This is a genomic window from Micromonospora sp. CA-248212 (assembly GCF_050948405.1).
Classification (GTDB): domain Bacteria; phylum Actinomycetota; class Actinomycetes; order Mycobacteriales; family Micromonosporaceae; genus Micromonospora.
Window position 1 is genome coordinate 6,580,116 of record NZ_CP192023.1, and the last position, 227,870, is coordinate 6,807,985.

A 227,870-nucleotide genomic window follows, 5' to 3' on the forward strand; every position below is an offset into this window, starting at 1 on the left:
GCGCCGGTGCCGGTGTTGCCTCGAGGAGCGTCATGCCGTTGCCACCTTTCCGGCGATGCCCTGCGGGCGCAGCAGCAGCACCACGGCCAGCAGCCCGACCACGCAGATGTCGCCCAGCCCGGACGTGCCGTAGTAGTTGACGAACTGCTGTACCAGCCCGACCACGACCGCCGCGTACGCGGAGCCGACCACCGAGCCCATCCCGCCGATCACCACCACGATGAACGCGAAGATCAGCAACGAGCCGCCCTGCCCGGGTGAGACGGTGCCGAAGTAGACCCCGCCCAGTGCTCCGGCGAGCGCGGCAGCCGCCCCACCGATCGCGAAGACCAGCGTGAACGCCTTGCGGACGTCGATGCCGAGCGCGGTCACCATCTCCCGGTTCTCCACCCCGGCCCGGATCACCAGGCCGTACCGGGTCCAGCGCAGGAAGGCCAGGATCGCGCCGAGCACCAGCACCGCCGCGATGATCAGCAGCAGGCCGCCGTTCGGCACCTGCGCGCCGAGGATCCCGGTCACCTGTCGGGTCCAGTCGGGGCGCGGGAACGGCCGGGCGTCGGCACCCCAGGTGGCCTGGAGCAGCGCCACCCCGGCCAGCGACAGTCCGACGGTGACCAGCACCTGCTCGATGGTGCGGGAGTAGAGCGGCCGGATCAGCACCAGCTCGACCAGGACCGCGACGAGCGTGCCGGCGGCCACCCCGAAGGCGACCGCGAGCACGAAGCCGAACCCGTCCGGGCCAGCGCCCGGCAGGTTGCCCGCCGCCCACCAGGTGCCGTACGCGCCGACGCCGAGGAACAGCCCGTGCGCGAAGTTGAGCACGTCAGCGAGGCCGAAGACCAGCGACAGGCCCGACGCGACCAGGAAGTACAGCGCCGCCAGGCCCAGCCCGGTCAGCGCCAGGAGGATTACCGTGCTCATGCCTTGACCTCCGCACCCACACCCAGCAGCGACTTGGTCAGCGCGGTCTCCAGCAGCAGGTCCTGGGCGTCGCCCGTCCAGGCGACCCGGCCGGCGGAGAGCACCACGGCGTCGCGGGCCAGTCGGCGTACGACGGCCAGGTTCTGCTCGACCAGCAGCACCGGCACCGACTCCGCGACCCGCTCCAACACCTCGGCCACCTCGGTCACCACCTTCGGCGCCAACCCCTTGGTCGGCTCGTCGACCAGCAGCAGCCGGTTGTCGTTGAGCAGCACCCGCCCGATCGCGAGCATCTGCTGCTGCCCGCCGGAGAGCGAGCCCGCCCGTTGGCGTCCGCGCCGGTCCAGCTCCGGGAAGAGAGCGAAGACCTTGTCGTACGCCGGGGTGGTGCCGCGCCGTTCGGCGAGCCGCAGGTTCTCGGCGACGGTGAGGCCGGCGAACACGCACCGGTCCTCCGGTACGTAGCCGAGCCCACCGCGGACCAGCCGGTGGGTGGGCCGGGCCAGCAGGCTCTGCGCGCCCATCCGGATGGTGCCGCGCACCTCCCCGGCGGGTGGGGTGAGGCCGACGATCGCGCGCAGCGTGGTGGTCTTGCCGACGCCGTTGCGGCCAAGCAGGACGGTCACGCCGGTCGGGGCGACCGTGAAGGACACGCCCTGAAGGATGTGCAGCCCGGAGATCCGGACCGACAGGTCCTCCACAGTGAGGATCGGTTCCACTAGAGCGACTCCCCCAGGTAGGCCTCTTGCACGGTGGGGTTGGCCATCACCGTCTCCGGGGTGTCGCAGGCCAGCAGAGCGCCGTGGTGCATGACGGCGATCCGGTCGGCCAGCTCCAGGATGACGTCCATGTGGTGCTCGACCATCAGCACCGACCGGCCGCTGTCGCCGGTCAACGACTTGATGACCGTCACCAGCTCGGGCACGTCCTCGGCGCTGACCCCGGCCATCGGCTCGTCGAGCAGCATCACCCGTGGCTCACCGGCGAGCAGCAGGGCGATCTCCAACTTGCGCTTCTCGCCGTGGGCCAGGGTGCCGGCGAGCGCCGTACCCCGGTGGGCGAGGCCGACCCGGTCGAGCGCCGCGTCGGCGGCGGCGGCGACCTCCCGGTCGGCCGCCGCCCGCCGCCACAACGCCATCGAGCCCCCGCGGTGCGCCTGCACGGCGAGCCGGACGTTCTCCCGCACGCTGAGCGAGCCGAAGACCGAGGACGCCTGGAAGGTACGGCCCAGACCGAGGCGGGCCCGCCGGTGCGGCGGGAGCCCTCCGATGTCCTGCCCGTCCAGGGTGATCCGGCCCTCCGTGGCCCGGCGCAGGCCGGTGATCAGGTTGAACAGTGAGGTCTTGCCGGCGCCGTTCGGCCCGATCACGCCCAGGAACTCTCCCGGCGCCAGGTCGAGGTAGACGCTGTCGACGATGGCGACCTCACCGATCCGCCAGGTCAGACCGCGGGTGGCGAGCATTTCTCAGCCCTTCATGGCCACGGCCGGTGGCGCGGTCTCGTCGCCGGTGAGGCTCTTCTGCGCGGTGGCCGTGAAGTCGGTGCCGCTGCCGGTGAGCTTGGCCTGGAACATCGGCTGCAGCAGCGCGTGGTCGGCGGCGCGGATGGTCATCTTGCCCTTGACCCCGTCGAAGCTCCAGTCCTCGAGAGCCTTGACCATCTTTTCGACGTCGTCGCCACCCTCCTGCACGGCCCGCACCACCATCTGGGCGGCGGCGAAGCCGTCCGGGTGGAACAGGTCGATGGTGTTCACCTTGGCCTTGAGCGCCTTGCTGGCCTCGGTGTCGGACGCGCCGTCGAAGTAGTGCGACAGGAAGGAGATCTTCGCGCCGGCCGCCCCGAAGGTGGGCCAGGAGGCGCGGATGTCCAGGCCGGTGACGACCGTGGTGGACGACAGCACGCCCTGCTGGTCGAGGGTCTGCCACATGGCCGGGGCGGTCGTGCCGGCCCAGGCGACGAAGAGCAGGTCCGGCTTGGCGGCCTTGATCTGGCTGGCGAACGGCGTGAACTCGGTGGCGCTGGCCGGTGCCCGCACACTGCTCACGGTGGCGCCCGCGCCGCCGATGACGGTCTTGACGGCCGCCTCGTTGGCGTCGCCGAACGCGCCGTCCTGGGCGAAGACCACGACCTTCTTGCCGGTCGGGTCGCCGATGAAGGACTTGGCCGTCACCACGTCCTGGTAGGACTGCCGACCGGACCGGAACGTGTACTTGTTCGCCCCGGTCACCGCGTCGGTCGCGGCCGGGCCGGAGATGAAGAGAACCTTGTTCTGCGCCGCGATCGGCGCGACCTGCAACGCCACCCCGGACGCGGTCGAGCCGGCAATGATCTTCGTGCCCTTGCCGATCAGGTCCTTCGCGGCGGAGACCGCCTTGGCCGGGTCACCGGCGTCGTCGACCTCGGTCAACTCGATCTTCCGGTCACCGACCTTGCCGGTGCCCTTGGTGGCGAAGTCGAGCCCCGCCTTGAAACCCTCGATGTACTGCTTGCCGTAGCTGGCCAGGGCTCCCGATTGGGAGTACACCAGGCCGACCTTGACCGGGGCGGCACTGTCGCCGCCGCCGGTGGCGGTGTCCTGCGGGCTACCGCAGGCCGTGGCGGCCAGCGCCGCGGCCATCATCGTGGCGGCGGAGAGGAACGCCCGCCGCGTGTGCCGGACCGTCATCGCGACTCCAGGTGAGGACAGGATGCTTGGTTGTCGGCTCACGCTAGAAGTGACGTCACCCACGGGCTATGTGGCGGAAACACACAAGTAACGCCAGGGGGGTGGCCCGGGGTTACAACCGGCCGCACTACCACCCCCGACCCGGATCCCCCGATGGCCCGCAGCGCCACGGACGGATCGACAGGTGTGTCGCCCCGAGCCATCCGCCGTCAACCGCACGGCCCGGCGTGGTCCGCCGGGCGCGGGCACCGCCGCCGGCCGCCGAGCAGGTGGTCACAGAACACCCGATGTCGTACGCACTGAGCATCCTCCTCCGACACCGTCGTCTCCGCCCGGTCCACGTCGGCGAGGAAACCCAGCGCGGCGTGATCGCCCGCGCGAACCGCAACGCCGCCGGTAGGTCAGCGGCGATCGCCGCGAAGATCAAGAGCGGCGACTTGAAGCCGGGCGAGAAGCTGCCCTCCACTCGGGAACTCGCCGAGAGCTACGCCGTGCACATGAACACGGCGTCGCGGGCGCTCTCCCTGCTGCACGACCGCGAGCTGATCACCGGCCAGCCTGGGCGCGGCACCTACGTCGCCGAGCACCCCGACCGCTGACGCTCCACCCTCCGCCTCTCCCGCCCTCCGCACTCCCCCGGCGTCGCCCCGCCCACCCTCCGCACTCCTCCCGCGTCGCCCCTCCCGCCCCGGCCGCCGTCGCCGAGGCCGGCGCTGCGGCTGGCGAGGTCGAGCGGCGAAGATCCGCGCAACTTCCCTGTTGTTGCTGCTTCAGGGCCGGCGGAAGCAGCAACAACAGGGAAGTTGCTGCCCCCATGCCGCCTCACCCCATCAAGATCGTGCTCGATCGTTGAAGTAGTGGCTTCGGGGGCGCGGCGATGCCACTACTTCCTGGATCGAGCACGATCTTGCGCCCGCGCCCGGGACGCCGCTGGCCCGGCGTCCGAGGTGACGGACGACGGGCCAGCGTGTGGGCCGGGCGTGATCGGCCCGGTGGTCGACTCGGAGCGGGTCAGCTCCGGGCCGAGGACCAGCGGCGGGTCAGCGGGCGGGCCGAGGACCAGCGGCGGGCCAGCGGGCGGGCCGAGGACCAGCGGTGGGCCAGCTCCGGGCCGAGGACCAGCGGCGGGCCAACGGGCGGGCCGAGGACCAGCGGCGGGCCAACGGGCGGGCCGAGGACCAGCGGTGGATCAGCGGCCCGGGGCGGTGTCGGCGGGGTCAGCGGCCGGCGCGGGCGGCGACCGCCGTGTCCGGGTGGTCGCTGAAGACGCCGTCCAACCCGAGGCCGAAGAACAGTTCGTACTCGGCCGTGATGTCGCCGCGCGCGTTCGGGTCGGTGCCGATGCGGAAGTCGACGGGGAGGAACTGGTTCTCCGCGCGGAACGTCCACGAGTGCACGAGCAGCCGTTCGCGGTGCGCGTCCCGGACCATGTTCGTCGGGGCGAGCAGGTTGCCGGCGGCGTCGCGGGGCACGATCAGGTTCTTGTTCGCGCCGATGCCGTCGGCGTACCCGGCGATCCACTTCAGGCCGGCGGCTGTGGCGAGGTCCTGGTAGGTGCGGGTGTCACCGGCGGCGGTGAAGTCGTACGGGCGGCCGGTCGCGTCGAGGAGCTGGATCAGCTTCACCTCGGTCAGCCGGCTCAGGCGGCGCAGGTTGGCCGTCTCGAACGACTGGATGAAGACCGGCGAGTTCTTCCGGTCCAGCTTGTTCTGCCGCAGCACCGCCAGCAGCGGCTCCTCCAGCGGCTTGCCGATGGACGTGAAGTAGCTCGGGTGCTTGGTCTCCGGGTAGATGCCGATGGTGCGGCCCCGTGCCCGCCCCTCGGTCCGGGCGAGGTCGATGACCTCCTGGAGGGTGGGCACCTCGAATCGGCCGTCGAAGGCGGTGTTCGCCACGCGTACCTGCGGCAGCCGCTCCTTGGCTCGCAGCGTCTTCAGCTCGGCGAGGGTGAAGTCCTCGGTGAACCAGCCGGTCACGGCGACGCCGTCGATGGTCTTCGTCGCCTTGCGGGCCGCGAACTCCGGGTGGGCCGCGACGTCGGTGGTGCCGGAGATTTCGTTCTCGTGCCGGGCGACCAGCACGCCGTCGGAGGTGGACACCAGGTCCGGCTCGATGTAGTCGGCCCCCATCCGGATCGCCAGCCGGTACGCCTCAAGGGTGTGCTCCGGCCGGTAACCGCTGGCCCCACGGTGACCGATGACGATCGGCCGGTCGGTGGGCCGGGCGCGGTCCGCGTCGGACGAGGGGCCGGCGGCGGCCATGGTGGGCACGGCCACGGCGGCGGCGAGCAGCGCGCCGGCCACACCGAGGGTCGAGAGGGTACGTCGCAACGCCGTCTCCTGTCATCGAGGGTGTCGCAGACAGCAGACCCGGTGCGATTGGCCGGGAGTTGGTCGATGTCTGGCCGGCAGGTGAACCTCCGGAATGGGCGTTCCGACTCCGGCGGTCGTACGGAAAAGGAAGATTGTCTGGTGCGTCGGTTACTCCGCAACCCCGTGCGGCTCGTGCCGTTGGGGTTCCTGGTGCCGATCCTGCTCGGCACCGGGCTGCTGATGACGCGCTGGTCGACCGTCCAGCACCAGCGACCGCCCCTGGTCACCGCGCTGTTCACCGCCACCTCGGCGGTGTCCGTCACCGGCATGGTGGTCACCGACACCCCGAACTACTGGTCCGGCGGCGGCCTGTTGGTGATCACCCTGCTCACGCAGCTCGGCGGTCTCGGCATCCTCACCGTCGCGGCGCTTGTCATCCTGGTGGTCTCCCGTCAGCTCGGCCTGCGCAACCGGCTGCTGGTGCAGGCCGAGACGGCGGAGTTCGGCGTTGGAGACGTGACCCGGCTGCTGAGCCGGATCGCGGCGACCGTCTTCGCCTGCGAGGCGGTGATGACGGCGCTGGTCGCCGGCCGCCTCTGGTGGGCGTACGACTACCCGCCCGGCCGGGCCCTCTGGTCGGGGGTGTTCCACTCCGTCCAGGCGTTCAACAACGGTGGGTTCGCGCTCTACTCGGACGGCCTGCTGGCCTTCGACCGTGATCCGTGGGTGTCGCTGCCGTTGGCGTTCGGCGCCATCGTCGGCGGTCTCGGGTTCCCCGCCCTGTTCGAGGCGGTGCGCGAGTGGCGCAGGCCGGCGGGCTGGGCGGTCGCGACCAAGCTGACGATCTGGGGCAGCGTGGCGCTGCTGCTGCTCGGCTTCGTCGGTCTGCTCGCCGCCGAGTGGACCAACGCCAGCACCATCGGCCCGTACGACGCCGCCGGGAAGACGCTCGCGTCGTTCACGCAGATCGCGTTGAGCCGGACGGGCGGGTTCAGTGTCCTGCACATCGCCGACCTGCAGGAGGAGAGCTACCCGCTGCTCATCGTCCTGATGTTCATCGGTGGCGGGAGCGCCAGCACGGCCGGCGGCATCAAGGTGTCCACGTTCTTCCTGCTGGCGTTCACCATCTGGGCGGAGCTGCGCGGGGAGCCCGATGTGACGGTCGGGCACCGCCGGGTGGCCACCGCCAGCCAACGGCAGGCCGTCACCGTCGCTCTGCTGAGCGTCGCGCTGGTCACCGCCGGGACGATGCTCCTGCTGCTGCTCACCGAGGGCGTGCGGTTCGTCGCGGTGCTGTTCGAGGTCACGTCCGCGTTCAGCACCACCGGGCTGACCATCGGCCTGGCCGGCGAACTGCCGAGCAGTGGTCAGGTGGTGCTGACGGTGTTGATGTTCATCGGTCGGGTCGGGCCGCTCACCCTCGGGTCGGCGATCGCCTTGAACACCCGACGCCGGCTCTACCGCTATCCCCAGGAACAGCCGATTGTCGGCTAGCGACGAGGAGGTCGAGGTGTCGACGAGACGAGCGGACGGCGGTGGCGTCGTCGTGATCGGGCTGGGCCGGTTCGGCTGTCACCTGGCCGGGTCCCTCGCCCGGATGGAACGCGAGGTGTTGGCCGTCGACCGCAATCCGGACCAGGTGCAGCGCTTCTCGGCCCAGCTCGACCGGGTGGTGCAGGCGGACGCGACGGAGGAGGGGGCGTTGCGGCAGCTCGGCGTCGCGAGTTTCGGTCGGGCCGTGGTGGCCATCGGGGCGTCGGTGGAGGCGAGCGTGCTCACCGTGCTGGCGCTTGTCGAGCTGGGTCTGCCGCAGATCTGGGCCCGCGCCACGTCGCAGAAGCACGCCAAGATCCTGTCGTCCGTCGGCGCGCACCATGTGATCTTCCCGGAGGCGGAGACCGGTGACCGGGTGGCGCACCTGATCGTCAGTCGGCTGCTCGATTTCATCGAGTTCGACGACGACTTCGCGATCGCCACCGTCCGGGTTCCGCCGTCCCTGGTCGGTCGGACACTGCACGACCTGCGTCCGCACGAGCGCGACGGGGTCCGGGTGATCGGCGCGAAGGTGCCGGGCGAGCGTTTCCGGTACGCCTCGGACGACACGGCGCTCGTGGACGGCGGAGTACTTGTCGTGGAGGGCGGGATAGACCAGGTGCAGCGGTTCGCGGGGCGGCGCTGACACCTCACTTCGGGTGGCGCGCGTGCCCCTCAGGCGCTGTCACCCTTTTCCCGGACCACCCGGCCCCTTGCCCTTGTTCGCCTTCGGCGCCTTCGGCTGCTCGGGTGCCTTCGGTGGCGCGGGTGCCTTCGGAGCGACCTTGGTGGTGGTCTTCGTCGTCTTCTTCGGTGCGGCCTTGGTCGGGGCGACCTTGACGGCCGGGGCGGTGGACGGGACCGACCCGGCCACCCCGGAGACGCGTACCCCGCAGGTCGCGTCGCCGAGCCGGAACTCCACCGGCAGCGGGTTCGCCCCGGTGTACGTACCGGCCAGGGTCAGCTTCTCGGCCGCGCCGGGCGCCAGCGTCTTGCCCTGCGCCGCGGGGCGAATCTGCACCGCGCCGCCCTGCTGCTGCGCCGGGGCGGGCTCGGCCTTGGTCACCTTCTGCTGGCCGGGGAACGTGAAGCTCATCGTCCAGTCGCTCAGCGCCCGGTCGCCGGTGTTGGTCAGGGTCAGTTCCGCGGTGAAGTCCTTGCCGGAGTCGGTGCGCAGCGCGTACGCCACCTCGCAGGGCGCCTTCTCCGGCAGACCCATCCGCGCCTCGGTGGTGGGCCGGTCCTGGCCGCTGGCCGGGCTGCGGGAGGTGAGCCCCCACATCGCCCCGGTGACCGCGATCAACCCGACGGCTGCTACCCCGGCCTCCACCCGCCGACGCCGGTTCGCCTGCCGGATGCGGCCTCGCCGGGTCCGCGACAGCGGAAGAGCGTCCGTCTCCGCCGACCAGGGCAGGATCGTGGTGCCCGCGTTGGCCAGCGCGGCGGGGTCCAGCGGACCGCCCGCCGGTGAGACCGGTACCGCCGCCAGCATTCCGGCCGCCTCGGCGAGGGTCCGGGCCAGCTCGGCGGTGGCCGGCCGGTCGGCGGGACGCTTGGCGAGGCAGCGCCGGACCAGGTCGGTCACCTCGTCGGGCAGCCCGGGCACCGGCGGCATCGGCTCCGGGTCGTTGTACATGTGTGCCCGCAGCATCTGGGTGGTCGTGGTCGCCTCCCACGGCAACCGACCGGTGAGCATCCGGTAGAGCAGCAGCCCCACGGCGTACACGTCGGTGGCCGGGGACACCTGGCCGTTGTCCAGCCGCTCCGGCGCGAGGTACGCGGGCGTGCCCAGCAACGCGCCGTCCGGCCCCTTCTCGCTCTCGCCCACCAGCGCGGAGATCCCGAAGTCGACCACCTTCACCCCGGTCGGGGTGAGCATGACGTTGCCCGGGGTGACGTCGCGGTGCACGACCCCACGGCTGTGCGCGGTGGCCAGCGCGGAGCTGACCTCCGCGCCGATCGTCACCGCCTCACGCCACGGCAGCCGCAGTTCGCGGCCGAGCCGGGTCGCCAGCGAACCGCCGTCGACCAGTTCCATCACGACGTACGGCACGGTCAGGCCGACCTGGTGGGACTCGCCGTAGTCGTACACGTTGGTGATGTTGGGATGGCAGAGCCGCGCGGCGGCCTGCGCCTCGACGCGGATGCGGTGCCGGAAGGCCCGGTCGGTGGCCAGCCGTGACGCCAACACCTTCACCGCGACCTGGCGACCCAGCACCTCGTCGTAACCGCGCCAGACCACCGACATGCCACCCGCGCCGAGCTGCTCGACGAGCCGATACCGCTCGTCGAGGAGTTGCGCGCCGTTACGGTCCCCACCGCCCATGGTGGCCGTTGTTGCCCACCACGGACCGCTCTACACCTGAAGGATCGGAATCGGTCAGGAATATCACCCGATCAGGCGGTCGCCAGCAGTTGGTCCACCGGCGCGTAGTCGTCGGTCAGCACCATCGCCGTGCCGACGAAATCCGTGAGGTCCGCGCCGGAGAGCAGGCTGACGCTCGCGTCGACCACGTCGAGGCGGGCGCGGACGGCGGCCAGCGGCAGCGGCGCGTCGGAGGCGACGATGAGGAAGTTGCTGCCCCGCTGTTCGGCGAGCGCCTCCGGCGGGGCGATCAGCGCGATGTTCGTGAACTCGGCGGCGACCGTCGCCAGCTCGGCGCGGATGAACCGCAGCGGCGGGTAGTCGATGACGTTCTGCACGTACACCCCGCCGGGGCGGGTCACCCGCCGGATCTCGGCGGCCATCTCCCGGGTCGCCAGGTGCCAGGGCACCACCAGGTGGCCGAACGCGTCGCCGACGACGAGGTCGCGGCTGTCCGCCGGCTCGTCGGCGACCAGCATCCGGGCGTCGCCCACGACCGTCCGCAGCCCTGGGCCCGGGCGTACGCCGAGTTCCCGTTCGCCCAGCTCGACCAGGCCACCGTCGATCTCGAACACCACGTTGTCGGTGCCCGGCCGGGTGGCGGTCAGGTACGTCGGCACGGTGAAGCCGCCGCCGCCCAGGTGCAGGGCGTCCAACCGCTGCCCGGCCGGCGCGGCCACGTCGGCGACCGCGCCGATCCACTTCGTGTACGCGTACTCCAGGTGCCTCGGGTCGGCCAGATCGACGTACGAGTGCTGGGCGGAGTTGAGCAGCAGCATCCGGCCGCTGGGCCGGTTCGGGTCGGTGGTGACACGGGCGCAGTGGTACGCCGTCTCGATGTCGCACGGGTTCGGCGCGATGGTGCTCAGTCCCGCCCCGAGCAGGCCGAGGACGGCCAGCGCTGCGCGGGCCCGGGCCCGACCCGGCAGGTCGGTACGCGTCTGACGGCGCAGGTACCAGCCGAGACCGATACCGACCAGGCCGAGGGAGATCGCCAGCGCCAGCAGGATGACCGTGCTGGGCAGCGCGGCGACCAGCACGAAGCCGGTGAGCAGGGTGGCGGTGATGCCGCCCAGGGTGCCGATGCCGGACAGCCGGCCGACCACCTGGCCGGTCCGGCGCAGGTCGGCGAGCTGGAGCTTCACCACCAGCGGGGTGACCGCCGCCAGCAGCGCCGCCGGCACGAACACGGCGAGTGCCACGAGCAGCAGGATGGCGCTGGCCGCCCCGCCACGGAGCACCTCGCCGGCGTAGCGCACCACGGGCAGGGTGATCGCGGTGGCGATCCCGGCCAGCACCAGGGCGGGTGCCAGCAGGCCGCGCGGGTCGCGCCGGTCGGCCAACCAGCCGCCGGACCACGCGCCGTAGGCGATCGCGGCGAGCGCGATGCCGATGACCGAACTGGTCACCTGGAGGGTCACTCCGACGTACGGGCCGACCAGGCGCAGCGCGACCGTCTCCAGCACCAGCACAGCACCGCTGGCGAAGAAGACCAGGAAGGCGGCCAGGCCGTTGGGCAGCGCCCCGCCGGTGACCGGCACGGGCGGAGCTTCGGGAGCCGCTACGTCGGACGATGGGAAACTCATCGTCGCGATGGTACGCAGCGAAGCTGCCGCTCCGGGTCAGTACATCGAGAGATGAACATGGTTCGTGTGCGATGCGGCGGGACTGCCGCTGCCACTGTAGGCACGCCACCCGGTGCCGGGATGCCAGATCTGCCGGTACCAGATCACGTAGAGCACACCCAGACGCTCGGCGTTGCGGACGTGCCAGGCGGCCAGGCTGTCCCCGTACGCCTTGTCGCCGCCGGTCGCGTTCTTGTCCTCGAAGCCGTTCGTGGCGGCCGAGAAGTCGCAGGCCCGACCCTTCGGATGCTCGCCACCGCCACCGCTGCGCTTGCAGGAGACGTGCCGCTTGTAGCCGGCCGCCTGGGTCTCCTTGAGCGCGTGCAGGGTGCGCGGGGTGATGCATCCCGAGGTCGTCGGGTCCTTCACCGAGCAGGACTCCGACGGCCACGAGCCGTCGGAGTTCCGTGGCGCCGGCTTTGCCGAGGACGAGCTGCCGCCGCTGAACCCGCTGCTGCCGCCCGAGCTGACCTCGGCCAGCGCCGCCTCGGCCTCCTTCTTCTTCTTGGCCATGACGGCGAGTTGCTTCTGCTGCTCACGGACCTCGGTGTCGATGGCGATCTTGGCCTGTTGGGCCTGCTGCCGGGCCTCGGTGAGATCACGCAACCGCTTGCTGTCCCGCTGGGCCATCAGGTCCAGGTCGGCCGCCCGTTGCAGGAACGCCTGCGGAGTCGCCGTGTTGAGCAGCATCGCCGTCGGGGTGAGCCGACCCGCCCGGTACGACTGCGCGGCCACCTCGCCGACCTGGGCGGTCAACCCGACCAGGCGAACCTCGACGGCCTTCAGCTCGCCGTTCAACGCCGTCTGCCGCCGCTTGGAGTTGTCCAGCTTGGCCTTGGCCTCGATGTGGCCCTTGGCGGTCAGTTCCAGCGCGTCCCGCAACTTCTTGGTGCCGCCCTCGTCCGGCTCCGCCGATGCGGGCACACCTGGAGCGAGCACCAGTGCCAGGGCGGCGAGCAGAGGGAGCAGTACGCGGCGAACGCGCGGCTGACTGAGCCTGGTGGTGGGCACGAAAGCGTCCTTCCGTCGACCGCCGGCCCCCGGTGAACTCTGCGCGGCGGCGTCCCCGCCGGCGCCGGGCGGCGGCCTGCTGGCGGAGACCGCCGGTCACGATACCGGAACGCGCGCCGGTGACCAGTCCCGCGACCGCCCACCGGCCCCGGTGTCGACGCAGCGTGCCGGCGTCGTAGCGCGCCGCACGCGAGGGCTCCGGTTCAGGAGCTGAGCAACGCCTCGTGGACCTGGGCCCAGACCTGTTCGTTGGCCGCGACGAGCAACCCGCGACCCTCGTCGGCCGGGTGGTAGTCCACGCCGTCGAACCGGCGCGCCACGCCACCGGCCGCGCGCACCAGCAGGCTGCCCGGGGCATGGTCCCAGGGCAGGGTGCGCCAGAAGAGGGCGAACTGCTGCTCGCCGGTGAGGATGTCCAGGTACTCCCGGCCGGCGCAGTGCTGGCCGGGCAGCAGCTCGCCGAGCCGTCGACCACCGGCACGGACCCGGTCGCGGGCCTCCGGCGGCAGGAAATGCGTCATCGCCACGCCGCGAATGTCGCCCAGGGACGGCACGACGTCGGCGGTGCCGACCGGCTGGCCGTTGAGCAGGGTGCCCTCGTCGGCAAGGCCGGCGGCAAGCGTCCCCGCCATCGGGTCGAGGATCCAGCCCGCCTTCGGCCGCCCGTCGGTCAGCAGGGCGACCATCAGGGCGAACGGTCGGCGGCCGGCGGCGAAGTTGGCCGTGCCGTCGACCGGGTCGACCAGCCACACGTCCCCGGTGTCGCGCAGGTGGCCCAGCAGCTCCGGGTCGTCGGCGACGCCCTCCTCACCCACCACCACCGAGCCCGGCCGAAGCCGACGCAGCCCGGCGGAGATCAGCTCCTCGGCGCGACGGTCGGCGACGGTGACCACCTCGCCGGGCGCCTTCTCCGACACGTCGTCGTCGTCGAGCTTGCGGAACAGCGGCAGCACGACCTGGTCGGCGGCCTCCGAGAGGAGGTCGCCGACGTCGTCGAGCAGGGTGTCAGCCACGCGGCGGCAACTTGACCACGCTGACGAAGAACTCGTCGATCTGCCGGACCACCGAGATGAAGCGCTCGAAGTCGACCGGCTTGGTCACGTAGGCGTTGGCGTGCAGCTGGTAGCTGCGCAGGATGTCCTCGTCGGCCTGGGAGGTGGTGAGGACGACCACCGGGATCCGGCGCAGTTCCTCGTCCTTTTTGATCTCTTCCAGCACCTCCCGCCCGTCCCGGCGCGGCAGGTTGAGGTCGAGCAGGATCAGGTCGGGCGCCACGGCGTCCGCGTACTGACCCTCGCGCCGCAGGTAGGCCAGCGCCTCGGCACCGTCGGAGACGACGGTCAGCCGGTTGCGCAGCTTGTGCTCCTCGAACGCCTCCTGGGTCATCAACACGTCACCCGGGTCGTCCTCGACCAGCAGGACCTCGATCGGGCTCTTGCCGTCCGCCGGCGCGGTCATCCCACCGTCTCCCTCATGTCACCCGTTCTACCGCCTTCCGGCGGCCCGTCGGCCCGGTCCGGCTGGTCCGCCCCGGCGGAGTGCTCCGACAGCGCGGGAGAAGCCCCGTCCGCGGGCGTCACGTCGCCCGCCGAGCCGTCCTGCGGTTCCTCGACCGGTTCGCCGGCGGCAGCCGCCTCCACGTCCTCCGGACGCGCCGGGAGCGTGAACCGGATGGCGGTGCCCTCCGGCACGTCGGTGTCCACCCACACCCGCCCGCCGTGATATTCCACGATCTTCTTGACGATCGCCAACCCGATGCCGGTGCCCGGGTACGCGTCCTTCGAGTGCAGCCGCTGGAAGATCACGAAGATCTTGTCGGCGAACTCGGGCTCGATGCCGATGCCGTTGTCCTGGCAGCTGATCTCCCACTCGGCGTCGACCAACCGAGCCGAGATGTGCACCTTCGGCGGCAGGTCCGGACGGCGGAACTTGATCGAGTTGCTGACCAGGTTGGCCAGCAGGTTCGTGAGCAGCGGCTCCTCGCCACGGATCACCGGCAACCCGGTCCAGGTCAGCTCCGCGTCCGCGTACTGCCGGGCAGCCTCGGTCTGGCCGGCCACGTCGCCCATCACCTTGTTCAGGTCGACGTCCACGAAGCCGGTGGTGAGCCGGCCGATCCGGGAGAACGCGAGCAGGTCGTTGATCAGTCGCTGCATCCGCTGCGCGCCGTCCACCGCGAAGGCGATGTACTGGTCGGCCCGCTCGTCGAGCTGCCCGGCGTAGCGGCGCTGGAGCAACTGGCAGAAGCTGGCCACCTTGCGCAGCGGCTCCTGCAGGTCGTGGGACGCCACGTACGCGAACTGCTCCAGGTCACGGTTGGACCGGGTCAGCTCCTCGGCCTGCTTCTGGAGCTGGCTGTTGACCCACTCGATGCGTTCGCGGGCCTCCCGCACCTCGGCCAGGTCGGAGGCGATCTTCTGGCGCATCGCGTCCACGTCGTCGCCGAGCTGGATGAACTCCGGTGGGCCGACGGTGGCGACGCGGTGCTGGTAGTCGCCCGCGGCGACCTCGCGAACCTGGTCGGCGAGGCCGGTCAGGGGCCGGACCACCATCCGGTCCAGCGAGAGCAGCAGCACCGCGCCGGCCACGACGACCACCAGGGCCGCAATGATCAGCAGTACGACGAGCACGTTGCTGCTGTTGCGGACGTCCGCGGCGGACTGCTCCCGAGCGTCCAGGATCTCCTTCTGCAGGTCGTCGACGGCCGACCTGACCTGGTCGAACCGCTGCCGGGCCTGCTCGGTGACGAGCGCCTGACCGGCCCGGGTGCCCTCGCGCTCCGTCGTGGTGATCACCGGCTCGGCGACGGTCTCCCGCCACTGCGCCGAACGCTCCTCAACGGTCCGCAGCTCCTGACCGATCTGCGGGTAGTCGTGCAGCAGGGCCCGCATCCCGGCGACGGTGACCTTCTCCTGTTCGAGGCCCGCGTCGTACGGACCCAGGTCGGCCGGGTCACCGCTGACCGCGTACCCGCGCACCGCCGTCTCCTGGTCGAGCACCGCGTTGAGCAGTTCCTGCGACTGCACCCGCAGCGGCCCGGTCTGGTTCAGGATCGCGTCGATCTGGGTGCGGTTGCGGGCGGCCATGGCCGCCTCCGCGACGGCCAGACCGATCAGCAGCACACCCACAACGGTGAGCAGCGTGATGACCCGGCGGCGCAGACTCCAGCCGCCGACCATCGGCGTCACCGGCCACCACCGCGGCTGACCAGCAGCATCGCCACGTCGTCGGCGAGCGGACCACCGTTGATCTGCTCGGCCCGGCCCACCAGCCAGGCGGGCAGCTCGGGCAGCGACACCTCCCGGTTGGCGGGCTCGTCGAGCAGCCCACTCAGGCCCGGCACGTCGAGCCGTTCGTTGCCCGTGCCCACCCGTCCCTCGATCAGGCCGTCCGTGTACATCAGCAGGGACCAGTCATCGGTGTCGAACTCCAGGTCGAAGGCGATCGGCCGGCGGGGTCGTACGCCCAGCAGCAGGCCGCCGGGGGCGGGCACCGGGACGACCCGGCCGCCGGAGAGCAGCAGCGGCGGCGGGTGCCCGGCGAGTCGGACGGTGGCCCGGTTGGCGTCCAGGTCGAGTCGGGTGGTGGCCACCGTCGCGAAGATCTCCTGAAGGCGGCGCTCACTCATCAGCACCTGTTCCAGGGCGGGCAGCACCTCGTCGTCCGGCACCCCGGCGAGCACGAGGGCCCGCCAGGCCACCCGCAGTTCCACACCGAGCGCGGCCTCGTCCACCCCGTGCCCGCAGACGTCCCCGACGATCAGGTCGAGCCGGTCCGGACGGGTCTGCACCACGTCGAAGAAGTCCCCGCCGATCAGCGCGGCGTGCCGGCCCGGCCGGTAGAAGGTGTGTACCGCCACCTGGTCGGTCGTCATCAGCGGCTGCGGCAGCAGGCCGCGTTCGAGGCGGGCCGACTCGGCCTGGCGCAGCTCGACCTCGCGCAGCCGGCGGGCGTTCTCGTCGGCGCGCTTACGCTCGACCGCGTAGCGCAGCGCCCGGGTCAGCAGCACCCCGTCCACCTGGCCCTTGACCAGGTAGTCCTGTGCGCCCTCGGCGACCGCCACGACGCCCAGGTGCTCGTCCGAACGGCCGGTCAGGACGCAGACCGCCGCGCCGCTGGACATCTCCAGCACCTGACGCAGCCCGTCCAGCCCCTGGGCGTCCGGCAGGCCCAGGTCGAGCAGGACGCAGTCCACGTCGCCGATCCGCTGCCGTGCCTCCCGGAGGCTGGTGGCGACCAGCAGGTCGATCATCGAGTTCGTCTCGGCGAGCAGCTCACCGACCAGGAAGGCGTCGCCCTCGTCGTCCTCCACCAGCAGCACCCGCAGCCGCTCGCCGGGCGGCAGGTTGCCGTGCCGCGCCAGCCCGCCGTGCGGGTACGGCACGACAGGGGAGCCGGCCAGGCCGCCTCCCCGGTGGGGCCGGGTCACCGCCGCGAGACGCGGGAGTTCGCTGGTGATGTCGGGCTCCTTCCGAGTGCCCTGCTGATCCTGTATTAGACAACGGTCGCACACAACACGATGGCCGCGGCACGGGGCGGGGATGGGCAGGATCACTGCCGTCGGGGGGAATCGGGGACCGAGCGGACGCGACGATCCGGGTACGCCCGGCCATCCCCCTCCCACCCGCCGACCGGCAGGATGGTGCCACCCCCAGGCCCCACCACCTTCGAGGAGTTCGGATGGGCGCACCCCCCACCCCCGTCACGGCGGACGTACCGCTCAAGGCACCTCCGCGCGTACCCCCTGCCGACCGCGCGCTGACCCGACCGCGACGGCGCCTTGCGGCCGCCGCGGCGGCGCTGGTCGCGCTGGCGGCCGTCGGCGCCGGCAGCCTGCTCGACCTGCGGACCCCGGCGCCACGGCCGGCGGACGCGCCGACGGGCGAGTTCAGCGCCGCCCGGGCGTACGCGGACGTCCAGGTGATCGCGGCCCGGTCGCACGTCGCCGGCAGCCCCGCCAACGAGCAGGTTCGCGCGCACGTCGAGCAGAAGCTGCGCGGCCTGGGCCTGGAGACGCAGGTGCAGGACACCGTCGCGCCGGAGGCCGGCCAGCTCAGTGGGGCGGCCGGCGGCGCGACCTTCGCCCGGGTCCGCAACGTGGTGGCCCGGCTGCCCGGGACGGATCCGACGGGCCGGGTGTTCCTGGTCGCCCACTACGACTCGGTGCAGACCGGACCGGGCGGCAACGACGACGCGGCCGGCACCTCGGCCATCCTTGAGGTGGCCCGCGCGCTGTCCACCGGCCCACGGCCCCGCAACGACGTCGTCTTCGTGCTGACGGACGCCGAGGAGGCGTGCCTCTGCGGCGCGGCGGCGTTCGCCGCGAGCAACCCGCTCGCCGCCGACGGCGGCGTGGTGCTCAACCTTGAGGCGCGCGGTTCCACCGGTCCGGTGATCATGTTCGAGACCTCGAAGAACAACGCGAAGCTGGTGGACGTCTTCGGTCGGGCCGCACCCCACCCGGTGGGCACCTCGTTCGCGGTGGAGATCTATCGGGCGCTGCCCAACGACACCGACTTCACCGCCTTCCTCGATCAGAAGTTCGTCGGGTTGAACTCGGCCTACATCGACGGCGGCGCGATCTACCACACGCCGCTGGACACGCCGGCCGCCATGGACCGGGGCAGCCTCCAGCAGCACGGGGACAACGCGCTGGGCCTGGCCCGGGAGTTCGGCGCGGTCGACCTGACCGACCTGCGCTCCGGGCACGACGCCACCTACTTCCCACTGCCGGGCGGGTTGGCCCGCTACCCGGGCTGGCTCGTCCTGCCGCTGGCCCTGCTCGCGGTGCTCGCGGTAGCGGCGCTGGGTTGGTTGACCCGCCGCAGCGGACGGGCCAGCACCGGCCGACTGGTCGCCGGTTTCGGCCTCGCCCTCGTACCGATCGTGGCCGCGCCGGTCGCCGCCCAACTGCTCTGGTTGGCGATCACCACGATCCGGCCGGGCTACGCGGAGCTGCTCGACCCGTACCGCCCGATCTGGTACCGGCTGGCCCTGCTGGCGCTCGCCACCGCGATCGTCTTCACCTGGTACGCGCTGACCCGCCGCCGGATCGGCCCGGCCGCGCTGGCCGTGGGCGGTCTGGCCTGGCTGGCCCTGCTCGGGGTGCTGCTCGCCGTGGCGGTACCCGGCGGGGCGTACCTGACCACCCTGCCGGCCCTGGCCGGCGCCCTCGGCGGCCTGGTCGCGCTGCGCACCCGGCAGACCGGGCCGTGGCCGGTGGTGGCGGTGACGGCCGCCGCCGCGGTCGGCGTCGTGATCCTCCTGCCGACGGTGGTACTGCTCTTCCCCGCGCTGGGGATGGCGATGGGCGGGGTGGCCGCGCTTGTCGCGGTGCTGCTCGGCCTGACCGCGCTACCGGTGGTCGACCTGCTGCATCCGCAGGCCGGCGGGCAGCGCGGCCTACTGGCGCTGCGGGCCCGGCGACGCGCCGCGCTGCCGGCCGGCGCCGCCGCCGTGGCGGCGGTGGTGCTCGCCGGGGTCGGGCTGGTCGTGGACCGCTTCGACGCCGCCCATCCCGCGCCCACCCACCTGATGTACGCCATGGACGCCGGCACCGGGCAGGCCCGCTGGCTGAGCCACGAGACCGACCCGCAGCCGTGGACGGACGGCTACGTCGACGGGGTGGCCAGCGTGGCGGACGACTTCCCCGGCCTCGGCGACGGTGAGCTGCGGGTCGGCCCGGCCCAGGCGGCCAGCCTGCCGGCGCCGAAGCTCGACGTGCTGGCCGACACCAGTGCCGGCGGTGAACGCACGCTGCGGCTGCGCCTCACTCCGCAGCGGGCGGTCCGCCTCGCCACCCTGCACGTCGACACGACGACCGCCACCGTGCTGCGCGCCGAGGTCGCCGGGCGCGCGGCGCCGGTGGAGCCGCGCGCGGGCAGGTGGGGGTTCGGTCTGGTCTTCCACGCCCCGCCACCGGAGGGCGTCGAGGTCACGCTGACGCTGCGACCGATCGCCGCGCAGGTGGCGCTGCGGGCGATGGACGCCAGCGACGGGCTGGACGCGCTGCCCGGCTTCCGGCCCCGGCCGCCGGCCGTCGGTGTCGTGGGGTCGCACAGCTCCGAGATGCTGGCCGTCGCCCGCACATATCCGATCTGAGAAAGACAAACCGGTGGTTCGGCGGCCGATGCGTGTCGCCGAACCACCGGTTTGTGAATCGTGTTTCCGTCAGTTCACCGGTTCGGGTTGACCGGAGCCGATACGCCGCCACCGGTTTCCGTCGTGATCGGTGAAGGTCAGCTCCACCAGAACGCTGTCGGTCGCCGCGTGCAGCCGACGCGCGGCAGCGACCGTGACGAACAGTTCCGCGCTTTTCCGGCCGTGAATGCGTCCGACCTGTTTCGCGCCGGCGAGGTCGACGGGCGGGCCGTCCGGATCCTCGGACGGCACCAGTCGCGGCAGTACCGTCACATCGAGCACCGGCGCGTCACTCTCGTTGGTCACGGTCACCCGCAGCACCGCGTTGCCCCGGATCTCGGTGACCGTGGAGACCAGCCGGGCCTGGGTGGCCCGGACCCGCATCTCGTCGACGCGACGGGCGCGGATCTCCCGACGCAGACCGAGGTACACGAAGAGCACACTCGCGATCGAGCCGAGCGCGCCGAACCAGTCCGGCACCGAACCCCAGTCGGCCACATCGTCGTACGGCAACCAGTTCATGCGTCCATCGTGGATGCCCCGCGCGAACGCCGAGGACGGCGGATCGGTTCGAATGGCCGACGAATTGTAAATGGCGGTGTCGATTCCGGTCGGTCGGGTGACCTAAACGGAGAGTGTGCAACCCAGTACGGCGGTGGATACCCTTGCGGTTGACGTAGGGCGGGTGACGACCCCTCCGAATGTCCATCCAGTGGACATGATCTCTTCTGCCACCCGCCGCGCCGCAATTTCGCCACCGAAGGGGGACCGCATTGACTGCGGACGTTCCACCCGAGGATGCGGGCGTGCGCCGGCCGGCCTACGACCGACCGAGCCGCGTCTCCGTCGACCCGCCACTCGGGCGCCTGGACAGCCCACTGCACGGCCGCGACGACCTGATCGACGAGATCATGCATCCGGCGGACACCGACGGGGAAGAGCCGTCGGTGCACATCCTGTGCGGCATGGGCGGCTCCGGCAAGAGTCACGTGGCCCTGGAGATAGCGCGTCGGGCCCGCGCGGACGGCCGTACCGTCTGGTGGGTGCAGGCCGGCCGGCTGAACTCCGGGATGCGCGAGGTGGTCAGCCAGCTCGGCGCGTCGGAGAGCCAGGTCGACCAGGCCTGGTCCGGCATGATCAGCGCCACCGACCTGGTCTGGCGCTACCTCAACCACGCTCGACAGCCGTGGCTGCTGATCTTCGACAGCGCGGACGAGCCCGCCACGCTCGGCCCCACCGACGGCGTGCTCGCCGACGGCACCGGTTGGCTGCGCAGGCCGGAAGCCGAGGACGGCATGGTCCTGGTGACCACCCGGGACGGCAACCGGGCCACCTGGGGCACCTGGTCGACCCTGCACCAGGTGCGTCCACTCGACGCCGATGCCGGGGCGCAGGTGCTCATCGACCGCGCCGGCGCGCAGGCCGGCGGCCTCGACGACGCCCGTGAACTGGCGCGCGACCTGGGCGGGTTGCCACTGGCCCTGCGGGCCGCCGGCAACTACCTGCGGTCGGTCAACGCCAGCCCGGTCTGGCGCGGCTCCTCCACCATCACCACCTTCGCCGACTACCGCCGGGCGGTGGAACGCCGTTTCCGCGCGCCGCTCGACGCCCCCGACGTCGACCTCGACGAATCACTCGGCCTGGAGATCGTCCGCGAGGTCGACGACATCTCCCTGGACCTGCTGGCCCGCCGCGGGCTCGAGCAGAGCCGGCCGCTGCTCAACGTGCTGGCCTGCCTGAGCATCTCCCCGGTGCCCTACGAGGTGGTCCTCAAGCCGGCCATCCTGGCCGGATCGCCCCTGTTCGAAGGGCTGACCGCCCGGCAGCGGGTGAAGGTGCTGGAGGGCATCGGCGACCTCGCCCTGGTCGACTTCGACGTCCAGGAGGACGTCACCGACCCGGCGTTCGCGCACGTGCTGTCGCTGCACCCGCTGGTGCACGCGATGTTCCGCGACCGCGACGAGGTCCGCGAGCAGATCGCCGAGTACCACGGCGTGGTGATGAAGCTGCTGCTCGCCGCCACCGAGGGCCAGAATCCGGACGATCCGACCGTCTGGTCGAACTGGGACGTACTCGTGCCGCACCTGGTCGAGGCTGTGCGTGAATATCTGGCGCCGAAACACAAGCACGACCCCGAGACGGTACGCCGGGCGCTGGAACTGACCCGGCTCACCGCCCGCTACCTCATCGCCGTCGGCCTGCCCGGTTCGGCCTTCGACATCCTCGACCCGATCGTGCGCGGCTGCGCCGCGTACGACCATGAGCTGGACCGGCCCGAGGTGCTGGCGCTGCGCCACGAGCTGGGCCGCACCTGGCTGGAGCGTAACCAGCCGGAGATGGCCGACCGGGTGCTGCGCGACGTGATCGCCGACCGCACCCGGGTGCTGGGCAGCGGCGACCCCGACACCCTCGCCAGCCGGCACAAACTCGCCAAGGCGATCATGGCGCAGCGTCAGTGGCCGGAGGCCGAGTCGGAACTACGACAGATCGTCGCCGCGGAGCAACAGGTACGCGGCCCCGAGCACTGGGAGACCATGGTCGTGCGGCACAGCCTCGCGCTGGCCGTCCTCGCCCAGCACCGCGCCCCCGAGGCGGAGGAGATGCTGCACGCGGTCCTGGAGGTTCGGTACCGGCGGTGGCCGTCGAACCAGCCGGAAACGTGGCAGGCCCGGCACACGCTGGCCCGATGCCTGCAGGAGCAGGGCCGCCTCGCCGAGGCGGAGGCCGAGCTGCGGGCGACCCTGGCCACCGTGGATCCCCGGCACGCCGACCGCAGCGAGGTGCTCGCCATCCGGGCCACCCTCGCCGTGGTGCTCCTGCTCGACGGGAGGGTCGACGAGGCGATCGACGTGTACGAGCGCCTGTTGGCCGACCGACGGCGGCTGCTCGGGGACTTCCACCTGGACACCCTCCAGGTGGAACATGCGCTGCGCCGCCTGCGCAACGGCGGGTGAGGAGTCAGTGGGGCGCTGACGGGCCCAGGTCGCTCGGGTCGGTGTTGCCACCGCAGACGATCACCGCGACCCGCTCCCCCGCCCGGGGCACGTACGCCCCGCCGACCAGCGCGGCCAACGCGGCGGAGCCGCCCAACTCGGCGGCGACCCGCAGCTCCGACCAGAGCAGACGACGCGCGCGAGTCAGGTCGTCGTCGCGTACCAGCACCGAGACCACACCGGTACGACGGGCCGTGTCGAAGGCGATCTCGCCGATCCGGCGGGCGCCCAGCGAGTCCGTGGCGATACCGCCCACCTCGATGTCGACGGGCCGGCCCGCCTTCAGGGCGGCGTTCAGGGTGGGGATCTGCTCCGGCTCGACGGCGACGACACGCACCGACCCGTCGAACCAGGTGGCGATGCCGGACACCAGCCCACCGCCACCGACCGCGACCAGCACGGTGTCGACCCCGCCGAGCTGGCGTTCCAACTCCCGGCCCACGGTCCCCTGCCCGGCCACCACCTCCGGCTGGTCGTAGGCGTGCACCACGAGCGCGCCGGTCTCGGCGGCCCGCTCGGTGCTGGCCGCCAACGCCTCGGCGTAGTGCTGACCCACCTGCCGTACCTGCGCGCCCAGGCCGGCCAGCCGCTGCACCTTGACCGGCGAGGCGGTGACCGGCACGAAGACCTCCGCCGGCACGCCCAGCGAACGGGCCGCGTACGCGACGGCGAGGCCGTGGTTGCCCCCCGAGGCGGCGATCACCCCGGCCGACGGCAGCGGCCCCTGGAGCATCCGGTTGAACGCTCCCCGCGGCTTGAACGAACCGGTGTGCTGGTGCAGCTCCAGCTTGAGGCTGAGCAACCCGGGGACGCCCAGGTCGGCGCCGTCGACCGTGATGACCGGCGTCTCCCGGACTCGCCCCTCGACCCGCGCCGCAGCCGCCTCGACGTCGCTTCTTTCCACCATGGGGAAACGCCCTTCACTACGACCAGAGAGCCAGTCGACCGTCGTCGGTGAGCCCGACGAAACATCCTATGGAGATTCGCCGGCCATCCGTCGCCGGACGCACCGTGTGATAGTGGCGCGGGTCGAAGAGGAATCCCTCTCCCAACGTCGGCCGCAACGTCAACGACTGCGTACCGTCGGCCACCGACTCCCGGTAGCCGTACCCGCCGGGGATCCGCAGGTCCTCGTCGTCCGGCTGCCACCGGCGACGCCACAGCACCGTCTCCCCGCCCCTGGGCGGCACCTGGACGTAGATGTTGAACGCCAACTGGGCCACCACCTCGCTGTCGAGCAGCCGGCCGGCGTACTCCCGGACCGCGTCATCGAAGTGCACCTGAAGGCCGGCGTTGATCTCACGGACGATGCCGACATGCATCTGCCGGTCCTGCCGCCGCCCCGACGACACGTCCGGCCAGGCCGCCCGGAACGCGGCCAGGCACAGCTCGCGGGGCGAGTCCGGCAGGCCCAACGTGGACCAGCCCTTCTCCGCGGCGTCGGCCGCCGCCCAGTAGTCCTCGCGCAGCTCCCCACCATCGCGGTGGTCGTTGATGGCAGGGCCGAACTTCGCGACGACGGGAAACACGCGACTCTCGTCGTAGCGGTCCATCTCCGCGCCGGCGAGCGCGGTGGTGATGGCGTGGCAGCAGGCCGCCGGCAGCAGCCCCGGCACCCGGACGGCGGCGATCCGCCCGGCGACCAGACCGGCGACGTCCGCGCGGGTGATCGCTTCGGACTCGACGGCCACGAACAACGGGTCGGTTCTGCTCGGTTGTCGCACGGCGGTCCTCTCGTATCGAAGATCCCTCACCGGACACGTCGCGCCCTGCGGATCCGCGCACCGTGCACCGTGCAATGTAGCGAGCACCGGCAAATCCACCCGTCACCATTGATCGCGACGTATCTGGTGGACACTTTTGGCAGTTCGCGGGCGAGGTGGTGGACGCGCCGTTACCATCGGCCCAGCCGGGGGTACGACACCCAGAGCCGTACGGCGGATCGATTCCACCGATCGGAGAATGGTGGCGGCTCGCCGGCACGGTGCATGATGCGACTAGTTCGAATGGGACGAGGAGTTCGATTATGGCTGGCGCCGGCCCGACCGATCTTGACGCGTACGTCGACCGCCTCGAGATGGCGCGTCGAATAGCCCGGGAAATGATCGAGTCCGACCACCTCGCGCTGGAGCTGGCCGTTCGCCAGCGCCCGCAGTGCTGGTCCCGACGACCGGTCGCGCACACCTCCCGCACCGACGCCTGACTCCCACGCCGGCCCGCACCTCGGCCGCTGGTCGCGCCGTCCTCCGCGCGTGGATGATCGACTCCAGATCGGCGAACTGGGGGCGTCTTGCTGCGGGGATAGTCCCAGTTCGCCAAACTGGAGTGGATCACCCGAGCGGGACCACGAAACGCGGCGCGGACGGGCAGGATGTCATCCATGCGCCGGCTCGCAACCGTTCTCTGCCTGCTGACTGTCGTCGTGCCGGGAGTGGCTGCCTGCGCGGCGCCGCAGACCCGGCCCGAAGACGCCGCACCGAGCGCGTCCGCCGCGTGGGACACCTACCAGGCCGAGGTGAGCGGCGTGACGCCCGGTCCGGGTGTCCGGGCGGTGACCGTGCAGGTCAAGGCGCTCGCTGGTGGCGATGGTTGCTCCCGCAACGTCCGGGTCGACAACCAGACCGAGGAGAACGGCGTCATCTTCGCCGACATCGTGGAGGAATCGGCCGGGTCCGCCACCGTGGGCGCCTGCCCGACCTCCGAGCCCGCCCAGGTGACCCTCACGTCGGCGGAGCCCATCGGCGACCGCCCGCTGTCGCTCAACCAGAAGACGTGGGCGCTGAAGAACGGCGCGTACAGCCGGTGTGACGAGCACCTTGGCTGCAAGCCACCGGAGGACCGCTGCGACCCGACCTGGACGCGTGCGGCCGTACGGGGGATGGACGTGTCCCGCCACTCGCAGGGCCACGTCGAGGCCTGCGACGGGAACTGGCTGATCATGACGGTGCCGGACGACCCGACGTCGTGCGGCGTCGAGCCGCGCCCCGGGTGCGAGGTGGACACCGCCGTACGGCGCTACTTCCTGCGTAACGAGCCGGCCGGTTGGTCGACCGTCACCCGCACCACGTCGGGCGGGTGCGGTGCGATCATCAAGGCGGCGCCGGCCTTTCCCCGCAAGCTCTGCGCCAAGCTGAAACCGACGATCCGGTTCGTCACCGCGGGTCCGCCGCTCCCGACCGGTAAGCCCGGCGGCTGACGCGAGTAGTCCGAATGGGACAAGCCCTGGTGGGCAACCTGAGCGCGGTGCTACCGCTGGCGGTGCGCGGCCTCCTCACGGCCAGCCTGTGACCGTGCGCCCAGTCGGAGTAGGACATGACCCCGTCGCCTGGGTGGACGCTGCCCATCAGCGCGTCCAGGCCACGAACCGCTCGTACAACTCGGCCGGCGCCACCTCGGGCAGCTCCACGACGACGACGAAGAGCAGCCCACTGACGTAGATGGAAAGGCCGATGCGGTCGCGCCCGTACGCCTCGGCGAGGCGCACCCGCGCGGGATGGCACGGCCAGGGCGTGTCTGCCACACACGTCTGGCAGTGCCACTGCGGGCGGCGCGGCAGGTGCTCCCCGTCCATCCGGCGATCGAGCGCTGACACCGACCGTTCAGCCCGATTGGCCCGTACAGTCTGCCGTTCTCCAGCCGTCACCGAGCCGCCCGCCCACCGTCGCGGTTGCCGTCCCGCACCGTGATCCCGTACGCGCCGAACCGCTGTGGGTAACAGGTCGCTGCTCCGGTCACGTCCAGTTGGACCTGCCTCCGCCTGCTCCACCAGCGCTTGAACCGCTCCCGAATCGCCACCACGCCTCCCGCCGATCACTGCGTGTGCTCGTCCGATACACCGTGCGGCGGTACGCTCACATCGGTCGACGGGTTGCGCGTTGCCAATGCGCACCGGCAACCTGGCAACTCCGGTGGGAGGCGCGAGACATGCCAACATTCGGCGCCCGAATGCGGACAGCGCGGGAAGCGCGCGGGCTCAGCCTGGCCGCTCTCGCCGAGCTGCTGCCCGCCGACAAGGGTCACCTCTCACGGCTTGAGAACGGCCGTCGTCGACCGGGTGAGGATCTGGCCCGCCGGATCGACGACGTCCTGGCCGCTCGTGGGGAGCTGATCGCCTGCGCCGCCCTGGACATCGCCGCTGCCTCCGACATCCGGCCGTCGGAGACCGTCGAGCTGCTACATCGAATGCACGCCAGCGACACCGCCCCCGCCACCATCGAGACGTTGCAGGCGACCGTGACCGAGCTGTGCTGCCAGTACGGGTGGCGCGACGCCGGGGAACTCCGCGCCGAAGGTCAGGGTTGGCTGCGCGAGGTCGCCCGACTGCTACAGCGACCCACCGGGCTGCGGCAGCACCGCGAACTGCTGGTGTGCGCAGGCTGGCTGGCGCTGCTGATCGGCTGTGTCGAATACGACCTCGGCAAACGCGCCAGTGCCGAGGCCACCCGCACTGCCGCCCGTCAGCTCGGCGAGGAAGCCGGGCACGCCGGCATCACCGGCTGGGCGTGGGAGATGACGGCGTGGTTCGCACTCACCCAGTCCCGGCACGAGGCAGCGTTGACCGCCGCCCGAGCTGGGCAGGAAGCCGCCGGTCGACAGCGGGTGGGGGTGCAACTGATCGCACAGGAAGCCAAATCGCTGGCACGACTAGGCGACCTTGAGGGCGCGCGGACGGCGCTCGATCGAGGTCGGCGGCTCCTCGACGACCTCGGTGCGCCCGACCGACCCGACAACCACTTCGAGGTCGATCCCGGCAAATGGCTGTTCTACGCGATGGACGCCTACCGCCTCGCCGAACACGACACTCTCGCCAAGCACTACGCCAACGAGGTTCTGCGTCTCGGCACCGGATCGGACGGCACCGAGCGGTCACCCATGCGGATGGCCGAAGCCCGACTCACGCTCGCCGCCACAGCCCTGCGCGCTGGCGAGCTGGACCGGGCCGTCGAGGAGGGGGTGACGGCGTTCGCCGCTACTCGGCGGTCCCTGCCCTCGCTGCTGCTCGTCGCCGGTGAAGTTGACGTCGAACTTCACCGTCGCTACCCCCACGAGCAGGCCACCGCCGACTTCCGAGACGCGCTGAACGCCATTCGGTAGCCACATCCGCAAGCGCTGACGTCATCTCCGCCCTATCGCCGGCCTGGGCTCTTCATCCGTACAGGTACTCGTCCACGTCCAGTTCCGCCCGCGTGAGCCGGAGGAATTCCAGCACCTGGGCATTCAGGTGCCAGCCCAGCAACTGGTGTTGCCCCGCGAGTTTCTGCATGCCGTCGACGGGACTGGTCAGGTTTTCCTCCTCGCCGTCCGGGTGCTCGAACACCCGGACGACTTGCAGGACACTCGCACCGGGCACGTCATCGACGCGGTCCAGCTCAGCGGCAAGTTCCCCGATCCGCTCGGCGTGGTCGAACAGGCGATCCACGATCTCCGCAAGCTGTTCGTCCACGGTAAGTCCGGGCTTGCGACAGACGATCTTCCACCGATTAGCGGTGGGCCGAACCGGATCGCCCTGGCGACTGCCACGAACGAGCACCTCGTCGGGCTTGATGCCCAACCTGCTCGTGATCTCGGCCGCTGACACCCGGACGGAGGACAGCGCGAGGTACGCGTACTGGGATACGAGCATGCGGGCACTCTAGAGTCGCGGTAGGTACCAAGCCGATCCGGTCGAACTACCCTCATTGCCATGCCGCACCTGCACGCCGCCGATCCCCTGCCGTGGCGTCCCCGCCGCGTGCTGGTCGCCGGCACCTCGGGCGCCGGAAAGACGACCCTCGCCTCCCGCATCGCCACGTCGTTGCAAGCGCCGCACATTGAGATCGACGGCCTGTTCCACGGACCGTCGTGGACCAGACGGCCGTCCTTCGAAGACGACGTACGCCGCTTCAGCGCAGGTCCCTCCTGGGTGACCGAGTGGCAGTACAGGGCGGTACGCACTCACCTCGCCGATCTCGCGGACCTGCTGGTGTGGCTGGATCTGCCGAAGATCACCGTGATGCGCCAGGTCGTCCGGCGGACCGTCGTACGCCGCCTTCGACGCCAACAGCTCTGGAACGGCAACGTGGAACCGCCGCTCTGGACCCTGTTCACCGACTCCGAGCACATCGTTCGCTGGGCGTGGAACACGCATCCTCAGACGGCCACACGTATCGAGGCCCTGTCGGCCCGGCGTCCGGACCTTCCCGTGGTTCACCTCCGCAGTCACGCCGCCGCCAATCGCTGGTTGCTCGGCCCACTGAGGGAAGCTCAGCCCTGAGAGTCGTGACCGTGGTTAAGGTGTCACGGTTCGACGGCCCGGGGCGTACGGAAGCGTCGGTCAGAGGCCATCACGCTGCTACTTCCAACGGAAGTGGACGAAGAGGCGGCCGAAGTTCTTCGAGTCCTTCTCGACCCGGTGGTAGAGCTGCTTGACGTCCTTCTGGTCGAGGAACCGCAGCACCCGCTTTTTGAGCTGCCCCGACCCCTTACCCGGGATGATCTCGACGAGGGTGGCCTTCTTCGCGACCGCCTCGTCCATGATCCCGCGCAGCGCGCGGTCGATGTCCTGGCCCTTGTTGAAGATGTCGTGCAGGTCCAGCTTGAGCTTCATGCCGCAGCCCCCGGCCGGTCAGGTCCCATGTCCGCCATCCTAGGCACGCCCGTCGGCCCACCCCACGGCCCGACGACGAAGGGGCGGTCCCGTGGGACCGCCCCTTCGTACACCGCCTGCTCCGTGCTCAGCGCGTGCCGCCCACGCGGGTCTCCACCCGCTGGAGCGCGATCCGGTAGTCGTCGTTGGCCGCGTACATCGCGGCGGCGATCCGCAGGTGCCGCAGCGCGTCGGTGTGTCGGTTCAGCCGCTCCAGCGTCCGACCCAGCACGTGGTGCGCGTAGTGGTCGCTCGGGTCCCGGTCGACAAGTTCCCGCAACTGCTCCTCGGCCCGGTTGAGCTGGGCCGACTGGAAGTACGCCCGGGCCAGCAACTGCCGGACGGCCGCGTTGCCGGGCTCGGCGTCCACGATCGGCTCCAGCAGTCGGGCCGCTCCGCTCGGGTCACCGGTCTCGAAGAACATGGTCGCCCGTCGGTAGTCCGCCAGGAGATCCATCTGCCCACCTCCTCGGGTCGCGCCGTCACCTGTTCCGACGCTGGCACAACACTCGGCGTTTGGCGACTGTTCCCCGGGTCGAAATAGGGTCAGGTTCGGGCGTCCCGGCGGCCGGCGGACAGCTCCCAGGCCCGTACGCCGCCGACGATCCCCGCCGTGTTCGGCACCACCACCACGTCGTCGCCCATCCGGGCGAGCTGCTCCGGTCGGATCAGCCGCGAGTTGCCCCCGCCCAGGTAGAGCCGGTCCCACCGGAACACCGGGCGCAGCCCGTCCACGACCTGCCGGATCCGGCGGGACCAGAAGGCGTCCCCGAGTCGCCGCCGCTCCGGCTCGCCCACATACGTGTCGTAGGTGGTGCCCCACCGCACGGGCGCGTGCGACAGCTCCAGGTGCGGCGCGAGGACGCCGCCGTCGAAGAGAGCGCTGCCCAACCCCGTTCCCAACGTCAACACCAGTTCACAGCCGGTACCGGCCACCACACCGGCCCCGTGCACCTCGGCGTCGTTGAGCACCAGCGCCGGCACCCCGAACGCGTCGGCGAGCGCTCCGCGCGCGTCCCAGCCGGACCACTCGGCCAGCAGTTCCGGGTCGACCCGGGACCGGGGTCCGCTGCGGGTGACGTAGTGGGGGGTGGCCACCACGACGCCGTGCCGGATCATCCCGGGGACGCCGACGGTCAGCCGGTCGGCCGTGGGCAGTCGCCCACCGAGGTCCACCAGGGTCCGCACGAACAGATCGGGCGGCAGCGGGTACGGGGTCGGCACCCGCAGCGGTCGGGCGCGCATCGTGCCGGCCTCGTCGAGCACCGACGCCTTGATGCCGCCACCACCGCAGTCGATCGCCAGTGTGGTCACCACGTCATGGAGTCTGCCCGCTCGCGGCCGGTCTCATGCGGGCGGCCCGATAGGCTGCCGTCCTGATGAGCGCCACGATGATCGTCAAGGACCTGGCCGCCGGGCACGGCGACCGCCCCCTCTTCGCCGGGTTGGACCTGGTGGTCGCCCCGGGCGACGTGGTCGGCCTGGTCGGGCCGAACGGGGCCGGGAAGTCGACGCTGCTGCGTACCCTCGCCGGGTTGTTGCCGGTAGAGGCCGGCAGCGTGCGACTCAGCCCGCCCACCGCGAGCGTCGGGCACCTGCCGCAGGAGCCGGAGCGGCGGCCGGGCGAGACGGTACGGGAGTTCCTGGCCCGCCGGACCGGGGTGACCGGCGCGCAGGCGGCGCTGGACGCCGCGACCGAGGCGTTGACGGCCGGGTCGGCGGGCGCCGACGACGCGTACGGCGACGCGCTGGAGCGCTGGCTGGCCCTCGGCGGCGCGGACCTCGACGAACGCGCCGACCAGGTGAGCGCCGATCTGGGGCTCACGGTCGACCTGGACCACCTGATGACCGGGCTGTCCGGCGGTCAGGCGGCCCGGGCGGGGTTGGCGTCGCTGCTGCTCAGCCGGTACGACGTGTTCCTGCTCGACGAGCCGACCAACGACCTGGACCTGGCCGGGTTGGAGCGGCTGGAGGAGTTCGTTACCGGGCTGCGGGCCGGCACGGTGCTGGTCAGCCACGATCGGGAGTTCCTGACCCGCACGGTGACCCGGGTGCTGGAGCTGGACCTGCCGCAGCAGCAGGTCAACCACTACGGCGGCGGCTACGGGGCCTATCTGGAGGAGCGCGAGGTGGCGCGGCGGCACGCCCGCGCCGACTTCGAGGAGTACGCCGACACGAAGGCCGGTCTGGAGGCGCGCGCCCGTACCCAGCGCGGCTGGATGGAGAAGGGCGTGAAGAACGCCCGCCGCAAGGCCACCGACAACGACAAGATCGGCCGCAAGTTCCGGAGCGAGGCCACCGAGAAGCAGGCCGGCAAGGTCAAGCAGACCGAGCGGCTGATCGAACGGCTCGACGTGGTCGAGGAGCCCCGCAAGGAGTGGGAGCTGCGGATGGAGATCGCCGCCGCGCCCCGCGCCGGCGCGGTCGTGGCCACGCTGCGCAACGCGGTGGTACGCCGGGGAGCTTTCACCCTCGGGCCGGTCAACCTCCAGATCGACTGGGCGGACCGGGTCGCGGTTACCGGGGCGAACGGCTCCGGCAAGTCCACCCTGCTGGCCGCGCTGCTGGGGCGGCTGCCGGTGGACGAGGGCACCGCCTCGCTCGGGCCGGGCGTGGTGGTCGGTGAGGTGGACCAGGCCCGGGGGTTGTTCCTCGGCGACGCGCCGCTGATCGACGCGTTCCAGGCGGCCGTACCCCACATGTCGCCCGCGGACGCGCGGACCCTGCTGGCGAAGTTCGGGCTGCGCGCGGCGCACGTCCCCCGACCGGCGGCGACCCTCTCCCCCGGCGAGCGCACCCGGGCGGCGCTGGCTCTGCTCCAGGGCCGTGGGGTCAACCTGCTCGTGTTGGACGAGCCCACCAACCACCTGGACCTGCCCGCCATCGAGCAGTTGGAATCGGCGCTGGCCAGCTACCCCGGAACGCTGCTGCTGGTCACGCACGACCGGCGGATGCTGGCCGCCGTCGAGACCAACCGGCGGCTGCGGGTCGACGCCGGGCGGATCGCCGAGGATTGATCCGTGCCGGCGGGCCGGCGTGGGGTGAGAATGACGCCATGCTCAAGTGGGAGTACGCCCTGCTGGTCCGCCGCCGCCAGGCCGCGACCAACGACCTCGGCTGGGAGGTCGTCTTCGTCTGGTACGGCCCGGACGGCTCGATGGTCGACGTCACGCCGTACGGCGACACGTCGCTGGCCCACCTCAACCGGGCCGGCGACCAGGGCTGGGAGCTGGTCGCGATGAGTGAGGACCCGTCGCTGCCCGGCAACCACGAACTGCACCGCTACCACCTCAAGCGGCCAAAGCCCGCCACTCCCCCACCCCGCCAGCGGATGCGCGGGGGTCGCCGGACGCTGTCGGGCTGACCCTCGACGCTGCCGGGCCGGGGCGGGCCTTGGGCCCGGAGCGCAGGCCCTGGACCCGGAGCGCGGGCCCTGGACCCGGAGCGCGGGCCTTGCGCCCGGAGCGCGGGCCTTGCGCCCGGAGCGCGGGCCTTGCGCCCGGAGCGCGGGCCTTGCGCCCGGAGCGCGGGCACTCCGACGGGCGTGATGACTATGGGGCATCTTGATGCCGCACAGTCATCAGGCTCGACAGGTAGGTGCTCGGGACGCCCCGACACGCCCGTCGGCGGTCGCGCGACGGCGAAACGGGAATACCGGGCGCGTAGGCGGGTAACGCGCGGCGGGAGGTGGCCCGAATGGTCGCTTTGGCACAGACTCCGCCCTCGGCCGACCGGCTGCGGTTGATCGACGAATTCCTCGCGCAGGCGTGGGCGGACCAGGTCCGGAACGACGACCGGCTCCGGGGCCTGGCCGTCGAGGTGCGGTTCGACCGCGGGGTCGCCCACCTCAGCGGAGAGGTGGCCGAGCCGGCCGACCTACGGCTGGTGCGGGACCTGGTGGGACGGTTGGCCGGCGTCTACGGCGTCTGGTGCAGGGTCGGGGTCGGCGGACGCGCGCCGGTGGTGGTGGATCTCGGCTGCGGCCCGACCAAGCAGTGGTCGGGCAACCTCGGGCTGGACATCTATCCCGCGCCGGGGGTGGACGCGGTGGCGGACCTCTCCGGCTCGCTGCCGCTGGCCGACAACTCGGTGGACGTCCTGTTCGCGGTGCACATCCTGGAGCACCTGATCGACTTCCTGCCCCTGGTGGACGAGTGTCACCGGGTGCTGCGCCCGGGTGGCGTCCTGCACGTGATGAGCCCGTGGTGGGGGCACGTCAACGCGGTGGCCGACCCCACCCACGTCCGGCTGATGGACGTGCAGACCTTCAAGGGGATCTGCCAGCTCCGACCGCCGGGCACGCCGCGTTGGTATCCGCTGCACGCCGGGTGCGACGGCGCGTCGATCTTCGCCGACCTGACGCCCCTGCCCGCCGACGCCGAGCCCGCTCCGAACTTCCACCTGGCCCGCTTCTTCGACTAGGACCTGGTGGATTCGCGCAGTTCCAGCCGGTACGGGGCCTTGAGCGCGCGGGCGGGGGCAGCGCGGTCGCCGTCGAGGCGATTGGCGAGGAGTTCGACGGCCAGCCGGGCGATCTGCTCCTTGTCGGGAGCGACGGTGCTCAAGGTGGGGACCGAGAAACGCCCGTCCTCGATGTCGTCGAAGCCGACCACCGCCACGTCCTCGGGCACGCGCAGGCCGGCCTCGTGCAGGGCGCGCAGGGTGCCCAGGGCGAGCGTGTCGTTGAAGCAGAACACGGCGTCGGGGCGTACTCCCGTGGTGAGCAGGCCGCGCATCGCGGCCGCGCCGTCGGCGCGGTGCCAGGCCGCCGCGGACGCCACGAGGGTTTCGTCGTAGGCCAGGCCGGCAGCGCGCAGCGCCTCGGTGTAGCCGGCCAGGCGGAGGCGGGCGCTGGCGCCCTCGTCGGTGCGCTGCGCGCCGATCGCCGCGATCCGGCGGCGGCCGAGCCGGATCAGGTGGTCGGTGATCTCCCGGGCGGCGGTGACGTTGTCGATCACCACGCGATCGGCGGGGCCGTGGTCGACGCGCTCGCCGAGCAGCACCATCGGGGTGCCGTCGAGGCTGGCCAGATCCTCCGCCGTGAGCGCCAGCGGGCTGAAGATGAGCCCGTCGATCAGGTGGTCGGTGATGCCGGCGGCAACGACCCGCTCCTGCTCACGCCGGCCGCCGGCCTGCTGGTCGACGAGCACGGTCCAGCCGTACTCGGCGGCGGCGGTGACGACGTGCCGGGCGAGTTCGGCGAAGTACGGGATGTCCAGTTCCGGCACCGCCAGGGCGATCACCCCGGTCCGCCCCTTGCGCAGGTGACGGGCGGAGAGGTTGGGCCGGTAGTTCAGCTCGGCGATGGCCTCCTCAACCCGGGCCCGGGTGTCCGGACGTACGTGCAGGTAGCCGTTCACCACGTTGGAGACGGTCTTCACCGAGACGCCGGCCCGCTCGGCCACGTCCTTGAGCCTGTGTCGCACCCCGCAACCTCCCCGATGTAGCCCCGCGCACGATACCCGCTCTACAACGTTGTAGAAGGGGTCCGGCACGCACGAAGGACCCCCGCGTGGCGGGGGCCCTTGTGGTGTGCCGGAGGGGTCAGGCGCTCGGCTCGCGCTGCTCCGGCGCGACGGCCGGTTCGTGGCGGGCGAGGCGGTTGCGGCGGTAGCCGTAGCCGAAGTAGATCACCGCGCCGAGCAGCATCCAGGCCAGGAACCGCAGCCAGGTCTCCACGGACAGGTTGAGCATCAGGTAGAGGCAGGCGACCGCCGAGACGATCGGCAGCACCGGCGAGAACGGCACCCGGAACGGCCGGTCCAGGTCCGGACGCTTGCGGCGCAGGATCGGTACGGCGAGCGAGACCAGTACGAACGCGCAGAGCGCGCCGATGCTGACCAGGTCGGCCAGGGCGGAGAGCGGCAGGAAACCGGCCAGCAGCGCGACCGCCACCGTCATGATCGCCGAGATCCGGTACGGGGTGCCCCAGCGCGGGTGCACGGCCGCGATCGAGGGCGGGATGAGCCCGTCCCGGGCGATGGCGAAGCCGATCCGACCCATCGCCACCAGGTCGACCAGGATGACGCTGGTCAGACCGGCGACCGCCGCGATGGAGACGAGCGTCGCCGCCCAGCCGGCGCCCACCGACTCGAACGCCGACGCGATCGGGGCGCCCCGGTCGATCTCGGTGTACGGCACCATGCCGACGACCACCAGCGAGACGCCGATGTAGAGCACGGTGGAGATCAGCAGCGTACCGAGCAGACCCAGGGTGAGGTCCCGCTTGGGCTTGCGGGTCTCCTCGCCCAGGTTCGCGACGGCCTCGAAGCCGGTGTACGCGAAGAAGACCACCGCGGCGGCGCTGAGCACCCCGACGAAGCCGAAGACCGACGGCTCCAACCCGAACAGCGCCTGCGTCACCGGCTGCTTGATGCCGTCGTCGCCACTGCCGGCGGGCTCGGCCGGCGGGATGAACGGGGTGAGGTTGGCGGCCTTGACGAAGAACAGGCCGGCGACCACCACGAAGACGCAGATCGCCACCTTGACCAGCACCAGCAGGTTGGTGATCCGGGCGGATTCCCGGATGCCGACGATCGCGACGATGCCGAGGATCAGCACGATGGCGATGGCGCCCACGTTGACGACGCTGCCCTCCTCGCCGAACCACCGGGTCGGCAGGTCGAGCAGTTCGGCCAGGTAGCCGGACCAGCCGCGGGCCACCACCGCCGCGCCGAGCGCGAACTCCAGGAGCAGGTCCCAGCCGATGATCCAGGCGACGATCTCGCCCATCGTGGCGTACGCGTAGGTGTAGGCGCTGCCGGCGGTCGGCACGCTGGACGCCAGCTCGGCGTAGCAGAGGGCGGCGAGCAGGGCCACCACGCCGGCGATCCCGAAGGAGATCACCACGCCGGGGCCGGCGCTGTCGCGGGCCTCGATGCCGGTGAGCGTGAAGATGCCGGTGCCGATCACGATGCCGATGCCGAAGCCGGTGAGGTCGAGGGCGCCGAGTCGCCGCTTGAGTCCGACTCCGCCGTCGCTGCCGTCGGCCTCGCCCTGGGCTATGACGTCCTTGATCGGTTTGGTTCGCAGCACGGACATGCGCTCACCCCTTCACACCGCGCGACCACCACCGTGGCGGCCGGTGACCGGCGTTGCTACCCAGCGGGGCGAATGGTCAACCACGAACACTTGCGGCGGCGACGCGATTGTGAAAATTTCCTTCTGTACGCAGATAGGCAGCGGCGAATCTTGCCGCATACCGACTGCGCCGGGAGCCCCAACGAAGGGACATACCGCATGAAAGCACTCCGCGTCACCGCCGCCGGCCTGACCGCGATTCTGCTCGGCTCACTCGCGGCCGCGACCCCCGCCAGCGCCACCACCCCCACCACCGCCGCCTGTGTCACCAACCCGGCCACCCCCAAGCGCCAGTTCCGGGCCATGTGGATCTCGTCGGTGGTCAACATCGACTGGCCCAGCAAGGCCTCCCAGACCAGCCCGGACCGGATCGCCGCCCAGCAGGCCGAGTACCGCGGCCTGCTGGACCTCGCCGAACGACTGCACCACAACGCCGTGGTCGTACAGGTCCGGCCCACCGCCGACGCGCTCTGGCCCTCGCCGTACGAGCCGTGGTCGGAGTACCTGACCGGGGTGCGCGGCCAGGACCCCGGCTGGGACCCGCTGGCCTTCCTCGTCGAGGAGTCGCACAAGCGCAACCTCGAATTCCACGCCTGGTTCAACCCGTACCGGGTCTCCATGCCGGCCCCCGGCGGCGCCGGCGCCGACCCCGGCCAGCTCGCGCCCGGCCACCCGGCCCGGCAGCACCCCGACTGGACCTTCGCCTATCCGCCGGCCGGCGTCGCCAGCAGCCGGCTCTACTACAACCCCGGGATCCCCGAGGTCCGCGAGTTCGTCCAGACCGCGATGATGGACGCGGTCCAGCGGTACGACATCGACGGCGTCCACTTCGACGACTACTTCTACCCCTACCCCAGCGGCAGCTACCAGGTGCCCGACGATGCCACCTTCGCGGCGTACAACCGGGGCTTCACCGATCGGGCCGACTGGCGGCGGGACAACATCAACCTGCTGATCCAGGAGATGAACGGCAAGATCAAAGCGGCGAAGCCGTGGGTGAAGTTCGGGGTCAGCCCGTTCGGCATCTGGCGCAACGCCAGCGTCGACCCGCTCGGCTCGGACACCACCGGCAGCCAGTCGTACGACATCATCTCCGCCGACACCCGAAAGTGGATCAAGCAGGAGTGGATCGACTACGTCGTGCCGCAGCTCTACTGGTACATCGGCCAGTACCCGGCGGCCGACTACGCGCGACTCGTGCCGTGGTGGGCCGAGACGGTACGTGGGACCCGGGTGCAGCTCTACATCGGCCAGGCCGACTACAAGAGCGGCGACCCCGCGTACGGGCCGTACTGGCAGAACCCGCGTGAGCTGTCCGACCACCTGACGCTCAACCGGTCGTACCCCGAGGTGCAGGGCAACGTGCACTTCTCCGCCGTCCAGGTACGGGCCAACCGGCTCGACGCCACCGACATCTACGCGGCCGAGCACTACTCGCGCCCGGCCGTCGTACCGGCCATGCCGCACCTGCCGGCGAAGCCGCTGCTCCCGCCGGTGGTCACCCGGGTCGCGCGGGACACCGACGGGGTACGGCTGACCTGGCGTCAGCCGGCCGATGGCAGGGGCCCCCTGGGCACGGCCACCTCGTACGCGATCTACCGGTTCGACGGGACCACGCTGCCCGGACAGTGCGCCACCGCCGACGCCACCGGACTGGTCGACACCGTCCGGGCCACCCCGGGCGGCGTCCAGTCCTGGGTGGACACGTCGGCCGAGCCGGGCCGGCGCTACACCTACCTGGTGACCGCGCTGGACCGGACGGCCAACGAGAGCCACGTCAGCCCACCGGCGTTCCTGCTGCGCTGACCAGGTCCGATGAGTGCCCCGGACGCACCCGCGTCCGGGGCATTCGTCTGTTTCAACGCATGTCACAGATAGTTGGCGAGGCGCATACCGGCAGGCTGATCAGTTGATCGAAACTTGTCGACATCCGGTGACCAGCCGGTAACTTCCGTCCCACCGCACACCCCGCGGAGGTAAACCGTGCCCCGACGTCTCGCCACCCTGTTCGCCTCGGGCGCGCTCGCGCTGCTCGCCACCCTCGCCATCGCCTCCCCCGCCGCCGCCGTCACCCCCGCCGAGAAGCTGTCCGTGCTGTCGAGCTGGACCCAGACCAGCGCGTCCAGCTACAACTCCTGGAACAGCGCCCGCCTCAACCGGGCCCCCTGGGCCGAGTACAACTTCGTCTGGTCCACCGACTACTGCTCGTCCAGCCCGGACAACCCGCTCGGCTTCACCTTCAACCTGGGCTGCTACCGGCACGACTTCGGCTACCGCAACTACAAGGCGGTCGGTCAGTTCTCCGCCAACAAGGCCCGCCTCGACAGCGCCTTCTACGCGGATCTGAAGCGGGTCTGCGCCACGTACAACACAATCGTCCGCCCGGCCTGCTACAGCCTGGCCTGGACCTACTACCAGGCGGTCCACATCTTCGGCTCGGTAGCCGCAGTCCAACAGGCCGACCTCGACCGAGCCGCCCAGCTAAAGGCCCAAGCCGAATCCAACGCCCACACCCGCCCCTAACCCCCACCCCACCCCACCCCCCACCCCCACCCCCACCCCCCTCCCCACCCCCTCCCCTCGCCCCGGTGATCAAGAGGGGTCTGTGCATCTAAGGGTGTTTCCGGCCTGACCCATCGGGCGTTGTGCCTGGTGAGGAGGGTGCCGTGATGACCGCGACACTGAACGACCAGACCGGACGTAAGAAGCGGCCCGAGCCGTCGGCTGAGGCGAAGGCCGCCGCCGAGCTGGTCCGGGCCGCGAAGGAACAAGGGCTGTCGCTGACCGGCCCGGACGGGCTGCTCAAGCAGCTGACCAAAACGGTCCTGGAGACGGCGCTGAAGGAGGAGATGACCGAGCATCTGGGCTATGAGAAACATGAGTCGGCTGGGGTGGAGTCGGGCAACGTCCGCAACGGCACCAGGGCGAAGACGGTGCTGACCGATAGCACGGGGCCGGTCCAGATCGATGTGCCCCGGGACCGGGCCGGCACCTTCGAGCCCCAAATCGTCAAGAAGAGGCAGCGGCGCCTGTCCGGGGTCGACGAAGTCGTGTTGTCGTTGTATGCCAAGGGTTTGACCACCGGGGAGATCTCGGCGCATTTCGCGGAGATCTACGGGGCTTCGGTGTCGAAGGAGACGATCTCGCGGATCACCGACAAGGTGATCGAGGAGATGACCGACTGGTCGCACCGCCCGTTGGATGAGATTTACGCCGCCGTGTTCATCGACGCGATCGTGGTCAAGGTCCGCGACGGGCAGGTCGCGAACCGGCCCTTCTACGCCGCTATCGGGGTCACGCTCGACGGGGAGAAGGACATCCTCGGGTTATGGGCCGGCTCGGGTGGTGAGGGTGCGAAGTTCTGGATGAGCGTGCTGACCGACCTGCGTAACCGGGGCGTGAAGGACGTGTTCTTCCTCGTCTGCGACGGCCTGAAAGGTCTTCCCGAGGTGGTCACGAACGTGTGGCCCCGCACGATCGTGCAGACGTGCATCATCCATCTGATCCGCAACACGTTCCGGCTCACCTCCCGCAAGTACTGGGACGCGCTCAAGCACGACATCAAACCGATCTACACCGCCGTCAACGCGGCGGCGGCCAGGGCCGCGTTCGAGGACCTGGCAGAGAAGTGGGGCGAGCGGTATCCGGCGGTGATCCGGCTGTGGGACAACGCCTGGGCGGAGTTCATCCCGTTCCTCGACTACGACGTCGAGATCCGGCGGGTGATCTGCTCGACCAACGCGATCGAGTCGTTGAACGCCCGCTACCGACGGGCGATCAAAACCCGCGGCCACTTCCCCAACGAGCAGGCCGCGTTGAAGTGTCTGTACCTGGTGACCCGATCCCTGGACCCCACCGGAACAGGCAGAACCCGATGGACGATGCGCTGGAAACCCGCGTTGAACGCCTTCGCCATCACCTTCAGCGACCGCTTCCCAGCCGCTGAAACCTACTAACCAAGATCGCCGGAAACACCGTTAGCGAGACAGCCCCATCAAGAGGTTTGCGTCAGCGGAGGCACGATTTCTGACGCAAACCTCTTGATCAACAAGGTTCAAGAGGGGGTGGAGGGGGGTGGGGTTGGGGTGGGGGGGTTAGGCGTGTTCGGTTTTTGTGGCGGGGTGTTGGGGTGGGGCGGGGTGGGAGAGTTCGGTGCTGAAGCGGGTCGAGTCCGCCGCCAGGTCCGGGTGTTCCACGTCGAGGGCGAGCGCTACCGCCTCGTCGAGGCTCAACTCGACGCCCTCCGAGTACGCGTCGTCGAACGCGACGTCGCCCATCATCGCCCGCAGCTCCGACTGCTGGTCGGCCCAGTAGCCGCCGTAGATGCCCGGTGTCGCCCGCATGCTCGCCCGGGTGGCCTGCGCCGCGCCGAACAGCCGCGCGGCGGTCGTCGGGTCCCCGCCGAGCGCGCACCGAACCGCGATCGCGTGCAGGGTGTCGCAGGCCCGGCCGTGGTAGCCGTGCCCCATCCGTGAGCGCAGTGCCACCAGCAGGTGCTCGTGCGCGGCGATCACGTCGCCCCGGGCCAGCGCGACCATCCCGAGCAGCATGTCCACCGAACGCCGGCCGCGCTCGACCGGGCGGGCGGCCTCGACCGGACGCGCCGCGCCCAGCAGGTCCGCCGCCTCCGCCAGCGCCCCCCGCCGCCAGAGCAGCTCGGCCAGGCTGAACACCGCGAACAGCGCCTCGCCCACCACGTCCTGCCCGTGCGCCCAGTCGATGACCTCCCGGCAGACCCGCTCGGCCTCGAAGAACTGGCCCATGTCCACGAGCGGCGCGGCCCGGCCGGCGAGCACCCGGGCGAGCAGACCGGCGTCACCGGCCTGCCGGGCGGCGGCCTCCGCCCGCTGCGAGTAGCGCAGCTCCTCCGCGAACTCCCCGTCGGCGCCGGCGTGCAGCGAGTGCATGTGGTACGCCGCCGCCAGCTCCGCGTCCGGGATCCGCTCGCCCGTCTCGGCGATCCGTCCGTACAGCCGGAACAGCCAGAGTCGACCCTCCCGCGCCAGCCCGCGCTCGCGCCACCACTGGTCCAGCCCGCCCGTGAGGCGCAGACCGGCGCGGGCGCTGCCACCGGTGGCACACCAGCGCAGCGCGGCCCGCAGCTCGTCAGCCAGCGGGTCGAGGGTGTAGAGGGACAGCGTCACGGGTCGCCCGTCCGGGCCGAGGTGGGCCCGATCCAGAGCGTGCGCCGACCAGGCCACGTGCCGGTCGCGGGCGGCCTGCTCCTCGCCCGCCTCGGCCAGCCGCCGCGCCGCGTACGCCCGGATCGGGTCGAGCATCCGGTAGGAGCTGCCGGCGGCCCGCGGCTCGGCCAACACCATCGACTTGTCCACCAGCACCGACAGCGGATCCAGCGGGTCGTCGCCGAGCAGCCACTCCACCGTCGGCAGGTCCACCGGCCCGGCGAAGACGGCCATCCAGCGCAGCAGCCGCGCGGCCCGCGGCCCCAACGTCCGGTACGACCAGGTCACGGTGGCCTGCATGGTCAGGTGCCGTTCGGTGGCTGACCGCTGCACGGCCCGGCTCGCCGCGGTGGGCGGCGGCGTACCGATCGCCGCGGCCACCAGGTCCACGGTGTCCTGTTGGTTGCCGGACCAGCCCCGCTCCACCGGCGGCGGCTCCGGGTCCTCCCGGCCGGCGTCCAGGGTGCCGAGGACGTCGTCCAGCCGCTCGGCGAGCTGACCGACGGAGAGCACCCGCAGCCGGGCGGCCGCCAGCTCGATGGCGAGCGGCAGCCCGTCCAACCGCTGCACCACCCGGCGAAGATCGGCCGACTCGGCCTGCTCCGGCTGCCGGCCGCCACGGGCCGCAGCGGTACGGTCCAACAGCAGCGCGACCGCGTCGCTCTCCGTGCCGTCGGCACGTGGGTCGACCGAGAGCGGCGGGATCCGCCAGACCACCTCGCCGGGCAGGCTGAACGACTCGCGGCTGGTCGCCAGCACCCGCACGCCGCCCCCGCCGGAGAGCAGCCGTGAGATGACCTCGCCGCAGGCGGCCGGTTGCGTGTCGCAGGTGTCGAGCACGACAAGCATCCGGCGGGCCGCCGCGTACTCGACGAGCGTGTCCAGCATCGGGCGGCCCGGCTCGGGCCGCAGCCCGAGCACCGCGGCGATCGCGAACGCCACCAACCCCGGGTCGGTCACCGCGGCGATGTCGACGAACCAGACCCCGTCGGGGTACGCCTCGACCACGCCACCGGCCAGCTCCACGGCGAGTCGGGTCTTCCCCGCGCCGCCCGCGCCCAGCACCGTGACCAACCGGTGCCGCTCCACCAGCCCGCTCAGCTCGGCGCGCTCGACCTGCCGCCCGACGAACGACGTCACCTGGGTCGGTAGGTTGTGCGCCACCGCCTCGGCGGTACGCGGGCGGGGGAACTGCCGTTCCAGCCCGGGAGCGACCAGTTGGAACAGCCGCTCCCGGTCGTCGAAGCCACGTAGCCGGTGCAGGCCCAGGTCCAGCAGGGTGGCGCCGGGTGGCAGTGGGTCGGCCCGGCGGGCCGTGGACGCCGAGCAGAGCACCTGACCGCCGTGGGCCGCCGCGGCCACCCGGGCTGCCCGGTGCACCTCGGGGCTGGCGTACTCCCCGTCGCGGGGCTCGGCGTAGCCGGTGTGCAGACCCATCCGTACCCGGGGCGCGGCCTCCGCGGTCGGCCAGTCGTGGTTCGCCAGGGCCCGCTGGGCGGTCAGGCAGGCCGTCAACGCCGCCGCCGCGTCGTCGAAGGCCAGGAAGAACGAGTCGCCTTCGGTCAACAGTTCGGCACCACCGGTGGCGGCCAGAGTGCGCCGCAGCAACCGTCGATGCTCGGCGAGCACCGGGCGGTAGTCCGCGCCGAGCAACTGGGCCAGCCGGGTCGAGCCCTCGATGTCGGTGAACACGAAGGTCACCCAACCGCTCGGGAGCTGGATCCGTGGCGACATGCGTGGAACCTCCGCCCGTGACGTCGGGTTCATGCTGCCTGAGTCCGAGCGGTCACGCATCGTGAGAACGGCCGGGCAGGTGCCGCCTCAAGGTGCCACTCGAACCCGGTCCCGGCAAGGGCGGTTCACGAGTCTGCCGCCGAAACCGCCGGGTCAGCAGCCGCAGGCGCCACCGCAGCAGCCGCCACCACCGGCCGCCGGCGCGGCGCCGCGACCGGTGACCGACACCGCCGAGAGCAACTTGACCGTGTCGGCATGGCCCTGCGGGCAGGTGGCCGGCGCTCCGGCCGCCGCCATCGGACGGTTGACCTCGAAGTTGTCGCCGCAGGCGCGGCATCGGAACTCGTACCGGGGCATGCCACCAAGGGTACGTGGACCTGACGCCCGTCGGGACATGAGTGATACTCGACGGGTGGTGGACGGCGAGGACAAGACGCGTGTGCAACCGCTTCGACCGGCCGCGCCGCTGGACGGGCCTCTGGCGGAGTCGGGCGCCGCGCCGGATCCGGCGCCTCCGGCCGTGCCTCGCCCGCGCCGCCCCTGGCTGGGCAGCGGCACGACCGACGCTGCTCCTGCCTCGACAGTCGACGCCCCCGCCGACGACCGGGGCGAGCACGCCGCCGACGATGACACTGCCGCGACGGCGGCCCCCGCCGCCGACGCGGACACCGCCGGTACGGACACTGCCGCCGCGGATCGGGCCGACGGAGGCACCGACATCCCGGCGCGCGACAACACCGACGGCGACGACCCGGCGAAGACCGACCCGGCGACCGCCAACACCACGACCGCCGACCCGGCGAAGACCGGCACCACCGACGCCGACCTGGTGAAGACCGGTGCCACGGCCGCCGACCCGGCGAAGGCGAAGGCGGGCGACGCCAACGCCGATACCGCCACGACCGGCGACGGGACGGTCGCGGCGGGCGCGACCGACCTGACGGCGACCAAGGTGGAGGGCGTCGCCGTCGTACCGGCGGTCACGCCTGGTCGGCGGCGGCGCGTGCCGTTCGCGCACGCCGTCCGGCTGCCACCGCCGCGCCAGGCCGCGGTGACCGCCGCTCGGGCGACCCGGGAGTGGTCGCGCCGGCCCAGCGGTCGACTCACCGTTCCGGGGGTGTTCCTGCTGGCCCTGGTCGCGGCGACCGCCGCAGCGGGAGCGCTGCTCGTCCCGGCGACCATCGGCGGGTCCAAGCCGGTGGCCGTCGACGCCTCGGCCGCACCGACCGTGGCCGTGCCGCCGGCACTGCCACTCGACCCACGGCCGACCGGCCCGCTGCCCACCGGGGCGGTGCCGACCGGGGCGTTCCCCACCGGCGTGGTGCCGACCGGGCCGGCCGTCGCCCCGACGATCGGCGGTCGCCCGTCGGACGCCCTGGCCGCTTGGGCGCAGCAGGTCGGGCCCAAGGTCGGCATCCCGCCGACCGCCATGCGGGCGTACGGGTACGCGGAGCAGATGCTTGCTCAGACCAACCGTAGCTGCGCGTTGAGCTGGACGACGTTGGCCGCGATCGGTCAGGTCGAGTCCGGGCACGGCTCGGCCAACCGCGCGCAGTTGGGTGCCGACGGCAAGGCGCTTCCGGAGATCATCGGATTGCGGCTGGACGGCACGGGCGGCCGGATGCGGATCATCGACACCGACCGCGGCGCGCTCGACAAGGACAAGATCTACGACCGGGCGATCGGGCCGATGCAGTTCATCCCGACGACCTGGCAGGAGATCGGGGCCGACGCCGACGGGGACGGGGTCAAGGACCCGCACGACCTGGACGACGCGGCGCTGGCGGCCGGCAACTACCTCTGCAAGGGTGGCCGCAACCTCAGCATCCCGGGAGACTGGTGGAACGCGATCCTGTCGTACAACGACGTACGGCGGTACGCCCAGGCCGTCTACGACACCGCTGACCGGTACGGACGGGCCAGCCGCCTGTGATGTGATCGTCCACGCACATTGGAGGACCGGACACTTCCCCCGGGCAGCCGTTAGCGGCAAGCTAGACGGGTGATGGTGCGCGAGTGGGACCCCAGGACCGCCTCGTCCGCCGAGATCGCGTCGCTGTTGACCACGTTGAACGCGGTGCTCGCGGCCGATCTGCCGCAGGACCCGCCGTGGCGGGAGACCTCCCTACGGGAGTATCTCGGCGAGGTGATGCCGGGTGAGCGGCGGATCTCCTGGCTCGCCCAGGCCGAACCGAGCGCTCCCGGCGAGGTCGGTGCCGTCCTCGGCCAGGTCCACGTGCTGCTGCTCGGTGACATCGGTGTGCTCGAGGTGCTGGTCCACCCCTCTGTACGACGCGGCGGCCTCGGTCGTGACCTGGTTCTGCGCGCGGCCCGGCGGGTCTACCAGGAGGGCTTCCAGTCGATCGGCGTCGAGGTGGTCGGCGACACGCCGGCCGTGGCCTTCTACGAGTCGCTCGGTTTCACCCGTGAGTACGTGGAGACGCGCAGCGTGCTCGACCTGACGTCGGTGGACTGGGCCGAGTTGACCGAGATGGCCACCGGGATTGGCGCGGGCTACCACCTGGAGTTCTATCCGGGCGGTCCACCGGACGACCTGATCGAGTCGTACGCGCGGGCCAAGGCCGAGGTGCGCGACGTCGAGGACGGCGAGCTACGTCCCAGCTCCTACGACCCGGAGCGCCTGCGGGACAGCCTCGACACCCTGCACCGGCGCGGCATGAAGCCGTACATCGTGCTGGCCCGGCACGAGCAGAGCGATGAGGTGGCCGGGCTGACCGAGGTCGTGGTGCCCGCGCAGCACCCGACCCGCGCCGACCAGTACGACACCATCGTCGGGCAGGACCACCGGGGTTACGGCATCGACCGGGCGATCAAGGCGCGGATGCTGCTGGAGCTGCGCTCCGCCGAGCCGGAGTTGGCCGAGGTGCAGACCTGGAACGCGCAGGCCAACGAGGCGATGCTCAAGGTCAACGCGGAGCTGGGTTACCGGCCCGACCGGGACTGGTGCGAGTACAGCGTCGACGTGGCCGAGCTGGTGCACCGCCTCGATCAGCCACGCTGAGGAATTCACGAAAGTGTCCACTAGGGGATGGACGGTGGACAGTGGGGCACCTTAACGTGCGGTGACCCCGTCCACCCATCGTGGAGGCCCTATGCGCCCGCGCCGCACAACAGCCGCGCTCGCGATCGCCACCGCCGCAGTGACCGTCACGGCCCTCGGCGTCACCCCCGGCGCGGCCAGCGCCGCGCCCACCGACCTGTTCATCTCCGAGTACGTCGAAGGCTCGTCGAACAACAAGGCGATCGAGCTGTTCAACGGCACCGGCGCTCCTGTCGACCTCACCGCTGGCGGCTACCAGCTCCAGCTCTACTTCAACGGCTCCACGACGGCGACCACGATCGCGCTGACCGGGACGGTCGCCGCCGGGGACGCCTTCGTGTTCGCCAGCGCCTCGGCCGGGGCGGCCATCCTCGCCCAGGCGGACCAGAGCACCGGGGCGAGCCTGTTCAACGGCGACGACGCGATCGTGCTGCGCCGGGGCACGACCGTGCTCGACTCGATCGGGCAGGTGGGCGTCGACCCGGGCACCGAGTGGGGCAGCGGCACGACCAGCACGGCGGACAACACGCTGCGCCGGCTGCCGTCGGTGACCGCGGGCGACACCGACCCGTCGGACGCGTTCGATCCCGCCGCCCAGTGGGCTGGCTTCCCGGTCGACACCTTCGACGGGCTCGGCTCGCACAGCGTGGACGGCGGTGGGCCGGTCGACGTCCCGGCGACGGTGACCTGCGGCGGCCCACTGGTCACCGCATCGGGGACGGCGGCGAGCCGGGAGGTCACCGCCACCGACCCGGACGATGAGATCGTCGACCTGGCGGTTACCGCTGTCAGCCCGACGCCGGCCAGCGGCTCGATCACCCGTACCGCGTTCACCCCCGCCGACGCGGTGGGCGGCACGGCCCGCGCCACGGTCGGCGCGAGCGCCGACCTCACGGCCGGGGCGTACACCGTCACCGTGACCGCGACCGATGCGGGCGGTGGCACCGCGAGCTGCGCGCTGGCCGTGCAGGTGACCCGGGAGCTGACCGTCGGGGAGGTGCAGGGTCCGACCACCGACGCCGAGTCCGCCGCCGACCGGTCACCGCTCGCACCGGCGAGCGGCAACGGCACGAGCAGCACGATGTACGACGTCCGTGGCGTGATCACCCAGCGGACGCTGGCCCGTACGGCGGCCGGGGCGGAGCAGAACGGGTTCTTCCTGCAGAGCCGCAGCGGCGACACCGACGGCGACCCGACCAGCTCCGACGGCATCTTCGTCTTCATGGGCACGTTCACCTCGCTGGTCGGCGGCTACGTGCCGACGGTCGGCGACGAGGTGGTGCTGCGGGCGCGGGTGTCGGAGTACTACAACTTCACCCAGCTCTCCGGTGCGTCGCTGGTCCGTCGGATCGCCACCGGCCTGGACGTGGACACGGCGGTCTCGGTGGCCGACGCGGTGCCTCCGGTCGAGTTGACCGAGGCGCAGCGCTGGTGGGAGCGGCACGAGGGTGCCCGGCTGCGGGTCCGCGCGGGCAGCGGCGCGGCGAGCGGCCGCGACGTCTTCTCGTCCACCGCCGACGCGGAGCTGTGGGTCGTCGACCGGGACGATCCGCTGCTGGACCGCGCCGACCCGTACGCCCGGCGGGTCTTCCGGGACTCGCACCCGCTGGACAATGACCCGACCCGGCGCTTCGACGACGGCAACGGGCAGCGGGTGCTGCTCGGCAGCATGGGCGTGAAGGCCACCGCCGGTGACAGCACCGCGCTGCTCCCGCCGGCGCACACCTTCGACACGCTGCGCGCCGACGCGGTGGGCGGCGTCTACTACTCGTTCGAGAAGTACGGCGTGCAGGTCGAGCGGGCCGAGTTCGACGCCGGGGCCGACCCGTCGAAGAGCAACCCGCCGAAGCCCGCCGACCGCTCCCAGGAGGTCGCGGTCGCGACCTACAACGTGGAGAACCTGTACGACTACCGCGACGATCCGTTCGACGGCTGCGACTTCACCGGCAACGCCGGCTGTACCGGTGTCAGCCCGCCGTTCGACTACGTGCCGAGCAGCGAAGCCGACTACCGCCAGCACCTGACGTCGCTCGCCGACCAGATCGTCAAGGATCTGCACGCACCGGATCTGATCCTGGTGCAGGAGGCCGAGGACCAGGACATCTGCACGGTCTCCGGGACGGCGCTGGCCTGCGGCGACACCAACAACGCCGACGGCGCTCCGGACAGCATCCAGGAGTTGGCGCTCGCGGTGGCGGCGGCCGGCGGGCCGGCGTACGCCGCTGCCTACGACCGGACCGGGGCGGACGCCCGCGGGATCACCGCCGCGTTCCTGTACCGCACCGACCGGCTGTCGCTGGCGGCGGCGACGGCGGGCGATCCGCTGTTGGGCGCGACGCCGACCGTCCAGTACCGCGCCGCCGGCCTGCCGGGCAACGCCGACGTGCAGAACCCCAAGGCGCTCAACGCGGTGCTGCCGTCCGACGTGGACACGTCGACGGGCAAGGACGGGAACAACGTCTTCACCAGGGCACCCCAGCTGGGCAGGTTCAACGTGGCCGCGGCGCCGGGCTCGACCGAGCGGTTCACCCTGTGGGCGCTCAGCAACCACTACTCCTCCGGTCCGGACAGCCGGATCGGGCAGCGGCGGGAGCAGGCGGCGTACGGAGCGGCGATCGTCACCGCCATCGAGGCGGCCGACCAGGACGCGCGGGTCGTGTACGGCGGTGACCTGAACGTCTTCCCCCGCCCGGACGATCCCATCGCCACCGCCGCCCAGCCCACTCCGTCGGACCAGCTCGCTCCGCTGTACGAGGCGGGCCTGCACAACCTGTGGGACAACCTGGTGGCGGACGTGCCGGCCTCGGCGTACTCGTACAGCTTCGAGGGGCAGGCGCAGACGCTCGACCACCTGTTCGTCAACGACGCGCTCTACGGCGACCTGGTGCAGGTGCGGGCGGCGCACGTCAACGCCGACTGGCCGGCGGAGTTCACCGGTGACGGCTCACGGGGTTCCAGCGACCACGATCCGCAGGTGGCGAGGTTCCGCTCGCGGGCGGCGTTGACCGTCGCCGACACCACGGTGGTCGAGGGCGACCAGGGCACCCGGCAGCTGGTGTTCACCGCCACCGTCTCACGGCCGCTGTCGCAGCCCGTGCTGCTGTGCGCCGCGACCCTCGGTCTCACGGCGCAGGCGGGCTCGGACTTCGACGCGTACGCCGGCTGCAAGGTGTTGGCCGCCGGGGACACCTCGGTGACCTTCCCGGTCAGCGTGCGGGGTGACCGGCGACGCGAGTCGGACGAGAAGCTGACGCTGCTGGTGGCCGGCGTGCCCGGCCTGCGACTGGCCGACCCGCTGGCGACCGGAACCATCACCAACGACGACTGACGACCCACGCGCCAGCGCGCTCGATCCAGGATGTAGTGGCCTCCGCCGATCAAGGAGGCCACTACATCCTTGTTTTCGCAGGAGTTGCCGCGCGGACGCGGTGGCGACGGGACGAGGGGCGGTCGGATGTAACGCCACGTCGTCGCCGAGCCAATGAAGGGGTGTAAGGACGGCCAACGAGAGGACGGCCTGTGAACAGCCCGAGCCCCGGCGGGGACGACCTGACCATCATCGGTACGGATCCGGCCGCTTTCGAACGCTTCTACCGTCGGCACGTCGAGACGATCGGCCGGTTCGTGGCCCGCCGCGTCGACGACCCACACACCGCCGCAGACCTCACCGCTGAGGTGTTCCTGGCGGTGATCGACTCCGCAGCCGGTTACCGGCCCGAGCGCGGCAACGAACTGGCCTGGCTCTTCGGTGTGGCGCGGAACGTCATCGCCGCCGAGCACCGCCGGGCGACCCGACTTATGCGGGCCGGCGGTCGGCTGGCGGGACGACGGCTGTTGGACGCGGACGACATCGCCCGGATCGAGGAGCGCATCGACGCGGAATCGCTGGCCCGGCGCACCTACCGGGCCCTCGGAGGGCTGCCGGAGCACACCCGCGCCCTGCTGGAACTCGTCGCCGTGGATGGTCTGTCCCTTACCGACGCGGCCGGTGCGCTCGGGATCTCCCCGGTCGCCGCCCGGGTCCGCGTGCACCGGGCCCGCCGGGCGATCCGCCTCGCGCTCGCCACGTCCGAATCCGCGCTGGTCTGACCCGGAGGAATGAGCGCCATGACCCACACCGAGAAGCCACTGGGCACCTTCGAGGAACGACTCCTCACCGAACTGCGGGAGCACATCGCCACCCGGTCCCCCGACACGGCCTCGATCGCGCCTGCGGTCCGTACGCCCCGCCGGAACCTCCGGTGGCGCGCACCGGGCTGGCGGCTGGCGGGCATCGGCGGGCTGGTCGCCCTGCTGACCGCCGGCGGGCTGCTGACCCAGACGCTCGGCGACGCCCCGCCGACGGCGAGCGCGGCGGAGGTCCTGACCGCAGCGGCGGGTTCGGCCCGTCAGCAGCCCGACCTGGTGGCCCGCCCCGGCCAGTACCTCTTCGTCGAACTGCGACTCACCTACCGGGAGCGGCCGACCGCCGGCCCGTACGTCGTCGAGCGGCTCCAACGCTGGGTGCCGGTCGGTGACGGCACGACCTGGCAGCAGCGACGGCGGCTGGAGAGCCGCCCCGACGAGTGGCGTACCGACGACGTCTCGGACATGTCACCGCCGCCCGGCTACTTCCAGGGCCTGCCCACGGAGCCGGAGCAGATGGTCCGCTACCTGCGGGACCATCCGGTCCCCGTGGACCTGCCCGCCGGGGCGGACCTGGAGGCCATCAGGAACAACCCCACGGCGATCTTCGGCGACGGCACCTGGATGCTGGAGGGCTACGTGCCGCCCCAATCACGCGGCGCGCTGTTCGAGGCGATGGCCCAGGTGCCCGGGGCCACCGTGCTGTCCGGCGAGGTTCGGGACGCGGCCGGCCGGCGGGGGGTGGCGTTGCGGACGCCGGGCGTGATCGGCGCGCACCTCGACCTGATCTTCGACCGGGAAACCCACGCCTACCTCGGCAGCCGCCGTCTTCTGGTGCGCGACGGCCGGGAGATGCCCTACACGAGCACCGCCGTCACCCGGATCGCGGTGGTCGAGCGGCCGGGACGCCTGCCCTGATCGTCATGGCGCGCGGGCGACCAGCGGACTGCGGACCGGACGGAGTCAGAGGTCGCAGAGGCGGCGACCGGAGCCGATGTCGTCGAGCGCCGCGTGCAGGTCGCGGATGCGCCGCTCGGCCTCGGCGGTCAGCCGATCGTGCAGGCCCTGCCAGTCGGCCGGCTGGGGGTCGGGGGGCAGGGCCGCGAGCAGTTCGCGGATCTCGTTGACGGTCAGACCGATGCGCTGGGCCACCCGGGCCACCCTGATCCGGCAGGCCGCGTCGACGTCGAAGCGCCGCTGGTTGCCGCCCGTACGGGCAGCCGTGATGAGTCCCTGCCGCTCGTAGAACCGCACGGCGGAGCCGCTGACGCCGCTCTCCCGGGCCACCTCGCCGACCGTCAACGCGCCCATCGTCATTCCCCCGCCGCCATTGACTTCATCATTACTTCAAGTCCTAGCGTCCGAGGCATGACTACGCAAGAGAACACCGCACCGACCGTCGCCGTGCTCGTCGGGAGCGTCCGGCAACCTCGGGTGGGCCGCTCGATCGCCGACTGGTTCGTCGCGCACGGGAGCCGCCGCGCGGACCTGGACCTGGACCTCGTCGACCTCGCCGAGGTGGCGCTACCGTTCGCCGACACCCCTCCCGGCGGCAATTCGACCAGCCCCATCAGTGCCCGCCTGGCCGCCGCCGACGCGTTCGTGGTGGTGACGCCCGAGTACAACCACAGCTTCCCGGCCGCCCTGAAGAACGCCATCGACTGGCACTACCGGGAGTGGGCCCGCAAGCCGGTGGCCTTCGTGTCGTACGGCGCCAGCTCCGGCGGCATCCGCGCGGTGGAGCAGCTCCGGCTGGTCTTCGCCGAGGTGCAGGCCGCCACGACCCGCTCCGGGGTGGTGCTCCGGGCGCCCTGGGAACGACTCGACGCCGACGGGCGGCTGGTCGACGACGAGCCGCTGCGGCAGGCGGCCGACGCCACGCTCAGCGAGCTGGCCTGGTGGGCCGAGGCGCTGCGCACCGCCCGCCGGGTCCGGCCCTGAACAGACGACATGGACACGTCTGCGCGACGGCTCGGCTGGTACCTGACCCTGGGTGGCCTGCTCGCGGTGATCGACACCACGGTCACCGTGGTAGCCCTGCCGAGGCTGGTCGACGACCTCGACACCAACCTCACCACGATCGGCTGGGTCACCAGCGGCTACGCGCTCGCCCTGGTCGCGGTGATGCCCACGGCGGCCTGGGCGATCAGTCGCTTCGGCGCCCGCCGCACCTACCTGACCGCGCTGCTGCTGTTCACCGCCGGTTCCGTGTTGGCCGGGGCCGCCTGGAGCGTCGGGTCGCTGATCGCGTTCCGGGTGCTGCAGGGGCTGGGGGGCGGACTGCTCAACCCGGTCGGGATGGCCGTCGCGCTCGCCGCGGTTCCGCCGGGACGGCGCGGGCGGATGATGAGCCTGCTCGGTCTTCCGGTACTGGTCGGGCCGCTCATCGGGCCGGTGCTGGGTGGGCTGCTGCTCGATCACGCGTCCTGGCGGTGGATCTTCTGGATCAACCTGCCGGTGGGGCTGGTGGCGATGGTGCTCGGCCGGTCGGTGCTGCCGGTCGCCGATGCGGGACGAGCACCGGTCCGGCTGGACGTCGTCGGGCTGCTGCTGCTCTGCCCCGGGCTGGCGCTGGCGGTGTACGGCCTCAGCGTCACCGGCGAGCGGGGTGGGGTCGGCACCGCCTCCGTGCTGCTGCCGTTCGCGTTCGGCGTCCTGCTGGTGGTCGCCTTCGCCGTGCGGGCCGGCCGGGTCCGGCAGCCACTGCTGCGCCTGGCGGTGCTGCGCGCGCCGGGGATGACCCCCGGCGCCGCGACGGTGGCCCTCTTCGCCGCCGGATACTTCGGCTCGTTCCTGATCCTCCCGGCCTACGTGCAGGTGGTACGCGGTGACTCGGCCACCCTGGCCGGGGTGATCGGCATCCCGCAGGCGCTGACCACCGGGCTGACGCTCCAGGTCGCGACCCGGCTCGTCGATCGCGTCTCGGCGCGGCGGGTGGTCGGGCTGGGCATCTGCACCGCCGTGGCCGGCACGGTGGTCCGGGTGCTGGTGCTCGACGCCGACACGTCGTACCCATTGCTGGCCGCGCTGGGCGCGGTCATCGGCCTGGGCATGGGTGCCACGCTGATGCCGACGATGACGGCGGCCAGCCGGTCGCTTCCGCCCGACGACGTGCCGTCCGGCTCCACCCTGCTCACCACGGTGTCACACACCTCGGTCGCGGCCGGCACCGCGCTGATCGCCGCCGTCCTGTCCTTCCTCACCGACCGGGTGGCCCCGAGCCTGGGCGGCGGGGGCATCACGGCGGCCGGCCGGCTCGACCCGGCCGGACGGCTCGACCTCGCGCCGGAACTGGCGCTGGCCACCCGGCTCGCGCTGGCGGTCTCGGCCGTGCTGTTGGCGCTCGCCTGGCTGACCAGCCGGCGACTTCCGACCACCGTCGCGGGCGCCGACGAGGCGGTTGGCCCGGGCGGAGCCGGGGAGCCGCTCAGTAACGCTGGCGGAGCAGACCGGCGGCCTCGACCGCCCAGTAGGTGAGGATGATCTGCGCGCCGGCCCGCTTGATCGAGGTGAGGGTCTCCATCATCACCCGCTCCCGGTCGATCCAGCCGTTCGCGGCGGCGGCCTCGACAGTCGCGTACTCGCCGGAGACCTGGTAGGCGGCGACCGGAACGTCCACCGCGGCCCGGACCGCCGACACCACGTCGAGGTAGGGCAGCGCCGGCTTGACCATCACCATGTCGGCGCCCTCGGCGATGTCGAGAGCCACCTCGCGCAGCGACTCACGCACGTTCGCCGGGTCCTGCTGGTAGCTGCGCCGGTCACCCTCCAGCGCCGACTCCACGGCGTCGCGGAACGGGCCGAAGAACGCCGAGGCGTACTTCACGGCGTACGCCAGCACCGCCACGTCCTGGTGCCCGGCGGCGTCGAGCGCCCGGCGTACCACCCCGACCTGGCCGTCCATCATCCCGGACGGCCCGACCACGTCGACCCCGGCGGCGGCCTGGGCCACCGCCATCTCGGCGTAGGCGGCCAGGGTGGCGTCGTTGTCGACGTCGCCGTCGGGGGCGAGCACCCCGCAGTGCCCGTGCGAGGTGAACTCGTCCAGGCACAGGTCACTCATCACGACGGTGGCGTCACCGACCTCGGCCACCACGTCGCGGATGGCGACGTTCAGGATGCCGTTCGGGTCGATGCCGCCGGACCCGGTGGGGTCCCGCTGCTCGGGGACCCCGAAGAGCATGATCCCGCCGACGCCGGCCTGCACGGCCTCGGCCGCCGCCTTGCGCAGCGAGTCCCGGGAGTGCTGAAGCACCCCCGGGAGCGACGCGATCGCCCGTGGCTCGGTCAACCCTTCCTTGACGAACATCGGCACGACCAACTCGGCCGGGTCGACCCGGGTCTCGGACACCAGCCGGCGGATCGCGGGGGTGCGGCGCAGACGGCGGGGCCGGATCTCGGGGTACGACATGGAAGGGTCCTCCTGAACGACGACTACCGGAAGCGCAGAGCGGTCGGCCCCTGCACCTTCGAGCCGCGGCGCTGCTTGGCCGGCATGGCGGCCAGCTTCTCGCGCAACTCGACGGCGTAGGCGGCGAGCGCCTCCACCAGGTCGGGCACCGAGGCGTGCGGCGGCTGGACGTCCACCCGAAGGCCGAACTCCGTCGCGGTCTCCGCCGTCTTGGGCCCGATCACGGCAACAACCGTGCGCGCGTGCGGCTTCCCGGCGATGCCGACGAGGTTCCGCACGGTCGAAGAAGACGTGAAGAGCACCGCGTCGAACCCGCCCGACTTGATCGCGTCCCGGATCTCGGCCGGCGGCGGCGCAGCCCGCACCGTCCGGTACGCGGTCACGTCGTCGACCTCCCAGCCGCGCTCGGTGAGCCCGGCGGCGAGCGTCTCGGTGGCGATGTCGGCGCGCGGCAGCAGCACCCGACCGACCGGGTCGAGGATCTCGTCGTGCGGCGAGAACTCGGCCAGCAGCCCTTCGGAGGACTGCTCCCCGGCGGGGATCAGCTCCGGCTGGATACCGAACGCGCGCACCGCGTCGGCGGTCGCCTCGCCGATACAGGCGATCTTGACGCCACCGAAGTGCCGGGCGTCCAGGCCGTGCTCGGCGAACTTCTCCCAGACCGCGCGGACCGCGTTCACCGAAGTGAAGATCACCCAGGCGTACCGGCCGTCGACCAGGCCCTTGACCGCCCGCTCCATCTGCGCCGGGGTACGCGGCGGCTCGACCGCGATGGTCGGCACCTCGCACGGGATCGCCCCGTACGCGCGCAGCCGTGCGCTCATCACGCCGGCCTGCTCCTTGGTCCGGGGAACCAGCACCTTCCAGCCGTACAGCGGGCGGTTCTCCCACCAGCTCAGCTTGTCGCGCTGCCCCACCCCGACACCGACGGTGAGCACCACCCGGCCGGTGAAGCCGAGCGCGGCGGCCACGAAGCTGTCCACGGTCGACGTGGTCGTGTACTGGGTCTCGCCGGTGCCGTCACCGGTCACCCCGACACCGGTGGTGCCGTCGACCCCGGCGGCCAGCAGCCCGTCCCGGACGGCCGCGAGGTCACCGGCGTCCACCGCGAGCGCGAGCGAACCCCGGCCGACGGCGGCGGCCAGCGCCTCGAAGTCCAGCGCGCTGACGTCCTCGACGTCGGCGGCAGTACGCACACCCGGCAGCGGAACACCCGCGTAGGTGGCCACACCCTCGGCCTGACCGACGCCGGGCACCACCTCGAAGTGGGCGGCGGTACGGGCGACGGCCTGCACCTCCTTGACCACCGAGTCGTGGCCGAACGGGTCACCGGCGACCAGGTGCACCGCGTTCAGCCCGGACCGGGCGGCGGAGATCAGCACCTTCGCCACGTCCCCCGGGGCGCCTTCGGCCGGGGTGAACTCGGCGTCGTCCCGGGCCTCGGCGCGCACGGCGGCGAGCAGCGACTCCGGGACTCCCCGGTCGTAGATCACCTGGTCGGCGTCGACCAGGGCGTCGTGCGCCCGGCGGGTCAGCAGACCTGGGTCGCCGGGGCCCGCCCCGACGAACGCGATACGGCCGACGGGCTTACGGGTGCGGGTCATTCTGTGCTCCCAAATTGCTGGGTCCCCGGGCCGGTGTGTCCTTCGTGGCCGAGGATCGAGTCGGCGCCGAGGTCGAGGAGTTCGGCGGCGAGTGCCTTACCGATCTCCGCAGCGTCGGCGGGCGTTCCGGTGCGGGACAGCCGGATGTCACGAGTGCCGTCCGGGCTGATCACCGCCCCGCGCAGGTAGATCTCGTCACCGTTCTCGCCTTCGGCGAGTTCGGCGTAGGCGGCGACGGGTGCGCTGCACCCGGCCTCCAGGGTGGCCAGCATCGCGCGTTCCGCGATGACCGCGGCGTGCGACGGTGCGTGGTCGAGCGTTCCGAGCAGCTCGACCAGATCCTGGTCGTCGACCCGGCACTCCACTGCCAGCGCGCCCTGGGCGGGCGCGGGCAGCATCAGCATCGGGTCCAGCGTCTCGGTGATCACGTCGGCCCGACCGATCCGGGCCAGGCCGGCCCGGGCCAGGACGACCGCGTCGAGGTCGGCATCGGGGCCGAGCACCCGCGCCAGGCGGGTGTCGATGTTGCCGCGGATCGGGGTGACCTCCAGTTGCAGGCCGAGCGCGTGCAACTGGGCGATCCGGCGCAGCGCGCCGGTGCCCACCGTGGCGCCGGGCGGCAGTTCGGCGAGCGTCTGGCCACCGCGGGCGATCAGTGCGTCGCGCGGGTCCTGCCGGGGCGGCACCGCCGCGATGTGCAGCCCGCCGGCGGCGGCCGTGGGCAGGTCCTTGTACGAGTGCACCGCGAAGTCGATCGTCCCGGCGGTCAGCGCGTCGCGCAGCGCGGAGACGAACACTCCGACGCCGAGCCGGTGCACCGGCGCGCTGGAGCGGTCGCCCGCGGTGACCACCTCGACCAGCTCGACCGGGCGGCCGGTGGCGGCGGTCACGGCCTCGGCGACCTGGCCGGACTGGGCCATCGCCAGGGTGCTGCCCCGGGTACCGAGGCGCAGGGGGGCGGTCATCGCGCACCTCCGGTGGGCGGGACGGGGTCGGTGGCGTCCGAGCCGGGCGCCGGGTCGTCGTCGGCGGCCGGCCTGCCGATCTCGGGGCTCAGCACGTCGGGGACGGTGTCCACCGGTGAGGTCTGCGGCACCTGCAGGTCGAACAGCTCACGCAGCAGGGCGGCGTACTGGTCGCCACCGGGCTCGGCGGCGAGCTGGCGGACCTTGACGGTGGGCTGGTGCAGCAGCCGCTGCACCACGCGGTGCACCGTACGGGCCACCTCGGCGCGCAGGTCGTCGCCGAGGTCGGGACGGCGCTGGGCCAGCCGACGCAGCTCGGTGGCGACGACGTCGTCGGCGCGACCCCGCAGCGCCGCCACGGTGGGCGCCACGTCGGCGCCGCGCAGCCAGGTGAGGAAGCCCTCCACCTCGCCGGTCACGATTCCTTCGACGGCGGCGGCGTCCGCCGCGGCCGGACCGTCGGCGAGCAGCGCCGCCATCCGGTCGATGTCGATCACCTCGACGCCGGCCAGGTCGGCGACGCCCTCCTCGACGTCGCGCGGAACGGCCAGGTCGAGCAGGACCAGCGGGCCCCGGGCCGGGTCGCGCTCGGCGAGCGCGGCCCCGACGACCGTCCGGGTGAGGACCGGTTCGGTGGACGCGGTGGCGGCCACTACGATGTCCACTGTGGAGAGCGTGGCGGCCAGTTCGGTCATCGGCGCGGCGCCCGCACCGTACGACTCGGCGAGCCGGACGGCCCGGTCGATGCCCCGGTTGGTGACCGTGAGTGGCCCGGCGCCCAGCCGGGACAGCGTGGCCACCCCGAGCGAGCCCATCGCACCGGCCCCGATCACCAGAGCCGGGTGGCCGGCGAGATCACCGTCGAGGTGCCCGGCCGCCAACTCCAGCGCGGCGGTGACGACGCTCTGGCCGGCCCGGTCGATGCCGGTCTCGGCGTGGGCCCGCTTGCCGACGCGCAGCGCCTGCTGCATCAGCTCGTGCAGCAGCCGGCCGGCCGAGTCGGCGCCGGTGGCCCAGTGGTACGCGTCGCGCAACTGGCCGAGGATCTGCGCCTCGCCCACGACCATGGAGTCCAGCCCCGTGGCGACGCGGAAGACGTGGTCCACGGCGGCGGTGTCGTAGTGGACGTACAGGTGGTTGGCGAGCGCCGCCGGGGTGCTGCCGGCCTGCTCGCCCAGGACGGCGCAGATGTCGCCGAGCCCGCCGTGGAAACCGGACACGGCGGCGTACACCTCCACCCGGTTGCAGGTGGAGACGAGCACCGCCTCGCTCACGTACGGCTGAGCGACCAGGCGGTCCAGGGTGCGGGTGAGGTCGGCGGGGGGCACGGCCAGCTGCTCCAGCGTGGCGACCGGGGCGGTCCGGTAGGACGCGCCGACGACGAGCAGTTTCACGTGCCGATCGCCTCCTGGGTGTCGGTGGCCGCGAGACCGCCGGGCAGGGCGGTGAGAGCGGACCCGCCGGTGGCGGGCAGCGCGGTCAGCGACGCCTTACGGTGCTCGTGGAAGGACAGAATCTGCAGCTCGATGGCGAGGTCGACCTTGCGCACGTCGACCCCCTCCGGAACAGAGAGTACGCACGGCGCGAAGTTGAGGATGCTCGTCACGCCGACCGCGACCAGCTGATCGGCGACCCGCTGGGCGGCCGGGGCGGGGGTGGCGATCACGCCGATCGCGATGGACTCCTGGGCGGCGACCGCGGGCAGGTCGTCGACATGCCGGACCACCAGCCCGTTGATCTCCTCGCCGACCCGCGAGGGATCGGCGTCGAACAGTGCGGCGATCCGGAAGCCCCGGCTGGCGAACCCGTCGTAGCCGGCCAGGGCGTGACCGAGATTACCCACGCCGACCAGGGCGACAGCGCGACGCTGTGTGAGCCCGAGCACGTACTCGATCTGCTCGATCAGCAACGCGACGTCGTAGCCGACGCCCCGGGTGCCGTACGAGCCGAGGTGGGAGAGGTCCTTGCGGAGCTTCGCGGAGTTGACTCCGGCGGCCGCCGAGAGACCCTCACTGGAGATCGTTTCGTGGCCGACGTCGGCGAGGTTGTGCAGCGCGCGCAGGTATTCCGGGAGCCGAGCGACGGTCGCCTCGGGAAGGTCCGGAAGCGCCGGTACGGCACCGGCGCGGCCGGGCGCACCTGGCTGACGGTGCTGACTCATGAGACTCCGTGCGGTGCGATCCTCGGCCAACTCTGCTGGTCGGCCGCTTATGGACTCCCGCTGGCGACCGTGGTTTCCGGCTGTGCTAGCAGGGCGCGTCGGAACTACAGAGTAGGCGCTTGTGAAGACGTGCACAAATCGCGATCTTGCCGCTCCAGCCCGCGACCCCACCCGCCCCTCCATTCCACAAGATCGATTGAGCGCTCACCACCCGCGCGATTATTACTCAATCCCGACTTCTCTGACCAATCCCGCGCCCCACCCCCGTCCCCGCCCCCGCCCCCACCCCCGACCTCGCGATCTTGCACTTTCGGTCGTTCCATAACGTCCGCAGCTACGCAAATCATCGACAGCAACTGCAAGATCGGCGCGGGAATGGGCGGGAGCGTGGGTTCGGAGGACCGCGGGGTGGGGGCAGCACTACCGGGGAGAGACCAGGCTTCGGGATGGGGGGCGGGGCCGCGGCTGCCTAGCCTTTGAGCCATGACCGCCCTTGCCGCCACCAGCGACCGGCAGCCGCTGGCACGGAGCATCCCCCGCCAACTCTTCGTCGACTCCGGGTACGTGCTTCTCGGCCTGCCACTGGCAGTGGCCAGCTTCGTCGTCCTCATCGTCGGCCTCTCGGCGGGCCTCGGCCTGATGGTCACCGTGATCGGCCTGCCGATCCTCAGCGGCACGCTGTACGCCGCACGCGGGCTGGCCGACATCGAGCGGCTGCGGCTGCCCGCCGTACTCCGGCAGCCCCGGATCCGACCGCGCTACCGACTGCCGGAGGCGGGCGCGAGCGCCTGGCGGCGGATCTTCCTGCCGATGCGCGACGCGCAATCCTGGCTCGACCTGGCGCACGGAATCCTGCGGTTGATCGTGGCCCTGGCCACCTTCGTGGTCACCGTCTCCTGGTGGGTCGTCGCGATCGCCAACTCCTTCTACTGGGCGTACGACTGGGCCCTGCCCCGGCCGTCCGGAGACGACCAGGATCTGGCGCAACTCCTCGGCCTGGGTGACTCGACCACCGCCCGGATCGGGCTGAACACCGCGGTCGGCGTGTTCTTCCTGATCACCCTGCCGATCGTGGTGCGGGGCTGCGCGCTGCTCCAGGCCAGCTTCGCTCGGGCCCTGTTGACCGGGGTGGCCGAGATGCGGGACCGGATCACCGTGCTGGAGGAGCAGAAGCGGGCGGCGGTGTCCGCCGAGGCGTCCGCGCTGCGCCGGCTGGAACGTGACATCCACGACGGCCCGCAGCAGCGCCTGGTCCGACTCGCGATGGACCTGAGCCGGGCCCGGATGCAGCTCGCCTCCGACCCGGAGGAGGCCGGCCGGACCATCGACGAGGCGGTGACCCAGACCCGGGAAACCCTTGCCGAGTTGCGGGCGCTGTCGCGCGGCATCGCTCCACCGATTTTGGTCGACCGGGGTCTGCCCAGCGCGCTCGCCGCGCTCGCCGGTCGCGGGCTCATCCCCATCGAGCTCCAGGTCGACCAGCAGTTGGGCACGCGGGACGGCCGACTCGACCCGGCGGTGGAGAACACCGCGTACTTCGTGGTGGCCGAGGCGCTGACCAACATCGCCAAGCACAGTCGGGCCACCGAGGCCACGGTCGCCGTGGCCCGCCAGGGCACCCACCTCCAGGTACGGGTGGGCGACGACGGGCAGGGCGGCGCGCACCTGGCGAAGGGGCACGGGCTGGCCGGTATCGCCGACCGGGTGCGGGCGGCCGGCGGTGAGCTGGCCGTGGTCAGCCCGAACGGCGGCCCCACCGAGATCCGCGCCGAACTGCCGCTGTGAACCAACGCGATGGCGGTCCCGACGTGGTAGACACCACACCCATGCGCATTGTGATCGCCGACGACGCCGTCCTGCTCCGGGAGGGGCTGGTACGACTGCTGACCGAGAGCGGGCACCAGGTGGTGGCCGCCGTCGGGGACGGCGACGCGCTCGTCGAGGCGGTGGTCGAGCACCGGCCCGACGTGTCGATCGTCGACGTCCGGATGCCGCCGACCCACACCGACGAGGGGCTGCGGGCGGCGGTGCGGGCACGCCAACTGGTGCCGCGTACGCCGATCCTGGTGCTCTCCCAGTACGTCGAGGTGTCGTACGCCGATGATCTGCTCGCCACCACCGGCGGCGCCGGCGGCGGCGGGATCGGCTACCTGCTCAAGGACCGGGTGGCGGCGATCGACGAGTTCCTGGACGCGCTGCGCCGGGTGGCGGCCGGCGGCACGGTGCTCGACCCGGAGGTGGTCGGCCAGCTCTTCGCCCGACGCCGCCGCGACGACCCGCTGCGCGAGTTGACCCCGCGCGAGCGGGAGGTGCTCGCGCTGATGGCCGAAGGTCGGTCGAACACGGCCATCGCCCGCGCCCTGGTGGTCAGCGACGGCGCGGTGGAGAAGCACGTCCGCAACATCTTCACCAAGCTCACCCTCCCGCCGGACACCGAGCAGCATCGGCGGGTGCTGGCCGTCCTCACCTACCTGCGGAACTGACCACCCGGGCGGCCAGAGCCACCGCGTCGGTGAGGGTGTCGGCCACCGGGTGACCGGAGTCGCGCAGCCGGGCCGGGTCGGTGAACCCGCCGGTGTAGAGCACCGCGCGACCGCCGACCGCGAGGGCCGCGTCCGCGTCGTCGATGGAGTCGCCGATGAGGACGACCGCGCTGCCGTCCACCTCCAGCTCGGCCAGGTGCCGCCGCAGCGACTCGGCCTTGCGGTCGCCGCCGACCGTCGCCCGCAGACCGTCGACCCGGGTGAAGTGGCCGGTCAGCCCGTACGTGTGCACCGTGGGCACCAGCTCCTCGTGGAACCACATGGAGAGCAGGCTCTGGCTGCCGTCCCAGGCGGCCATCGCGGTCCGCGCGTCGGCGGCCAGCTCGCAGGTGGTCAGCCCGTCGCGGTACGCGTCGTGGAAGATCCGGTCCAGCCGACCGAACGCCTCGTCGTCCACGGCCTGCCCGAGCACCTCGGCGTAGTAGTCGGCGATCGGCCGACGGAAGCGCGTCCGGTGCTCGTCGGAGGTGACGGTCGGCCCGCCCACGCTGGCGAACGCGGCGTTGGTGGCGGCCACCACCAGGCTGAGGTCGTTGAGCAGGGTGCCGTTCCAGTCCCAGACCAGGTGGGGGTGCGCAGGGGTCATCCGAGCACCCTAGGCCCTCAGAGCTGCGGCGTGGTCAGGTCCCGCAGCAGCCGATCCTCCTCCACCCGCCAGTAGCCGTGCTCCTTGCCGTCGAGCATCACCACCGGCAGCCGGTCCCCGTACTCCCGTTCCAGCTCCTCGTCGCCGGTGACGTCCCACTCGACCCACTTGTCGCCGGTGACCGCCACCACCCGGTCGAGCGCGGCCTTGGCGTCGTCGCACAGGTGGCAGCCGGGTCGGGTGATCAGGGCGAGCCGGGCGTCAGTGGCCATCGGGTACCTCCGTGCGGGCGTCGTCGGCGGATGCGGGCGATCCGGCCGGGGCCGCCGACCGGAGCTGGGTCTTTCGTACCTTGCCGATCGCCGAGTGGGGCAGTGCGTCGACGAACTCGACGGCGGTCGGGCACTTGAACCGGGCCAGGTTCCGTGCGCAGTGTGCGAGCAACTCCTCGCCGCTGACCGGCCGCCCCGACGCCGGCACCACGTACGCCCGCACAGTCTCGCCGGTTCGCGGGTGCGGCACACCCAGTACCGCCGACTCGGCCACCCCGGGGTGCCCGGCGAGCACCAACTCGACCTCGTGCGGATAGACGTTGAAGCCGTTGACCAGGATCAGGTCGCCGAGTCGGTCCACCAGGTGCAGGTCGCCGTCGGAGTCGGCGTACGCGATGTCGCCGGTGCCCCACCAGCCGTCGGCGTCCGGACCGTCGCGGCCGTCCGGCCAGTAGCCGTCGAAGAGGTTGGGGCCGCGTACGACGATCTGCCCCGGGTCGGTGCCGGGGGCGGCGTCGGAGATGTCCAGCTCGTCCGTGTCGTCGTCCGGGACGGCCTGGCCGTCGCGCCACAGGTCCACCGAGTCCGGCCCGACCAGGCGTAGCTGGACGCCGGGCAGCGGCCGCCCGATCGAGCCGGCCTTCGCCACCTTGCCGACCAGGGTGGAGGTGAGCACCGGCGCGGTCTCGGTGAGGCCGTAGCCGATGTGCACCGGGTGGCCGGTCGCCGCGGTGAAGCGCGCCGCGACCGCGGGTTCCAGGGGCGCCGCGCCGCACACCGCCATCCGTACCGACGCGGTCGCCGCGCGGACCGTGTCGGCGTCGGCCCAGGCCAGGAACATCGACGGTACGCCGACCAGCACGCTGACCCGGTGCCGGGCGATCTCGGCGAGTCCCGCCGTCGGGTCCGGCTCGTCGAGCAGCACGCCGGCGGCACCATGGTGGACGACGGCGCCGAGCCCCGCATTGAGGCCGTACGCGTGGAACAGCGGCAGGGCCAGCAGCACCGTGTCGTCCGGGCCGACCACCGGCGGCTCGATGGCGTCGACCTGGTCGAGGTTGGCCAGCAGCGCGCGGTGGGAGAGCATCGCGCCCTTCGGACGGCCGGCGGTGCCCGACGTATAGAGCAGTACGGCGAGGTCGTCCCCGCCGCGGCGGGCCCGGGGACGCGGCCCGGGCTGCCCGGCGGTCGGCGGGGTGTCGTGCACGGCGGTGAGCGCCGGCAGATCGGCGGCCACCTCGGCGACCAGGCCGCGGACCCGCTCGGTGCCGATCAGCAGCGACGCGCCGGAGTCGGACAGCACGTGTCGCAGCTCCGGGGCGGTGAAGCCGGGGTTGACCGGCACCGCGACCAGTCCGGCCCGCAGCGCGCCGAGCCACCCGAGAACGAAGTCGGGGGTGTTGGTCAGCGCGATCGCCACCCGGGGCGGTGTGTCGCCCGGCTCGGTGGCCGGAACGGCGGAAGCCAGGCCGTACGCGGCGGCGGTCACGGCGGCGTCCAGTTCGGACCAGCTCACCTGCTGATCCCGCCAGTGCAGCGCGGGCCGGTCGCCGTGGTCGAGAGCCGCCCGGCGGACGCGGTCGGCGAGGTTCGGCGGGAAGTCCTGCACGGTCATCGAGTCTGGCACAGCCGCGGTCGACGGGCCACGCCTCGACGGGTCGACGGGCCACGCCTCGACGGCCGCGCGGCGACGGCCGCAGATCGTCCCGTCAACGGGACGCCCACCGTGCCACCGACGCACCGATCGAGTCCGGCTGATGGGACGGGCGACGCACCCGGTCAACGGTTCGGCCCAGCCGGTACGGCGGGTGGCGGGTACCGCTCAGCTGATCGGCCAATGTGCCGTCCGACCTGGGGATCCATGCTGGAACAACCGGTCGGTCGAAAGTCAAACGCACACGACGGACAACCGGTCCGCCGCCGGTGCGACACAGCGGGAAATACTTCCGCCTTGTGTAACGGACTTGCCACGCGCGGGTGACGTTGGCCCTATTATCACTCGGGTCGGCTCACCCCATTTGCCGTGAGTCGACACCCCTCAGCCCGAGGAGGCCCCCGTGCCTGTGAGCGCATTGGACCAGCACCTCAAGGGGAACTGCCGCCCGTCGGCACACCCCGGAACAGTCCTGCCCGACCGGCTACCCGGTCGGTCCGCACCGACGACCCGCAAACCGGCCCGTCCGGCCACCAAGGGGACGGGGGCGGCGCGATGACCACCTTCGGATACGCGGAACGTCCCGTCGGCCTGACCGGCCAGACGCCCCGCTCGCAGGTCAACGAACGGCCGGCAACCCGCGCGCCGCTGGGCGACCCGCACGCCGCGCTGCGGGGCGAGAGCCCCGCGCAGCGGACCCGCAACCGCCCCCACACCAACGAGCCTCCACCGAGACCGGCGGTCCCCGGTGGCAACGCGATGCCGACCGGCGGTCGGGTCGCCGCGCCGACCCGACCGACCATGCCGTCGCAGGGCCGCCGGGCCGGCGACGCCCCGGCGCCGGCCACCGACCCGGCCGCGGGCGAGACGGCGGTGATCCCGGCGGTTCCGGCCGCCGCGCCGACCACGCCGACCGGTTTCCCGAGCCGTCCGGACCCGTCCGACCCGGCCACCGAGGTCTGGACGCTGGTCGAGCGCGCACAGGCCGGCGAGTCAGCGGCGTTCGGTCTCATCTACGACAGGTACGTGGACACCGTCTTCCGGTTCGTCTACTTCCGGGTGGGCAACCGTCAGCTCGCCGAGGACCTGACGTCGGACACGTTCCTGCGTGCCCTCAAGCGGATCGGGAGCTTCACCTGGCAGGGCCGCGATCTCGGCGCCTGGCTGGTGACCATCGCCCGCAACCTGGTCGCGGACCATTTCAAGTCCGGCCGGTACCGGCTGGAGGTCACCACGGGCGACGTGCTCGACGCCGACCGCGAGGATCGCGGCCCCGAGGGCAGCCCGGAAGCGGCGGTGGTCGAACACATCACCAATGTCGCCCTGCTCACCGCCGTCAAACAGCTCAACCCGGAGCAGCAGGAGTGCATCGTGCTCCGGTTCCTACAGGGCTTCTCGGTGGCCGAGACGGCCCGCGCCATGGGCAAGAACGAGGGTGCCATCAAGGCTCTGCAGTACCGGGCCGTCCGTGCGCTGGCCCGACTGCTGCCCGACGGTTTCCAACCGTGATTCGCTAGCCGCACCGACGAGCGTCGATCACTGTCTGCGCAGCTCAGGGCGGGTCTCACTCGGTGACGCCGATCACTTTCTGTGATTTCCGCCCCGCCCGGCCCGTAACCCGTGCCCGGTCCGCCGCGTTTCTCCGGGTGCGACCGGTGGATGTCCCGGCAGGGCCGGGGCACCGAGGTCCGCCCGGCAGGCCGGACGGCGCCTCACCTCCGTGGTGTCACAAACGCCGCCCGGTCGCCGTAAACACGGCGGCCGACCGGCCGTGACCAGCGAGAGGAGGTGCCTGCGGTGGATAACGACCTCTTCTCCCGCCGGCGTGCCGAGCGCTTCGCGCAACTTCTCGACGAGGCCAACGGCGGCCGGCGGCACCACGTGCGGTCCCGGGTGGACAGCCAGCTGGCGCCGCTCGTCGCGGTGGGCCATCGGATCAACGCCGATCCTCCGACCGTCGAGGTGGATCCCGACTTCCGCACCGGCCTGCGGGCGATGCTGCTCGCCACCGCCGAGCGTGAGGGGATCGGCACGACCCCGGCGACCGCCGAGCCGGCCGCCCCGCGTGCCGCTACCACGAGCCGTGGCTCGTTGCTGCCGGCGGTCACCGCCCGGCGGGCCCGTGCCCGGGGAGCGATCCTGGTCGGCATCGCCGCCGGCGCCATCGCCGTCTCCGGCATCTCCGCCGCCAGCGAGAACGCCGTTCCCGGCGACGCGCTCTACGGAATGAAGCGGTCCACCGAGCGAGCGCAACTCGCCCTGGCCAGCTCGGACATCAGCCGTGGCCAGCTCTTCCTGGACTTCGCCCGGACCCGGCTCGGCGAGGCGGCCGAGCTGCGCGGCGACCGCATCGGCTACAGCGCTGTCCTCGACGACATGGACGCCGACACCCGGCAGGGCATCCGCCTGCTCACCGCCGCCGCTGTGCAGCGCGCCGAGCCGGCCAGCCTGGACGCCGTCAACACGTTCGTTGCCAGCCAGCGGCGGGCGGTGAACAACCTGCTCGACGGGGCCGGCCGGGCCGACCGGGAACGGACCCGGCGGTCGCTGGCCCTGCTGGACAGCATCCGGGAGCGGTCGGACGCGGTCCGCGCCGCCATCGCGTGCGGCCTGCCGGCGCCGACCGGCAGCGACACCCTCGGGCCCACCCCGAGCACCTGCCCCGGCACGCGCTGAGCCCACGACGAGACCGGGCCCACTGACCCGTACGGCGGAACCAGGCCCACGGACCCGCTGCGCGAGAGCGCACGACCGACCGGTCGCGGCACGGTTTTCTGTGCCCGGCCGGTCGGTCGTGCGTTCCGGATACCCTCGCTGGAGGCATCGTCGTAGCTGCGGAAGGAGGGGAAGTCGCGTGGCGCGCAGCCGCAGGATGACGGTCAGCACCGACGTTCAGGGACACACCGCCGGTTGGGCGGAGACCGACCTGGCGTCGGTCACCCCGCCCGCACCGGACCCGACCGCCGCCGCCTTCTTCGACGTCGACAACACGATGATGCAGGGCGCGTCGATCTACTGGTTCGCCCGGGGGCTCGCCGCCCGGAACTACTTCACGACCGCCGACCTGGCCCGCTTCGCCTGGCAGCAGCTCCGGTTCCGGTTGCTCGCCCGCGAGCACGCGGGCGACATGTCCCAGGCGAAGGAGGCCGCGCTGGCCTTCGTCGAGGGGTGGCGGGTCGACGACGTGGAACGCCTCTCGGAGGAGATCTTCGACGAGCTGATGGCCCCCCGGATCTGGGCCGGTACCCGCCAGCTCGCCCAACGCCACCTGGACGCCGGCCAGCGCGTGTGGCTGGTCAGCGCCGCCCCGGTCGAGATCGGCCGGGTGATCGCCGCCCGACTCGGCCTGACCGGTGCGATCGGCACGGTGGCCGAGGTGCGGGCCGGGGCGTACACCGGGCGGTTGGTGGGCGATCTCATGCACGGGCCGGCGAAGGCCGAGGCGGTCGCCCAGCTCGCCGCCGTGGAAGGGCTGGACCTGAGCCGCTGCGCGGCGTACAGCGACTCGGCCAACGACCTGCCGATGCTCTCCGCGGTGGGCCGGGCGGTCGCGGTCAACCCGGACGGCGCGCTGCTGCGGCAGGCCCGCCAGCGCGGCTGGGAGGTACGGGACTTCCGTACCGGCCGCCGAGCCGTCAAGATCGCCGTACCGTCGACGGCGGCGGCCGGGCTGGTCGCTGGCGCGGTCACCGCCGGCCTGGCCCTCCAGCGTCGCCGTCGCGCCGGCTGAGCGTCAGGGGCCGAACGGATCGGGTCGCCGTTCCAGCAGCGTGTGCAGGGTCTGCTGGATGGTCTCCCGCACCTGGTCGGCGAGGTTGAAGACGACCAGCGGATCGTCCGCCGAATCGGTCAGGTGGGCGGTGGGGATCGGCGGGCAGAACTCGATCAGCCACTTGCTGGGCAGCGGCACCATCCCCAGCGGCCCGAGCCACGGAAAGGTCGGCGTGACCGGGAAGTACGGGAGCTTGAGCAGTCGCGCGAGGGGTTTGATGTCGGCGAGCATCGGATAGATCTCCTCGCCGCCGACGATGGCGACCGGAACGATCGGGGTGCCGGTGCGCAGCGCGGCCGAGACGAAGCCGCCCCGACCGAACCGTTGCAGCTTGTACCGGTCCGCGTAGAGCTTGCCGATGCCCTTGAACCCCTCGGGGAACACGCCGACCAGGTCGCCACCGCCGAGTAGCCGCTCGGCGTCCGGGTTGCAGGCCACCGTGCCGCCGGTCTTGCGGGCGATCTCCGACACCACCGGCATCCGAAACACCAGGTCGGCGCCGAGCAGGCGCAGGTAGCGGCGGGCCGGATGCTTGTCGTGCAGGGCCGCCGACAGGATCAACGCGTCCAACGCCACGGTGCCGGAGTGGTTGCCGACCACCAGGGCGGGCCCGTCGCCGGGTACGTGCTCCACCCCGCTGACCTCGGTACGGAACCAGTCCCGGTAGAGCAGCCGCAGCAACGGGTGAAAGACCGCGTCCGTCAACTCCGGGTCGAAGCCGAACTCGTCGACCTCGTAGTCCCCGGCCAACCGTCGACGCAGGAACGCCAGGCCGTTGGCGACCCGGCGGTCCCACTGGTCCCCGGGCCGATCCGCCACCGCTGGCGCGGTGCCACCGCCGGAAGCCGGCGCGCTTGTGCCACCGCCGGAAGCCGGCAGGCTTGTGCCGCCGGGCGTCGGCGCGGTGCCACCGGAGGCGGGCGGGCTTCCGCTGGCCGGCTCGTCGGTGGCGCCGGTGTCGACCTCGTCGGCGGACGTACCCGCCGGGCCGTCGGTCGGCGTGTCGACCTCGTCAGCGGGTGTCGCGGTGGGCGCGAGCCGGGCCGCCGGGCGGTGGCCGTTGCGCCGCGCCGGCTCCGCGTCCGGCACGGGCGGAACCAGCGGTACGTCGAACCGCCCGATCCCCTGCGGGTCCTGCCCCTGCCCGGTCAAGATGTGCGCTCCCGAACCGCGGCACGGACCTGCCGGATGCCGTCCAGAACCAACTGTTCGGCGGCGGCCAACTGCCCCCGGCTGAGCACCGCCCTACCGTGGTGGGCGCGGATGAAGTCCTCGAACGCCTCGGCCGTGGAGCGCGGCGTGAAGCCGTACTCCTGCTCAAGGCGCGTGGTGTCGACGACCCGGCCGTGCACGAAGAGATCGACCTGGTCGAGGCCGTAGCGGCCGACCCCCATGGTGCGGGCCAGCGCCGCCGCGCCGGACAGCCCCGGCTCGAGCACCGGCACGGCCACCCGCCCGGCCCGCCGGATCGCCTGGGACAGCGACAGCACCCCCGGACCGGCGACGTTGTAGGTGCCCGGATGGTCTTCCACGATCGACCGGTGCAGCACCTCCAACGCGTCGTCGAAGTGCAGGAACTGCAGCCGGGGATCGCGGCCGAACACGGTCGGCACGAACGGCTGCGCGAAGTAGCGCGTCAGGGTCGTGTCGGCGGTCGAACCGATGAACGGGGCGAAACGCAGCACCGTCGCGGTCACGTCGGCCCGACGGCGACGGAAACCTCGGACGTACCCCTCGACGTCGAGGATGTCGCGGCCGAAACCGCCGCGCGGCACCTCGCGCGGCTCGGTCTCCTCGGTGAACACCGCCGGGTCGCGGAACGACACCCCGTACGCGGCGGTCGACGACCGGACCACGAGCTTGCGGAGGCGGGGCGCCCGCTGGCAGGCGGCGAGGAGCTGCATGGTCCCGATGACGTTCTGGTCCTTCATGGCCGACCGGCCACCGTGCTGCCGGTCGGGAGAGCTGACCAACGCGAGGTGGACCACCGCGTCGACGTCCAGATCGGCGAGGAGCCCACCGAGCGAAGCCGGGTCGACACGGATCCGCTCGACCCGGTCCAGCAGATCGGTGAACTCGGCGGCCGGCTCCGGCGCGTCCACACCGATGACCCGCTCGATACGCGGATCGGCGGCCAGTCGGGCCGCCACGTGGGCGCCCAGGTAACGACCGACCCCGGTCACGACGACGACCCCCGGAGCACCTGGGGTGCTACCGGGGGTCATCTGACGCACCTACCCCGACAGGCGGGATCGAGCCGGGACGACCACGGCCTGATCACCTGAGCCTCCGGAGGTCGACAGTTTGGCAAGCGACGCTGCCGGGCAGAGCCCGGCGCCGGTCACTTGCCGAGACGGCGACGCTGGACGCGGGTCTTACGCAGCAGCTTGCGGTGCTTCTTCTTAGCCATGCGCTTACGGCGCTTCTTGACCACCGAGCCCATACGACAGCCTTTCGATACAACGTGCGGGGCGGACCGGATGACACCACGCAGGTGACGACGGAGACCGCATGCGGACAACGGACCGGACCAGTCTGGGCGGCGGGGCGCACCGGCAGGGTCTCGGTCGCGCTCCAGGGTAGCCGCAGAGCCTCAGCAGGACCAACGCGCCCCCGTCCATGACGCCTAGGGGGCGCTCAATCGGCCGTCCGGTGGCTCAGGCGGTTTCCTGAAAGGCGCCTCGCAGGTATTCGTGCACCGCGTGCTCGGGCACCCGGAACGACCGGCCCACCCGGACCGCGGTCAGCTCACCGCTGTGCACGAGGCGATAGACCGTCATCTTCGACACCCGCATGACCGTCGCCACCTCCGCGACGGTCAGGAACTTGACCTCCGACAGCCGTCCGTCGGACTGCGACCCGGCCATGGCTCACCGACCCATCCCATGCCCGGCGCGGGCCAACCCGACGGATGCTCCGGGCCGGGCGGCGACGCGCGTGTTACCAGTACGGTAGCGGGGCGGCTGTGACCGGCGCGATCCCTTCGTACAACTGATCATGTTTCGGTGGTCGGTTCACCCGATCCGGCCGGCCGTTATCTCCCCGGCTGCGTCCGTCGTCCGGTTGCTCACTCGGCGCGCAGCGCCACCACGGTTGCTCACTCGGCGCGCAGCGCCACCACGGTTGCTCACTCGGCGCGCAGCGCCACCACCGGGTCGAGCCGGCCGGCGCGCTGCGCGGGAACCACGCCGAAGACGATCCCCACCGCCGCCGACACACCGAAGGCCAGCGCCAGCGACCACCACGTGATCGCGGCGGGGATCGGTGACAACGCGTCCACCAGCAGGGCGGTACCCACGCCCAGCGCCATCCCGGTCAGCCCGCCGATGGTGGTGAGCAGCACCGCCTCCAGCAGGAACTGCACGCCGATGTCGCGGGGTCGGGCGCCGACGGCCTTGCGCAGCCCGATCTCCCGGGTCCGCTCGCGGACGCTGACCAGCATGATGTTGGAGACGCCGACGCCGCCGACGAGCAGCGAGATGCCGGCGATGGCGGCGAGCACACCGGTGAGTACGCCGAGGATGTCGCCGAGCACACCGAGGATCTGCTGCTGCGTGACCGCGCTGAACTCGGTGTCCGGGTGCCGGCGGTTCAGCTCCGCGACGATGCGTTCGCCCAGCTCGTCGATCCGTTCCCGGTCGGGCGCCTTGACGGCGATGCCGTCCACCCGCTGGGTGCCCCAGAGGCGCTGCGCGGCGGTCACCGGTACGTGCACCTCGTCGTCCCGGTCGACGCCGAGACTCTGCCCGAGGGGCGCGAACACGCCGATGACCCGGAACCGTACGCCGGCGAGGGTCACCTGCTGGCCCAGCGGATCGCGGTCGGGGAACAACGCGCGGGCCACCGAGTCGCCGAGCACCGCGACCCGCCGGCTGGTGTCCACGTCCGTGCCGGTGAGATAGCGGCCCCGGGCCAACGAGCGGGTGAACACCGTCGGCGTGGTCTCCAGCACGCCCTGGACGGTGGTGAAGTCCGAGCGCGCGCCGGCCCGCGCGGTCGCCCCCGAGGCGACGGTGACCGCGACCCGCTGGGGATCGCCGACGACGCGGGAGACCGCCTCGGCGTCCTTGAGCGTCAACGGCGAGACCACCGGCGCGGTGCCCACCTCGATCTTGCCGGGGACCACCAGCAGCAGGTTGGAGCCGAGCCCCTCGACCTGCTGCTCCACCTTCTGCTTGGTGCCGGTGCCGATGGCGACCAGCAACACCACCGACGCGACACCGATGATCACGCCGAGCATGGTGAGCGAGCTGCGCAGCCGATTGGCGCGCAACGCGTCCAGCGCGACCCGCCACGCCTCGGCGACCCTCACGCCGCACCGTCCTCGGGCTCGTCGCGGTTTGGGCCGGGGTCGAGCGGAAGGCGTCCGGTGGCTCCGGCGGCGCCACCGGAGCCACCGGACGGGTGCCCCGGGCCGTTTCCGGACACGGACCGGGGCTCCGCGCTGGGAGCGGGCACCAGTGTCTCAGGTCGACCGTGATCGACGGACGGCGGTCGATCATGAAGGACGTCGGCGCTGTCCGCCACCACCACACCGTCGCGCATGGTGATCCGGCGGGCGGCCCGCGCCGCCACCTCCTGGTCGTGGGTGACCATCACCAGCGCCACCCCGGACTCCGCGTTCAACCGCTCCAACAGTTCCAGGACGGCCGCGCCGGTCACACTGTCCAGGTTGCCGGTCGGCTCGTCGGCCAGCAGCACCGTCGGCTCGGTGACCAGCGCGCGGGCGATGGCGACCCGCTGCTGCTCGCCACCGGACATCTGGTTGGGCCGGTGGTCCAGCCGGTGCCCGAGACCGACCCGGCCCAGCATCGCCGCCGCCCGCTCCCGGCGCTGCCGGGCCGACACCCCCCGATAGACCAGCGGCAACGCCACGTTCTCCACCGCCGACGTACGCGGCAGCAGGTGGAACGCCTGGAACACGAAGCCGATCGTCTCGTTGCGCAGGGCGGCCATCTCCGGCGGCGAGAGGGTGTTGACGTCCCGCCCGCCGATCACCAACCGTCCACCGGTCGGCCGGTCGAGACCGCCCAGCAGGTGCATGAGCGTGGACTTGCCGGAGCCGGACGGCCCCACCAGCGCCACGTAGTCCCCCGGCTGCACGGTCAGCGAGACCCCGCGCAGCGCCTCGACCGACACCCCGTCGAGCTGGTACGTGCGCGACACGTCCACCGCCTCGATTGCCGGCGGGGTGTCGCTCACCGCACCTCCTGACCGTCGCGCACCTGGTCGGTGCCGCGCACCACGATGCGGTCGCCGGCCTGGACGCCGTTGAGGATCTGCACCAGGTCGGACCCCTGGACGCCCACGGTCACCGGCGCGCGGTCGGCCTTTCCGTCGCGGACCACCCACACGGCGTCCCGACCGTCGGCGGAGAAGACGGCCGAGGCGGGGACGGTCACCGCGTCGGCCGCCTCCCGTACGCGCAGGTGCACGATCGCGTTCATGCCGGGACGGGGCGTGGGGGCGGGCTCGTCCTCGGCCAGCTTTCCCGCGCCCAGCGCGAGGCGTACCCGATAGGTGACCCCGCCCTGCGCGGAGCTGGTGGGGAGCACGTCGACCGAGCGGACCGTGGCGTCGTAGCTGGCTCCGGTCACGGCGTCCAGCTCGACGGTGGCGGTCACGCCGGGCTTGACCAGCAGCACGTCGGTCTCGTCGACGTCGGCGAGCAGTCCGAGCTGCCCGGTGTCCACGATGGTCAGCACGGGCGTGCCGGCGGTGACCTGACCGCCGACCACGACGGCGTCGTCGACGCCGGCCGGCGGGCCGCCCTGCGCCGGTGACAGGGCCGACGGGTCGATCCCGGCCCCACCGGCCTGTTCCAACAGCCCGGCCAGGCCGCCGCTCGGGCCACCGCCGGCCCGGGTGCCGCCCGGCTGCACCACCCCGCCGATGGGGGCGCGCAGGGTCAACGCGTCGACGGTCGCCTTGGCCAGGTCGTACGCCTGCTGGGCCTGTAGCCGTTGCGCCGCGGACAGCGAGCCGACGGCGGAGTTCAACCCGCTGATCCCCCGCTGCACCGCGCGGACGGCCTCGTCGGCGCTCTGCGCGGCGGCGGCGTACTGCCGCTGGGCGGACGTCACCTGGGCCAGCAGCGCGTCCCGCAACTGCTGGTCGGCAATCTTCTCGGCGGCCTTGCGAGCGGCGTCGAACGCCTCGTCGGCGGCCTTGTCGGTGCCCCGCCGGCTGCTGGTCAGGTTGCCGGTGGAGACACCCCGGCCGGCGCGCTTCGCGGCGTCCAGCGCCTCCTTCGCCTGGCGCAGCCGGGCCTGGGCCGACGGGGACGCGACCACCGCGAGCACCTGACCGCGCTTCACCCGCTGTCCAGGCTGGACCCGCAGGCTGGCCAGGGTGCCGCCGGCGGGCGAGGTGAGGCTGGCGGCGGCGCGGGCCGTCACCGTCGCCGGAGCGTCGATCACCTCGCTGACCGGGCTACGGGCGGCCGCGGCGAGCGCGACCGGCGGTTGGTCGTCACCGCAGGACGCGGCGGTGGTGGCGGTGAGGACGGCGACGGCGGTCAGGGCGATGAGCAGGCGGGGCCGCGTGGCGCTTGCGGGCCTCGGCAGGTCGGGGCTGCGCATCCACTCATCCTATGGGGCTGGCCGTGGCAACCTTAGCGGCCGAGCAGCAGGTGCAGCCGACTCAACTGACTGAGGCTCTGGCTTCGAAATCGACCGCCGTACCGATCGAAATGAAGGGGCAGCGCCAGCCATGTTCAACAGGCGCTCAGACGTTACAGTCCGTCACTATAGCAATGTCCATGTATATCAATGATCCGTTGACATCAACGTCGACAGCAACCGACGCAGACGCCGTCAACCACCGGCACACGTTCGCGGCAAACGCCAGCCCGGCCACCTTCGCGCTGACTACCAGATCATGTTACGAGCGGGTGCATCAACAACGCTGGAGAAGCCTGCCCTTGATCTTGGAAATCGCGTCAGATGGAGGACCAGACTTTGTGAAATCCCCTCCTTAAAACTCACCCCACGCCGATTGAGCGCTAGATCCAACTGTGAATGCCCTGGCTTCCGTTTCGTCAAATATTGCCACCAGGCCATCTGGCAGATACCCGAGGTCATCACCACTCATTTCGCCGAGCGCGACGACAGCCGACCGACCATGGGAAAAGTCGAAGCGCATTGACCAAAGCGCTTCCGGGCATCCTTCGTTAGGAACGTGAAAAGCGCCCACTATATTCGCGATTGTCTCTCCAAGCAACGGCCGCCACTCCGGCGTTGCGCTTACGTCGAGGAAGTCGACGCCGCCAAACTCCCCGGCAAGAGAATCCGTCAAGAGACCAACGCCCAGCCCTTCGTTTAGCCCTTGCATTTCCCAGCGCACCACGAGTGACCCTCCCCCCTCCAGGGAGAACTTGAGCGCCATGTCAATCTCATGAACAGTGTCGTGACGATGCCCATTCGGCCACTCGCCACCAGATACAGGCTGATAGCCGACGGCCGAAACATTTTGGCCGACCACCTTTGCAGCGAGCACATCGAAAGCTCTTGGCTGCCCAGCAGCAAGATCCCACGGGAGGATGATCTTGTCCATTAATACCGCCCAAAGTATTGGAATGCGCCATTCTGATCAAAGGTAGCACCAAAACCTCGCTGGCCTGTTGGCCCCGGCATTGTGTACCTCGTCCCGCCCCGAAAACCTCCGCTAGTGACTGGAGAGCTTGTCGTCGCCGGGTTTGTCAGAATGTCGTCCAAGAGATTCTGGCCTGCCTCATCCAACTGCGCACCAGGAACGGCATCCAATTCACCACGATCCATGTGCTTTTGATACGCCCGACCTGCCGCCGTCCTACCACCCTTAGCGGCCCGCTGCCCGCTTTGCGACAGCGCAGTCAGGTCCGGAGTGCATGGTCCTGTGTTGTGCACGAGGACCGGGGTTTTGCCGGCGAGCACATAGTACGTGTGGATGCCATCAACGGTTAGGTTGTAAGCGAGGGCGGCGTGGACAGTGTCGGGGCGGAGGCCCACCGCCAATCGGGTTCGGCCGTCCGATGACAACACGAGGTCGCCCGCGTCGAGCTCGTCAGCCCGCTGCCACTCCCGGTCTGTCTGGTTCCAGAACGGATGATCCTCGGTCGTGGTGATCACCGCGCCAACCAGCTGGAGCTCGATGAGATCGTCCTGGTGGACCCAGACATGAGTGATGACTCGGGGACCCTGCTCACCGGTCTCCGGGTCCGCCGCCATCACCTCGTCTCCGGCCTCCAACTCATCCAGTCGCTTGGTGGCGCCATCGGCCATCAGGACTTCGGTTTCACCGCTGAAGCTCATGCAGCCGCAGTTACAGCCACCGCCGCGACCAGGACGCCCACCCTGTAGTCCCGTACGGGCCGCGGCGTTGGCCGCGCCGATCGCACCGCTCTGGAACATCTCGTCTGCTGGCAAGGTCGCTGCCAAGATGTCGACGTACGGGCTGTAGAGCTGCTCGATCCACTCCTGGCAGCCGCCCGGCCGTCCCATGTCGTGGCAGATGTTCATGGCGAGCGCGCGCTCGTCCTGCGCCTCGAGTAGGTCGTTGCTGAAGGCCGACGCCGAAAGCCACTCGGCACGCTGATCGTTCCACCGGCGGGCGAACTCCTCCAGCGGCACCGTTTCGGGCACCACGATCACTTTTCCGAGGACTCGGGGATGCTCCCGCTTCCGGTCCCTGGTGCTCGTCTTGCCGTTCGCGTCGCCCCACGCGATGTTCGCCTCAGTGCCGCAGCCACCCGGGCAGCCGCCGGCACCCCGACCGTCGCCCTCCTTCAGCGGACGCGGGTCGTAACCGCGGCAGTCGTACTCCCGGCAGTCGGCGGGGATCAGACCGTCCGGGTCGCTCATCGTGACCGGGGAGTTGTTGGCGTAGGAGTAACCATTCCACTGCTGCGGATCGGCCGGGTCCTGCAACGGGTCCACCGAGACGAACCGACCAATTGTCGGGTCGTAGTTGCGGGCGCTGACCTGGGTCAGGCCGGTGTTCGTGTTGAGTGGCTGGTTGAGGAAGCCGCGGTTGTCCGGTGCCGTGACGGTGGAGCCGCGCGGCGCGCCGTACGGGGTGTACTGCCGCCAGGTCGGCACCTGGGCCGTGTTGTTCAGGTAGAGGCTGGGCGTGCCCTGGTGGTCGGGGATGGTGAACCCGTACGCGTTGCCACTACCCGTGCGGTAGGCCATCGCGCCGCTCGGCAGCGGGTAGTAGCGGGTGCCGCTGAGCGCCTGGGTATTGGTGTTGAGGGTGATCTGCTGACCGGGCAGGTAGAGGGTGGTGACCCCCGGGTCCTTCTGGATCAGCAGGTTGCCGTCGGCGTCGTACAGGAAAGAGCTGTTGCCGTCCGTGCCGCCGGTCACCGACGCCAACTCACCCGCGTCGTCCCAGTTCAGGGTCTGGGTGCCCTGTCCGGCCTTGCGGGTGGTCATGTTGCCCGCGTCGTCGTAGCCGTACGACGTGCTGCCGGTGAGCCCACCGGTGGTGGTGGTGCTCGTCAACGTGTGCGGCTGGCCCTTGGCGTTGCCGTCGTAGGTGTAGCCGGTGGTGGTGTCGTTACCCCCGGTCAGTGAGTACTGGGTCTGGCTGCTCCGGTTGCCGAGCGGGTCGACGCTCCACTCGGTCCAGTAGGCGCTGGTGGCGCCGATGCCGCTGCCGACCATGGCCCGGTTACCGACGGTCGGCGCGACGGCGCAACCGTCGGTCGCCGTCCACGCCTTGGTGAGCCGCCGCAGTGCGTCGTACCGGTAGCACTCCGTCTCGGAGACCGTCGTCGGCTCGTAACGGGTGTTGACCGTCTTCGTGATGTTGCCGTACGTGTCGTACTCGTAGCTCTGCTTGTCGACGTCCGTGGTCGTGGTCGTCGTCTTGGTCACCAGTTGCTGATTCAGCCGCCCGTTGTGATCGTCGTAGATGTTGACGATGGAGGCCACGCTCGGCGGGAGGCCGACCACGTTGCGGGTGATCCGACCCCAGGCGTCGTAGTCCGCGGACGCGCTGTAGCCGGCCAGCCCCGCGGTGACGGTCGGCAGGTCCAGGATTCCGCTGTAGCTACGGATAACGGTTTCGGCAGGCAGGTTGCCGCGCGCCGGATAGGTGTCGGTGAGGGGGATTCCGATCGTTGCCGAGTAGGTGTGCCCGAACGCGTACGTGTTGCCGAGCGCCCCCTCGACGGCGGGAATGGTGATCGTCTCGCCCTTCGAGTTGCCGAAGGAGTCGAAGTTGATCCACTGGGTGCTGTACTCGGCGCCGTTGCGGAAGGCGGTCGCGGTGGTCAGCTTGCCGATCGCGTTCGTGATCGACGCCGCGTTGTTGTCGTTGTCGTACACCCAGGCGGCCAGCTTGTTGCTGGCCGACTGCGCCGACGTCGGCGCGGCGAAGCTCGCCGTGCGACGGTTGATCTTGTCGAAGGTGGCCGAGGTGGTCTTGCCACGGCCGTCCGTCGACTCGATGACGTTGCCGGCGCCGTCATAGCGCATGCTGCTGGTGCCGGCGTCCGGGTCGTCCTTGCCGATCACCCGACCCAGCAGGTTGTACGTGGTGGTCCACACGTTGCCGGCACTGTCGGTCAGGGTCGACTGGTTGCCGTGGCCGTCGTACCCGTAGCTGCTGTCTACCGTGGTACCGCCGGTCAAGCGGTACAGGCCGGTGAAGGAGTTACTCGGCGACACCAGCGCCGGCGCGGCCGTGTACTGGAGTTGCTTCTCCAGCCGGCCCATCGGGTCGTTGACGGTCGCGGTGACGGTGCCGCCGGTCGGCGGGATGACCGTCGTGCGGTCCCCGTTGTACACGGTCCTGGTCGACGATTTCACCACGCCGTCGCGTGCGCTCTCGGCCAGGATGACCCGGCCGAGCCCGTCGTAGGTGTTGTAGGTCTGGTTCAGGGCCTTCTTGACCAACGAGTCCGTGTACGACGGCGTGGTGTTCGGCCCGGTGGAGGCGTCCCACCAGCCGTTGTAGGTCGCCCGCACCCAACCCCGACTGTCGTAGAACGAGTCGGAGATCATCCGACCACCCGGGTTCGTGTCCGACTGGGTCTGCCGCACCCGGTAGAGGGCGTCGTAGATGGTGGTCGAGGTCCGGTACGAGTTGTTCTTGTTGAGGGTTTCGGTCGTCGTGGCGGTCACCCCGGTGTTCGACACCGCGTAGCTGTGCTTCACGTTCGCCAGCGCGCTCGTGGGCCGGGACGCCAGCCAGACCGCCGTCAACCGACCGAGCGCGTCGTACTGGGTGCTGGTGACCACCCCGTTGGCGTCGGTGCTGCTCGTGGGCAGATTGCGCAGCGTGGTGATGGTCGTGGAGGTGGCGTGACCCTCCGCGTTCTCCAACTTCATGCCGGTGGTCAGACCGGCCGTGTTGTCGGTGTAGGTGGTGATGGTCTTGTTGCCGTTACCGTCCCAGCTTCCGGTCACCCGCCCGTACGCGTCGAACTCGGCCTTGTCGGTGGTCTGGTAGACGTACGCACCGGAGACCCAGTCGGACGCCTTGCGAACCATCGTGACGTTGCCCCGCGTCGGGGCGGCCTGCGGAAACGCCTCCGCGAACTGCGTGTCGTCGTAGTAGGTCCGAACGTGCGAGACGACCTGCGCCGGCCGGCTGACCGTGGTCGGGGCGGCCAGCGTGTTGGTGCTGCCCGGCACCGAGGCCGGCGAGCCGGCGCGGAAGCCGGCGCAGGCCACCGACACCGTCTCGATCTGGCTGGTCAGGCCGACCAGGTTGAGACCGGTGTTGGCCGCGGCGTACGTCGTGCTCGTACACCGGTCGTAGGTGGGATTCGCCGGCACAGTGTGGTCGTACGAGTGTTGCAACAGCCCGAAGGTCGGCGAGCTGATCGACGAGTCGTACGACATGTCGGACTGGCTGTACCGCCAGGTGGTGCTGGCGCCGGAGGTGACGGCCTGCCGCCGCCACGTCTGCACCGGCGCGGTGAACGTCGCGGTCAGGTCCGGGAGTCCGGTGCGGCTCCGGGTCGCGGTCGCGTCCGAAACCCAGTACGAGGTGACCGTCGAGCTGTCGACCGGGCCGCCGTCGCCCAGGTACGAGGTGGTCTCCAGAGCACGACCAGCGAGCTGGTCGACGTCCTCGTGGACCCCTCCCGCGCTGTCGGTGACGGTGGCGACCGCGGTGCTGTTGTTCTTGCTCATGCCCCGGTAGTAGGTGGTCTCGGCCAACGTGCGGGGGTCGTTCACGCCGTCACCGTTGCGTACCCGGACCTTGCCGTACCCACGGAACTGGCCGTAGGTGCGGTACTTGGCCTTGACCACCTCGTTGTCGTCGTAGTGCCAGGCAGCGCCGTCGAGGTATTGGTAACTGGTGGAGGTGGCTGGCGCACCGCCGGTCGGGTCGGTCGAGGTGACCCGGGTGACGGCGTACTTGTTGAACCAGTCGCGGATCTGGTCCGGCAACCCCTCCGGGGTCCAGTAGACCGGGTAGCAGGACTTGGTGTTGGTGGCGGGACTGATCGTCACCGGCGTCGTGCAGGGTTCGGGCAGCTCGTAGCTGGGCGAGACGACCGAGCCGGTCTCGGTGGTGATCGTCGCGATGCGCTGCCGGTAGAACGAGGGGTAGCCGCTCCTGACCTCCACGCGGTTGGGGAGCTTAATGCCGGTGAACGACACCGAGGGCAGGGTGATGGCGCTGGTCGAGCCGCCGGAGGTGGTGTCACGCCCGGTACGGGTGATCGACGTCAGCCACAGCGTCGGCGCGGTGCCGTCACCTGTCGCCGGCATCGTGTGCGCGAGGGCGTAGGAATCGACCTTCTTGTACGGAGTGGTGCTGGTGTCGTACTGCTGGGTCTCGATCGAGGCCAACCGAACGGTGGAGAAGAAGGACGGGCTCCACGCCTTGCAGTCGGTGCCGGAGTTGCAGACGAGGTCGAACGGGACGTCCGGCCAGTTCGCCTTGTTCGCCTCGTTCAACGGCTTGCAAGTGCCCGACAGGCAACGGTCGTCGGTGTTGAACACCACCTGGTTGGGGACGATGCCGTACGCGCCGTTGTCACGGAAGCCGTAGTCGATCCGGGCCAGGTTGCTGTCCCGGATGTACATCACGTCCGTGGCGCCCTCGTTGCGCCCGTAGTAGTTGGTGGCCTGGTTGTAGTAGTAGGCCATCGCGTTGCCGTGGACGTCCTTGACGTAGTCGAGGTTCCACCGGTACGCCATGGTGCAGACCGACGAGCTGAAGCCTGCCGAGTCGTAACAGGGGTCGCCGGAGTGCGCCGAGTAGACCGGGACGTAGTCGACCGACTTGGTCTCGGGCTTGTTGGTGGTCCACCCGGGCAGGCGGTTGCGGCCGAACTCGTAGACCGTGCCGTCCCGTTCGGTCACCCGCCAGTAGTCGGTGTCCTCGGTACCGCTGCCGTTGCCCGAGTTCATTACCCGGGTGACCACGGCACCGGTGTCGTTCTGCACCTTCCAGGTGTCGTTGGCGGAGTCCCAGATGAGCGAACTCGACGATCCGTTCAACGCGATGGTGAGGATCGGGCCGGCGTAGCACCGGTCGTTCGTCTTGACCGGCGACGGGCTGCCACCCGGGTCGTCCGAGCAGGAGACGAAGGTCTGCTCGACGTACGACTTCGGGGTGGTCCAACCGTCGCCGACCCACGACGCCTGCGCGTTGGTGGCCACGGTCTGGCCGTCGACACTTGCGGAGTCGTAGGAGAGAGCCAGTTGCGGCACGAGCTTCGACCGGGTCGGCGGCACGGTCAACGGGTACGAGTAGGTGAAGGAGCCGGTACTGCCACCCGCGCTCCACGAGCCGGACGGCTTCAGGTCGGTCGCCGCGTAGTTGCCGCCCGTGCCGCCCTGCTCGCCAACACCGGCGACGGCGGCGAGGACCATCGCCGGGGCGGCCGAGCGACTGTCGCCGCCGACAGTCGTCAGCGGCACCTCGGCCGACACCGACTTGGCCGCCTGATCGTTCGTGGAAGGCACCCGGGTCGGCGTCCGGCAGGCGGCGAGCGAGGGAGTGGTGAGCGCACACGCCGGCAGTTGCACGAGCCGAAGACGGGACCCGTAGTTGCCGCCGTACGCCTCGGTGAACTCGGCATAGTCGACGCCGACATGCACGGAGCCGCTGGCGCGTTCACTGTCCGTCGGAGTCAGCGACAGCAATACGCCGTCCACGCCGGCGGCCTCGGTGGTCGCCCGGTCCGCGATCTGGACCCGCATCTGCCGGGGTCCGGCGTAACGACCACCCTTCGCGACCGGCGCCACCCAGACCGGGGTGCCCGCGGCACGGGTGCTCCCCGGTGCCGCGGTGCGGGTCGCCGAAGCCGAGCCGACCAGCTCCACCGTGGCCGACGCGGCCTTCGGCCATGCCGTCCGCGACGGTCGATGGGTCGACTTCGCCTGGTCAGGTGGGGTAACGAAGTGCGTGGGCAACGGCTTGACGCCGGTCACGGATCGCCCGGGCGACATGGGCGGCAGCTTGGACAGGCCGCCGTCATCGGGCTTCGCGACCGCTGGCGTCCCGGTCAGCAGGCTGGCCATCAGCGACGTCGCCGCAGTAAGCGCCACCAGACGTCTGGGCCCTGTGACCAAACGTAATCCCCCGTGCCCGACCATTGCACCCTCACCTCTGCGAGATCCGGAAAAACACGCAGGGTGTTACGTCGCGCACCCCCGTGGCGCGATCAATGTTTCACGTCGGCTCCGCACCAATGGTCACGGAACGGTAACGAATGACCTGGGTCGGACCGGCAAATCCAACGCAGTGAGTTCCAAAGGGCATCTCTGCGTGACACACGTCGTTCCGCGCAGGCGGCCAGGCTGGTTCACTGCTGCCGCCCACCCGGACGTACCCACGTCCGCCGGACGACGAACTCGACCGGGATCCTCTGGATGCACCCGGGAGCCTCCAATGGTTCCCTCGCTCCTCGGGTCTCGCTCGCCACCGACTGGTGAACAACAGCGGCGGGTCGGATGCCCCCGCCGCACCGTGGATCGAGCAGCTAGCCGGCGGTCGCGCGGACGTACGCCACGCACTCGTCGTGCAACGTCGACCAGTCCTCGCCGAACGCCTCGTCGGCGGCGGCCGCGAGCGTCGCACGGTCGTGCACCACGGCCTTGAAGAACGTCAACAGCCGCTCCGGCCCGAACCGGTCGACGAGGTGGCGGACGGCGAGGTAACCAACGCCGTAGCTGCCGCCGACCCGGTCGGCGGGCGCGTCGTCGGTCGGCGTGACGCCCTCCAACCGGCCGTCCCAACCGCCCTGGACCAGTTTGCGCACCTCAGCGAGCCCTTCGTACCGGTCGACCGGCCGACCGCCGGAACCCGAGAACTCGGCCAGCCCTTCGACGAGCCACCACGTCGTCTTGCCCGGGTATCCGCGCTCGGGCAGCGACGCGGCGTGGGTCAGCTCGTGCCGGAGCAGGTCATCGGCGCCGCTGCCGGGCAGCCCGTCGGCGTTGAGCACCACCTCGTGGTGGCCGCCACCGACCGTCACCGCGTAACCGCCGGTCCACTGTGGTCGCCCGCCGCCGTACCAGCGCTGCCACTCGGTGCGGCCGGCGTAGAAGATCCGGTAGCGGTCCGGGGGCGAGCCCGTCACGACGTACGTGTCGGCGACCTTCGCCGCCGCCTCGGCCTGGGTGAGCAGGGCGGGCAGCTTGCCGCGCAGCGCGGGTGTGGTGGCGACGATGGTCCGCGCGCCGACCGCCACGACCAGGTCGCTGATCTCCCACGGCCGGGTGCCGGTCTCGACGGACTTGGACTCCTCGACGGCGACCAGTCGGGGCGTGTCGCCGTTCTCCCGCCAGCGGGTGCCGATCAGCACCGGACTCGGTCGGCAGTCCGCCACGACGAAGCAGTACTGGAAGCGCACCAGTAGCCGCCACTCCCCCGGCCTGCCGACGACCGGCGTGGGCAGACCACTCGGCTCGGCCCGCCAAACGGTCACCTTGAGGGCCCGCAGGGCGGCGAATCGGCGGCGCAGGTCGGCGTGCGCGGCCGGATCGGCGATGGAGAGGAAGGCGGTGCGGTCGCCGCCGAGCAACGCCGTGGACTGCTGCCGGAGCTGCGCGGTCATCCGGTCGGACAACCCCCGTGCGACGGCGGTGGCCGGGTCGTCGGTGGCGGTGACCCCGGCCCGGCTGAGCGTGGCCCGGCCGGCAGCCTCCCGGATGGCCCCGACCACCAGCACCGCCGGAAGACCGCAGCCCAGCAGCAGGACGACAACGACGAGTACGGTCCACAGCGGCCAGAGCCGCCGCGGTGCTGGCTGCTGCACCCCGTCAGTCACCCGCCGAAGGGTACGACCATTCGGCGAATCGGGCGAGGCCGACCCGGTCCGATCGGTCGGGTCAGGCCCCGCGAGCCGGCCACGAGCGGAACGCGGTGTCCAGCCCGGCGACCAACTGGTGGTACGACCGGTCGACCTCGCGGGGCAGACCGAAGCCGCCGGCGGCCTCCAGGGCGATGAAGCCGTGCAGGGCGCTGCGCAGGGCGCGGGTCGCGTCCACCGCGTCGTCGCCGGTGAGCCCGTAGCCGCGCAGCACCGCGAAGATGGCGCCCACCGCGCGTTCGCCGGCCTCGACGTGCTCCGGGTCGGACGGGTCGGGCACCCGCTGGGTGGTTGGGTAGCGCCCGGGGTGCCGGCGGGCGTACGCGCGGTAGGCGTCGGCCATCGCGCGCAGGGCGTCCCCCCCGGCCCGGCCGGCGGCGGCAGTGGTCAGCTCGGTCGCCAGCTCGGCGGTGGCGAGCGCGGCGAGCTTCTGGTTGAGCGCGTCGGCCCCACGGATGTGCTTGTAGAGGCTGGGCAGCGCGACGCCGAGTCGGCTGGCGAGCGCGGCGAGGGTGAGCTGTTCGTAGCCGACCTCGTCGGCGAGCCGGGCGGCCTCGCGCACCACGGCCTGCTGGTTGAGCCCGGCCCTAGGCACCGACACACACCCGGCTAGCTGTCATAGCCTGAAAGCTAACTCCGCTAGCCGGGCGCGTCAAGCGACGGTTACTTCTTGGAGATCAGGGCGCGGCCGAAGAAGACCAGGTTCGCCGGGCGCTCGGCGAGCCGACGCATCAGGTAGCCGTACCACTCGTCGCCGTACGGGACGTACGTGCGCACCGTGTAGCCCTCGCCGGCCAGCCGGGCCTGCTCCTCGGGACGGATGCCGTAGAGCATCTGGAACTCGAAGCGCTCCGGCCCCCGGTCGAACCAGCGCGCCCGGTCCTCGCCGATCGAGATCATCCGCGGGTCGTGCGTCGCCAGCATCGGGTACCCGTCGCCGGACATCAGGATGTTCATGCAGCGGACGTAGGACTTGTCCACCTCGCGGGCCGACTGGTAGGCCACCGACTCCGGCTCCTTGTAGGCGCCCTTGCACAGGCGCACCCGCGACCCGGCCGAGGACAGCTCCCGGCAGTCCGACTCGGTCCGCCGCAGGTACGCCTGGAGCACCGCCCCCGTCGACGGGAAGTCCTTGCGCAGCTTCGCCAGCACCTCCAACGTCGAGTCGGTGGTGGTGTGGTCCTCCATGTCCAGCGTGACGGTGGTGCCCGCCTTGTCGGCGGCAGCGCAGATCGCCCGCACGTTGTCGTACGCCAACTGTTCGTCGAACATCTGGCCCAGCGCGGAAAGCTTCACGCTCACCTCGGCGGCCGGCGTGAGCCCGGCCCCGGAGAGCATCGACAGCAGCTTCAGGTACTCGTCCCGGGTGGCCGTGGCCTGCTCGGGGGTGACGGTGTCCTCGCCCAGGTGGTCGAGGGTGACGGCCAGCCCGTCGTCGACGAGCCCGCGGGTCGCGCGCAACGCGTCGTCGGTGGCGGCGCCGGCGACGAACCGGCGGACGACGTCCCGGGTGTACGGGGCGGTCGCGACGAGCCGCTCGACCTGGGATGACCGGGAGGCGGCGAGGATGACGGAACGGAGCATGAGCCGAGCGTATCGCCCCTGCCAGGAGCCCCGCCCGGCGGCGGCTGCGCCTGCGGCGCTTGTGTAAGGAAGGGCCCCTTGTACAACAGATTCCGTTAACAAGGTGCCCTTCCTTGCCTGGGGCTGCGGCGCTGGCGTCGATCGGCTACAACGATGCCGTGAACCAAAGCCCCCACCGCCGGCTCCGGTCGGCCTCCGTGCAGCTCGGCGCGCTCACCGCTCTCGCGCTCGCCCTCTCCGGCTGCAACATGACCTCCGACGACGACGATGACGACTGCGCCCTCGGGCCGGTCGGTGGCGGTGGCACGGTCGCGCTGGGGATGCGGGTGTCCGCCCCCACCGCGGGGCGGACCGGCGGCGAGCCGACGACCGCCGCCCTGCCCGAGCGCGGCGGGTTCGGCACCCACCTCGCCTCCTGCGGCGGCTGACGTGCGGCGCGAGGCCGTGACGCCCCGGCCCGACTGGGACGCCACCATCCGGGCCCAGGGCCTGGTGTACGTCGACACCGAACTGCCCGACGGCGGGATCATGTCGTACTGGGACGAGACCGCCGCGTACGCCTTCGACCTGGACGAGGTGCTGCGGCTGGAGGAGGCCACCGAGGAGCTGCACCGGATGTCGGTGGCCGCCGCTGAGTACGTGGTGGCCCAGCGCCGGTACGCCGAGTTCGGCATCCCCGAGTGGGCCGCGGAGGCGGTGGCCCGGTCCCTGCGCGAGGCGCCGCCCACCCTTTACGGGCGATTCGACCTGGCGTACGACGGCACCTGGCCGCCGAAGATGCTGGAGTACAACGCGGACACCCCGACGGCGCTCGTCGAGGCGAGCATCGTCCAGTGGTACTGGCTGGAGCAGACCCGCCCGGACCTGGACCAGTGGAACAGCCTGCACGAGCGGCTGGTCGGCGCCTGGGCCAAGATCGGCGCCGGGCTGCACGACCCCCGGGTGCACGTGCTCTGGTCGAACGAGGAGGAGTCGGGCGAGGACCACATGACCGCCGGCTACCTCGCCGAGACCGCCCGGCAGGCCGGCCTGGACGTCGCGCTGCAACCCATTCAGGAGATCGGCTGGGACGGCCGGCGCTTCGTCGACGCCGCCGACCGCCCGGTGACCACCTGCTTCAAGCTCTACCCGTGGGAGTGGATGCTCGCCGAGCCGTACGGGCCGCCGGCGCTGGCCCCGGGCACCCCGACCACCTGGATCGAGCCGGCCTGGAAGCTGCTGCTGTCCAACAAGGCGCTGCTCGCCATCCTCTGGGAGCTGTACCCGGGTCACGAGTTCCTGCTTCCGGCGTACCTCGACTCGCCGCGCGGCATGCCCGAGTACGTGGCCAAGCCCCTGCTCGGCCGCGAGGGCGGCTCGGTACGCATCGTCACCGCCGCCGAGGAGATCACCAACCCGGGGATCTACGGCGACGAGGGCTGGTGCTACCAGGAGTTTCGGGCGCTGCCGCAGTTCGACGGCAACCGGACGGTGTTGGGTAGCTGGATCGTCGACGGCGAGTCGGCCGGGTTGGGAGTCCGCGAGAGCGCGAGTCTGATCACCGACGGCTACGCGCGGTTCCTACCGCACTACATCGACGCGCCACGCGCCCCGTGAGTCGTCTACCGTTGGGGTGTGAACTTCGACGCGTACGCCCGGACCGGCGTTGACCTGGTCAACGCCCGCCTGGACGACCTCGACGACCTGCGGGCCCTGTTCCCCGACGACAACGCCTGGATGCGCGACGAGGTCGCCGACCGGGACGTCGCCATCTTCCGACGGGCTCAGAAGCGGTTGCGCGATGTCTTCGAGTACGGCACCTCGGGGCGCGACGCCCAGGCGGTGACCGAGCTGAACGCGCTGTTGGAGGCGTTCCCGGTCCAGCCGCGCATCTCCGGGCACGACTCCAGTGACTGGCACATGCACGTGACCAGCCGGGGTGCCTCGGTCAGCGCCGAATACCTGGCCGGCGCGGTCTGGGGGCTCTCGGTGTGGCTCTGCGAGTACGGCAGCGCCCGCTTCGGGGTCTGCGCCGACGAGCGGTGCGGCAACGTCTACCTGGACACGTCGTCCAACTGCTGCCGGCGGTTCTGCTCTGAGCGCTGCGCCACCCGCTCGCATGTGGCGGCGCACCGGGCCCGCAAGCGGGCCGCGGTCGGCGAGCAGGCGCCGGTCGCCCCGCAGCCGACCTCGACCGCTGAGTCGCTGACCCCGGTCAGTTGACCGGGGCCACCGGTCAGACGTCGACCGGTGACGGCGCGGTGAGGTGCTCGCGGGCGAACTCGAGCGAAGTCCGCAGGTCCGCCTCGCGCACCGCGCGGCTCTTCGCGCCCCGGGTCGCCACCTCGACGGCCACCGCGCCGGTGAAGCCCCGGCCGGCCAGCGAGGAGAGCAGCTCCCCGCAGGGCTGGGTGCCGCGTCCGGGCACCAGGTGCTCGTCACGGCCCTCGCCGGTGCCGTCGCCCAGGTGCACGTGGGCGAGCCCCGCGCCCATCCGGTCGGCCATCGCGAGGGGGTCACTGTGCGAGGCCGCGCAGTGGGAAAGATCCAGGGTGTACGACGGGTAGCCGGTGTCGGTGGGATCCCATCCGGGGACGTACGGGACGAACTGCCGGCCCGCCATGCGCACCGGGTACATGTTCTCCACGGCGAAGCGGAGCCCGGAGAACCGCTCCTCGACTCTGGCCAGCCCCTCGGCGAACCCGCGCGCGTAGTCGCGCTGCCAGGTGAACGGCGGGTGCACCACCACCGTCGGCGCACCGAGCGTCTCGGCCAGCTCGGCGGCCTTGCGCAACCGCTGCCACGGGTCCGGGCTCCACACCCGCTGCGTCACCAGGAGACAGGGCGCGTGCACCGAGAGCACCGGAACGCCGTAGTGCGCCGACAGGCCGCGCAACGCGCCCGCGTCCTGGCTGACGACGTCGGTCCACACCATCACCTCGACGCCGTCGTAGCCGAGCGCCGCGGCCAGCTGAAACGCCGCAGCGGTCGGCTCGGGGAAGACCGACGAGCTGGACAGGAGCACGGGGACTCGGGACGTCACACCTGCCAGCCTAGCCCGGCTGTCACGGGGTCATCAGGACGAGCATCGGCAAACCCGTCGGCGGCCCAGGGGCGGTCACATCGGTTCGAGTTGATCGAGCCGACGGAGGATGACCCCCTCGCGCAGGGCCCACGGGCAGATGTCCATGGCATCCAGGTCGAGCCGGCGCATCACCGCCTCGGCGACCACCGCGCCCGCCAACAGTTGGTGGGCCCGGCCCGCGCCGACGCCCTCCAACTCCATCAACTGCGCGGGCGTCATGTGCCGGATGAAGCCGATGATCTGCCGCAGGCCGGCACGGGTCAGCCTGCGGTGCACCCAGAGGCCGGCGCCGGACGGTGCCGCGCCGGCCAGTCGCGCCAGGGTGCGGAACGTCTTCGAGGTGGCGGCCACCCGGTCCCAGCCCACCTCGGTCATCTGGTCGACCACCTTGTCCAGCCGGCTGTCGACGTACTCCCGTAGCTTGGCGACGGCCTCGGCGGACGACGGCGTGGTGCTGGCCGGGTCGACCCGCAGTTGCTCGCGGGTGAGACGCCCGGCGCCCAGCGGCAGCGAGACCGCCACGTCCGGGTCCTCGTCGATTCCGGCAGCGATCTCCAGGGAGCCGCCACCGATGTCGAGCACCAGCAGACGCCCCGCCGACCAGCCGAACCAGCGCCGTACCGCCAGGAACGTCATCCGTGCCTCGTCCGCGCCGGAGAGCACCTCCAGGCGTACGCCGGTCTCGTCACGGACCCGGGCGAGCACGTCGGCCGCGTTGGTGGCGTCGCGGACCGCGGAGGTGGCGAACGCGATCAGGTCGTCGGCCTCCAGCCCGGTCGCCGCCGCCCTGGCCATGCCGACCGCCTTGACCAGGCTGTCCGCACCCACCTCGGTCAACGCCCCGTCCGGACCGATCTGTTCGGCGAGACGCAGGACGACCTTCTCCGAGTGGGCCGGCCAGGGGTGCGCGCCGTGATGCGCGTCGACCACCAGCAGGTGCACCGTGTTGGATCCGACGTCGAGGACACCCAGTCGCATGGTGAAGACCCTAGGTGCAACACGTTCGTGCGGCTCGTCGGCCCGCGGACGGCACCACGCGTACGCTGGTCCGGGTGACGATGGAGCTCCGCGTGCTGGTGGACGACCCGGGGGACCCGCGCAGCCGTGAGGTGCCGCTGGACTTTCCCCGGGAGTGGATCGAGTTCGCCGACCCGGCGGACGAGACCCACCTGATCCGGGCCGACCTGACCTGGCTGCTCTCCCGCTGGACCTGCATCTTCGGCCAGGGCTGCCACGGCATCATCGCCGGCCGGGCCGCCGATGGCTGCTGCTCGCACGGGGCGTTCTTCACCGACCCGGACGACGAGAAGCGGGTCCGCCGCGCCGTCAAGCTGCTCACCCCGTCGACCTGGCAGCACTTCCAGCGCGGGTTCAAGAACTGGACCGACGAGGACACGATCGACGGCAAGAACCCCGCTCGCCGCACCGCCACCCAGGGCGCCGACGGGCCGTGCGTCTTCCTCAACGACGCCGACTTCGTCGGCGGGGGTGGTTGCGCGCTGCACGCCCAGGCGCTGCGCGACGGGGTGCACCCGCTCGAATACAAGCCGGACGTCTGCTGGCAGCTCCCCATCCGGCGTGACCAGGACTGGGTGAAGCGTCCGGACAACACCAAGGTGTTGGTCTCCACCCTGTCCGAGTTCGACCGGCGGGGCTGGGGCGCCGGTGGGCACGACCTCGACTGGTGGTGCACCTCGTCGACCGACGCGCACGTCGGGGCCGAGCCGATGTACCTGTCGTACGGCCCGGAGCTGACCGCGCTGATCGGCGCGGCGGCGTACGAGCGGCTGGCCGAGCTGTGCGCGGCCCGGGTACGACAGGGCCTGGTCGCCCCCCACCCCGCCGACGATCTCTAGCCGATCTTGGTAGCACTGTTGCTACCATATTCGGATGGCAATGACCCTCCGGCTGGATGACGAACGCGAACGGCGACTCCGTCTCGTCGCGGACGAGGAGGACCGATCCATGCACGCCGTCGTGGTCACCGCCATCGACGACTACTTGGCGCGACGGAACGCCAAGGAGTTCGGCGACCTCGCCGACGAGATCATCGAACGACACGCCACCCTGCTCGCGCGCCTGGCCGAGTGATGGCAGAGGTTCGATACCCCACGCTCGCCGATGTGGCCGGCATCGCTCGCAAGCTCGGCGTGGGGATCAGGGACGCCGGCCTCGTGGAGTCGGCGGTGGCTCGGCCGAGAACGAGCGTCTTCGGCGAAGACGCCTACCCCGATCTCTGGACCAAAGCGGCAGCGCTGCTGCACTCACTGGCGAACAACCACCCGTTCGTGGACGGCAACAAACGGATTAGCTGGATCGTGACTGTCGCCTTCCTGTTGCAGAACCGCACCGTCAGCATCGACCAGCTCGACGAGACCGATCAGGACGTCGCGTACGACCTCGTCATCGGCGTGGCGGAGAGTCGCCTGACGGAAGTCTCCGAAATCGCCGCCGCCCTGCGCAAACTGTTCTGAGCGCACGAAGTCAGTCGAGGGCGGCATCGACGAGTGTGCGGGCGGTCTGCTTCGCGGCCTCGGCGATCGCCGGATCGCCGTCCAGCACGCCGCCGGCGAGCCCACCGTCGAGCAGCAGGGTGAGCTGCCGGGCGAGCAGTTCCGAGTCGGCCGCCCCGGCCTTGCGGGCCAGCTCGGTCACCCAGGCCCGGACGACCGTCTTGTGCTCCACCGTCCGGGCGTGCACCGGACCGCCGGCGGGTGACTCGGCGGCCGTGTTGATGAAGGCGCAACCGTGGTAGCCGTCCCGACGACAGGCACTGACGAGGGCGTCGAACATCCCGACGAGCTGGTCGCGCGGCTCGTCGCCGGCCTCGCGGGCCGCCGCCCGCAGCGCGCCGAACCACGCCTGGTCGACCCGGTCCAGGTACGCCAGCACGAGGTCGTCCTTGCGCGGGAAGTGCTTGTAGAGCGTCGCCTTGGCCACGCCCGACTCGGCGATGACCGTGTCGACCCCGACGCCGCGTGGCCCGTGCGCGTAGAACAGCCGGAACGCGGTGTCCAGGATCCGGTCCCGGGCCGAGCCGGCCGGCGTGCGGTGCACGGGCATCGGCACTCCCTCATCGTTGCTGGTGACGGGCACGATTTTACAGACAGCTCGGTCTACAGACAGCTCCGTCTGCTGCCGCTCGGTCTGCTGCCGCTCGGTCTGCTGCCGCTCGTCGGTCCGCCGCCGGGGCTGACGGTGTCCTCGACTCCTGTCGAGCTGCCCCAGATATGGGGCTGAGCCGTCGAGGCCAAGCCGTCGAGGCCAAGCCGTCGAGGCTGAAACCTTTTCAGCCGCAGCGCGCTCGACCGCCGCCCCATATCCGGGGCAGCTCGACACGGCACAAGGGATAAGCGCCCTACCGCGCCGAACCCGCGCCGCCCCATTTTTCGGGCAGCTCGACACGGCACGAGGGATAACTGCCCCCTCCCCCGCCGCACCGCAGCCCAACCCCCCGCCGCCACATCTTCAGGGCAACTCGTCACGGGGCGAGGGATAGGCGCCGCGCCGCAGCCCGGACCCCGCAGCCCCATCCCCGGGGGCAACTCGACACGGGGGAAGGGACGGGCGCGATGCCAGCGTCCATGAGGGACAGCGGTAGACAGACCTGTCTGTTAGCCTACGGACAGTCGGCGCGAGGCCACCGCGCCCGAGTGGAGGATCGATCGACATGCGCATCGCAGTTCTCGGCACCGGCTCGGTGGGACAGACCATCGCGGCCCGCACGGCGGAGCTGGGCCACCAGGTCACCATCGGCACCCGGGACGTCGCGGCCACGCGGGCCGGCGCCTACGCCGCCTGGGCCGCCGAGCACCCCGAGGTCGGCCTGGAGACCATGGCCGTGGCGGCGGCCGACGCCGAACTGGTCGTCAACGCCACCAGTGGCACCGGATCCCTGCCGGCACTAACCGCGGCCGGCGCGGCGAACCTGGCCGGCAAGGTCCTGCTCGACATCGCCAACCCGCTCGACTTCAGCGCGGGTTTCCCGCCCGTTCTGACGGTCAATGACACCGACTCCCTGGCCGAACGGATCCAGCGGGAGTTCCCGCAGGCCAAGGTCGTCAAGTCGCTCAACACGCTCACCGCGGAGCTGATGGTGCGTCCGCGCCAGCTCGCCGACGGCGACCACAGCGTCTTCGTCTCCGGCGACGACGCGGAGGCGAAGCGCATCGTCACCGACCTGCTCGTCAGCTTCGGGCACACCGACGTCATCGACCTCGGTGACCTCTCCACGGCCCGGGGCACCGAGATGCTGATGCCACTCTGGCTGCGGCTCTACGGCCGGCTCGACACCGCCATCTTCAACGTCAAGGTCGTCCGCTGAGCGGACGCCGACAGCCCGAAGGGGGTCCACGCCGGGCGCGGACCCCCTTCGGATCGGCCGATCACGGCTCGAACTTGTAGCCCAGACCCCGCACGGTGACGATGAAACGCGGCGCCGACGGCTCTGGCTCGATCTTGGAGCGCAGCCGCTTCACGTGCACGTCCAGCGTCTTGGTGTCACCGACGTAGTCGGCGCCCCACACCCGGTCGATGAGCTGGCCCCGGGTCAACACCCGGCCCGCGTTGCGGAGCAGCAGTTCCAGCAACTCGAACTCCTTGAGCGGCAGCTGCACGGCACCGCCCTCGACCGTCACGACGTGCCGCTCGATGTCCATCCGCACCGGGCCGGCGGCCAGCGTCGGAGCGCCCGCCTCGGCGACCTCCGGGCTCTGCCGCCGCAGCACCGCCCGGATGCGGGCGACCAACTCCCGAGGGGAGTACGGCTTGGTGACGTAGTCGTCGGCGCCGATCTCCAGGCCGACCACCTTGTCGATCTCGCTGTCCCGCGCGGTGACCATGATGATCGGCACGGCCGAGCGCTGCCGAAGCTGCCGGCACACCTCGGTCCCCGACATCTCGGGCAACATCAGGTCGAGCAGCACGATGTCGGCGCCGGTTCGGTCGAACTCGGTGAGGGCGTCGGTTCCGGTCGCGGCGACCGAAACCTCAAAGCCCTCCTTACGGAGCATGTACGACAGGGCGTCGGAGAACGACTCCTCGTCCTCGACCACCAGAACGCGGCTCAAGGGGGATTTCCTTTCCATTGCTGTCAGACCTGCCGTAGCTCGGCCGGACCGGCCTCGATCCCAGCCGGCGGCAGTGTCGCCAGGAGATCGTCCGGTGGGCTGGCGGGCAACCGGAGGGTGAACGTCGACCCACCGCCAAGAGTGCTCGACACCTCCACCCGACCGCCATGGTTGCTCGCGATGTGTTTCACGATGGCCAGGCCGAGCCCGGTGCCACCGGTGGCACGTGAGCGGGCCTGGTCGGCCCGGTAGAACCGCTCGAAGATCCGGTCCACGTCCGTCGGGGCGATGCCGATGCCCTGGTCGGCGACCGCGATCTCGACACGCTCGTCGTCACCGCGGAGGGTGACCCGCACGGTGGTGTCCTCGCCGGAGTAGTTGATGGCGTTCTCGACCAGGTTCGCCACGGCCGTGGCGAGCTGGCTGTCGCTGCCGTAGGCGGTGAGGCCACGCGCACCGTCGACCGCCACCTCGACGCCCCGCGCGGCAGCCGTGGTCCGGGTGCGGTCGACCACCTCGGCGATCACCCAGTCGAGCGCGACCGGCTCCGGCGGCGGCTGCGGCTCGGCGCCCTGGAGCCGGGTCAGCTCCAGCAACTCCTGCACCAGCCGGCCCAGCCGGGTCGACTCGTGCTGGATCCGTTCGGCGAACCGGCGGGCGGCGACCAGGTCCTCGGAGAGGTCGGGCGCCGTGGCGTCGGCCGGCTCGGTGGCGTCCAGCAGCGCCTCGGCGAGCAGTTGCAGCGCCCCGATCGGGGTCTTCAGCTCGTGGCTGACGTTCGCCACGAAGTCGCGCCGGACCCGGGTCAGCCGGTGTGACTCGGTCACGTCGACAGCCTCGACGGCGATGAAGCCGTTTCCGAGACCCATGGCCCGCAGGTGCACGCCCAGCGGGTTCTCCCCCGCGCTGTCGCGGCCTCGGGGCAGATCCAGCTCGATCTCGCGCCGCACGCCGGTGCGCCGCACCTGACCCGCGAGGGTACGGATCAACGGGTGCGCGGCGATCGAACCCGGTGTGCTGCCGGTCCGTAGGAGCCCCATGGCGCGGGCGGCCGGGTTGATCAGGACGGGGACGTCGTCGTCGTCCAGTACCACGACACCGGCGCGGAGCGAGTCGATCGTCCGACGGCCGAGCCCGGCCTGCTGCGAGTCGGCTATCGCGGGCCTCCCTGTGCTCCAGCGGGAGCTCGCGCTACCCGTCGACGTGGAGCCGCCGCGCGCCGGCAGGAACCGGGGCAGCAGGACACCGACGACCACTCCGGCCGCCAACGCCACGGCCACCACGACCGCCACTGCCCACTCCACCCGGCGATCGTAGGGTCATTGTTAACCTGGCTACCACACAGAACGGGACGAATCACCCTCACTTCCGAAAGTGTTCACCCCCACGTCTGGCGTCGTTCACCCTGGTTCATCCGGGGTCCGTCAACGCCCCCTACCGTTGGCGTCGCACCTGCTCAACCCCTGCGCCGGCACCCGTCGGCGGCGACCGACCACAGGACGTGATGATGCGCGACGAGTTCCGGGCCGACCTTCAGATCGTCAGCCAACTGCTGGTGGACATGGCGGAGGGCATCCGCGCCGCCATGCGCCAGGCCACCCGGGCCCTGCTCACGGCCGACCGGCAGGCCGCCGAGACGGTCATCGAGCGGGACGCCGAGATCGACGACCTCTACCGGCACGTCGAGGAGCGGGTGTGTGACCTGCTCGCCCGGCAGGCGCCGGTCGCCTCCGACCTCCGGGCAATGATCACCGCGCTGCACGTGGCGGCCGATCTGGAGCGGATGGGTGACCTCGCCGAGCACGTGGCGAAGACCGCGCTGCGCCGGCACCCCTCCCCGGCTGTTCCGGCCGAGCTGCGGACGGTCTTCACCGAGATGTCCGACATCGCCGACCGGATGGCCGCGAAGATCGGTTCCGTGCTGGCTAAGCCCGACGTCGACCTCGCCGCCGAGTTGGACCGCGACGACGACGCCATGGACGAGCTGCACAAGAGCCTGTTCGCGGTGCTGCTCGGCGACGACTGGCCGTACGGGGTGGAGACCGCGATCGACGCCACCCTGCTGGGCCGGTTCTACGAGCGCTTCGCCGACCACGCGGTGAACGCCGGCGAGCACGTGATCTACCTGATCACCGGCGAGAACACAACCACCGCCAGCTGAAGTGCAAGGAAGGGCCCCTTGTTATCGCTTTTTGCATAACAAGGGGCCCTTCCTTGCACTTAGCGGCCCTGGTTGGCGACCGCGGCGGCGGCTTCCTTCGCTGCCGTCGGGTCGAGGTAGGTGCCGCCCAGGGTGAGCGGGCGCAGCTGCGGGTCGAGGTCGTAGCGCAGCGGGATACCGGTCGGGATGTTGAGCTTGGCGATCGCCTCGTCGGAGATCTGGTCGAGGTGCTTCACCAGGGCGCGCAGCGAGTTGCCGTGCGCGGCCACCAGCACCGTACGGCCGGCCAGGATGTCGGGCACGATCGAGTCGTACCAGTACGGAAGCATCCGCTCGACGACGTCCTTGAGGCACTCGGTACGCGGCATCAGCTCGGTCGGCAGCAGCGCGTACCGCGGGTCACCCACCTGCGACCACTCGTCGTCGTCCGCGATGGGCGGCGGCGGGGTGTCGTACGACCGGCGCCAGAGCATGAACTGCTCCTCGCCGTACTCGTCAAGGGTCTGCTTCTTGTTCTTGCCCTGTAGGGCGCCGTAGTGGCGCTCGTTGAGCCGCCAGGACCGGCGCACGGCGATCCAGTTCCGGTCGGCGGCGTTGAGCGCCAGCTCGGCGGTGCGGATAGCCCGGCGCATAACGCTGGTGTGCACGACGTCCGGCAGCAGGCTGTGCTCGCGCAGCAGCTCGCCGCCCCGCCGTGCCTCGCCCTCGCCCTTCTCGGTCAGGTCGACGTCCACCCAGCCGGTGAAGAGGTTCTTGGCGTTCCAGTCACTCTCGCCGTGCCGCAACAGGACCAGCGTCCCGACGGTGGGCCCCTCGCTCGCAGTCATGCGGATCATCCTGCCTCAACCCGGTTGCGGACACGCGGGCACCCGTCGTGACGACCACCACGTGAAAAAGCGGGTGACCTGCGATTCCGGCCGGCACTAGGGTTGGTAAGGCACGGCAGTCAGATCGGTCATTACTTGTAAGCGGGGGCACCACGTGCGGACGATGCGGAGCTGGTTCACGGACACCACCGGGGGCCTACCCAGGACCTTCTGGTACCTGTGGTCCGGCACCCTGATCAACCGGCTCGGCTCGTTCGTCCTCGTGTTCCTCGCCATCTACCTGACCCAGGAACGTGGCTTCTCGCCGTCTCAGGCTGGCCTGGTGCTCGGTCTCTGGGGCGTCGGCGGCGCGGTCGGCACCACCGCCGGCGGGGCCCTCGCGGACCGGTGGGGCCGCCGGCCGACGCTGCTCACCGCGCATGTGGGCGCGGCGACCATGATGCTCGCCCTCGGGCTGGCCCGGGAACTCTGGGCGGTCGCGCTGGGCGCCCTGCTGCTCGGCATGTTCGCCGAGGCCGCCCGCCCGGCGTTCGGGGCCATGATGATCGACGTGGTACCGGCGAAGGACCGGCTGCGCGCCTTCTCGCTCAACTACTGGGCCATCAACCTCGGCTTCGCCTGCGCCGCCATCCTCGCCGGTCTCGCCGCGCAGGCCGACTACCTGCTGCTGTTCGTGGTCGACGCGGGCACGATGCTGATCACCGCGCTGATCATCTTCGTCCGGGTGCCGGAGACGAGCCACGGCGGATTTCCCGTCGCCGCGACCACCGCCCCGCGCGGCGCCCTGCGCACGATCCTCGCCGACCGGGTCTTTCTCGGCTTCGTGACGCTGAACCTGTTCGCTGCGCTGGTGTTCCTCCAGCACATCTCGATGCTGCCGATCGCCATGGGCGACTCCGGCCTGAGCCCGGCCACGTACGGCTCGGTGATCGCCCTCAACGGTCTCCTCATCGTCGTCGGCCAGCTTTTCGTGCCCCGGCTGATCCGGGGGCGCAACCGCTCGCAGGTGCTCGCCGTCGCCGCCGTGGTGATGGGCGTCGGGTTCGGGCTGACCGCGTTCGCGGGTAGCGCCTGGTTCTACGGGCTGACCGTGTTGATCTGGACGGTCGGCGAGATGCTGAACTCGCCGTCGAACTCCACGCTGATCGCCGAGCTCTCCCCGGCCGAACTGCGCGGTCGGTACCAGGGCGTGTTCGGCCTCTCCTGGCAGATCGCCGGTGCGAGCGCGCCGATCCTGGGCGGTCTGGTGCGTGAGCACGTCGGCAATGCGGCGCTGTGGCTCGGCTGCGCCGCGATCGGCGTGCTGACGGCGGTGGCCCACCTGGCGTCCGGCCCGGCCCGCGAGCGGCGGGCCACCGCGCTGCGGCACGCCGCCGAGGTCGCGGCGCCGGTGGGCACCCGTTCGCCGCAGCCCGCCGAGGCCGCGGCCTGAGTCCGGTACGACCACCGCGCGCAGGCCCGACTACCGTTCAGGAGAAACGGTTAACAAACTGAACTGTCGGGAGGTCGCATGCACGCCCTGCGGCGCTGGTGGCAGGACACCGCAGGCGGGCTCCCCGACGCATTCTGGTACCTCTGGGCAGGGCTGCTGATCAACCGGGCGGGCGCGTTCGCCATGCTCTTCCTGTCGCTCTACCTGACCGACGCCCGGGGCGCCAGCGCGGCGGTGGCCGGCGTCGTCGTCGGGGCGTACGGGGCCGGTGGGGCGGTCGGCGTGCTGTTCGGTGGGGTGCTGGCCGACCGGTGGGGGCGCCGATCGACACTGCTCGCCGCCCACCTGGTCACCGCCACCCTGATGGCGGCGCTGGCCTTCAGCCGTCCGCTGCCGCTGATCGCGGCGCTCGCCGCGCTGGTCGGCGTCGCCCACTCCATGCCCGGCCCGGCGCTCGTGGCGGCGATCGTCGACGTGGTGCCCGCCGACCGGCGCTCGCGCGCGTTCAACCTGGAGTTCTGGGCGTTGAACCTCGGGATGGCGGTCGCCTCGCTGCTCGCCGGGCTGGTGGCCGAGGCGAGCTTCACCGCGCTGTTCCTGGTCGACGCGGGCGCCACGCTGACCGCCGCCGCCGTCATCGGCTGGAAGGTTCCGGAGACCCTGCGGCGAACCGCTCCTGTCGCCCAGACCAGCCACCCGACTCCCGCCCGGCCGCGCCGGCCGGGACTGCTCACCGTCCTCAGCGACCGGATCTTCCTGGTCTTCGTCGGGCTCACCTTCGTGCTGGCCGTCCTCACCCTGCAGACCTCGACGATCATGCCGCTGGCGATGCGCGCGGACGGCCTGGGACCGTCGGCGTACGGCCTGGTCGTGGCCCTCGGCGGCGCGCTGATCGTGCTGGGGCAACTGTTCGTGCCCCGCCTGATCGACCGACGCCGCAAGGCCGTCGTCCTGGCCGCCTCCACCGCCCTGCTGGCGGTCGGCTTCGGAGTGCTCGCGGTCGCCGACCACCTGGCCGTCTACCTGGGCGCGGCGGTGGTCTGGACGGTCGGCTCGATGCTCGCCGCCCCGCCCAACGCCCAGATCAACGCGGATCTCGCGCCGCCGGACCTACGCGCGCGGTACCAGTCGGTCTTCTATCTGACGTTCCCCGCCGCGGCCTTCGTCGCACCCATGCTGGGCGGGGTGAGCCTGCAGTACCTCGGCGACCGGCACTGGCTGATCGTCGCCGGGTTGGGCGTCCTGGCCGCCGTCGGCCACCTGCTGGCCGGGCCGCCCCGCGAGCGGCACGTCGACGCGCTGCGCCGGGCCGCCGACCGGGAGCCGGCAGACCGGGTCCCGACAAGCTGACCGTACGACGGCAAAGCGCCCACCATGGCCCGAAGGTCATTGGTGGGCGCTCGCCGGTGTGGGGCCGGCGGCGGCGGGCAACACTCACCCCCGTAAGCATCGCCCGCTCGCGCCGCCGGTCCAAACAGGTGGGCACCGTCCCCCAACGGTTGGTCCACCCGTCCCCTCGCACCTCGCCTGGTGCGCGGATCTGATCGATCCGCCGCTCCCCCGAACGTTTCCAAGCGTGGTGCGGCGCAATAAAGCTAGTTCGGCCGGATTCTGAATTCAACCCGAATGGGATGTCTCGCCGGTCACAACTGACGAGTATCCCCAGCTCCGGCCTCGGTCTCTGGCAACAGCCGGGTACCCGTCGAGCATTCCCGCAAACACCTCATCCGTCCTCACGATCGGGTGACTCGGTGCGGAAGAAGTTGCTCTGCCGACCGTCGCGCATCTGCTCCTGGTAGATCAGATTGAGCCGGCGCAGATCGAAGGTGTGGAACCACTCATCCCAGGTGATCTCGCGAATCCGGCTGCTTTCCCGGTATCCGGGAATGTTGAAGGTCAGAACGCCCGCCCGACCCTCCCGTTCGGTACCCGCGATGGTCGCCGGCTTCGCGCCTCGCGCTCGCGCCCAGCGCTGGATCACCTCGTGATTCGCGGTGATCAGACTCCGACCCGGTCGCTCCGGCCGGTCGGCGATCGACGCGATCACCTGCGAGCTGCGGACCGACCGTCCGCTGCCCCGCCCGGTCCGGATGCCACCGGCCGCCATGCCCGTCGACCGGCTCGCCGTGGCCCGCTTCGCGGGGGCCGTACGCTTGGCGGCCGGTCGGGCCGGCGCCTTCTTCGCGGGCGCCTTGCGCGCCGGCGCGGTACGGGCGGTCGCGGAGGTCCGACGCGCCGCCGTCGACTTCGCCGCCGTCGTCTTCTTCGCGGTGGCCGACTTACGGGCCGCCGTCGACGTCCGTGCGGTCGTCGTCTTCTTCGCCGCCGCCGTCTTCCGCGCCGGGGTAGCTCTCTTCGCAGCGGCCGTCTTCTTCGCGGCGGCTCGCTTCGCCGGGGCGCTCTTGTTCGCGGGCACGGCCTTCGCGCGACTCGGCACCGCCCGCGCCGCCGACTTCTTCGTCGCGGCGGCCCGACCCGCCGACGCCCTGCTGCCGGACGCCCGGCCGGCCGGCCCGGTGCTGCGCCGACCGGCATCCGAACGCATCGAGCGCACCAACTGTTTCACCAGGTCGGGCTTGCGCATGGCGGAGATACCGGAAACTCCGCGCTTGCGCAGTTGCCCGCGGATGTCGTCCACCCGCATCTGCGAGATCGCCGACTCGGAGACCCCGGGCGTGCCCGGAGTCTGATTGCCGGCCTGCCGTTTGGTCCGGGTCGCAGTCCCGCCGCGACCTGAGCTGTTCCGCTGAGCCATGGGACGCTCCGCTCCTCGACACTCCGTCCTCGGCGCGCGGGGGTCCCTGTGCCGCACCGCGCGCCGCGGCATACCCCGCCGGAGAGAACCCAACCGCGTCGATCTTGCACTTTCGGTGGCGGCACAAGGGGCATGGCAGCCCAAAACGACCACCGAAAGTGCAAGATCGCGGAAATCGGAGGGTGGGGTCAGGGCTGGGTGGGGTTGGCGGGCTCGAAGAGGTGGGCGAAGGCGGCCAGGTTCGCGGTCGACTCGCCGCGCTTGACGCGCCACTCGTACTCGCGCCGGATCGAACTGCCGAAGCCGATCTCCAGCATCGTGTCGAAGGACTCGTCGGAGTAGGTGAGCACCGAGCCGAGCAGCCGGTCGAGCTCGTCGGCGTCCACGCCGGCCGGGTTGACCCGGCCGGTCAGGTAGACGTCGCCGGCCGCGTCGATGGAGAAGGAGACGCCGTACATCCGGGCGTTGCGCTGCAACAGCCACGCCCACAGCTCCTCGCGGCGCTCGTCGGGCTGGCGCATCACGAAGGCCTCGATCCGTAGCGCGTGCTCGCCGACGATCAGGTTGCAGACCGTCTTGAGCTTGTGGGTGCCCGGCAGGGTCACCGCGTACGCGCCGGGACCGGTCGACTCCCAGGCCAGGTCACGGTCGGCGCAGACCGACTCGATGAGGGTCGCGAGGTCGCTTTTCGGGCTCACCGGGCCCACTCTACGACCGACCCGGCGCACGCACTCGGGTGGCGAGCGCCCGTGGTCACCAGGAGCAGGAGAGCGCCGGGTCGCAGGCCAGGTCGGCGGCGAGCCGGGCCCGGCGGGCGGCGATCGCCTCGCCGTACACGTCGAGCAGCCCCGACACCGTACGGTCCCAGGAGAAGTGCTGCGCGTGCTGCGCCGCGCCCCGGGACAGCGTGGCCCGCAGGGCGCTGTCCGGCAGCAGGCGACTCAGCGCGCGAGCCCAGTCCACCGGGTCGTGCCCGTCGATCAGCACCCCGCTGACGTGGTCCCGCACGGCGGTCACCAGGCCGCCGACGGCAGCGGCCAGCACCGGCGTACCGCAGGCCTGGGCCTCCAGGGCGACGAGCCCGAAGGATTCGTTGTGCGACGGCACCGCGACCAGATCGGCGGCCCGGTACAGAGCCGGCAGGTCGTCGCCGGTGCGCGGCGGCAGGAACACGACCCGGTCGGTGACGCCGAGCGTGGCGGCCAGCTCGATCAGGGCGGTCGGCCGGTCCAGGCCGCTGCCGCTGGGCCCGCCGCAGATCACCACGGTCACCTCGTCGGCCAGGGCGGGGTCACGCTCGCGCAACGCGGCGACGGCGCGGATCAGCACGTCCGGCGCCTTGAGTGGTTGGATCCGACCGACGAAGGCCACCACGTACCCGTCGACCGGCAGCCCCAGCCGGCGGCGGGCGGCACGGGCGGCCAGGTGGCGGTCGCCCGGTGCGGGGCGGAACCGGGCCAGGTCGACGCCCGGCTGCACGACCGTGACGTGGGCGGGGTCGGCGTCGTACCGCTCGACCAGGTCGCGGGCCTCCACGCGGGTGTTGGCGACCAGTTGGTCCGCCTCGGCGACCACCTGCTCCTCGCCGATCACCCGGGCCTTCGGTTCGGGCCGGTCGTCGGCCGCGAGCTGGGCGTTCTTGACCTTCGCGAGGGTGTGCGCGGTGTGCACGAGCGGCACGCCCCAGCGTTCCTTGGCCAGCCAGCCGACCTGGCCGGAGAGCCAGTAGTGGGAGTGGATGAGGTCGTAGTGCCCGGGCGGGCGGGACGCCTCGGCACGCAGCACCCCGGCCGTGAAGGCGCAGAGCTGGCCGGGCAGCTCCTCCTTGGTCAGCCCCTCGAGCGGGCCGGACATGATATGCCGCACCTGCACGCCGGGGGCCATCTCGACCACCGGCGGAAGGTCGCCCGAGGTGGCCCGGGTGAAGATTTCCACCTCGACGTCGGCCTCGGCGAGCCGCCGGGCGACTTCCAGGATGTACACGTTCATCCCCCCGGCATCGCCCGTTCCGGGCTGGTGCAGGGGGGATGTGTGGACGGAGAGGGTGGCGATGCGCCGGGGTCGCGGCCACGGTCGCGCACCTCGCTGACGACCGACACCGGTGTGCAGTTCCGCCACGTCCGCTCCTTCTGTCACGGTTAATGCCGTCACGCACGACCGGCGCTTCTCGGTCAACCTGTACGCCGGATGTCATCTTCCCCATCGGGCAACGGAAATGCGTCGGCGCGGCCGCCCGGCGTGACGGACCTCATCACGAACGGCCGCCGACACAGCCCGACGCCCGGTCGGGATCGGCGGTGCGGCGCGGGTGACAATGACCCGATGACCTCTGTCGCCATCGTCACCGGAGCGTCCAGCGGGATCGGCGCGGCCACCGCCCGCCGGCTCGCCGCCGAGGGCTTCCACGTACTCGCCGCCGCCCGCCGCGCCGACCGTCTCACCGATCTCGTCGCCGAGATCACCGCCGCTGGCGGGCAGGCAACCGCGGTGACCTGCGACGTCACCTCGGACGAGTCGGTGGCCGGGCTCGCCGAGGCCGCCGCCCAGGCGTCCGGGCCGGTCACCCTGCTGGTCAACAACGCCGGCGGCGCACGCGGCCTGGACCCGGTGGAGTCCGGCTCGCTCGACGACTGGCAGTGGATGTACGACGTGAACGTGCTCGGCACGCTGCGGGTGACCCAGGCGCTGCTGCCGGCGCTGGAGGCGTCCGGCTCGGGGACCATCGTGGTGGTCTCCTCCACGGCCGGGCTGACCGTGTACGAGGGTGGCGGCGGCTACACGGCGGCGAAGCACGCGCAGACGGCCATCGCCGGCACGCTCCGGCTGGAGCTGTGCGGCCGGCCGCTGCGGGTCATCGAGATCGACCCGGGGATGGTGCAGACCGAGGAGTTCGGGCTGGTCCGCTTCGGCGGGGACGCCGAGCGGGCCGCCGCCGTCTACGCCGGGGTCCCCGGGCCGCTGGTCGCCGAGGACGTGGCCGACTGCATCGCCTGGTGCGCCACCCGCCCCGAGCACGTGAACGTCGACCGGCTGGTGGTCCGGCCTCGTGCGCAGGCCGCACAGCACAAGGTGCACCGGGTCTCCTGACCCCGGGACCGGACGCATGAGCGGGGCTCCACGACGCCGGCCCCTCGGGGTGGTCACCCGGGGCACCACCAACCCGAACCGGCTCCGCCGGGTGGACAACTGGATCGTGGCGACCTGCGCCGACCGGCTGCGGGATGCGACCGATCCGCTGGTGGTGGACCTGGGCTACGGCGCGACGCCGGTCACCGCCGTGGAGCTGCGGGCGCGGCTGGCGGCGGGGGTCCGTCGGGACGTACGCCTGGTCGGGCTGGAGATCGACCAGGCGCGGGTGGCCGCCGCGACGCCGGCCGCCGACCCGCCGGGCCTGACCTTCGCCCGGGGTGGCTTCGAGCTGGCCGGGCTCCGGCCGGTGCTGGTCCGCGCGTTCAACGTCCTGCGACAGTACGACGAGAGTGACGTGCAGGACGCCTGGCGCACGATGACCGCCGCGCTCGCCCCGGGTGGGGTGCTCGTGGAGGGCACCTGTGACGAGCTGGGCCGGCTGGCGAGCTGGCTGCTCCTCGACGCGGACGGCCCTCGGACGTTGACCCTGGCCGCGAAGCTCACCACGCTGGGCAGCCCCGCCGAGCTGGCCGAGCGGCTACCCAAGGCGCTGATCCACCGCAACGTTCCGGGCGAGGCGATCCACGATCTGATCCAGGCGTTGGAGGACGCCTGGCGGAGTGCGGCTCCCTATGCCACGTTCGGCCCCCGCCAACGCTGGGTGCGCGCGGTGTCCCAGCTCAAGGCTGAGGGCTGGCCCGTGCTGTCCACTCCGCAACGCTGGCGTCAGGGCGAGCTGACCCTCCCCTGGCCCCCGGAGGGTTAGAGGGCGCAGTTAACGAGGACTGGTTCGGGGTGCAGGGTCACGCCGAAGCGGGCGTGGACCTCGTCGCGGATGGTGTTGGCCAGCGTCAGCAGGTCGCCGGTGCTGGCGGTACCGCTGCGGTTGGTCAGGGCGAGGGTGTGCTTGCTGGAGATGGCGACGCCGCCGGGACCGGGGTGGCCCTTGGTGAAGCCCGCCTTGTCGATCAGCCAGGCCGCGCTCACCTTGACCAGCCCGTCCGCCCCGGGCCAGGAGGGCGGGTCGCCCACCTCGGCGGAGCGTTCCAGGAGTTGTTCGTACGTCGCCCGGTCCAGGACCGGGTTGGTGAAGAAGGAGCCGACCGAGCGGGTGTCGGGATCGGTGGCTTCGAGCACCATGCCCTTGCCGGCGCGTAGGCGCAGCACCGCCGCCCGAGCCTCGGCCAGCGGCACCTGGTCGCCGACCTCGACGCCGAGCGCCCGGGCCAGTTCGGCGTAGCGCACCGGACCGGACAGCGGCGAGCGGGCGAGCCGGAAGTCGACCGAGAGCACGATCCAGCGGTCCTGGTACTTGAAGATGCTGCCCCGGTAGGCAAAACCGCACTCGGCGGCGGGAACGAGCTGGCGGGTGCCGTCGAGGCGGTCGTACACCTCGACGGCGGTAATCGTCTCGGCGACCTCCTGGCCGTACGCGCCGACGTTCTGGATCGGGGTCGCGCCGGTCGAGCCGGGAATGCCGGAGAGGCACTCCAGGCCGGCCCAGCCGTTACGGACAGTGGCGGCCACCAGGTCGTCCCACGGCTCGCCGGCCTCGACACGGACGGTGACGGACTCGGCGTCCTCGGCGAGTACCCGCAGGCCGCCCGAGCGCACCAGCACGACCGTCCCGGGGAAGCCATCGTCGCCGATCACCACGTTGCTGCCGCCGGCCAGGACGAGGATCGGCTCGTCCGTGGCCTGGACCGCCTGGATGATCTCGTCGGCACTGGTCGCGGCCACGATCCGCCCGGCGGGCCCGCCCATCCGTAGCGTGGTGTAGCCGGCCAGTGGACCCGGAATGGCACGATCGGCTTCGGTTGTCGGCTGGGCGTAGGCGTCTGACACGTCTTTCACCTTAGGCTGATGGGCAGCCGTGGCACCTACTGGTGGCCCGGCACCCCCGGGAGGATGGCGATGAGCAGAGTGCAGGGCAGCAAGGATTTCTGGATTGGGGCACTCCGGGCCGAGGGTCCGGCGTTCGCCGCGGCGGTTGCCGAGGCACCGCCGGAGACACCCGTGCTGTCCTGTCCCGGCTGGACGGTCAATGATCTCACTCTGCACCTTGCGGGCCTCTACCACTGGGTTTATTCGTTCGCCGGGTCGGGCAGCACCGAGGCGCCGCCCCGCCGGGACGCGTCCGAAGTGCCGTCCGGCGTGAGCGCCCTCCAGCTCTGGCAGCACGGGTACGACCAGTTGATGACCCTGTTCGACGGGCTCGACCCGGAGGCGCCGGCCTGGAACTGGGCCCCGCAGCCGAAGAAGGCCGGTTTCTGGCCCCGCCGGATGGCGCACGAGACGGCGGTGCACCGCTGGGACGCCCAGCTCGCCATCGCGGCCGGTGAGCCGGTCGAGGCGAAGCTGGCCGCCGACGGGGTGAGCGAGGTGCTGGACACCTGGTTGCCGGCCGGCCGGCGGCAGGTGAAGGGCGACTGGCGCGGGGTGGTCCAGCTCGCGGCGACCGACGCGGATCAGGAGTGGTATCTGCGGCTGCGCGGCGAGGGGGTGGCGCTGCTCGACACGGCGACCATCTTCGACCACGACGACCACCACGCCCGCGCGCAGGTCAGCGGCACCGCGAGCGACCTGCTGCTGGCGCTCTGGGGCCGGGTCAGCTTCGAGACGCTCGACGTGACGGGCGACCGCGCGCTGCTGGAGGGTCTGCGTACCGGCTGATCCCAGCGACAGCCGCGCGTGACGAGGGCGTCACCCCTGGTGGGGTGACGCCCTCGTTCGCCTGCCGCCCGAATTCGTGAGAGCGCTCTCTTGACAGGGTGCGAGCGACCCACCACCCTGACGTGAGAGCGCTCTCTTGGTCTTCTACCACCACCTCATCACCCTGAGAGAGGTCCATACGATGGCTGTCCTTCCGCGCCGCCGCCTCGCCGCGGTGGCCCTCGCCGCAACAGCCGCCCTGCTCGTCACCGCCGGCTGCGGCGGCGGTGACGACGCCGAGGCGGACGGGCCGATCACGCTGACCGTCGACGTCTTCGGCCAGTTCGGCTACGACCAGCTCTACCAGGAGTACATGGCCGCGCACTCCGACGTGAAGATCGTCGAGCGGGGCACCGGCAGCAACCTCGACGAGTACTCACCGAAGCTGACCCAGTGGCTCGCCGCCGGCCGGGGGGCCGGCGACATCGTGGCCATCGAGGAGGGTCTGCTCGTCGAGTACAAGGCGAATCCGAACAACTTCGTCAACCTGCTGGACCACGGCGCCGCCGACCTCAAGGGCAACTTCCTGGAGTGGAAGTGGAACGCCGGCCTGACCGCCGACGGCAAGCAGCTCATCGGCCTCGGCACCGACGTCGGCGGCATCGCCATGTGCTACCGCAAGGACCTCTTCGAAAAGGCCGGCCTGCCCACCGAGCGGGACGAGGTGTCGAAGCTCTGGCCCACCTGGCAGGACTACATCGCCACCGGGGAGAAGTTCGTCGCCGCCAAGACCGGGGCGTCCTTCCTCGACGCGGCCACCAACACCTTCAACACGATCCTGTTGCAGACCGCCGGCAACAGCACCGGCTACAGCTACTACGACACCAGCGGCAACGTCGTGGTCGACAGCAACCCGGCCGTACGACAGGCCTGGGACACCACGATGGACATCATCGACTCGGGCCTCTCCGGTAAGTACGGCTCGTGGTCCGAGGAGTGGGTGTCCGCCTTCAAGCAGACGAAGTTCGCCACCATCGCCTGCCCCGCGTGGATGACCGGGGTCATCGAGGGCAACGCCGGCCCGGCCGCCAAGGGCAAGTGGGACATCGCCCGGGTGCCCGGCAACGGCGGCAACTGGGGTGGGTCGCACCTCGCCGTACCGAAGCAGAGCAAGCACCAGGCCGAGGCCATCGAGCTGGCCAAGTTCCTGACCAGCGCCAAGGGCCAGATCGGCGCGTTCAAGGCCAAGGGGCCGCTGCCGTCGTCGCCGCAGGCGCTCGACGACCCGGCGATCGCCCAGTCGACGAACGCGTACTTCTCCGGTGCGCCCGTCGGGTCCATCTTCGGCACCGGCGCGAAGAGCCTGAAGCCGGTCTACATGGGCCCCAAGAACCAGGCCGTGCGTACCGAGGTGGAGAACGCCGTACGCACCGTGGAGCTGGGCCAGCGCAGCCCCGCGCAGGGCTGGACGGACGCGGTGACCAACGCCAAGAAGGCCGCCGCCAAGTAGCCCGAGCCAGCGTGCGGGCGGGCGCCGGACCCCGGTTCCCGCCCGCACGACGGAAAGGAGTCACCGGGCATGACCGTTCAGCTCGACGCCCGCCCACCGGTCGCACCGTCGGCCGGACCCCACCGCCGATTGTCGGGTCGGCTCAGCCACCTCGACACCCGCTACTCGCCGTACCTCTACATCGCCCCGTTCTTCCTGCTCTTCGCGGTGTTCGGGGTCTACCCGCTGGCGTACACCTTCTGGGTCTCGCTGCACGACTGGGACCTGCTCGGCACCGACCATCCGTTCGTGGGCGCGGAGAACTACACCCGGCTCCTCGCCGACGTGGACTTCTGGCACGCGCTGGTCAACACGCTCGGCATCTTCGTCATCTCGACCGTGCCACAGTTGCTCGCCGCGCTCTGGTTGGCCAACCTGCTGAACCGAGGCCTGCGGGGGCGTACGGGCTGGCGGATGGCGGTGCTCGTCCCCAACGTGACCTCCACGGCCGCCGTGGCGATCGTCTTCGGGGTGCTCTTCGGCCGCGAGTTCGGCATGGTCAACTGGCTGCTCGACCTCATCGGGCTGGACGCGATCGAGTGGAAGTCCAACCGGATCGCCTCCTGGGTCGCGATCTCCGCGATGGTCGACTGGCGGTGGACCGGCTACAACGCGTTGATCCTCCTGGCCGCGATGCAGGCCATCCCCCGGGACCTCTACGAGGCGGCGGCGATCGACGGCGCGAGCCGGGCCCGACAGTTCTGGTCGGTCACCGTGCCGCTGCTCAAACCGACGATCATCTTCTGCACCATCATCGCCACCATCGGCGGCCTTCAGCTCTTCACCGAGCCCCGGATGTTCCACTCCGGCACCAACCCGATCCGCGGCGGACCGCTGCGCGAGTCGCAGACCCTGACCATGTACATGTTCGAGAACGCCTTCGCGCCGCACTACAACTTCGGCTACGGCTCGGCGGTGGCGTGGCTGCTCTTCGCGCTGATCGCACTCGTCGCGGCCGTCAACGTGCTGGTCCTGCGCCGCCTCGGCGGGAAGGAAACCCGATGAGTCGGCTCTGGCGGGCCAGCCCGCTCACCTACTTCGCCCTGGTCGGCGCCGCCGTCCTGTCGATCTTCCCGATCTGGTGGATGTTCGTCGTGGCCAGTCGTACCAGCGACGCGATGGGCCAACTGCCGCCGCCGATCACGCCGGGCAACAACCTGGGCGCGAACATCGCCCGGCTGTTCGACAACACCGACGCGTACTTCCTGACCGGCCTGATCAACTCGGTGATCGTGGCGACCACCGTCACCGTCTCGGTGGTCTTCTTCTCCAGCCTGGCGGGGTTCGCCTTCGCGAAGCTGCGCTTCCGGGGCCGCAACGCGCTGCTGTTGGTGATCATCGCGACCATGATGGTGCCGACCCAGCTCGGGGTGATCCCGCTCTACCTGCTCATGACGAAGTTGCAGTGGAACGACCGGCTGCCCGCGGTGATCGTCCCGGTGCTGGTCACCGGGTTCGGGGTGTTCATGATGCGGCAGTACGCCGGCCAGGCCATCAGCGACGAGCTGATCGAGGCCGCCCGGATGGACGGCTGCGGCACCGCGCGGATCTGGTGGCACGTGGTGCTGCCGGCGCTGCGCCCGGCCGCCGCCGTGCTCGGTCTGCTCACGTTCATGACCACCTGGAACGACTTCCTGTGGCCGTACGCTGTGTTGAACGACCCGGCCAATCCGACCGTTCAGCTCTCCCTGCGGGCGCTGTCCGACGGGTACTACCAGGACATGTCACAGGTGTTCACCGGCACGGCCATCGCGACGCTGCCCCTGTTGCTGGTCTTCGTGCTGTTCGGTCGCCAGATCATCGGCGGGATCATGGAAGGTGCGGTCAAGGCGTGAACGAGATCCGATTTCCCGAACACTTCCTCTGGGGAGCGGCCACCGCCGCGTACCAGATCGAGGGCGCGGCCCGCGACGACGGTCGCGGTCCGTCCATCTGGGACACCTTCTGTCGTACGCCCGGAAAGGTCTACCAGGGCCACACCGGCGACGTCGCCTGCGACCACTACCACCGGTACGCCGACGACGTGGCGCTGATGGCCGAGCTGGGCCTGGCGGCGTACCGGTTCTCGGTCGCCTGGCCCCGGGTCCAGCCGGACGGCAGCGGTCCGGTCAACCCGCGCGGGCTCGACTTCTACGACCGCCTCACCGACACCCTGCTCGCCCGGGGCATCGACCCGATCGTCACCCTCTACCACTGGGACCTGCCGCAGAGCCTTGAGGACCGGGGCGGCTGGACCAACCGGGAGACCGCCGAACACTTCGCCACGTACGCCACCGCCGTCCACGCCCGCCTCGGCGACCGGATCGACACCTGGACCACCCTCAACGAGCCGTGGTGCTCGGCCTACCTCGGGTACGCCAACGGGGTGCACGCCCCGGGTGCACAGGACGGGGCAGCCGCCTTCACCGCCGTACACCATCTGCTGTTGGCGCACGGCCTGGCCGCGCGGGCGCTGCGCGCGGCCGGCGCACGCAGCGTCGGCATCACCATCAACCCGGCAGATGTACGACCGGCCGACCCGCAGAGCGCGGCCGACGCCGCCGCCGTCCGCCTGGTCGACGGCCTGCACAACCGGATCTTCCTGGACCCGCTGCTGACCGGCGGCTACCCCGACGACGTACGCGAGCACGTGGCGCGCATCGTCGAGCCGACGTTCATCCACGACGGCGACGAGAAGGTGATCGCCGCCCCGATCGACCTGCTCGGGCTCAACTACTACGCGCCCACCTACGTGGCGGGGCGGCCCGACGGCGACGGCAACGGCGCGTACCCGGGCACCGAGGGCGCCGTGCACTTCCTCCCGCCGAGCGGACCCCTCACCGACATGGGCTGGATGATCGAGCCGGCCGGGCTGACGCGGCTGCTGGAACGGATCGCCGCCGACTATCCCGGCGTGCCACTGCTGATCACCGAGAACGGCGCGGCGTTCCCCGACAAGGCGGGCACCGAGTCGCCCGAAGGGCTGGGGCAGGTGATCGACAACGACCGGATCGCCTACCTCGACGGGCACCTGCGGGCCGCCCACGAGGCGATCTCCCGGGGCGTTGATCTGCGCGGGTATCTCGTATGGTCATTGTTGGACAACTTCGAGTGGGCGGAGGGTTACCGCAAGCGGTTCGGGATCGTGCACGTCGACTACCTGACCCAGCGGCGCACACCGAAGGCCAGCGCCCGGTGGTACCAGGAGGTGATCTCCCGGAACGGGCTGTGACGAGCGGGGGACAGTCACGATGACGACGGCGCACCGGCCGACGTTGGAGGCGGTGGCGGCACGGGCCGGGGTGTCCAGGGCCACCGTGTCCCGGGTGGTCAACGGCTCCACCACCGTCGCCGAGCCGATCCGGGAGGCCGTCAAGCGGGCGGTCGCCGAGTTGGGGTACGTGCCCAACCTCGCCGCCCGCAGCCTCGTCACCCAGCGCACCGACTCGATCGCCCTGGTCATGCCGGAGGCGGCCACCCGGGTCTTCTCCGACGACCAGGTCTTCCCCGGCATCATTCGGGGCGTCAGTCAGGAGTTGGAGGCCGCCGACAAGCAGTTGGTGCTGATGCTGGCCGGCTCACCGGCCGGGCACCAGCGGGTCGAGCGGTACACGACCGGCCGCCACGTCGACGGGGTGCTCTTCGCCTCGCTGCACGGCGCCGACCCGCTGCCCGGCACGCTGGCCCGCCTCGGCATCCCGGTGGTGGTCAGCGGCCGGCCGCTCGGCGACGTACCCGTGCCGTACGTGGACGTCGACCACGTCGGCGGCGTCACCGCCGCCGTCCGACACATGATCGACAGCGGTCGGCGGCGGATCGCCACCATCGCCGGCCCGCAGGACATGGTCGCCGGCATCGAGCGGCTGAACGGCTACCGGGACGCGGTCGCCGCCGCCGGGCTACCCGAACTGGTCGCCGTCGGCGACTTCACCCGGGAGTCCGGCGCGGCGGCGATGCACCAGCTCCTCAACGACCACCCCGACCTGGACGGGGTGTTCGCCGCCTCCGACCTGATGGCGCACGCCGCCCTGCGAACGCTGCGTGCGGCCGGTCGGCGGGTGCCCGAGGACGTGGCGGTGGTCGGCTTCGACGACATCGAGACCGCCGCGTACACCGAGCCGCCGCTGACCACCGTCCGCCAGCCGATCGTCGAACTCGGCCGACGCATGACCCGCCAACTGCTGAGGCTGGCGGCCGGCGAGGCGATCGAACCGGCGATCATGCTCGACACCGAGCTGATCATCCGCGCCTCGGCCTGACCGCTCCCGCGCTCCTAGATCCGCGCAACTTCCGGGAAATAGTGGCCTCACGACGCCGGGATGCCACTATTTCCCGGAAGTAGTGACCAGGCATCGAGGTGCAGGGGGCGGTTAATCCGTCGCTACGGCGGGCGATCGTCGTTAGCCTCGCCGGCATGCCGGATCCTGTCGCGCTGCTGCACGTGCCCGCCCTCTCCGACGTCGCCGAGTACGCCTACGCGGCGACCGTCGAACCGCCCGCTCGGCTGGTGTTCACGGCCGGCGCGTGCCCGCTCGACGCCGAGGGCCGTACCGTCGCGCCGGGCGACCATGCCGCACAAGCCCGGCAGGTGATGACGAACCTGGAGACCGCGCTCGGCGCGGCCGGCGCGCGACTCACCGACGTCGTCAAGACCACCGTGTACGTGGCATCGTCGCGGCAGGCCGACCTGGTGACCGTCTGGGAGGTGGTCCGGGACTTCTTCGGCGACCACGATCCGCCCAGCACCCTGCTCGGTGTGGCCGTGCTCGGCTACACCGACCAGCTCGTCGAGGTCGAGGCCGTCGCCGCCGTACGGACGGGGGCCTGACATGCGCATCCGCGAAGCCCGGCCGGACGACGCCGCAGCCGTGGTGGCGCTGCGGACGATCGTCCACCCGTACCTGGTACGCGGGGTCGAGTCGACCCGCAAGATGCTGGCCGAACCGCCGCCGCACGAGGGTTGGATCGCGTTCGTGGCCGAGGTCGACGGCCAGGTGGTCGGCTGGACGTCCGCCGAGCCCAACACCTCGACCTCGGTGCAGGGCTTCGGCAACGTCAACACGCTGCACGTACACCCGGATCATCGACGGCGCGGCATCGGGACGGCGCTATTGACCGCCGCGACCGATCACCTCCGCCCTCTCGGGATTCGCCGCGTACGCGCCACGGCCGCGACGGACTCGCTGCCGTTCGCCCGCCACCACGGGTTCGAACCGAGCCGCGAGGTGCGCTACTCGGCGCTGGATTTGACCCCGCCGCCCGCGCTGCCCGAGCCGCCGCCGGGCGTACGGCTGCGGCCGATCGCCGAGATGGACCCGCACCTGCTCTACGAAGCCGACGTCGCCTCGGCCGTCGACGAACCCGGTGACGTGCCCGTCGACACGGTCAGCTTCAAGAGTTGGCGGTACGACGTCTGGGACGAACTTGGCCTGGACAAGACGGCCAGCACCGCAGCCGAAGTCGACGGCGAGGTGGCCGCGTTCAGCCTGGTCAAGCGCGACGGCGAGCGGATGTGGTCGGATTACACCTGCTCAGTCCCGGCGTACCGGGGTCGGGGACTGGCCCGGCTGGCCAAGACGGCGGCGCTGCACCGGGCCGCCGCTGCTGGCGTACGGATCGCGTACACCTCGAACGACGAGTCGAACGCGCCGATGCTGGCGATCAACGCCCGGCTGGGCTACCGCCCGGTGGCGTCGCAGTGGACCTGCCTGGCCGACCTCACCTGATCAGTCACCCAATGCCTCCGCGACGCTCGGAGCGAAGGCGCAGGGCGGCGGCGATGTACGTTTCCTGCTCGGTGACCCCGGCAGTGAGATCGCCGTGGCACGAGAAGGCATCGAGGCGACTCCGCTCACGCTTGCGACCCGCATAGCCATGACCCAGGCGGAGATCGCGAAGTCTCCGGAACCCCTTGCCGTCCGACTGTCGGACCGGCACGTTGCCATGTCCGTCTGGGTCTTTGACGACGAGGCGATCGTGGCTACCCACATCGGCGCAGGACTAGGGCAGGATTCGGTGACCATGCACCTCCGACGCCGCGAGGCGGGTGGCCCGTTCGATCGTTACGTGGAGCACTTCGAGTCGCTGTGGAATGACGCGGCTCCGACTGGCCCACGGTGATCACTTGATGGTGACCAGTTGCCAGAAGCGATTTCCAACTGGTCACCATCAAGTGATCAAGCCACGTGGCCTACGCCGCCTCGAAGACGTCGCGGGCTGTCGCGTGGGTGTCCGCGCCGAAGAGCACCAGGCGGGCCTCCGTGACCGTGGCCGGAGTGGCTGAGCGGAGCACCGTCAGCGCCTGGCGGACCGCGTCGTCGACCGGCCAGCCGTAGATGCCGGCGGAGATCAGCGGGAACGCCACCGTGGCCGCGCCCAGTTCGTCGGCCACCCGCAGGCTGTTGGCGTAGCAGTCGCGCAGCAGCCCCGACCGGTCCTCGGCGGCCGAGAAGACCGGGCCGACCGTGTGGATGACCCAGCGGGCCGGCAGGTTTCCGGCGGTGGTCGCCACCGCCTGCCCGGTGCGGAGCCCTTTGCCGTACTTGGACGCACGCAGCGCCCGACAGTCGGCCAGGATGGCCGGGCCGCCGCGTCGGTGGATCGCGCCGTCCACTCCACCGCCGCCGAGCAGGGACGAGTTCGCGGCGTTCACGATGGCGTCGACCCGCTGGTCGGTGATGTCGCCCTGAATCAGGGTGATCTCCACGTCAGCTCTCCTCGATCGACTGGCCCAACGACCGGCGGGCCAGCAGGGTCGCGCCGGCGACGGCGGCCGGCATGACCAGCACCGCTCCGAGCGGGATGAGGAAACACAGGAAGACCGCGACTCCGAAGCCGAGCGCGGTCGGCCGGTCCGCCTTGAGGATGGTCCGGCGCTGCGGCAGCCGCATGCCGCGTCGGTAGAACGGCGCTCCGACCAGCTCGACGGCGAGGAACCAGCCACCCACGGCCGCCCCGATCACCGGTACCACCGTCTGGCCCACCACCGGGATGAACCCGGCGAGGAAGAGCGGGATGCCGACGAGCGCGGTGAGGGCCACCAGGCGTACGGAGTCGGCGGTGCTGCGGCGCAGCGAGGACCAGAACGGCACGTCCACGGCGTCCGAGGTGCCGCCGAGCCGCTCCTCCACCTTCTCGGAGATCTTCTCGTAGAACGGGTCGCCGATGACCAGGGTGACCGCCGTGAAGCTGATCACCGCGAGCAGACCGCCGATCCCCAGGAAGGCCAGGCCGGCGATCACCCGGACCAGGCTGCGGCCGGTGCTCGACCAGTCGTCGGCGAACGGGGTGACCAGGGCGGCGAGGTCGTCCACGAAGTAGACGAGGGTGGCGTACGCGGCCACGAAGAGCACGCCGGAGATCAGCGCCGGCACGATACCGAGCAGCATGAGCTTCGGGCTGCGCACGTAGAGGCCCAGTCCGCGCAGGAGCAGCCGCACCCCGAGGAGGAAGCGTCCGACGGCCCCGGTGACCGGGCTGGCGATTCTGCTGGCGTCCACGATCGAGCAGCCTAACGACAGTTGATCGAAGCGGCACGGGGCAGGATGGGCGGGTGCGTGCCTCCCGACTGATCTCGTTGCTGCTGCTGTTGCAGGCGCGCGGGTCGATGACGGCCGGCGAGCTGGCACACGAGCTGGAGGTCTCCGAGCGGACCGTCTACCGGGACGTGTTGGCGCTGTCCGCCGCCGGTGTTCCGGTCTACGCGGACCGGGGCCGGGCCGGCGGGTACCGGCTGCTCGGTGGCTACCGGACCCGGCTGACCGGGCTGAACCGCGACGAGGCGGAGGCCCTGTTCCTGGCCGGTCTGCCCGGCCCGGCCGGCGACATGGGTCTGGCCGACGCGGTCGCCGCCGCCGAGTTGAAGGTGCTCGCCGCACTGCCACCGGCCCTGCGCGACGCGCCCGTACGCACGGGTCAGCGGTTCCACCTGGACGTGCCGGGATGGTTCCAGGAGACGCCGCCACCGCCCTGGCTCACCGAGCTGGCGCGGGCGGTCTGGGGTGACCGGGTGGTACGGCTGCGCTACCGGCGGGGCGGCGACGAGGTGACCCGGCACCTTCAGCCGTACGGACTCGTGCTCAAGAACGCGACCTGGTATCTGGTCGGTCGGGTCGGCGACGACATGCGCACCTACCGGGTGGACCGGGTGACCGGCGTCGAGGTGGACGACGAGCGGTTCGCGCGCAACGAGGGCTTCGACCTGGCCGGGCATTGGCGCGAGCAGGCCGGGTCGTTCCTGCGGACCATACTGCGGGCCAAGGTCACCGTCCGGCTGAGCCCCGCCGGCCTGCGCCAGCTCCGGCACGTGGTCGACGCTCCCGAGGTGTACGACGAGGTCGTCACCACCATCAGCGAACCGGACGGGCAGGGCTGGGTGGTGGCGCGACTGCCGGTGGAGACCGTCGACGTCGCGTACGCCCAGTTGCTGGCGCTGGGCCCGGAGGTGGAGGCGCTCGACCCGCCGGAGCTGCGTGGACGCCTGGCGGACGCGGCACGCCGGGCCGCCGCACGTTACGACGGCCCGGCGGTGGCGGACGACGTCAGCGGTAGCCGGTGACGTCGGCCGGCTTACCCGCCTCGACCACCTCGACGATGTACCGGATGGCCTCCGGTTGGCTCCCGTCGACGTCGGTGAAGCCGTACACCTTGGACAGCGTGCCCGCGTCGACGGACTGGCCGGTCCAGCGGGCCTTGTCCTCGTCGGCGGCGAGCGCGGCCACCGCGCGGCCCACGAAGGCGGGCGTCTCGGAGATCAGGAAGTGCGGGTCGGTGGCGGCCCCGTCGCGCCAGTTCTCCTCGGTGACCCCGAAGTGCTCCAGCATCGCCTCGGAGCGTAGCCAGCCGGGGGTGAGTGCGACGGCTGTGCCGCCGTGCGGTTTCAGCTCGTGCGCCTGACTGAAGGCGAGCCGGTTGACCGAGGTCTTGGCCAGGTCGTAGAAGACCGAGAGGCGGTAGTTCTCGTCGTTGTACGCCTTGGTGCCGTCACCGATCTCGACGACCAGGCCACCGGGCTTGCGGATCAGCAGCGGCAGGGCGAAGTGGCTGGTGATGATGTGCGTGTCGACGGCCAGCCGCAGGGTGCGAAACCCCTTGTCGAGAGGCTGCTCCCAGACCGGCTTGTCCCAGGTGACCAGGGGGTCGCCGCCCCAGATGTCGTTGACCAGCACGTCGAGGCCGCCCTGCTCGGCGTCGATCCGGGCGACCAGGTCGCGGACCTGCTCCGGCACCAGATGGTCGACCTGCACGGCGATGCCGGTGCCGCCGGCCGCGGTGACCAGTTCGGCGGTCTCCTCGATGGTTTCCGGCCGGTCCATCTCCGAACGGCCGGCGCGGCTGCTGCGACCGGTGGCGTACACGGTGGCGCCGGCGGCGCCCAACTGGACCGCGATCTGTCGGCCGGCGCCCCGGGTGGCGCCGGCGACGAGCGCGATCTTTCCTGCGAGCGGTGGTGTCATGCCTGCGAGGCTGCCAGCGATACCTGACAGCCGACGTCCGAATTCGTCAATCCACCAGCCGGACGCGGACCCGCCGGTTGGCCCGACCCTTGCTCTCCACCTTGACGACCTGCACCTTGCCGATCTGGGCGGTGGACGCGACGTGGGTGCCGCCGTCCGCCTGGACGTCCAGACCGACGATGTCGACGATCCGCACCTCCTGCTCGTCCGGCGGGATGAGGTTGGACTGGGTGCGGATGATGTCCGGCAGAGCCAACGCCTCGGTACGCGGCAGCACCCGGGTGGCGACCGAGCGGTCGGCGGCCACCTCGGCGTTGACCAGCTCCTCGATGCGGCTCTTGAAGTCCGGCGGCACCTCGGGCAGGTTGAAGTCCATCCGAGCCTCGCCCGGTTCCATCGAGTTGCCCGTGACGAGCGCGCCGAAGTCGCGGAACACCACGCCGCAGAGCACGTGCAACCCCGAATGGGTACGCATCAGACGGGTGCGGCGCTCGTCCTCCACCGCGCCGACGACCTCGGTGCCGACCGGCGGCAACGGGTCACCCTCGGCGGGGATCAGGTACGGGTCGTCGCCCTTGCGGGTGCCGACGATCCGGGTCTGCACGCCCTGCCAGAGCAGTACGCCGTGGTCCGGCGGTTGACCGCCACCACCCGGGTAGAACGCCGAGCGGTCGAGCACGATGCCCTGCTCCGGGTCGGCGTGCAGGACCGTGCAGGTCCACTCGCGCAGGGTCGGGTCCGCGAGATCCAGCCGGTGCGTCCGGCCATGCTGTGTGACGCCCATGACAGGGCACGTTACTCGTTGAGGAAGCCGGAGATGCGCTCCCGCAGGTCGGCGCGTTCCGACCAGAGGAACCCGGGGCGGTCGTACACGTGCAGAGTGGCCCGGGGCAGCGCGGCGGCGAGCTGCTCGGCGACCTCGACCGGGTGCAGGTCGTCGCCCGCGCACCCGATCACCAGGGCCGGCGCGGTGACCGCCGACAGCACGCCGGCGTCGTCGAGCGGCACCTGCCCCGCCAGGGTGGCCAGGCCCTCGTCCAGGCCGTCGCGGAGCAACTGGTCCAGTCGCTGCCGCAGGTACGCCCAGCCGGCCGGCGTGTTGCGCACCGCCGCCGGCAGCTCCAGCGAGACGACGTCCGCGACGGCCCCCGCGTCACCGCTGGCCACGGCATCCACCAGGGCGCCGACGCGGTCCCAGGCGGCCGGACCGCGCGGCTGGTCGAGCGCCGCCGGCAGGAAGAACACCAGCTTCTCGAAGCGCTCCGGACTCTCCGCGAGCAGGCGGCAGAGCGCCCCCGCGCCGAGGCTCGCCCCGAACGCCCGGCTGGCGCCGCCGAGATCCGCGATGGCCCGCAGGTCACGGGCGAGGTCGAGGTAGGTCCACGAGCCGGGCGGCGCGTCCGAGCGGCCGTGCCCCCGGAACTGGAAGAACAGCCGACGACCGGCCACCCCGCTGCCGAACGGTCGCGTGGTGGCGATCCCGTTGCCCAGCCCGTGCGCGAAGACGGTGACCGGGTCACCGACGCCGGTGACCAGGCGTTCCAACCGCACGCCGTGCGGCGTGTCGACGAGCTCGGTCTCCGGATCGGGGATCGCGGGACGGCCGGTGCGCGGCCCACCCGGGCCCGGACCGAAGGTGCGGGGGCCGCTGTCCGGTGGAGGAGGCCAGCGGAAACCTCTCACCAGAACCCTTTGCCGTTGCCGTCGCTGAGGTCGCGGAGACCGACCCGCACGTCGAGCAGGTAGATGAGCGCGGCGGCGATGCCGATCAGTCCGAAGAGGCTGATCGGACCGCGGCTGAGCAGGATCAGGACGAGGCAGACCGCGAGGATCGCGATCCAGCCGCCCTTGGGCAGCGTCCCGATGGCGGCGAAGGCGTCGGACCGCTGCGTGATGGCATGCACCAGCGCGACACCCTGAATGATCAACGCGAAGACGAGCAGGATCAGCTCGATCACGTAACGGACTTCGAACGCGAAGATCGGCGCGGCGGTGGCCATGCCGGCAAGTTTATGTCGACGACCCCGACTACGTCCGACAAGGACGCCGTCGGGATCGCCGACAGGTGTGAACTACTCGGCCGCCGGGCGGGTCCGCTTGGTGGCCCGAGGCAGCTTGGCCGACGGGGTCTCGGCCGGCTTCGCGGCCTTCGCCCGGGTCGCCTTCTTGACGGCGGCCGGCTTGGCCTCTGCGATCTCGGCGACCTCGGTCGGGCTCGGCGCCTCCGCCGGGGCGGGCGTCGCCTGCGCCGTCGTAGCGGTCTGAGCCGTGGCCGTGGTGGCGGTCTGAGCCGTGGCCGTGGCCGTGGTGGCGGTCTCGGCCGTGGCCGTGGCCGCCTCGGTGGCCTCGATGTCCGCGTTGACCGTCTCGGCGGCCTCCAGCACGCCGACGCCGACGACCCGCTCGCCGCGAGCCACCAGCGCGCCGTACGCGGCGAACGCCCGCTCCTGGGCCGCCTGGGCCGCGGTGACCACCACGGCCGCGTTGCGGGTGGCGGCGGCGCGCAGCTTCTCGATGTCGGCGACCTCGCGCAGCTTGGCCAGGTCGGCCGACTCGCGCAACTTGGCCAGGTCCAGCTCGGCCTGTGCGCGGTCGCGCAGGGTGCCGGCGGTCTCGTTGGCCGTCCGCAGCGTCTCGGTGGCCTTCTGACGCAGCTCGAAGCCCGTCAGCACCGCCCGGCCGCCCAGGTCGGCGACGACCCGGGTGCCGTGCAGACCGACGGCCATGGGCAGCTTGCGGAGCTGCTCGATGGCCAGCTCGGCCGCCCCGGCGGCGGCGTAGATGGGAGCGGGGATGCGATTGGTCTTCGGCTCGGTCATGACGTCTCCTCCTCGGCCGTCTCGGCGGCCTTCTTCTTCTCGGGGGTGCTGCTCGGGGCGTTCGTCCCGGGGGTGCTGCTCGGGGCGGGTGCGGGGCCCGCCTCGGTCACGGCGACCGACTCGAGCACGGCCTCGGTCGGGGTGCCGCCCTCGGTGGTGGGGCCGGTCGCGGCCAGGTTGGCCACGTCGGCGGGCCCGTCGGCGACATCGGTCGGGGTGGTCGCCCCGGCTGCGGCCTGGGCCTCGGACAGCCGGGCGTTCTCCCGGCGGAAGGTCTCGTAGATCTGGCTGAGCGACTGCTTCTGGGCCATCGTCAGGTCGGGGTCCACCGCGATGGCGGCGAGCACGCCGTGGCCCTCCTTGTCGTCGAGCAGCCCGGCCCGCAGGTACATGGCCGGGGTCGACACCCGCAGCGCGCTGGCCAACTGCTGGAGCACCTCGGCGCTCGGCCGGCGTAGGCCGCGCTCGATCTGGCTCAGGTACGGGTTGCTGACCCCCGCCTGCTCGGCGAGCTGGCGCAGCGAGATCTTGGCGTTACGGCGCAGATCGCGGATGAACCCGCCGACGTCGGGGAGGTCCTTTGGGGTCGCCATGGTGCCGACGCTAACCGGATCCGCTAACTCCTGCAAGCAAAACGCTAGCCAAAGTTAGCAAGGTCTCAGCGTCCCGTTTGCGCCCCACCCCAACCGGTCCGTACGGTCCGTTGGTGCACAAGATCACAGTCAATGGAGCAGTTCTCGCGTACGACGAGGCCGGCAGCGGTTCGCCCGTCGTCCTGCTGCACGCCGGCATCGCGGACCGGCGCATGTGGCGGGGCGTCGTACCCGCGCTCGCCGCCCGACACCGGGTGATCGTCCCGGACCTGCGCGGGTACGGCGACTCCGAACTGCCGCCGACGCCGTTCGCACACCACGACGACGTGGCCGGCCTGCTGGACGCTCTGGACCTGCCACAGGCCGCCCTGGTCGGCTGCTCCTTCGGCGGGTCGGTCGCCGTCGACACCGCCCTGGCCCATCCGGACCGGGTGAGCGCGCTCGCCCTGCTCGACACGGCGGTCTCCGGCAACGAGTGGTCCGACGAGGCCAACGAGCTCTGGGACGACCTGGTCGGCGAGGTCGACCCGGACGACTTCGTGGCGGGCGCGGCCGGCGAGGTGCGCTTCTGGGTGGTCGGTCCGGCGCGTCAGCCCGCCGACGTCGACCCCGAACTGCTGGCGTTCGCGCAGGAGATGGATCAGCGCGCCCTGGCCGCCGAGTTGGCGCTCGGCGCGGTCGAGGTGGGAGAGCTGACGCCACCGGCGATCGGCCGTCTCGGCGAGCTGAAGATCCCCGTCCTGGTCACCGCCGGCGCGGCGGACGTACCGGACATCCGCCAACTCGCCGACCGGATCGCCGCCGAGGTCCCGAACGCGACACGATTGCCGGACGTCCCGGACGCCGCGCACCTGCTCCCCCTGGAGCGCCCCGAGGCCGTCAACGCCGCCCTCCTGAACTTCCTAACCTGAGCACCCACCCGACCTCCAGCACCCGCCACCCCGCACCCGCCACCCCACACCCGCCACCCCACACCCGCCACCCGGCACCCCGCACCCGACCTCCAGCACCCAGCACCCAGCACCCGGCACCCGGCACCCGGCACCCGGCACCCGGCACCCGGACAAGCGTGATGCCTCAGAGTCATCTTGATGACTCTGAGGCATCACGACCACTGGCGACCGTCCCACCCCAGCCACACACCCCCGCCCACCCGGTGGGGGCGAGACTGGGAGGTGGGGGTTACCAGAGGGGGCGGATTGCGCCTACCGGGACGCCGCCGCCGAAGAGCGGCACCTCGGCGTACTCGGTCAGCACGGGAGCGTCCACGCCGAGCCGCCGCAGCGCCGAGACCAGGACCGGCATGCGCGCCCGGTCGGCCCCGTCGTCGATCTTGAGGGCCACCGCGCCGACGCCCGGCAGTCCGACCGCGAACACACCCTCGGCGCCGATCTTGGCCAGGAGGCCCGGAACACCGCGCATCAGCCGGGTGTCGTCGGCCTGGGTACCGCCCACGATCTCCGGGTGGGCCCGCATCGCGTCGGCCACCCGGCGCGGCGCCGAGCCGGGCTCGGCGTCGACGAGCCGGAGGTACGCCCCGGCCAGGCCGGTCAGCGACACCGCGAGTACCGGTGCGCCGCAGCCGTCCACGCCCACCGCCGCGGTCGGCTCGCCGGTGAACTCCTCGACGGTCGCCCGCAACCGCTGCTGCAACGGGTGCTCCGGCCGCCAGTAGCCGTCCCGGGGCCAGCCGGCGGCCCCGCAGGTCAGCAGCATCCCGCTGTGCTTGCCGGAGCAGTTCATCTGGACCCGGCTCGGCCCACCCCCGGCGCGTAGCACCGCCTCCCGGGCCGCCACGCCCGCCGGCAGGTCGGGCGGGCAGTGCAGCGCCGAGGCGTCCAACCCGGCCCGGTCGAGCAGCGCGCCGACCCGGGCCAGGTGGAAGTCCTCCCCCGCGTGGCTCGCCGACACCAGCGCCAGGTCGGCCGGGTCGCTGAGCGCAAGGCCGGCGCGGAGCATCCCGATCGTCTGCATCGGCTTGCTGGCCGAGCGCGGAAAGATCGGCGCGGTCACGTCCCCGGCGGCGGCCAGGGTCGCCCCGGTCGCGTCCAGCACCACCACCGAACCGCGGTGCCCACCCTCCACGAACCCGGACCGGACCACCTCGGCGAGCGGCACGCCGCCCTCGTACGTCTTTCCCACGTGCTGGACGGTACCCAGGGGATCGGGCCGCCCGTCGGCGGGGTGACCAGGTCGTCAACCGCGCGGGTGACAGGGGCGGGGGAAGCCCGTGGCCTTACAGCCCGAGCAGCGCGCGAGCCTCGGTGGTGCTCAGCGGCGGCCGCTGGGCGAGTTGGGCGAAGCCGACCGCGCGGGCGACCAGCTGCATGTTGGACTCGACCGGACGACCCTTGGCGTACGTCACCGTGTCCTCCATGCCGACCCGCAGGTGCCCGCCCGTCGAGAGCGAGGCCAGCAGCACCGCAATGGTGCTGCGGCCGATGCCGGTGGCCGAGAACGTGGTGCCCTCGGGCAGGTCCCGCAGCATCCGGTGGGCGGCGACGAGCGTCTCGGTGGTGCCCGGCATGCCGCCCGGCACCCCCATGACGAAGTCGACGTGTACGTGCCCGCCCGCCGGCAGCCCGTACCTGCCGAGCAGCCGCTGCAACGCGGACAGGTGACCGAGGTCGAAGATCTCGTACTCCGGCACGATCCCGCGCTCCTGCATCCGGGTGTGCAGGTCGACGATGAACTCCCAACGGTTGAGGAAGACGTCGTCGCCGAAGTTGACCGTGCCCATGGTGCAGGAGGCCATGTCGGGACGGGCGTCGAGCACGGCGAGCCGGGACGCCTCCGGGTCGGTCACCGCGCCGCCGGACGAGAGCTGCACGATCAGGTCGGTGTTCTCGCGCAGCGCCGCCACCGTCTCGGCCAGGCGGGCCGGGTCTAGGGTCGGCCGGGCCTCGTCGTCGCGGATGTGGACGTGGATCACGGCGGCGCCGAGCGCCTCGCACTCCTTGGCGGTGCGCAGCAGCTCGTCCAGCGTCACCGGCAGTGCCGGCACCTCCGCCTTGGCCGACTCCGCGCCCGTCGGGGCCACCGTGATCAACGTCCCTGTCGTCATGCCGGCGATCCTAGACGTGCCGGTCAGGACGGGTCGATCGCCGCCGCGGTCTCACCGATCATCAGAGCGGCGTCGTCCGGGACGTTCCGCTTCAGGACGGCGAGCGCGACCTGACCCAGTTCGTGGTGCAGCACGGCGGTGCCGACGAAACCCACCGCCCGTCCGTCGAGGGTCACCGGCGTACCGGCGGTCGGCGGCTGGTCGGTGGTCACCCCGTCGAGGTGCAGCAGCACCAGGCGGCGGGGTGGCCGGCCCAGGTTGTGCACGCGGGCGACCGTCTCCTGACCCCGGTAGCAGCCCTTGTCCAGGTGCACGGCCGGGCCGATCAGGTCCACCTCGGCCGGGATCGTCCGGTGGTCGGTGTCCACCCCCACCCGGGGCTGCCGGGCGGCCACCCGGATCGCCTCGTACGCCCAGAGGCCGGCGACCGGCACGCCCGCGCCGCGTAGCTCCGCGACGACCTGCTCCATCGCCGAGCGGGGCACCAGCAGGTCCACCCCGAGGAGGCCGCGTCGCGCCCAACCGCCGATCGACAATGGTCGGACGTCGTACCGGATGCCCGCCCGGGGCGGCACGGCCCCGGCGGCGAACTTCGGACCCGGCACCGGGATCAGGTCCGGTGCGGCCAGCCCGGTCACGCCGAGCGTCCCGACGGCCTCCGCCGCCGCCGGACCGACCAGCGACAGCAGCGCCCGTTCGGCGGTGGCGTCGCGGGGGTCGACCTTGCTGAAGAACCGCATCTTCTCCAGGTACGCCAGCAGGCCGTCGGTCGCTCCCGGCTCGGTGTCCAGCCAGGTGGTCTCGCCGTCCTCGGCGACCAGGGCGTGCTGCTCGACGTGCCCGTGCGGGGAGAGCACCAGCAGTTCGGTGCCCTCACCGGCGGAGAGCGTCGACAGGTGCTGCGAGGTGATCGTGTGCAGCCAACCGGCACGCTCCTCGCCGGGCACCGCGACGATCCCCCGGTGCGACCTGTCGACCAGGCCGACCTCGGTGTCAAGTACGCGCTGCTCGCGCAGCGGATCGCCGTAGTGCGCGGCCACGCCCCGCACCCCGGCGGCGACGTGCGCCGGGTCCGGCTGATCGCGGCTGGCCTCGTCGATGCTCTCGACGGCCACCGCGCCCGCGATGTCGATCATTTGTGGTCCCCGTTCTCGCACCGGCCGCAGACGCCGAAGAGTGACACGTGCCCGATGTCCACCCGGAAGCCCCGCTGCGCGACCAACTGGTCGGCGAGCGGGCGGAGCAGCTCCGGATCGATCTCGTCGATCGCGCCGCACTCCCGGCAGACCAGGTGGACGTGTTGGTGCTCACCCGCCGCGTGGTACGTGGGCGAACCGTGCGACAGGTGGGTGTGCGTCACCAGGCCGAGCCGTTCCAGCAGCTCCAGCGTGCGGTAGATGGTGGTGATGTTGACCCCGGCGGCGACCTCCCGCACGGCGGCGTGCACCCGCTCCGGGGTGGCGTGGCCCAGATCGAGCACCGCCTGCAGGACGAGCTGCCGTTGCGCCGTCAGCCGCAGCCCACGGGCCCGGAGCATTTCCGCGAGGGAGGATTCGGACACCGTCCGATCATAGTTCGACGAACGCGCCGACTCCCTACGCGCGGTTGTCCCCCGCTACGCTCGACGGTCATGGTGACGTCGTCCGTCGGCAATGTCCCGGCCACGCCGAGCGCGCGGATCGCCGTGCTGGGTCGGGGCCCGATCCCGGCGGACGAACCCGTGCTCCGCGGCGACGACCTGGGCGTCCTGCGCGGCGACGGCCTCTTCGAGTCGATGCACCTGCGCCACGGGCGACCGTGGCTCCGCGACGAGCACCTGGCCCGGCTGATCACCGCGGCGGCAGCCGTCGAGCTGGACCTGCCGCCGACCGACGCGCTGACCGATCTGCTCGACTCCGTGCTCGTGGGCTGGCCGGCGGAGGTGGAGGGCGCGTTACGGCTGGTCTGCACCCGGGGCTCGGAGGCCGGCGGTCCGCCGACCGTCTACGCCACGCTGACCGCCGTGCCGGCGTCGTCGCTGGCGGCGCGACGGAACGGGATAACCGTGGCCGTCCTGCCGCTGGGGGTGCCCGCCGACGCGCGTACCGGGCTGGACTGGCTACCGGCGGGCATCAAATCCACCTCGTACGCGGTCAACAGCGCCGCCCGCCGCTGGGCCCGACGGGCCGGGGTGGACGACGTGCTCTGGGTCTCGTCCGACGGGTACGCCCTGGAGGGGCCGATCGCCAACGTGGTGTGGCTCACCGGTGACACGATCTGCACGGTGCCCGCCGCCACCACCGGCATCCTGCCCGGCACGACCGTCGCCTGGCTGCTCGCCCACGCGCACGAGCTGGGCCTGGACGGTGCCGAACGGATGGTGACGCCGGCGGAGCTGCACGCCGCCGACGGGCTCTGGTTCAGCTCCTCGGTACGCGGACTCGCCGAGGTGCGGATGCTGGACGGGGTACGCCGGGACCCCTGCCCGCGTACCCCCGCCCTGCACGAACTGCTGGGTTTCCCCGTCGACTGAGCCGTCAGCCGCCGACCCGGACGAGCCGCGCCGACAGGTGCGGGCTGAGCGGGTGACCCATCGCGGCCATCTCCTGTGCGTACAGCAGCGCGCCCTCGACGATGCCGAAGAGCCGGTGACCCCCGGTGACCTCCTTGGCGGTCGCCGTCCGCACCACCGCGTCGGTGGCGAACTCGACCTGGGTGCCGGTGCGCTTGCCGAGATGCAGCTCCATGACACCGGTCGGAGTCGTCAGCAGGGCCTCCAACTCGTCGGTGGCCCGGCCGTCCACCAGCACCGGCCGCCACCAGCCGACCTCACGCCCGGCCGGGCGGACGGGCCGGCTCTGCTCGTCGAGGATCCAGGCCCGCGACTCGTAGTGCAGGAACGGCCGGCCGTCGTGGCTGATCCGGATCTCCTGCGCGTAGTCGAAGTCCTCGATGGTGGGGAAGCCGCCCTTGCCCCGGCCCCGCCACAGACCGATGTACGGCAGCAGGCCGTCCAGCGCCGGGTGCAGCTTCGGCCCGACGCGCAGGTCGTGGCTCTCCTCGTACGGGTACTCCTCGACCGGCGGCGCGTTGAGCCACGGCGGTTGCAGCGGATTCTCGTCGCTCACTGTGCGCTCACCAACGTCCCCTTGAAATCCTTACCGCCAGATAGACCAGGCCACCGGCGAGCGCGCCCAGGCCGGCGACCAGCAGGCTGACGAACCCGATCTCGGTAACCATCCCGACCATCCTATGCTGGGCCCCATGGCCCGCTCTCTCGTCGTCAAGGTCACCGCCGGTGCGGACGCCCCGGAGCGGTGCGCGCAGGCGTTCACGGTCGCCGCCACGGCGGTCGCGGCCGGCGTGGACGTCTCGCTCTGGCTGACCGGGGAGTCGACCTGGTTCGCGCTGCCCGGCCGCGCCCAGGAATTCGAGCTGCCGCACTCCGCGCCGCTGGCCGAGCTGCTGCACGTCATCCTGACCAGCGCTCGGGTGACCGCCTGCACCCAGTGCGCGGCCCGGCGGGAGATCGGCCCGGAGGACGTACTGCCCGGTGTGCGGATCGCGGGCGCCGCGGTCTTCGTCGAGGAGGCGTTGGCCGAGGGCGCGCAGGCACTCGTGTACTGACCCCTGACTCAGCCGGATGGCGGAGTGCGAATACCGACCCGGCAACCCGAAGCGCTGCCTACGATTCGGATGTGACCGAGGCGACCCAGCGGTTCTTCGAATCCCTGCCGGCGCGGGCACCGAGGGTCCTGCGCGGCCTGGCCGCCGGAACCCTCCAGATCGACCTCGGCATCAACCACCAGACCGAGCACTGGCTGGTCCGGATGCGGCCGGGCGAGGTGCGGGCCACCCGCGAGCGAGGCCCGGCCGACGCCATCTGGTACAGCAGCTCGGCCCTGTTCGACAGATTGATCGCCGGTGAAGCCCAGGCCCTCGCCGCCGTGCTGCGCAACGAGAGCACCTTCAGCGGCGACGTGGTGCTCTTCCTGGCCTTCCGCCGCTTCTTTCCGGACCCGCCGGGCACGAGGGACCCGCGCGAGGTCGCCCGCGAGGCAGTCGGGCGGCGTTCGTGAAGGATCTCGTCAGCATCCTGGACGGCAACACCTTCCTGGTCACCGACCACCGTGGGGACATCGAGCCGTCCTTCGACTTCCCGACGGGACTGTTCTCGTTCGACACCCGCTTCCTGTCGAGCTGGGTGCTCACCCTCGACGGGCAGCGGTTGCACGCTCTCTCCGTGGACACCAGTGAGTCGTACCGGACCACGTTCTTCCTCGCGCCCGGCGAACCCACCCACTACCTGGACGCCAAGGCGTCGGTGATCCGCAGCCGCGAGATCGGGGGTGGCTTCGACGAGGAGCTGACCGTCCTCAACCACTCCGGCGAGGAGGCCGATTTCATCGTCCGGGTCGAGATGGGCAGCGACTTCGCCGACCTGTTCGAGATCAAACACGCCCAACAGAAGGTGGGCCGGACGACGGTCGCGGTGACCGACAACGAGCTGCGCCTGACGTACCGGCGGGAGGCCTTCCACCGGGAGACCCGGATCCGCTCCACGGCACCGGCACAGGTCGACCCCGCCGGGATGACGTTCCGCGTCCGGGTCGACAGCAACGGCGAATGGACGACCCGGCTGCGCATCTCCACCACCGTCTTCGGCGCGCGGGGCGAGGACATCCGCACGACCCTGCCGTACGCGGGCGGCCGCGGCGGGGACGCCATCCGCGCCGAGCACCGGGAGCTGATCGACCGGGCGCCGAAGCTCGGCTGCGACTGCGAGCCGCTGGCCGGGGCGTACCGGCGCAGTCTCAACGACCTGGCCGCGCTGCGCTACGAGTCGATCGCCCTGGGCGTACGGCTGATCGCCGCCGGGCTGCCGTGGTTCATGACCCTCTTCGGTCGGGACAGCATCATCACCTCGTTGCAGGTGCTGCCGTTCCTGCCGGAGCTGATCCCGCCGACCGCGCAGATGCTGGGCGGCCTTCAGGGGCACCGGGTGGACGACTTCCGGGACGAGGAGCCGGGCAAGATCCTGCACGAGCTGCGGTACGGCGAGACCGCCGGCTTCGAGGAGCAGCCCCACTCGCCGTACTACGGCTCGGCCGACTCCACCCCGCTGTTCGTCATCCTGGTCGACGAGTACGAGCGCTGGACCGGCGACACCGCGCTGGTCCAGCGGTTGGAGCCGCAGGTCCGCGCCGCGCTGGACTGGATCGACACCTACGGCGACCTGCTCGGCACCGGTTACCTGTCGTACCGCACCCGCAACCCGGAGACCGGCCTGCAGAACCAGTGCTGGAAGGACTCCTGGGACGGCATCTCGTACGCCGACGGCCGGCTGCCCGGCTTCCCCCGGGCCACCTGCGAGTTGCAGGGCTACGCGTACGACGCGAAGGTCCGCGCCGCCCGGCTCGCCCGCGAGGTCTGGGACGACCCGGCGTACGCCGACCGGCTGGAACGGGAGGCGGCGGAGCTCAAGCAGCGGTTCAACCGCGACTTCTGGATCGCCGACCGCGGGTACTACGCGCTCGCCCTGGACGCCGACGGTCAGCAGGTCGACGCGCTGACGTCGAACATCGGGCACCTGCTGTGGAGCGGGATCGTGGACGAGCCACGGGCCGGCAAGGTGGCCGAACACCTCCTCGGGCCGCGGCTCTTCTCCGGCTGGGGGGTGCGGACCCTGGCCGAGGGCGAGGGCCGGTACAACCCCATCGGCTACCACGTGGGCACCGTCTGGCCGTTCGACAACTCGATCATCGCCTGGGGGTTGACCCGGTACGGCTACCGGGAGGAGGCCGGGCGAATCTGCGACGCCATGCTGGCCGCGTCGGAGTACTTCGGCGGGCGGCTGCCGGAGGCGTTCGCGGGCTACACCCGCAGCCGCACCGGCTACCCCGTGGAGTACCCCACCGCGTGCAGCCCGCAGGCCTGGTCGAGCGGCACGCCGCTGCTGTTGCTACGCGTGATGCTCGGCCTGGAACCGCAGGGTGAACATCTGATCATCGACCCGGCCGTGCCGCCGGGCATGGGCCGGGTGGAGCTGCTGGACATCCCGGGTCGCTGGGGCCACATCGACGCGTTGGGGCGCAGCCGCGATCCGGACGATCGAGGCACGGGCGGCTGACCCGCCTCCTCAGTCGGGGCAGCCGACGGTGGCGGCCACGCGTGCGGCGGCCGGACCGAGTTCGGCCAGCACGGTCACGTCACCCGCGCGGTACGCGTACACCGGCGGGTTGTCCAGCAGTGGGGTGCCGCCGGCCAGCGCGGCGAGGGCGCTGGTCTCGGCCGGGCCGGGACCGGCGGCGGACCGTGCGGTACGGGCCAGGGTGCCGTCCGGGCAGGGCGCGGTGACCAGGTCCGGCGCGCTGCCGGTCGGCCGTCCCAGCGCGGTCAGGGCGGCCGTGAGCGCCGCCGCCTCCGGGCCGACGGCGGTGGCCGGCGGCGGGTCGTAGCCGGCGCCCGGCGGCCGGCACCCCGTGTCGACGGTCAACCGCAGCCGGCCGTCCCCGGTCGGCCGCCCCGCGACGGCGACGAACTCTCCGGCGTCGGCGCGTAGTTCCGGACCGTCCAGGCCGGGGCCGACGCCGGCCCGCCAGCTCGCGGGCAGCCGGTCGGCGATGCCGGTCAGTACGGCCCGCCCGGTGTCGGCGGGCGCCAACACGGCGATCTCGCGACGCAGCCGCGCGCCGTCGGCGAGTGGGGTGACGCGGCAGCCCGCGCTGACCCGCGCCGGTCCCAGCTCCAGCAGCCCGGTCGTGCCGGCGGCCCGGGCCAGCTCGCCGACCGCCCTGTCGACCACCGGAGCGGCCTCGGCGAGGGTGCGCTGCTCGCGCACCGTCGGTGGGTCGTCGCGGACCGACATCCAGGTGAGCCCGGCCAGCAGGAGGGCCCAGAGGACGGTCGCGACCAGCAGCCAGCGCCGCCCGCGCCGGGCGGGCGCCGGCGGGGCGGGGTCGCTCGACGAGGGCCAACCCGTCTGGACAGCACCGCTCACCCGGCCATGGTGTCACGAGCCGTCCTCCGCTCTCGAAAGGCAGTGGTCGACGACCCGACAGCCCGCCTTTCGGCCGGCATAACGCCAGGTCACCGGCCGATCGTTAGGCATTGAGCACCGTCCGAGCAGGTCCCGGACCCAACGGGACCCGATGTGGGGAGGAACAGTGCTCCAACCACCACCGAATGCGAGATCCGTCCGCTGGCGAACGGCCGTGGCATGCGTCGCGGCCCTGCTGGCCCTCACCGCCCAACCCGCCGTCGCCGCCCGACCCGCGCCCACGCCCGCCCGCGTCGACCAGCGGCTGCTCCGCCAGCTCGGCGCGACGGGCACCGGCAGCTTCCTCGTCTACCTGCGCAGCACCGCACCGGTGGCGCGGACCGCCAAGCTGCGTGACCCGGACGACCGGGCCCGCGAGGTGCACCGGCTGCTCACCACGACCGCCACGCGCACCCAGAAGGGCCTACGCACGCTGCTCAGGAACCGCAAGGCGGCATACACCCCGTACTGGATCGCCAACGCGGTCCGTGTCACCGGGAATCGCGCGCTGCTCGACGAGATCGCCAAGCGGCCGGACGTGGCGAGGATCGAGCCGAGCCGCAGTTATCCCCTGCTGCGGCCCACCCCGGCCACCGGCAGCCACGCGGACGCGAACGGCCCGGAGTGGGGGCTCACCAACATCAACGCCCCGCAGGTGTGGAGCGAACTCGGCGACCGGGGCGACGGCGTGGTCGTCGCCACGATCGACAGCGGCGTCCAGTACGACCACCCGGCGCTGGTCGGGGCGTACCGCGGCAACCTCGGCGGTGGCGTCTTCAACCACGACCACAACTGGTACGACCCGGCCGGCGGGTGCCCCAGCGCCGCGCCCTGCGACAACGTCGGCCACGGCACACACACCACCGGCACGATGGTCGGCGACGACGGCGCGGGCAACCAGATCGGCGTCGCTCCCGGCGCGAAGTGGATCGCCGCGAAGGGCTGCGAGACCGACTCCTGCACCGACGCCTCGCTGCTCGCCGCCGGCCAGTGGGTGCTGGCCCCGACCGACCTGAACGGGCAGAACCCCCGCCCCGACCTGCGCCCCGACGTGGTCAACAACTCGTGGGGCGGCGCCGGCGGCGACCCGTGGTTCGAGCAGACCATCGCGGCCTGGCGCGCTGCCGGCATCTTCGGGGTCTTCTCCGCCGGCAACGACGGCCCGGCCTGCGGCAGCGCCGGCTCACCCGGAGACAACGCCAACGCGTACGCCGTCGGCTCGTACGACGTGCAGAACACCATCTCCGACTTCTCCGGGCGGGGCGCCGGCACCGAAGGACGGTCGTACAAGCCGAACGTGGCCGCGCCCGGCAGCAACGTGCGCTCCAGTGTTCCCGGCGACTCCTACGCCGCGTACGACGGCACCTCGATGGCCGCGCCGCACGTCTCCGGCACGGTGGCGCTGCTCTGGTCGGCCGCGCCGACCCTCCGGGGCGACGTCGCCGGAACCGAGGAGCTGCTGGACCGCACCGCCCGCGACGTCGACGCCACCGCCTGCGGAGGCACCGCCGCCGACAACAACGTGTTCGGCGAAGGTCGGCTGGACGCGTACGCGGCGACGCGGGCCGCGCCGCGCGGCGCCGTCGGACGGATCACCGGCACGGTCACCACGGCCGGCGGCGGCGACCCGATCGCCGGCGCGACCGTCGGCGACGGCGCCCGCAGCGTCACCACCGGCGCGGACGGCCGGTACGCGCTGACCGTGCCGGCCGGCGAGGCGACGGTCACCGTCAGCGCCTACGGGTACGCCGGACAGAGCGCCACCGTCACCGTCACCGAGGGCGGGGCGGTCACCCGGGACTTCGCCCTGACGGCCAACCCGACGGTCACCGTGGCCGGCCAGGTCACCGACGCCTCCGGGCACGGCTGGCCGCTCTACGCCCGGATCGAGGTCACCGGCCGTCCCGGTGGACCGGTGTTCACCGACCCGGCCACCGGCCGGTACTCGTTCACCGTGCCCGGCAACGCCACGTACCGGCTCACCGTCACCGCCCGCTATCCCGGCTACCGCACGGTCACCCGGGACGTGGTCACCGGCGGCGACCCCGTGACGGCCGACCTCGCCGTACCGGTCGAGACCGGATGCACGGCGGCCGGCTACACCGGCAGTTTCGGCACCCCCCTGCTGCGGGAGAGCTTCGACAGCGCCGCGACGCCGGACGGCTGGTCGGTACGGGACCGCACCGACGACGGCGGCTGGACCTTCACCGACGCGGGCGAGCGGGGCAACCTCACCGGCGGCAGCGGCGCCTTCGCCATCGCCGACAGCGACCGTCTCGGCTCCGGCCGGACCCAGGACACCGACCTGGTGACCCCGAGCGTCGACCTGCGCGGCACGCCGGCGCCGGTGCTGCGTTTCCACAGCGACTGGCGGGCGGTCGGCGTGAGCGACACCGCCGACGTGGACGTCTCCACCGACGGCGGCGCCACCTGGACCACGGTCTGGCACCAGACCACCAGCCGGCGCGGGCCGGTCGTCGAGGAGGTGCCACTCGACCCGGCGGCCGGGGCCGCCACGGTACGGGTCCGGTTCCGCTTCCACGGCAGCTTCGCCTGGTGGTGGCAGGTGGACGACGTGCAGGTGGTCAACCGCGACTGCGTACCCGCCCCGGGCGGGCTGGTGCTCGGGGTGACCACCGACCGCAACACCGACACGCCGCTCGACGGGGTCACCGTGGTCAGCGCCGACCGCCCGCAGGACCGGGGCAGGTCGGCGCCGACGCCGGACGACCCGACGATGCCGGACGGCTTCTACTGGCTGTTCTCCGGGCTGACCGGGGCACACCGGTTCACCGCCAGCCGGACGCCGTACCAGGTGGCCGCCGAGACGGCGAGCGTGCCGGCCGACGGTGTCCGCCGCCTGGACGTCGCGCTGGCGGCCGGTCGCCTCACCGTCACACCGACGACCGTCCGGTCGTCCCAGCCGTACGGCAGCACCCGGACCGCGAAGCTGACGGTACGCAACACCGGCAGCGCGCCGGCCGCCGTCAACCTGGTGGAGCGCAACGGGCGGTTCGATGCGCCGTCCAGAGCCGGAGCGCCCCTGCGGGAGCAGCGGATCAAGGGGATCAGCAAGACCCGTACGGGCACCGCGTACGGCGCGTCCGGGACCGGGACCGGGACGCAGGACGCCTGGACCGGTATCGCCACCCTTCCGGCGGCGGTCTACGACAACGCGGCGGCCACCCTCGACGGCAAGGTGTACTCCGTCGGCGGCGGTGGCGGCAGCGGGCTGGAGCGCAAGGCCTGGCGCTACGACCCCGACACGGACACCTGGGCGGCGCTGCCCGACCTGCCGAGCGGCCGGGCGAAGCCGGTCGCGGCGGCCGTCGGCGGCAAGCTGTACGTCCTCGGTGGCTGGGGCGTCGACGACGACACCGTCGCCTCCGTGGACGTGTTCGACCCGGCCACCGACACGTGGAGCACGCTGGCCGGGCCGGGCAACCCGTTCCCCGTGGCGGCGGCCGGCGGGGCGGTCACCGGCGGGAAGATCTACCTGGTCGGTGGCTGCCAGGACAACGACTGCGCCGAATCGGACCGGCTCGTCGTCCTCGACCCGACCACCGGCACGTTCCGCACCGGCGCGGCGTACCCGCACCCGGTGTCCTGGCTCTCCTGCGGCGGGATCGGCAGCGCGGTCTACTGCGCCGGTGGCACCGGCGACGCCGACTACACCGACGCCTACCGGTACGACCCGGCGGCCGACGCGTGGCATCCCCTGCCCGACCTGCCGGTGGACCTCTGGGGCGCCCAGTACGCGGCGGCCGGTGACCTCCTGGTCCTGGCCGGTGGAGTCACGGCGGCGTCCACCACGGTCACCAACCGGACCATCGCGTACGACCCGGTGGCGGGGAGTTGGCGCGACCTGCCCAACGTCCAGTCCGGTCGGTACCGGGGCGCTGCCGCCTGCGGCGCGTACCGGATCGGCGGTTCGCCGTCCCCCTTCGTCGGCTCCCCGGACGCCGAACGGCTCAGCGGCCTGGAGCTGTGCGCCGGGGAGGCGGACCTACCCTGGCTGACCACCAAGCCGGGCACGTTCACCCTCGCGCCGGGGGCCTCCCGGACGGTCACCGTCAAGATGCGTGCCACGGCCGCCGCCGATGTGGCCCAGCCGGGCACCTACTCCGGCGAGCTGGGTATCGCGTCCGACACGCCGTACCGGGTTCCGGCGGTGCCGGCGCGGATGACCGTCTCGCCGCCGGCGAGCTGGGGCCGGATCCAGGGCAGCGTCACCGGGGTCACCTGCACCGGCGCGACCGTCGGGGTCGCGGCGACGGTACGGGTCAACCGGGTGGGCAGGACGACCGGCTGGACCCTGACCGCGAATCCGCAGGGCCGGTACGTCTGGTGGCTGCCCAAGGGCCGCTACGAGGTGATCGTCGCCAAGGACGGGTGGATACCGCAGACGCGGCGCATTCGCATCAGGGCGGGCCTCGTCGAGACCGTCGACGTCGTCCTCGCCCCGGTCTCGTCCTGCACGAGAGCCACCGGCATCTGACCGTGCCTACGGGTGACCGGCGGCTACCAGGCCGCCGGTCACCCCGCACCGGTCGTCCTGTCGGACTCTCCCCCGGCACACTGTCATCTAACCGACACCGACACATCCACAAAGCCAATGCCATCGATGAATGGTGGGTAGTGGACTAGTGACGCGAGCATCCACGAGGTGGTCCGCGTCGTCGGAGGGAGGCAGTAGGGTGACGCCAACAGCGACGTCGTCGGCGGCGAGAGGACCAGCAATGGGCACCGCCATCGTCAAGACCCCGCAGGAGCTACGCGAGTGGCGAGAGCGTCTCCTGGAACGCGTCCACATGACCAAGGAAACGCTGTACGACCTGGGGCGCAACTTCGAGCTTCGAGCCGACGAACGCGGCATCTACGAGATGGTTCGCTCTATCGACTACCTGCTCGGCGATGACGACTGACGGCCTTGCCGTCCCTCCCGATCTCATCGCCAGAGCCAGCGCCTTCGCCGACGACATCACCGCCCGAGTGCACCGGGTGGTCAGGACGGAGAAGAGCCTGTCGGCACTGCTGATGCCCGGCCGAAACGGCGGCCGGGTCATGGTGGGCATCGTCGAGGGGGACAACTTCGGCACCTTCCCCCTGTACATCGACAACCGGCACCGCCTCGATTTGCTGGTCAAGTTCAACTGCTGCCTGGATTCGAGTGGCAAGCATCTGGCCACGGATTCGTCCTGGCTCCATGTCACCGTGAAGGGCGACAAGGCACCGCTGTTCCGCTACGAGTACGTCCGAGAGGCCCAGAGCGGGGTGCCCTGCGCCCACCTGCACGTACACGGCCACCGCGACGAGTTCGCCTTCGTGATGCAGGACGGGGCACGAGGACGCCCCAAGGCGCGCAAAAGACGGCACGAAGTGCCCCGGCTGGCGAAGTTTCACTTCCCGCTCGGCGGACACCGCTTCCGGCCCTGCGTCGAGGACGTTCTCCAGGCCGTCGTGGAGGAGTTCTGCGTCGACACCGTGCCCGGATGGCGGGACGCAGTGGACGAGGGCCGCGAGGAGTGGCGCCGGCTACAACTGCTCGCCGCGGTCCGCGACGCCCCCGGCGTCGCGGTGCAGGCACTCGATGAGCTGGACTACAAGATCGCTCCGCCCGACTCGGTACCAGCCGACAACCCGGGCAGGATGCGCGCCTACTGACCGCTCCACGACGACCGGGGCCGGCCACCCAGGAGGATGACCGGCCCCGGTCGATCAGAGCGGTGGGTCAGGCGACGGTGACGGACACCTCGTTGATGCCCCGGCCGGCGGTGACGGCGGTGTCGCCGTTGCCGTGCCGGGACAGCGCCCGCAGCGTCCAGGCGCCGGGTGCGGCGAAGAACCGGAACTGGCCGGCGGCCGAGGTGACCACCTCGGCGGTGAACTCGCCGGTCGAGTCGAGCAGCCGGACGTACGCGCCCGGCACGACCTCGTCCGCCGCCGACCGGACGACGCCGGTGATGACGGTCTCCTTCTCAAGGTCCAGGCTGGCCGGCAGGGGCGCGGCCTGGTCAGGTGCGGCGCAGCCCGCAGCGGTGGGAGCGGTCATCGTCAGGCCTCCCCTGGCTCGTCGCCGAGCGCGACCGGCACGCCGACCAGCGAGCCGTACTCGGTCCAGGAGCCGTCGTAGTTCTTCACGTTGCGGTGACCGAGCAGCTCCTGCAGCACGAACCAGGTGTGCGAGGAGCGCTCGCCGATCCGGCAGTACGCGATGGTCTCCTTGCTGTCGTCCAGCCCCGCGTCGCCGTAGATCTTGCGCAGCTCGTCGTCGGACCGGAAGGTGCCGTCCTCGTTGGCCGCCTTGGACCACGGGACGCTGATCGCCGTCGGGATGTGACCGGCCCGCTGCGCCTGCTCCTGCGGCAGGTGGGCGGGGGCCAGCAGCCGGCCAGCGAACTCGTCGGGGCTGCGCACGTCGACCAGGTTCTTGGTGCCGATCGCGGCGACGACCTCGTCGCGGAAGGCCCGGATGGAGGTGTCCGGCTCCTGCGCGACGTACTGGGTCGCCGGGCGGGGCGTCGTCTCGGTGACGAGCGGGCGGGCGTCCAACTCCCACTTCTTGCGACCACCGTCGAGCAGCTTGACGTCGCGGTGGCCGTAGAGCTTGAAGTACCAGTAGGCGTACGCCGCGAACCAGTTGTTGTTGCCGCCGTAGAGGATCACGGTGTCGTCGTTGCTGATGCCCCGCTCGGACAGCAGCGCCTCGAACTGGGCCTTGTTGACGAAGTCCCGGCGGACCGGGTCCTGGAGGTCGGTCTTCCAGTCGACCTTGATAGCGCCGGCGATGTGGCCGGTCTCGTAGGCCGAGGTGTCTTCGTCGACCTCGACGAAGACGACGCCCGGGGCGTCGAGGTTCTTCTCGGCCCACTCGGCCGAGACGAGTGCGGTGTCGCGACTCATCGATTCACTCCCTGGTGAGGATGGATGGTGAGCCAACGCGCGAATATCGATGGGTTGAACTGTCGCACCGCGCGCGGGACCCAGCGGAAGGACGGGATCACGGGTTCGTGCGACGGCGCCGCTGCCGGGCGTTCGGTGGGATCACCGGAAAGGGTCGAGGACCCTGCGTGCCGGTGGCCGCCGTCAGGCGGCCGAAAACAGCCCCGCCGTCAGATGACAGGGCGACACAGGCAGGTGGCCACGCGGCACAGGTCGACCGCGCGCCGTTTGGTGAGGTGGGTCCCCATGGTCAGGCAGCCTACCAGCGATCCGGAGGGCTGCCACCGTGCCGACCACCATCCGGGAATCGTCCGGCTGCAGGGCCGCTGTGGCGTCCCAGCGGACCGGGCTGTCGACGCACGACTCAGCTGACCGAGTTGATCGGTACGTTCTTCGCGTCGGCGGTGACGGCCAGCCCTTCGGGCAGCGGCTGGACCTTGCGGACCGTGAGTTGGAACGGCAGGTCGGGCAGCGGCACGTCGATGGAGATGCTCTTGGCGTAGTTGCTGAGGATCGTGCGGGCCAGCGGCAGGTTCGGGAGCCCGGCGGCGTCCAGGTTGTTGAAGCGCAGGGCGACCGCGCCGTTCTTGGCGACGGTGACGTCGGCGGTGCCGGCGACGGTGAACTTCGTGCCGAGGATGTCGACCGGGGCGCTGACGGCCAGCTTGCCGCCCTGCTCGCCGAGGGTGAGGCCGGGTCGCTTCAGCAGCGCGGCGAGGCTCTCGTAGCTGATCGTGCCGGTGCCGTCGACCGTGTCGGCCACGACGTCGCCCTGCCCGGTCCGCAGCGTGTCCAGCGACGCCCGCACGTTGCGGGCGTCGACGTCCAGCACCGGCAGCCGTACGGCGTCACCGTCGACCGAGGCCTGCACGTCCCGCAGCGAGATGGAGATCCGCTCGTACCGCCCGTCGAGCACCTGCGTGAGGAACGGCATTCCACCGACCTCGACGTCGGGCGCCGCGGACTGCGCGCCCTGGTTGCTGATCTCCTGGCTGACCCGTTCGGCGATGAGCCGCTCGGCCACCCCGACCGCCACCCGGTCGGCGACCACCAGCAGGCCCGCCACCACGAGGAGCAGGACGACCAGGCCGATGAGCAGCTTGCGTCCGCGCCGTCGGGGCCGGGCCTGCTGCTGGTCGTCGACCGGATACTCCTGGGCCACGCCGCCTCCTGTCTCCGCCCGCCGCGACACGGCGGGTCGTCCGAACCGGTGCCGCTGCGCGGCGCACCCGTAGGTACCCGAGCGGCACCGACCTCAACCGTGGGCTCAGAGGAAGAGCATGCACATGGCGTACGCGGCGGGCGCAGCCAGGGCGAACCCGCCGAGCGGCCCCTGCATGTGCCGGGCGACCCACATGGTGGGCGGCTCTCCGGCCATGAGGCGACCTGCCTCCGCGTACCCCACCGCGAGGTCGGTGAGGACGGCGGTGACGGCCGCGACCAGGCCGATCACCGCGGCCCTGGTCGGGGTGAAGGGTGCTACCAGATAGCCGCCGAGCAGCGCGCTGACCAGCGTGCCCACCATCGCGCCGCCGACGACGCCGGCCGCGCCCCGGGGCACCTGCGGGGCCAGCCGGGGCCACGGCAGCACCGCGTCGGTGAGCCGGGCGACGGTGAGCGCGACCCCGCTCGCGGTCAGGCAGACGGTGATCGCCTGGGTGCCGGCGGGGATGCGGCTGAGCACGATCAGGGTGCCGAAGGCCACGACGCCGACCACGATGAGCAGGGTGGCGCCGAGGGAGTCGGTGACCCGGACCCGGTCGACGCGGCGGACCAGTTGGCCGAGCACGGCGGCGAGGAAGCCACCGACGGCCAGGTAGCCCAGCGGCGCCAGGCCGGCGATGTCGCTCCGGACGGCGGCGACGTCGGCGGCCGCGGCGACGGCGGCGCTGATCCCGCCCACCAGCAGCAGCGCCGGTGGGCGCATGGCCATCGTCCAGGCGAGCACAAACAGCAGTTGGACGCCGAAGACGATGACGGCGAACGGCAGGCGGTGACCCGGGCCCGACGTCTGCGCGCCGAGCACCAAGCCCACGCCGAGCAGCGCGGCGAAGCCGGCGATGGTCAGCGCCAGCGGGCGGTGCACCTCGACCGGAGGGACGACCTCCTCCTCCGGCTCGTCGGTCTCTTCCTCGGTACGACGGGCCGGCTCACCGGCGCGGCGGGCCCGGCGCGGTCCACCTCCACGGCGCTCGCCGTCGGCGACAGCCGGCCCGGTGCGCGGCGCGGGTGGGTGGCCACGGGTCGGAGCGGCCGGACCCGGACGGGGTCCGTCGGTCCACGAGTCGCGGCCGGCGTCCGGCGAGGTGGAGGGAAACACGCCCCGATCGTGCCAGATCGACCGCCCGGTGCAGTGGTCGCGGGTTTCAGTAACGTTAAAACCTGTGCCACGATCAGGGGCAAGCTAGACAAACGGGAAATGGCCTGACGGTGCAGCCGAGGCGATCGGCTACGCTCAACGCGTTACCCGCCCGTCAGCGACGCCGGGACCACGCAATTTCTCAGCGCACTCCCTCACGAGTGTGTCTGGTCGCGTGCGGCGATGCGCCGCCGGGACGGAGGTGATCGTGGAAATCCTGCTGCTGGTGACTGCGCGCGCAGGCGAACCGTCGGCTGTGTTGCCGGCTCTCGACCTGCTGCCACACTCGGTGCGCACCGCGCCGCGCGACGTCCGCACCCTTGTTGCCGGGCCCAGCCCCGACGCGGTGCTGGTGGACGCCCGGTCGGAGTTGAGCGAAGCTCGGGCGACCTCCCGGATGTTGCACGCCACCGGGCTCGGGGTGCCGCTGGTCGCGGTCGTCACCGAGGCCGGCCTGATCGCGCTGAACGCGGACTGGGGCGTCGATGACGTCATCCTCGCCTCGGCCGGTCCCGCCGAGGTGGAGGCCCGGCTGCGGCTCGCGGTCGGCCGCCTGAGCAACGCGACGGCCGGCGCCGGCGGCTCGATCCGGGCCGGGGAACTCACCATCGACCCGGACACGTACGCGGCGAAGCTCAAGGGCCGCCCGCTCGACCTCACCTACAAGGAGTTCGAGCTGCTGAAGTTCCTGGCCCAGCACCCGGGCCGGGTGTTCACGCGCGACCAGCTGCTGCGCGAGGTCTGGGGATACGACTACTTCGGCGGCACCCGGACGGTGGACGTGCACGTCCGACGGCTGCGCGCCAAGCTCGGCTCGGAGTACGAGTCGATGATCGGCACGGTCCGCCAGGTGGGCTACAAGTTCGTCGTACCCCCGTCGCGTTCGCTGCCGGAGACGGAGCACGCGCCGTTGCCCGTCTAGCTTCGCCCGATTCCCCATATGCCCCTTTTGCGCAGCTTGGCAGTCCTATTCTGACTGCCGGGTTTGTCGCAAAAGGGGGCAAGGGTGCGCGCAGGTAACACGGGGGCGACGGGCCGGGGGCTCCGGCCGACCGGGTGGAAGCCGTGACGCGGGTCAGCTCGACCGCGCGCGTGGCAGGGATCGTGACAGTGGTGGTGGCGGCGCTGCTCGGCTCCGCGTACGTGCTGGGCCGTAGCCTCGTCCCGGACCAGACCCGGCAGCACGCCACGGGCGTCACCACCGACGCCACCGGGCCCCACTACGCCGACCAGCCTCCCGAGCAGCCGTCGACCGAACACCCGAGCACCAGCCAGAGCGCCGCCGGTCCCGCCGAGGCCAGCCAGGACGGCACGGGCCGGGACGCCGGGGGCGACAAGCTGTTCGGCGCCCACACGGACACCGGCACCGCCCGCCTCGCGCTGACCTTCGACGACGGGCCGGACCCGCGCTACACCCCCCAGGTCCTCGCGCTGCTGCGCGAGTACGACGTCAAGGCCACGTTCTGCGTGGTGGGCGAGAACGCCCAGGACCACCCCGACCTGATCCAGGCGATCGTGGCGGACGGCCACACGCTCTGCAACCACTCCTGGCACCACGACGTCTCGCTGGGCAACCGGTCCGCCGACCAGATCCGCACCGACCTGATCCGCACCAACGAGGCCATCCGGGCAGCCGTGCCGGACGTCCCGGTCGTCTGGTACCGCCAACCCGGCGGCGCCTGGACCTACCCGGTGGTGTCGGTGTCCCGGCAACTCGGCATGACCCCGCTGCACTGGTCGGTGGACCCGTCAGACTGGCAGGCGCCCGGAGCCAACAAGATCGCCACCACGGTGCTCACGCAGGCGCAACCCGGGGCGGTCGTCCTCATGCACGACGCGGGCGGCGACCGGCAGGGCACGGTCGACGCGCTGCGCCGGATCCTGCCCGAACTCACCGCACGGTACGAGCTGGAGGCGCTGCCCACCGACCCCACGTGAGGCGGCCACCTTCCTCGGGCGACGGGTCCGGGACGCTACTCGGGCGACAGTCCGGGACGCGCCTGACGCAACGGCTACGGTGACGGGATGAGCAGCGCGGAACCGACCAGCGACCAGGTCACCCGGACCGACCGACTGTCCCCCGCGGAGATCGCCGGCGTACTGGCCCTGGCCCGAACGGCGGGCGACACCGACGGCGCGGACCCGCTGGACGAGCACGTCCTGCTCCGCCTGCGTGACGCGGACGCTCCGGCCGTACACCTGCTCGCCCGCGCCGACGACGGCACGCTGACCGGGTACGCGCACCTGGACACCACCGACCCGGTGGACGGGATCGGTGTCGAGTTGGTGGTGCACCCGGCGTACCGGCGGCGCGGCACCGGCCGCGCGCTGGCCCGGGGTGTGCTCGCGTCGGCGACCGGACCGCTGCGGGCGTGGGCGCACGGCGACCACCCGTCGGCGGCGGCGCTCGCCGTGGACCTGGGGTTCGCCCGTGCGCGGGTGCTCTGGCAGCTCCGCCGACCGTTGGCGGCTCCACTGGGCGAGCCGCGCCTGCCTGACGGGGTGGCGCTGCGCGCGTTCCGGCCGGGGGCGGACGACACGGCGTGGCTGGCCCTGAACGCGCGGGCCTTCGCCGAGCACCCCGAGCAGGGCCGGTGGACCCCGGACGACCTGCGGCTCCGGCTCGCCGAGCCGTGGTTCGACCCGGCCGGCTTCCTGCTCGCCGAGGAGACCTCGACCGGTCGACTGCTCGGCTTTCACTGGACGAAGGTGCACGAACGGCCCGGGTCGGCCCGGATCGGCGAGGTGTACGTGCTCGGGGTGGAGCCGACCGCGCACGGCGGCGGCCTGGGTCGGGCGCTGACCACGGCGGGGCTCGCGTACCTGCGGGACAGGCGGGGCCTGGACCGGGTGATGCTCTACGTCGACGACTCGAACACCGGGGCGGTCGCGCTGTACGAGCGGCTGGGCTTCGCCCGGTGGTCCGCGCACATCAACTACCACCTCGGCTGAGCGGCAACGGGCACTGAAGTGCCCCGGTTCACTTAACGGACAACTCACCCTCAGCGAGCGGTCACCTCGGGGGCCGGACCTGTTCACCCTGCGTTCACTTGCGACCGGCGAACCGGCTACCTGGCACTTCTAACTTTCGTGTCAGCCGGTCAGTGCCGGTCCTCGGGCCCCGGGATCGGGGCGCCAAGTCAGACGCGAAGGGAAACCCCTCAGGTGAAGCTCCAGCGGTACGGCACTATTGCCTGCCTCGCTCTTGCCGCGACGCTCGGCCTCAGTGCATGCGGCTCGGACAACAACGAGCCCACTTCCGGCGCCAGCGCCTCGGGCTCCGCCGCCGCGGTCGACTGCGGTACCGGCACGGTGAACGCACAGGGCTCGTCGGCCCAGAAGAACGCCATGGCCGAGTGGATCAAGGCGTACCAGCAGAAGTGCGCCGGCACCACCATCAACTACGAGGCTTCCGGTTCGGGCGCCGGCATCCAGGCGTTCATCGCCGGGACCGCCGACTTCGCCGGCTCCGACTCCGCGCTCAAGCCGGAGGAGCAGCCGCAGGCCGACGCCAAGTGCGCCGGCGGCAAGGCTCTCAACCTGCCCATGGTGATCGGCCCGGTCGCGGTCGTTTACAACGCCGGCAGCGGCGTGGACAACCTGCAGTTCAAGCCGGCCACCCTGGCGAAGATCTTCGCCGGCAAGGTCACCAAGTGGGACGACCCGGCCATCAAGGCGGACAACCCGGACGCAAAGCTTCCGTCCGCCGCCATCCAGACGGTCCACCGCTCGGACGAGTCGGGCACCACCGACAACTTCACCAAGTACCTGTCGAAGACCGCCGAGTCGGACTGGACCTTCAGCAACGCCAAGGCGTGGAAGGCCCCGGGTGGTATTGGTGCCGCCAAGTCCGACGGTGTGGCCAGCAAGGTCAAGAGCACGGTCGGCACGATCAGCTACGTCGAGTGGTCGTACGCCGAGAACTCCAGCCTGAACATGGCCAAGGTGCAGAACGGTGCCGGCGAGTGGGCCCCGCTGACCGCTGAGTCGGCCGGCAAGACCATCGCCGGGGCGAAGATCGAGGGCCAGGGCGACGACCTCAAGCTGTCGATCGACTACAACACCAAGGAGGCCGGGGCCTACCCGATCGTCCTGGCGACGTACGAGGTCGTCTGCAGCAAGGGCCTCGCGGCCGACAAGCTGAAGCTGGTCAAGGGTCTGCTGAGCCACGCCGCCAGCGCTGAGGGCCAGAACTCCCTGACCGACCTCGGCTACGCCCCGCTGCCCGAGACGGTCCGCACCAAGGTCGAGACCGCGGTCAAGAACCTCTCCTGATCCGAGACCACCACACCTCCGCAACCGAATCGAGCGAGCAGATGGGTGAAACCCCTCACCGCTCGGCCGACGCCGGCACCGGTGGGACGCGCGTGACCCAGAGTCACGAGTGGCCCGCCGGTGCCTCGGCGCGTGTGGCCGAGGCACCAGTCAGCACCCGTTTCCCGGGCGGCACCGGGCTGGGCGGCGGCGGCGACACGCTGCCCCGAAACCGGAAGTTCGGGGCCGAGCGGGCCTTCCGTGGCCTCACCCTGGCTGCCGGAACGACAGTGTTGGTCATCATCGTGGCCATCGCGGTCTTCCTGATCGCGAAGGCGATCCCGGCCCTACGCGCCAACTCCGCGAACTTCTGGACCTTCGAAGGCTGGTTTCCGAACGACAACCCGCCCACGTTCGGCATCGGCGCTCTCGCCTTCGGCACCGTGCTCACCGCCACCCTGGCGCTGCTCATGGCCGTACCTGTGGCAATGGGCATCGCGCTCTACCTCTCCCACTACGCTCCGCGCAGGCTTGGCAACAGCCTCGGCTTCCTGATCGACCTGCTGGCTGCCGTACCCAGCGTGGTGTTCGGCCTCTGGGGTCGCGACTACCTCATCGGCCCGGTGTCGGACCTCTCTGTCTGGCTCAACAAGTACTTCAGCTGGATCCCGATCTTCGGCGGCGACGGCCCCTACGGCAACTCGATCCTGCTCGGTTCTCTGGTACTGGCCATCATGATCCTGCCGATCGTCACCTCGCTCACCCGCGAGGTGTTCCTCCAGACGCCGAAGGCCAACGAGGAAGCCGCCATCGCCCTGGGCGCCACCCGTTGGGAGATGCTCCGCACTGCGGTGCTGCCGTACGGCCGTCCCGGCATCATCGCCGCGGTCATGCTCGGCCTGGGCCGAGCGCTGGGCGAGACCATCGCGCTGGCGTTGACCCTCGGCTCCACCTACGCCATCTCGTTCAACCTGCTCGAGTCCGGTGGTAACACCATCGCGGCCAACATCGCCAACCGATTCGCCGAGGCGAACGAGACCGGTCGGGGCGCCCTGATCGCCTCCGGCCTCGTGTTGTTCGCGATCACCTTGATCGTCAACATCATCGCGCGGGCGATCATCTACCGCCGCCGGGAGTTCACGGAGTCCGCCGCATGACCACAACCGTCACCTCCCACCGCACCCGGCCGCCGGCCCAGCCGGCTTCACTGCGGGCCCGGCGGCTGCCCTGGTACGCCGCACCGGTCATCGCCGTGGCGGCCCTCGCACTCTCCGCCGTGATCGTTTACGGCGGAGACATCGGCGGCCCGGTCCTCGTCGTCGTCCTCGGCGCGATCCTCTACCTGGCCGGGCTCTTCGCTGCGGCCAACGTGGTCGAGGGGCGTCGATCGGCCCGCAACCGTACCTGGAGCGCGCTGATCCACTCCGCGTTCGTGCTGGCGGTGCTGCCGCTCATCTCGGTCGTCTGGACGCTGGTCAGCAAGGGCACCGAGCGGCTGGACGGCAACTTCTTCCAGACCTCGATGAACAACATCGGGGCCCGGGACGCCAACGGCGGCGCGTACCACGCGATCATCGGCACGCTGGAGCAGGTCGGCATCGCCACCCTGATCACCGTCCCGCTCGGCATCCTCTGCGCCATCTACATCGTCGAGTACGGGCGGGGTCGGTTCGCCTTCGCGATCCGGTTCTTCGTGGACGTCATGACGGGCATCCCGTCGATCGTCACCGGCCTCTTCGTGCTGGCGTTCTGGGTGCTGATCGTGTCGCCCTGGTTCAACGACGGCCGGCCGAGCTTCTCCGGCTTCGCCGCCGCGCTGGCCCTTGCCGTACTGATGCTGCCCACGATCGTCCGGTCCACCGAGGAGATGCTCCGCCTCGTGCCGGCCCCACTGCGCGAGGGCGCATACGCGCTCGGCGTACCCAAATGGAAGACGATCCTGCGGGTGGTCCTGCCGACGGCGCTGCCCGGCATCGTCACGGGCGTCATGCTCGCCATCGCCCGCGCGGCCGGCGAGACCGCGCCGGTGCTCCTGGTCGCCGGCGGCGGCGCCGCGATCAACTTCAACCCCTTCGAGAACAACCAGTCGTCGCTGGCCCTCTTCGTCTACCAGCAGGCCGGCGAGGCGTCGAAGTATTCGCCGGCACGGGCGTGGACCGCGGCACTCACCCTGGTCGCCCTCGTGCTCATCCTGACGATCGCGGCGAAGCTGCTGGCCCGTCGCAACAGGCTCAGCCGATGAACCCCGGAGGTACCACCATGGCCAAGCGCGTCTCCGCCTCGAACGTCACCGCGTACTACGGCGGCTTCAAGGCGATCGAGAACATCAACCTGACCGTCGAGCCGAAGACCGTCACCGCTCTCATCGGGCCGTCCGGTTGCGGCAAGTCGACGTTCCTGCGGTCGATCAACCGGATGCACGAGGTGCTGCCGGGGGCCCGCGTCGAGGGCAGCCTGACCATCGACGACCAGGACATCTACGACCGGGACGTGGACGTCACCGCGGTCCGGCGCACGATCGGCATGGTCTTCCAGCGGCCGAACCCGTTCCCGACCATGAGCATCTTCGAGAACGTGGTGGCCGGGCTGAAGCTCAACGGGGTCCGCAAGAAGTCGATCCTGGAGGACGCGGCCGAGAAGGCCCTGCGTTCGGCGAACCTGTGGGACGAGGTCAAGGACCGCCTCGGCAAGCCGGGCGCGGGCCTCTCCGGCGGTCAGCAGCAGCGGCTCTGCATCGCCCGGACCATCGCGGTCGAGCCGCAGGTCGTGCTGATGGACGAGCCCTGCTCGGCCCTGGACCCGATCTCCACGCTGGCCATCGAGGACCTGATGTTCCAGCTCAAGGACAAGTTCACGATCATCATCGTGACCCACAACATGCAGCAGGCCGCCCGGGTGTCGGACCGCACCGCCTTCTTCTCGATCGAGAAGACCGGCGACCCGGGCCGGCTGATCGAGTACGACAACACCCAGAAGATCTTCAGCAACCCGAGCGTGAAGAAGACCGAGGACTACATCACCGGCCGCTTCGGCTGAGCCGCCGGACTGCACTCGACGACGCTGGCGGCGGGCTCAGCTCAGGACGAAGCGGGGCTCGCCGTTCGGCGGCAGGTCCAGGCGTGGGGTGACGGGGGTGGCGGCGTCGCGATCCGCCGCCGCGCTTGCCACTCCCGCCAGGTCGCCGGCCGCCGCAATCTGGGCCAGCGTTACCAGGGTCGGTGGCAGCATGGTCAGCTCCCCGGCCTGGGCCCGGGCCAGCGCGTCCGCCGGCCGGATCCACAGCGTGTGGTCGGCCTCGCCGGAGACGTCGCGGGTCCGCTGTCCGGCCGGCAGCAGGGCCACGAAGAAGTACGTGTCGAAGCGGCGCGGCTCGAACTCCGGAGTGATCCACCGGCTCCAGGGCAACAGCAGATCAGACCGCAGGGTGAGTCGGCGGTCGGCGAGCAGTGCGGCGAAGCCCAGCCGACGCCCCTCCAGGTCCTGCCGGGCCGTCTCCCAGTCGTCTCCGCTGACGTCACCCACCACCGTCGCCGGGCCGGGCCCGGCGAGCAGCACACCCGCCTCCTCGAAGACCTCCCGGGCGGCAGCGCAGACCACCGCCTGGGCGGCGTCCGCGCCCACTCCGAGCCGCCCCGCCCAGTCGGTCGGCGTCGGCCCAGCCCAGTCCAGGTGCGCGTCGGAGTCGGAGCGGTCCACCCCGCCGCCGGGGAAGGCGTACATCCCGCCGAAGGTCATGGCGGCGACCCGGCGGATGACGTACACCTCGAAGTCGGTGTCGGTCGGACGCAGCAGCAGCACGGTGGCCGCGACCCGCGGCGTCGCCGGGCTGCCGCCCTCGGCCTGGAACCGGCGGGCGTGCTCGACCAGGGCGGCCGGCGCGGCGAAGCCGTCGCTGTCGATCGTCATGCCCGCGAGCCTAGTGTCCGGCCCCGCTGTCGCCGGGCGAGCGTCAGGCGACGAGGCAGCCGGCTCGGTGCGACCGGTCGCCGCCGCGAGCGTGATGACTGTGTGGCATCAATATGCCGCACAGTCATCACGCTCATCGCGGCGTCAGGCCCGGGACCACCGCACCGCTGGCCGGGCAGAGACGGGCTGGGCAGCAGCGGGCCGTTCAGCTGGCTCGGCTAGCGTTCGACGCATGACTCGTTGGGGCATCCTGGCCACCGGCCACATCGCCAGCCGTTTCGCCGAAGACCTCCGGCTGGTGCCGGACGCCGAACTGGTCGCGGTCGGCTCCCGCTCCGCCGACAGCGCGCGGCGGTTCGCGGACACGTACGGCGCGCAGCGGGCGTACGGCTCCTGGGTGGAGCTGGCCGCCGACCCTGAGGTCGACGTGATCTACGTGGCCACTCCGCACGCCGCGCACCACGAGGCGGCGCTGACCTGCCTGACCGCCGGCCGCGCGGTGCTGCTGGAGAAGCCGTTCACCCTCGACCTGGCCACCAGCACCGAGCTGGTGGACACCGCCCGCGCCGCCGGGGTCTTCCTCATGGAGGCCATGTGGATGCGGACTAACCCGCTCATCCTCCGCGCGGTCGAGCTGATCGCCGAGGGCGCCATCGGCACGGTGCGCAACGTGCGGGCCGACTTCGGGGTGGCCGGGCCGTTCCCGCCGGAGCACCGGATGCGCAACCCGGCGCTGGGTGGGGGCGCGCTGCTCGACCTGGGGATCTACCCGATCAGCCTGGCGCACCTGCTGCTGGGCGTGCCGCAGCACATCCGCTCCTGGGCGCACCTGGGCCCGGAGGGGACCGACGAGAACACCGGCATCCTCCTCGGGTACGACAGCGGGGCAGTGGCCACGCTGAGCTGCGGCATGGTCGGCGCGAGTTCGTTGGCCGCCTCGATCACCGGCAGCGCCGGCCGTATCGACCTGCCGGAGCCGTTCTTCCGGCCGGCCTCGCTGACCCTGTACCGGGACGGCGCCGAGCCCGAGACGATCACCGCCGAGGAGGCCGGCAACGGCTACCAGTACGAGGCGATCGAGGTGGGGCGCTGCCTGGCCGCCGGGCTGACCGAGAGCCCGCTGGTGCCGCACACCACGACCCTCGAGGTGATGACCCTGCTGGACACGGTCCGGGAGCAGATCGGCGTGCGTTACGAGTGAACGCGAAACGGCCCCCGGACAGCCGGGGGCCATTTCGGGCACGCGGACCGGTCAGCCGAAGAGCGGCCGGACCAGCAGGTAGGTGACGCAGGCGATCAGCGCGGCCGCCGGGAACGTGATGATCCAGGCGATCACGATGTTGCCGGCGACGTTCCAGCGGACCGCGGAGAGTCGCTTGGTCGCGCCCACGCCCATGATCGCCGAGGTGATCGTGTGGGTCGTGGAGATCGGGGCCTTGAGCACCAGGGCGTTGAAGTAGAGCACCGCGCTGGCCACCGTCTCGGCGGCGAAGCCCTCCGGCGGCCCGAGGTCGATGATCTTACGACCGAGGGTGCGGATGATCCGCCAACCACCGGCGTACGTGCCGAGGGCCAGCATGGTGGCCGAGGTCCAGAAGACCCAGCCCGGGATGTGGGTCTTGCTCTCCTGGAAGCCGCCGGTGTAGAGCGCCAGCACCACGATGCCCATCGTCTTGGCGGCGTCCTGCATGCCGTGGCCGACCGACATGGCGGCCGCGGAGACGGTCTGCGCGTGGCGGAAACCCCGGTTGAGCTTGCCCGGCTGACCCTTACGGAACAGCCAGAGGATCGCCAGCATCAGCAGGTAACCGAGGGTGAGGCCGACGATCGGCGAGAGCACCATCGGCAGGATGACCTTCTCGCCGATGTTGCCCCACTGCACGATGCCGCCGCTGGACAGCAGGGTCGCGCCGACCAGGCCGCCGAAGAGCGCGTGCGAGGACGACGACGGCAGGCCGAAGTACCAGGTGATCAGGTTCCAGGCGATGGCGCCCAGCACCCCGGCGAAGACCACCCCGAGGCTGCTCACCCCCGTGGGGAGGGTGACCAGGCCGTCGCCGACGGTCTTCGCGACGCCGGCGCCGAAGTGGGCGCCGATGAAGTTGCCGACCGCGGCGAGGCCGAGGGCGATCCGGGGTGTCAGCGCGCGGGTGGAGACGCTTGTCGCGATCGCGTTGGCGGCGTCGTGGAAGCCGTTGGTGTAGTCGAACGCCAGGGCCACCGCGATCACCGCCAGGACGGCGATGAGTTCGGTAGACACCGGTTCAGGACTCCTTGACCGCGATGGTCTCGACCGTGTTGGCCACGTGCTCGAAGGCGTCGCAGGCGGCTTCCAACTCGTCGGCGACCTCCTTCATCTTCAGCACCGTCAACGCGTCGTACTCGCCGGAGAAGAGCCGGACGAGGAGCTGCCGGTTGATCCGGTCGCCCTCGTTCTCCAGCCGGTTGCACTCGATCCAGTAGTCCTCGAGATCCTTCATCGACTGCAGCCGGGGCATCGCCTCGGCCGTCAGCTTGGCCTGCTGGTCGAGCACGTTGACCATCTCGTGCAGTTCGCGGGGCAGCGCCGGCAGCTCGGTGAGCCCGTACAGGTAGAGCAGGTCGCCGACCGCCTCCAGGTGGTCCATCACGTCGTCGAGCAGCGAGCCGAGCCGGTAGATGTCCTCCCGGTCGAAGGGCGTGATGAAGGTCGAGTTGATCTTCTTGTAAAGATCATGCGTGATCTGGTCGCTGTCGTGCTCGACCTCGGTCAGTCGCTCGCTGACCGACTGCACGTCGACACCGGGCAGGGCCAGTTCGTTCAGCAGCGCGGTGCCCCGGACCAGGTTCTGCGCGGCCCTGGTGAAGAGCTCGTAGAAGGCGCCCTCGGTGGGGCGGAAGGAAAACTTCACAGCACAGACCTCGTCGCGTCGGTGGAAGGGTGGCGGCGTCCGTGGGCGTCCGCTCGGTGAATGCTAGGAAACGCCAGATCCGCAAATTCGCCGGCCCACCCCTGGTCGGACCACATTCACCGCTCGTTCACCTAGTGTTCATCTCGGGCGTCCCAGCCGTCCCCGCTCCCCCAGCAGCCAACCGCTCGCGCTCGTGCGCCACGTCGAAATCGGCAGGCGGATACCCCAGCCGGAGCGTGTCGAACGTCTCCTTCAGCAGATGGGCCACCGCCCAGTCCCGGTACCACTTACGGTCCGCCGGCACCACGAACCACGGCGCGGCGTCCGTGCCACACCGGCTCAGGGCCTCGGCGTACGCGGCCTGGTAGTCGTCCCAGTGCGACCGGGAGTCGACGTCCGACGGGTTGTACTTCCAGTGCTTACGCGGGTCCGTGAGCCGTTCCAGCAGCCGCTCGCCCTGCTCGGCGTACGAGATGTGCAGCATCACCTTGATCACGGTCACGCCATCCTCGGTCAACTCCCGCTCGAAGGAGTTGATCTCGTCGTACCGGGCCCGCCAGATCGCCTCCGGCACCAACGCGCCGACCCGGGCGATCAGCACGTCCTCGTAGTGCGACCGGTTGAACATGCCCACGTACCCCGCAGGCGGCAACTCCCGGCGGATCCGCCACAGGAAGTCGTGTTGCAACTCCTCCTCGGTCGGCGGCCCGAACGAGCGGATGTGCAGGCCCAGCGGGTTCATCGCGCCCGCCACCCGCTTGATCGTGCCGTCCTTGCCACCGCAGTCCATCGCCTGGAGCACCAGCAGCACCCGGTGCGCGGGGCGCGTCGACCCGGCCTTCGCCATCGCGAACAGCATCTCCTGCTGGCGGCCCAACTCCTCGCCGATCAGCTCCACCTGCGCGCGGGCCCAGGTCTTGCGGCGTTCGCCCATCTCCTCGGCGGCCGGCAGACCGGGCGTGGACCGGGGATCGATCGCGGCGAGATCCACCGGAGCGGTGACCCGCAACAGATCCCGCACGGACCCACCGCGCGGCGTCACGATCCGACCGCCCTGCTCCTGCCGGGATTCGCTCATCTGAGGATCATCGCCCACCCGCGCGCCATCCGCCCGGCGAGCCCGACGCGCCGGCTCAGACCACCAGGGCCAACCACTTGCGGTACGAGGTGGCGAACGGCTCGGTGCCGTCGCCGAGAGCGCCGTACAACCACCGGGCCGCCGCCTCGGCCTCGACCACCACGTCGTCCGGGTAGCCGAAGCGGGCCCGGTGCTCGGCGAACTCGTCCTCGTCCAGCAGCTCCACCACGCCGGTGGCCCGCCGGCGGACCACGTCCAGGTCGAGATCGATCAGGTGGACCGTGTCGTCGGACTCCCAACGGGCCGGAGTGGCGATGTCGCAGTAGACCTCGCTGGTGCGCGGCGGGGGGTTGAACATGCACGTCCACCAGGCGTGGTGCGGCACCAGCAGGACGAAGGGGATCTTCTCCACCGACGGCCGGCCGTGGTAGACCGACTCGGTGCCGAACGGGACGCCGAGCCAGACGCCGAGATCGTCCTCGGCGAGGCGGCGGGCCGGGTAGTCGCGGTGGGCGCTGCCGTCGTACTTGCGGTAGATCACTCGGACCACGTCGCTCGGCATGATTCGCACCCTAACCGATAGCGCCCACACGTCGTAGTGCCGCCGTAACCGGACGGCGCCGGCCGGCGGAGCCGACGGCGGGTACGCGCCACGCGGGCGGATGGGCGCGGTCGGTGTCGGCGGCGACGGGTACCGTCGCACGGTGACTCCGCCCCGCACCGCCACCGGTTCCGCCACCCCCTCGGCCCGTGGCGCGGGCCGGCGGCGGGGCGCCCGGCCCAGCGGCACGGAGCTGCTCGCGGCGGCGGTCGGCGCGGTCCCCGGCGGCACCGCGCGGCCCGGCCAGCAGCAGATGACCACCGCCATCGAGGATTGCGTGACCAGCGGCGAGCACCTGCTCGTGCAGGCCGGCACCGGCACCGGCAAGTCACTGGCCTATCTTGCGCCGGCCCTCACCGTGGACGGCCCGGTGGTGGTCTCCACGGCCACGCTGGCGTTGCAGTCCCAACTCGTCGACCACGACCTTCCCCGACTGGCTGACGCGGTCGAGCCGCTGCTCGGCCGCCGGCCCACGTTCGCGGTGCTCAAGGGTCGCCACCACTATCTCTGCCTGGCCCGACTGGACAACTCCACCGCCGACGAGCCGGAGGACACCCTCTTCGACGCCCCGGCCACCCGCCCCGGTGGCGGCACCAAGTGGCTCGGCGAGGCCGGCCGGCTGGGCAAGCAGATCGAGCGCCTGCGTGACTGGGCCGAGAAGACCGACACCGGCGACCGCGACGAGCTGGACCCGGGCGTCGACGACCAGGCGTGGCGGCTGGTCTCCATGCCGTCGCGGGAGTGCGTCGGCGCGACCCGCTGCCCGTTCGGCGCGGAGTGCTTCGCCGAGGCGTCCCGGGCCCGCGCCCGCGAGGCCGACATCGTGGTGACCAACCACAGCCTCCTCGCGGTGGACATGCTGGCCGAGCGGCACATCGTCCCGCCGCACAAGCTGCTGATCGTCGACGAGGCGCACGAACTGGCCGACCGCGTCTCCTCCGCCGCCCAGGCCGAACTGGTGCCGGAGATGATCGACCGGTCCACCCGGCGGGCCCGCCCGCTGCTGCGCCCGGAGACGGCCGACGCGCTCGTCGCCGCCGGTGACGCCCTCGCCGTCGGGCTGGCCGAGGCGCCGGCCGGTCGCCTCACCGCCGGTCTGCCGACACCGTTGCGCGAGGCGTGCACCCTGCTCGACTCGGCCACCCGCGCCGCCCTGGACGCCATCGGCGACATCAAGTCCGACGACCCGGATCCGGTGCGCAAGCAGCAGGCCAAGGCCGCGATGGACGACCTGTCCACCACCGCCCAACGGCTCCTCGAAGAGGCCGACCACGACGTGGCCTGGGTGGAGAAGAACGACAGCGGCAACCGACGGGCACTGGTGGTCGCACCGCTGTCGGTCGCCGGCACCCTCGCCGCCCACCTGTACGACGAACGCACCGTGGTCGCCACCTCGGCCACCCTGGCGCTCGGCGGCCGGTTCGACACGGTGGCCCGCGCCCTCGGCCTGGACGCGCCGCCGGTTCCGGCGTCGCCCGCCGCCGCCGCGCAGGCCGCCCGCACCGGCGCGGGCCGCCCGGCCGCCGAGACACCGGGCCGCCGGCTGGCCGACGCCACCACCATCCCGGCGACCGAGGGACCGGGCTGGCGCTCGCTGGACGTGGGCTCGCCGTTCGACTACGCACGGCAGGGCATCCTGTACGTCGCCGCGCGCCTGCCCCGGCCCAGCGTCTCCGGGCTGCCCGACGCGGCCGGTGAGGAGCTGCTCGGGCTCGTCGAGGCGCTCGGTGGTCGTACTCTGGGGCTTTTCTCCTCCCGACGGGCCGCGACGCAGGCGGCGGAGCTGCTGCGCGCGCGGACCGACCTGCCGGTGTTGTTGCAGGGCGAGGAGGCGCTGCCGCTGCTGGTCCGCCGGTTCCGCGAGGAGCGGTCGAGCTGCCTGTTCGGGGTGATGTCGCTCTGGCAGGGGGTGGACGTGCCGGGCGACGCCTGCCAGCTCGTGGTCATCGACCGGCTGCCCTTCCCCCGGCCCGACGAGCCGCTCGCGGCGGCCCGCGCCGCCGCCGTGGACGCGGGCGGCGGCTCCGGGTTCGCCGCCGTCAGCGTGCCGATCGCCGCGGTACGCCTCGCGCAGGGCGTGGGCCGGCTGATCCGAGCCACCGGCGACAAGGGGGTCGTCGCGGTGCTCGACTCACGCCTGGAGACCGCCCGAGGCTACGGACCCTTCCTGCGCCGTTCCCTGCCCCCGTTCTGGTACACGACCCGCCCCGAGGTGGCCCGCGGCGCCCTGAAACGCCTAGCCACCACGTAAAAGCCCGCGCCCCGGACTCGGGCCCCGAACTCCGCGCCGATCTTGCAGTTTCGGTTGCCGATATGGTGCTTTTGGGCCCTATTGTCACCACCGAAAGTGCAAGATCGCGGAGTCCGGGGGTGGGGGCGGACGGTCAGGGGGCCTGCGAGGCGACGACCACGGCGTCGGGCGGGGTGTCGGGGACCGTCCGGGCGACGAGGCGGCGTACCGCGGTGTTCAGCACCGCGATCAGCGGGACGGAGACCAGCGCGCCGGTGATGCCCGCGAGCACCACGCCGGCCGCGATCCCGATGATCACCGCGAGCGGGTGGATGGCCACCGCCCGGCCCATGATGATGGGCTGGAGCACGTGCCCCTCGACCTGCTGCACGCCGATCACGGCGCCCAGGATGATCAGCGCGGTGACCGGGCCGCTGTCGACAAGCGCCACCAGCACGGCGACACCGCCGGAGAGCGCCGCACCGACGATCGGGATGAACGCGCCGAGGAACACCAGGGCGGCCAGCGGGAAGGCGAACGGCACGTCGAAGATGACCAGGAAGATGCCGATGCCGACGGCGTCGATGAAGGCGACCAGCACGGTCGCGCGGACATACGCGACGAGGGTCTGCCAGGCGGCCCGCCCGGCGTCGTCGACCTTCCAGCGGGCGGCCACCGGCAGCAGCCGGACGACGAAACGCCAGATCTTGTTGCCGTCGCGCAGGAAGAAGAACGTCGCGAACAGCACCAACAGCGTGCCGGTCAGCACCTCCGCCAGCGTCGCCGCGGTGCTCAGCGCGCCGCTGGTGAACTTCGAGGTGTTGTCGTTGATCCAGCCCTGCGCCTCGTCGATGTACCGGTCGAGCTGGGTGTCGGACAGGTGCAACGGGCCCGTCTTGAGCCAGTTCTGAATCTGCCGGACGCCCTGCGACGACTTCTCGCTCAGCTCCGGAACGCCCCGGATGAACTCGTTGACCACCAGGGTGAGCGTGCCGATGACCGCCGCCAGACCGCCGACCAGCACCACGGCCGTCGCCAGCGAACGGGGCAGCCGGGCCCGCAGCAGCCAACCCACGGCCGGCGCGAGCAACGCCGAGAGCAGCAACGCGATGGCCAACGGGATGATCACGATCCGGACCGTGCCGACGATCCGGAGCAGCGCCCAGGCCACCACACCGATCACGATCAGCCGCCAGCACCAGGCGGCGGCGATCCGCAGGCCGTGCGGCACGTCGGCGTCGTCCCGGCTGGACGTCGAGCTGTGCAGGTCCACCGGGGGCTCCGCGCCGACGACCGTGGCCTGCGCCGGGGCGGCCGGCCCGGGGACGGCCGGCGAGGCGATGCCGGGCGTCTCCGGCGCGTCGCTCGGGGTCTCCTGGGCGGCGCGTACCGACTTCTTTTCTGACTGGTAGGCGCGGCGCAGCCGCCCGCGTACCCGCTCGAAGCGGCTCAAGCGCACCTCCTGGCAGAAGAGTCGTCCGCCCACGGCGACAGGTCGGACAGCATACGTCCGTTCCCGACACCGTAGGGCAGTTCCGCCACACAATGCCCGCACGACCATGGGCGTAACCACCGGCGGCCGGTCAGCTGCGACACGGTAGCGTCTGCCCCGTGACCGCCGACCAGGATCTCGACTCCGGCCTGCCGATCCGCCTGCTGCACGACCGCGTGCTGGTGCGGATGGAGGGCAGCGAGGGCGAGCGTCGCTCCACCGCAGGAATCGTCATCCCGGCGACCGCAGCGGTCGGCAAGCGCCTCGCGTGGGCCACCGCCGTGGGTGTGGGGCCGAACGTCCGCGCCATCGTCTCCGGCGACCGGGTGCTCTTCGACCCCGACGACCGCTCCGAGGTCGAGCTGCACGGCCGCGGGTACGTGCTGCTGCGCGAGCGCGACGTGCACGCCGTGGCCGCCGAGCGGATCGAGAACGACCCCACCGGCCTCTACCTGTAGCCGCCCCGCCCCGGGCCCGACCGCTTCGTTTGTCGGACCGTACGACGGGAAGCCAGCCGGCGACCGTTGCCCTGGGGAGGGACGATGCCGGTATTCGTGAAGAAACTGCTGACCTGGGGCAGCGTCGCGTTCCTGATCTACTTCATGGCGTTCCGGCCGGACGGCGCGGCGCAGTTGTTCAAGGGGATCGGGGCGGCGTTGATCGCCATGGCCCAGGGACTCGGCGACTTCCTCACCACCCTGATGACCTGACCCCGCCGGCCGCGCCGCGAGACCGCCCGCCCGCGCTCAGGCGTTACCGGGCGGCCACGGCGCGGCGGGGCGCAGGCCGTGCCAACCGGGCGGCGGATAGTTGCCGACCGGGGGCGGCGGGGCGAGCACCACCGGAATGGGCACCACCGGCTCGTCGGGCGCGGACACCGATCGCTGCGTGCCGTCCGGAAAGCGCAGGTGGTACTGGCTACCGTCCCAGACACCGACCGGGGCCTGCGGGTCGCGGCCCACGAAGTACGACCGGTACGCGGTGATCGCCTCCAGGAGCTGCCGCTCCTCGACGGCGGTCCGTTCCCGGTCGGACGGCTTACGGTCCAGACCGCGCAGCGTCCCGTCCCGCAGCAGGGCCAGCCGGGTCGCGGCGAGCTGGTACCCGCGCATGGCACGCGCACCGGCGTCGCCGCCGACGCGGCGTGCCCAGCTCCGGGCGGCGTGCCGACGACCCAGGCTGCTCAGGGCGGCCACCTCCGGTGGGCTCAACCAGCCGGCGCGTACGTAGTCCGGCAGCGTCCGTTCGGTGAGCCGCCCTTCCCAGGCGCGCAGCCACACGGCCAGCCCGACCACGCCGAAGAACACCGGCACCATCAGGCCCAGGAAGCCGTACAGCATGATCACGGCCTCGCCGGTGGCCTGGGTGAGCGTCGGCAGCAGGTTCCACGTGCCGTGCAGCATCATCGCGAGCAGCAGGCCGGCGATCGGGGCCAGCACCCGGACCCGCCGGTCGGCGCTCCGGGAGGCCACGCCGAGCCCCACGCCGGTCATCGAGGTGAAGAGGGGATGGGCGAACCCGAACAGGAGGATCCGCACGATGAAGATGGCGATCACCTGTTGGGTGCCGGTCGCCGGGCCGTACCGGTCGGCACCGGCCGCGTAGCCGTACCCGCCCAGGTAGAGGATGTTCTCCACCATGGCGAAGCCGACCGCGGAGAGCCCGCAGTAGACCAGGCCGTCGGTGATCCCGGACCACTCCCGGCGGCGGAACACCAGCAGCAGGATCGGGCCGAGCGCCTTGGTCAACTCCTCGATGAACGGCGCCACCAGTACGCCGGTCAGCGCGTCCGGCAGCCCCCAGTCGGCGAATCGTCCGGCGGCGAACTCGTTGACGTTCAGCGAGGCGGCGGTGGAGACGAACGCCCCCCAGGCGAAGCAGAAGACCAGGTATTTCAGGGGTTCCGGTTCGTACCGGTCGAGCCAGAGGAAGCAGGCGACCAGCACCGGCACCGGCAGGATCGCGGCGCCCACCCCGATGAGCAGCGCGTCGAGGCCGAGCGACTGACCGAGGCGGACGACCATGAAGACCGCGCACGCGGCGATGAGCAGCACCACCCCGGCCAGCACCAGGAACCGCAGCCAGCCGAAGCGGCGCGGCGGCATCCCGGGTGACGTGCCGGCGGGCGGAACCGCGGGCGGGTGCGGCGGCGACGGCAGGGGTGCACCGGGCGGGGTGTCGGCCATGCGGTCAGCGTAGCCATCCCCCGCCGGCTGGTCCGGTCGCATCCACAGCCGCTATGCTGCCGGCAGGTCACGAGCGCCAGCGTCAAGCCCCGGCTTGCTGGCCGGCAACCCTCGTCGAGTTCGCGGTGGGGTGCCCCGGGTGATGACCGGGCCCAGCCCGATCGGCGTGCTGGGCAAGCGCGGACCCCGTCCCGATGCCATACCCGGGGTCCCTGACCCCGGAGGTTCCGGCGTGTCCGTCACCCTCGTACCCTCGCTGCCCAGCCTGCCCGCTCTCGCGTCCCCGCCGTCGGCGGCGCTCGACGTGCTGGGCGTGCCCGGCGAGATCAACCTCGACTACGCGGCCACCGCGCCGTGCGCGCGGGCCGCGGCCGACGCGGTCACCGAACTGCTGCCCTGGTACGCCAGCGTGCACCGGGGCGCGGGAGCGCTGTCGCGGCGCTGCACGCTGGCCTACGAGCGGGCCCGGCAGACCGTCGGCGACTTCCTCGGCGCGGGCGCCGATGACCACGTGGTCTTCACCCGCAACACCACGGACGCGCTCAACCTGCTGGCCCGGTCGTTGCCGGCCGGCACGACGGTGGTCACCTTCGCCGGTGAGCACCACGCGAACCTGCTGCCCTGGCCGCGCGGCTCGGTACGCCTGCCGGTACCCGCCAACCCGGCCGGGGCGGTACGCGATCTCGCCGCCGCGCTGACCGAACTGCGCCGCGACAGCAACCCCGCGCTGCCGGTGCTGGTCGCGGTGACCGGGGCGAGCAACGTGACCGGTGAGCTGTGGCCGGTCGCCGAACTGGCCCGGGTGGCCCACCGGCACGGCGCCCGGATCGTCCTCGACGCGGCGCAGCTCGCCCCGCACGTCCCGGTCGACAGGCGCACGCTCGACGTGGACTACCTGGCCGTCTCCGGCCACAAGCTGTACGCCCCGTTCGGCGCGGGTGTGCTCGTCGGCCGGGCGGACTGGCTGGACGCGGCCCCGCCGTACCTCGCCGGTGGAGGGGCCACCAGCCACGTCGGGCCGGCCACCCACGACGTGACCTGGGCGACCGGTCCGGCCCGGCACGAGGGCGGCACCCCCAACCTGCTCGGCGCGGTGGCGCTGGCGGCGGTGTGCGCGGCGTTGACCGACGCCGACCGGGTCGCGCTCGCCGCCCGCGAGCAGGCGTTGCTGGCCCGGCTCCGCGCCGGCCTCGCGGCCCTGCCGCACGTCGTGGAGTTGCGGACCTTCGGCCCGGACGCGCCCCGGGTCGGCATCGTGTCGTTCGTGGTCGCCGGCCAGGACTCGGCCACGGTGGCCGCCCGGCTCGCCGCCGAGCACCACATCGGCGTACGGGACGGGTTGTTCTGCGCCCACCCGCTGGCCCGGCGGCTGCTCGACGAGGCTGCCACGCGTACCGGCCGGAGGGATCTGCCGCCGACCGCGCTGCGTGCCAGCATCGGTCTGGGCAGCACCGCCGCCCAGGTGGACCGGCTGCTCGCGGCGCTCGCCGAGCTGGCCTGAGGCGCGTTCTCAGCCGACTGGCGGGGCGGTGGGTGGCTTCGGCGCGTCGCCCGGCTCGGCGGGCTCACCCACCGGCCGCTCCTGGTCCCCGAAGGAGGTGCGGATGCAGCGGTTCGCCTCCTCCTGCTCGATGCCGGAGGCCACCAGCAGGTCACTGGCCGTGGTGCGGATCTGGGCGATCACGACGCTGCCGGAGAAGCCCACCCCCTCCCCGTACGCGCGGCCGGCCTCGCTGACGGCCCGCAGCGACCGCTCCCGCGCCTTCTGCGGCTCCTCCCCCGCCGCGAACTCGTGTTTGAGCAGCCGGACCGACTCGGCGAGGTGGCCGATCGCGTCCGGCATGGGGTCGGGCACCGGCTCGTCGTCCTCGATCAGGGTGACGGACCGGCGGATCAGGGTGCCGGAGTTGCGCATCGCCCGGTCGATCGGGTCGGCCGCCTCCGCGTAGTGGACGAGTTCGTCCCGGCGGTGCCAGCGGGCCGGCGACAGGGTGGCGGTCTCCTTGGCGCCCTCGATCGCCTCGCTCAGGGTGGCCAGCTCGTCCTTGTTGTTGCGCAGCCGTTCCAGCGCCCGCTGGATGGTGGCGCGGTCCCCGGAGCGCAGGCCGTCGGCGGTGGCGTCGAGCTGCGCCGCGAGCAGGTCCAGCGCCGGCCGGGCGGCCCGGTTGATCACCCGGAGCGGGTTCAGCGGCAGCAGCACCGCCGTCACCAGCAACGCGACGCCGCCGCCGAGGAACGCGTCGACGAAGCGGGGGATCTCCAGATTCTGGGTGGACGGGCTCAGCGTCACGATCAGCACCGCCGTGGCCGCCGCCTGGATGACGATGGCCACGCTCGCCCCGGCGAAGATGGTGAGCAGGATCGCCACGGTGACCACCAGACCGAGCTGCCACGCGCCGGTGCCGAGGAAGTAGATCAGCAGGTCGCCGACGGCCACCCCGACGCCCACCCCGACGATCAGCTCCACGGTCCGGCGGAACCGCTGACCCACCGACGCGGCCAGGGTGCCGACCGCGGAGATCGGCGCGAAGACCGGCTGCGGGTTGCCGAGCACCTTGTGCGAGACGAGGTACGCCAGGCCGGCCGCCAACCCGGCCTGGACGGCGAGCCCACCGGCCATCCGCACCCGGTGCAGCCGGTCGTGCAGGGTGGCCCGGCTGCGGTGCTTGAGTTGCTCGGTGGCCTCGGCGATACGCGCTCCGTCGACGTCCACCAGTCCGTCGCGCAGCGGCACACGCCGCACCGTCGGAGGTCTCTTGTCCCGGGCCACCGCCATGGGCGCGACTACCCGTGGCAGACCCGCTGAATCCTCCCGCCGGCGCGCGGTGCGGACGAATGCGGCAGACTCGGACGGTGGCCGATCTGCTGGAACGGTGGCGGGCGGCGGTCCGCGCCGCCGGCGCGGAAACCGACGAGCACGCGACTCTGGCCGGTGAGCGGCTGCTCGCCCGCTGGCGGGAGCCGCACCGGCAGTACCACACCGTCACGCACCTGGCCGCCGTACTCGATGTGGTGGACCGCCATGCCGGGCTGGCCGAACGGCCGGACCTGGTCCGGTTGGCAGCCTGGTGCCACGACGCGGTCTACGACCCCCGGGCCGCCGGTGACGCCAACGAACGGGACAGCGCGGAACTGGCCGGGAGCCTGCTCACCGGGCTCGGGGTGCCCGAACCCGCGGTGGCCGAGGTCCGCCGGCTGGTCCTGCTCACCGCCGGGCACCGGGTGACGGCGGACGACGACGACGGCGCGCTGCTCTGCGACGCCGACCTCGCCGTGCTGGCCGGCCCGCCGGCCGCCTACGACCGCTACGCGGCGGCCATCCGACGGGAGTACGCGCACGTGCCCGACCCGGCCTTCCGCACCGGTCGGGCCCGCGTCCTCACCGGGCTGCTGGAACTGCCCGCGCTGTTCCGGCTGCCGCCGCTGGCGCAACGGTGGGAGGCTTCGGCCCGCGACAATCTTCGTCGTGAGCTGGTAACTCTCACCGGGCCGGCGAACCGCTGAGGTGCTTCGGGCGGCGCAGCCCGGCGTCGCGCAGCAGCCGGACCAGTTCCCGGCTCGGCACCACCCGGGCACCGAGCCACACCGCCGCCGCGAACCGATCGGCCGGAATGTCGTAGTGGTCCCGGTCGAAAGCGCGTCGGGGTGCGCCCAAGGCCTCCGCGAAGGCGTGCAACTCGGCGTAGGAGACATCGCTGATCAGGTGCGACCAGAGCCGACCGCGCCACGGCCAGGCAGGCCGGTCCAGGTAGAGCATGTCGCCAAAGCTAACCCGCGTTGATGACCGCTGACACACGGCTTAGCCTCGGCGGCATGGCCCCCACCGGACTCCTCGACGACCTGCGCGCCGCCCTGGGCGAGAACGCCGTGCTCACCGACCCGGACCTGCTGCGCGGGCACCAGCGCGACGAGGCCGACCTCTGCGCCGCCGGCGTACCCCTCGTGGTGACCCGTCCCCGGACCACCGAGCAGGTGGTCGCGGTGGTCCGCGCGGCGGCCCGCCACGGCGTACCGGTCGTGCCGCAGGGCGCGCGAACCGGGCTGGCCGGCGCGGCGAACGCGGTGGACGGCTCGGTGGTGCTCAGCACCGTCGCGATGGACGAGATCCGGGAGATCGACCCGGTGAGCCGCATCGCGGTCGTCCAGCCGGGCGTCGTCAACGCCGCGCTCGCGGCGGCGGTCGCGAAGCAGGGCCTCTGGTACCCGCCGGATCCCGGCTCCTGGGAGTCGTCCACGATCGGCGGCAACGTGGCCACCAACGCGGGCGGCATGTGCTGCGTGAAGTACGGCGTGACCACCGAGTACGTGCTGGGCCTGGAGGTGGTGCTCGCCTCCGGGGAGGTGCTGCGCACCGGCCGGCGTACCGCCAAGGGGGTGGCGGGCTACGACCTGACGCGGCTCTTCGTCGGCTCGGAGGGCACCCTCGGCGTGATCACCGAGGTGACCGTGGCGCTACGGCCCGCCCCGGCCGACTCGTTGACCCTGGTGGCGGTCTTCGGATCCACCGCGGCGGCGGGCACGGCGGTGGCCCAGATCGCCGCGCGGGGCCTCACCCCCAGCCTGTTGGAGTTGCTGGACCAGACCCACCTGCGGGCGATCGAGGCGTACCGGCCGATGGGCCTGCGGACCGACGCGCAGGCCCTGCTGCTGGCCGCCGCCGACACCGGTGACCGGGCCGCCGACGACCTGGCCGCCGTGGCGCAGGTGTGCGAGGCGGCCGGCGCCGAGGAGGTCTACGCGGCCACCGACGCGCTGGAGGCGGCGGCGTTGTTGCAGGCCCGTCGACTGGCCCATCCCGCGATGGAGAAGTTCGCCGCCGACACCCACCCCGGAGGCAGCGGCGGCCTGGTGATCGACGACGTGGCCGTGCCGCGCGGTGCGCTCGCCGCGCTGCTCGACGGGGTGGCCCGGATCGCGGCGGAGTGCGAGGTGCCGATCGGCGTGGTGGGGCACGCCGGGGACGGCAACATGCATCCGAACATCGTCGTCGACCGGGCCGACCCGGAGAGCGTGCAGCGAGGTCGGCGGGCGTTCGACGAGATCATGCGCCTCGGTCTGGACCTGGGCGGCACCTGCACCGGCGAGCACGGCGTGGGCCTGCTCAAGCGGGAGTGGTTGGCGCGGGAGATCGGCCCGGTCGGCGTCCGGGTGCACCAGGCGATCAAGTCGGCGCTGGACCCGGCCGGTCTGCTCAACCCCGGCAAGGTGCTCTGACGGGCTGTGCTCAGCCCTTGACCTCGGCGGGCGTGGCCTGGGTGAGCAGCAACAGGATCTCGCCGGCCACCGGCGGGCGCTCCTCACCCGGGCAGTCCTGCGAGGAGATCAGCCCGGACGAGGTGAGCAGGCTCGACGTGAGCGCGTCGATGCAGGTGGTCCGGTACCGCCGGGCCTGGTCGGTCTCCTCGGCGAGCCGGGGGTCGGCGAGCAGCACCTGCAGCCGCTCGGTCTGCTCCGGCGCCAGCCGGCCGCGGGAGGTGACCCCGTCACCGGCGCAGTCGAGGCACTGCCACGAGCCGTCCCGCTCGACGCTCAGGGTGCGCAGCGGAGCGTCCGCTCCGAGGCGTTGGAGCAGACTGACCTGCCCCTGGGCGACCGTCGTGGGGACCTCGGGGGTCGATTGGCCGGCCGCCGAGCCGGCCGGCGGAGGGGCGGCCGGCGTCTCGGCGTCGTCGCGACCGAGTAGCGAACACCCGGCCAGGGCACCGACGAGCACCACGGCGAGAACGGGGGCGAGCAGAAGGGGGCGCGCGCGGTACAGCACGCGCGGAAACCTACCCCACCGTAGGTAGCGTTCGAAACCACCATCCGGGCCGCTATAGCTAGTTACCCATCGGTAGCGTTACATACCGGTCATCTCGCCGTGGGTCGCAGCTCCGCCTGATCGTCGCCACCCCGGTCCGCGGCGTACCCCCGGGCGTCCGGCACGCCGAGTCGCGCGGCGTCCGCCCCGGCGTCATCCGGCATGAGCTGGGACCGGCGCTCCGCCTCGACCCGCGCGCGGTAGTGCTCGACCTCGGCGGCCCGGGTGGCCGCGTCCCACCCCAGCACCGAGCCCATCAACTCGGCCGCGTGCTCCGCCGACTCCAGGCCACGGTGACTGGTCTCGAACGAGATCCGGGTACGTCGGGTCAGCACGTCCTCCAGGTGCAGCGCCCCCTCGGCCCGCGCCGCGTAGGCGACCTCGGCCGCCAGGTACTCCGGAGCGCCGGCCAGCGGCGACGCGAGCAGCGGCTCGGCGTCGACAAGCGCCAGCAGGTCGAGGGTGAGGCTGCCGTACCGCTCCAGCAGGTGCTCCACCACCCCCACCGGAACGCCGTGCCGCCGGGCCAGGTCGGCCCGGTCCCGCCACAGCGCCGCGTACCCGTCCGCGCCCAGCAGCGGCAGGTCGGCCGTCCGCGACGCCCGGCCGCCCCCCAACCGGCGTACGGCCCGGTCGACCACGTCGGAGGCCATCACCCGGTACGTCGTGTACTTGCCACCGGCCACCAGCAGCAGCCCGAGCATCGGCTCGAACACCGCGTGTTCCCGGGACAGCTTCGAGGTGGAGTCGGCCTCCCCGGCCAGCAGCGGGCGCAGCCCGGCGTAGACGCCCTCGATGTCGGCGGTCGTCAGCGGCCGGTCCAAGACGGTGTTGACCTGCTGCAACAGGTAGTCGATGTCGCGTGCCGAAGCGGCCGGGTGGGACCGGTCCAACCGCCAGTCGGTGTCCGTCGTACCGATGATCCAGTGCCCGCCCCACGGGATGACGAAGAGCACCGACGTCGCCGTACGCAGGATCAGCCCCGTCTCCCCGGTGATCGCCGAGCGGGGCACCACCAGGTGCACGCCCTTCGAGGCACGCACCCGGATGCCGGGCCGCAGGCCCACGTCGTTGAGCATCCGGGACATGTCGTCGCTCCACACGCCGGTGGCCGCGATGACGGTGCGGGCCTGCACCTCGAACTCCGCGTCCGGCGAGCCGGGCGGGGCCTCCAGGTCGCGGACCCGGACACCGGTGACCTCCCGCGCCTGGCGGATCAACCCGACGGCACGGGCGCTGCTCACCACCGTGGCGCCGAGGCTGGCCGCGGTGCGGGCCAGGGTGACGACCAACCGGGCGTCGTCGACCTGCCCGTCGTAGTAGCGGATCGCGCCGGCCAGGGCGTCGGCACGCAGGCTCGGGAAGATCCGCCGGGCGCCCTCCCGGGTGAGGTGCCGGTGCAGTGGCATGCCCCGGCCACCGCCGAAGAGACCGGCGAAGGCGTCGTACGCGGCCACGCCCGCGCCGTAGTACGAACGGCGGAAGACGCGCGCCGGCAGGTCCCGCAGACCCCGGCCGGCGGGCAGCGGCACGAGGAACGGCACCGGACGGACCAGGTGCGGCGCGAGCCGGGTCGCCAGCAGACCGCGCTCGGTCAGCGCCTCGTGGACCAGATGGAACTCCAACTGCTCCAGGTAACGCAGCCCGCCGTGGATCAGCTTGCTGGATCGGCTCGACGTGCCCGACGCGAGGTCGCGCGCCTCGACCAGGGCCACCTTCAGGCCCCGGGACGCCGCGTCCAGGGCGGCACCGGCACCGGTCACCCCACCCCCGATGACCAGGACGTCGAAGCGTTCGGCGCGGAGTCGGCGCAGGTCTGCCGCACGACGGATCGGCGAGAGCTGCCCGGCGACGGACCGGGAGACATTGGGATCACGCACTCATCCACCGTAACCGCCGTACCAGCCGGTCGACACGTGCCGCCAGCTCCGCCCCGCCCGCGTTCCACCTCGACCGGCCGCAGATCTCGGACAGTTCCCGTTGACGGCCACCGGGAAGTGTCCAAAGATTTTCCGGGTGGCCGTAGGGTTCCTGGATGCATGGTCATCCTGGAGTCGACGACCGCAGCTCCCCGTGGCCGGTGGTCGCGGCCGTCTTCGTCGGCTGCTGGACCGTCGCGGTCACGGTGGCCACCCAGACCGGTGGCTGGCTGACCGATCAGGTGCTGCTGGGCTTCGGACGGGACCGGGTGGGCTGGCTCTGGCCGGTGCTCGGCCTGGCCGCCGTCGTGCTGGCCGGCACGCCCGCCCTGCTGCTGGCTGTCCTGCCCCGCTCGGCCGCTGTCCGGGCCACCGGACGGGTGTGGCTGCTCGGTGCGCTGACCCTCGGTGTGCTCACCCTGCTGCGGGTGGTGCCGCCCGTGCACCACGAGGCCTACCTCGCCGCGCTGGCCGCGACGGCGCTGCTCGGCGCGCTCGCCGTCAGGTGGTCGGAACGTCGGCGGACGTACCCCGGGCCGGCTGGCCTGGTCGACGGCCCGGCGCCCGGCGGCGAAGGCGACGCCGCGCGGACCGACGCCGCCCCGACCGACGCCGCGCGGACCGAATCCGACCCGGGGCGGGCCGACGCCGCGCGGACGGGGGCCACCGGTGACGCGGAGCTGGCGGGGCGCGGCTCGCGGCGGCCGGGCGCGGTGCCGCTGCTGGCGGTCGCCGCCGGGTTGGCGCTGTTGCTGCCGTGGGCCTGGCTGGGCGCGCTCGGCGGCCTGCTGGAGACCGTCCTCGCGGTCCTGGCAGCCGCCTCGCTGGGCGGGCTGGCCGCCATGCTGCTGGACGCCACCTTCTGGTCCCGGTTCGCGGTCGGCCGGCCACCCCGACCGGCCCGCCTGGTGCTGGTCGGTGGCCTCGTCGCCGGGTTGGCGCTGCTGCTGCTCGCGGCCGGGACGGGCCAGTCCGGCGCGCAGCTGCCCGCCCTGCTGACGCTGCCGCCGACCGGTTTCGTGCTCGCCGCGCTCTGGGCCGCGACCTGGCGGCCGGCCACCGGGAGACTGGTCGCGGCCTCGCAGCCCGGCGTCGACACGACCGATCCGGCCCGCGTGGGCCGGGTCGCGACCGGCTGGCTGGTGGGCCTGGCCGCCCTCGGGCCGCTGGCCTTCACCGATCCGGAAGAGATCACTCTGCTGCTGGTCGGCACCCGCGACGTGCCGTTCTGGGTTGCGGCCGCCGCCGGCGTCGGCCTCGCCGTCGCGGTCGTCCTCGCCATCGGGTACGCGGTGCTGCTGGCCCGCCCGGCGGCACGTACCCCGAGTCGCCGGGTGGCCGCGCTGGCGGCGGCGGTCCTGCTGGTGACGGCGGGCGTGGTCGACGTCGGGCCCGGTCAGCCCGGCCTGTACGGCGAGCGGCTGCTGGTGGTGCTGCGCGAGCAGGCCGACCTGAGCGGCATCCCGGCCGGCGCCCCAGGACAGGCCGGGCGGGATACCCGGGCAACGGAGGTCTACCGGCGGCTGGTGGCGACCGCCGACCGTACGCAGGCCGACCTGCGCCGCACGGCGGGGCGGCTACGGCTCGACCCGGTGCCGTACTACCTGGTCAACGCGGTCGAGGTGGACGGTGGTCCGGCCGTGCGCGCCTGGCTCGCCCGTCGGCCCGAGGTGGCCCGGGTGCTGATCAGCCAGCGTCTACGGCCCCTGCCCGCCCCGGCGGGGCAGACCCGGGGCACCGCGCCGGCACCGACCGGCCCGGAGTGGAACATCCGTCAGCTCGGCGCGGACCGGGTCTGGTCCCAGCTCGGGGCGACCGGCGCGGGGATCGTGGTCGGCAGTTCCGATTCCGGCGTGGACGGCAGCCATCCAGCGCTGCGGCCCGGGTTCCGGGGCGGTGACGACTCCTGGTACGACCCGTGGGACGGCACCCGGGCACCGAACGACCAGGGCGGGCACGGCACCCACACGGTGGGCAGCGCAGTCGGGCGCAACGGCATCGGCGTGGCCCCGGACGCGCAGTGGGTGGGCTGCGTCAACCTGGACCGCAACCTGGGCAGCCCGGGGCACTACCTGGACTGCCTCCAGTTCATGCTGGCGCCGTTCCCCGCGGGGGGTGACCCGTTCACCGACGGCCGGCCGGAGCGCGCCCCGCAGGTGCTGACCAACTCGTGGAGCTGCCCCTCGATCGAGGGTTGCGACCGGGGCGCGTTGCTGCCGGCCACCACGGCGCTGGACGCGGCCGGGATCTTCGTGGTCGCCGCCGCCGGGAACAGCGGCCCGTGGTGCGCGTCGATCGACGAACCACCCGCGCCGTACGCGAACGTGCTGACCGTGGGCGCGGTGGACGCGCAGCGACGCGTCGCGGAGTTCTCCTCGCGTGGGCCGGTGGAGGGCGGCGCGGGCAAGCCGGACGTGCTGGCCCCCGGGGTGGGGGTCGTCTCGGCCATGCCCGGCGGCGGGTACGCGGCGCTGGACGGCACGTCGATGGCGACCCCGCAGGTGGCGGGAGTGGTCGCGCTCATGTGGTCGGCGAACCCGGCGCTGATCGGCGATCTGACCCGGACCCGGCAGATCCTGCGGGACACCGCCACACCGGCCGAGCCGACGTACCGCTCACGCAATCCGAGTGACGCCTGCGGCACCCCGGCGAACGTCACCGGCGCCGGGCAGGTCGACGCGTACGCCGCCGTCCGCGCCGCCCGGGGGTGAGCAGGGCGGGAGGCGGCGGGTGATCTAGGGTCGGCACCCATGGACGCCGAGATCACCGTCACCGAGCTGGCCCTCGATCTCGCGCCCACCGTGGCGCGGCTCTGCGCGCAGGCCCTCGACCTGCCCGAGGACGCCGCCGAGGCGGACGCCGTCGTGGACGTCCTCTGGCCGCGGGCCGCCGTCGACCGGACGGTGATCGGGCTGGGGGCGTACCGGGCCGGCGACCTGGTCGGGGTGCTGCTCTGCTCGGTGTCGCCGACGGAGCCGGGCATCGGGCACGTGGACCTGGTCGCCGTACTGCCGGAGCAGCGTCGCCGGGGTGTGGGCCGCGCGCTGCTCGCCCGGGCCGAGCGGGCGCTCGCCGAGCACGGCGTGACCGAGGTGCTGCTGGCCGGAAACCCGCCGTACTACGCCTGGCCGGGCATCGACGTGCGGTACACGCCGGCGGTGTGCGCGGCCCTCGCGCTCGGCTACCAGCAGGACCGGACCGCCTGGAACATGACGGCGGACCTGTCGTACGACGAGTCCCCGGCGCTGCGGTCGACGGAGGCCGCCGAGCGGCGGCTGGCCGGGCAGGGCATCACGGTACGGCGGGCCGAGCCCGCTGACCTGCCGGCGCTGACCGCGTTCGCCCGGTCCACCTTCGGCGGCGCCTGGGACGGTGAGCTGGCCGGATCGGTGGGCCGCGAGGGGGCCGGCTGCCACCTGGCGGAGCGGGCCGGCGAGGTGCTGGGCTTCGCCGCCTACGGATCGTCCCGGCCGAGCTGGTTCGGGCCGATGGGCACCGCCCCGGCCGCCGAGGGCTCGGGCATCGGCGGAGTGCTGCTGCGACGCTGCCTGCGGGATCAGCGTGCGGCGGGACTGGACCGGGCGGAGATCGGCTGGGTGGGGCCGGTGCCGTTCTACTCGGGCAGCGCGGGTGCGCGGATCGAGCGGGTCTTCTTCCTGTACCGGCGACGGCTTGGGGCCGAATAGCGGTCAAATGGGACATTGACCCATTCGTCCGCGTCGGGCATCGACGCCCCCTACCGTTTCGGTAGAGGAGGCAGCCATGACCACGGATGACGACCAGACCGAGGACGGCCCGCCGATCACCTGGAAGCCGGCCGACGAACTGCCCGGCCAACTGCCGTTCGACCGGTTGGATTACGGCGACGCCGAACAACTGGCCGAGATGAGCACCGACGGCCGACCGGCGACCGAGGAACCGCAGGAGATGGTGGACGCGCCGATCCGGTCGCTGCCGCCGTACGACCGGGCGCAGAAGCGCCGCAACCAGCGTCCACTGCCCACCTGACGACGAACGGGGCGGACCGCGTCAGCGGCCCGCCCCGTTCGGTGTGTCGGAACTGGACTCAGAAGTCCATGTCCCCGCCACCCGGGCCAGCCGGGGCAGCCGGGGTCTTCTCCGGCTTGTCCGCGACGACGGCCTCGGTGGTGAGGAACAGCGCGGCGATCGACGACGCGTTCTGCAGCGCCGAACGCGTCACCTTGGCCGGGTCGATGATGCCCGCGGCCAGCAGGTCGACGTACTCGCCGTTGGCGGCGTTGAGGCCGTGACCCGCTTCGAGGTTACGGACCTTCTCCACCACGACGCCGCCCTCGAGGCCGGCGTTGACGGCGATCTGCCGCAGCGGGGCGTCCAGCGCGACCTTGACGATGTTGGCACCGGTCGCCTCGTCGCCGACCAGGTCCAGCTTGTCGAAGGCGGTCTTGCCGGCCTGCACCAGCGCGACGCCACCACCGGGGACGATGCCCTCCTCGACGGCCGCCTTCGCGTTGCGAACGGCGTCCTCGATGCGGTGCTTGCGCTCCTTCAGCTCGACCTCGGTGGCCGCGCCGACCTTGATGACCGCAACGCCACCGGCCAGCTTGGCCAGCCGCTCCTGCAGCTTCTCGCGGTCGTAGTCGGAGTCGCTCTTGTCGATCTCGGCCCGGATCTGGTTGACCCGGCCCTGGATCTGCTCGGCGTCACCGGCACCGTCGACGATGGTGGTCTCGTCCTTGGTGACGACGACCTTGCGGGCGTGGCCCAGCATGTCGACGCTGACGGCGTCGAGCTTGAGGCCGACCTCCTCGCTGATGACCTGGCCGCCGGTGAGGATGGCGATGTCGCCCAGCATGGCCTTGCGGCGGTCACCGAAGCCCGGCGCCTTGACGGCGACCGACTTGAAGGTGCCCCGGACCTTGTTGACGACCAGGGTGGCCAGGGCCTCGCCCTCGATGTCCTCGGCGATGATCAGCAGCGGCTTGCCGCCCTGCATGACCTTCTCCAGGATCGGGAGCAGGTCCTTCACCGACGAGATCTTGCTGTTGACGATCAGGATGTACGGGTCGTCGAAGACGGCCTCCATACGCTCCGGGTCGGTCATGAAGTAGGCCGAGATGTAGCCCTTGTCGAAGCGCATACCCTCGGTGAGCTCCAGCTCCAGCCCGAAGGTGTTGCTCTCCTCGACGGTGATGACGCCTTCCTTGCCGACCTTGTCCATCGCCTCGGCGATGATCTCGCCGACAGTGCTGTCGCCAGCGGAGATGGAGGCGGTGGAGGCGATCTGCTCCTTGGTCTCGACGTCCTTGGCGAGCTTGGACAGCTCCTCCGAGACGCTCGCGACCGCGGCCTCGATGCCCCGCTTCAGGGCCATCGGGTTGGCGCCGGCGGCCACGTTGCGCAGGCCCTCGCGAACCAGGGCCTGGGCCAGGACGGTCGCCGTCGTCGTGCCGTCACCGGCAACGTCGTCGGTCTTCTTGGCGACCTCCTTGACCAGCTCAGCGCCGATCTTCTCGTACGGGTCCTCGAGCTCGATCTCCTTGGCGATGCTCACACCATCGTTGGTGATGGTGGGGGCACCCCACTTCTTCTCGAGCACGACGTTGCGGCCCTTGGGGCCGAGGGTCACCTTTACGGCGTCGGCGAGCTGGTTCATGCCCCGCTCGAGGCCGCGGCGCGCCTCTTCGTCGAACGCGATCATCTTGGCCATACGGCGTTGTCCTCCTGGACACTCACGGGCCACCCGAGATGTGTGCCCCGGATGGGCCGCCTGGTGTACGCACCTTGGGACGTCGCCACCTGGCGACGACGACGTCCTTCGGCCGGGCCGGATAGCCCGCGACGACCGGCCATGTGCTGCCCCGGTGTCTCCACACCGGCGCAACCAGGCCCCACCGTCCCGACCATTGGCACTCACGGTATGCGAGTGCCAATGACTTGTTTAGCACTCTCACCTGCCGAGTGCAAGCACGATGAGCCCGGTCAGTCGAGTTCCGCAGCCAGTGTGGCCCCGTTCACGGGCCCCTCATGAGCCCGTTGCTCGGCGTACGTGATCAGCAGACCGACCAACTGGGCGAGGTGGGCCGGCAGGGCCAGCACCGCCGTGACGGCGATGACCACCACCACCCCGACCGCGGGGCCCGGGGACGCGAACGGATCCTCGCCGAACGCGCCGGTGCCGGCGGACTCCAGGATGCCGGGCACCACGGTTCCGATGATCACCGCCGCGCCCACCAGGGCCACCCGGCCGAGCAGCATTCCGAGCCGGTCGTGGAACATCCGGAACGACCGGCCGATCGGGTTGTCCCGCTCGAACAGGTAGACCGGGCCGGCCATGCTCAACGCGAACGCCAGGTAGATCCCCGGCAGCACGCAGAAGCAGACTCCGATGCCGATGAGCAGGCTGACCAGCAGCGTCCAACCCCACAGGCCGACGGCCCGGCGCAGCCCGTACCGCAGCGCCGCGTCGAGCCGGGCGGGCCGGCCGGCCGCCTGCTGGGTGATCACCCAACTGCCCGCGGCCCAGCCCAGCGCCTGCACCAGGCCGATCAGCAGGCTGCCGCCGACCAGCACGACGACGAGGGTCAACAGGCTGGTGGCGAAGTTGTCCGGCAGCCCGGCCGACGGGTCCGTCTCGGCCTGCGCCGCCCAGGTGGGCGACGGGTCCAGACCGAACGAGATGACCGACAGCACCGCCGCCGGCAGGACCTGGGTGAGCAGCATGATCGGCACCAACTGCCGCCAGCCCCGGCGCAGCGCGCCCCAGAACCGGTCGAACCAGCCCCCGATACCGGCACCGGGCGGAGTGACCAGGGCGTCGTTCGGGTCGAGGCCGTAACCCGGCGGGTACCAGCCGACCGGCGCCCCCGGATACCACGGCTGACCGCCGTAGGGACCGGCCCCCGGCGGGTAGCCGCCGGTGGGCGGAAAGGCCCAGCCCTGCGGCGGCGGACCACCGGGCTGACCCCATGCACCCTGGGCGGGACCCCAGCCCGGCGGCGGACCGGCGGGCTGACCCCACGCCTGCGCCGGGTCCCAGCTCTGCGGCGGCGGGCCCGCGTGCGGCAGGCCAGCGTCCGGGACGGGCGGGGTGCCCGAAACTGGTGACGCGCCGGAGCCGTCGCCGGCTGACGTCGGGTCGGGCCGGCTCGGCTCACCCGGCCCGGAGGGCGTGGCGGGTGGCGGCGACTGGTCGGTCATGAACCCTCCTCAGCATCGGCTGGAACGGTTCACGATCTTCCCGGGCCGGCGTCCGCGCCGCAGCCCCGGCTCGCCAGCCGGTCGCGCAACAGCCGGCGAGCAGATCGGGATCGGTCAGCCGATGACGCGGACGTGCTCCGCCTGCGGGCCCTTCTGGCCCTGGGCGATCTCGAACTCGACCCGCTGACCGTCGTCGAGCGCCTTGTAACCGTCCATCTCGATCGCGGAGAAGTGGACGAACACGTCCTGACCGCCGTCGACGGCGATGAAGCCGTAGCCCTTCTCGGCGTTGAACCACTTCACGGAACCCTGTGCCACGGTGCACTTCCCTCACTCTGCGCGGCGTTGCCTGCCCGGCCGTCCGGCACCGCCGGACACCCACGAACCACCACCTCAGCGATCGACGGCGACCGTTGAAAGAGGTGATCGAAATCGCACGCTACACGAGGAGTGACGGGAGCGCACGACCACAAATCGGGCATAGTTCGTAGCGATCCGAGGGTCCGTCGGATTCATGACGATGGTTGCGTTTGGACCGGATGGAGGGGGTCTGGCGGCACGGGTCACCGGTGCGCGTCCGCCCCTGTGGTAGGCATGCGGGCATGAGCACCGACACGGGCTCCGCGGCCCTGCGGCAGGCGCGGATCCACCGGGTACGACCGCAGGACGCCGCCCGGATGCGGGCGCTGCGCCTGGAGATGCTCGCCGACGCGCCGTTGGCCTTCCTGGAGACCCTGGCCGACGCCGCGGCCCGACCGCACGACGATTTCGCCGCCCGGGTGGCGTTCACGTCGACCGGTCCGCACACCGCGCAGTTCGTCGCGGATCCGGGCGGCCGGCTAGTCGGGCACGCCGGTGGAACGGCCGCCCCGAACGAGCCGGGCCTCACCGTGATCTACGCCGTGTACGTCACGCCGGCCTGGCGGGGCAGCGGGCTGCTCGGCGAGCTGATCGACGGGGTGGCCGCCTGGTCGCGGGACTGCGGCCGGCCGGAGCTGATGTTGGAGGTGGTGGTCGGCAACGACCGCGCCTACCGGGCCTACCAGCGCCTCGGCTTCAAGGACACCGGCGTACGGGTCCCCCACCCCACCATCCCCGCCCTAACCGAACTACAAATGCGCCGAACAGCCTAACCCCCCCTCCCCCCACCGACCCCGGTGATCAAGAGGTTCGCGTCAAGAACAGCGTGATTTCTGACGCGAACCTCTTGATCACCACGAGAGGTCAGGCGTGGCGGCGGGACTGCACGATCCGGAACCGGTTGGCCACGTAGGCGCCGTCGGTCAGGGCGGAGTTGGCCGCCGCGTTGGCGCCGCTGCCGTGGAAGTCGGAGAAGGCCGCCGACTGGTTCACGAAGACACCGCCGGTGAGGTTGGCGGACAGGTGCACACCGACCTCGACCGCGACCGCCTCGGCGGCGTCCAGCACCGCCTCGTCGGTCGAGTAGACCCCGGCGGTCAGCGCGCCCTTCTCGCCGATGGTCCGGCGCATCAGCTCCAGACTGTGCGCGGTGGAGTCGGTCGCGATGGCGAACGAGATCGGCCCGAACCACTCCCGGCCGTACGTCTGGGCGTCGTCCGCGGTCAGCTTCACGACCGTCGGGGTACGCACCACCGCGTCGGCGTACGACGGGTGCGCCACCGTCCGCGACTCCAGCACCGGCTCGCCAACCTTGGTGACCTCGGCCAGCCGCTCCAGCACCCCGTCGTTGACGATGGCGCCGGTCAGCTCGACCCCCCGGGCCGGGTCGGCGGTCAGCTTGCCGATCGCCGCCGCGATCCCGCCGGCCACCTCGTCGAAGCTCTTGTGCCCCTGGTCGGTCTCGATGCCGCCGGCCGGGATGAGGATGTTCTGCGACGTGGTGCACATCTGCCCGCTGTAGAGGGTCAGCGTGAAACCGAGGTTGCGGCACATGCCGGCGAAGTCGTCGGTGGAGTCGATGACGACCGTGTTCAGGCCGGCCTTCTCGGTGTAGACCGACGCCTGCCGGGCGTGCGTCTCCAGCCAGTCGCCGTACTCGGTGGAACCGGTGAAGTCGACGATCTTGACGGCCTGGTGCAGGGCCAGGTCGCTGGCGAGCTTCTCACCGGGGGCCTCGGCCGCCAGCAGGACCAGGTTCGGGTCGAAGCCGGCCTCGGCCAGCACCTCCCGGGCGTACTTCACGGTGATCGCCAGCGGCAGCACCGCGCGCGGGTGCGGCTTCACGATCACCGGGTTACCGGTGACCAGCGACGCGAACAGCCCGGGGTACGAGTTCCAGGTCGGGAAGGTGTTGCACCCGATCACCAGCGCCACGCCACGCGGGACCACGTGGAACGTCTTGATCATCCGCAGCGGGTCGCCCTTGCCGGCGGCCTTCTCCCAGCCGGCCGTGCCCGGGTGCCGGGTCATCTCGGCGTACGCGTACGCCAGCGCCTCCAGCGCCCGGTCCAGCGCGTGCGCGCCACCGGCCTGGAAGGCCATCACGAACGCCTGCCCGCTGGTGAACTGCACCGCGTTGGCCAGCTCGAAGATGTGCTTGTGCAGCCGGTCGAGGATCTCCAGGCAGACGCCCACCCGGGCCTGCGGGCCGGCGTCGCGCCAGGCCGGCAGCGCGGCGGACGCGGCGGCGACCAACTCGTCGGTGCCGGCGTGCGGGTACCGCACCGCCAGGTCGACGCCGAACGGGCTCGTCTCGGTGGCGATCCGCTCGCCAGCGGCGGGCTGGTCGAGGGGAAAGTCAGCACCGAGGTACGCCTCGAAGGCGGCCTTGCCGTCGGCGGCGGCGGTCTCGCCGTACACCCGGGGGCTGGGGGACTCGGGATAGGCGGACCAGTAGCCCCGCTCCGTGATCGCGGTCAGCGCACGGTTGAGGGTGTCGGCGTGCCTGTCGTACAGGGGATGCGGGGTCTCCGTCATGCCGCCATCATGCCTGAGCAAGGTCCGCGAGCAGTAGCGGCGGATACCCGTCAGAGAGTGAGCTGCCAGTTGTCCCAGGCGTCCACCGGGTGGAACCCGAGCTGCTCGTTGATCGCCACCATGTAGCTGTTGCTCGCCGCGTTCCAGGTGTCGATGACGCGTACGGCGGGCTCGTGGGTGAGCAGGTGGTGCAGGTTCTCGGCCTTGGCGATGAGGCCCAGCCGGTGACCACGGTGGGCCGGGTCGACGAGGGTGATCTGCTGGTACGCGTGCCAGTCGACGGAGGCGCCCACGTCGAGCAGGGTCCAGGCGACCAGCCGGCCGGACGCCTCGTGTCGCATCGCGAGGTGGTAGCGCCGCCGACCCCGGGCGTCCAGGGCGCGTTCGTTGCCCCGGATGCGCTCGGCGTCGACCTGCTCGGGTTCCCACTGCACGTCGCCCATGGGCGCGTCCGTCATGAGCCGGCCGTCCAGGTAGGCGATGTCCGCCAGGTACTCCGGCGGGGTGGTGCCCTGCCAGGAGACGGACCGGTAGCCCTCGGCGCGGGGCTGGGCCTCGGCCAGGGCCGCTCGCAGCGCGACCCGGTCGATGTCGGCGATGGCCAGCCGGCGGCGCACCTCGGCCAGCGCGGAGTGCGCGCCCATCGCGGTGGCGAACGCCGCGCCCGCCGCCGGTCGGGCCGGACCGCCGGGCAGCGCGGCGACAGCCATCACGACTACCCGTTTGCGGTCGTGCTCGCGGAGCAGGCGTACCCCGTACTCGTGCAGGGCCCGGCCGACGCCCCGGCGACGCAGGTCCGGACGGACCGTCAGCTCGGCGGTGGCGTTGTCGGTGTTGTCGAGCTGCGGCAGGTCGAGCTGAAGGTAACCGGCGGGCACCCCGTCCAGCCGGGCCAGCGCCCAGAGGGAGCGGGTGCCGGGCATCGGGGTGTGAAATTGGGCGTCGAAGCGTTGCCGGCAGGACGGCGGGAAGTCGGGCAGGTCGGCCTCGGTGGCCGCCGCTCCGATCCGGTACGCCTCGTCGACCGCGGTCCGGTCGGTGCCGTCGAACGGCGCGATCGTGATGCTCATGTGGGCGAGCCTGGCAGGTGCAAAAGCGACAGGGCCAGCGAATTTTCGCTGGCCCTGTCGGACGTGGTCGGGAGGGACACTCGCACAACGCCTCCGGCGTTGGGTCGCAAGAACTTCAAAAGTCTTCGGCGAAATGCCCTCCCGCACGGAGCATCTTGCGCCGTCCGGTTCCTGCCGTCAAGTCCTGCGCGGCGGGTTTTCCACACTCACAGCGAAAATCCAGTCACCCGGTGGATTCAGCCGAGCAGGCCGGCGTCGCGGGCGGCACGCAGGGACGGCTTGATCTGGTGGGTCGGGCCGACCTGGGCGGCCACCGCGTCGATCGTCTTCAGTCCTTCGCCGGTGTTGAAGATGACCGTCTCCGCCGTGGGGTCGAGCCGGCCGGACTCGACCAGCTTGCGCAGCACCGCCGCGGTGACGCCGCCCGCCGTCTCGGCGAACACCCCGGTGGTACGGGCCAGGTCGCGGATGCCGGCGCGGATCTCGTCGTCGTCGGCGTACTCCATCCACCCGCCGGTGCGGCGCACCGCCTCCAGGGCGTAGAGGCCGGCGGCCGGGTCGCCGATGTTGAGCGACTTGGCGATGCCGGTGGGCTTGACCGGGATGATCGTGTCGGTGTCGGCGTGCAGGGCCGTCGCGATCGGGTTGCAGCCGGCCGACTGCGCCCCGAACACCTTCCAGCCGCCCGCCGGGGCCTCGACCAGGCCGATCTCGACCAGCTCGGAGAAGGCCTTGTCAATCTTGGTGAGCAGCTCGCCGCTGGCCATCGGGATGACCACCTGGGCGGGGATCCGCCAGCCGAGCTGCTCGGCCACCTCGTACCCGAGGGTCTTGGAGCCTTCCGCGTAGTACGGCCGGACGTTCACGTTGACGAACGCCGTGTCCTCGAACTCGTCGGTCTCCACCAGCTCGCCGCAGAGCCGGTTGACGTCGTCGTACGAGCCGTCGATGGCGACCAGTTCGCCGCCGTACACAGCGGTGGTGATGACCTTGCCCTGCTCCAGGTCGCTGGGGATGAAGACGATCGAGGGCACGCCGGCGCGGGCGGCGTGCGCGGCCACCGAGTTGGCCAGGTTGCCGGTGGAGGCGCAGGCGAACCGGGTGAACCCGAGCGCCTTCGCGGCGGTCAGCGCCACCGAGACGACCCGGTCCTTGAACGAGTGGGTCGGGTTGGCGCTGTCGTCCTTGACCCAGAGCGGCGCGGTGATGCCCAGCTCGGCGGCGAGGTGCGGGGCCGCCACCAGCGGGGTCAGCCCCGGGTCGAGGGTGACCCGGGTGGCCGGGTCCTGCCCGGCGGGCAGCAGCGCGGCGTACCGCCAGATGTTGTCCGGGCCGGCCTCGATCTGCTCGCGGGTGACCGTGGCGAGGGCCGCGGTGTCGTAGTCGACTTCCAGCGGACCGAAACACTCGTAACAGGCGTGCTGGGCGGCGAGCGGGTAGCGGGCCGAACAGGCGCGGCAGACGAGGGCGCGGGCGGGGCTGGCGGAGGTGTCGATGCCGGAGGCGGCGAGCGTCGACGTCATGTCGAGAGTCCTCTCATCTTTCCCCGCATCGCACGGTGCGGCGGGGACGGAATTGGCACCTGCCCCGCGGGTCGCTCAGCGGTGAGCGCGCGGGGTGGTTGCCGGGGCGTCGTCGGGCCGTATCCCTCAGCCCCTCTGGATGAGGTATGTAGTTGTGCCGTCAAGTCTAGGCAACGTTGCCCGGCGCCTCCACCGGGCATCCCAGCCAGTGGGTCAGCGGGCCGCCACCGCCACCGGGTCGACTACCGCGACGGGATCGGTGACCGCCGTCGACCGGGGCGACGACGAGGGCCGGGTGCGGGTGCGCGCCGCGAGGTTCGCGGCGACCAGGGCGGCGATGGTGATCGCCGCGCCGACCAGTTCGACCCCCTCCGGCCGGTAGCCACGGGCGATCTGCACGACGAACGTGGTCACCGGGACGAGGTTCATGAACAGGGCGGCGTTGGCCGCGCCCAGCCGCTGCACGCCGGTGTTCCAGGCCAGCACCGCGACGACGGCGGCGACGAGCACCGCGTACGCCAGTTGGGGGGTGACCGCCACCAGGTCGGCGGCGGCCGGCGCGTGCTGCCACCCGACGGCGTCGGCGCCGATGCTCGCGACCACCATGGCGGCCGTGCCGGCGAGCGCGGTCAGCGTGGTGAAGCGCAGCGGTGACCACGCGCCGAACCGGGTCGCGCCGTGGGTGTAGATGGCCCAGCCGAGCACCGCGCCGATCATCATGAGGCCGCCGAGACCGAACTGGCCGAGCCCGGCCAGGCTTCCGCGGGTGATCACCAGGCCGACGCCGAGGAGCGCCACCAGGGAGAGGGTCAGCAGGGCAGGCTTCGGCCGTACGCCGTCCCGGGCCCACCGGACCAGTTGGGTGATGATCGGGGTGGTCGCCACGAACAGGGAGATCTGCTGCGGGGCCGCGTGTTCGAGGGCCAGGTTGGTGAGCAGGTTGAAGCCGGCGAAGCCGACGACACCCAGCACCACCACCTCGACTCCCCGACCGCCGAGGCGCAGCGCGGCAGACCCCTCGCGGAACAGCAGGATGCCGACCAGGATGACGGCGGCGAACAGATAGCGGGCGGTGGTCAGGTTGAGCGGGTCGACCCTCGCCAGCGCGGTGGCCAGGATCGGGAACATCGCACCCCAGGCGAGCGCGGCGAGCAGCGGGTAGGCGGCGGCGCGGGATCGCATCGTCAGCTCCAATGTTCGAGTATCTTCGAACCAACAACACCGACCTTAGGGTGTTGTTCGATCGTTGTCGAACAAGGGTTAGGCTGGTCACATGGAGCTGCACGAACCCGACCTGACCGCCGTACCGGTCACCGCCGTACTGGCCGCGCTCGCCGATGACGTGCGGTTGCAGATCGTCCGGGCGCTCGCCGAGGGCGGCGAGGCGGCCTGCGGCAGCTTCGACTTCGGCGTCTCGAAGGCGACCCGGAGCCACCATCTGAAGGTGCTGCGCGAGGCCGGCCTGACGCGTACCCGGGCCGCCGGCACGAGCCGCCTGGTCCGGCTGCGCCGCGACGAGGTGGACAAGCTCTACCCCGGCCTCCTGGACGCGGTCCTCACTCCCCGCCCTGCGGCCTGACCCGTCCACGCCCTTGACTGACCTGTCCACGCCCTTTGGCTGACCCGTCCGCGCACGCGTCGCCGGAGCCGACACGCCGAGGCTCCGGCGACGCGCGTTACGGGTCGGTCAGGCGTTGACCGGGCTGGGCTCGGCCATCGACGGCACCTCGGCACGCCGCTTGAAGAGCACCGAGTCGAGCGCCCACGGGCCCGCGCCGAGCGTCGCGACCAGCAGGAACGACCAGCAGAAGAGGGCTGCCAGCTCACCGCCGTTGCGCAGCGGCAGCAGGTCGTCCGGCTGGTGCACGACGAAGTAGGCGTACGCCATCGAGCCGGACGCGAGCAGCGCGGCGGGTCGGGCGAAGAGTCCGACCAGCACCAGCGCGCCGCAGATGAGCTGGATCAGGGCGGCCCACCAGCCCGGCCAGGTGCCGAGCGGTATGGCCTTGCCGGTCGTCGAGTTGCCGCCGAACAACCCGAAGACCGACGCGAGGCCGTGCAGGGTGAACAGCAGGCCGATCACGATGCGGAAGAGGGACAGGGTCGGCCCGCCGAGCCGAGAGACGTTCATGGAGACCTCCATCGAAGGGAACAGACCTCTTCCATGGTGGGGCCTCAAGCCATCGATGTTAATAAATTCCTTGCTAGTGGGAAAATCCCCGGCGGAAGAACCTGAAGCGCGCGAGGCCGAAGCTGCGATTTGCCCTGTTTTGACCGCCCACCACGATGGCCGTCACCGACGCTGGGAGCGCTCCCGAGCCCTCAACGTACCGGCTGGCGTGGTGTCCGTACACCCTGTCGAGCTGCCCTGAAAATGGGGCAAGCGCTGCCGCCGAGGGGCGCGGGGGCAGCGCCTCGACCTGGCAGCCGGGACTGCGGCAGCGCGCAGATGTCGGATAGTGTCCGCTTCGACACGCGGCGCGACATCGCTTCGCATCGAAGGTCGGGAGGCGCGCATGGCGAGCATCGAGGAAGTCAAGGCGGCGCTCGCACAGGCTGCGGATCAAGGAAATGCCACCCAGCAGCAGATTCGCGCCGCCGTCGAGGCAACCGAGCAGACCATGGCAAGACTTCGGGCTGTGGCCGCCGGCACCGGACACCCAACGCTGGCCGAAGCGATTGCCCGCGCCGAGCAGGGCAAGCAACGCCTCGTGGAGGCGATGACGCTGCTCCAGGGCAGCTCGCAGGCCGCCCGAAACTACATGAGCGTCCTCGGGTAGACGAGGGCTACAGCATCTCGAGCCGGTTGTGCGCGCCGATCACACACCGGGCGCGGGCTCAGGCGCTAGTCCCGCGATGCGAGGTCGGCTGCCTCTGAGAGCAGGGTGTCCAGCGCAGAGTCGACGAGACCTTCTTCCGTGAAGATCTTCTGGACCGTCGCCGCCTGGATCCGCCCGATCATTTCGGGGCTGACCGTGTAGTCAAGCGAGGGGTCGATGGTTGCCAGGATCAACGACTCAGCGTCGTCGGCTCGGATCTCAGGGCCGCCCTCGTACTGGGCTCGCAACTCTGCGACAAACTTGATCACTCCGACCCGGTCTGCGGTCTCGCCAAATCGTCGGTCGACTGCCACAAAGAACAGAGCGGCAAGGAACCGTGGGAAACCGTCCCAGCCTTCGGCATCGAGCCGGGCACCGACGGACTCGTTGGCAGCGTAGTCACTCCGGATCATCGTCCGGACGTACTCGATCAGGTCGGACTTGATCATCGCTGTCCCGTCTCCTCGCTCGTCGAGTGTGGCCATAGTTCCACATCGCTTTGGCCATGACCGCCACCGCACCGGCCGCCATCACCAGCGCCGTCACGGGGTTGTCGATTTGGGGAGAAGCTTGAGCCGGTCCCGGCGAGGCAGTGCCAGTACTCGATCCGCCGCCATTGTCCTGCCTCAGGAACTTGTAGAACTCCTTCGCGCCACTCTCGCTCTTCTTCAAAGCGTCTTCGGTGTCGTCCGCCTTCTGGACCTGCCGTCGCCACAGGACGTCGGCTTTGCTGCCGCGGGCTTCGGCCTCGGTGACCAGACGCTCGCCGGAGGGCGTGGAGGCGTCGACGGACGGGTCTACTGGTGCGGCGCCGGGAGCGATGACGTTTACGTAGGCGCTGATGTGCCGGGCAGCGTCGGCCAGCAGCCGCGCGTAGCGACCTGCTTTGTCCCTGGCGACTTCCGCATCTGCGGCAGCGGCTGCCAGCCGTTGATTGGTGCCATTCCGGAGAGCTTCAGTCAGGTGAGCGAGCGCCTGTTCGGCGTCCGCCCGCGCGCGCGACGCTGTCACCGCAGCGCTGTCGAGGCTTGCTCGTATCGCCACGAGCTGCGCGACCACCTCGCCTACGCTGGTCATCCGAGCCGCGAGCGGTAGTCGCCCACCTTCTCGGCAATGGCATCGAAACGGCGGCGAGTCGGTTCTATCTCGGCTTGGGCGGAACGGAGTGCACTGTGCGCCCGCGTCACCTCAGCATGCCGACTGCCTCGGAGGACTCGGGCCGCTTCGCTGGTCGCTGATTCGGCCTCAGCAATCGCCTGATCGAGGGTTCGGCGGCCTTGGCGGGCCGACTCGATGGCGGCACCAAGGGTCGCCTTCAGCTCGGCGATGCTCATCGGGCAATCCGCCCTTGGTTGAAATACACCTGGTGACGGTATCGAGTATCGACGTGTATCGCAGTCCCCGAGCTGAGGACTATTCAGCCACGAAGACGCCCAGTCCTTGGTGGCCGTACAACTCACCGGTCTCAATCAAGATCGTGATGGCTTGCCGGACAGTCGACTGGCTACCGACGTTGTACAGGTCTGCCAACTCTTTGGTGGACGGCAGCTTGTGCCCAGGCGGCCACTCACCGTCGGCGATACGCCTTCTGATGTCGGCGATGATCCGCCGGTAGTGCGGCTCGAACTTCCGTGGTGTGGGCATGCAAGGTACTCCCAGCTAGGCATGCCCATCTGATCACGACGACGCGAGTCACCTCAAGCGCATCGTTGACTTTACCGGCATTACCGGTAAAGCTGGGAAGAGGAACTTCCAGCTAGGCACTGGGCGGTTCCCCCTGCCGGGGCAGCGCGCAAAGCGGCTCGGATGTCCCCCATCTGAGCTGGTTGTCGCGCTGCTCCGGCACCCATCAATGCGAGAGGAGGCCCCCGTGACCGTGACCGAGGCGAGCGCCGCCTGGGAAGTCGAGCAGGTGGCCGGCGAGCTGCGCGAGACGTACCTCGCGGTAGCCGCTGCGACCGTCCTGTTGGAGCGGACCAGCGCCGGCTGTGCCCACCCGGCGATCCGGCACGCGCGGCGTCGCGGGGACGACGCGCTCGACCTGGCCGCTGACGCCGAACGGCAGCTCAGCGACGGTCTGCGCCGGCTGCGCACGGCGGCCGGCCAGCCCAGCATCGGCGACCTGGTCGAGGTGCTGGACACCGCCCGCGACCAGTTTGGTGCCGCCGCCGCGCGGGTCGGTCAGCTTCCGGCGCGGATCACCACGGCTCGGCAGCAACTCGCCGAAGCCGGCCAGCCCGACCTGGCCGCCGAGGCGGCGAGCGGGCAGTGGTCCCGGGCCGCCGAACAGCTCGACCTCATGGCCGAGAGCCTTACAGCGGCCGTGGAGGCGCTCACGTCGTACACCGAAGGGTTGTCCGGAGCGACCACCTGACGCCGGACCCAGGACCGGCGCTGCCCGAACCAGGGGAAGAACCATGACGGAGTACGAGGTACCGCCACGCTGGATCGTTCACCTGCCCACCACCCTGACCAGCGTCGACGGCGCGCGGGCGCTGGCCGAGGCGCTGCGTGACTCGCTCGGGCACGTCACCGCGATCGACTTCGGTGAGACGACGTTGAGCGAGGAGGACCGCCAGTTCGTGCGTACCCGCGTCTGGTGCGACCACCGACTGCCCGGCGGTGCCCGCTGCGCCCTGCCCACCGACCACCCCGACAGGCTGTGCGAGCCGGACGACGACGTGGCATCGGCTACCGGGTAACCACACCCCAACCCCCTCAGCGCCCGAAGATCCGCACAACATCAGGGTTGTTGCTGCCTCCCGCGCGCCGCAAGCAGCAACAACAGGGAAGTTGCGCGGATCTTGGCATCGACAGGCCCACAGCGGCGATCTAGCGCGAACGACGACCGCCCGGGCAGCGGCCGGGGGCGTCGGTGCGCGAGGATCAGGAGATGATCTTCCGCAACGCCTGGGGGCGACGAATCGGCGCGGGGGCCGCTCTGCTGGTCACGCTCAGCGCCTGCGTGCCGCGCGATCACGCCGGGCAGGGCGGCGACCCCACCGGTCCGCCGCCCAAGGCCACCTCCACGACGAGTCCGACCCCGTCGGCGAGTGTCGCCCCGGTGGCCGAGTGCCCGGCATCCGGTGTCCGGATCCGCTCGACCGGCGGGGACGCCGCGATGGGGCTGCGCGCCCTCGGCCTGGAGCTGGTCAACTGCGGTGACCGCCCGTACCGGCTCAACGGGTACCCGAGCGTGTGGGTCCTCGACGAGCAGCGCAAGCCGATCATCCTGGCGGTGCAGAACGGGGCGAAGGACATCACGTCCGGCTACGACCAGCCACCGCAGCCGATCACGCTGCAAAAGGGCGAACGGGCCATCGCCAGCGTCCTCTGGCGCAACCTGGTCACCGACTCGACGGTGGTCGCCACCGACGGGGCGTACCTGACGGTGGCGCCCGCCGCCGGTCAGCCGGCCGAGGAGGTCGACCCGGACGGCCCGGTCGACGTGGGCAACACCGGGCGGATCGGCGTCAGCGTCTGGCGGACGCCTACGACGTGATGTCCTTGCGGGTGAAGCGCCAGAACGCCAACCCCCAGAACAGCGTCGCGTAGCTGATCGCCGAGATGGTGCCGCGTACCACGTCGTCGGTCTGCACCGGTGTGGAGAGCAACCCCAGCCAGGCGGTGCTGAAGTGGGTGGGCAGAAAGTCCCGCAGCCCGCCCAGGGCGGTGATCTGGTCCAGGATGCTGGACAGGATCCACAGCAGGACCGCTCCGCCGACCGCGCCCAGCGCGGCGTCCGTCGTCACCGACAGCAGGAACGCCAGGCCGGCCACCACCAGGAGTACGACCGCCAGGTAGCCGAGTACGGCCAGCAACCGGAGCAGCCCCTCCCCCGGCTCCAGCTCGGCGGCCACCGTGCTGCGCAGCGGCGACCAGCCGTAGCGCAGGGTCCCCGCGAGCAGGGCGGTGCCGGCCAACAACACCAGGGCCAGACCCGAGTACGCGAGCGCGACCACCAGCTTCACCGTCAGCAGCCGGGCCCGGGGTACCGGGATCGCCAGCAGGTAGCGCAGGCTCCCCCAGCTCGCCTCGCTGGCCACCGTGTCGCCGCAGAACAGCGCGACGACCACCACCAGCAGGAACGACGCCGACACGAAGATCGAGAAGAGGGTGAAGTTGAGCCCGCCGGAGGTGGCCAGGTCGACAAGGCTGGCGAACTCGTTGTTGCCGTTGTCGTCGTCGCCGCCGGAGTTGAACTGGAAGGCGATCAGGATGATCAGCGGCAGCAGCACCATGAACCCGAGCGCAAGCTGGGTCCGCCGCCGGGACGCCTGCCGGCGGAACTCCGCCGCGAAGGGCAGGGTGGCCGACGGCCGGTAGCCCCGGGCCTCACCCGCGTCGACAACAGCCATCACCGGTCACCGCTTCCCCGAGAGTTCTCGCCCACCAGGGCGAGGAACGCGTCTTCCAGGCGTCGCCGGGGCACCACCCGGTCCACCCCGATGCCGGCGCGCACCAGCTCGGCCACCACCTCGCTGCGGGCCGTGCCGTTGGTGTCCACCACCAACTGCCCGTCGCTCTCCGGCAACACCCGTACGCCGTGCAGCCGGTCCAGCACGGCCCGCGCCGCCTCCGGATCGGTGACGTCGAACAGCACGCTCGGCGACTCGCCCACGATCTCCTGGACCGGCCCGGAGGCCACGATCCGGCCCTTGTTGACCACCACCGCGTGCGTGCAGGTCTGCTCCACCTCGGCCAGCAGGTGACTGGAGACCAGCACCGCCCGCCCGTCGGTGGCGTACCGCTGCAGGACCCGGCGCATCTCGGCGATCTGCGGCGGGTCGAGCCCGTCGGTCGGCTCGTCCAGCACCAACAGCTCCGGTAGGCCCAGCATGGCCTGGGCGATGGCGAGCCGCTGGCGCATGCCGTGGCTGTAGTTCTTGATCTTCCGGTGCACCGAGTCGCCCAGCCCGGCGATCTCCAACGCCTCGTCGAAGTGCGCGTCCTCGGCCGGTCGCCCGGTGGCCCGCCAGTACGCCCGCAGGTTCGCCAGGCCGGAGAGGTGCGGCAGGAATCCCGGCCCCTCCACCAGCGCCCCGATGCGGGACAGCACCGGCGAGCCGGGCACCAGCCGACGACCGAACACGTAGATCTCCCCGGCGGTCGGCTGGGTCAGCCCCATCAGCACCCGCAGAGTGGTGGTCTTGCCCGCGCCGTTGGGCCCCAGCAGGCCCACCACCTGACCCGGGTGCACCTCGAAGTCCACGTTCGACACCGCCACGAACCCGTCCGCGTACTCCTTGCGCAGCGCGCGCACGGCCAGCGGCGTGTCCGCGTACTCCGGATGCACCGAGCGGTCCTGGCGGCGATGCCGGCGGCGGACGACGGCGACGACCACGACGAGCCCGATCACGATGGCGGCGAGCAGGCCGGCGAGCACCCAGCGCCAGACGGTCGCCGCGGTGGGGATCGGCTCACCGTCGACCGTGGGCAGGCTGACCGCGCCGTCCGCGGCAACCGTGTAGACGGTGGGCGCGGCGGGGGTGGTGTACGCCTGGTCGGAGCTGGCGACCACCAGGCGCAGCCGGTGCCCCGCCTCGATCCGGCGGACGATCCCGGGCAGCGTCACGGTGACCGGGCGGGCGTCCTGCACCCGCTGCGGCAGGCCGGTGAGGCGGATCGGCGCGACCAGGCCGTTCGGCAGGGTCGCCGCGCCGTCCTTGTCGACGTCGTAGAGCTTGACGAAGAGCACCGCTTCGCCGGTGGGCGAGGCGGCCCGCACGGTCACGGTGGGCGCGCCGGCCACGTCGACCGCCTCGGTGAGCGGCGTCGACTCGAAACGCGCGTGCTGGCCGGGCACGTCGCCGGCCACCCCGTCGAGCAGCGAGGCGAGGCCGCCAGCGAACGGAATCGAGGAGATGGCGGCCGGGTTGCCGTTCGGCGGGTTCGCGATCGGCTGCGCCGGACCGGCGACCGCCACCTCCCGGCGGGCGTTGCCGGCCAGGCCGGGGTAGTCGGCGCGGCGGAAGCCGGTGGCGACCAGACCCCGGTCGAGCGCGTCGAACCCGGCGATCCGGGACCAGGTGAAGTCGTCGCCGGGCGCGTCGCCGTCGCCCTTGACGTAGTGGTCGAGCCACTGGACGGTCAGGAACTTCACCCGGTCGGAGTCCGAGCGCGGTCCACTGCCGCCGTCGTGCCCGCCGGTGAACCAGGCGACCCGCACCGGGGTGCCGGCGGCGGCGATCCCCCGGGCGTTCGCGTCCGCCTCGCCGAGCGGAAAGAGCGTGTCCGCCTCGCCCTGCACCAGCAGGGTGGGCGCCTTGATCCGGTCCAGCACACCGGCCGGGCTGGACCGGCGCAGCAGGTCGACGGCCGCCTGGTCGGCCCGGCCCGCGGTGGCGATCCGCAGGTACGCGGCGCACACGTCGGCCGCGAACCGCCCGAAGGACGGGTCGGCGGCACCGGCCGGTAGGCCACCGGACGCGGTTCCGGGACCCGCGCCCGGCCCCGGGCTCGGTGGACCGGCGGACGCCGGCGCTCCTTCGGGCTGGGCGGCGGTCGTACCGGCGAGCCCGGCCGGGCCGCTGCCCACGTTGCCGCCGCCGCCGAAGAAGAGGCCGGCCCAGCCCTTCTTGAACACGCCCTCGGTCGGCGCCCCGCCGGTGCTCTCCGGCAGGAAGGCGCGGGACAGGTCGTTCCAGGTGATCATGGGGACGATCGCGTCCACCCGGCGGTCCTGGGCGGCCAGCAGCAGCGCCAGGCCGCCGCCGTACGAGCCGCCGACCACGCCGACCTTCGGGTCGCCGGGGGCGTCGGTCCGCACCTCGGGCCGGGCGGCCAGCCAGTCCAGCAGCCGCTGGGCGTCGCGCACCTCGTAGTCCGGGTTGTCCAGGTGGATCTCGCCGCCGCTGCGGCCGAAGCCCCGCGCGGTCCAGGTGAGCACCGCGTAGCCGCGTCCGGCGAACTCTTCGGCGTCCGAGCGCACCGACTCCTTCGTGCCGCCGAAGCCGTGCGCCAGCAGGACCGCGGGGACCTTCCGGCCGGACGACGCGCCGGACGGGAGGTACAGGGTGGTGTCCAGGTCCACGGGGGCGTCGCCGGACGGTCCGGAGCGGACGGTGAGCATCGCGCTCTGCGTGCGGACGTCCGATCCCTGCGGCCACACCGCCCAGGTCACGGCGGCAGCCAGCAGCACGACGACCGCTGCTGCGGCGATCGTGCGGCGGCGGGTGGGCAGGGCACGCCGGAACCACGCGGCCGGCGACGGCGATCTCATGCGGCACACGGTACGGCGCGCAGCCTGAGCATTGGCTGAGATCCGCCGTACGTCCGTCCGGTTGCCCCGATCGGTGAACCGGTCTGGTGCGACCGAGCATCAGGCGTGGCGGGCCAGTGAGTTGACTTCGGATCCTGTGAATTCCGATCTTTCGCGGATATCACCCTCGATGCCTTCATGTCACACCAACGAACCGGACAGAGCGTGCCCGGAACCCTGACGAACGGTGACATCGCTCGAACTGACGCAAACCTGACTCGTCGCAACCGGCCAGCTCGCCTGGGGTTCGATTAGTTTTCCGGTCCGGTGGACGGGACTTGTCGGCGAACCCGACACCGCGCCGATCCCCCGCCCGACGCCGGAGGAGACACCCCATGACAGTCCCCGCGCCGCGGGCCCGTCGACGAACGTCCATGCTCGGCCGTTCGCTGCCGTTGCTGCTCATCGTCGCGCTGCTCGCGCCGGTCGGCACGCTCTTCGCGTCCACCTGGCGACACACCGGCGACGATCGGAGCCTGGCCGACCGGGAACGACTCGGCGTGGAGTACCTCCGCGCGCTGGCCCCGGTCACCGAGACACTGGTGGAGGCCCAGACCACCGCCGTCGCCGGCCGTCCCGTCCCCGGCGAGCCCCTGACCCGTGCCGTCGAGCAGGCCGCCGCGGTGGACGCCCGCATCGGCGGAGAACTGCGCACGCAGGAACGGTGGGCCGGGCTACGCGCCAAACTGGAGGCGCTGCGCGACCGCAGCCCCGCCGACCCGGACGCCGCCTACACCGCGTACGGCGAGGTCACCGACCTGCTGCTCGCCCTGCACCGCAAGGTCCGGGAGAGCTCGGGGCTGGGCCGTGACCCGGGCGCCGACTCCTTCTTCCTGCAGGACAGCGCCGGCCAGAAGCTGCCCGAGGCGGTGGTGGGCGCCGGCCGGCTCGCCGACCTGGGTGTGCTCGCCGCTCGACGACCGGCCGCCGAACGACCCCGGAGCCTGATGGAGATGACCGGCCTGCGGGTGGCCGCCCTGGCGCCCGCGACCGACGCGGTCGACAACCTGCGCTCCGCCGTGGACAACTCGGAGAGCACCGACCTGGGCGCCAACGTGCTGACCCCGCTCGACGCCTACCAGCGGTCGGTGGAGGCGATGGCCCTGTACTCGACGCCCAGCGCCTCCGGAACGGTGGACCAGGGCCAACTGGCCGCCACCGCGCTCAACTCGCGCAACGCCGCCCGGCAACTTCAGCCCGTCATCCTCGGCGAGCTGGACACCCTGCTCACCGAACGGATCGACGGGTTGGCCCGGGACCGGTGGCTGGCCGCCGGGGCGGCCGGGGTGGCCGCGCTGGTGCTGATCTGGCTCGCCGTACTACTGATCGCCGCCGACCGGCGGACACGCCGGCGGGCCGCCGCACCGGACGCCACGACCCCGGCCACCGCGACGACCGGCGACCCCTGGCAACCACCGGCCGCGACCGACCTCCGACCGCTGCAACCGGTGGGCGCGGCCCACGAGCCGGTCGCCGAACAGTGGGGGCCGTTCGATGCTGCTCGCTAGGCTCCGGATCCGCGGGAAGCTCGCGCTGCTCGTGGTAATTCCCCTGCTGAGCATGGTCGGCCTCGCGGTGCCCGTGGTGCTCGACCGGGTGGCCGCCGCCCAACGCGCCGCCGACATCACCGACCAGGTACGGCTCGCCAGCCGGGTCGGCAGCCTCGTCCAGGACCTCCAGCAGGAGCGCATCCTGTCGATCGGCTTCCTCCTCGGCCGGGTCGAACGCTCCGAGGTGATCCGCAAGGCGGCCGACGTGGACGACCGGGTGGCCGACCTGCGGGCCGACGGCGGAGACGCGCTGACCGAGCAGGTCGACCACGCGCTCAACGGGATTTCCCGGCTGGGCGACCTGCGCAGGGCGGTACTGGCCCGGAGCGCGAACCCCGGCCAGGTGATGGACGCCTTCGGCCCGGTCAACCGGGAGTTGATCGGATCGCTCCGGCTGGTCTTCAGTGTGGACACCGAGACGTTGCCCGGCCGCCAGGTGCTCGCCCTGGACGGGCTGCTCCGCGCCGACGAGGGCATCGGCGCCTGCGCCACGCTGAGCATCCTCGTCAAGGCGATCGGCACTCCGGACACCACCGCCGGCTACGTGGCGTGCATCGCGGCCCTCCAGGTCGACAACGCGCGCTTCCGCAGCCTGATCACGCCCGAGCAGCTCAAGGTGGCCCAGCTCAACGACGCCGCCGTGGCCGCGCGTACCAGCCCCGACTTCCTGATCACCAGCGCCCGGGACCCGGCCGGGGCGGTCCGCGACGTGCCGATGGAGGCGCTGTTCCCCGCCGTCCGCACGATGATCCGGCTCGGTCAGTTCGTCGAGAAGAAGATCGTCGCCGACGTTCTCGCCGAGGTGAAGGCCGACCAGCGGCGCGCGCTCACCGCCGCCTACCTGGTGGCCGGCGCGGCGGCGCTGATCCTGGCGCTGGTGGTGCTGCTCAGCGCGGCGGTGGCGCGTACGGTGGCCCGACCGCTGACCCAGCTCACCCGCTCCGCCGACCGGGTCGCCCGGGTCGCGGAGGCGGAGCTGGTCCGGGTCACCGACGACGAGGCGGAGAGCGCCCAGTCGGTCCGGTTGCAGCCGGTGGTCATCTCCTCCAGCGACGAGATCGGTGACCTGGCCCGGGCGTTCGACCGGGTGCAGAACACCGCCGCCCAGTTGGTCGAGCGGCAGATCGCCGGCCGGCGCAACGTGGCGCAGATGTTCGGACACGTCGGACGGCGTACCCAGAACCTGGTGAGCCGGCAGCTCGCGCTGATCGACCGGCTGGAGCAGCAGGAGGCCGACGCGGGCCGGTTGGAGCACCTGTACCGGCTCGACCACATCTCCAGCCGGCTGCGCCGCAACGCCGGCAGCCTCGTGGTGCTCTCCGGCTCGGCGGGCGCCGACGCGCACACCGCGCCGGTTCCGCTGGCCGACGTGGTCCGGTTGGCGCTCGGCGAGATCGAGGACTACACCCGCGTCGACGTGCAGGTGCCGGCGGGTGTCGCCGCCGCGCCGGCCGTCATCGGCGACCTCGTCCTGGCACTGGCCGAGCTGATGGAGAACGCGACGGTCTTCTCCCCGCCGCACACCCGGGTCGTGGTGACCGGCGAGACCTCCGGTCCGGGCGCCCGGATCACCGTGGTGGACCACGGCATCGGCATGAGCGAGCAACGGCTCGCCGAGGAGAACGCCCGGCTCACCCGGCGGGAACGTCTCGACCTCGCGCCGACCGAGGTGCTCGGCCTCTTCGTGGTGGGCCGGCTGGCTCGCCGCCACGGCTGGGAGGTGCGTCTCGCCGCCACCGTCGGCGGCGGCGTGACCGCCCAGGTGGAGATTCCCCAGGCGTCACTGGTGCTGCGCCGCGCCGACCGGGCCGGGGCGACGGTCGCGCGGGCCGCCGTACCGGACCGGGGACGACGGCTGGCTCTCGACCCCGCCCGGGGCGCTCGTGCCCGGGGGCCGCTGCCGCGCCGGCCACCGCCGCGCCGGCCGTCGCCGCAGCCGCCGCTGGGCCAGCGTCCGGCTTCGACACGGACCTGCTCAGCCGGGCCACCCGCAGCCTGGAGTCCGGCGAGTCCTGGGACGCCTTCGGCGCTCGGGAGTCGGCGGACGCCGCCGCGACCGCCCGTACGACACCGCAACCCGCCGCCGTCGCGCAGAGCGCCACCACGGCGGGAACGTCCGCCGGCCCCCGGATCCGGCAGCGGGTGCCCGGCGCGAGCCTCTCCGCGGCCGCCGCACCCAGCCGGCCGGTCGACGCCGCCAGCGCCGACCCGGACGCCGCCCGCGCGCTGGTCGAGGCGTTCCAGTCCGGCGTACGCCGGGCCGAGTCGAGCGCCCCGCCCGCCGATGGTCCCGGCGGGAACTGGTCAATGCGGACGGTCACCGACCCGCCGACCAGCGCGGGGCCCACGGCGGCGGATTCCGGCGCTACCGTCGACCTGCCCACCACCCCGGGCGGCTTCGGCCCGACCGTGGCGGACACCGGCGGCACCAACCGGGGCCGTCCCCGGCTGAGTCGGCGCGTGCCCGGCGCGAACCTGACGGTCTCACCGCCCAACCCACCAGCCAGCCCGCAGCTCGGCGACCCGGCCGAGGTGCGCAGCCTCATCACCGATTTCGAGGCGGGCGTCGCCCGCGCTCTCCGCGAAGTCAGCCCAGATCGTCGGAACGAAGAAGGATCATCACGGTGACCAGCCCCTTCCTGCACGACAACGTCGACCAGACCCAGCCGGCCGCCGCCGGGGACCTCAGCCCCGAGGCCCGCACGTTCAACTGGCTGCTGGACTCCTTCACCTCCAGCACCGCCGGGGTGTTGGAGGCGATCGCGGTCTCCTCGGACGGGCTGCTGATGGCCATGTCGGCCATCAAGGACCGCTCCAACGCCGAGCGTCTGGCCGCCGTGGTCTCCGGCATGACCAGCCTCGCCGGGGGCGCGGCCAGTTGGTACGCGCTCGGCGGCCTCAACCGGGTGATCGTCGACATGGCCGACGGATACCTGTTGATCAGCGCTATCAGCAGCGGTTCCGTGTTGGGTGTCGTCGCCGACCGCTCGGCGAACCTGGGCACCGTCGCGTACGAGATGACGCTCTTCGCCGGCCGGGCCGGCGGCGCGCTCACCCCGCGCCTGATCGCCGAGCTGAAGAACGCCGTTCAGCAGTGACTCCCGACGTCGCCGGCGAGGATCCGGACCCGGAGCCCGGGGCACGGATCCGCCCCTACCTGCGCACGCCGCACCCGGGTGGGGGCGGCGCGTCGGCGGCGCCGGAGCCGGCGCCGGGGCCGGCTCCGGACGACAGTGGCCCGGCCGGTCTGCGGCCGTTCGTGCTCACCGCCGGGCGGGTGGCCGGCGCCGATCCGGCGATCGGACTCGAGACGCAGGTGACCCGCTCCGACGTCGCCCGCTGGACGGGCACGCCGGTCAGCCTGCTGGCGCCGGAGCTTCAGGCGATCATCGCGCTCTGCGCCGAACCCATCTCGGTAGCCGAGATCTCCGCCCGGGCCCGGCTGCAGTTCGGCGTGACCCGGGTGCTGGTGGGCGACCTGCGGGCCGCCGGGCACCTGGACGTGCACGTCACCGACGCCAACGACGCCTACGACCCCGACCTCATCCTGCGAGTGATTGATGGACTTCGTGCGATCTCCTGAATGGCCGGTCGTCCCGATCGGGGGTCTCGCCGGCAACAGCGCCACCGCCCGCTACGGCGCGGCCCCGGGCACTCCTCCGGCGTCCGGACGGGCCAGCGCGCCACCGCCGACCGGGCCGCCACCTCCGTACCGGCCGCCGGCCGACACGGGACCGACCAGCCGTCCGTCGACCGCGCCACCCGTACCGGTCAAGATCCTCGTCGCCGGTGGGTTCGGGGTGGGCAAGACCACCACGGTCGGCGCGATCTCCGAGATCGCGCCGCTGACCACCGAGGCCGAGATGACCAGCGCCGGCATCGGCGTGGACGACCCGGGCGTACGGTCGAACAAGACCACGACCACGGTGGCGATGGACTTCGGTTGTGTGACCATCGACCGCAGCCTCAAGCTCTACCTGTTCGGCACCCCGGGGCAGTCCCGCTTCGGCTTCATGTGGGAAGACCTCGCCCGGGGCGCGCTCGGCGCGCTGGTGGTCGTCGACAGCGCCCGACTGGACGACTGCTTCCCGGCGATCGACTTCTTCGAGCGGGCCGGTCTGCCGTTCGTGGTGGGGGTCAACGCGTTCGACGGGCGACTGGCCCTGGAACTCGGCGAGATCCGCTGGGCGCTGGCCATCGGCGACCATGTACCCCTGGTGCAGTTCGACGCCCGGGACCGACTCTCCGTGCGGGACGCCCTGCTGGTCGTCCTGGACCGCGCGTTGGACCGGGCCACCCGGGACAGGAAGGCCTGAGCCGACCGGCTCCGGCCGTGGCGGGAAGGGGTGATCTGGTGAGGGGCGACCTGGACGAGACGCTGGCCCGGCTGGCCCGGCGCGAGGAGGCGCTGCGCCGGCGGGCCGACGACCGTGACGGCACCACGCCACCACCGGGCCCGACCGCCGCGCCGGGCGTCACCGCGCCGGCCCGCAACGCCGGGCCAGCCCGGCACGCGGAACGGCACGACCCCGCCGACGACGCCGGGTGGGGGCCGGTCGAGGAGGTGACCGAGGCGGTACGCCAGGTCGTCGGCGCGTACCCCGGGCTGGCGGTGACCGTCCGGGTGGAGCACGACGGTCGGACGTACCCGCTGCGGATCTCCTGGGACGGCCCGGACGTGACGGTCGGCCCGGAGCCGCCGGCGGCCCCGGTGGAACCCCCGCCGTCCTGGCCGCTCTCCGGGCGGACGGTCCCGTCGTGGGCGTCCGGCCCGGACGGGTTGACGCCGGACCCGGCGGCCCGCCTGGCCGAGTTGATCCGAAGCGACCCGTCGCTGCTGGACGAGTTGGATCCGCGGCGCTGAACGGCGTGACCGGCTGACGGGTACTACGGTCGGGCGGTGGCCCCACCCGACCTGACCCTGACGGCGAGCCTTCGACCGGCCGCGCTGGACGCCCGACGGGGCATCGTGCGGCTGCACCCGGAGGCGCTGACCGCGCTGGGTCTGCGACCGGGCTCGCCGGTGCGGCTGACGGGTCGCCGGGAGACCGCCGGGATCGTGGCGGCGGCCGGGGCGGGCGCGAGCAGCGCCCTGCTCTACGCCGACGACCTCACGCTCGGCAACCTGGGCGTACGGGACGGCGCGTCGGTGCGCGTCTCGCCGCTGCCGCTGACCCCGGCGGCCCGGGTCACCCTGGCCGGGCCGGTGGAGGTGATCGCGGCGGTCAGCCCGGAGATGCTCCGGCTCGCCCTGCTCGGCAAGGTGGTCACGGCCGGCGACGACGTGTCGCTGCTGCCGCAGGACGTGCTGCCGGACGCGTCGACGCGCGGTCTCGTCGAGGCGGCCCGGCGCAGCCTCGCCACCAGCGTCGGCTTCGCCTGGACGAGCACCCTGCTCACCGTGGTCACCGTCGAGGAGTCCGCCGGGTCGCTGGTCACCATGGACACGGTGGTCGCCTGGGAACACGGTCCGGCCACCCTCGGCGCGCCACCACCGGCCGGGCGGCCCGGGACGGTCGACGCCGTCGACGAGACGGACGCGCCCGACGTGGACGAGCTGCCGGGGTTGCGCGCCCAGGCGGACGAGTTGACCGAACTCCTCGACCTCGGCTTCCACCACCGGGAGGTGCTGGGCCGGCTGGGCACCACCATCTCGCTGGGCGTGCTGCTCTCCGGACCGGCCGGCTCCGGGAAGTCGGCGCTGGTCCGGGCGGTCGCGGCCCGGGTGGGTGCCCGCGTACACCCGCTGTGGGCGCCCGAGGTGGTCGCGCTGGCCGACCAGGCCGCCGCCGACCGGCTGCGCGCCGCCGCGACGGCGGCCCGTACCGCCGGGCCCGCGGTGCTGCTGATCACCGACGTGGAGGCGGTGGCCCCGGCGGACGAGCCCGGTCCGCTGGCCACGGTGTTCCGGCAGGTGCTCGCGGAGGTCGTCCGGGCGGGGGTCGCCGTGGTCTGCACCACCAGCCGACCGGAGGCCGTCGACGTGGCGCTGCGCGCCCCGGACCTGCTGTCGCTGCGGATCAGCGTGCCGCTGCCCGACGCGCCCCTGCGCCGCGAACAGCTCACCGTGCTGACCCGGCAGGTCCCGCTCGCCGACGACGTGCGGCTGGACGAGGTGGCCGGCCGTACCCCCGGGTTCGTCGCGGCGGACCTGGCCGCGCTGGTCCGGGAGGCCGGGGTACGCGCGGCGCTGCGGCAGAAGTCCGCGTCGACGCCCACGGTGTCGATGGCCGACTTCACCGCCGCCCTGGAGGTGGTCCGGCCGACGACGATGGCCGCGTCGACGTTGGAGTTGGCGTCGGTGACGCTTGACGACGTCGGCGGACTGGACGAGGTCAAGCAGACGTTGACCGAGTCGGTGCTGTGGCCGTTGACCTACCCGGACACCTTCGCCCGCCTCGGCGTGCAGCCACCGCGCGGCGTGCTGCTCTACGGACCGCCCGGTTGCGGCAAGACGTACCTGGTCACCGCGCTCGCCGGGTCGGGCCGGGCGAACGTGCTCTCGGTCAAGGGCGCGGAACTGCTCTCCAAGTGGGTGGGCGAGAGCGAACGCGCCGTACGCGAGCTGTTCCGCCGGGCCCGGGAGGCCGCGCCGACGCTGATCTTCCTGGACGAGGTCGACGCGTTGGCCCCGGTACGCGGGCAGGCCACCGACGGCGGCACCACGGATCGGGTGGTCGCGGCGCTGCTCACCGAACTGGACGGGGTGGAGGCGCTGCGCAACGTGGTGGTCGTCGGCGCCACGAACCGGCCGGACCTGGTCGACCCGGCGCTGCTGCGGCCCGGCCGGCTGGGGCGGCTCGTCTACGTGCCACCACCGGACGGTGCGGCCCGCGCGGAGATCCTGCGGGCCGCGTCCCGGAACGTGCCGCTGGCATCCGACGTCGACCTGGCCGCCCTCGGCGCGGACCTGGGCGGCTTCTCGGCCGCGGACTGCGCCGCCGTGATCCGGGAGGCGGCGCTCGCCGCGATGCGGGAGTCGCTGGCCGCCGCCACGGTCACCGCCGCGCACGTCGCTACCGCCCGCGACCGCGTCCGCCCGTCGCTGGACCCGGCCCAGGTCGCCTGGCTGGCCGCGTACGCCGCCGAGCGGGACTGAGCATCGCTCCAACCTTCTGGGGTACGCGGAGCGTTACCAGGGCAGCACATTCCTCAGTGGAGAAATCCACTCGACGACTGGCGGTGACCCTCTTGCGCAGGCTGCTCTCTCTTATCGTCGTCCCGCTGATGGCGGCGACAACCCTCGCCACGGTCGGTCCGGGCGCGAACGCCCAACCGAGGACGTCGTTCCCGTCCCGGATCGCCCTGCCCGACGGCTACTCCCCCGAAGGGCTGACGATCGGCCGGGGCACCACCGTCTACGTGGGCTCGGTCGGCAACGGGGCCGTCTGGCGGGGCGACCTCCGTACCGGACACGGTTCGGTGTTCATCGCGGGCGCTCCGGGGCGGGAGAAGGCCGGTCTCAAGCTCGACCCGCAGGGCCGGCTGTGGACCGCCGACTTCTCCGCCGGCACGGCGAGCGTCTACGACGGTGCGACCGGCGGGCAACTGGCCAACTACCGGTTCACCGACGAGCCGGGCAGCATCGTCAACGACCTCGTGGTCACCCGGCACGCCGTCTACTTCACCGACTCGGCCCGGCCGGTGCTGTACGTCGTACCGCTGCTTGCGGGTGGTCGGCTGCCCGCCGCCACCGCCGCCCGGGTACTGCCGCTCACCGGCCCGGCCGCCACGCCAGACGCGTTCAACAACGGGATCGTGGCGCTTCCCGACGGGGACCTGCTGGTCGACCAGATGTTGACCGGTCGGCTGGTCCGCGTCGACGCGCGCACCGGCGCCAGCCGTGTCGTCGACCTCGGCGGCTACTCGGTGGACCGGGCGGACGGGCTGGTGCTGCGCGGTCGCACCCTCTACGTGATCCGGAACCTGAGCAACGTCGTCGCGGTCGTCGAGCTGAACGCCGCCGGCACCGCCGGGGTGGTCCGGCGGGAGATCACCAGCCCGGCGCTGCGGTCGCCGGCCACCGGCGACCTGCTCGGCTCGGCGCTCTACGTGGTCAACGGCCGGTTCGACGTCGAGCCCGGCCCGACCGTCGACTACGACGTCGTACGACTGCCCGCCTGATCGGACGGTCGGCGGTGGCCCCGGCGGGGTCGCCGCCGATCCGTTCCGCTCAGCGAGCCGGCGGCGTCGAATCCAGGCAGATTTCGGCGTGCACCTTTCCACCATCTGAGCGCAGTTTCGCACCGCATTTCTCGAGGATGGCGAGCGCGCCGACATTGTCCGGCGTCGTCTCCGCGACGACCGCACGCATTCCGGCGCGGGCGGCGACGTTGAGCAACTCACGCAGGGCGGCCGCGCCGATGCCCTGGCCCCGCGCCGAGAGGCCGAGCCACATGCCGGTCTCCACCGTGCCCGGTTCATCACAGCGCGTCATCCGGATCATGCCCACCACCTCGCCGCCGACGAGGATCGCGTACATCTGCGAGCCGGTCGGGCCGTCCAGGCCGGCGAAGCTCGCCCGGTGGAACTCGCGAAAGGCCTCCCGGCGGGCGAGCGACCAGCCGGCGGGCGCCTCCACGGGAGGCATCACCTCACCCGGCTCGGCCTCGGCAGCCGCTACGGAGAGCAACGGCTCCAGATTCCGCTCGTCCACCGGCTCCAGCCGGACCGCACTCGCCACGTGCCGCAGTCTGCCGGCCCCATCGGCCGAAGTCCACCCCATTGGGCAGCGGATGGCGGTCCGGCCACGGGTACCGGCCGGTCGGGCGGTTCGCGTGTTTCTCCTCACGCTCCGTCGTTATTTGGCCTATGGCCCGAACTCGCAGAACACCACCGAGGCGTCGTCGGTGGGCTTGTGCCGGCGGAGCCGATCGGGATGATCGCGCTCGGCGTCCCGGACCCGACCGAGCAGCGCGGCCGGGCCTTCGGCGCTCAGCAGGTCGAGCAGTCCCGCCCAGTCGGTCAGCCCGAACTGCTCGACCGCGCTGGACGCGCCGTCGCTGAGCAGCGCCGCCCGGCGCAGGGCCGCCGAACCGTGCCGGGGCAGCGTCCCGGTCACCGCGTGGAAGGCCGCGTCCGGGTCGGCCGCCGCGACCCAGTAGCCGTGCGTACGGTTCATCCGCTCCCGCTGGATGCTTACCGCGTGCCGGAAGCGCGTGACCGGGTCCGACGCGCCCGCCGGCACGGTGGCGAGGGTCTGCCGCAGCTCGGCCATCGCGCTGTCCAGCCGGTCGTCGGTCACCACGGTGACCTGGCCGTCCACATCGAGCACCAGCGGACTGTCGCAGAGCACCAGGTAGTCGACCTGGTCGCCGCAGTCGCGCAGCAGGCAGACGGTGCTGGACGGGGTGCCCGGGTGGTCGAGGTCGCACTGCCCGCCGTGGTCGGCGCGGACGGCGAGAATGGCCGCGGCCAGGTTGCTGGTCAGGCGGGCCGCCGGGCGGGCCGCCTCGGCCACCGCGAGCCGGGCGGCCAGGTGTCGGACGTACCACTCCGGGCCGTGGACGCAGCCCGTGTCGAAGCCGTCCGGGACGGTGGCGCCGTCCAGGACACCGACCAGCGGACCGAACTGGAAGACCATGTCCTCGTTGACGGGCCGACCAGGGGCCGGCGCGGACGCGGAGCGTACCCGCATCATCAGCAGGACCCTGCCGCGGTCGTACCCCTCATGGCCCGCTCCCTCCGTTGACCCGTGCCACGGTGACGAGACGGGCGTCGCGTACCCGCGCGCGCGAGCTCCATTCCTGCGCTGCCGGGTGTCGCGGCGGCCCAGCGGTACCGTCGTCCAGCCGGCGCCACCGACACCGTCAGCGGCGGCGGTTGCGGGCCCGCGACGAGCGCAGCCGGCGGAGCCGGCCGATCAGCACGGGATCGGCGGCGAGCGCCGCCGGATTGTCCAGGAGACCGTTGAGCAGTTGGTAGTACCGGGTCGAGGAGACGCCGAAGGTGTCCCGCACGGCCTGTTCCTTGGCGCCGGCGTGCCGCCACCACTGCTGCTCGAAGGCGAGGATGGCCAGTTCGCGGGTGGTCAGGCCCGCCTGTGCGGGGACGGGCGGGGCAGGCGTCGCCTCGTCCGACGACGCGGTTCCGGCCGGCTCGCCCTCGTCGGTGCTCTCGACGGAAGGCGCGGCCCGGGGAGTCGGCACGCTCGGCGCGACGCCGCCGGCCGCCTCGGCCGGACGAGCGTCGGTGGACGGCTCGGGGGCGACCGGGGTGGCGTCGGCGGACATGACGTTCAGCCTAGTCAGCGACGGCCATGGTCGCAGTAGCCGGCGCGGCCGGCCCCGCACGTCGGGACACCCCGACGGTCGGAGCCGGCCACGTTACGCCGTTGACGTGTCGATCAGGAGATGTCGCGGCGCCGCATCGCCCAGATCGCCGCGCCGAGGATCACCACGAGCCCGACCGAGAAGATGGCGGAGGACTGCTGCCAGGTGATGTCCATCGTCTCCGGCTTGCACTCGCCGAAGTAGGTCGCGTTGCAGGACTGCCAGTTCTCCAGGGTGACGGTCTTCGTCATCCAGGCCAGCGCGTACGTGGGCAGCAGCCACGCCTCGGCGAACTTGACGCTCGCCATCGACAGCAGGATGCCGAGGCCGAACTGGCCGACAACCATCAGCGCCACGACACCGCCGAGGGCCATCGCGGTGTGCCGGCCCAGCGAGGCCAGCGCGAAGCCGATGGTGGTGATCACCAGCACCAGCGCCACACCGCGCAGCCCGGTCAGGGCGAACGACTGCCAGGCCCCCGAGGTCATCTTCTCGGTGCTGCCCCGGAAGCTGGCGACGGCCCAGAAGCCGGCGAACCACAGCACCGCGGCGGGCAGTGTCACCGCCAGGATGCCGGTGAGCAGCGCGGCCAGCTTGGTGAGCAGTACGGTGAGCCGCTTCGGCCGCCAGAGCAGCAGGTTCATCATGCCGCCGGTGCTCCACTCGGCTCCGACGAAGGACGCGCCGATCACGAACCCGACCAGGGCGAGGATCGCCGCGAACGGGACCAGTGTCTCGTCGAACGTCTTGCGGAAGTTGAACGTCGACGGCAGGAACCACTCCGCCTTGATCTCCTCGCGCGGCGGCGGAGTGATCATCGAACAGTCGTCGGGGTAGCGGCCGTCGCTCGAGGTGCCGGCCTTCTTGGCCTGCTCGCAGTTGACCCGCTCCTGCTCGCTCCAGCGGACCTGATCCTGGTACTGCTGGTCGGCCTGCCGCTCGGCCTTGGCGAGCTGGCCGGCGTCGATCTTCTGGTTGGTGAAGAAGACGCCGACCACCACGGCGGCCAGCACCAGCAGGCCGAGCAGCGTCATGTAGCGGGTGAAGCGCCGCTTGGCCAGCCGGCGCAGCTCCGTCCGATAGAGGCTCACGCGCCCCACCCTCCTCCGGTGGCGCCGGGCTGACCCGTCCCACCGACCTTCATGGACTCGTCGACCTGCCGGTGCTGGCCGGGGACCGGCGCGGTGGCGGTCAGTTCGAGGAAGACACTCTCCAGGTCGACCGCGATCGGGGCCAACTCGCTGACGTACAGGTTCTGCTCGGCTAGCAGCCGGGTCACCGACGCCGGCTTGTCGACGCCGGTCAGCATCAGGTGGTCCGGGTGCCCGGTGACCCGGATGCCGGCCCGGGTAAGGGCCTCGGTGGCCGTCGGCAGGTCACTGACCGCCTCCAGGCGTACCCGGACCGCGCCGGACGAGTGCTGGGCGAGCACCTCGTCGACCGGGCCGAAGGCGACCCGTCGACCGAGCGAGATGATGGTGACCGAGTCGCAGATGAGCTGGATCTCGCCGAGGATGTGGCTGGACAGCACCACGGTCATCCCGGACTCGGCGAGATTGCGCATCAGCGTGCGCATCTCGCGGATGCCGCCCGGGTCGAGGCCGTTGGCCGGCTCGTCGAGGATCAGCAGCCTCGGGTTCTTGAGTAGGGCGGACGCGACGGCGAGCCGCTGCTTCATGCCCAGCGAGTACGTCTTGACCCGCTCGCCGGACCGGTCGCGGAGCCCGACCAACTCCAGCACCTCGTCGACCCGCGTGGCGGGCACCTCGCCCGCCCCGGCCAGCAGGGACAGCGTGTCCCGTGCGGTGAAGTGCGGGAAGAACTGCGGGCTCTCGACGATCGCGCCGACCTGACCGGCGACGGTGGGCAGCGCGGCGGGCACCTCGTGCCCGAGCAGCGCCATCCGTCCGCCGTCGGGCCGGATCAGGCCGAGAAGCGTACGCAGCGTGGTGGTCTTGCCGGACCCGTTGGGACCCAGGAAGCCATGCACCTGCCCCGCGTCGACCTGCATGTCGAAGCCGTCGAGCGCGTTGCGGGTGCCGCGTCGACGACTCTTGTACGTCTTACGTAGACCTTCGATCTCCAGGACAGCTGGCAAGCTGCACCTCCCCCGATGGTGGGCGTGACAGCCGACACCATACGCGGTATGCAGCGGTGCGCAATACCCGGTATGCAGTGACACGCCGGTCGATGCGTTTCATCGACGGAGCGTGACCGTTCAGGCGCAGACGACCTGCACGCCGGCCGCCCGGAAGGCGTCCACCACCTCGGGCGCGGCCCCGGAGTCGGTCACCAGCGTCTCGACCCGCTCGACCGGGCAGATCCGGGCGAAGGCGTGACCGCCCAGCTTGGACGAGTCCGCTATGATCACGACCCGCTTGGCGCGCGCGACCATCAGGTTGTTCATGGCCGCCTCTCCCTCGTGGTGGGCGGCGGCGCCGAGCTGCGGGTCGATCGCGTCCACGCCGAGCAGGGCGACGTCCAGGGTGACCTCCCGCAGCAACGCGCCGCCGAGCGGGCCGACCAGCTCGAACGACTTCGGACGCACCACCCCGCCGGCCACGACCACCTTCATCCGGGACCGCACGAGAAGCTCGTTGGCGATGTTCAGCGCGTTGGTCACCACGGTGAGCTGGGCGCCCTCGGCACTGGTGTTGAGATCCGGCCGGACGGCCAGCGCCCGAGCAACCTCCGTGCTGGTGGTGCCGCCGTTGAGGCCGACCACGGTTCCGGGCGTGACGAGCGCCGCGGCGGCAGCGCCGATCCGCTGCTTCTCGGCCGAGTGCTTGGCCGTCTTGTAGCGCAGCGGCAGGTCGTACGAGACACCGTTGGCGACCGCGCCACCCCGGGTTCTGGTGATCATCTGCTGCTGGGCGAGCTGGTCGAAGTCACGCCGGATGGTCGCCTGGGAGACGTCCAGCCGCTCGGCGGCCGCCTCGACGCTGACCCGACCGTTGTCGGTCAGCATCTCCAGCAGGGCGTTCCATCTGGCGTACCGGTCCACCTCGGGGGCCCCTCCCAGTAACTGCACGGTCGGTGATTGATTGCGTGCACACTAGTGCGCGAAACTAGGCTTGCGCAAAAGGCTGGCCTGCGCGATCGGCCGGCCGGTTGCCACGACCACCTCGGTTCGCGCAGAATAACGCGCGAAATACGGCCCTTACGAGCCGTATTGCGCAGACAGGTCGGCCCTGCGAGGAGTTACTCATGGCGTACGTGGACGCGGAGATCGCGAGCCAACCCGACTGTTGGCGGGAGGCCGCGTCGCTGTCCAACGCCGTACGTGACGACCTTCCGCGCCCCGGCGAGCGGGTCGCCGTCGTCGGTTGCGGCACGTCGTGGTTCATGGCGATGGCGTACGCGGCCCGCCGCGAGCAGGCCGGCCAGGGCGAGACCGACGCGTTCCAGGCGTCCGAGTTCCCCGCCGGCCGCCAGTACGACCGGCTCATCGCGATCACCCGCTCCGGCACGACCACCGAGGTGCTGGAACTGCTCGCCGCGCTGCGGGGGCGTACGCCCACCACCGTCATCGTCGGTGACCCGGCGGCGCCCGCCGTCGACCTGGCCGCCGCCGCGGTGACCATGGCCTTCGCCGACGAGCGCTCGGTGGTGCAGACCCGTTTCGCGACGACCGCGCTGGCCCTGCTCCGGGCGAACCTCGGCGACCCGGTGACCGCGCTCGCCGCCGACGCCGAGGTGGCGGTGCGTTCCCCGCTGCCGATCGACCCGGCCACCATCGAGCAGGCCACCTTCCTCGGTCGCGGCTGGACGGTCGGCCTCGCCCAGGAGGCCGCGCTCAAGTGCCGGGAGGCGGCCACCTTCTGGGCCGAGGCGTACCCGGCGATGGACTACCGGCACGGTCCCATCTCGGTCGCCGCGCCGGGCCGGCTGGTCTGGGCGTTCGGCGAGTTGCCCGACGGGCTGCCCGAGGACGTCGCCGCCACCGGCGCCGCCTTCGTGCACAGCCGCACGCACGGTTGGCGCACGGTGCTCGGGAGCTGGTCGGCCGGTCGTACCCCGGTCGACCCGATGGCCGACCTGATCCTGGCGCAGCGATTCGCGGTCGCCCTGGCGACCAGCCGTGGCCTCGACCCGGACGCGCCACGACACCTGTCCCGGTCAGTGGTACTGGCGTGAGCGGTGCTGGGCGCGACGACCGGGTGGTCGTGGCGTTGGACGTCGGCGGCACCGGCATGAAGTGCGCCCTGGTCCGGCCGGACGGCGTGGCGGTACGCGCCGAACGACACCCCACCGACGCCGCGCGCGGGCCGGCCGCCGTGGTCGACACCATCCTCGGCGTGGCCGAAGGGCTGGCCGCCAAGGCCCGCGCCGACGGCTTCACCCCGGTCGCCATCGGCATCGCGGTCCCCGGGGTGGTGGACGAGGCGCGCGGGGTGGCGGTGTGGTCGGCGAACGTGGGCTTCCGGGCCGTACCGCTGCGGGACCTGGCGGTGCGACGGCTCGGGCTGCCCACCGCGCTCGGCCACGACGTGCGCGTCGGTGGTCTCGCCGAGGCCCGGCTCGGGGCCGGACGCGGCGCCGACCACGTGCTCTTCGTGGCGATCGGCACCGGCATCGCCGCCGCGCACGTCGTCGGCGGCCTGGCCGCCGTCGGCGCGCACGGCGCGGCCGGCGAGATCGGCCACATCATGGTCCGACCCGACGGTCCGCGTTGCGGATGCGGGCGGCCCGGCTGCCTGGAGGCGGTCGCGTCGGCGTCCGCGATCGGCCGGCGCTACGCGGAGCTGGCCGACGGCCGGCCCGACGCTCCGGTGACGGCTGCCGCCGTGGCCGAACGGGCGGCGGCCGGCGAACCGCTCGCCGCCGAGGTCTGGCGGTCGGCCGTCGAGGCGCTCGCCGACGGCCTGGCCACCGGGCAGGCACTGTTCGACGTGACGACGATCGTGCTCGGCGGCGGTCTCGCCCAGGCGGGCGACCTGCTGCTCGTCCCCCTCCGGGCGGCGCTGCACGAGCGGATGACCTTCCACCGTGAGCCGCAGCTCGTCGCGGCCGCCCTCGGCGACGAGGCCGGCTGCCTGGGGGCCGCCCTGCTCGCGCTCGACACCCTGGCCGCCGACCGTGCTTGACCAACAGGAGGAACGATGACCGAACGGGTGAACGGCCGAGTGGTGACCCCGACCGGTGTCATCCGGCAGGGCTGCGTCGAGTGGGACGGTGAACGGATCACCGCGGTGGCCGAGTACCCGTCGGTCCGCGACGGGCACTGGATCCTGCCGGGCTTCGTCGACATGCACACGCACGGCGGCGGGGGCCACACCTTCACCACAGGGGACGCCGACCAGGCCCGCGCCGCGGCCGCCTTCCACCTGGGACACGGCACCACCACGCTGCTGGCCAGTCTGGTCAGCGCGCCCTTCTCCGTGATGCGCTCGGCCACCGAGGCGTTCGCGCCGCTGGTCGACGAGGGTGTGCTGGCGGGGGTCCACTTCGAGGGTCCCTATCTCTCCGCCGCCCGCTGCGGCGCGCAGAACCCCGAGTACCTCCGGGACCCTTCCACCGAGGAGCTGTCCGAGCTGATCGAGCTGGGCCACGGCGCGGTCCGGATGGTCACCCTCGCGCCGGAGCGCGACGGCGCGCTGGAGGCGATCAAGCTGCTCACCGCGCAGCGCGTGGTGGCCGCCGTGGGTCACACCGACGCCACCTACGAGCAGACCCAGGCCGCGATCGCCGCCGGGGCGAGCGTGGGTACGCACCTGTTCAACGGCATGCGTCCGGTGCACCACCGCGAACCGGGCCCGGTGGTGGCCCTGCTGGACGCGTCCACCGTGGTCTGTGAACTGGTCGCCGACGGCGTACACCTGCACGACGGCATGCTGGCCTTCACCACCACGACCGCCGGCCCCGACCGGGCCGCGCTGATCACCGACGCGATGGCCGCCGCCGGAATGGCCGACGGCGAGTACGAGCTGGGCGGGCAGGCGGTGACCGTCGCCGACGGGGTGGCCCGGCTCGCCCGCGACGGCGCGATCGCCGGCAGCACGCTGACCATGGACGCGGCGCTGCGGCACGCCGTGCATGCCGGCATCCCGATGGCCGACGCCGCCCGGATGGCGGCGACCACCCCGGCCCGCGCGATCGGCCTGGGTGACCGCGTCGGCGCCCTCCAGGTGGGTCTCCGCTCCGACCTGGTCGTGCTCGACGACGACCTCAACGTGGTACGGGTGCTGCGCGGCGGTTCCTGGGTGGAGTGACGCGGATCGTGCCCTCCGGCGAGCGCCTGCGCATGCCTGTCGGAGAGCCTGTCGAGCTGCCCCAGATACGGGACGGGAGGGCACCGAAATCGAACCCGGCAGCAGCAGCCAACTCGACCCGACACGCCCCACCCCACATCCGGGGCAGCTCGACCCGACACATCGCGCCCCACATCCGGGGCAGCTCGACAGGGCATGAGGAAGGGGCCTGGTACCTCTCGCGGCGCAGCCCGACCGTGACGTCAGCCCATCGGCCGTGACGTCAGCCCCGATGGACGCGCGCGCTGGCGATCAGCTCAGGCTGGGGACGTCGACGCCGAGGATGGCCTGTTCGTCGGGGCGATGCACCAGCACGTCGGCCAGGTACGACTGGACCGCGTGTCGCATCCCCACGTCCCGGCCGGCCTGCTCGGAGAGCAGCCACTTGTGCTCGATGATCTGCGCGAACAGCTCCTGCGGCTCAAGCTTGCGCCGCAGGTGCGCGGGCACGGCCCGGACCACCGGCTCGAAGACCTCGGTGAGCCAGCGGTGCGCCGCCTGCTGCTCGTCGGTCAGATCGCTCTCCGCGCGGTAGGCGTCCAGGTCGTTGAGCAGCTTGCGGGCCTGGTTCTCCTCGGCGTCCAGACCGGTGAGCCGCAGCAGCCGCCGCGTGTGGTAGCCGGCGTCGACGACCTTCGGCCGGACCAGGTAACGCCCGTCCGCAGCGCTCGACATGGCCACCTCGGCCACGTCGAACCCCAGGTCGTTGAGGCGACGGATCCGGCCCTCGATGTCGTGCCGCGCCTGTCGCTCGATCGCCTGCTCGTAGGTGATCTCGTGCCACAGCCGCTCGTACCGCTGCACGACCTCCTCACAGACCAGCTCCGGGTCGATGGACTCGTGCAGCAGGCCGGCGGCCTGCAGGTCCAACGCCTCGCCGAAGATGTTCACCCGGGCGATCTCCAGGTCCTCGCCGCGCTGCCCGTTGGAGAGCGAATTGTGCAGCGCACCCGTCTCCGCGTCGACCAGGTAGGCGGCGAAGGCCCCCGCGTCCCGGCGGAACAGCGTGTTCGACAGCGAGCAGTCTCCCCAGAAGAAGCCGGTCAGGTGCATCCGCACGATCAGCGCCGCGAGCGCGTCGAGCAGCCGGCTCATCGTCTCCGGCCGAAGGGTGTGCGAGAAGAGCGCCCGGTACGGCAGGGAGAACTGGAGGTGCCGGGTGATCAGCACCGATTCGAGGGGCTCCCCGTCGTCGGCCTGCCGGTCGGCGACGACCGCCACCGCCTCGACCGAGGGAAAGTCGATCCGCTCCAACGCGCGCAGCAGGTCGTACTCCCGCTCGGCGATCCGCTCGCGGGTCTCCTTGAAGGCGTACACGTAGTCGCCCAACCGGACGAACCGGACGATGTGCCGGGAGATGCCCTGCGGCAGGGCCACCAGGTGCTGGGCAGGCCACTCTTCCAGCGGTGTCGACCAGGGCAGGTCGAGCAGCGCCGGGTCGACGAGGGCAGACGTGATCCGCACGGGGACAAGCATGACGGGTAACCCCCCGCCTCCGCCGCACATCGTGGTTGGGCCCACAGCGCCGCACCTCCCGGTCTCGCGCCGGGCCGGTAGCGTGGTCGCGTGCTCAAACCCACGGGTGTACGACGTGACCTGCGGCTTCGGCCCGTCCGCCCGGCCGGCTGGTGGTTCGACGCCCTGCTGCTGGCCGGTTTCGGGGCGGTGACCCTGGCGCTGGCCAACGGGGCGCTGCTCGGGCTGGACCTCGCGGTCCGCGAATGGGCCTACGCCCATCACCCGGCGCCGATCTACTGGACGGCGCGGGTGTTGAACTTCCTCGGGCAGGGCGGCTGGCTGCTGATGCCGATCGCCGGGGCGCTCGGGCTGGCGGTCGCGTGGCGTTCCCGCACGGTTCGGCCACTGCTGCTGCTGGCGGCGGCGTTCGTGCTGCTGTACCTGACGGTCGGCCCGCTCAAGATCCTGACCGATCGGGCAGCGCCCAGCTCGGATCTGCCGCCGGGTGAGTCCGTCCGGATCTTCAACGACCTGCCGCCCACCGAGTACGACCTCTCCTATCCGTCGGGGCACGTCGCCAACGCGATCGTCTGGTACGGGGTGATCGCCGTGCTGCTGACCGCGCTGACGGCCGGGCGACTGCACCCGAGCGGGTACCGCCTGATCCGTTTCGCACCCCCGGCGATCCTGCTGGTCACCACGACATACCTGAACTTCCACTGGCTCACCGACGGCGTCGCGGCACTGCTGCTCGGCCTCTTCCTGGACCGGCTGCTGCACCGGGTGCCGTGGGACGATCTGCCGCTCCCCGGCCGGTTACGTGAGTGGGACCGCCCGCTCACGTCGTACCCCTAGGGTTTCGGCTCGTGGATCGACTGGCGCGGCGGCTGGGCGTACCCGATGCGGTTGTCATCGGGTTGGGCTCGATGCTCGGCGCGGGCGTCTTTGTGGTCTTCGCCCCGGCCGCGGCGGCGGCCGGCGGCGCCGGCCTGCTGCCCGCGCTGCTGCTCGCCGGTTTCGTCGCCTTCTGCAACGCGACCAGCTCCGCGCGGCTGGCGGCCCGTTACCCGGAGTCCGGCGGCACCTACGTCTACGGCCGGGAACGCCTCGGCCCGCTGGCGGGATTCGTGGCGGGTTGGGGGTTCGTGGTCGGCAAGACGGCGAGCTGCGCGGCGATGGCGCTGACCATCGGGGCGTACCTCTGGCCGGGGCAGACCCGGCTGGTCGCCGTCGGCGCGGTCGTCGCGGTGACCGCCGTGAACCTGCGCGGCATCGGTAAGACGGCCACCGCCACGAAGGCGCTCGTGGCGCTGGTGCTCGCCGTGCTGGCCCTCGTCGCGGCCGTCGGCCTGGTGGGCGGGCCGGTGCACCTGGACCGGCTGACCGATACCGGCGGCTCCGCGCGCGGTGTGCTCACCGCCGCCGGGCTGCTGTTCTTCGCCTTCGCCGGGTATGCGCGGATCGCCACGCTCGGCGAGGAGGTGCGCGACCCGGAGCGGACCATCCCCCGGGCGGTGCCACTGGCGCTGGGGGCGGTGCTGGCGGTCTACCTGGTCCTGGCCGTGATCACGCTCGGCGTGCTGGGCGCCGACCGGCTGGCCGGGTCCGCCGCGCCCCTGGTCGACGTGGTGACCGCCGCCGGGCTGCCCGACCTGGCCTGGGTGGTCCGGGCCGGGGCGACCATCGCCGTCGTCGGGGTGCTGCTCTCCCTGGTCGCCGGGGTGGGCCGGACCACGCTCGCGATGGCCCGCCGCCACGACCTGCCCGGCGCGCTGGCCGCCGTGCACCCCGTGCGCCGGGTACCGCACCGCGCCGAGGTGGCGGTGGCCGCCGTGGTGATCGTGGTGGTGCTGCTCGGCGACGTACGGCAGGCGATCGGCTTCTCCAGCTGCACGGTGCTGGTCTACTACGCGATCACCAACGCGGCGGCGCTCACGTTGGGCCGGGACCGGGGGCGACGGCTACCGGTGCAGGTGCTCGCCGGGCTCGGGCTGGTCGGCTGCCTGCTGCTCGCGCTCAACCTGCCGCTGGGCAGCGTCCTCGCCGGCGTCGGCGTACTCGCCGCCGGGGCGGTGTGGCACGGCCTGCGGCAGCGGGATCGCTGAGAGGTCCGTCGCGCGCGGCACCGGGCTGGTCGTCGCGGGCGGGGCGCACTGCCGGGTCAGCCAGTCCAGGCCACGTCGGCGGGCGACCACGGTGAGCCGGTCGCCCGCGAAGATCACCTGGCGGGGGTCGAGGTCCTTCCACCAGATGGTCTTCGCCGCGCCGGCCGGGGTCCGGGCGATCAGCCGGACCTGCCCGTCCCGGTTGACGGTGTCCAGCGGCCGGCCGTCCAGCTCGGAGCCGGCGGCGACCGGCACCTCGGCGACCGGGAGCGCGTGCCGGTCGACCGGAATGGTGGTGATGACCGCGCGTTCGGTGAGCGCGCCGATGAAGGCCGGGGCGGCCAGGTAGGAGACCGATCGGGACACCCCGAGCGCGAAGGTCTCCTCTACCCGCTCGGCGAAGTCACCGTCGAAGAGCCGCAGCACCACCCGCAGGTCGTCGCGGAGGTCGCGGGCGGCCAGCGCCGCCTCCAGGTTGGCGACGTCGTCGGTGGACGCCACCACCAGCGCCTGACAGTCCGCCACCGATGCGGCGGCCAGGGTCTCGGGCAGCGCGGCGTCGCCGACGACCAGTGGCACCTCCAACTGGCGGGCCAGGGCCGCGCCACGTGGCGCCGGGTCCTTGTCGATCGCCACGACCTCGACGTCGTACTCGCGCAGTTGGGCCATCACCCGCGTGCCGACGTTACCGAGGCCGATCACCACGACGTGCCCGGCGCGGGCCGGTTGCAGCAGACCGGTGTGCAGGGCGAGACGGGCGTTGACGATGCCGTCCACGACGACGGCGGTGATCAACGGGATCAGCGCGAGCCCGGCCAGGTTGAGCACCACCTGCATGATCTGCGCATCGGCGGCCTTGCCGGTGTCCGGATCGGCGCCGCTGAGGGTGGTGACCAGCGTCAGGTACAGCGCCTCCAGCGGAGAAACGCCCTCGGTGCGGGAGATCAGCGCGCCCAGCACCGCGATCACGGCGAGCACCAGCATCACCGCGATGCCGATCTTGCGGGTGGCGAAGCCGCGTACGGCCCGCACCAGCATCGTGACCGGCCGGCGTCGCCGCCGGGCCCGGACCAACCGGCGCGCGGCGACCTCGGTGCCCGGCGGCAGACCGGTCGCCTCGGCGAGCACCAGGTCCGCGCCGGCCTGCTCGGCCGGCAGCAACTCCATCCCCTGCCGCCCGTCGGGGCGGGCCAGCGCGCACACCACGTCCTGCGTCCGGACGTCGGCACGCCGCGCCACCCGCAACGTCTTGTCCCGGTGTTGGAAGGAGCTGGGATCGACCTCGCCGAGCGCGGCGGCCACGAACGCCGGGGCGGCCATCTCGGCGTCGGAGAGCACCTCGACGGGCGCCCTGATCAGCTTGCGGACGCCGTCGGCCAGGGTGCCGTTGAACATCCGCAGCACCTGCCGGACGCGCTGGTCGACGGCCTGGGCACAGAGCGCGGCGTGCAGGTTGCCCACGTCGTCCTGGTGCAGCAGGGCCAACCCGGTCGCACCGGCCAGGCCGGCGGCCTCGAAGGTCGCCACGTCCAGGCGTTCCGAGCGGATCACGCGGACGCCGCGCAGGCTCGCCACGTCGGGACCGGTGCTGCGGTAGCGCTCCGGCACCACGACGGTGACCCGTGCGCCGCCCACGGGCAGGTCGGATTCGAGCAGCGCGCGGGCCACGTAGTAGGCCAGGGCGTCCCGGCCACAGATCACGTAGTGCGGACGCGGGTCACCGGCGGAGCGGAGCCGCCAGTTCCACTCGACCGCCCGTCGCGCCCGGTCCCGCCACGGCTCCGCCATGCCCGGATCGTAACCAGCACGATCACCCTGGGCGACCCCACCCGGATCGTCCCGGGCAGGCATGCCGACCCGGGCCGTGGGTAGAGCACCTGCCATGCAGACCTTCCTCCCGTACCCGGACTTTCTGGCCAGCGCCCGCGCGCTGGACCAGAAGCGGCTGGGCAAGCAGCGGGTGGAGGCCATCCAGGTGTTGCGCGGGCTCACCTGGCCGGGGTACGGGTGGCGCAACCACCCGGCCGTGAAGATGTGGGCCGGGTACGAGGAGGCGCTGACCCGGTACGGGCTGGACATGTGCGCCGTGTGGACCGAGCCGGGCCGGGCGGACACCTGCGCCTCCACGCTGACCGTCGACCTCGCCGCCGCCTGCGGGGCGGGTGTCGTACGCACCCAGGACGAGCTGGCCCGCGCCGGTGACCTGCCACCCTGGCTCGGCCGTGACGACCTGCACCTGAGCCACCGCTCCTCGCTGCTGCGCAAGGACCCGACGCACTACGCCCCGATCTTCGGCACCGACACGCCCGACGACCTGGAGTACGTCTGGCCCGCGTCCGACCGGGCGCGGCGCTGCCTGGCATAGGAGACTGGCGGCAGACGAGGGAGGTGCCCATGGCGCTGTCGCGTGTGGTGGGTCGGCTCATCGGCGTACGCCAGCATGAGGTGGACCCCGGCGGCGGTGGCGCCGCCCGCGTGCCGCGACCGGTCGCGGCGGTCGTGGTCGGCGCGGGCATCGCCGGCATGTCGGCGGCCGTGGTGCTCGCCGAACGCGGCGTGGACGTGACCGTGCTGGAGGCCGCGCCGACCATCGGTGGACGGCTGGGCGCCTGGCCGGAGGCCCTGCCCGACGGGGAGCAGCAGAACGAGCACGGCTTCCACGCGTTTTTCCGGCAGTACTACAACTGGCGGTCCATCCTCCGGCGCGTCGAGCCCGGCCTGGGCTTTCTCAAACCGATCCCGGGCTATCCGATCCTGAGCGCGCAGTGGCCGACCGAGGAGTTCGGCCGGCTGCCCCCCGCGCCTCCGGCGAACCTGCTCGCGCTGCTGCTGCGCAGTCCCAGCCTGCGCCTGGCGGACCTGCGGTCGATGGACCGGGACGCGGCGTTGCCGCTGCTCACCTACGATCCGGTCCGCACCTACGCCGAACTGGACGACACCACGGCCGACGAGTTGCTGGCGTCGCTGCGGCTGCCGGACCGGGCGCGGGCGATGCTGTTCGAGGTCTTCTCCCACTCGTTCTTCAACCACGAGGCGGAGATGTCGGCGGCCGAGATGGTCGCCCAGTTCCACTTCTACCTGCTGGGCAATCCGGAGGGGCTGGCCTTCGACTGCCCGGACGAGGACTATGCGACGGCGATCTGGCAGCCGCTGACCCGGCACGTGGAGAAGCACGGCGGTCGGGTGCTCACCCGCTCCGGCGCGACGGGGGTGCACCGTGACGGTGCCGGCTGGCGGGTGACGACCACCGACGGCGGCGACCACCGGGCGGAGCACGTGGTGCTGGCCGTCGATCCGCCCGCGCTCGCCGCGCTGGTGGCGGCCTCCCCCGACCTGGTCGCGCGGGCACCGGAGTTGGCGGCACGGATGCCCCGCTTCGGCCGGCCCGGCCCGCCGTACGCGGTGGCGCGGTACTGGTGCGACGGCGACGTCGCCGCCGACCGGGCGGTGTTCAGCGGGGTGTCCCGGCAGCCCACTCTGGACTCGGTGACGCTGTACCACCGGTTGGAGAACGAGTCGCGGCGCTGGGCGCACCGCACCGGCGGTTCGGTCGTGGAGCTGCACGCGTACGCCTGTGCGCCCGGCGTGCCGGCCGACGAGTTGGCCGAACGGATGCGCCGCGAGCTGGTGACGCTCTGGCCGGAGGCCGCTGACCTGCGGGTCCGGGAACTGCGCGCCCGGGTGGAGGCGCAGGCCCCGGCGTTCACGCCGGGCAGCCACGCCTGGCGTCCGGGGGTCCGCACCGAGGCCGCGGGTGTCTACCTGGCCGGCGACGGGATCGCGACGAACTTTCCGAGCGCGCTGATGGAACGTTCGGCGGCCACCGGGATCATCGCGGCGAACCACATCCTGCGGGCACAGGGTGCCGCGACCGAGCCGGTGCGCTCGGTCCGCCCGCGCGGCCTGCTGGCCGGGCGAGCAGCCCCAAAACGATCAAAAGCGACATAAGCGACGGTACGCTGCCGTACGCTCGATTGATCATCCGTCGATCGACCGGGCGGGAGGGCAGCGGCGATGTCACCACTGCACCGCGCCGGCGCAGCGGACGGCCGGCCGGCCGAGGAGGCCGTCCGCGACGATGCGTACCCACTCATCCGTGACGAGCGCGCCTGTGTCGTCACCGCCCTGCGGCTGGGCTGGTGGATGGCGGACGCCTACCACCACGGGCAACACGCCGAACCGGGGCCGACCACGCCGATCCACCCACCGGCCAAGCTCTCCAACCTGACCGAGATGTCACTCCCCCGCCGGATGCGGATGTACCTCGACGGCGTCGACGTCGCGCTGGCCCAGATCTCGGCGCTCACCCGGCACACCGGGTCGCTGCCCGACACGTCCGCCGCCCGCACGCGGCTGCCCGACCTGGACCGCCTACCCGATCTGGAGCGGCCGGACCTGGTCGACACCGAGCCGCTGCTGCTCGCCCTGGACGACCTCAACGTGGACGTGCTGCGCTGGGCGATGGCCACCAACCTCCGGGTCGGACTGGCCTACCGGCTGGGCCGGTCCCTGGCCGACACGGTCCGGCCCGGCGACGCCGCCCAACTCCTGCGCCGCTTCGACGGCCGACAAGTCCAGATCAGCCGGTGGTTGGACGAGTTGGCCAGCGTGCTGCCGCCGTACTCGGCCGCGGTGGTGCGCCGCTCGCTGGCCGCCTGGGCGGTGGCCGTGGAACGGGCCGGCCGGGGTGACCCGACCGAACCGGAGCCCGCCGAACTGAGCCGCGAACTGCGCAACCAGGGCGACCTGTGGCGCGGCGTGCTCACCGGCGGCCTGCACCCGCGTGACCTGCTCGACGAGGAGGACTACGCGGTGGTCGCCCGGAACCTGATCATCCGGGACCGCCGGCTGGTCGCCCAGGCCGCCCGGGGCATCTTCTGGCCGGTGCTGGTGCCGCTGCTGGTGGTGCTCTTCGCGCTGGTCGGCGTGAGCGCGGCAGCGGCGGCCGGCTCGCCGACCACCCGGGCCGCCGTGGCCCTGCTCGGTCTGGGCGCCGGGCTGGCCGCCATCTGGCGCTCCGTCTCGGGACCCGCGCTGGCGGTCGCCGGCGAGGTCAACCGGCCGCTGCTGGACAGCGAACTCACCGCGCGGATGGCACTGCGGCTGGACAAACCGCTGACGAACGCCCGCCGCACGGCGGGGAGCGCTCCTCGCACCCGGCGCCAGCGCGCTCCCGAGGAGCCGGGTGGCCGATCGAAATACGTTGCCCCCCTCTCCCGTGCGGACCTACCGTGATCGCGCAAGGTCAGCCACCACAGTGGGAGCAGGTCATGACGAGGTCGCACGCCACCACCGTGCTGTCGTCACTGCTGTCCTGCGGCGGTTGGCCGGCGGAACACCCCCGGGCGGGCCGGCCCGACTGACGCGTACCCGTACGTGCCGAGCCGCCCGTCCGAACGCCGGACCGGGCGGCTCTTCGCTGTCCGCCGCCACTGTAGAAAGGAGTCCCGGTGGATGCCGTCCTCGTCGTCAACGCCGACCTCGGCCCGTTGCACCGGGTCACCGTCCAGCACGCCGTCCGGATGCTCTGCCGACGGGTGGCCGAGATCCACGAGGCGGAGCCCGATCGGCTGATCGGCGTCTTCCCGCTGCCCCGGGTGGTGCGGCTGGTCCGTTACGTGGTCACCCGGTGGCGGTTCAACTCCGGGCCGGCCTGGTCCCGGGCCGGGGTGCTGCGCCGCGACGACCACTGCTGCGCGTACTGCGATGGCCCGGCGTCGACCATCGACCACATCCTGCCGCGTTCCCGGGGTGGCCGGAACACGTGGCGAAACACCACCGCCGCCTGCTACGGCTGCAACCAGCGCAAGGGTGACCGGACCCCGGCGGAGGCGGGCATGCCGCTACGCCGCGAGCCGGTGAACCCCGGCTGGGCATCGCTGGCCCGGCGGTGACCGACCGGCCGGCGGGAACGGGGGGCCGCGCCCGGGGGTACGCCTCCGGCGCGGCACCCGTCGGCCCCGGTCACGCGGCGCGCTCGGTGACCTTCGCCTTCGGCCGCCCGGCGGCGCAGTGCACCCGGATCTCGCTGCTGTGCTCGGGTGCGGTCAGCTCGACCGTGACCTGCTTCGCCGGCCCCGCGTCGTACGGCGGCACCTGGTAACCCGACGCGGGGGTGACCGTGAGCAGTTCGGCCAATCCCCCGACACAGCGGACGGTGACCGTCCCGCCCTGGGCGCGCACCGGGAGCCCCGGGGATTCGGCGGGCGGAGACGCGCCCGTGGGCGTGACCGTCGGCGCGACCGTCGGCGGCGGCTGACCCGGGGCCGACGGCCGGCCCGGCCCCACTGCGGGGCCGGGGCGGGGAGCGGCCGACGTGGGACCGGCCGACGGTTCGGCGGGCGCACGCACAGTGGACGGTTCGGGCTGCGCGACGGTCTCCGGCAGGCCGACCGTGGTGGTGCCACCCGTGCCGATCCCGGTTCGTGGGGTGGTTCCGTCGTGCCGCCGCGCGCCGTAGTCGCCGAGCGACCCGGCCACCGCCACCGCTGCGATCACCGCGCCGCCGACCACCAGCGCCACCCGTCGGCGACGCCAGGCCTGTCGCCGGGGCGCTTCGGAAGCAGTCCGGTTCACGCCATCGGCCGCCTCCGCGTCCCCACCCGCTGCGGCCTTGCGCGCCTCGTTCGGCCCGGCGTCACCATCCTTGGCCGGGTGGGCAGCGGGCGAGCCAGCGGCGACCGCCCGGTCCGCGGCGGCCGATCTGTTCGCGGCGCTCGACCGGTCCGCGGCGCTCGACCGGTCCGCGGCGCTCGACCTGTTCGCGGCGCTCGACCTGTTCGCGGCGCTCGACCTGTTCGCGGCGCTCGACCTGTTCGCGGCGCTCGACCTGTTCGCGGCGCTCGACCCGGAATCAGCGGCCGATCCGGAAGCGGCGGCCAGCCCGGAAGCGGCGCTCGACCCGGAGGCGGCGGCCAGCCCGGAGGCGGCGGCCAGCCCGGAGGCGGCGTTTCCGCCGGCCAGCCCGGAGACGACGGTGAGCAGGATGCGGGCCACCTCGGCTGCCGGGGGACGGTCGTCGGGGTTGCGGGCGAGACACCAGTGGTAGAGCCGGTGGATCTCGGCGGGCACCCGGTCGATCTCGGGTAGCGGGTCCGGATCGACGTGCACGTGGGCGCGGAGCATCCCGGTCTGCGTCTCGGCCGCCCACGGCAGCCGGCCGGTGAGCGTCCGGTGCAGGAGCAGGCCGAGCGCGTACACGTCGGAGGCCGGCAGGACCTCGCCGGCCGCCAGCCGCTCCGGCGCGAGGTACGCGGGCGTACCGAGCAGCCGGCCGTCGAAGTCGATCTCGGAATCACCGGCGGCCGCCGCGATACCGAAGTCGAGCACCTTCGCGCCGGTGGGGGTGAGCATCACGTTGCCCGGCTTCACGTCCCGGTGCACCAACCCCTGGCCGTGCGCCGCCGAGATGGCCGACGCCACCTCGGCGCAGACCCGCAGCGCGGCGCGGGGTGGCAACGGCCCGGCGACCAGCCGGCTTTCGAGGGTGTCGCCGTTGAGCAGTTCCAGCACCACGAACGGCACCTGAACTCCGTCGAGACGCGACTCGCCGAAGTCGTAGACGTTGGTGACGTGCGGGTGCGACAACCGGGCCGCCGCCTTGGCCTCGGCCCGAATCCGCTGACGGGCGCTGGGGTCCGAGGCGACGAGCACCTTCACCGCCACGTCCCGTTCGAGCACCTCGTCGTACGCCCGGTAGACCGCCGACATGCCGCCGCTGCCGAGACGCTCCAGGAGCCGGTAGCGGCCCGCAAGCAACTGATCACGCTGCACGACCGACAGACTGCCGTACGACTCACGTTCGGCACCACCCGGGATCGAGGTTTCGCAATGGGTGGGAGATCGACTCGGGTTGCATGACATCGGCGTGTCCCAGCGCACGGGACACCCCGCCTTCCTGGAAACCGAGTGGATCAGGCCGCGAGCTTCAGCGCTCGGTCGGCGCTCGCCAGGCGAAGCGGGGAGCCCGGCGCTCGGCCATGGCCGCCACGCCCTCGCGGGCCTCGCCGCTGTCCGCGACCTTCCGGTGCCACCAGGCGATCCGGGCCGGCCCGGCGCGGTCGTCGACGATCTCCTTGGCGGCGGTGACGCTCAGCGGTGACCGTTGGGCGATCGTCGTGGTGAGGTCGTCCAGCCGCTCGGCGAGGCGGTCGCCCGGCAGCACCTCGTCGACCAGGCCGATCCGCAGGGCCCGCTCGGCGTCGATCAACTCGGCGGTGAAGAGCAGGTGCTTCGCCGCCGACGGGCCGACCAGCCGCGCCAGCCGGCGTGTCGTCGGGGCCGGGTAGACCAGCCCGAGGCGGGCCGGAGGTACGCCGAATCGGGCGTCGTCCGAGGCGATCCGCAGGTCACAGGCGACCGCGAGCTGCGCGCCACCCCCGACGCAGGCGCCCCGGATCGCCGCGATCGTCGGCTTGGCGAAGCTTGCCAGCCGCTCCTCGGCGGCGACCGCGATACTGGTGTCACCGGCGTCCAGCAACTCGGCCAGGTCACCGAGGTCCGCGCCCGCGCAGAAGGCGTCGCCCGCGCCGGTGAGCACCAGGGCCCGCACCTCGGGGTCGGGTTCCAGCCGGTCGAGCAGTTCGGGGAGCTGCCGCCACATGGCCGCCGTCATCGCGTTCCGGCGAGCCGGGTTGTGGATCACGACGGTTGCCACCGGTCCGGCCACCGCGACAGTCAACTCCGCGTCCGACACGCAAACCCCCTCTTCCCACGCCATCCGAGCCGACCCAAGATTGCCAGAACGGCCCGGACGCGAACCCGGCGACCACCGTTGCGGTGGCCGCCGGGTCCGGGTGTCGGTCAGGTCAGGAGACGTTGACCGCCGTGTCGTCGACCACGAAGGACGTCTGGAGCGAGGAGTCCTCGGTGCCGGTGAACTTCAGGGTGACGGTCTGGCCGGCGTACCCGGCCAGGGAGAAGGACTTCTGGCTGTAGCCGGAGGCCTTGTTCAGGTTGGAGTAGGTCGCCAGCGTGGCCAGCACCGTCCCGCCCGAGTTGAGCACCTGCACGTTGAGCTTGTCGTACGCGGTGCTGGTGGTGGTCTCGGCCGAGTCGATGTGCAGCCAGAAGCTCAGCGTGTACGACGAGCAACCCGCCGGGAGGGCCACCGACTGGGCGAGCGTGTCGGTGTGGGTGCTGCCGTACCCGTCCAGCCAGGCCTTGTACGACCCACCGTGGGCCGCCTGGCCGCTGGAGCTGGTGATCACCCCGGAGCTGGCCGTCCAGCCGGTCGAGCCGGACTCGAAGCCCGGGTTGGCCAGCTTCTGGCCGGGCGAGGTGCAGCCGCCGCCGGAGCCGTTCACGGTCAACGTGTAGGTGGCGCTGCGGGTGACCGACCCCGCCCCGTTCACGGTGACCGAGTAGGTGCCCGGCGAGGTGCTGGACGAGGTGCTGATGGTGAGGGTGGACGAGCCGCCCGAGGTCACCGAGGCGGGGCTGAACGCGGCGCTCGCGCCACTGGGCAGGCCGGACGCGGAGAACGTCACGGTCTGCGCCGAGCCGCTCGTGGTGGCGGTCGAGACGGTGGTGGAGACCGCGCTGCCCGGGTTCACCGAGCCGGCGGTCGGCGACAGCGACACGGAGAAGTCGTTGCCGGTGGAGCAGGTGGCGTCGTTGCCGGCGACGTTGACCGCCGTCCAGGCGGCCTGCACGGCCTTGTACTCGGTCGAGCAGCTGCCGTACAGGTCGGTGGCCGCCCGCAGGCTGTACGCGCGGGCGGTGTTCGCCGGGTTGCTGGTGTTGACGTACGACGTGTTGGAGGTGAAGTAGACGTCCAGCGCCCGGTACCAGATCTTCTCCGCCTTGGTACGGCCGATGCCGGTCACCGCCGGGGCGGAGCCGCAGACCGGCGAGGTGCCGTACGAGGTGGAGCCGGTGCCCTCGGCGAGGTTGAAGTAGAAGTGGTTGCCGACGCCGGAGGAGTAGTGCACGTCCTTGTTCTTCGTGCTGGTGGACCAGCAGGAGTCGGACGCGCCGTCCAGCGACGGGTTGTACATGTAGCGCAACGGCGTGTTGTTGCCGTTGATGTTGATCTTCTCACCGACCTGGTAGTCACCCGGGTCGCTCGGCGCGGCGGCGTAGAACTCCACCATGTTGCCGAAGATGTCGCTGGTGGACTCGTTCAGGCCACCGGACTCGCCGGAGTAGACCAGCCCGGCCAGCGCCTCGGTGACGCCGTGGCTCATCTCGTGCCCGGCCACGTCCAGCGCGACCAGCGGGCGGGAGTTGCCCGAGCCGTCGCCGTAGGTCATCTGGGCGCCGTCCCAGAAGGCGTTGACGTAGTTGTTGCCGTAGTGGACCCGGCTCGGCACACCACTGCCGTTGCCGAAGATGCCGTTACGGCCGTGCACGTTCTTGAAGTAGTCGAACGTCTTGGCGGCGCCGAAGTGCGCGTCCACTCCGGCCGACTGCCGATTCGAGTTGGCGCCGGTGCCCCACGCGTTGTCGGCGTCGGTGAACGTGGTGCAGGACGACGTGCCGTTGTTCATGTCGCAGGTACGGCCGTTGCCGCGCACCGGGTCGATCATCTGGTACGTGCTGCCGGAGAGCGTCGTGTCGATGCTGACCGTGCCGGTGTAGATGCCCTGGCCGCTGCCGGTGACCGATTCGATCTCGTCGTACGATCCGACGGTCGCGCCGGAGGTCGCGTCGGTGACGACGTGCAGCCGCGACGGCGTCTGCCCGTCCGGCTGCCAGCCACTGACCACCGTCTCCCAGGCCAGCCGGCCCACGCCCGAGCTGGCGTCGACGAACAGTTCCGGTGCGCCCACGTTCTCGGCCTTGCCGGTGAACCCGGCGCGGGCCGTCTTCTTCGCCGTGTCGGCGCTGACCTTGGCCGTGGTGAGGAGGGTCAGCGGTGCGGCGAGTCCGACCGAACTGCCGGCGTAGGTGCCGTTCGGCGCGGTGTGGATGACGAAGTCACCGCCGTACACCCGCAGTCCCTGGTAGGTGCGGGTGTAGCGGGTGTGCGCCGCGCCGGAGGCGTCCACCCGGGTGCTCTGCACCTGGTAGGACTCGGCGCTGGAACCCTGGACCGCGCCGGGGTTCGTTTGCAGGACGGTCGCCGCTCGGGCCGCGGCGGAGGCGTCCGGCGCGGGAGCGGGAGGTGCGGCAGCGTGCGCCGCGGTGGCGACGCAGGTCAACAGGCCGCTGGTGAGCAGCGCTGCGCTGACGGCCGCGAGGGGTCGTTTCACGTGCCCTCCTGGAAGGAGAAAGGGTGTGACGGGGGTAGTCACGCATGTAGATATAGCTATGTGTAGAAGAAAAGAGAAGCCTTGGACCGCTCCCAGACATTGAGATTGGCCGAACGGATGAGGGCCTTGACAAGGGAACCAACGCGGGCATCGGCGCGTCCGACGGACATGAGACCCGCCTCCACGACCGGCGTCACGATCGCGCTCCTGGCCGCCCTGCTGGCCGGCTGCACCGGCACCGACCGGGCCGCCGACCCCACCGACCTGCCCCCGGTGACCGGCGCGACCGCAGGCCCGGACCTCACGAACATCCCCGCGCCGAGCGGCCTCGTCCCAGGCGGCCCCGCCCCGAGCGGGGCCGTCCCGAGCGGCCCCGCCCCGAGCGGCCCGAGAGCGGACGACCGGGCTCGGGTCGCGCTGTTCCGCTCCGGTGGTTTCGCCGGGCGCGGCGACAACATCACCGTCGAGCCGGACGGGCGGTGGACCGTGGTCGACCGGGCCGGCGGCCGTCGTACCGGCAAGCTCGGCACCGCCGACCTGGGCCAGCTGCACGGACTGGCCGCCGACCCACGGCTGAGCGCCGAGGCCCGTCGCACGGCCACCACGTCGAGCTGCGCCGACGCGTTCAGCTACCGCGTCACCGTCGGGACCGTCGAGACCGGGTACGTCGACTGCCCCGCGGATCCCGCGCCGCCGCCCGCCACCCGGGCACTTGTCGAGTTGCTGCTGCGGGTCACCGCCTGACGGCGGGTCACACGAGGTAGTCCGGGGGAAGACCGGTGCCGCGCAGCTCGGCCGGCAGGTGCGCCACGTCGTTGACGGCGATCAGGTTCGGTGGCCCGGCCGGGCCGTACCGGATGACGGTCAACCCGGCGTTGTGGTGGTTCAAGCCCAGCCACCGCCGCTCAGGTGCCTCGAGGGCGTGCCGGACCAGCCAGGCGATCAGGAAGGTGTGCGTCACCACCAGCTCGCGTACCGGCTCCCCCACGGCCGCCGCCTCGTCGACCTCCGCCGGCCCCGTGAAGCGCCGCACGGCCTCCGCCGTCACGCGCGGCCCGTCGGCCCGCTCGGCCGCCGAGAATCCGGCCAGGAACTCGGCGTACGCCGACGGCAGGCCGGTCGGGTCCGTGTCGTGCGGGAGGTGGTCACCGGCCAACTCGGTGGCGTACACCGGAACCCCGGACAGTGCCGCGGCGACCACCTCGGCGGTCTGCGCGGCCCGGCGCAGCGGCCCGTGGTGGACGGCGGCGAACGGCCGGCCCCGCAGGCGCTCGCCGAGCAGCGCCGCCTGCCGCCGGCCGCGCTCGGACAGGCCGGTGTCCGGCTCGGTCGAGCCCGTGTCGGCGTGCCCGGTGAGGTCCTGCTCGCCGTGTCGGGTCAGGTACAGCAGCCGCGTTCGCATGCGTACACCCCAACACACCGGAAGGCGCGGTGCCGGCCCGCGCCCTCCGGTTTCTTGATCTTCTGACTAGGCCCGGGGGAACATCTGGCCGATACGGATCTTGTTGCCGAACGGGTCCCGGATGCCGAAGTCGATCCCGTACGGGCGCTCGGTCGGCTCGTCGATGATCTCGACGCCCTTCGCCACGAGATCGTCGTGGGTCTTGTGGGCGTCGTCGGTGGTCATGAAGAGGTACCCACCCAGGGCACCCTTGCTGAGCAGCTCCCGCACCTGCTCGGCGGTCGCCGGGTCCAGCGCCGGCGGGCCCGGCTTCTCCAGCAGGATCTCGCGCTCCGGGTCGCCGGGCAGGTTCACCGTCAGCCAGCGCATGAAGCCGAGATCCTGGTCGGTGTTGACCTCCATGCCGAGCTTGTTGACGTAAAAGTCAAGCGCCTCGTCCTGGTCGAGGACGTAGATCTGAGAGCGGCTGATCGCGTTCATCGTCATACCAACGACCGTAGAGGATGCCCCTGACCTGCTGCTTATCCAAAACTGCTGGGACGCGTCCAGGCCTTCGTGAAGCAGGACGGCACGTTGCCGGCGGCGACGCGGCGACGCCGGAACTCCGAGGGCGACTCACCGACGATCTGCCGGAACGTCCGACTGAACGTGCCCAGACTGCCGAAGCCGACCGCGTAGCAGATGTCCGTCACGTCCCGGTCGGTCTCCACCAACAGCGTCATGGCCCGCTCCACCCGGCGACGTTGCAGGTAGCGGTGCGGCGTCTCGCCGAAGGTCGCCCGGAACGTCCGGATGAAGTGCGCCTCGGAGACGTACGCGATCCGGGCCAGCGCCGGGATGTCCAGCGGTTCCGCGTACGACCGGTCCATCGCGTCGCGGGCGCGCAGCATCGCCCGGTTGGACTCCTCCACGGCCCGACTCACCGCGGGCCGCCCGGGGGCAGGACCGGTGTCTGCGTCACGTCCTGATCGCGCAGCTTGGCGTAGACGACCTCGGAGGTGAACCCGCCGATGAACCCGATGGCCAGCACGAAGAAGACCAACCTCCGCGCCGCGTCACCGTCGAGCAGGCCCGGGTTGGTGGAGAGCTGCGCCGCCACGAACAGCAGGAAGGCGATGACACCGGCCGCCGACCCCAACGCCGCGGCCCGCAGCCAGTTGCCGTTGCCGTCGTACGCGTTGCGCACGATCGCGCCCCACACCGACGCGATCATCGGCGCGGCCACCAGGATCGCCACGTTCTGCCACCCGCCGGCCGGCGCGGCGTACGCCAACGGGATCGTCGCCAGGGCGAGCAGCAGCAGGACCAGCGCGGTCACCAGGCCCGCCACCGTACGCCGACCAGCGGCGCCCGCAGCGCGTTCCTCCTCCGCGCGGCGCCGCACCTGGGCGCGGAGCGCGGTGACGATCGGGCCGGCCGCCGCCGACTGCCAGGGTCGGGCCAGCAACGCCACCTCCTCCTCGCTGGCGACACCGCGCTCGTTGTTGAGCCGCTGCCACGCCTTCTCCGCGCCACCGCCGAACACCGCGACCGCAGCGACCGGGATACGACGGGACAGGCCGATGAGCCCGGCGATGAACGTGGAGCGTCCGCCGCCCACCAGCAGCAGCGCGTCGGCCGTCAGCAGCGACCGGTAGAAACTGACCTCCCAGTCGTCCGTCGACTCGGGCACCACGGCGAACAACTCCGGATACCGCTGGGCCTCCTCGAAGTCCACGTCCTGCTGGTACCGGCCACGGACCAGGATCGACCCGGGCGCCGCCCGGCCGGAGCCCACGTAGCCGCGTACGACATCGCGTTCCAGGTAGTCGGGATCGCTGGAGTACACGACGATCCGGCAACCCTGCCTCGCGAGCTCCGCGCCCAGCTCGGCCGCCGCGGCGGGGGCAGCCTCCGGATCGCGTACGGCCGGCGAGTAGGAGCGGTTGACCTGGGCGCTGCCGGCGATCGCGACGAGCGGGCTCATGCGACTCCTCGACGGTCGGGTGATACCCGAACTATAGGAGTGGGCGACCATCGATCGCGTACGCCAGGAGCCCTGTCGGGACCCGCTGGTCGTTCTGACGAACTGGCCGCTCCCGGCCGGGCTGTCAGTTGCGGTAAGTGGATTCCGCGGCCTCGACGGCCCCGGCCGGCGTGTTGATCTTCAATGTTTTGCCGTGATCACTCATCGTGGTGGTGATCGTCAGCTTCGGACCCTTGCTGGGGCTCAAATCAACTTTGATCGAGTTGATCCAGCCCTGATCGTCGGTGGTGATCACGAACGGTGACAGGGGCGTGCCGATCGAGACGATCGTCGGTGCGCCCACGGGGAGGAATGGCGTGGCGCCTTTGCTGTCAGGGTCGAAACGGCCGGTGTAGGTACGCGGGCCGGTGCGGTCGACGGAGACGATCGACGAGGTGAACTTCTTCAGACCGGTCGGGTCGGCCCAGTCGAAGCGCAGGAAGGGGTGGTCGGGTTCTATCCGCTTCAGATCGACGTGTACCCAGTGACCCTTGGCCGACGATCGTCCATAACTCTCGGTGCCGATCACAATGCGGCTTCCCGCCGACGGGTACTTCCCTCCACTGATCGAAACCGTGGTCTCGAAACGGCGCTTCTGCGGATCGAAGGCGCCCGTGCCGCTGATCTTCTGCCCCTCGGGCAGGCCGCCTCGCACCACGAACCGGTGGGCAGCCTGCTGCGACCGTTGCAATGCCGCCACCAGTTCGCCACGGACATCGGGCGTCGGAGACGGCACGGCGCTCGCGCCCTGGAGCGGCTTCTCGGCGCGTGTGGGCTCCGCCTCGCCGGTACAGCCGGCGGCAAAAAGGAGGCTGCCGGTCACGACGAGCGCGAGCAGGGTGGCGCGCTGTTTCATGGTGGTACCTCCGTGGACCGCCGGCTGGTAGCGGGACCGAGGAACGATAGCGGACCCGGTGCACACGCCGTGCTGCGCTTCGGCGAGGCCGACGACCCAACGGCCGTCGAGGAACGCATGGATCTACAACGTCCGAAGCGCAAACCTAGACCAACCGTCAAGCCACCTGGGGCGGCTCCGTCAAGCTTCAGGTGGGACTAGACACGCCGGCAGTCCGATGTCCGGTCTCAGGACCTGGGTGACGGATCGGTATCAGGACTTGCGTGACACTTCTACCGAATGCTTACTGCCTGTGTCCGCCGGTCCGTGGAGGTGCCGAGAGGGCGAATGGTCTACTCCGCGTCCATGAGCCAGTCGCCTGACAATGCCCGCCGTACTCGCTCCAGGGCCTCGTGCGTCCTCGCTCGTACCCACAGCCATTGTCGGCCGTCGTCGCGCAGGAGCACGTCCGTGTCAACGAACCACCGCACGGGCGGGCCGTCTGGTATCGACCAGAGCGGGTAGTCCGGCAGCCCAATGCGACTGAATCGGCGCTCCAGCACCGTCACGGCGGCGTCGTCAAGGCCCCTGTTGTCACACAGGTCGACCTCGCCGGACATGAGGCTCTCCGAGAG

General features: G+C 71.9%; 215 protein-coding genes, 1 pseudogene and 2 riboswitches (2 of these 218 cut by a window edge). Of the genes and pseudogenes, 97 read left to right on the forward strand and 119 right to left on the reverse strand.

All coding sequences use genetic code 11. The features are described 5' to 3' along the window. The 5 genes in view from ACQP03_RS30970 to ACQP03_RS30990 are tightly spaced (at most 3 nt apart) and all read right to left on the reverse strand, a layout consistent with a single transcriptional unit that may run on beyond the window. Positions 1–34, reverse strand: the beginning of a protein-coding gene (locus ACQP03_RS30970; RefSeq protein WP_357172280.1) for a branched-chain amino acid ABC transporter permease. 1,064 nt of this gene lie to the left of the window's left edge; 34 of the gene's 1,098 nt are visible here — the first part of the coding sequence; the start codon lies at positions 32–34; the stop codon falls past the left edge of the window. Then, a complete protein-coding gene (locus tag ACQP03_RS30975; RefSeq protein WP_357134380.1) occupies positions 31–921 on the reverse strand; it encodes a branched-chain amino acid ABC transporter permease in 891 nt (296 codons plus the stop codon). The genes ACQP03_RS30970 and ACQP03_RS30975 overlap by 4 nt, the downstream gene beginning before the upstream one ends. Then, complete coding sequence (locus ACQP03_RS30980; protein WP_357134381.1) at positions 918–1,640, reverse strand: ABC transporter ATP-binding protein; 723 nt, start codon at positions 1,638–1,640, stop codon at positions 918–920. Before ACQP03_RS30980 ends, ACQP03_RS30975 begins: the two co-directional genes overlap by 4 nt. Further along, entirely contained in the window at positions 1,640–2,383 is a 744-nt protein-coding gene (locus tag ACQP03_RS30985) for an ABC transporter ATP-binding protein (protein WP_357134383.1), read from the reverse strand. The genes ACQP03_RS30980 and ACQP03_RS30985 overlap by 1 nt, the downstream gene beginning before the upstream one ends. A 3-nt stretch (positions 2,384–2,386) precedes the next feature. Next, positions 2,387–3,586, reverse strand: a complete 1,200-nt coding sequence (locus ACQP03_RS30990) for a substrate-binding domain-containing protein (RefSeq protein WP_357134384.1) — start codon at positions 3,584–3,586, stop codon at positions 2,387–2,389. A gap of 287 nt (positions 3,587–3,873) precedes the next feature. Here ACQP03_RS30990 and ACQP03_RS30995 point away from each other — a divergent pair, with 287 nt between their 5' ends. Continuing rightward, complete coding sequence (locus ACQP03_RS30995) at positions 3,874–4,185, forward strand: GntR family transcriptional regulator (protein WP_357134386.1); 312 nt, start codon at positions 3,874–3,876, stop codon at positions 4,183–4,185. 618 nt (positions 4,186–4,803) lie between these two features. Here the strand turns inward: ACQP03_RS30995 and ACQP03_RS31000 are convergent. After that, positions 4,804–5,916 carry a glycerophosphodiester phosphodiesterase gene (locus tag ACQP03_RS31000; RefSeq protein WP_357172281.1) on the reverse strand — a complete coding sequence of 371 codons (1,113 nt, stop codon included), beginning with the start codon at positions 5,914–5,916 and terminating at the stop codon, positions 4,804–4,806. 141 nt (positions 5,917–6,057) lie between these two features. Here ACQP03_RS31000 and ACQP03_RS31005 point away from each other — a divergent pair, with 141 nt between their 5' ends. Then, positions 6,058–7,392, forward strand: a complete 1,335-nt coding sequence (locus ACQP03_RS31005; RefSeq protein ID WP_357134389.1) for a TrkH family potassium uptake protein — start codon at positions 6,058–6,060, stop codon at positions 7,390–7,392. A gap of 16 nt (positions 7,393–7,408) precedes the next feature. Continuing rightward, a complete protein-coding gene (locus tag ACQP03_RS31010; protein ID WP_396832419.1) occupies positions 7,409–8,077 on the forward strand; it encodes a potassium channel family protein in 669 nt (222 codons plus the stop codon). A 39-nt stretch (positions 8,078–8,116) separates the two neighbouring features. On the opposite strand, the gene ACQP03_RS31015 is transcribed toward ACQP03_RS31010, so the two are convergent. The 7 genes from ACQP03_RS31015 to ACQP03_RS31045 form a co-directional block, all read right to left on the reverse strand. Then, entirely contained in the window at positions 8,117–9,757 is a 1,641-nt protein-coding gene (locus ACQP03_RS31015; RefSeq protein ID WP_357134390.1) for a serine/threonine-protein kinase, read from the reverse strand. 71 nt (positions 9,758–9,828) lie between these two features. Further along, positions 9,829–11,382, reverse strand: coding sequence for a fused MFS/spermidine synthase (locus tag ACQP03_RS31020; protein ID WP_357134392.1), 1,554 nt, complete (start codon positions 11,380–11,382; stop codon positions 9,829–9,831). Positions 11,383–11,418: 36 nt separating this feature from the next. Continuing rightward, complete coding sequence (locus ACQP03_RS31025) at positions 11,419–12,390, reverse strand: coiled-coil domain-containing protein (RefSeq protein WP_396800288.1); 972 nt, start codon at positions 12,388–12,390, stop codon at positions 11,419–11,421. A gap of 245 nt (positions 12,391–12,635) precedes the next feature. Continuing rightward, positions 12,636–13,445: an inositol monophosphatase family protein gene (locus tag ACQP03_RS31030; protein WP_357134394.1), complete on the reverse strand. Its 810-nt coding sequence runs from the start codon at positions 13,443–13,445 to the stop codon at positions 12,636–12,638. Next, positions 13,438–13,890 carry a response regulator gene (locus ACQP03_RS31035; protein ID WP_088950306.1) on the reverse strand — a complete coding sequence of 151 codons (453 nt, stop codon included), beginning with the start codon at positions 13,888–13,890 and terminating at the stop codon, positions 13,438–13,440. Before ACQP03_RS31035 ends, ACQP03_RS31030 begins: the two co-directional genes overlap by 8 nt. Continuing rightward, complete coding sequence (locus tag ACQP03_RS31040; RefSeq protein WP_357134466.1) at positions 13,887–15,611, reverse strand: sensor histidine kinase; 1,725 nt, start codon at positions 15,609–15,611, stop codon at positions 13,887–13,889. Before ACQP03_RS31040 ends, ACQP03_RS31035 begins: the two co-directional genes overlap by 4 nt. Before the next feature lie 5 nt (positions 15,612–15,616). Further along, positions 15,617–16,861: a PP2C family protein-serine/threonine phosphatase gene (locus ACQP03_RS31045; protein ID WP_357172283.1), complete on the reverse strand. Its 1,245-nt coding sequence runs from the start codon at positions 16,859–16,861 to the stop codon at positions 15,617–15,619. Positions 16,862–17,112: 251 nt separating this feature from the next. Here ACQP03_RS31045 and ACQP03_RS31050 point away from each other — a divergent pair, with 251 nt between their 5' ends. Beyond that, complete coding sequence (locus tag ACQP03_RS31050) at positions 17,113–19,533, forward strand: M28 family peptidase (RefSeq protein ID WP_433459372.1); 2,421 nt, start codon at positions 17,113–17,115, stop codon at positions 19,531–19,533. 69 nt (positions 19,534–19,602) lie between these two features. Here the strand turns inward: ACQP03_RS31050 and ACQP03_RS31055 are convergent, their stop codons facing one another. Further along, on the reverse strand, positions 19,603–20,094 hold the full coding sequence (locus tag ACQP03_RS31055) for a hypothetical protein (RefSeq protein WP_357134400.1): 492 nt from the start codon (positions 20,092–20,094) through the stop codon (positions 19,603–19,605). A gap of 284 nt (positions 20,095–20,378) precedes the next feature. Here ACQP03_RS31055 and ACQP03_RS31060 point away from each other — a divergent pair, with 284 nt between their 5' ends. Beyond that, on the forward strand, positions 20,379–22,526 hold the full coding sequence (locus ACQP03_RS31060) for a tetratricopeptide repeat protein (RefSeq protein ID WP_363661249.1): 2,148 nt from the start codon (positions 20,379–20,381) through the stop codon (positions 22,524–22,526). 4 nt (positions 22,527–22,530) lie between these two features. Here ACQP03_RS31060 and ACQP03_RS31065 read toward each other — a convergent pair whose 3' ends face one another. Next, positions 22,531–23,472: a threonine/serine dehydratase gene (locus tag ACQP03_RS31065; RefSeq protein ID WP_433459375.1), complete on the reverse strand. Its 942-nt coding sequence runs from the start codon at positions 23,470–23,472 to the stop codon at positions 22,531–22,533. A 16-nt stretch (positions 23,473–23,488) separates the two neighbouring features. Beyond that, positions 23,489–24,289: a 2OG-Fe(II)-dependent halogenase WelO5 family protein gene (locus ACQP03_RS31070; RefSeq protein ID WP_357134406.1), complete on the reverse strand. Its 801-nt coding sequence runs from the start codon at positions 24,287–24,289 to the stop codon at positions 23,489–23,491. A 302-nt stretch (positions 24,290–24,591) separates the two neighbouring features. Between ACQP03_RS31070 and ACQP03_RS31075 the strand changes: the two genes are divergently transcribed. Together ACQP03_RS31075 and ACQP03_RS31080 are read left to right on the forward strand one after the other, a co-directional pair. After that, positions 24,592–24,768 (forward strand): hypothetical protein, encoded by a 177-nt coding sequence (locus tag ACQP03_RS31075; protein ID WP_355053517.1) that lies wholly within the window; start codon positions 24,592–24,594, stop codon positions 24,766–24,768. Between the two features lie 177 nt (positions 24,769–24,945). Then, positions 24,946–25,761 (forward strand): hypothetical protein, encoded by an 816-nt coding sequence (locus ACQP03_RS31080; protein ID WP_357134408.1) that lies wholly within the window; start codon positions 24,946–24,948, stop codon positions 25,759–25,761. Positions 25,762–25,908: 147 nt separating this feature from the next. Here ACQP03_RS31080 and ACQP03_RS31085 read toward each other — a convergent pair whose 3' ends face one another. Beyond that, positions 25,909–26,136 carry a hypothetical protein gene (locus tag ACQP03_RS31085; protein ID WP_357134410.1) on the reverse strand — a complete coding sequence of 76 codons (228 nt, stop codon included), beginning with the start codon at positions 26,134–26,136 and terminating at the stop codon, positions 25,909–25,911. A 68-nt stretch (positions 26,137–26,204) separates the two neighbouring features. Further along, positions 26,205–26,360 (reverse strand): hypothetical protein, encoded by a 156-nt coding sequence (locus ACQP03_RS31090; RefSeq protein ID WP_357134411.1) that lies wholly within the window; start codon positions 26,358–26,360, stop codon positions 26,205–26,207. Positions 26,361–26,489: 129 nt separating this feature from the next. Here ACQP03_RS31090 and ACQP03_RS31095 point away from each other — a divergent pair, with 129 nt between their 5' ends. Then, on the forward strand, positions 26,490–27,659 hold the full coding sequence (locus ACQP03_RS31095; RefSeq protein WP_357172297.1) for a helix-turn-helix domain-containing protein: 1,170 nt from the start codon (positions 26,490–26,492) through the stop codon (positions 27,657–27,659). 52 nt (positions 27,660–27,711) lie between these two features. On the opposite strand, the gene ACQP03_RS31100 is transcribed toward ACQP03_RS31095, so the two are convergent. Further along, positions 27,712–28,188: a DUF4279 domain-containing protein gene (locus tag ACQP03_RS31100; RefSeq protein ID WP_433459378.1), complete on the reverse strand. Its 477-nt coding sequence runs from the start codon at positions 28,186–28,188 to the stop codon at positions 27,712–27,714. A gap of 60 nt (positions 28,189–28,248) precedes the next feature. Here ACQP03_RS31100 and ACQP03_RS31105 point away from each other — a divergent pair, with 60 nt between their 5' ends. Continuing rightward, a complete protein-coding gene (locus ACQP03_RS31105) occupies positions 28,249–28,818 on the forward strand; it encodes an AAA family ATPase (protein WP_357397308.1) in 570 nt (189 codons plus the stop codon). A gap of 78 nt (positions 28,819–28,896) precedes the next feature. On the opposite strand, the gene ACQP03_RS31110 is transcribed toward ACQP03_RS31105, so the two are convergent. From ACQP03_RS31110 to ACQP03_RS31120, 3 genes are all read right to left on the reverse strand, one after another. Then, complete coding sequence (locus tag ACQP03_RS31110; RefSeq protein ID WP_088987488.1) at positions 28,897–29,151, reverse strand: Smr/MutS family protein; 255 nt, start codon at positions 29,149–29,151, stop codon at positions 28,897–28,899. A 127-nt stretch (positions 29,152–29,278) separates the two neighbouring features. Continuing rightward, complete coding sequence (locus ACQP03_RS31115) at positions 29,279–29,647, reverse strand: tetratricopeptide repeat protein (RefSeq protein ID WP_234582401.1); 369 nt, start codon at positions 29,645–29,647, stop codon at positions 29,279–29,281. An 89-nt stretch (positions 29,648–29,736) separates the two neighbouring features. Beyond that, positions 29,737–30,507: an ROK family protein gene (locus tag ACQP03_RS31120; protein WP_357397312.1), complete on the reverse strand. Its 771-nt coding sequence runs from the start codon at positions 30,505–30,507 to the stop codon at positions 29,737–29,739. 62 nt (positions 30,508–30,569) lie between these two features. Between ACQP03_RS31120 and ACQP03_RS31125 the strand changes: the two genes are divergently transcribed. The 3 genes from ACQP03_RS31125 to ACQP03_RS31135 all read left to right on the forward strand — a co-directional run bounded on the left by ACQP03_RS31125 (position 30,570) and on the right by ACQP03_RS31135 (position 33,612). After that, the gene (locus ACQP03_RS31125; RefSeq protein ID WP_363661264.1) at positions 30,570–32,207 is read left to right on the forward strand and encodes an ABC-F family ATP-binding cassette domain-containing protein; all 1,638 of its coding nucleotides are present in this window, start codon (positions 30,570–30,572) and stop codon (positions 32,205–32,207) included. A gap of 38 nt (positions 32,208–32,245) precedes the next feature. After that, positions 32,246–32,554 (forward strand): hypothetical protein, encoded by a 309-nt coding sequence (locus ACQP03_RS31130; RefSeq protein WP_363661265.1) that lies wholly within the window; start codon positions 32,246–32,248, stop codon positions 32,552–32,554. Between the two features lie 332 nt (positions 32,555–32,886). Beyond that, positions 32,887–33,612: a methyltransferase domain-containing protein gene (locus tag ACQP03_RS31135; RefSeq protein WP_357172308.1), complete on the forward strand. Its 726-nt coding sequence runs from the start codon at positions 32,887–32,889 to the stop codon at positions 33,610–33,612. Here the strand turns inward: ACQP03_RS31135 and ACQP03_RS31140 are convergent. After that, entirely contained in the window at positions 33,609–34,616 is a 1,008-nt protein-coding gene (locus ACQP03_RS31140) for a LacI family DNA-binding transcriptional regulator (protein WP_357134455.1), read from the reverse strand. The genes ACQP03_RS31135 and ACQP03_RS31140 overlap by 4 nt on opposite strands. Before the next feature lie 118 nt (positions 34,617–34,734). Then, a complete protein-coding gene (locus tag ACQP03_RS31145; RefSeq protein ID WP_357134457.1) occupies positions 34,735–36,231 on the reverse strand; it encodes an amino acid permease in 1,497 nt (498 codons plus the stop codon). A gap of 198 nt (positions 36,232–36,429) precedes the next feature. Between ACQP03_RS31145 and ACQP03_RS31150 the strand changes: the two genes are divergently transcribed. The 3 genes from ACQP03_RS31150 to ACQP03_RS31160 all read left to right on the forward strand — a co-directional run bounded on the left by ACQP03_RS31150 (position 36,430) and on the right by ACQP03_RS31160 (position 40,226). Beyond that, a complete protein-coding gene (locus ACQP03_RS31150; protein ID WP_433459383.1) occupies positions 36,430–38,076 on the forward strand; it encodes a glycoside hydrolase family 10 protein in 1,647 nt (548 codons plus the stop codon). A gap of 177 nt (positions 38,077–38,253) precedes the next feature. Further along, positions 38,254–38,793 carry a phospholipase gene (locus ACQP03_RS31155; protein WP_357172313.1) on the forward strand — a complete coding sequence of 180 codons (540 nt, stop codon included), beginning with the start codon at positions 38,254–38,256 and terminating at the stop codon, positions 38,791–38,793. A 146-nt stretch (positions 38,794–38,939) separates the two neighbouring features. Beyond that, entirely contained in the window at positions 38,940–40,226 is a 1,287-nt protein-coding gene (locus ACQP03_RS31160; protein ID WP_357175977.1) for an IS256 family transposase, read from the forward strand. A gap of 138 nt (positions 40,227–40,364) precedes the next feature. Here the strand turns inward: ACQP03_RS31160 and ACQP03_RS31165 are convergent, their stop codons facing one another. Together ACQP03_RS31165 and ACQP03_RS31170 are read right to left on the reverse strand one after the other, a co-directional pair. Then, the gene (locus ACQP03_RS31165; RefSeq protein WP_357172316.1) at positions 40,365–43,187 is read right to left on the reverse strand and encodes an ATP-binding protein; all 2,823 of its coding nucleotides are present in this window, start codon (positions 43,185–43,187) and stop codon (positions 40,365–40,367) included. Between the two features lie 153 nt (positions 43,188–43,340). Continuing rightward, complete coding sequence (locus ACQP03_RS31170) at positions 43,341–43,544, reverse strand: FmdB family zinc ribbon protein (protein ID WP_433459386.1); 204 nt, start codon at positions 43,542–43,544, stop codon at positions 43,341–43,343. Positions 43,545–43,581: 37 nt separating this feature from the next. Here ACQP03_RS31170 and ACQP03_RS31175 point away from each other — a divergent pair, with 37 nt between their 5' ends. From ACQP03_RS31175 to ACQP03_RS31195, 5 genes are all read left to right on the forward strand, one after another. Continuing rightward, complete coding sequence (locus tag ACQP03_RS31175; RefSeq protein ID WP_433459388.1) at positions 43,582–45,120, forward strand: lytic murein transglycosylase; 1,539 nt, start codon at positions 43,582–43,584, stop codon at positions 45,118–45,120. Positions 45,121–45,192: 72 nt separating this feature from the next. After that, positions 45,193–46,209, forward strand: a complete 1,017-nt coding sequence (locus tag ACQP03_RS31180; protein ID WP_357129264.1) for a GNAT family N-acetyltransferase — start codon at positions 45,193–45,195, stop codon at positions 46,207–46,209. 91 nt (positions 46,210–46,300) lie between these two features. Beyond that, positions 46,301–49,576 carry a lamin tail domain-containing protein gene (locus ACQP03_RS31185; RefSeq protein ID WP_433459390.1) on the forward strand — a complete coding sequence of 1,092 codons (3,276 nt, stop codon included), beginning with the start codon at positions 46,301–46,303 and terminating at the stop codon, positions 49,574–49,576. A 191-nt stretch (positions 49,577–49,767) separates the two neighbouring features. Continuing rightward, positions 49,768–50,337, forward strand: coding sequence for an RNA polymerase sigma factor (locus tag ACQP03_RS31190; protein WP_357129221.1), 570 nt, complete (start codon positions 49,768–49,770; stop codon positions 50,335–50,337). An 18-nt stretch (positions 50,338–50,355) separates the two neighbouring features. Continuing rightward, positions 50,356–51,291 (forward strand): CU044_5270 family protein, encoded by a 936-nt coding sequence (locus ACQP03_RS31195; RefSeq protein WP_357129218.1) that lies wholly within the window; start codon positions 50,356–50,358, stop codon positions 51,289–51,291. 45 nt (positions 51,292–51,336) lie between these two features. On the opposite strand, the gene ACQP03_RS31200 is transcribed toward ACQP03_RS31195, so the two are convergent. Then, entirely contained in the window at positions 51,337–51,684 is a 348-nt protein-coding gene (locus ACQP03_RS31200) for a MerR family transcriptional regulator (protein WP_357129215.1), read from the reverse strand. A 57-nt stretch (positions 51,685–51,741) separates the two neighbouring features. Here ACQP03_RS31200 and ACQP03_RS31205 point away from each other — a divergent pair, with 57 nt between their 5' ends. Then, positions 51,742–52,314 (forward strand): NADPH-dependent FMN reductase, encoded by a 573-nt coding sequence (locus ACQP03_RS31205; RefSeq protein ID WP_357129212.1) that lies wholly within the window; start codon positions 51,742–51,744, stop codon positions 52,312–52,314. A gap of 9 nt (positions 52,315–52,323) precedes the next feature. Then, complete coding sequence (locus ACQP03_RS31210) at positions 52,324–53,850, forward strand: DHA2 family efflux MFS transporter permease subunit (protein ID WP_357129209.1); 1,527 nt, start codon at positions 52,324–52,326, stop codon at positions 53,848–53,850. Here the strand turns inward: ACQP03_RS31210 and hemB are convergent. The 5 genes from hemB to ACQP03_RS31235 are packed head-to-tail and all read right to left on the reverse strand — an operon-like array spanning position 53,801 to position 59,514. After that, entirely contained in the window at positions 53,801–54,784 is a 984-nt protein-coding gene (hemB, locus tag ACQP03_RS31215) for a porphobilinogen synthase (RefSeq protein WP_357129206.1), read from the reverse strand. The two genes, ACQP03_RS31210 and hemB, sit on opposite strands and share 50 nt — an antisense overlap. Before the next feature lie 23 nt (positions 54,785–54,807). Then, a complete protein-coding gene (locus tag ACQP03_RS31220) occupies positions 54,808–56,388 on the reverse strand; it encodes a uroporphyrinogen-III synthase (protein ID WP_357129203.1) in 1,581 nt (526 codons plus the stop codon). Continuing rightward, positions 56,385–57,353, reverse strand: a complete 969-nt coding sequence (hemC, locus tag ACQP03_RS31225) for a hydroxymethylbilane synthase (protein WP_433459395.1) — start codon at positions 57,351–57,353, stop codon at positions 56,385–56,387. Before hemC ends, ACQP03_RS31220 begins: the two co-directional genes overlap by 4 nt. Then, complete coding sequence (locus ACQP03_RS31230) at positions 57,350–58,747, reverse strand: glutamyl-tRNA reductase (RefSeq protein ID WP_357129197.1); 1,398 nt, start codon at positions 58,745–58,747, stop codon at positions 57,350–57,352. The genes hemC and ACQP03_RS31230 overlap by 4 nt, the downstream gene beginning before the upstream one ends. Beyond that, a complete protein-coding gene (locus ACQP03_RS31235; protein ID WP_357129194.1) occupies positions 58,744–59,514 on the reverse strand; it encodes a redox-sensing transcriptional repressor Rex in 771 nt (256 codons plus the stop codon). The genes ACQP03_RS31230 and ACQP03_RS31235 overlap by 4 nt, the downstream gene beginning before the upstream one ends. Positions 59,515–59,997: 483 nt before the next feature. Here ACQP03_RS31235 and ACQP03_RS31240 point away from each other — a divergent pair, with 483 nt between their 5' ends. Both ACQP03_RS31240 and ACQP03_RS31245 read left to right on the forward strand, forming a co-directional pair. Beyond that, on the forward strand, positions 59,998–61,299 hold the full coding sequence (locus ACQP03_RS31240) for a sensor histidine kinase (protein ID WP_357129191.1): 1,302 nt from the start codon (positions 59,998–60,000) through the stop codon (positions 61,297–61,299). Positions 61,300–61,340: 41 nt separating this feature from the next. Continuing rightward, the gene (locus ACQP03_RS31245) at positions 61,341–61,997 is read left to right on the forward strand and encodes a response regulator transcription factor (protein WP_357129188.1); all 657 of its coding nucleotides are present in this window, start codon (positions 61,341–61,343) and stop codon (positions 61,995–61,997) included. On the opposite strand, the gene ACQP03_RS31250 is transcribed toward ACQP03_RS31245, so the two are convergent. From ACQP03_RS31250 to ACQP03_RS31260, 3 genes are read right to left on the reverse strand one after another with little or no spacing between them, the layout of a single operon-like run. Then, positions 61,978–62,643 carry an HAD family hydrolase gene (locus ACQP03_RS31250; protein ID WP_357172331.1) on the reverse strand — a complete coding sequence of 222 codons (666 nt, stop codon included), beginning with the start codon at positions 62,641–62,643 and terminating at the stop codon, positions 61,978–61,980. The genes ACQP03_RS31245 and ACQP03_RS31250 overlap by 20 nt on opposite strands. A 17-nt stretch (positions 62,644–62,660) precedes the next feature. Then, on the reverse strand, positions 62,661–62,915 hold the full coding sequence (locus ACQP03_RS31255; RefSeq protein WP_355050810.1) for a glutaredoxin family protein: 255 nt from the start codon (positions 62,913–62,915) through the stop codon (positions 62,661–62,663). Beyond that, complete coding sequence (locus tag ACQP03_RS31260) at positions 62,905–64,530, reverse strand: AMP-binding protein (RefSeq protein WP_433459399.1); 1,626 nt, start codon at positions 64,528–64,530, stop codon at positions 62,905–62,907. Before ACQP03_RS31260 ends, ACQP03_RS31255 begins: the two co-directional genes overlap by 11 nt. Before the next feature lie 594 nt (positions 64,531–65,124). Between ACQP03_RS31260 and ACQP03_RS31265 the strand changes: the two genes are divergently transcribed. The 3 genes from ACQP03_RS31265 to ACQP03_RS31275 all read left to right on the forward strand — a co-directional run bounded on the left by ACQP03_RS31265 (position 65,125) and on the right by ACQP03_RS31275 (position 68,299). Then, positions 65,125–66,078, forward strand: coding sequence for an ECF subfamily RNA polymerase sigma factor, BldN family (locus ACQP03_RS31265; RefSeq protein ID WP_357392841.1), 954 nt, complete (start codon positions 65,125–65,127; stop codon positions 66,076–66,078). A 288-nt stretch (positions 66,079–66,366) separates the two neighbouring features. Continuing rightward, positions 66,367–67,245, forward strand: coding sequence for a DUF5667 domain-containing protein (locus ACQP03_RS31270; RefSeq protein WP_357392840.1), 879 nt, complete (start codon positions 66,367–66,369; stop codon positions 67,243–67,245). Between the two features lie 178 nt (positions 67,246–67,423). Then, complete coding sequence (locus ACQP03_RS31275; protein ID WP_396832423.1) at positions 67,424–68,299, forward strand: HAD family hydrolase; 876 nt, start codon at positions 67,424–67,426, stop codon at positions 68,297–68,299. 3 nt (positions 68,300–68,302) lie between these two features. On the opposite strand, the gene ACQP03_RS31280 is transcribed toward ACQP03_RS31275, so the two are convergent. The 12 genes from ACQP03_RS31280 to ACQP03_RS31335 all read right to left on the reverse strand — a co-directional run bounded on the left by ACQP03_RS31280 (position 68,303) and on the right by ACQP03_RS31335 (position 86,189). Beyond that, a complete protein-coding gene (locus ACQP03_RS31280; RefSeq protein WP_357129258.1) occupies positions 68,303–69,160 on the reverse strand; it encodes a lysophospholipid acyltransferase family protein in 858 nt (285 codons plus the stop codon). Positions 69,161–69,489: 329 nt separating this feature from the next. Beyond that, on the reverse strand, positions 69,490–70,566 hold the full coding sequence (locus tag ACQP03_RS31285; RefSeq protein WP_357129173.1) for an NAD-dependent epimerase/dehydratase family protein: 1,077 nt from the start codon (positions 70,564–70,566) through the stop codon (positions 69,490–69,492). A 116-nt stretch (positions 70,567–70,682) separates the two neighbouring features. Next, positions 70,683–70,784 (reverse strand): 30S ribosomal protein bS22, encoded by a 102-nt coding sequence (locus ACQP03_RS31290; protein ID WP_007465623.1) that lies wholly within the window; start codon positions 70,782–70,784, stop codon positions 70,683–70,685. Between the two features lie 214 nt (positions 70,785–70,998). After that, positions 70,999–71,208, reverse strand: a complete 210-nt coding sequence (locus ACQP03_RS31295) for a helix-turn-helix domain-containing protein (protein WP_007465625.1) — start codon at positions 71,206–71,208, stop codon at positions 70,999–71,001. A gap of 260 nt (positions 71,209–71,468) precedes the next feature. After that, complete coding sequence (locus tag ACQP03_RS31300; RefSeq protein WP_357129170.1) at positions 71,469–72,653, reverse strand: ABC transporter permease; 1,185 nt, start codon at positions 72,651–72,653, stop codon at positions 71,469–71,471. Beyond that, positions 72,650–73,543 carry an ABC transporter ATP-binding protein gene (locus ACQP03_RS31305; protein WP_357129167.1) on the reverse strand — a complete coding sequence of 298 codons (894 nt, stop codon included), beginning with the start codon at positions 73,541–73,543 and terminating at the stop codon, positions 72,650–72,652. Before ACQP03_RS31305 ends, ACQP03_RS31300 begins: the two co-directional genes overlap by 4 nt. Continuing rightward, positions 73,540–74,922: an efflux RND transporter periplasmic adaptor subunit gene (locus tag ACQP03_RS31310; protein ID WP_363660105.1), complete on the reverse strand. Its 1,383-nt coding sequence runs from the start codon at positions 74,920–74,922 to the stop codon at positions 73,540–73,542. The genes ACQP03_RS31305 and ACQP03_RS31310 overlap by 4 nt, the downstream gene beginning before the upstream one ends. A 394-nt stretch (positions 74,923–75,316) precedes the next feature. Continuing rightward, positions 75,317–75,895 carry a hypothetical protein gene (locus ACQP03_RS31315; protein WP_357129161.1) on the reverse strand — a complete coding sequence of 193 codons (579 nt, stop codon included), beginning with the start codon at positions 75,893–75,895 and terminating at the stop codon, positions 75,317–75,319. Beyond that, positions 75,895–82,839 (reverse strand): RHS repeat-associated core domain-containing protein, encoded by a 6,945-nt coding sequence (locus ACQP03_RS31320; RefSeq protein WP_433459403.1) that lies wholly within the window; start codon positions 82,837–82,839, stop codon positions 75,895–75,897. The genes ACQP03_RS31315 and ACQP03_RS31320 overlap by 1 nt, the downstream gene beginning before the upstream one ends. Before the next feature lie 434 nt (positions 82,840–83,273). After that, positions 83,274–84,563, reverse strand: coding sequence for a hypothetical protein (locus ACQP03_RS31325; protein ID WP_357129155.1), 1,290 nt, complete (start codon positions 84,561–84,563; stop codon positions 83,274–83,276). A gap of 61 nt (positions 84,564–84,624) precedes the next feature. After that, positions 84,625–85,200, reverse strand: a complete 576-nt coding sequence (locus tag ACQP03_RS31330; protein ID WP_357129152.1) for a TetR/AcrR family transcriptional regulator — start codon at positions 85,198–85,200, stop codon at positions 84,625–84,627. Between the two features lie 68 nt (positions 85,201–85,268). Then, positions 85,269–86,189 carry a proline dehydrogenase family protein gene (locus ACQP03_RS31335; protein ID WP_355050821.1) on the reverse strand — a complete coding sequence of 307 codons (921 nt, stop codon included), beginning with the start codon at positions 86,187–86,189 and terminating at the stop codon, positions 85,269–85,271. A 158-nt stretch (positions 86,190–86,347) separates the two neighbouring features. On the opposite strand from ACQP03_RS31335, the gene ACQP03_RS31340 reads away from it, so the two are divergent. The 3 genes from ACQP03_RS31340 to ACQP03_RS31350 are packed head-to-tail and all read left to right on the forward strand — an operon-like array spanning position 86,348 to position 88,391. Continuing rightward, positions 86,348–86,617, forward strand: a complete 270-nt coding sequence (locus tag ACQP03_RS31340; protein WP_357172353.1) for a hypothetical protein — start codon at positions 86,348–86,350, stop codon at positions 86,615–86,617. Between the two features lies 1 nt (position 86,618). Further along, positions 86,619–87,785: a glutathionylspermidine synthase family protein gene (locus ACQP03_RS31345; protein ID WP_357129146.1), complete on the forward strand. Its 1,167-nt coding sequence runs from the start codon at positions 86,619–86,621 to the stop codon at positions 87,783–87,785. An 18-nt stretch (positions 87,786–87,803) separates the two neighbouring features. Beyond that, positions 87,804–88,391, forward strand: coding sequence for a CGNR zinc finger domain-containing protein (locus ACQP03_RS31350; protein ID WP_357129143.1), 588 nt, complete (start codon positions 87,804–87,806; stop codon positions 88,389–88,391). 13 nt (positions 88,392–88,404) lie between these two features. Here the strand turns inward: ACQP03_RS31350 and ACQP03_RS31355 are convergent, their stop codons facing one another. Then, a complete protein-coding gene (locus tag ACQP03_RS31355) occupies positions 88,405–89,211 on the reverse strand; it encodes a sugar phosphate isomerase/epimerase family protein (RefSeq protein ID WP_357129140.1) in 807 nt (268 codons plus the stop codon). A gap of 75 nt (positions 89,212–89,286) precedes the next feature. Continuing rightward, on the reverse strand, positions 89,287–90,231 hold the full coding sequence (locus ACQP03_RS31360; RefSeq protein ID WP_357129137.1) for a Ppx/GppA phosphatase family protein: 945 nt from the start codon (positions 90,229–90,231) through the stop codon (positions 89,287–89,289). Positions 90,232–90,311: 80 nt separating this feature from the next. Between ACQP03_RS31360 and ACQP03_RS31365 the strand changes: the two genes are divergently transcribed. The 3 genes from ACQP03_RS31365 to ACQP03_RS31375 are packed head-to-tail and all read left to right on the forward strand — an operon-like array spanning position 90,312 to position 91,727. Next, on the forward strand, positions 90,312–91,109 hold the full coding sequence (locus ACQP03_RS31365) for a hypothetical protein (protein ID WP_357129255.1): 798 nt from the start codon (positions 90,312–90,314) through the stop codon (positions 91,107–91,109). A gap of 34 nt (positions 91,110–91,143) precedes the next feature. After that, positions 91,144–91,344 (forward strand): hypothetical protein, encoded by a 201-nt coding sequence (locus tag ACQP03_RS31370; protein WP_355050827.1) that lies wholly within the window; start codon positions 91,144–91,146, stop codon positions 91,342–91,344. A gap of 32 nt (positions 91,345–91,376) precedes the next feature. After that, complete coding sequence (locus tag ACQP03_RS31375; RefSeq protein WP_357129134.1) at positions 91,377–91,727, forward strand: type II toxin-antitoxin system death-on-curing family toxin; 351 nt, start codon at positions 91,377–91,379, stop codon at positions 91,725–91,727. Positions 91,728–91,737: 10 nt separating this feature from the next. On the opposite strand, the gene ACQP03_RS31380 is transcribed toward ACQP03_RS31375, so the two are convergent. Continuing rightward, a complete protein-coding gene (locus ACQP03_RS31380) occupies positions 91,738–92,316 on the reverse strand; it encodes a TetR/AcrR family transcriptional regulator (RefSeq protein WP_357392835.1) in 579 nt (192 codons plus the stop codon). Between the two features lie 607 nt (positions 92,317–92,923). Between ACQP03_RS31380 and ACQP03_RS31385 the strand changes: the two genes are divergently transcribed. Continuing rightward, positions 92,924–93,577: an NADPH-dependent F420 reductase gene (locus tag ACQP03_RS31385; protein ID WP_357129129.1), complete on the forward strand. Its 654-nt coding sequence runs from the start codon at positions 92,924–92,926 to the stop codon at positions 93,575–93,577. Between the two features lie 61 nt (positions 93,578–93,638). Here the strand turns inward: ACQP03_RS31385 and ACQP03_RS31390 are convergent, their stop codons facing one another. Both ACQP03_RS31390 and ACQP03_RS31395 read right to left on the reverse strand, forming a co-directional pair. After that, the gene (locus ACQP03_RS31390; RefSeq protein ID WP_039906992.1) at positions 93,639–94,322 is read right to left on the reverse strand and encodes a response regulator transcription factor; all 684 of its coding nucleotides are present in this window, start codon (positions 94,320–94,322) and stop codon (positions 93,639–93,641) included. A 23-nt stretch (positions 94,323–94,345) separates the two neighbouring features. Further along, positions 94,346–95,626 carry a sensor histidine kinase gene (locus ACQP03_RS31395; protein ID WP_357392834.1) on the reverse strand — a complete coding sequence of 427 codons (1,281 nt, stop codon included), beginning with the start codon at positions 95,624–95,626 and terminating at the stop codon, positions 94,346–94,348. A gap of 203 nt (positions 95,627–95,829) precedes the next feature. Here ACQP03_RS31395 and phoU point away from each other — a divergent pair, with 203 nt between their 5' ends. Next, positions 95,830–96,483: a phosphate signaling complex protein PhoU gene (gene phoU, locus ACQP03_RS31400; RefSeq protein WP_355050832.1), complete on the forward strand. Its 654-nt coding sequence runs from the start codon at positions 95,830–95,832 to the stop codon at positions 96,481–96,483. A 59-nt stretch (positions 96,484–96,542) separates the two neighbouring features. On the opposite strand, the gene ACQP03_RS31405 is transcribed toward phoU, so the two are convergent. Beyond that, positions 96,543–97,310 carry a phosphoglyceromutase gene (locus tag ACQP03_RS31405; RefSeq protein ID WP_355050833.1) on the reverse strand — a complete coding sequence of 256 codons (768 nt, stop codon included), beginning with the start codon at positions 97,308–97,310 and terminating at the stop codon, positions 96,543–96,545. Positions 97,311–97,464: 154 nt separating this feature from the next. Here ACQP03_RS31405 and ACQP03_RS31410 point away from each other — a divergent pair, with 154 nt between their 5' ends. Continuing rightward, complete coding sequence (locus ACQP03_RS31410) at positions 97,465–98,742, forward strand: MDR family MFS transporter (RefSeq protein ID WP_357172365.1); 1,278 nt, start codon at positions 97,465–97,467, stop codon at positions 98,740–98,742. A gap of 78 nt (positions 98,743–98,820) precedes the next feature. Beyond that, on the forward strand, positions 98,821–100,092 hold the full coding sequence (locus ACQP03_RS31415) for an MFS transporter (protein ID WP_357392833.1): 1,272 nt from the start codon (positions 98,821–98,823) through the stop codon (positions 100,090–100,092). 373 nt (positions 100,093–100,465) lie between these two features. Here the strand turns inward: ACQP03_RS31415 and ACQP03_RS31420 are convergent, their stop codons facing one another. The 3 genes from ACQP03_RS31420 to mshA all read right to left on the reverse strand — a co-directional run bounded on the left by ACQP03_RS31420 (position 100,466) and on the right by mshA (position 103,615). Next, positions 100,466–101,386 (reverse strand): hypothetical protein, encoded by a 921-nt coding sequence (locus ACQP03_RS31420; protein ID WP_357392846.1) that lies wholly within the window; start codon positions 101,384–101,386, stop codon positions 100,466–100,468. 299 nt (positions 101,387–101,685) lie between these two features. Next, positions 101,686–102,195: a YbjN domain-containing protein gene (locus ACQP03_RS31425; RefSeq protein ID WP_357129116.1), complete on the reverse strand. Its 510-nt coding sequence runs from the start codon at positions 102,193–102,195 to the stop codon at positions 101,686–101,688. Between the two features lie 55 nt (positions 102,196–102,250). Then, positions 102,251–103,615 carry a D-inositol-3-phosphate glycosyltransferase gene (gene mshA / locus ACQP03_RS31430; protein WP_357129114.1) on the reverse strand — a complete coding sequence of 455 codons (1,365 nt, stop codon included), beginning with the start codon at positions 103,613–103,615 and terminating at the stop codon, positions 102,251–102,253. A gap of 204 nt (positions 103,616–103,819) precedes the next feature. Here mshA and ACQP03_RS31435 point away from each other — a divergent pair, with 204 nt between their 5' ends. Together ACQP03_RS31435 and ACQP03_RS31440 are read left to right on the forward strand one after the other, a co-directional pair. Beyond that, on the forward strand, positions 103,820–104,584 hold the full coding sequence (locus tag ACQP03_RS31435; RefSeq protein ID WP_357129111.1) for an SDR family oxidoreductase: 765 nt from the start codon (positions 103,820–103,822) through the stop codon (positions 104,582–104,584). A 16-nt stretch (positions 104,585–104,600) separates the two neighbouring features. Further along, positions 104,601–105,392 (forward strand): class I SAM-dependent methyltransferase, encoded by a 792-nt coding sequence (locus ACQP03_RS31440; protein WP_357129108.1) that lies wholly within the window; start codon positions 104,601–104,603, stop codon positions 105,390–105,392. Here the strand turns inward: ACQP03_RS31440 and ACQP03_RS31445 are convergent. After that, positions 105,389–106,390, reverse strand: a complete 1,002-nt coding sequence (locus ACQP03_RS31445; protein ID WP_433461232.1) for a UDP-N-acetylmuramate dehydrogenase — start codon at positions 106,388–106,390, stop codon at positions 105,389–105,391. The genes ACQP03_RS31440 and ACQP03_RS31445 overlap by 4 nt on opposite strands. A 150-nt stretch (positions 106,391–106,540) precedes the next feature. On the opposite strand from ACQP03_RS31445, the gene ACQP03_RS31450 reads away from it, so the two are divergent. The 8 genes from ACQP03_RS31450 to ACQP03_RS31485 all read left to right on the forward strand — a co-directional run bounded on the left by ACQP03_RS31450 (position 106,541) and on the right by ACQP03_RS31485 (position 114,532). Then, positions 106,541–107,299 carry a maleylpyruvate isomerase family mycothiol-dependent enzyme gene (locus ACQP03_RS31450; protein ID WP_357129102.1) on the forward strand — a complete coding sequence of 253 codons (759 nt, stop codon included), beginning with the start codon at positions 106,541–106,543 and terminating at the stop codon, positions 107,297–107,299. Between the two features lie 181 nt (positions 107,300–107,480). Next, the gene (locus tag ACQP03_RS31455; protein WP_357129099.1) at positions 107,481–108,788 is read left to right on the forward strand and encodes an ABC transporter substrate-binding protein; all 1,308 of its coding nucleotides are present in this window, start codon (positions 107,481–107,483) and stop codon (positions 108,786–108,788) included. Positions 108,789–108,857: 69 nt separating this feature from the next. Continuing rightward, complete coding sequence (locus tag ACQP03_RS31460) at positions 108,858–109,832, forward strand: carbohydrate ABC transporter permease (protein WP_357129096.1); 975 nt, start codon at positions 108,858–108,860, stop codon at positions 109,830–109,832. Continuing rightward, positions 109,829–110,662 carry a carbohydrate ABC transporter permease gene (locus ACQP03_RS31465; RefSeq protein ID WP_355050844.1) on the forward strand — a complete coding sequence of 278 codons (834 nt, stop codon included), beginning with the start codon at positions 109,829–109,831 and terminating at the stop codon, positions 110,660–110,662. Before ACQP03_RS31460 ends, ACQP03_RS31465 begins: the two co-directional genes overlap by 4 nt. Next, a complete protein-coding gene (locus ACQP03_RS31470; protein ID WP_357392832.1) occupies positions 110,659–112,038 on the forward strand; it encodes a GH1 family beta-glucosidase in 1,380 nt (459 codons plus the stop codon). The genes ACQP03_RS31465 and ACQP03_RS31470 overlap by 4 nt, the downstream gene beginning before the upstream one ends. A gap of 19 nt (positions 112,039–112,057) precedes the next feature. Then, positions 112,058–113,065, forward strand: coding sequence for a LacI family DNA-binding transcriptional regulator (locus tag ACQP03_RS31475; RefSeq protein WP_396832428.1), 1,008 nt, complete (start codon positions 112,058–112,060; stop codon positions 113,063–113,065). Positions 113,066–113,220: 155 nt separating this feature from the next. Then, complete coding sequence (locus ACQP03_RS31480) at positions 113,221–113,634, forward strand: RidA family protein (protein ID WP_355050847.1); 414 nt, start codon at positions 113,221–113,223, stop codon at positions 113,632–113,634. Position 113,635: 1 nt separating this feature from the next. Beyond that, on the forward strand, positions 113,636–114,532 hold the full coding sequence (locus ACQP03_RS31485; protein WP_433459418.1) for a GNAT family N-acetyltransferase: 897 nt from the start codon (positions 113,636–113,638) through the stop codon (positions 114,530–114,532). A gap of 464 nt (positions 114,533–114,996) precedes the next feature. Here ACQP03_RS31485 and ACQP03_RS31490 read toward each other — a convergent pair whose 3' ends face one another. Together ACQP03_RS31490 and ACQP03_RS31495 are read right to left on the reverse strand one after the other, a co-directional pair. Continuing rightward, positions 114,997–115,512: an O-acetyl-ADP-ribose deacetylase gene (locus ACQP03_RS31490; RefSeq protein WP_357129077.1), complete on the reverse strand. Its 516-nt coding sequence runs from the start codon at positions 115,510–115,512 to the stop codon at positions 114,997–114,999. Between the two features lies 1 nt (position 115,513). Beyond that, positions 115,514–116,305 carry an EI24 domain-containing protein gene (locus tag ACQP03_RS31495; protein ID WP_357129074.1) on the reverse strand — a complete coding sequence of 264 codons (792 nt, stop codon included), beginning with the start codon at positions 116,303–116,305 and terminating at the stop codon, positions 115,514–115,516. A 53-nt stretch (positions 116,306–116,358) separates the two neighbouring features. Between ACQP03_RS31495 and ACQP03_RS31500 the strand changes: the two genes are divergently transcribed. Continuing rightward, complete coding sequence (locus tag ACQP03_RS31500; RefSeq protein ID WP_433459421.1) at positions 116,359–117,363, forward strand: helix-turn-helix transcriptional regulator; 1,005 nt, start codon at positions 116,359–116,361, stop codon at positions 117,361–117,363. On the opposite strand, the gene ACQP03_RS31505 is transcribed toward ACQP03_RS31500, so the two are convergent. The 6 genes from ACQP03_RS31505 to ACQP03_RS31530 all read right to left on the reverse strand — a co-directional run bounded on the left by ACQP03_RS31505 (position 117,347) and on the right by ACQP03_RS31530 (position 121,673). Further along, positions 117,347–118,261 (reverse strand): SDR family oxidoreductase, encoded by a 915-nt coding sequence (locus ACQP03_RS31505; protein WP_357129068.1) that lies wholly within the window; start codon positions 118,259–118,261, stop codon positions 117,347–117,349. The two genes, ACQP03_RS31500 and ACQP03_RS31505, sit on opposite strands and share 17 nt — an antisense overlap. Before the next feature lie 46 nt (positions 118,262–118,307). After that, positions 118,308–119,045, reverse strand: a complete 738-nt coding sequence (locus ACQP03_RS31510) for an alanyl-tRNA editing protein (RefSeq protein ID WP_151488505.1) — start codon at positions 119,043–119,045, stop codon at positions 118,308–118,310. Between the two features lie 11 nt (positions 119,046–119,056). Next, on the reverse strand, positions 119,057–119,944 hold the full coding sequence (locus ACQP03_RS31515) for an alpha/beta fold hydrolase (RefSeq protein WP_433459425.1): 888 nt from the start codon (positions 119,942–119,944) through the stop codon (positions 119,057–119,059). Then, complete coding sequence (locus tag ACQP03_RS31520) at positions 119,941–120,261, reverse strand: DUF2516 family protein (RefSeq protein WP_355050857.1); 321 nt, start codon at positions 120,259–120,261, stop codon at positions 119,941–119,943. Before ACQP03_RS31520 ends, ACQP03_RS31515 begins: the two co-directional genes overlap by 4 nt. Before the next feature lie 72 nt (positions 120,262–120,333). Next, positions 120,334–121,080, reverse strand: a complete 747-nt coding sequence (locus ACQP03_RS31525) for a hypothetical protein (RefSeq protein WP_433459427.1) — start codon at positions 121,078–121,080, stop codon at positions 120,334–120,336. After that, a complete protein-coding gene (locus tag ACQP03_RS31530; protein ID WP_357129058.1) occupies positions 121,077–121,673 on the reverse strand; it encodes a helix-turn-helix domain-containing protein in 597 nt (198 codons plus the stop codon). The genes ACQP03_RS31525 and ACQP03_RS31530 overlap by 4 nt, the downstream gene beginning before the upstream one ends. A 113-nt stretch (positions 121,674–121,786) precedes the next feature. Between ACQP03_RS31530 and ACQP03_RS31535 the strand changes: the two genes are divergently transcribed. Continuing rightward, positions 121,787–122,584, forward strand: a complete 798-nt coding sequence (locus ACQP03_RS31535; RefSeq protein ID WP_357129055.1) for an alpha/beta fold hydrolase — start codon at positions 121,787–121,789, stop codon at positions 122,582–122,584. Between the two features lie 271 nt (positions 122,585–122,855). On the opposite strand, the gene ACQP03_RS31540 is transcribed toward ACQP03_RS31535, so the two are convergent. From ACQP03_RS31540 to ACQP03_RS31555, 4 genes are all read right to left on the reverse strand, one after another. Further along, positions 122,856–123,815, reverse strand: a complete 960-nt coding sequence (locus ACQP03_RS31540) for an asparaginase (protein ID WP_396832434.1) — start codon at positions 123,813–123,815, stop codon at positions 122,856–122,858. Positions 123,816–123,909: 94 nt separating this feature from the next. Further along, on the reverse strand, positions 123,910–124,737 hold the full coding sequence (locus tag ACQP03_RS31545; protein ID WP_357172396.1) for a 3-keto-5-aminohexanoate cleavage protein: 828 nt from the start codon (positions 124,735–124,737) through the stop codon (positions 123,910–123,912). A 23-nt stretch (positions 124,738–124,760) separates the two neighbouring features. Next, complete coding sequence (locus ACQP03_RS31550; RefSeq protein WP_357129046.1) at positions 124,761–125,873, reverse strand: YgfZ/GcvT domain-containing protein; 1,113 nt, start codon at positions 125,871–125,873, stop codon at positions 124,761–124,763. Continuing rightward, a complete protein-coding gene (locus ACQP03_RS31555; RefSeq protein WP_357129042.1) occupies positions 125,870–126,298 on the reverse strand; it encodes a Fur family transcriptional regulator in 429 nt (142 codons plus the stop codon). The genes ACQP03_RS31550 and ACQP03_RS31555 overlap by 4 nt, the downstream gene beginning before the upstream one ends. A 69-nt stretch (positions 126,299–126,367) precedes the next feature. On the opposite strand from ACQP03_RS31555, the gene ACQP03_RS31560 reads away from it, so the two are divergent. After that, entirely contained in the window at positions 126,368–127,249 is an 882-nt protein-coding gene (locus ACQP03_RS31560; RefSeq protein ID WP_357172398.1) for an aminotransferase class IV, read from the forward strand. 4 nt (positions 127,250–127,253) lie between these two features. Here the strand turns inward: ACQP03_RS31560 and ACQP03_RS31565 are convergent, their stop codons facing one another. Beyond that, positions 127,254–127,844 (reverse strand): FABP family protein, encoded by a 591-nt coding sequence (locus tag ACQP03_RS31565; protein WP_355050865.1) that lies wholly within the window; start codon positions 127,842–127,844, stop codon positions 127,254–127,256. 7 nt (positions 127,845–127,851) lie between these two features. Beyond that, entirely contained in the window at positions 127,852–127,956 is a 105-nt protein-coding gene (gene mtfM, locus ACQP03_RS31570; protein ID WP_267897534.1) for a small membrane protein MtfM, read from the reverse strand. 12 nt (positions 127,957–127,968) lie between these two features. Between mtfM and ACQP03_RS31575 the strand changes: the two genes are divergently transcribed. The 3 genes from ACQP03_RS31575 (at position 127,969) to ACQP03_RS31585 (ending at position 130,846) form a co-directional block, all read left to right on the forward strand. Beyond that, positions 127,969–128,343 (forward strand): DsrE family protein, encoded by a 375-nt coding sequence (locus ACQP03_RS31575; RefSeq protein WP_357129035.1) that lies wholly within the window; start codon positions 127,969–127,971, stop codon positions 128,341–128,343. A 71-nt stretch (positions 128,344–128,414) separates the two neighbouring features. Next, positions 128,415–128,795, forward strand: a complete 381-nt coding sequence (locus tag ACQP03_RS31580; RefSeq protein WP_396832437.1) for an SCP2 sterol-binding domain-containing protein — start codon at positions 128,415–128,417, stop codon at positions 128,793–128,795. Beyond that, on the forward strand, positions 128,792–130,846 hold the full coding sequence (locus ACQP03_RS31585) for an amylo-alpha-1,6-glucosidase (RefSeq protein ID WP_357129029.1): 2,055 nt from the start codon (positions 128,792–128,794) through the stop codon (positions 130,844–130,846). The genes ACQP03_RS31580 and ACQP03_RS31585 overlap by 4 nt, the downstream gene beginning before the upstream one ends. A 9-nt stretch (positions 130,847–130,855) precedes the next feature. Here the strand turns inward: ACQP03_RS31585 and ACQP03_RS31590 are convergent, their stop codons facing one another. Continuing rightward, entirely contained in the window at positions 130,856–131,716 is an 861-nt protein-coding gene (locus ACQP03_RS31590; protein WP_357172404.1) for a hypothetical protein, read from the reverse strand. A 151-nt stretch (positions 131,717–131,867) separates the two neighbouring features. Between ACQP03_RS31590 and ACQP03_RS31595 the strand changes: the two genes are divergently transcribed. The 3 genes from ACQP03_RS31595 to ACQP03_RS31605 all read left to right on the forward strand — a co-directional run bounded on the left by ACQP03_RS31595 (position 131,868) and on the right by ACQP03_RS31605 (position 137,419). Continuing rightward, on the forward strand, positions 131,868–136,253 hold the full coding sequence (locus ACQP03_RS31595) for a S8 family serine peptidase (RefSeq protein WP_357172407.1): 4,386 nt from the start codon (positions 131,868–131,870) through the stop codon (positions 136,251–136,253). A gap of 241 nt (positions 136,254–136,494) precedes the next feature. Next, complete coding sequence (locus tag ACQP03_RS31600) at positions 136,495–136,680, forward strand: hypothetical protein (protein ID WP_357129021.1); 186 nt, start codon at positions 136,495–136,497, stop codon at positions 136,678–136,680. After that, complete coding sequence (locus ACQP03_RS31605; protein ID WP_357172410.1) at positions 136,670–137,419, forward strand: hypothetical protein; 750 nt, start codon at positions 136,670–136,672, stop codon at positions 137,417–137,419. The genes ACQP03_RS31600 and ACQP03_RS31605 overlap by 11 nt, the downstream gene beginning before the upstream one ends. Positions 137,420–137,486: 67 nt before the next feature. Here the strand turns inward: ACQP03_RS31605 and ACQP03_RS31610 are convergent, their stop codons facing one another. The 5 genes from ACQP03_RS31610 to ACQP03_RS31630 form a co-directional block, all read right to left on the reverse strand. Beyond that, positions 137,487–137,807, reverse strand: a complete 321-nt coding sequence (locus ACQP03_RS31610) for a DUF1416 domain-containing protein (RefSeq protein ID WP_357129015.1) — start codon at positions 137,805–137,807, stop codon at positions 137,487–137,489. A 2-nt stretch (positions 137,808–137,809) separates the two neighbouring features. Beyond that, positions 137,810–138,658 carry a sulfurtransferase gene (locus ACQP03_RS31615; protein WP_357129012.1) on the reverse strand — a complete coding sequence of 283 codons (849 nt, stop codon included), beginning with the start codon at positions 138,656–138,658 and terminating at the stop codon, positions 137,810–137,812. Positions 138,659–138,867: 209 nt separating this feature from the next. Beyond that, positions 138,868–138,945: an Ms5788A family Cys-rich leader peptide gene (locus tag ACQP03_RS31620; RefSeq protein ID WP_310503780.1), complete on the reverse strand. Its 78-nt coding sequence runs from the start codon at positions 138,943–138,945 to the stop codon at positions 138,868–138,870. Between the two features lie 116 nt (positions 138,946–139,061). Continuing rightward, a complete protein-coding gene (locus tag ACQP03_RS31625) occupies positions 139,062–139,859 on the reverse strand; it encodes an LmeA family phospholipid-binding protein (RefSeq protein ID WP_357129009.1) in 798 nt (265 codons plus the stop codon). A gap of 105 nt (positions 139,860–139,964) precedes the next feature. After that, on the reverse strand, positions 139,965–141,017 hold the full coding sequence (locus ACQP03_RS31630) for a hypothetical protein (RefSeq protein ID WP_357129006.1): 1,053 nt from the start codon (positions 141,015–141,017) through the stop codon (positions 139,965–139,967). Positions 141,018–141,258: 241 nt separating this feature from the next. Here ACQP03_RS31630 and ACQP03_RS31635 point away from each other — a divergent pair, with 241 nt between their 5' ends. From ACQP03_RS31635 to pstB, 7 genes are all read left to right on the forward strand, one after another. Further along, the gene (locus tag ACQP03_RS31635) at positions 141,259–141,978 is read left to right on the forward strand and encodes a winged helix-turn-helix transcriptional regulator (RefSeq protein WP_433459440.1); all 720 of its coding nucleotides are present in this window, start codon (positions 141,259–141,261) and stop codon (positions 141,976–141,978) included. Positions 141,979–142,112: 134 nt separating this feature from the next. Further along, positions 142,113–142,994 carry a polysaccharide deacetylase family protein gene (locus ACQP03_RS31640; protein ID WP_396832440.1) on the forward strand — a complete coding sequence of 294 codons (882 nt, stop codon included), beginning with the start codon at positions 142,113–142,115 and terminating at the stop codon, positions 142,992–142,994. Positions 142,995–143,081: 87 nt separating this feature from the next. Beyond that, the gene (mshD, locus tag ACQP03_RS31645) at positions 143,082–144,008 is read left to right on the forward strand and encodes a mycothiol synthase (protein ID WP_357128997.1); all 927 of its coding nucleotides are present in this window, start codon (positions 143,082–143,084) and stop codon (positions 144,006–144,008) included. A 213-nt stretch (positions 144,009–144,221) separates the two neighbouring features. Then, on the forward strand, positions 144,222–145,331 hold the full coding sequence (pstS, locus tag ACQP03_RS31650; RefSeq protein ID WP_433459444.1) for a phosphate ABC transporter substrate-binding protein PstS: 1,110 nt from the start codon (positions 144,222–144,224) through the stop codon (positions 145,329–145,331). 41 nt (positions 145,332–145,372) lie between these two features. Beyond that, positions 145,373–146,467 carry a phosphate ABC transporter permease subunit PstC gene (pstC, locus tag ACQP03_RS31655; RefSeq protein ID WP_357128991.1) on the forward strand — a complete coding sequence of 365 codons (1,095 nt, stop codon included), beginning with the start codon at positions 145,373–145,375 and terminating at the stop codon, positions 146,465–146,467. Then, complete coding sequence (pstA, locus tag ACQP03_RS31660) at positions 146,464–147,552, forward strand: phosphate ABC transporter permease PstA (protein WP_357128988.1); 1,089 nt, start codon at positions 146,464–146,466, stop codon at positions 147,550–147,552. Before pstC ends, pstA begins: the two co-directional genes overlap by 4 nt. 17 nt (positions 147,553–147,569) lie before the next feature. Then, positions 147,570–148,346 carry a phosphate ABC transporter ATP-binding protein PstB gene (pstB, locus tag ACQP03_RS31665; RefSeq protein ID WP_099848932.1) on the forward strand — a complete coding sequence of 259 codons (777 nt, stop codon included), beginning with the start codon at positions 147,570–147,572 and terminating at the stop codon, positions 148,344–148,346. Between the two features lie 36 nt (positions 148,347–148,382). Here pstB and ACQP03_RS31670 read toward each other — a convergent pair whose 3' ends face one another. Beyond that, positions 148,383–149,216 (reverse strand): NUDIX hydrolase, encoded by an 834-nt coding sequence (locus tag ACQP03_RS31670; RefSeq protein WP_357128985.1) that lies wholly within the window; start codon positions 149,214–149,216, stop codon positions 148,383–148,385. Between the two features lie 232 nt (positions 149,217–149,448). Between ACQP03_RS31670 and ACQP03_RS31675 the strand changes: the two genes are divergently transcribed. Next, positions 149,449–150,417, forward strand: a complete 969-nt coding sequence (locus tag ACQP03_RS31675; RefSeq protein WP_357128982.1) for a Gfo/Idh/MocA family protein — start codon at positions 149,449–149,451, stop codon at positions 150,415–150,417. Positions 150,418–150,468: 51 nt separating this feature from the next. Here the strand turns inward: ACQP03_RS31675 and ACQP03_RS31680 are convergent, their stop codons facing one another. The 4 genes from ACQP03_RS31680 to ACQP03_RS31695 all read right to left on the reverse strand — a co-directional run bounded on the left by ACQP03_RS31680 (position 150,469) and on the right by ACQP03_RS31695 (position 153,747). Further along, on the reverse strand, positions 150,469–151,476 hold the full coding sequence (locus ACQP03_RS31680) for an inorganic phosphate transporter (protein ID WP_357128979.1): 1,008 nt from the start codon (positions 151,474–151,476) through the stop codon (positions 150,469–150,471). A 4-nt stretch (positions 151,477–151,480) separates the two neighbouring features. Then, on the reverse strand, positions 151,481–152,107 hold the full coding sequence (locus ACQP03_RS31685) for a DUF47 domain-containing protein (protein ID WP_007465788.1): 627 nt from the start codon (positions 152,105–152,107) through the stop codon (positions 151,481–151,483). A 127-nt stretch (positions 152,108–152,234) separates the two neighbouring features. Beyond that, positions 152,235–153,185, reverse strand: a complete 951-nt coding sequence (locus ACQP03_RS31690) for a PPK2 family polyphosphate kinase (RefSeq protein WP_357128975.1) — start codon at positions 153,183–153,185, stop codon at positions 152,235–152,237. 55 nt (positions 153,186–153,240) lie between these two features. Beyond that, positions 153,241–153,747 carry a DUF402 domain-containing protein gene (locus ACQP03_RS31695; RefSeq protein WP_357128972.1) on the reverse strand — a complete coding sequence of 169 codons (507 nt, stop codon included), beginning with the start codon at positions 153,745–153,747 and terminating at the stop codon, positions 153,241–153,243. Positions 153,748–153,847: 100 nt separating this feature from the next. On the opposite strand from ACQP03_RS31695, the gene ACQP03_RS31700 reads away from it, so the two are divergent. Then, positions 153,848–156,037, forward strand: coding sequence for an ATP-dependent DNA helicase (locus ACQP03_RS31700; RefSeq protein WP_433459451.1), 2,190 nt, complete (start codon positions 153,848–153,850; stop codon positions 156,035–156,037). Between the two features lie 133 nt (positions 156,038–156,170). On the opposite strand, the gene ACQP03_RS31705 is transcribed toward ACQP03_RS31700, so the two are convergent. Continuing rightward, on the reverse strand, positions 156,171–157,469 hold the full coding sequence (locus ACQP03_RS31705; RefSeq protein WP_357128966.1) for an AI-2E family transporter: 1,299 nt from the start codon (positions 157,467–157,469) through the stop codon (positions 156,171–156,173). Between the two features lie 158 nt (positions 157,470–157,627). On the opposite strand from ACQP03_RS31705, the gene ACQP03_RS31710 reads away from it, so the two are divergent. Next, the gene (locus ACQP03_RS31710) at positions 157,628–157,966 is read left to right on the forward strand and encodes a GroES family chaperonin (RefSeq protein ID WP_357128963.1); all 339 of its coding nucleotides are present in this window, start codon (positions 157,628–157,630) and stop codon (positions 157,964–157,966) included. Between the two features lie 84 nt (positions 157,967–158,050). Then, positions 158,051–158,218 (forward strand): hypothetical protein, encoded by a 168-nt coding sequence (locus ACQP03_RS31715; RefSeq protein ID WP_355050889.1) that lies wholly within the window; start codon positions 158,051–158,053, stop codon positions 158,216–158,218. Positions 158,219–158,254: 36 nt separating this feature from the next. On the opposite strand, the gene ACQP03_RS31720 is transcribed toward ACQP03_RS31715, so the two are convergent. Then, a complete protein-coding gene (locus ACQP03_RS31720; RefSeq protein WP_357128960.1) occupies positions 158,255–159,736 on the reverse strand; it encodes a PrsW family intramembrane metalloprotease in 1,482 nt (493 codons plus the stop codon). Between the two features lie 23 nt (positions 159,737–159,759). Continuing rightward, positions 159,760–159,880, forward strand: a riboswitch (SAM riboswitch). Positions 159,881–159,959: 79 nt separating this feature from the next. Here ACQP03_RS31720 and ACQP03_RS31725 point away from each other — a divergent pair. Continuing rightward, a complete protein-coding gene (locus tag ACQP03_RS31725; RefSeq protein ID WP_433461233.1) occupies positions 159,960–161,195 on the forward strand; it encodes an aminotransferase class V-fold PLP-dependent enzyme in 1,236 nt (411 codons plus the stop codon). Between the two features lie 9 nt (positions 161,196–161,204). On the opposite strand, the gene ACQP03_RS31730 is transcribed toward ACQP03_RS31725, so the two are convergent. Next, positions 161,205–162,407 carry an FUSC family protein gene (locus ACQP03_RS31730; RefSeq protein ID WP_357129244.1) on the reverse strand — a complete coding sequence of 401 codons (1,203 nt, stop codon included), beginning with the start codon at positions 162,405–162,407 and terminating at the stop codon, positions 161,205–161,207. Positions 162,408–162,547: 140 nt separating this feature from the next. On the opposite strand from ACQP03_RS31730, the gene ACQP03_RS31735 reads away from it, so the two are divergent. Further along, positions 162,548–163,198, forward strand: coding sequence for an HD domain-containing protein (locus ACQP03_RS31735; protein ID WP_363660094.1), 651 nt, complete (start codon positions 162,548–162,550; stop codon positions 163,196–163,198). On the opposite strand, the gene ACQP03_RS31740 is transcribed toward ACQP03_RS31735, so the two are convergent. After that, positions 163,176–163,451, reverse strand: a complete 276-nt coding sequence (locus ACQP03_RS31740) for a DUF4031 domain-containing protein (protein WP_357128955.1) — start codon at positions 163,449–163,451, stop codon at positions 163,176–163,178. The genes ACQP03_RS31735 and ACQP03_RS31740 overlap by 23 nt on opposite strands. 56 nt (positions 163,452–163,507) lie before the next feature. Between ACQP03_RS31740 and ACQP03_RS31745 the strand changes: the two genes are divergently transcribed. Beyond that, positions 163,508–164,908 carry an FAD-binding oxidoreductase gene (locus ACQP03_RS31745; protein WP_357172433.1) on the forward strand — a complete coding sequence of 467 codons (1,401 nt, stop codon included), beginning with the start codon at positions 163,508–163,510 and terminating at the stop codon, positions 164,906–164,908. A gap of 10 nt (positions 164,909–164,918) precedes the next feature. Here ACQP03_RS31745 and ACQP03_RS31750 read toward each other — a convergent pair whose 3' ends face one another. Together ACQP03_RS31750 and ACQP03_RS31755 are read right to left on the reverse strand one after the other, a co-directional pair. After that, complete coding sequence (locus ACQP03_RS31750; RefSeq protein ID WP_357128949.1) at positions 164,919–165,455, reverse strand: hypothetical protein; 537 nt, start codon at positions 165,453–165,455, stop codon at positions 164,919–164,921. A gap of 89 nt (positions 165,456–165,544) precedes the next feature. Then, the gene (locus ACQP03_RS31755; protein WP_357172436.1) at positions 165,545–167,374 is read right to left on the reverse strand and encodes a glycerol-3-phosphate dehydrogenase/oxidase; all 1,830 of its coding nucleotides are present in this window, start codon (positions 167,372–167,374) and stop codon (positions 165,545–165,547) included. Between the two features lie 155 nt (positions 167,375–167,529). Here ACQP03_RS31755 and ACQP03_RS31760 point away from each other — a divergent pair, with 155 nt between their 5' ends. The 3 genes from ACQP03_RS31760 (at position 167,530) to ACQP03_RS31770 (ending at position 171,421) form a co-directional block, all read left to right on the forward strand. After that, the gene (locus ACQP03_RS31760; protein WP_357172439.1) at positions 167,530–170,124 is read left to right on the forward strand and encodes a S8 family serine peptidase; all 2,595 of its coding nucleotides are present in this window, start codon (positions 167,530–167,532) and stop codon (positions 170,122–170,124) included. A gap of 39 nt (positions 170,125–170,163) precedes the next feature. After that, positions 170,164–171,099 carry a GNAT family N-acetyltransferase gene (locus ACQP03_RS31765; RefSeq protein WP_396832443.1) on the forward strand — a complete coding sequence of 312 codons (936 nt, stop codon included), beginning with the start codon at positions 170,164–170,166 and terminating at the stop codon, positions 171,097–171,099. 76 nt (positions 171,100–171,175) lie between these two features. Then, on the forward strand, positions 171,176–171,421 hold the full coding sequence (locus ACQP03_RS31770) for a hypothetical protein (RefSeq protein WP_357128937.1): 246 nt from the start codon (positions 171,176–171,178) through the stop codon (positions 171,419–171,421). Between the two features lie 58 nt (positions 171,422–171,479). Here the strand turns inward: ACQP03_RS31770 and groL are convergent, their stop codons facing one another. The 3 genes from groL to ACQP03_RS31785 form a co-directional block, all read right to left on the reverse strand. Next, a complete protein-coding gene (groL, locus tag ACQP03_RS31775; RefSeq protein ID WP_357128934.1) occupies positions 171,480–173,102 on the reverse strand; it encodes a chaperonin GroEL in 1,623 nt (540 codons plus the stop codon). A gap of 272 nt (positions 173,103–173,374) precedes the next feature. Further along, the gene (locus ACQP03_RS31780; protein ID WP_433459461.1) at positions 173,375–174,592 is read right to left on the reverse strand and encodes a hypothetical protein; all 1,218 of its coding nucleotides are present in this window, start codon (positions 174,590–174,592) and stop codon (positions 173,375–173,377) included. Between the two features lie 114 nt (positions 174,593–174,706). After that, positions 174,707–174,910, reverse strand: coding sequence for a cold-shock protein (locus ACQP03_RS31785; protein WP_124815530.1), 204 nt, complete (start codon positions 174,908–174,910; stop codon positions 174,707–174,709). 284 nt (positions 174,911–175,194) lie between these two features. Here ACQP03_RS31785 and ACQP03_RS31790 point away from each other — a divergent pair, with 284 nt between their 5' ends. Then, entirely contained in the window at positions 175,195–175,725 is a 531-nt protein-coding gene (locus tag ACQP03_RS31790; protein WP_433459464.1) for an N-acetyltransferase family protein, read from the forward strand. Positions 175,726–175,816: 91 nt separating this feature from the next. Here ACQP03_RS31790 and paaN read toward each other — a convergent pair whose 3' ends face one another. The 4 genes from paaN to ACQP03_RS31810 form a co-directional block, all read right to left on the reverse strand. After that, entirely contained in the window at positions 175,817–177,490 is a 1,674-nt protein-coding gene (gene paaN / locus ACQP03_RS31795; RefSeq protein WP_357128924.1) for a phenylacetic acid degradation protein PaaN, read from the reverse strand. 50 nt (positions 177,491–177,540) lie between these two features. Further along, entirely contained in the window at positions 177,541–178,560 is a 1,020-nt protein-coding gene (locus ACQP03_RS31800) for a GNAT family N-acetyltransferase (protein ID WP_433459467.1), read from the reverse strand. 236 nt (positions 178,561–178,796) lie between these two features. Then, on the reverse strand, positions 178,797–180,083 hold the full coding sequence (gene thrC / locus ACQP03_RS31805; RefSeq protein WP_357128918.1) for a threonine synthase: 1,287 nt from the start codon (positions 180,081–180,083) through the stop codon (positions 178,797–178,799). A 10-nt stretch (positions 180,084–180,093) separates the two neighbouring features. Next, positions 180,094–180,229, reverse strand: a riboswitch (SAM riboswitch). A 67-nt stretch (positions 180,230–180,296) separates the two neighbouring features. Continuing rightward, on the reverse strand, positions 180,297–181,265 hold the full coding sequence (locus ACQP03_RS31810) for a DMT family transporter (protein ID WP_433459470.1): 969 nt from the start codon (positions 181,263–181,265) through the stop codon (positions 180,297–180,299). Between the two features lie 91 nt (positions 181,266–181,356). Between ACQP03_RS31810 and ACQP03_RS31815 the strand changes: the two genes are divergently transcribed. Beyond that, positions 181,357–181,662 carry an ArsR/SmtB family transcription factor gene (locus tag ACQP03_RS31815; protein WP_357128912.1) on the forward strand — a complete coding sequence of 102 codons (306 nt, stop codon included), beginning with the start codon at positions 181,357–181,359 and terminating at the stop codon, positions 181,660–181,662. Between the two features lie 108 nt (positions 181,663–181,770). On the opposite strand, the gene ACQP03_RS31820 is transcribed toward ACQP03_RS31815, so the two are convergent. Next, positions 181,771–182,214 carry a DoxX family protein gene (locus tag ACQP03_RS31820; protein ID WP_357128909.1) on the reverse strand — a complete coding sequence of 148 codons (444 nt, stop codon included), beginning with the start codon at positions 182,212–182,214 and terminating at the stop codon, positions 181,771–181,773. A 385-nt stretch (positions 182,215–182,599) separates the two neighbouring features. On the opposite strand from ACQP03_RS31820, the gene ACQP03_RS31825 reads away from it, so the two are divergent. Then, positions 182,600–182,863: a hypothetical protein gene (locus tag ACQP03_RS31825; protein WP_357128906.1), complete on the forward strand. Its 264-nt coding sequence runs from the start codon at positions 182,600–182,602 to the stop codon at positions 182,861–182,863. A 65-nt stretch (positions 182,864–182,928) separates the two neighbouring features. Here ACQP03_RS31825 and ACQP03_RS31830 read toward each other — a convergent pair whose 3' ends face one another. From ACQP03_RS31830 to ACQP03_RS31845, 4 genes are all read right to left on the reverse strand, one after another. Continuing rightward, positions 182,929–183,351, reverse strand: coding sequence for a hypothetical protein (locus ACQP03_RS31830; RefSeq protein WP_357128903.1), 423 nt, complete (start codon positions 183,349–183,351; stop codon positions 182,929–182,931). Beyond that, the gene (locus tag ACQP03_RS31835) at positions 183,302–183,961 is read right to left on the reverse strand and encodes a hypothetical protein (RefSeq protein WP_357128900.1); all 660 of its coding nucleotides are present in this window, start codon (positions 183,959–183,961) and stop codon (positions 183,302–183,304) included. The genes ACQP03_RS31830 and ACQP03_RS31835 overlap by 50 nt, the downstream gene beginning before the upstream one ends. A 14-nt stretch (positions 183,962–183,975) precedes the next feature. Next, complete coding sequence (locus tag ACQP03_RS31840) at positions 183,976–184,236, reverse strand: hypothetical protein (RefSeq protein WP_357128897.1); 261 nt, start codon at positions 184,234–184,236, stop codon at positions 183,976–183,978. 79 nt (positions 184,237–184,315) lie between these two features. Continuing rightward, complete coding sequence (locus ACQP03_RS31845; protein WP_357128894.1) at positions 184,316–184,546, reverse strand: winged helix-turn-helix domain-containing protein; 231 nt, start codon at positions 184,544–184,546, stop codon at positions 184,316–184,318. Between the two features lie 226 nt (positions 184,547–184,772). Between ACQP03_RS31845 and ACQP03_RS31850 the strand changes: the two genes are divergently transcribed. The 3 genes from ACQP03_RS31850 to ACQP03_RS31860 all read left to right on the forward strand — a co-directional run bounded on the left by ACQP03_RS31850 (position 184,773) and on the right by ACQP03_RS31860 (position 186,404). After that, positions 184,773–185,276 (forward strand): hypothetical protein, encoded by a 504-nt coding sequence (locus ACQP03_RS31850; RefSeq protein WP_433459476.1) that lies wholly within the window; start codon positions 184,773–184,775, stop codon positions 185,274–185,276. A gap of 43 nt (positions 185,277–185,319) precedes the next feature. Beyond that, on the forward strand, positions 185,320–185,604 hold the full coding sequence (locus ACQP03_RS31855) for a hypothetical protein (RefSeq protein WP_357128888.1): 285 nt from the start codon (positions 185,320–185,322) through the stop codon (positions 185,602–185,604). Positions 185,605–185,795: 191 nt separating this feature from the next. Continuing rightward, positions 185,796–186,404 (forward strand): DUF4232 domain-containing protein, encoded by a 609-nt coding sequence (locus tag ACQP03_RS31860; RefSeq protein ID WP_433459478.1) that lies wholly within the window; start codon positions 185,796–185,798, stop codon positions 186,402–186,404. Here the strand turns inward: ACQP03_RS31860 and ACQP03_RS31865 are convergent. Beyond that, positions 186,394–187,260 carry an ABC transporter permease gene (locus tag ACQP03_RS31865; protein ID WP_355050919.1) on the reverse strand — a complete coding sequence of 289 codons (867 nt, stop codon included), beginning with the start codon at positions 187,258–187,260 and terminating at the stop codon, positions 186,394–186,396. The two genes, ACQP03_RS31860 and ACQP03_RS31865, sit on opposite strands and share 11 nt — an antisense overlap. After that, a complete protein-coding gene (locus ACQP03_RS31870; protein WP_433459480.1) occupies positions 187,260–190,124 on the reverse strand; it encodes an alpha/beta fold hydrolase in 2,865 nt (954 codons plus the stop codon). Before ACQP03_RS31870 ends, ACQP03_RS31865 begins: the two co-directional genes overlap by 1 nt. Before the next feature lie 374 nt (positions 190,125–190,498). On the opposite strand from ACQP03_RS31870, the gene ACQP03_RS31875 reads away from it, so the two are divergent. From ACQP03_RS31875 to ACQP03_RS31910, 8 genes are all read left to right on the forward strand, one after another. Next, complete coding sequence (locus tag ACQP03_RS31875) at positions 190,499–191,671, forward strand: hypothetical protein (protein ID WP_357128876.1); 1,173 nt, start codon at positions 190,499–190,501, stop codon at positions 191,669–191,671. Next, positions 191,658–194,165: a sensor histidine kinase gene (locus ACQP03_RS31880; protein ID WP_433459482.1), complete on the forward strand. Its 2,508-nt coding sequence runs from the start codon at positions 191,658–191,660 to the stop codon at positions 194,163–194,165. The genes ACQP03_RS31875 and ACQP03_RS31880 overlap by 14 nt, the downstream gene beginning before the upstream one ends. A gap of 172 nt (positions 194,166–194,337) precedes the next feature. Further along, positions 194,338–194,811 (forward strand): roadblock/LC7 domain-containing protein, encoded by a 474-nt coding sequence (locus ACQP03_RS31885; protein WP_355050923.1) that lies wholly within the window; start codon positions 194,338–194,340, stop codon positions 194,809–194,811. After that, positions 194,808–195,296 carry a DUF742 domain-containing protein gene (locus ACQP03_RS31890; RefSeq protein ID WP_357128870.1) on the forward strand — a complete coding sequence of 163 codons (489 nt, stop codon included), beginning with the start codon at positions 194,808–194,810 and terminating at the stop codon, positions 195,294–195,296. The genes ACQP03_RS31885 and ACQP03_RS31890 overlap by 4 nt, the downstream gene beginning before the upstream one ends. After that, the gene (locus ACQP03_RS31895) at positions 195,274–196,029 is read left to right on the forward strand and encodes a GTP-binding protein (protein WP_357392331.1); all 756 of its coding nucleotides are present in this window, start codon (positions 195,274–195,276) and stop codon (positions 196,027–196,029) included. Before ACQP03_RS31890 ends, ACQP03_RS31895 begins: the two co-directional genes overlap by 23 nt. A gap of 38 nt (positions 196,030–196,067) precedes the next feature. Further along, positions 196,068–196,577, forward strand: a complete 510-nt coding sequence (locus tag ACQP03_RS31900; RefSeq protein WP_357128864.1) for a hypothetical protein — start codon at positions 196,068–196,070, stop codon at positions 196,575–196,577. A gap of 36 nt (positions 196,578–196,613) precedes the next feature. After that, positions 196,614–198,812, forward strand: a complete 2,199-nt coding sequence (locus ACQP03_RS31905; protein ID WP_357392330.1) for an AAA family ATPase — start codon at positions 196,614–196,616, stop codon at positions 198,810–198,812. 128 nt (positions 198,813–198,940) lie between these two features. Further along, a complete protein-coding gene (locus ACQP03_RS31910; RefSeq protein ID WP_357128858.1) occupies positions 198,941–199,837 on the forward strand; it encodes a superoxide dismutase in 897 nt (298 codons plus the stop codon). A 49-nt stretch (positions 199,838–199,886) separates the two neighbouring features. Here ACQP03_RS31910 and ACQP03_RS31915 read toward each other — a convergent pair whose 3' ends face one another. The 6 genes from ACQP03_RS31915 to ACQP03_RS31940 all read right to left on the reverse strand — a co-directional run bounded on the left by ACQP03_RS31915 (position 199,887) and on the right by ACQP03_RS31940 (position 204,988). Next, positions 199,887–200,396 carry a GNAT family N-acetyltransferase gene (locus tag ACQP03_RS31915; RefSeq protein ID WP_357128855.1) on the reverse strand — a complete coding sequence of 170 codons (510 nt, stop codon included), beginning with the start codon at positions 200,394–200,396 and terminating at the stop codon, positions 199,887–199,889. 126 nt (positions 200,397–200,522) lie between these two features. Beyond that, positions 200,523–201,353 carry a hypothetical protein gene (locus ACQP03_RS31920; RefSeq protein WP_357392329.1) on the reverse strand — a complete coding sequence of 277 codons (831 nt, stop codon included), beginning with the start codon at positions 201,351–201,353 and terminating at the stop codon, positions 200,523–200,525. A gap of 169 nt (positions 201,354–201,522) precedes the next feature. Continuing rightward, positions 201,523–201,945 carry a DUF3263 domain-containing protein gene (locus tag ACQP03_RS31925; protein ID WP_357172476.1) on the reverse strand — a complete coding sequence of 141 codons (423 nt, stop codon included), beginning with the start codon at positions 201,943–201,945 and terminating at the stop codon, positions 201,523–201,525. Positions 201,946–202,058: 113 nt separating this feature from the next. After that, positions 202,059–203,075: an ABC transporter permease subunit gene (locus tag ACQP03_RS31930; RefSeq protein ID WP_357172479.1), complete on the reverse strand. Its 1,017-nt coding sequence runs from the start codon at positions 203,073–203,075 to the stop codon at positions 202,059–202,061. Further along, positions 203,072–203,995 (reverse strand): ATP-binding cassette domain-containing protein, encoded by a 924-nt coding sequence (locus tag ACQP03_RS31935; RefSeq protein ID WP_433461234.1) that lies wholly within the window; start codon positions 203,993–203,995, stop codon positions 203,072–203,074. Before ACQP03_RS31935 ends, ACQP03_RS31930 begins: the two co-directional genes overlap by 4 nt. Before the next feature lie 207 nt (positions 203,996–204,202). Then, positions 204,203–204,988, reverse strand: coding sequence for a DeoR/GlpR family DNA-binding transcription regulator (locus ACQP03_RS31940; protein ID WP_053654382.1), 786 nt, complete (start codon positions 204,986–204,988; stop codon positions 204,203–204,205). A 203-nt stretch (positions 204,989–205,191) separates the two neighbouring features. Here ACQP03_RS31940 and ACQP03_RS31945 point away from each other — a divergent pair, with 203 nt between their 5' ends. The 3 genes from ACQP03_RS31945 to nagA are packed head-to-tail and all read left to right on the forward strand — an operon-like array spanning position 205,192 to position 208,196. After that, positions 205,192–206,121: an SIS domain-containing protein gene (locus ACQP03_RS31945; RefSeq protein ID WP_357172482.1), complete on the forward strand. Its 930-nt coding sequence runs from the start codon at positions 205,192–205,194 to the stop codon at positions 206,119–206,121. Positions 206,122–206,177: 56 nt separating this feature from the next. Continuing rightward, a complete protein-coding gene (locus tag ACQP03_RS31950) occupies positions 206,178–207,071 on the forward strand; it encodes an ROK family protein (RefSeq protein ID WP_433461236.1) in 894 nt (297 codons plus the stop codon). 15 nt (positions 207,072–207,086) lie between these two features. Next, positions 207,087–208,196 carry an N-acetylglucosamine-6-phosphate deacetylase gene (gene nagA, locus ACQP03_RS31955; RefSeq protein ID WP_357128833.1) on the forward strand — a complete coding sequence of 370 codons (1,110 nt, stop codon included), beginning with the start codon at positions 207,087–207,089 and terminating at the stop codon, positions 208,194–208,196. Between the two features lie 291 nt (positions 208,197–208,487). On the opposite strand, the gene ACQP03_RS31960 is transcribed toward nagA, so the two are convergent. Further along, positions 208,488–209,699, reverse strand: a complete 1,212-nt coding sequence (locus ACQP03_RS31960) for a DUF4032 domain-containing protein (RefSeq protein WP_396832453.1) — start codon at positions 209,697–209,699, stop codon at positions 208,488–208,490. A gap of 102 nt (positions 209,700–209,801) precedes the next feature. On the opposite strand from ACQP03_RS31960, the gene ACQP03_RS31965 reads away from it, so the two are divergent. Together ACQP03_RS31965 and ACQP03_RS31970 are read left to right on the forward strand one after the other, a co-directional pair. Beyond that, complete coding sequence (locus ACQP03_RS31965) at positions 209,802–210,548, forward strand: phosphatase PAP2 family protein (protein WP_433459490.1); 747 nt, start codon at positions 209,802–209,804, stop codon at positions 210,546–210,548. Positions 210,549–210,559: 11 nt separating this feature from the next. Then, positions 210,560–211,798 carry an APC family permease gene (locus ACQP03_RS31970; protein ID WP_433459492.1) on the forward strand — a complete coding sequence of 413 codons (1,239 nt, stop codon included), beginning with the start codon at positions 210,560–210,562 and terminating at the stop codon, positions 211,796–211,798. A gap of 21 nt (positions 211,799–211,819) precedes the next feature. Here ACQP03_RS31970 and ACQP03_RS31975 read toward each other — a convergent pair. Then, a pseudogene (locus tag ACQP03_RS31975) lies at positions 211,820–213,586 on the reverse strand (potassium channel family protein); the annotation flags it as partial. A 94-nt stretch (positions 213,587–213,680) separates the two neighbouring features. Between ACQP03_RS31975 and ACQP03_RS31980 the strand changes: the two are divergent. From ACQP03_RS31980 to ACQP03_RS31995, 4 genes are all read left to right on the forward strand, one after another. Further along, complete coding sequence (locus ACQP03_RS31980; RefSeq protein ID WP_357392325.1) at positions 213,681–214,163, forward strand: MSMEG_6728 family protein; 483 nt, start codon at positions 213,681–213,683, stop codon at positions 214,161–214,163. 29 nt (positions 214,164–214,192) lie between these two features. Continuing rightward, a complete protein-coding gene (locus ACQP03_RS31985; protein WP_357128818.1) occupies positions 214,193–215,746 on the forward strand; it encodes an FAD-dependent oxidoreductase in 1,554 nt (517 codons plus the stop codon). Between the two features lie 66 nt (positions 215,747–215,812). Then, positions 215,813–217,033, forward strand: a complete 1,221-nt coding sequence (locus ACQP03_RS31990; RefSeq protein WP_357172497.1) for a hypothetical protein — start codon at positions 215,813–215,815, stop codon at positions 217,031–217,033. A 215-nt stretch (positions 217,034–217,248) separates the two neighbouring features. Then, the gene (locus ACQP03_RS31995; protein ID WP_357128812.1) at positions 217,249–217,692 is read left to right on the forward strand and encodes an HNH endonuclease; all 444 of its coding nucleotides are present in this window, start codon (positions 217,249–217,251) and stop codon (positions 217,690–217,692) included. Between the two features lie 70 nt (positions 217,693–217,762). On the opposite strand, the gene ACQP03_RS32000 is transcribed toward ACQP03_RS31995, so the two are convergent. The 3 genes from ACQP03_RS32000 to ACQP03_RS32010 all read right to left on the reverse strand — a co-directional run bounded on the left by ACQP03_RS32000 (position 217,763) and on the right by ACQP03_RS32010 (position 222,993). After that, entirely contained in the window at positions 217,763–219,571 is a 1,809-nt protein-coding gene (locus ACQP03_RS32000; protein WP_433459496.1) for a protein kinase domain-containing protein, read from the reverse strand. A gap of 154 nt (positions 219,572–219,725) precedes the next feature. Next, positions 219,726–220,517, reverse strand: coding sequence for an enoyl-CoA hydratase/isomerase family protein (locus ACQP03_RS32005; RefSeq protein WP_357128806.1), 792 nt, complete (start codon positions 220,515–220,517; stop codon positions 219,726–219,728). Positions 220,518–220,605: 88 nt separating this feature from the next. Continuing rightward, entirely contained in the window at positions 220,606–222,993 is a 2,388-nt protein-coding gene (locus tag ACQP03_RS32010) for a M4 family metallopeptidase (protein WP_357128803.1), read from the reverse strand. Between the two features lie 168 nt (positions 222,994–223,161). Here ACQP03_RS32010 and ACQP03_RS32015 point away from each other — a divergent pair, with 168 nt between their 5' ends. After that, entirely contained in the window at positions 223,162–223,737 is a 576-nt protein-coding gene (locus tag ACQP03_RS32015) for a hypothetical protein (protein WP_357392320.1), read from the forward strand. 7 nt (positions 223,738–223,744) lie between these two features. Here the strand turns inward: ACQP03_RS32015 and ACQP03_RS32020 are convergent, their stop codons facing one another. From ACQP03_RS32020 to ACQP03_RS32045, 6 genes are all read right to left on the reverse strand, one after another. After that, positions 223,745–224,395, reverse strand: coding sequence for a histidine phosphatase family protein (locus ACQP03_RS32020; protein ID WP_363660079.1), 651 nt, complete (start codon positions 224,393–224,395; stop codon positions 223,745–223,747). A 66-nt stretch (positions 224,396–224,461) separates the two neighbouring features. Continuing rightward, positions 224,462–224,881, reverse strand: coding sequence for a VOC family protein (locus ACQP03_RS32025; protein WP_357128794.1), 420 nt, complete (start codon positions 224,879–224,881; stop codon positions 224,462–224,464). A 35-nt stretch (positions 224,882–224,916) separates the two neighbouring features. Next, positions 224,917–225,318, reverse strand: coding sequence for an AraC family transcriptional regulator (locus ACQP03_RS32030; protein WP_357128791.1), 402 nt, complete (start codon positions 225,316–225,318; stop codon positions 224,917–224,919). After that, entirely contained in the window at positions 225,315–226,361 is a 1,047-nt protein-coding gene (locus ACQP03_RS32035) for a hypothetical protein (protein WP_433459501.1), read from the reverse strand. The genes ACQP03_RS32030 and ACQP03_RS32035 overlap by 4 nt, the downstream gene beginning before the upstream one ends. Positions 226,362–226,485: 124 nt before the next feature. Beyond that, positions 226,486–227,256 carry a hypothetical protein gene (locus ACQP03_RS32040; protein WP_433459504.1) on the reverse strand — a complete coding sequence of 257 codons (771 nt, stop codon included), beginning with the start codon at positions 227,254–227,256 and terminating at the stop codon, positions 226,486–226,488. A gap of 332 nt (positions 227,257–227,588) precedes the next feature. Further along, positions 227,589–227,870, reverse strand: the end of a protein-coding gene (locus ACQP03_RS32045; protein ID WP_433459506.1) for a hypothetical protein. The gene runs 456 nt beyond the window's last position; the window shows 282 of its 738 coding nt (coding positions 457–738); its start codon lies off the right edge, out of view; it ends in the stop codon at positions 227,589–227,591.

Coding starts and splice junctions, on each gene's coding strand:
- ACQP03_RS31875 (WP_357128876.1), top strand. CDS start 190,499: ATGACAGTCCCCGCGCCGCGGGCCCGTCGACGAACGTCCATGCTCGGC.
- ACQP03_RS31545 (WP_357172396.1), bottom strand. CDS start 124,737: ATGACGACAGGGACGTTGATCACGGTGGCCCCGACGGGCGCGGAGTCG.
- ACQP03_RS31870 (WP_433459480.1), bottom strand. CDS start 190,124: ATGAGATCGCCGTCGCCGGCCGCGTGGTTCCGGCGTGCCCTGCCCACC.
- ACQP03_RS31765 (WP_396832443.1), top strand. CDS start 170,164: ATGGACGCCGAGATCACCGTCACCGAGCTGGCCCTCGATCTCGCGCCC.
- ACQP03_RS31800 (WP_433459467.1), bottom strand. CDS start 178,560: ATGAGCATCACGATCGCGCCGTTCGACGGCACCGACCGGACCGCGGTC.
- ACQP03_RS31435 (WP_357129111.1), top strand. CDS start 103,820: ATGACCTCTGTCGCCATCGTCACCGGAGCGTCCAGCGGGATCGGCGCG.
- ACQP03_RS30990 (WP_357134384.1), bottom strand. CDS start 3,586: ATGACGGTCCGGCACACGCGGCGGGCGTTCCTCTCCGCCGCCACGATG.
- ACQP03_RS31055 (WP_357134400.1), bottom strand. CDS start 20,094: ATGAACTGGTTGCCGTACGACGATGTGGCCGACTGGGGTTCGGTGCCG.
- ACQP03_RS31290 (WP_007465623.1), bottom strand. CDS start 70,784: ATGGGCTCGGTGGTCAAGAAGCGCCGTAAGCGCATGGCTAAGAAGAAG.
- ACQP03_RS31610 (WP_357129015.1), bottom strand. CDS start 137,807: ATGACCGCTCCCACCGCTGCGGGCTGCGCCGCACCTGACCAGGCCGCG.
- ACQP03_RS31080 (WP_357134408.1), top strand. CDS start 24,946: ATGCGCCGGCTCGCAACCGTTCTCTGCCTGCTGACTGTCGTCGTGCCG.
- ACQP03_RS30995 (WP_357134386.1), top strand. CDS start 3,874: ATGTCGTACGCACTGAGCATCCTCCTCCGACACCGTCGTCTCCGCCCG.
- ACQP03_RS31035 (WP_088950306.1), bottom strand. CDS start 13,890: ATGACCGCGCCGGCGGACGGCAAGAGCCCGATCGAGGTCCTGCTGGTC.
- mshD (WP_357128997.1), top strand. CDS start 143,082: ATGAGCAGCGCGGAACCGACCAGCGACCAGGTCACCCGGACCGACCGA.
- ACQP03_RS31085 (WP_357134410.1), bottom strand. CDS start 26,136: ATGGACGGGGAGCACCTGCCGCGCCGCCCGCAGTGGCACTGCCAGACG.
- ACQP03_RS32015 (WP_357392320.1), top strand. CDS start 223,162: ATGAGACCCGCCTCCACGACCGGCGTCACGATCGCGCTCCTGGCCGCC.
- ACQP03_RS31200 (WP_357129215.1), bottom strand. CDS start 51,684: ATGGGCGCGTTGACGGTCGGCGAGGTGGCCCGGGAGAGCGGCGTCAGC.
- ACQP03_RS31530 (WP_357129058.1), bottom strand. CDS start 121,673: ATGGCGACCCCAAAGGACCTCCCCGACGTCGGCGGGTTCATCCGCGAT.
- ACQP03_RS31505 (WP_357129068.1), bottom strand. CDS start 118,261: ATGACACCACCGCTCGCAGGAAAGATCGCGCTCGTCGCCGGCGCCACC.
- ACQP03_RS31880 (WP_433459482.1), top strand. CDS start 191,658: ATGCTGCTCGCTAGGCTCCGGATCCGCGGGAAGCTCGCGCTGCTCGTG.
- ACQP03_RS31860 (WP_433459478.1), top strand. CDS start 185,796: ATGATCTTCCGCAACGCCTGGGGGCGACGAATCGGCGCGGGGGCCGCT.
- ACQP03_RS31310 (WP_363660105.1), bottom strand. CDS start 74,922: ATGCGCAGCCCCGACCTGCCGAGGCCCGCAAGCGCCACGCGGCCCCGC.
- ACQP03_RS31810 (WP_433459470.1), bottom strand. CDS start 181,265: ATGCGATCCCGCGCCGCCGCCTACCCGCTGCTCGCCGCGCTCGCCTGG.
- ACQP03_RS31520 (WP_355050857.1), bottom strand. CDS start 120,261: ATGGCCACCGCCGCGCCGATCTTCGCGTTCGAAGTCCGTTACGTGATC.
- ACQP03_RS31245 (WP_357129188.1), top strand. CDS start 61,341: ATGCGCATTGTGATCGCCGACGACGCCGTCCTGCTCCGGGAGGGGCTG.
- ACQP03_RS30985 (WP_357134383.1), bottom strand. CDS start 2,383: ATGCTCGCCACCCGCGGTCTGACCTGGCGGATCGGTGAGGTCGCCATC.
- ACQP03_RS31980 (WP_357392325.1), top strand. CDS start 213,681: ATGCAGACCTTCCTCCCGTACCCGGACTTTCTGGCCAGCGCCCGCGCG.
- ACQP03_RS31670 (WP_357128985.1), bottom strand. CDS start 149,216: ATGACGATCGACAGCGACGGCTTCGCCGCGCCGGCCGCCCTGGTCGAG.
- ACQP03_RS32005 (WP_357128806.1), bottom strand. CDS start 220,517: ATGGCGTGGGAAGAGGGGGTTTGCGTGTCGGACGCGGAGTTGACTGTC.
- ACQP03_RS31790 (WP_433459464.1), top strand. CDS start 175,195: ATGAGCACCGACACGGGCTCCGCGGCCCTGCGGCAGGCGCGGATCCAC.
- ACQP03_RS31525 (WP_433459427.1), bottom strand. CDS start 121,080: ATGACCGAGCCGAAGACCAATCGCATCCCCGCTCCCATCTACGCCGCC.
- ACQP03_RS30975 (WP_357134380.1), bottom strand. CDS start 921: ATGAGCACGGTAATCCTCCTGGCGCTGACCGGGCTGGGCCTGGCGGCG.
- ACQP03_RS31605 (WP_357172410.1), top strand. CDS start 136,670: ATGACGACTGACGGCCTTGCCGTCCCTCCCGATCTCATCGCCAGAGCC.
- ACQP03_RS31550 (WP_357129046.1), bottom strand. CDS start 125,873: ATGATCGACATCGCGGGCGCGGTGGCCGTCGAGAGCATCGACGAGGCC.
- ACQP03_RS31015 (WP_357134390.1), bottom strand. CDS start 9,757: ATGGGCGGTGGGGACCGTAACGGCGCGCAACTCCTCGACGAGCGGTAT.
- ACQP03_RS31840 (WP_357128897.1), bottom strand. CDS start 184,236: ATGAGCATCGCCGAGCTGAAGGCGACCCTTGGTGCCGCCATCGAGTCG.
- ACQP03_RS31485 (WP_433459418.1), top strand. CDS start 113,636: ATGCGCATCCGCGAAGCCCGGCCGGACGACGCCGCAGCCGTGGTGGCG.
- ACQP03_RS31595 (WP_357172407.1), top strand. CDS start 131,868: ATGTGGGGAGGAACAGTGCTCCAACCACCACCGAATGCGAGATCCGTC.
- ACQP03_RS31130 (WP_363661265.1), top strand. CDS start 32,246: ATGCTCAAGTGGGAGTACGCCCTGCTGGTCCGCCGCCGCCAGGCCGCG.
- ACQP03_RS31465 (WP_355050844.1), top strand. CDS start 109,829: ATGAGTCGGCTCTGGCGGGCCAGCCCGCTCACCTACTTCGCCCTGGTC.
- ACQP03_RS31990 (WP_357172497.1), top strand. CDS start 215,813: ATGTCACCACTGCACCGCGCCGGCGCAGCGGACGGCCGGCCGGCCGAG.
- ACQP03_RS31360 (WP_357129137.1), bottom strand. CDS start 90,231: ATGCGACTGGGTGTCCTCGACGTCGGATCCAACACGGTGCACCTGCTG.
- ACQP03_RS32035 (WP_433459501.1), bottom strand. CDS start 226,361: ATGAGCCCGCTCGTCGCGATCGCCGGCAGCGCCCAGGTCAACCGCTCC.
- pstA (WP_357128988.1), top strand. CDS start 146,464: ATGACCACAACCGTCACCTCCCACCGCACCCGGCCGCCGGCCCAGCCG.
- ACQP03_RS31895 (WP_357392331.1), top strand. CDS start 195,274: ATGGACTTCGTGCGATCTCCTGAATGGCCGGTCGTCCCGATCGGGGGT.
- ACQP03_RS31405 (WP_355050833.1), bottom strand. CDS start 97,310: ATGACTGCGAGCGAGGGGCCCACCGTCGGGACGCTGGTCCTGTTGCGG.
- ACQP03_RS31315 (WP_357129161.1), bottom strand. CDS start 75,895: ATGGACAAGATCATCCTCCCGTGGGATCTTGCTGCTGGGCAGCCAAGA.
- ACQP03_RS31170 (WP_433459386.1), bottom strand. CDS start 43,544: ATGCCCCGGTACGAGTTCCGATGCCGCGCCTGCGGCGACAACTTCGAG.
- ACQP03_RS31335 (WP_355050821.1), bottom strand. CDS start 86,189: ATGCTCCGTTCCGTCATCCTCGCCGCCTCCCGGTCATCCCAGGTCGAG.
- ACQP03_RS31620 (WP_310503780.1), bottom strand. CDS start 138,945: ATGGGGACCCACCTCACCAAACGGCGCGCGGTCGACCTGTGCCGCGTG.
- ACQP03_RS31600 (WP_357129021.1), top strand. CDS start 136,495: ATGGGCACCGCCATCGTCAAGACCCCGCAGGAGCTACGCGAGTGGCGA.
- ACQP03_RS31110 (WP_088987488.1), bottom strand. CDS start 29,151: ATGAAGCTCAAGCTGGACCTGCACGACATCTTCAACAAGGGCCAGGAC.
- ACQP03_RS31420 (WP_357392846.1), bottom strand. CDS start 101,386: ATGCGGGTGGACGACATCCGCGGGCAACTGCGCAAGCGCGGAGTTTCC.
- ACQP03_RS32020 (WP_363660079.1), bottom strand. CDS start 224,395: ATGCGAACGCGGCTGCTGTACCTGACCCGACACGGCGAGCAGGACCTC.
- ACQP03_RS31165 (WP_357172316.1), bottom strand. CDS start 43,187: ATGTCGCCACGGATCCAGCTCCCGAGCGGTTGGGTGACCTTCGTGTTC.
- ACQP03_RS31160 (WP_357175977.1), top strand. CDS start 38,940: ATGACCGCGACACTGAACGACCAGACCGGACGTAAGAAGCGGCCCGAG.
- ACQP03_RS31950 (WP_433461236.1), top strand. CDS start 206,178: ATGAAGTGCGCCCTGGTCCGGCCGGACGGCGTGGCGGTACGCGCCGAA.
- ACQP03_RS31185 (WP_433459390.1), top strand. CDS start 46,301: ATGCGCCCGCGCCGCACAACAGCCGCGCTCGCGATCGCCACCGCCGCA.
- ACQP03_RS31175 (WP_433459388.1), top strand. CDS start 43,582: ATGAGTGATACTCGACGGGTGGTGGACGGCGAGGACAAGACGCGTGTG.
- ACQP03_RS31240 (WP_357129191.1), top strand. CDS start 59,998: ATGACCGCCCTTGCCGCCACCAGCGACCGGCAGCCGCTGGCACGGAGC.
- ACQP03_RS31740 (WP_357128955.1), bottom strand. CDS start 163,451: ATGCTCTACCTGGACCGGCCTGCCTGGCCGTGGCGCGGTCGGCTCTGG.
- phoU (WP_355050832.1), top strand. CDS start 95,830: ATGCGCGACGAGTTCCGGGCCGACCTTCAGATCGTCAGCCAACTGCTG.
- ACQP03_RS31690 (WP_357128975.1), bottom strand. CDS start 153,185: ATGAGCGAATCCCGGCAGGAGCAGGGCGGTCGGATCGTGACGCCGCGC.
- ACQP03_RS31385 (WP_357129129.1), top strand. CDS start 92,924: ATGCGCATCGCAGTTCTCGGCACCGGCTCGGTGGGACAGACCATCGCG.
- ACQP03_RS31945 (WP_357172482.1), top strand. CDS start 205,192: ATGGCGTACGTGGACGCGGAGATCGCGAGCCAACCCGACTGTTGGCGG.
- ACQP03_RS31460 (WP_357129096.1), top strand. CDS start 108,858: ATGACCGTTCAGCTCGACGCCCGCCCACCGGTCGCACCGTCGGCCGGA.
- ACQP03_RS31560 (WP_357172398.1), top strand. CDS start 126,368: ATGGTGACGTCGTCCGTCGGCAATGTCCCGGCCACGCCGAGCGCGCGG.
- ACQP03_RS31715 (WP_355050889.1), top strand. CDS start 158,051: ATGCCGGTATTCGTGAAGAAACTGCTGACCTGGGGCAGCGTCGCGTTC.
- ACQP03_RS31365 (WP_357129255.1), top strand. CDS start 90,312: ATGGAGCTCCGCGTGCTGGTGGACGACCCGGGGGACCCGCGCAGCCGT.
- ACQP03_RS31210 (WP_357129209.1), top strand. CDS start 52,324: ATGGACACGTCTGCGCGACGGCTCGGCTGGTACCTGACCCTGGGTGGC.
- ACQP03_RS31770 (WP_357128937.1), top strand. CDS start 171,176: ATGACCACGGATGACGACCAGACCGAGGACGGCCCGCCGATCACCTGG.
- ACQP03_RS31220 (WP_357129203.1), bottom strand. CDS start 56,388: ATGACCCGCACCCGTAAGCCCGTCGGCCGTATCGCGTTCGTCGGGGCG.
- pstC (WP_357128991.1), top strand. CDS start 145,373: ATGGGTGAAACCCCTCACCGCTCGGCCGACGCCGGCACCGGTGGGACG.
- ACQP03_RS31180 (WP_357129264.1), top strand. CDS start 45,193: ATGGTGCGCGAGTGGGACCCCAGGACCGCCTCGTCCGCCGAGATCGCG.
- ACQP03_RS31050 (WP_433459372.1), top strand. CDS start 17,113: ATGGGCGCACCCCCCACCCCCGTCACGGCGGACGTACCGCTCAAGGCA.
- ACQP03_RS31615 (WP_357129012.1), bottom strand. CDS start 138,658: ATGAGTCGCGACACCGCACTCGTCTCGGCCGAGTGGGCCGAGAAGAAC.
- ACQP03_RS31825 (WP_357128906.1), top strand. CDS start 182,600: ATGGCGAGCATCGAGGAAGTCAAGGCGGCGCTCGCACAGGCTGCGGAT.
- ACQP03_RS31815 (WP_357128912.1), top strand. CDS start 181,357: ATGGAGCTGCACGAACCCGACCTGACCGCCGTACCGGTCACCGCCGTA.
- ACQP03_RS31195 (WP_357129218.1), top strand. CDS start 50,356: ATGACCCACACCGAGAAGCCACTGGGCACCTTCGAGGAACGACTCCTC.
- ACQP03_RS31250 (WP_357172331.1), bottom strand. CDS start 62,643: ATGACCCCTGCGCACCCCCACCTGGTCTGGGACTGGAACGGCACCCTG.
- ACQP03_RS31150 (WP_433459383.1), top strand. CDS start 36,430: ATGAAAGCACTCCGCGTCACCGCCGCCGGCCTGACCGCGATTCTGCTC.
- pstB (WP_099848932.1), top strand. CDS start 147,570: ATGGCCAAGCGCGTCTCCGCCTCGAACGTCACCGCGTACTACGGCGGC.
- ACQP03_RS31760 (WP_357172439.1), top strand. CDS start 167,530: ATGCATGGTCATCCTGGAGTCGACGACCGCAGCTCCCCGTGGCCGGTG.
- ACQP03_RS31910 (WP_357128858.1), top strand. CDS start 198,941: ATGGCGGCGACAACCCTCGCCACGGTCGGTCCGGGCGCGAACGCCCAA.
- ACQP03_RS31125 (WP_363661264.1), top strand. CDS start 30,570: ATGAGCGCCACGATGATCGTCAAGGACCTGGCCGCCGGGCACGGCGAC.
- ACQP03_RS31935 (WP_433461234.1), bottom strand. CDS start 203,995: ATGCAGGTCGACGCGGGGCAGGTGCATGGCTTCCTGGGTCCCAACGGG.
- ACQP03_RS31700 (WP_433459451.1), top strand. CDS start 153,848: ATGGGCGCGGTCGGTGTCGGCGGCGACGGGTACCGTCGCACGGTGACT.
- ACQP03_RS31295 (WP_007465625.1), bottom strand. CDS start 71,208: ATGGCCGGGTCGCAGTCCGACGGACGGCTGTCGGAGGTCAAGTTCCTG.
- ACQP03_RS31040 (WP_357134466.1), bottom strand. CDS start 15,611: ATGGTCGGCGGCTGGAGTCTGCGCCGCCGGGTCATCACGCTGCTCACC.
- paaN (WP_357128924.1), bottom strand. CDS start 177,490: ATGACGGAGACCCCGCATCCCCTGTACGACAGGCACGCCGACACCCTC.
- ACQP03_RS31455 (WP_357129099.1), top strand. CDS start 107,481: ATGGCTGTCCTTCCGCGCCGCCGCCTCGCCGCGGTGGCCCTCGCCGCA.
- nagA (WP_357128833.1), top strand. CDS start 207,087: ATGACCGAACGGGTGAACGGCCGAGTGGTGACCCCGACCGGTGTCATC.
- ACQP03_RS31205 (WP_357129212.1), top strand. CDS start 51,742: ATGACTACGCAAGAGAACACCGCACCGACCGTCGCCGTGCTCGTCGGG.
- ACQP03_RS31830 (WP_357128903.1), bottom strand. CDS start 183,351: ATGATCAAGTCCGACCTGATCGAGTACGTCCGGACGATGATCCGGAGT.
- ACQP03_RS31575 (WP_357129035.1), top strand. CDS start 127,969: ATGCTGGGCCCCATGGCCCGCTCTCTCGTCGTCAAGGTCACCGCCGGT.
- ACQP03_RS31020 (WP_357134392.1), bottom strand. CDS start 11,382: ATGAGTTTCCCATCGTCCGACGTAGCGGCTCCCGAAGCTCCGCCCGTG.
- ACQP03_RS31675 (WP_357128982.1), top strand. CDS start 149,449: ATGACTCGTTGGGGCATCCTGGCCACCGGCCACATCGCCAGCCGTTTC.
- ACQP03_RS31255 (WP_355050810.1), bottom strand. CDS start 62,915: ATGGCCACTGACGCCCGGCTCGCCCTGATCACCCGACCCGGCTGCCAC.
- ACQP03_RS31480 (WP_355050847.1), top strand. CDS start 113,221: ATGCCGGATCCTGTCGCGCTGCTGCACGTGCCCGCCCTCTCCGACGTC.
- ACQP03_RS31865 (WP_355050919.1), bottom strand. CDS start 187,260: ATGGCTGTTGTCGACGCGGGTGAGGCCCGGGGCTACCGGCCGTCGGCC.
- ACQP03_RS31115 (WP_234582401.1), bottom strand. CDS start 29,647: ATGGATCTCCTGGCGGACTACCGACGGGCGACCATGTTCTTCGAGACC.
- ACQP03_RS31780 (WP_433459461.1), bottom strand. CDS start 174,592: ATGACCGACCAGTCGCCGCCACCCGCCACGCCCTCCGGGCCGGGTGAG.
- ACQP03_RS31820 (WP_357128909.1), bottom strand. CDS start 182,214: ATGAACGTCTCTCGGCTCGGCGGGCCGACCCTGTCCCTCTTCCGCATC.
- ACQP03_RS31370 (WP_355050827.1), top strand. CDS start 91,144: ATGGCAATGACCCTCCGGCTGGATGACGAACGCGAACGGCGACTCCGT.
- ACQP03_RS31075 (WP_355053517.1), top strand. CDS start 24,592: ATGGCTGGCGCCGGCCCGACCGATCTTGACGCGTACGTCGACCGCCTC.
- ACQP03_RS31920 (WP_357392329.1), bottom strand. CDS start 201,353: ATGATGCGGGTACGCTCCGCGTCCGCGCCGGCCCCTGGTCGGCCCGTC.
- ACQP03_RS31985 (WP_357128818.1), top strand. CDS start 214,193: ATGGCGCTGTCGCGTGTGGTGGGTCGGCTCATCGGCGTACGCCAGCAT.
- ACQP03_RS31095 (WP_357172297.1), top strand. CDS start 26,490: ATGCCAACATTCGGCGCCCGAATGCGGACAGCGCGGGAAGCGCGCGGG.
- ACQP03_RS31745 (WP_357172433.1), top strand. CDS start 163,508: ATGGCCCCCACCGGACTCCTCGACGACCTGCGCGCCGCCCTGGGCGAG.
- ACQP03_RS31445 (WP_433461232.1), bottom strand. CDS start 106,390: ATGGGCGGGCCCGCCGGGCGGATCGTGGCCGCGACCAGTGCCGACGAG.
- ACQP03_RS31510 (WP_151488505.1), bottom strand. CDS start 119,045: ATGGGCGTCACACAGCATGGCCGGACGCACCGGCTGGATCTCGCGGAC.
- ACQP03_RS31065 (WP_433459375.1), bottom strand. CDS start 23,472: ATGGTGGAAAGAAGCGACGTCGAGGCGGCTGCGGCGCGGGTCGAGGGG.
- thrC (WP_357128918.1), bottom strand. CDS start 180,083: ATGACGTCGACGCTCGCCGCCTCCGGCATCGACACCTCCGCCAGCCCC.
- ACQP03_RS31415 (WP_357392833.1), top strand. CDS start 98,821: ATGCACGCCCTGCGGCGCTGGTGGCAGGACACCGCAGGCGGGCTCCCC.
- ACQP03_RS31475 (WP_396832428.1), top strand. CDS start 112,058: ATGACGACGGCGCACCGGCCGACGTTGGAGGCGGTGGCGGCACGGGCC.
- ACQP03_RS32040 (WP_433459504.1), bottom strand. CDS start 227,256: ATGAAACAGCGCGCCACCCTGCTCGCGCTCGTCGTGACCGGCAGCCTC.
- hemB (WP_357129206.1), bottom strand. CDS start 54,784: ATGTCGTACCCCGAGATCCGGCCCCGCCGTCTGCGCCGCACCCCCGCG.
- ACQP03_RS31845 (WP_357128894.1), bottom strand. CDS start 184,546: ATGCCCACACCACGGAAGTTCGAGCCGCACTACCGGCGGATCATCGCC.
- ACQP03_RS32025 (WP_357128794.1), bottom strand. CDS start 224,881: ATGACGATGAACGCGATCAGCCGCTCTCAGATCTACGTCCTCGACCAG.
- ACQP03_RS31450 (WP_357129102.1), top strand. CDS start 106,541: ATGAGCAGAGTGCAGGGCAGCAAGGATTTCTGGATTGGGGCACTCCGG.
- ACQP03_RS31695 (WP_357128972.1), bottom strand. CDS start 153,747: ATGCCGAGCGACGTGGTCCGAGTGATCTACCGCAAGTACGACGGCAGC.
- ACQP03_RS31260 (WP_433459399.1), bottom strand. CDS start 64,530: ATGACCGTGCAGGACTTCCCGCCGAACCTCGCCGACCGCGTCCGCCGG.
- mtfM (WP_267897534.1), bottom strand. CDS start 127,956: ATGGTTACCGAGATCGGGTTCGTCAGCCTGCTGGTCGCCGGCCTGGGC.
- ACQP03_RS31855 (WP_357128888.1), top strand. CDS start 185,320: ATGACGGAGTACGAGGTACCGCCACGCTGGATCGTTCACCTGCCCACC.
- ACQP03_RS31100 (WP_433459378.1), bottom strand. CDS start 28,188: ATGCTCGTATCCCAGTACGCGTACCTCGCGCTGTCCTCCGTCCGGGTG.
- hemC (WP_433459395.1), bottom strand. CDS start 57,353: ATGACCGCCCCCCTGCGCCTCGGTACCCGGGGCAGCACCCTGGCGATG.
- ACQP03_RS31265 (WP_357392841.1), top strand. CDS start 65,125: ATGACCACCTTCGGATACGCGGAACGTCCCGTCGGCCTGACCGGCCAG.
- ACQP03_RS31925 (WP_357172476.1), bottom strand. CDS start 201,945: ATGTCCGCCGACGCCACCCCGGTCGCCCCCGAGCCGTCCACCGACGCT.
- groL (WP_357128934.1), bottom strand. CDS start 173,102: ATGGCCAAGATGATCGCGTTCGACGAAGAGGCGCGCCGCGGCCTCGAG.
- ACQP03_RS31135 (WP_357172308.1), top strand. CDS start 32,887: ATGGTCGCTTTGGCACAGACTCCGCCCTCGGCCGACCGGCTGCGGTTG.
- ACQP03_RS31440 (WP_357129108.1), top strand. CDS start 104,601: ATGAGCGGGGCTCCACGACGCCGGCCCCTCGGGGTGGTCACCCGGGGC.
- ACQP03_RS31285 (WP_357129173.1), bottom strand. CDS start 70,566: ATGACCCCCGGTAGCACCCCAGGTGCTCCGGGGGTCGTCGTCGTGACC.
- ACQP03_RS31380 (WP_357392835.1), bottom strand. CDS start 92,316: ATGCCCGTGCACCGCACGCCGGCCGGCTCGGCCCGGGACCGGATCCTG.
- ACQP03_RS31720 (WP_357128960.1), bottom strand. CDS start 159,736: ATGCGACCGGACCAGCCGGCGGGGGATGGCTACGCTGACCGCATGGCC.
- ACQP03_RS31235 (WP_357129194.1), bottom strand. CDS start 59,514: ATGAGTCAGCACCGTCAGCCAGGTGCGCCCGGCCGCGCCGGTGCCGTA.
- ACQP03_RS31145 (WP_357134457.1), bottom strand. CDS start 36,231: ATGTCCGTGCTGCGAACCAAACCGATCAAGGACGTCATAGCCCAGGGC.
- ACQP03_RS31105 (WP_357397308.1), top strand. CDS start 28,249: ATGCCGCACCTGCACGCCGCCGATCCCCTGCCGTGGCGTCCCCGCCGC.